At 48.5% G+C, this 224,464-nt stretch carries 176 protein-coding genes and 4 tRNA genes; 123 read left to right on the top strand and 57 right to left on the bottom strand.

Going from position 1 to position 224,464, the window contains the following annotated elements:
* On the bottom strand, window positions 1-248 hold a 248-nt coding region (locus tag MMG03_RS04370; RefSeq protein ID WP_249505554.1), incomplete at its 3' end, for a transposase family protein.
* Window positions 249-392: 144 nt separating this feature from the next.
* Between MMG03_RS04370 and MMG03_RS04365 the strand changes: the two genes are divergently transcribed.
* The 5 genes from MMG03_RS04365 (at window position 393) to MMG03_RS04345 (ending at window position 6,704) form a co-directional block, all read left to right on the top strand.
* Window positions 393-1,598 (top strand): MalY/PatB family protein, encoded by a 1,206-nt coding sequence (locus MMG03_RS04365; RefSeq protein ID WP_249505717.1) that lies wholly within the window; start codon window positions 393-395, stop codon window positions 1,596-1,598.
* Window positions 1,598-3,013: a lanthionine synthetase LanC family protein gene (locus MMG03_RS04360; RefSeq protein WP_112132616.1), complete on the top strand. Its 1,416-nt coding sequence runs from the start codon at window positions 1,598-1,600 to the stop codon at window positions 3,011-3,013. The genes MMG03_RS04365 and MMG03_RS04360 overlap by 1 nt, the downstream gene beginning before the upstream one ends.
* A gap of 402 nt (window positions 3,014-3,415) precedes the next feature.
* Complete coding sequence (locus MMG03_RS04355; RefSeq protein WP_073237067.1) at window positions 3,416-4,216, top strand: SDR family NAD(P)-dependent oxidoreductase; 801 nt, start codon at window positions 3,416-3,418, stop codon at window positions 4,214-4,216.
* Between the two features lie 64 nt (window positions 4,217-4,280).
* Window positions 4,281-5,279: a PLP-dependent cysteine synthase family protein gene (locus tag MMG03_RS04350; RefSeq protein WP_073237064.1), complete on the top strand. Its 999-nt coding sequence runs from the start codon at window positions 4,281-4,283 to the stop codon at window positions 5,277-5,279.
* Between the two features lie 18 nt (window positions 5,280-5,297).
* On the top strand, window positions 5,298-6,704 hold the full coding sequence (locus tag MMG03_RS04345) for a lanthionine synthetase LanC family protein (protein WP_249505716.1): 1,407 nt from the start codon (window positions 5,298-5,300) through the stop codon (window positions 6,702-6,704).
* Window positions 6,705-6,775: 71 nt separating this feature from the next.
* Here MMG03_RS04345 and MMG03_RS04340 read toward each other — a convergent pair whose 3' ends face one another.
* Both MMG03_RS04340 and MMG03_RS04335 read right to left on the bottom strand, forming a co-directional pair.
* Complete coding sequence (locus MMG03_RS04340) at window positions 6,776-7,528, bottom strand: tyrosine-protein phosphatase (protein ID WP_112132618.1); 753 nt, start codon at window positions 7,526-7,528, stop codon at window positions 6,776-6,778.
* A 35-nt stretch (window positions 7,529-7,563) separates the two neighbouring features.
* Window positions 7,564-9,012: a PLP-dependent aminotransferase family protein gene (locus MMG03_RS04335; RefSeq protein WP_249505715.1), complete on the bottom strand. Its 1,449-nt coding sequence runs from the start codon at window positions 9,010-9,012 to the stop codon at window positions 7,564-7,566.
* A 117-nt stretch (window positions 9,013-9,129) separates the two neighbouring features.
* Between MMG03_RS04335 and pdxS the strand changes: the two genes are divergently transcribed.
* The 6 genes from pdxS to MMG03_RS04305 all read left to right on the top strand — a co-directional run bounded on the left by pdxS (window position 9,130) and on the right by MMG03_RS04305 (window position 14,756).
* Window positions 9,130-10,020: a pyridoxal 5'-phosphate synthase lyase subunit PdxS gene (gene pdxS, locus MMG03_RS04330; protein ID WP_073237052.1), complete on the top strand. Its 891-nt coding sequence runs from the start codon at window positions 9,130-9,132 to the stop codon at window positions 10,018-10,020.
* A 44-nt stretch (window positions 10,021-10,064) separates the two neighbouring features.
* Window positions 10,065-10,673, top strand: a complete 609-nt coding sequence (pdxT, locus tag MMG03_RS04325; RefSeq protein ID WP_073160215.1) for a pyridoxal 5'-phosphate synthase glutaminase subunit PdxT — start codon at window positions 10,065-10,067, stop codon at window positions 10,671-10,673.
* Window positions 10,674-10,710: 37 nt separating this feature from the next.
* A complete protein-coding gene (locus tag MMG03_RS04320; RefSeq protein WP_249505714.1) occupies window positions 10,711-12,081 on the top strand; it encodes a sodium:solute symporter family transporter in 1,371 nt (456 codons plus the stop codon).
* A 93-nt stretch (window positions 12,082-12,174) separates the two neighbouring features.
* Window positions 12,175-13,119 (top strand): LysR family transcriptional regulator, encoded by a 945-nt coding sequence (locus MMG03_RS04315; RefSeq protein WP_101479937.1) that lies wholly within the window; start codon window positions 12,175-12,177, stop codon window positions 13,117-13,119.
* 25 nt (window positions 13,120-13,144) lie between these two features.
* Window positions 13,145-13,900, top strand: a complete 756-nt coding sequence (locus MMG03_RS04310; RefSeq protein WP_249505712.1) for a ThiF family adenylyltransferase — start codon at window positions 13,145-13,147, stop codon at window positions 13,898-13,900.
* Window positions 13,893-14,756, top strand: coding sequence for an ATP-binding protein (locus tag MMG03_RS04305; RefSeq protein WP_073237041.1), 864 nt, complete (start codon window positions 13,893-13,895; stop codon window positions 14,754-14,756). Before MMG03_RS04310 ends, MMG03_RS04305 begins: the two co-directional genes overlap by 8 nt.
* 16 nt (window positions 14,757-14,772) lie before the next feature.
* Here the strand turns inward: MMG03_RS04305 and bioD are convergent, their stop codons facing one another.
* Window positions 14,773-15,474 carry a dethiobiotin synthase gene (gene bioD, locus MMG03_RS04300; RefSeq protein ID WP_249505711.1) on the bottom strand — a complete coding sequence of 234 codons (702 nt, stop codon included), beginning with the start codon at window positions 15,472-15,474 and terminating at the stop codon, window positions 14,773-14,775.
* A gap of 36 nt (window positions 15,475-15,510) precedes the next feature.
* Window positions 15,511-16,812 carry an 8-amino-7-oxononanoate synthase gene (locus MMG03_RS04295; RefSeq protein WP_249505710.1) on the bottom strand — a complete coding sequence of 434 codons (1,302 nt, stop codon included), beginning with the start codon at window positions 16,810-16,812 and terminating at the stop codon, window positions 15,511-15,513.
* A gap of 107 nt (window positions 16,813-16,919) precedes the next feature.
* On the opposite strand from MMG03_RS04295, the gene MMG03_RS04290 reads away from it, so the two are divergent.
* The 3 genes from MMG03_RS04290 to MMG03_RS04280 are packed head-to-tail and all read left to right on the top strand — an operon-like array spanning window position 16,920 to window position 20,192.
* Window positions 16,920-17,510 (top strand): TetR/AcrR family transcriptional regulator, encoded by a 591-nt coding sequence (locus MMG03_RS04290; protein ID WP_073160127.1) that lies wholly within the window; start codon window positions 16,920-16,922, stop codon window positions 17,508-17,510.
* Window positions 17,511-17,557: 47 nt separating this feature from the next.
* Complete coding sequence (gene fabF, locus MMG03_RS04285) at window positions 17,558-18,811, top strand: beta-ketoacyl-ACP synthase II (RefSeq protein ID WP_249505709.1); 1,254 nt, start codon at window positions 17,558-17,560, stop codon at window positions 18,809-18,811.
* 40 nt (window positions 18,812-18,851) lie between these two features.
* Window positions 18,852-20,192 carry a Na+/H+ antiporter NhaC family protein gene (locus MMG03_RS04280; RefSeq protein ID WP_249505708.1) on the top strand — a complete coding sequence of 447 codons (1,341 nt, stop codon included), beginning with the start codon at window positions 18,852-18,854 and terminating at the stop codon, window positions 20,190-20,192.
* A gap of 205 nt (window positions 20,193-20,397) precedes the next feature.
* Here the strand turns inward: MMG03_RS04280 and MMG03_RS04275 are convergent, their stop codons facing one another.
* The 3 genes from MMG03_RS04275 to MMG03_RS04265 all read right to left on the bottom strand — a co-directional run bounded on the left by MMG03_RS04275 (window position 20,398) and on the right by MMG03_RS04265 (window position 22,998).
* Window positions 20,398-22,032 carry a right-handed parallel beta-helix repeat-containing protein gene (locus MMG03_RS04275; RefSeq protein ID WP_249505707.1) on the bottom strand — a complete coding sequence of 545 codons (1,635 nt, stop codon included), beginning with the start codon at window positions 22,030-22,032 and terminating at the stop codon, window positions 20,398-20,400.
* Between the two features lie 67 nt (window positions 22,033-22,099).
* Window positions 22,100-22,441: a fibrobacter succinogenes major paralogous domain-containing protein gene (locus MMG03_RS04270; protein WP_249505706.1), complete on the bottom strand. Its 342-nt coding sequence runs from the start codon at window positions 22,439-22,441 to the stop codon at window positions 22,100-22,102.
* Window positions 22,438-22,998, bottom strand: a complete 561-nt coding sequence (locus MMG03_RS04265) for an FISUMP domain-containing protein (RefSeq protein WP_249505705.1) — start codon at window positions 22,996-22,998, stop codon at window positions 22,438-22,440. The genes MMG03_RS04270 and MMG03_RS04265 overlap by 4 nt, the downstream gene beginning before the upstream one ends.
* A gap of 152 nt (window positions 22,999-23,150) precedes the next feature.
* Here MMG03_RS04265 and MMG03_RS04260 point away from each other — a divergent pair, with 152 nt between their 5' ends.
* The 3 genes from MMG03_RS04260 to MMG03_RS04250 all read left to right on the top strand — a co-directional run bounded on the left by MMG03_RS04260 (window position 23,151) and on the right by MMG03_RS04250 (window position 24,938).
* Entirely contained in the window at window positions 23,151-23,393 is a 243-nt protein-coding gene (locus MMG03_RS04260) for a hypothetical protein (protein WP_249505704.1), read from the top strand.
* Between the two features lie 78 nt (window positions 23,394-23,471).
* A complete protein-coding gene (locus MMG03_RS04255) occupies window positions 23,472-24,308 on the top strand; it encodes a ZIP family metal transporter (RefSeq protein ID WP_073160137.1) in 837 nt (278 codons plus the stop codon).
* A gap of 15 nt (window positions 24,309-24,323) precedes the next feature.
* Window positions 24,324-24,938, top strand: a complete 615-nt coding sequence (locus MMG03_RS04250) for a class I SAM-dependent methyltransferase (protein WP_249505703.1) — start codon at window positions 24,324-24,326, stop codon at window positions 24,936-24,938.
* A 64-nt stretch (window positions 24,939-25,002) separates the two neighbouring features.
* Here the strand turns inward: MMG03_RS04250 and MMG03_RS04245 are convergent, their stop codons facing one another.
* The 4 genes from MMG03_RS04245 to MMG03_RS04230 all read right to left on the bottom strand — a co-directional run bounded on the left by MMG03_RS04245 (window position 25,003) and on the right by MMG03_RS04230 (window position 30,939).
* Window positions 25,003-25,932 (bottom strand): alpha-E domain-containing protein, encoded by a 930-nt coding sequence (locus MMG03_RS04245; RefSeq protein WP_249505702.1) that lies wholly within the window; start codon window positions 25,930-25,932, stop codon window positions 25,003-25,005.
* 169 nt (window positions 25,933-26,101) lie between these two features.
* Window positions 26,102-27,592 (bottom strand): circularly permuted type 2 ATP-grasp protein, encoded by a 1,491-nt coding sequence (locus tag MMG03_RS04240; RefSeq protein WP_101479945.1) that lies wholly within the window; start codon window positions 27,590-27,592, stop codon window positions 26,102-26,104.
* Window positions 27,593-27,650: 58 nt separating this feature from the next.
* Complete coding sequence (locus MMG03_RS04235; RefSeq protein ID WP_249505701.1) at window positions 27,651-28,526, bottom strand: transglutaminase family protein; 876 nt, start codon at window positions 28,524-28,526, stop codon at window positions 27,651-27,653.
* Window position 28,527: 1 nt separating this feature from the next.
* Window positions 28,528-30,939, bottom strand: coding sequence for a circularly permuted type 2 ATP-grasp protein (locus MMG03_RS04230; protein ID WP_249505700.1), 2,412 nt, complete (start codon window positions 30,937-30,939; stop codon window positions 28,528-28,530).
* 458 nt (window positions 30,940-31,397) lie between these two features.
* On the opposite strand from MMG03_RS04230, the gene MMG03_RS04225 reads away from it, so the two are divergent.
* The 12 genes from MMG03_RS04225 to MMG03_RS04170 are packed head-to-tail and all read left to right on the top strand — an operon-like array spanning window position 31,398 to window position 48,242.
* Window positions 31,398-31,988, top strand: a complete 591-nt coding sequence (locus tag MMG03_RS04225; protein WP_249505699.1) for a hypothetical protein — start codon at window positions 31,398-31,400, stop codon at window positions 31,986-31,988.
* Window positions 31,985-33,553 carry a type I restriction-modification system subunit M gene (locus MMG03_RS04220; RefSeq protein ID WP_249505698.1) on the top strand — a complete coding sequence of 523 codons (1,569 nt, stop codon included), beginning with the start codon at window positions 31,985-31,987 and terminating at the stop codon, window positions 33,551-33,553. Before MMG03_RS04225 ends, MMG03_RS04220 begins: the two co-directional genes overlap by 4 nt.
* A gap of 36 nt (window positions 33,554-33,589) precedes the next feature.
* Window positions 33,590-35,623: a RecQ family ATP-dependent DNA helicase gene (locus tag MMG03_RS04215; RefSeq protein WP_249505697.1), complete on the top strand. Its 2,034-nt coding sequence runs from the start codon at window positions 33,590-33,592 to the stop codon at window positions 35,621-35,623.
* A complete protein-coding gene (locus MMG03_RS04210; RefSeq protein WP_249505696.1) occupies window positions 35,620-36,618 on the top strand; it encodes a DNA-processing protein DprA in 999 nt (332 codons plus the stop codon). Before MMG03_RS04215 ends, MMG03_RS04210 begins: the two co-directional genes overlap by 4 nt.
* 14 nt (window positions 36,619-36,632) lie before the next feature.
* Window positions 36,633-38,084 carry an ATP-binding protein gene (locus tag MMG03_RS04205; RefSeq protein ID WP_249505695.1) on the top strand — a complete coding sequence of 484 codons (1,452 nt, stop codon included), beginning with the start codon at window positions 36,633-36,635 and terminating at the stop codon, window positions 38,082-38,084.
* Window positions 38,074-40,236 carry a P-loop NTPase fold protein gene (locus MMG03_RS04200; protein ID WP_249505694.1) on the top strand — a complete coding sequence of 721 codons (2,163 nt, stop codon included), beginning with the start codon at window positions 38,074-38,076 and terminating at the stop codon, window positions 40,234-40,236. The genes MMG03_RS04205 and MMG03_RS04200 overlap by 11 nt, the downstream gene beginning before the upstream one ends.
* Window positions 40,223-41,398: a restriction endonuclease subunit S gene (locus tag MMG03_RS04195; RefSeq protein WP_249505693.1), complete on the top strand. Its 1,176-nt coding sequence runs from the start codon at window positions 40,223-40,225 to the stop codon at window positions 41,396-41,398. Before MMG03_RS04200 ends, MMG03_RS04195 begins: the two co-directional genes overlap by 14 nt.
* A 10-nt stretch (window positions 41,399-41,408) precedes the next feature.
* Window positions 41,409-42,407 carry a DUF2806 domain-containing protein gene (locus MMG03_RS04190; protein WP_249505692.1) on the top strand — a complete coding sequence of 333 codons (999 nt, stop codon included), beginning with the start codon at window positions 41,409-41,411 and terminating at the stop codon, window positions 42,405-42,407.
* A gap of 16 nt (window positions 42,408-42,423) precedes the next feature.
* Window positions 42,424-43,422 (top strand): hypothetical protein, encoded by a 999-nt coding sequence (locus tag MMG03_RS04185; RefSeq protein WP_249505691.1) that lies wholly within the window; start codon window positions 42,424-42,426, stop codon window positions 43,420-43,422.
* Window positions 43,423-43,424: 2 nt separating this feature from the next.
* Window positions 43,425-44,243 carry a helix-turn-helix domain-containing protein gene (locus tag MMG03_RS04180; protein ID WP_249505690.1) on the top strand — a complete coding sequence of 273 codons (819 nt, stop codon included), beginning with the start codon at window positions 43,425-43,427 and terminating at the stop codon, window positions 44,241-44,243.
* 59 nt (window positions 44,244-44,302) lie between these two features.
* Complete coding sequence (locus MMG03_RS04175; protein ID WP_249505689.1) at window positions 44,303-47,533, top strand: type I restriction endonuclease subunit R; 3,231 nt, start codon at window positions 44,303-44,305, stop codon at window positions 47,531-47,533.
* Complete coding sequence (locus MMG03_RS04170; protein WP_249505688.1) at window positions 47,526-48,242, top strand: M48 family metallopeptidase; 717 nt, start codon at window positions 47,526-47,528, stop codon at window positions 48,240-48,242. Before MMG03_RS04175 ends, MMG03_RS04170 begins: the two co-directional genes overlap by 8 nt.
* Here the strand turns inward: MMG03_RS04170 and MMG03_RS04165 are convergent.
* The 13 genes from MMG03_RS04165 to urtA form a co-directional block, all read right to left on the bottom strand.
* Window positions 48,239-48,916 carry an urease accessory protein UreD gene (locus tag MMG03_RS04165; protein ID WP_249505687.1) on the bottom strand — a complete coding sequence of 226 codons (678 nt, stop codon included), beginning with the start codon at window positions 48,914-48,916 and terminating at the stop codon, window positions 48,239-48,241. The genes MMG03_RS04170 and MMG03_RS04165 overlap by 4 nt on opposite strands.
* A gap of 65 nt (window positions 48,917-48,981) precedes the next feature.
* Window positions 48,982-49,293: a hypothetical protein gene (locus MMG03_RS04160; protein ID WP_109736222.1), complete on the bottom strand. Its 312-nt coding sequence runs from the start codon at window positions 49,291-49,293 to the stop codon at window positions 48,982-48,984.
* A 1-nt stretch (window position 49,294) separates the two neighbouring features.
* Entirely contained in the window at window positions 49,295-49,660 is a 366-nt protein-coding gene (locus MMG03_RS04155; RefSeq protein WP_088665851.1) for a hypothetical protein, read from the bottom strand.
* A 38-nt stretch (window positions 49,661-49,698) separates the two neighbouring features.
* Window positions 49,699-50,307 carry an urease accessory protein UreG gene (gene ureG, locus MMG03_RS04150; RefSeq protein WP_249505686.1) on the bottom strand — a complete coding sequence of 203 codons (609 nt, stop codon included), beginning with the start codon at window positions 50,305-50,307 and terminating at the stop codon, window positions 49,699-49,701.
* A gap of 10 nt (window positions 50,308-50,317) precedes the next feature.
* Window positions 50,318-51,010: an urease accessory protein UreF gene (locus MMG03_RS04145; RefSeq protein WP_249505685.1), complete on the bottom strand. Its 693-nt coding sequence runs from the start codon at window positions 51,008-51,010 to the stop codon at window positions 50,318-50,320.
* A gap of 8 nt (window positions 51,011-51,018) precedes the next feature.
* On the bottom strand, window positions 51,019-51,528 hold the full coding sequence (locus MMG03_RS04140; protein ID WP_249505684.1) for an urease accessory protein UreE: 510 nt from the start codon (window positions 51,526-51,528) through the stop codon (window positions 51,019-51,021).
* A 25-nt stretch (window positions 51,529-51,553) separates the two neighbouring features.
* Complete coding sequence (gene ureC / locus MMG03_RS04135) at window positions 51,554-53,266, bottom strand: urease subunit alpha (RefSeq protein ID WP_249505683.1); 1,713 nt, start codon at window positions 53,264-53,266, stop codon at window positions 51,554-51,556.
* Window position 53,267: 1 nt separating this feature from the next.
* A complete protein-coding gene (gene ureA / locus MMG03_RS04130; RefSeq protein WP_073160180.1) occupies window positions 53,268-53,948 on the bottom strand; it encodes an urease subunit gamma in 681 nt (226 codons plus the stop codon).
* Window positions 53,949-53,950: 2 nt separating this feature from the next.
* The gene (gene urtE, locus MMG03_RS04125) at window positions 53,951-54,664 is read right to left on the bottom strand and encodes an urea ABC transporter ATP-binding subunit UrtE (RefSeq protein WP_073160182.1); all 714 of its coding nucleotides are present in this window, start codon (window positions 54,662-54,664) and stop codon (window positions 53,951-53,953) included.
* 2 nt (window positions 54,665-54,666) lie between these two features.
* The gene (gene urtD / locus MMG03_RS04120; RefSeq protein ID WP_249505682.1) at window positions 54,667-55,497 is read right to left on the bottom strand and encodes an urea ABC transporter ATP-binding protein UrtD; all 831 of its coding nucleotides are present in this window, start codon (window positions 55,495-55,497) and stop codon (window positions 54,667-54,669) included.
* A gap of 9 nt (window positions 55,498-55,506) precedes the next feature.
* Entirely contained in the window at window positions 55,507-56,580 is a 1,074-nt protein-coding gene (gene urtC, locus MMG03_RS04115; protein ID WP_109736216.1) for an urea ABC transporter permease subunit UrtC, read from the bottom strand.
* Between the two features lie 31 nt (window positions 56,581-56,611).
* Window positions 56,612-57,514 carry an urea ABC transporter permease subunit UrtB gene (gene urtB / locus MMG03_RS04110; protein WP_073160186.1) on the bottom strand — a complete coding sequence of 301 codons (903 nt, stop codon included), beginning with the start codon at window positions 57,512-57,514 and terminating at the stop codon, window positions 56,612-56,614.
* Between the two features lie 137 nt (window positions 57,515-57,651).
* Window positions 57,652-58,818 carry an urea ABC transporter substrate-binding protein gene (gene urtA, locus MMG03_RS04105; protein ID WP_346348701.1) on the bottom strand — a complete coding sequence of 389 codons (1,167 nt, stop codon included), beginning with the start codon at window positions 58,816-58,818 and terminating at the stop codon, window positions 57,652-57,654.
* A gap of 502 nt (window positions 58,819-59,320) precedes the next feature.
* Between urtA and MMG03_RS04100 the strand changes: the two genes are divergently transcribed.
* Window positions 59,321-60,961 (top strand): acetolactate synthase large subunit, encoded by a 1,641-nt coding sequence (locus MMG03_RS04100; RefSeq protein WP_073160189.1) that lies wholly within the window; start codon window positions 59,321-59,323, stop codon window positions 60,959-60,961.
* 18 nt (window positions 60,962-60,979) lie between these two features.
* A complete protein-coding gene (locus MMG03_RS04095) occupies window positions 60,980-61,150 on the top strand; it encodes a hypothetical protein (RefSeq protein WP_158236723.1) in 171 nt (56 codons plus the stop codon).
* A 62-nt stretch (window positions 61,151-61,212) separates the two neighbouring features.
* On the opposite strand, the gene MMG03_RS04090 is transcribed toward MMG03_RS04095, so the two are convergent.
* The 4 genes from MMG03_RS04090 to MMG03_RS04075 form a co-directional block, all read right to left on the bottom strand.
* A complete protein-coding gene (locus tag MMG03_RS04090; RefSeq protein ID WP_088665848.1) occupies window positions 61,213-63,555 on the bottom strand; it encodes a DUF4859 domain-containing protein in 2,343 nt (780 codons plus the stop codon).
* An 89-nt stretch (window positions 63,556-63,644) separates the two neighbouring features.
* The gene (locus tag MMG03_RS04085) at window positions 63,645-64,853 is read right to left on the bottom strand and encodes a LamG domain-containing protein (protein ID WP_249505680.1); all 1,209 of its coding nucleotides are present in this window, start codon (window positions 64,851-64,853) and stop codon (window positions 63,645-63,647) included.
* Window positions 64,850-65,695: a TIGR02147 family protein gene (locus MMG03_RS04080; protein WP_073236989.1), complete on the bottom strand. Its 846-nt coding sequence runs from the start codon at window positions 65,693-65,695 to the stop codon at window positions 64,850-64,852. Before MMG03_RS04080 ends, MMG03_RS04085 begins: the two co-directional genes overlap by 4 nt.
* Window positions 65,696-65,854: 159 nt before the next feature.
* Window positions 65,855-66,010, bottom strand: a complete 156-nt coding sequence (locus MMG03_RS04075; RefSeq protein ID WP_170932343.1) for a hypothetical protein — start codon at window positions 66,008-66,010, stop codon at window positions 65,855-65,857.
* 197 nt (window positions 66,011-66,207) lie between these two features.
* Here MMG03_RS04075 and MMG03_RS04070 point away from each other — a divergent pair, with 197 nt between their 5' ends.
* Complete coding sequence (locus tag MMG03_RS04070) at window positions 66,208-66,990, top strand: Fic family protein (RefSeq protein ID WP_249505679.1); 783 nt, start codon at window positions 66,208-66,210, stop codon at window positions 66,988-66,990.
* Between the two features lie 167 nt (window positions 66,991-67,157).
* On the opposite strand, the gene MMG03_RS04065 is transcribed toward MMG03_RS04070, so the two are convergent.
* On the bottom strand, window positions 67,158-67,319 hold the full coding sequence (locus MMG03_RS04065; RefSeq protein ID WP_158535444.1) for a hypothetical protein: 162 nt from the start codon (window positions 67,317-67,319) through the stop codon (window positions 67,158-67,160).
* A 193-nt stretch (window positions 67,320-67,512) separates the two neighbouring features.
* On the opposite strand from MMG03_RS04065, the gene MMG03_RS04060 reads away from it, so the two are divergent.
* The 7 genes from MMG03_RS04060 (at window position 67,513) to MMG03_RS04030 (ending at window position 76,494) form a co-directional block, all read left to right on the top strand.
* Window positions 67,513-70,713 carry a type I restriction endonuclease subunit R gene (locus MMG03_RS04060; protein ID WP_249505678.1) on the top strand — a complete coding sequence of 1,067 codons (3,201 nt, stop codon included), beginning with the start codon at window positions 67,513-67,515 and terminating at the stop codon, window positions 70,711-70,713.
* On the top strand, window positions 70,714-72,390 hold the full coding sequence (locus MMG03_RS04055) for a class I SAM-dependent DNA methyltransferase (protein WP_249505677.1): 1,677 nt from the start codon (window positions 70,714-70,716) through the stop codon (window positions 72,388-72,390). It begins immediately after the preceding gene.
* Window positions 72,391-72,513: 123 nt separating this feature from the next.
* Window positions 72,514-73,053, top strand: a complete 540-nt coding sequence (locus tag MMG03_RS04050; protein WP_249505676.1) for an Abi family protein — start codon at window positions 72,514-72,516, stop codon at window positions 73,051-73,053.
* Window positions 73,054-73,262: 209 nt separating this feature from the next.
* Window positions 73,263-74,495 carry a restriction endonuclease subunit S gene (locus MMG03_RS04045; RefSeq protein WP_249505675.1) on the top strand — a complete coding sequence of 411 codons (1,233 nt, stop codon included), beginning with the start codon at window positions 73,263-73,265 and terminating at the stop codon, window positions 74,493-74,495.
* Between the two features lie 11 nt (window positions 74,496-74,506).
* Window positions 74,507-74,812, top strand: a complete 306-nt coding sequence (locus MMG03_RS04040; protein WP_249505674.1) for a hypothetical protein — start codon at window positions 74,507-74,509, stop codon at window positions 74,810-74,812.
* Window positions 74,781-75,887 (top strand): diadenylate cyclase, encoded by a 1,107-nt coding sequence (locus MMG03_RS16050; RefSeq protein ID WP_249505673.1) that lies wholly within the window; start codon window positions 74,781-74,783, stop codon window positions 75,885-75,887. The genes MMG03_RS04040 and MMG03_RS16050 overlap by 32 nt, the downstream gene beginning before the upstream one ends.
* Window positions 75,888-75,900: 13 nt before the next feature.
* Window positions 75,901-76,494, top strand: coding sequence for a hypothetical protein (locus tag MMG03_RS04030; RefSeq protein ID WP_249505672.1), 594 nt, complete (start codon window positions 75,901-75,903; stop codon window positions 76,492-76,494).
* Here the strand turns inward: MMG03_RS04030 and MMG03_RS04025 are convergent.
* Together MMG03_RS04025 and MMG03_RS04020 are read right to left on the bottom strand one after the other, a co-directional pair.
* Window positions 76,491-77,051 carry a hypothetical protein gene (locus MMG03_RS04025; RefSeq protein WP_249505671.1) on the bottom strand — a complete coding sequence of 187 codons (561 nt, stop codon included), beginning with the start codon at window positions 77,049-77,051 and terminating at the stop codon, window positions 76,491-76,493. The genes MMG03_RS04030 and MMG03_RS04025 overlap by 4 nt on opposite strands.
* A 14-nt stretch (window positions 77,052-77,065) precedes the next feature.
* The gene (locus tag MMG03_RS04020) at window positions 77,066-78,382 is read right to left on the bottom strand and encodes an ATP/GTP-binding protein (protein WP_249505670.1); all 1,317 of its coding nucleotides are present in this window, start codon (window positions 78,380-78,382) and stop codon (window positions 77,066-77,068) included.
* 313 nt (window positions 78,383-78,695) lie between these two features.
* On the opposite strand from MMG03_RS04020, the gene MMG03_RS04015 reads away from it, so the two are divergent.
* Genes MMG03_RS04015 through MMG03_RS04000 form a run of 4 tightly spaced genes read left to right on the top strand, consistent with a single transcriptional unit; the run spans window position 78,696 to window position 82,572 of the window.
* Window positions 78,696-79,817, top strand: coding sequence for a CBASS cGAMP synthase (locus MMG03_RS04015; protein ID WP_249505669.1), 1,122 nt, complete (start codon window positions 78,696-78,698; stop codon window positions 79,815-79,817).
* 1 nt (window position 79,818) lies between these two features.
* The gene (locus tag MMG03_RS04010) at window positions 79,819-81,384 is read left to right on the top strand and encodes a ThiF family adenylyltransferase (RefSeq protein WP_249505668.1); all 1,566 of its coding nucleotides are present in this window, start codon (window positions 79,819-79,821) and stop codon (window positions 81,382-81,384) included.
* Window positions 81,369-81,830 (top strand): Mov34/MPN/PAD-1 family protein, encoded by a 462-nt coding sequence (locus tag MMG03_RS04005; protein WP_249505667.1) that lies wholly within the window; start codon window positions 81,369-81,371, stop codon window positions 81,828-81,830. Before MMG03_RS04010 ends, MMG03_RS04005 begins: the two co-directional genes overlap by 16 nt.
* The gene (locus MMG03_RS04000) at window positions 81,823-82,572 is read left to right on the top strand and encodes a hypothetical protein (protein WP_249505666.1); all 750 of its coding nucleotides are present in this window, start codon (window positions 81,823-81,825) and stop codon (window positions 82,570-82,572) included. The genes MMG03_RS04005 and MMG03_RS04000 overlap by 8 nt, the downstream gene beginning before the upstream one ends.
* A gap of 227 nt (window positions 82,573-82,799) precedes the next feature.
* Here MMG03_RS04000 and MMG03_RS03995 read toward each other — a convergent pair whose 3' ends face one another.
* Window positions 82,800-83,975 carry an AAA family ATPase gene (locus MMG03_RS03995; RefSeq protein WP_249505665.1) on the bottom strand — a complete coding sequence of 392 codons (1,176 nt, stop codon included), beginning with the start codon at window positions 83,973-83,975 and terminating at the stop codon, window positions 82,800-82,802.
* 119 nt (window positions 83,976-84,094) lie between these two features.
* Complete coding sequence (locus tag MMG03_RS03990) at window positions 84,095-87,205, bottom strand: polysaccharide lyase family 1 protein (RefSeq protein ID WP_249505664.1); 3,111 nt, start codon at window positions 87,203-87,205, stop codon at window positions 84,095-84,097.
* Between the two features lie 220 nt (window positions 87,206-87,425).
* On the opposite strand from MMG03_RS03990, the gene MMG03_RS03985 reads away from it, so the two are divergent.
* Window positions 87,426-90,293, top strand: coding sequence for a hypothetical protein (locus tag MMG03_RS03985; RefSeq protein ID WP_249505663.1), 2,868 nt, complete (start codon window positions 87,426-87,428; stop codon window positions 90,291-90,293).
* A gap of 7 nt (window positions 90,294-90,300) precedes the next feature.
* Here MMG03_RS03985 and MMG03_RS03980 read toward each other — a convergent pair whose 3' ends face one another.
* From MMG03_RS03980 to bioA, 3 genes are all read right to left on the bottom strand, one after another.
* Entirely contained in the window at window positions 90,301-91,431 is a 1,131-nt protein-coding gene (locus tag MMG03_RS03980) for an MFS transporter (RefSeq protein WP_249505719.1), read from the bottom strand.
* Window positions 91,432-91,515: 84 nt separating this feature from the next.
* Window positions 91,516-92,295: a 6-carboxyhexanoate--CoA ligase gene (locus MMG03_RS03975; protein ID WP_073161136.1), complete on the bottom strand. Its 780-nt coding sequence runs from the start codon at window positions 92,293-92,295 to the stop codon at window positions 91,516-91,518.
* 6 nt (window positions 92,296-92,301) lie between these two features.
* Complete coding sequence (gene bioA / locus MMG03_RS03970) at window positions 92,302-93,672, bottom strand: adenosylmethionine--8-amino-7-oxononanoate transaminase (protein ID WP_249505662.1); 1,371 nt, start codon at window positions 93,670-93,672, stop codon at window positions 92,302-92,304.
* A gap of 76 nt (window positions 93,673-93,748) precedes the next feature.
* Between bioA and MMG03_RS03965 the strand changes: the two genes are divergently transcribed.
* Genes MMG03_RS03965 through MMG03_RS03950 form a run of 4 tightly spaced genes read left to right on the top strand, consistent with a single transcriptional unit; the run spans window position 93,749 to window position 97,011 of the window.
* Window positions 93,749-94,642 carry a hypothetical protein gene (locus MMG03_RS03965; protein WP_199505679.1) on the top strand — a complete coding sequence of 298 codons (894 nt, stop codon included), beginning with the start codon at window positions 93,749-93,751 and terminating at the stop codon, window positions 94,640-94,642.
* Complete coding sequence (locus tag MMG03_RS03960; protein ID WP_249505661.1) at window positions 94,639-95,079, top strand: S24/S26 family peptidase; 441 nt, start codon at window positions 94,639-94,641, stop codon at window positions 95,077-95,079. The genes MMG03_RS03965 and MMG03_RS03960 overlap by 4 nt, the downstream gene beginning before the upstream one ends.
* 19 nt (window positions 95,080-95,098) lie before the next feature.
* Entirely contained in the window at window positions 95,099-95,365 is a 267-nt protein-coding gene (locus tag MMG03_RS03955; RefSeq protein ID WP_073161133.1) for a PqqD family protein, read from the top strand.
* Complete coding sequence (locus MMG03_RS03950; RefSeq protein ID WP_249505660.1) at window positions 95,362-97,011, top strand: ABC transporter ATP-binding protein; 1,650 nt, start codon at window positions 95,362-95,364, stop codon at window positions 97,009-97,011. The genes MMG03_RS03955 and MMG03_RS03950 overlap by 4 nt, the downstream gene beginning before the upstream one ends.
* 15 nt (window positions 97,012-97,026) lie before the next feature.
* Here MMG03_RS03950 and MMG03_RS03945 read toward each other — a convergent pair whose 3' ends face one another.
* Window positions 97,027-98,076, bottom strand: a complete 1,050-nt coding sequence (locus tag MMG03_RS03945; protein WP_249505659.1) for an acyltransferase — start codon at window positions 98,074-98,076, stop codon at window positions 97,027-97,029.
* A gap of 17 nt (window positions 98,077-98,093) precedes the next feature.
* Complete coding sequence (gene metH / locus MMG03_RS03940; RefSeq protein WP_073234281.1) at window positions 98,094-101,738, bottom strand: methionine synthase; 3,645 nt, start codon at window positions 101,736-101,738, stop codon at window positions 98,094-98,096.
* A gap of 776 nt (window positions 101,739-102,514) precedes the next feature.
* Between metH and MMG03_RS03935 the strand changes: the two genes are divergently transcribed.
* From MMG03_RS03935 to MMG03_RS03885, 11 genes are all read left to right on the top strand, one after another.
* Complete coding sequence (locus MMG03_RS03935) at window positions 102,515-103,378, top strand: DUF4423 domain-containing protein (RefSeq protein ID WP_073161128.1); 864 nt, start codon at window positions 102,515-102,517, stop codon at window positions 103,376-103,378.
* Window positions 103,375-104,712, top strand: a complete 1,338-nt coding sequence (locus tag MMG03_RS03930) for a hypothetical protein (RefSeq protein ID WP_088665828.1) — start codon at window positions 103,375-103,377, stop codon at window positions 104,710-104,712. The genes MMG03_RS03935 and MMG03_RS03930 overlap by 4 nt, the downstream gene beginning before the upstream one ends.
* Window positions 104,713-104,901: 189 nt before the next feature.
* The gene (locus tag MMG03_RS03925; protein ID WP_249505658.1) at window positions 104,902-107,169 is read left to right on the top strand and encodes a carbohydrate-binding protein; all 2,268 of its coding nucleotides are present in this window, start codon (window positions 104,902-104,904) and stop codon (window positions 107,167-107,169) included.
* Window positions 107,170-107,379: 210 nt separating this feature from the next.
* The gene (locus MMG03_RS03920) at window positions 107,380-109,518 is read left to right on the top strand and encodes a carbohydrate-binding protein (protein ID WP_073234291.1); all 2,139 of its coding nucleotides are present in this window, start codon (window positions 107,380-107,382) and stop codon (window positions 109,516-109,518) included.
* 185 nt (window positions 109,519-109,703) lie between these two features.
* Window positions 109,704-111,302: a sialate O-acetylesterase gene (locus MMG03_RS03915; protein ID WP_249505657.1), complete on the top strand. Its 1,599-nt coding sequence runs from the start codon at window positions 109,704-109,706 to the stop codon at window positions 111,300-111,302.
* A 1,022-nt stretch (window positions 111,303-112,324) separates the two neighbouring features.
* The gene (locus MMG03_RS03910) at window positions 112,325-114,691 is read left to right on the top strand and encodes a family 43 glycosylhydrolase (protein ID WP_073161123.1); all 2,367 of its coding nucleotides are present in this window, start codon (window positions 112,325-112,327) and stop codon (window positions 114,689-114,691) included.
* 205 nt (window positions 114,692-114,896) lie between these two features.
* Window positions 114,897-116,417, top strand: a complete 1,521-nt coding sequence (locus MMG03_RS03905) for a carbohydrate binding domain-containing protein (RefSeq protein WP_249505656.1) — start codon at window positions 114,897-114,899, stop codon at window positions 116,415-116,417.
* Window positions 116,418-116,512: 95 nt separating this feature from the next.
* Complete coding sequence (locus MMG03_RS03900) at window positions 116,513-118,330, top strand: carbohydrate-binding protein (protein ID WP_249505655.1); 1,818 nt, start codon at window positions 116,513-116,515, stop codon at window positions 118,328-118,330.
* A gap of 167 nt (window positions 118,331-118,497) precedes the next feature.
* Window positions 118,498-120,195 carry a carbohydrate-binding protein gene (locus MMG03_RS03895; RefSeq protein WP_088658894.1) on the top strand — a complete coding sequence of 566 codons (1,698 nt, stop codon included), beginning with the start codon at window positions 118,498-118,500 and terminating at the stop codon, window positions 120,193-120,195.
* 40 nt (window positions 120,196-120,235) lie between these two features.
* A complete protein-coding gene (locus MMG03_RS03890) occupies window positions 120,236-121,807 on the top strand; it encodes a diguanylate cyclase domain-containing protein (RefSeq protein WP_249505654.1) in 1,572 nt (523 codons plus the stop codon).
* 69 nt (window positions 121,808-121,876) lie between these two features.
* The gene (locus MMG03_RS03885; protein WP_073161119.1) at window positions 121,877-122,740 is read left to right on the top strand and encodes a hypothetical protein; all 864 of its coding nucleotides are present in this window, start codon (window positions 121,877-121,879) and stop codon (window positions 122,738-122,740) included.
* A gap of 4 nt (window positions 122,741-122,744) precedes the next feature.
* Here MMG03_RS03885 and MMG03_RS16045 read toward each other — a convergent pair whose 3' ends face one another.
* The gene (locus MMG03_RS16045; protein WP_249505653.1) at window positions 122,745-128,273 is read right to left on the bottom strand and encodes a VWA domain-containing protein; all 5,529 of its coding nucleotides are present in this window, start codon (window positions 128,271-128,273) and stop codon (window positions 122,745-122,747) included.
* Between the two features lie 645 nt (window positions 128,274-128,918).
* Here MMG03_RS16045 and MMG03_RS03875 point away from each other — a divergent pair.
* The 4 genes from MMG03_RS03875 to MMG03_RS03860 all read left to right on the top strand — a co-directional run bounded on the left by MMG03_RS03875 (window position 128,919) and on the right by MMG03_RS03860 (window position 141,072).
* Window positions 128,919-131,534, top strand: coding sequence for a carbohydrate-binding protein (locus MMG03_RS03875; RefSeq protein WP_249505652.1), 2,616 nt, complete (start codon window positions 128,919-128,921; stop codon window positions 131,532-131,534).
* 125 nt (window positions 131,535-131,659) lie between these two features.
* A complete protein-coding gene (locus MMG03_RS03870; protein WP_073161115.1) occupies window positions 131,660-133,819 on the top strand; it encodes a carbohydrate-binding protein in 2,160 nt (719 codons plus the stop codon).
* A gap of 180 nt (window positions 133,820-133,999) precedes the next feature.
* On the top strand, window positions 134,000-137,899 hold the full coding sequence (locus MMG03_RS03865) for a glycoside hydrolase family 2 TIM barrel-domain containing protein (protein ID WP_112132013.1): 3,900 nt from the start codon (window positions 134,000-134,002) through the stop codon (window positions 137,897-137,899).
* Window positions 137,900-138,072: 173 nt separating this feature from the next.
* Complete coding sequence (locus tag MMG03_RS03860; RefSeq protein WP_249505651.1) at window positions 138,073-141,072, top strand: glycosyl hydrolase family 95 catalytic domain-containing protein; 3,000 nt, start codon at window positions 138,073-138,075, stop codon at window positions 141,070-141,072.
* Between the two features lie 98 nt (window positions 141,073-141,170).
* Here the strand turns inward: MMG03_RS03860 and MMG03_RS03855 are convergent, their stop codons facing one another.
* Window positions 141,171-142,676, bottom strand: a complete 1,506-nt coding sequence (locus MMG03_RS03855) for a PHB depolymerase family esterase (RefSeq protein WP_249505650.1) — start codon at window positions 142,674-142,676, stop codon at window positions 141,171-141,173.
* Window positions 142,677-142,949: 273 nt separating this feature from the next.
* Between MMG03_RS03855 and MMG03_RS03850 the strand changes: the two genes are divergently transcribed.
* From MMG03_RS03850 to MMG03_RS16040, 11 genes are all read left to right on the top strand, one after another.
* The gene (locus MMG03_RS03850; RefSeq protein WP_073285056.1) at window positions 142,950-144,794 is read left to right on the top strand and encodes a cellulase family glycosylhydrolase; all 1,845 of its coding nucleotides are present in this window, start codon (window positions 142,950-142,952) and stop codon (window positions 144,792-144,794) included.
* A 243-nt stretch (window positions 144,795-145,037) separates the two neighbouring features.
* A complete protein-coding gene (locus MMG03_RS03845; protein ID WP_249505649.1) occupies window positions 145,038-146,966 on the top strand; it encodes an endo-1,4-beta-xylanase in 1,929 nt (642 codons plus the stop codon).
* 336 nt (window positions 146,967-147,302) lie between these two features.
* Window positions 147,303-147,731: a 50S ribosomal protein L13 gene (gene rplM / locus MMG03_RS03840; protein WP_073161110.1), complete on the top strand. Its 429-nt coding sequence runs from the start codon at window positions 147,303-147,305 to the stop codon at window positions 147,729-147,731.
* A gap of 22 nt (window positions 147,732-147,753) precedes the next feature.
* A complete protein-coding gene (rpsI, locus tag MMG03_RS03835) occupies window positions 147,754-148,158 on the top strand; it encodes a 30S ribosomal protein S9 (protein WP_073161109.1) in 405 nt (134 codons plus the stop codon).
* A 300-nt stretch (window positions 148,159-148,458) separates the two neighbouring features.
* On the top strand, window positions 148,459-149,193 hold the full coding sequence (gene rpsB, locus MMG03_RS03830) for a 30S ribosomal protein S2 (RefSeq protein ID WP_073161108.1): 735 nt from the start codon (window positions 148,459-148,461) through the stop codon (window positions 149,191-149,193).
* 2 nt (window positions 149,194-149,195) lie between these two features.
* Window positions 149,196-150,092, top strand: a complete 897-nt coding sequence (gene tsf / locus MMG03_RS03825; RefSeq protein ID WP_101479871.1) for a translation elongation factor Ts — start codon at window positions 149,196-149,198, stop codon at window positions 150,090-150,092.
* Between the two features lie 131 nt (window positions 150,093-150,223).
* Window positions 150,224-150,931, top strand: coding sequence for a UMP kinase (pyrH, locus tag MMG03_RS03820; protein ID WP_073161106.1), 708 nt, complete (start codon window positions 150,224-150,226; stop codon window positions 150,929-150,931).
* Window positions 150,932-151,061: 130 nt separating this feature from the next.
* Window positions 151,062-151,595, top strand: coding sequence for a ribosome recycling factor (gene frr / locus MMG03_RS03815; protein WP_073161105.1), 534 nt, complete (start codon window positions 151,062-151,064; stop codon window positions 151,593-151,595).
* 21 nt (window positions 151,596-151,616) lie between these two features.
* Window positions 151,617-152,327 carry an isoprenyl transferase gene (locus MMG03_RS03810; RefSeq protein WP_073161104.1) on the top strand — a complete coding sequence of 237 codons (711 nt, stop codon included), beginning with the start codon at window positions 151,617-151,619 and terminating at the stop codon, window positions 152,325-152,327.
* Window positions 152,320-153,201 (top strand): phosphatidate cytidylyltransferase, encoded by an 882-nt coding sequence (locus tag MMG03_RS03805; RefSeq protein ID WP_073161103.1) that lies wholly within the window; start codon window positions 152,320-152,322, stop codon window positions 153,199-153,201. The genes MMG03_RS03810 and MMG03_RS03805 overlap by 8 nt, the downstream gene beginning before the upstream one ends.
* A gap of 56 nt (window positions 153,202-153,257) precedes the next feature.
* Window positions 153,258-154,391, top strand: a complete 1,134-nt coding sequence (locus MMG03_RS16040; RefSeq protein WP_139258445.1) for a GGDEF domain-containing protein — start codon at window positions 153,258-153,260, stop codon at window positions 154,389-154,391.
* Between the two features lie 89 nt (window positions 154,392-154,480).
* Here MMG03_RS16040 and MMG03_RS03795 read toward each other — a convergent pair whose 3' ends face one another.
* A complete protein-coding gene (locus tag MMG03_RS03795; protein WP_346348700.1) occupies window positions 154,481-155,020 on the bottom strand; it encodes a nitroreductase in 540 nt (179 codons plus the stop codon).
* A 169-nt stretch (window positions 155,021-155,189) separates the two neighbouring features.
* Here MMG03_RS03795 and MMG03_RS03790 point away from each other — a divergent pair, with 169 nt between their 5' ends.
* The 7 genes from MMG03_RS03790 to MMG03_RS03760 all read left to right on the top strand — a co-directional run bounded on the left by MMG03_RS03790 (window position 155,190) and on the right by MMG03_RS03760 (window position 166,349).
* Window positions 155,190-155,750, top strand: a complete 561-nt coding sequence (locus tag MMG03_RS03790) for a flavodoxin (RefSeq protein ID WP_249505647.1) — start codon at window positions 155,190-155,192, stop codon at window positions 155,748-155,750.
* An 87-nt stretch (window positions 155,751-155,837) separates the two neighbouring features.
* Window positions 155,838-156,707, top strand: a complete 870-nt coding sequence (locus MMG03_RS03785; protein ID WP_249505646.1) for a phosphatase PAP2 family protein — start codon at window positions 155,838-155,840, stop codon at window positions 156,705-156,707.
* A 74-nt stretch (window positions 156,708-156,781) separates the two neighbouring features.
* The gene (gene galE, locus MMG03_RS03780; protein ID WP_249505645.1) at window positions 156,782-157,792 is read left to right on the top strand and encodes a UDP-glucose 4-epimerase GalE; all 1,011 of its coding nucleotides are present in this window, start codon (window positions 156,782-156,784) and stop codon (window positions 157,790-157,792) included.
* Between the two features lie 203 nt (window positions 157,793-157,995).
* A complete protein-coding gene (locus tag MMG03_RS03775; RefSeq protein ID WP_073161099.1) occupies window positions 157,996-159,141 on the top strand; it encodes a 1-deoxy-D-xylulose-5-phosphate reductoisomerase in 1,146 nt (381 codons plus the stop codon).
* 165 nt (window positions 159,142-159,306) lie between these two features.
* Window positions 159,307-161,139, top strand: a complete 1,833-nt coding sequence (locus MMG03_RS03770) for a glycoside hydrolase family 9 protein (RefSeq protein ID WP_249505644.1) — start codon at window positions 159,307-159,309, stop codon at window positions 161,137-161,139.
* Window positions 161,140-161,275: 136 nt separating this feature from the next.
* Window positions 161,276-162,655, top strand: coding sequence for an RIP metalloprotease RseP (rseP, locus tag MMG03_RS03765; protein WP_073234330.1), 1,380 nt, complete (start codon window positions 161,276-161,278; stop codon window positions 162,653-162,655).
* A gap of 94 nt (window positions 162,656-162,749) precedes the next feature.
* On the top strand, window positions 162,750-166,349 hold the full coding sequence (locus MMG03_RS03760; protein ID WP_249505643.1) for an InlB B-repeat-containing protein: 3,600 nt from the start codon (window positions 162,750-162,752) through the stop codon (window positions 166,347-166,349).
* A gap of 74 nt (window positions 166,350-166,423) precedes the next feature.
* On the opposite strand, the gene MMG03_RS03755 is transcribed toward MMG03_RS03760, so the two are convergent.
* Window positions 166,424-166,597: a hypothetical protein gene (locus tag MMG03_RS03755; protein ID WP_249505642.1), complete on the bottom strand. Its 174-nt coding sequence runs from the start codon at window positions 166,595-166,597 to the stop codon at window positions 166,424-166,426.
* 480 nt (window positions 166,598-167,077) lie between these two features.
* Between MMG03_RS03755 and MMG03_RS03750 the strand changes: the two genes are divergently transcribed.
* From MMG03_RS03750 to MMG03_RS03725, 6 genes are all read left to right on the top strand, one after another.
* Entirely contained in the window at window positions 167,078-168,028 is a 951-nt protein-coding gene (locus tag MMG03_RS03750) for an Rpn family recombination-promoting nuclease/putative transposase (protein ID WP_249505641.1), read from the top strand.
* Between the two features lie 135 nt (window positions 168,029-168,163).
* Window positions 168,164-169,441, top strand: a complete 1,278-nt coding sequence (purD, locus tag MMG03_RS03745) for a phosphoribosylamine--glycine ligase (RefSeq protein WP_249505640.1) — start codon at window positions 168,164-168,166, stop codon at window positions 169,439-169,441.
* Window positions 169,435-169,905, top strand: coding sequence for a 5-(carboxyamino)imidazole ribonucleotide mutase (purE, locus tag MMG03_RS03740; RefSeq protein ID WP_073158501.1), 471 nt, complete (start codon window positions 169,435-169,437; stop codon window positions 169,903-169,905). Before purD ends, purE begins: the two co-directional genes overlap by 7 nt.
* 69 nt (window positions 169,906-169,974) lie before the next feature.
* Window positions 169,975-170,748, top strand: coding sequence for a DUF3108 domain-containing protein (locus MMG03_RS03735; protein ID WP_249505639.1), 774 nt, complete (start codon window positions 169,975-169,977; stop codon window positions 170,746-170,748).
* A 165-nt stretch (window positions 170,749-170,913) separates the two neighbouring features.
* On the top strand, window positions 170,914-171,903 hold the full coding sequence (locus tag MMG03_RS03730; protein WP_249505638.1) for a hypothetical protein: 990 nt from the start codon (window positions 170,914-170,916) through the stop codon (window positions 171,901-171,903).
* Window positions 171,904-172,018: 115 nt separating this feature from the next.
* Window positions 172,019-172,093: transfer RNA gene (locus tag MMG03_RS03725), tRNA-Arg, on the top strand.
* Between the two features lie 87 nt (window positions 172,094-172,180).
* Here MMG03_RS03725 and rimO read toward each other — a convergent pair.
* Window positions 172,181-173,497 (bottom strand): 30S ribosomal protein S12 methylthiotransferase RimO, encoded by a 1,317-nt coding sequence (gene rimO / locus MMG03_RS03720; protein ID WP_249505637.1) that lies wholly within the window; start codon window positions 173,495-173,497, stop codon window positions 172,181-172,183.
* A gap of 90 nt (window positions 173,498-173,587) precedes the next feature.
* Here rimO and MMG03_RS03715 point away from each other — a divergent pair, with 90 nt between their 5' ends.
* Complete coding sequence (locus MMG03_RS03715) at window positions 173,588-174,019, top strand: hypothetical protein (protein WP_101479867.1); 432 nt, start codon at window positions 173,588-173,590, stop codon at window positions 174,017-174,019.
* A 77-nt stretch (window positions 174,020-174,096) separates the two neighbouring features.
* Here MMG03_RS03715 and MMG03_RS03710 read toward each other — a convergent pair whose 3' ends face one another.
* Window positions 174,097-174,912 carry an SPOR domain-containing protein gene (locus MMG03_RS03710; RefSeq protein WP_249505636.1) on the bottom strand — a complete coding sequence of 272 codons (816 nt, stop codon included), beginning with the start codon at window positions 174,910-174,912 and terminating at the stop codon, window positions 174,097-174,099.
* Window positions 174,913-175,110: 198 nt separating this feature from the next.
* Here MMG03_RS03710 and rpsU point away from each other — a divergent pair, with 198 nt between their 5' ends.
* The 3 genes from rpsU (at window position 175,111) to MMG03_RS03695 (ending at window position 177,557) form a co-directional block, all read left to right on the top strand.
* The gene (gene rpsU / locus MMG03_RS03705; protein ID WP_014546541.1) at window positions 175,111-175,320 is read left to right on the top strand and encodes a 30S ribosomal protein S21; all 210 of its coding nucleotides are present in this window, start codon (window positions 175,111-175,113) and stop codon (window positions 175,318-175,320) included.
* A gap of 159 nt (window positions 175,321-175,479) precedes the next feature.
* Window positions 175,480-175,950 carry a GatB/YqeY domain-containing protein gene (locus MMG03_RS03700; protein ID WP_073285030.1) on the top strand — a complete coding sequence of 157 codons (471 nt, stop codon included), beginning with the start codon at window positions 175,480-175,482 and terminating at the stop codon, window positions 175,948-175,950.
* Between the two features lie 74 nt (window positions 175,951-176,024).
* Window positions 176,025-177,557 carry a sigma-54-dependent Fis family transcriptional regulator gene (locus MMG03_RS03695; RefSeq protein WP_073158517.1) on the top strand — a complete coding sequence of 511 codons (1,533 nt, stop codon included), beginning with the start codon at window positions 176,025-176,027 and terminating at the stop codon, window positions 177,555-177,557.
* 47 nt (window positions 177,558-177,604) lie between these two features.
* On the opposite strand, the gene MMG03_RS03690 is transcribed toward MMG03_RS03695, so the two are convergent.
* The gene (locus MMG03_RS03690) at window positions 177,605-178,234 is read right to left on the bottom strand and encodes an outer membrane beta-barrel protein (protein ID WP_176421922.1); all 630 of its coding nucleotides are present in this window, start codon (window positions 178,232-178,234) and stop codon (window positions 177,605-177,607) included.
* Window positions 178,235-178,495: 261 nt separating this feature from the next.
* Between MMG03_RS03690 and tyrS the strand changes: the two genes are divergently transcribed.
* The 20 genes from tyrS to MMG03_RS03590 all read left to right on the top strand — a co-directional run bounded on the left by tyrS (window position 178,496) and on the right by MMG03_RS03590 (window position 201,989).
* Complete coding sequence (tyrS, locus tag MMG03_RS03685) at window positions 178,496-179,713, top strand: tyrosine--tRNA ligase (RefSeq protein WP_073158523.1); 1,218 nt, start codon at window positions 178,496-178,498, stop codon at window positions 179,711-179,713.
* Window positions 179,714-179,734: 21 nt separating this feature from the next.
* Complete coding sequence (locus tag MMG03_RS03680) at window positions 179,735-180,691, top strand: 1-phosphofructokinase family hexose kinase (protein ID WP_249505635.1); 957 nt, start codon at window positions 179,735-179,737, stop codon at window positions 180,689-180,691.
* A gap of 2 nt (window positions 180,692-180,693) precedes the next feature.
* On the top strand, window positions 180,694-181,377 hold the full coding sequence (locus MMG03_RS03675) for a futalosine hydrolase (RefSeq protein ID WP_249505634.1): 684 nt from the start codon (window positions 180,694-180,696) through the stop codon (window positions 181,375-181,377).
* A 108-nt stretch (window positions 181,378-181,485) separates the two neighbouring features.
* On the top strand, window positions 181,486-182,280 hold the full coding sequence (locus tag MMG03_RS03670; protein ID WP_101479863.1) for a 1,4-dihydroxy-6-naphthoate synthase: 795 nt from the start codon (window positions 181,486-181,488) through the stop codon (window positions 182,278-182,280).
* 124 nt (window positions 182,281-182,404) lie between these two features.
* A complete protein-coding gene (locus MMG03_RS03665; RefSeq protein WP_073158531.1) occupies window positions 182,405-182,605 on the top strand; it encodes a hypothetical protein in 201 nt (66 codons plus the stop codon).
* Between the two features lie 187 nt (window positions 182,606-182,792).
* A complete protein-coding gene (locus MMG03_RS03660) occupies window positions 182,793-184,310 on the top strand; it encodes an OmpA family protein (RefSeq protein WP_249505633.1) in 1,518 nt (505 codons plus the stop codon).
* A gap of 11 nt (window positions 184,311-184,321) precedes the next feature.
* Window positions 184,322-186,562 (top strand): tetratricopeptide repeat protein, encoded by a 2,241-nt coding sequence (locus tag MMG03_RS03655; RefSeq protein ID WP_249269422.1) that lies wholly within the window; start codon window positions 184,322-184,324, stop codon window positions 186,560-186,562.
* Window positions 186,563-186,612: 50 nt separating this feature from the next.
* Window positions 186,613-190,434 (top strand): tetratricopeptide repeat protein, encoded by a 3,822-nt coding sequence (locus tag MMG03_RS03650; RefSeq protein WP_249269421.1) that lies wholly within the window; start codon window positions 186,613-186,615, stop codon window positions 190,432-190,434.
* Between the two features lie 185 nt (window positions 190,435-190,619).
* Window positions 190,620-191,240 (top strand): MotA/TolQ/ExbB proton channel family protein, encoded by a 621-nt coding sequence (locus tag MMG03_RS03645; RefSeq protein WP_073158584.1) that lies wholly within the window; start codon window positions 190,620-190,622, stop codon window positions 191,238-191,240.
* Between the two features lie 35 nt (window positions 191,241-191,275).
* Window positions 191,276-192,172: a biopolymer transporter ExbD gene (locus MMG03_RS03640; protein ID WP_073158587.1), complete on the top strand. Its 897-nt coding sequence runs from the start codon at window positions 191,276-191,278 to the stop codon at window positions 192,170-192,172.
* 2 nt (window positions 192,173-192,174) lie between these two features.
* Window positions 192,175-192,669: a biopolymer transporter ExbD gene (locus MMG03_RS03635; RefSeq protein ID WP_073158597.1), complete on the top strand. Its 495-nt coding sequence runs from the start codon at window positions 192,175-192,177 to the stop codon at window positions 192,667-192,669.
* 3 nt (window positions 192,670-192,672) lie between these two features.
* Window positions 192,673-193,617 (top strand): AgmX/PglI C-terminal domain-containing protein, encoded by a 945-nt coding sequence (locus MMG03_RS03630; RefSeq protein WP_073158600.1) that lies wholly within the window; start codon window positions 192,673-192,675, stop codon window positions 193,615-193,617.
* Window positions 193,618-193,807: 190 nt separating this feature from the next.
* Window positions 193,808-195,103 carry a hypothetical protein gene (locus tag MMG03_RS03625; RefSeq protein ID WP_073158603.1) on the top strand — a complete coding sequence of 432 codons (1,296 nt, stop codon included), beginning with the start codon at window positions 193,808-193,810 and terminating at the stop codon, window positions 195,101-195,103.
* A 160-nt stretch (window positions 195,104-195,263) separates the two neighbouring features.
* Window positions 195,264-195,638, top strand: a complete 375-nt coding sequence (locus MMG03_RS03620; RefSeq protein WP_073158605.1) for a hypothetical protein — start codon at window positions 195,264-195,266, stop codon at window positions 195,636-195,638.
* A 69-nt stretch (window positions 195,639-195,707) separates the two neighbouring features.
* Window positions 195,708-196,730, top strand: coding sequence for a rod shape-determining protein (locus MMG03_RS03615; RefSeq protein ID WP_073158607.1), 1,023 nt, complete (start codon window positions 195,708-195,710; stop codon window positions 196,728-196,730).
* Between the two features lie 17 nt (window positions 196,731-196,747).
* Window positions 196,748-197,581, top strand: coding sequence for a rod shape-determining protein MreC (gene mreC, locus MMG03_RS03610; RefSeq protein ID WP_073158609.1), 834 nt, complete (start codon window positions 196,748-196,750; stop codon window positions 197,579-197,581).
* On the top strand, window positions 197,568-198,056 hold the full coding sequence (mreD, locus tag MMG03_RS03605; RefSeq protein ID WP_073158611.1) for a rod shape-determining protein MreD: 489 nt from the start codon (window positions 197,568-197,570) through the stop codon (window positions 198,054-198,056). Before mreC ends, mreD begins: the two co-directional genes overlap by 14 nt.
* Window positions 198,049-199,917 (top strand): penicillin-binding protein 2, encoded by a 1,869-nt coding sequence (gene mrdA, locus MMG03_RS03600; protein WP_249505632.1) that lies wholly within the window; start codon window positions 198,049-198,051, stop codon window positions 199,915-199,917. Before mreD ends, mrdA begins: the two co-directional genes overlap by 8 nt.
* Entirely contained in the window at window positions 199,914-201,167 is a 1,254-nt protein-coding gene (rodA, locus tag MMG03_RS03595; protein WP_073158617.1) for a rod shape-determining protein RodA, read from the top strand. The genes mrdA and rodA overlap by 4 nt, the downstream gene beginning before the upstream one ends.
* Window positions 201,168-201,272: 105 nt before the next feature.
* Window positions 201,273-201,989 carry a phosphoribosyltransferase family protein gene (locus tag MMG03_RS03590; RefSeq protein ID WP_073158923.1) on the top strand — a complete coding sequence of 239 codons (717 nt, stop codon included), beginning with the start codon at window positions 201,273-201,275 and terminating at the stop codon, window positions 201,987-201,989.
* A 68-nt stretch (window positions 201,990-202,057) separates the two neighbouring features.
* Here MMG03_RS03590 and MMG03_RS03585 read toward each other — a convergent pair.
* Window positions 202,058-202,138, bottom strand: a tRNA-Ser gene (locus tag MMG03_RS03585).
* An 87-nt stretch (window positions 202,139-202,225) separates the two neighbouring features.
* Between MMG03_RS03585 and MMG03_RS03580 the strand changes: the two genes are divergently transcribed.
* On the top strand, window positions 202,226-203,383 hold the full coding sequence (locus MMG03_RS03580) for an HD domain-containing phosphohydrolase (protein ID WP_088666277.1): 1,158 nt from the start codon (window positions 202,226-202,228) through the stop codon (window positions 203,381-203,383).
* 132 nt (window positions 203,384-203,515) lie between these two features.
* Here the strand turns inward: MMG03_RS03580 and MMG03_RS03575 are convergent.
* Window positions 203,516-203,588 (bottom strand) — tRNA-Phe (locus MMG03_RS03575).
* Between the two features lie 234 nt (window positions 203,589-203,822).
* Between MMG03_RS03575 and MMG03_RS03570 the strand changes: the two genes are divergently transcribed.
* From MMG03_RS03570 to MMG03_RS03550, 5 genes are all read left to right on the top strand, one after another.
* On the top strand, window positions 203,823-206,252 hold the full coding sequence (locus tag MMG03_RS03570) for a CotH kinase family protein (RefSeq protein ID WP_249505631.1): 2,430 nt from the start codon (window positions 203,823-203,825) through the stop codon (window positions 206,250-206,252).
* A 90-nt stretch (window positions 206,253-206,342) separates the two neighbouring features.
* A complete protein-coding gene (locus MMG03_RS03565; protein WP_249505630.1) occupies window positions 206,343-207,068 on the top strand; it encodes a ubiquinone/menaquinone biosynthesis methyltransferase in 726 nt (241 codons plus the stop codon).
* A complete protein-coding gene (locus MMG03_RS03560) occupies window positions 207,065-207,622 on the top strand; it encodes a UbiX family flavin prenyltransferase (RefSeq protein WP_249505629.1) in 558 nt (185 codons plus the stop codon). Before MMG03_RS03565 ends, MMG03_RS03560 begins: the two co-directional genes overlap by 4 nt.
* Window positions 207,615-208,508 (top strand): UbiA-like polyprenyltransferase, encoded by an 894-nt coding sequence (locus tag MMG03_RS03555; RefSeq protein WP_112132205.1) that lies wholly within the window; start codon window positions 207,615-207,617, stop codon window positions 208,506-208,508. The genes MMG03_RS03560 and MMG03_RS03555 overlap by 8 nt, the downstream gene beginning before the upstream one ends.
* Window positions 208,495-208,728: a hypothetical protein gene (locus MMG03_RS03550; RefSeq protein WP_101479859.1), complete on the top strand. Its 234-nt coding sequence runs from the start codon at window positions 208,495-208,497 to the stop codon at window positions 208,726-208,728. Before MMG03_RS03555 ends, MMG03_RS03550 begins: the two co-directional genes overlap by 14 nt.
* Before the next feature lie 29 nt (window positions 208,729-208,757).
* Here the strand turns inward: MMG03_RS03550 and MMG03_RS03545 are convergent, their stop codons facing one another.
* The 4 genes from MMG03_RS03545 to MMG03_RS03530 all read right to left on the bottom strand — a co-directional run bounded on the left by MMG03_RS03545 (window position 208,758) and on the right by MMG03_RS03530 (window position 212,283).
* Window positions 208,758-209,636: a biotin--[acetyl-CoA-carboxylase] ligase gene (locus MMG03_RS03545; protein ID WP_263859260.1), complete on the bottom strand. Its 879-nt coding sequence runs from the start codon at window positions 209,634-209,636 to the stop codon at window positions 208,758-208,760.
* A gap of 2 nt (window positions 209,637-209,638) precedes the next feature.
* Window positions 209,639-210,112, bottom strand: coding sequence for a hypothetical protein (locus tag MMG03_RS03540; protein ID WP_249505627.1), 474 nt, complete (start codon window positions 210,110-210,112; stop codon window positions 209,639-209,641).
* 150 nt (window positions 210,113-210,262) lie between these two features.
* The gene (gene tsaD / locus MMG03_RS03535) at window positions 210,263-211,270 is read right to left on the bottom strand and encodes a tRNA (adenosine(37)-N6)-threonylcarbamoyltransferase complex transferase subunit TsaD (RefSeq protein ID WP_073158652.1); all 1,008 of its coding nucleotides are present in this window, start codon (window positions 211,268-211,270) and stop codon (window positions 210,263-210,265) included.
* Window positions 211,267-212,283, bottom strand: a complete 1,017-nt coding sequence (locus tag MMG03_RS03530; RefSeq protein WP_073158655.1) for a YbbR-like domain-containing protein — start codon at window positions 212,281-212,283, stop codon at window positions 211,267-211,269. The genes tsaD and MMG03_RS03530 overlap by 4 nt, the downstream gene beginning before the upstream one ends.
* 124 nt (window positions 212,284-212,407) lie before the next feature.
* Here MMG03_RS03530 and MMG03_RS03525 point away from each other — a divergent pair, with 124 nt between their 5' ends.
* Genes MMG03_RS03525 through MMG03_RS03505 form a run of 5 tightly spaced genes read left to right on the top strand, consistent with a single transcriptional unit; the run spans window position 212,408 to window position 218,076 of the window.
* A complete protein-coding gene (locus tag MMG03_RS03525) occupies window positions 212,408-213,217 on the top strand; it encodes an ABC transporter permease (protein WP_249269417.1) in 810 nt (269 codons plus the stop codon).
* Window positions 213,218-213,223: 6 nt separating this feature from the next.
* Window positions 213,224-214,597: a murein hydrolase activator EnvC gene (locus MMG03_RS03520; protein WP_249505626.1), complete on the top strand. Its 1,374-nt coding sequence runs from the start codon at window positions 213,224-213,226 to the stop codon at window positions 214,595-214,597.
* Window positions 214,598-214,609: 12 nt separating this feature from the next.
* The gene (locus tag MMG03_RS03515; protein ID WP_073158661.1) at window positions 214,610-215,767 is read left to right on the top strand and encodes an AAA family ATPase; all 1,158 of its coding nucleotides are present in this window, start codon (window positions 214,610-214,612) and stop codon (window positions 215,765-215,767) included.
* Entirely contained in the window at window positions 215,764-217,518 is a 1,755-nt protein-coding gene (gene recJ / locus MMG03_RS03510) for a single-stranded-DNA-specific exonuclease RecJ (protein WP_073158664.1), read from the top strand. The genes MMG03_RS03515 and recJ overlap by 4 nt, the downstream gene beginning before the upstream one ends.
* Before the next feature lie 9 nt (window positions 217,519-217,527).
* The gene (locus MMG03_RS03505) at window positions 217,528-218,076 is read left to right on the top strand and encodes a hypothetical protein (RefSeq protein ID WP_073158667.1); all 549 of its coding nucleotides are present in this window, start codon (window positions 217,528-217,530) and stop codon (window positions 218,074-218,076) included.
* A gap of 65 nt (window positions 218,077-218,141) precedes the next feature.
* Here MMG03_RS03505 and MMG03_RS03500 read toward each other — a convergent pair whose 3' ends face one another.
* The gene (locus MMG03_RS03500) at window positions 218,142-218,582 is read right to left on the bottom strand and encodes a hypothetical protein (protein ID WP_073158670.1); all 441 of its coding nucleotides are present in this window, start codon (window positions 218,580-218,582) and stop codon (window positions 218,142-218,144) included.
* A 36-nt stretch (window positions 218,583-218,618) separates the two neighbouring features.
* A tRNA-Leu gene (locus tag MMG03_RS03495) sits at window positions 218,619-218,701 on the bottom strand.
* A gap of 72 nt (window positions 218,702-218,773) precedes the next feature.
* Here MMG03_RS03495 and MMG03_RS03490 point away from each other — a divergent pair.
* A complete protein-coding gene (locus MMG03_RS03490; RefSeq protein WP_139259164.1) occupies window positions 218,774-219,181 on the top strand; it encodes a hypothetical protein in 408 nt (135 codons plus the stop codon).
* 122 nt (window positions 219,182-219,303) lie between these two features.
* Here the strand turns inward: MMG03_RS03490 and gpmI are convergent, their stop codons facing one another.
* The 3 genes from gpmI to uvrB all read right to left on the bottom strand — a co-directional run bounded on the left by gpmI (window position 219,304) and on the right by uvrB (window position 224,389).
* Complete coding sequence (gene gpmI / locus MMG03_RS03485; protein ID WP_073158676.1) at window positions 219,304-220,938, bottom strand: 2,3-bisphosphoglycerate-independent phosphoglycerate mutase; 1,635 nt, start codon at window positions 220,936-220,938, stop codon at window positions 219,304-219,306.
* Between the two features lie 129 nt (window positions 220,939-221,067).
* Entirely contained in the window at window positions 221,068-222,111 is a 1,044-nt protein-coding gene (locus tag MMG03_RS03480) for a hypothetical protein (RefSeq protein WP_249505625.1), read from the bottom strand.
* A gap of 157 nt (window positions 222,112-222,268) precedes the next feature.
* Entirely contained in the window at window positions 222,269-224,389 is a 2,121-nt protein-coding gene (gene uvrB / locus MMG03_RS03475; RefSeq protein ID WP_249505718.1) for an excinuclease ABC subunit UvrB, read from the bottom strand.
* Between the last annotated feature and the right edge of the window lie 75 nt (window positions 224,390-224,464).

Below are 224,464 nucleotides of genomic sequence, written 5' to 3'. Positions count from 1 at the left end.
CACTTCCTGCACTTCACCCTGTAGGTGTCCATCTTGATGAAGCCCATTTTCGTGCCGAGATCGAGCGTCCGCCATACCCTCTGTTCCCGGCCGTTGTCGTAGAGTTTCCCTTTTCGCCCGCAACAGCCGCACCTGCTGGCGTTGCCCTTGGTGAGTCTTACCGTGATGGTGACCGTGGTATCGGTTTGTTCCTGCTTGACGACTGAACAGCCGTTGACATTGAAGATGGATTTGTATAATTTTGACATGGGCTTTTTCTTCTGTTTTTTTTGGCGATTAAATTTTAGAAAATAGCCCATTTTTTGTTTAATTTAGGCGAAAGTCAACAAAAAAGGGTGGCGAAGCCACCCACACATGTTGATGAAGAGCCGGAAAAAAAGAGGATTTCAAAAATGACGAAAGAGAGAAATTTAAACTTTGATGAGATTGTGGATCGTCGCGGTACCAACTGCCTGAAGTATGATTTTGCAGTGGAACGCGGCGCATTGAAGCCGGGCGAAGATTCTAACGGTTTGTTGCCGCTGTGGATTGCGGATATGGATTTCAGAACGTCCTCCTTTGTTCAGGATGCTCTGATCCGCTCTGTGGAACATGGCATTTTTGGCTACACCGAACCCAAGGCCGAATACTTCAAGGCACTTCAGAATTTTTATCGTCGCCGCCACAATTTTGAATTTGATCCCAGCTGGGTAATCAAGACTCCAGGCGTCATGATTGTGCTGGCCTTGGCAATCAAGGCCTTTACGAAAGTGGGCGATGCCGTGCTGATTCAGCAGCCGGTCTATATGCATTTCCCGGATGTGATTCTGCAGAACGATCGCAAGCTTGTCAGCAACGATCTCGTTTACGGCGAAGATGGACGCTATCACATTGACTTCGAAGATTTTGAAAGAAAGATTGTGGAAAATAATGTGAAGTTGTTTTTGCTTTGCAGCCCCCACAATCCGGTTTGCCGCGTATGGACTCGTGAAGAACTTTTGCGCGTTGGTGAAATCTGCCTGAAGCATAATGTGTTCGTTGTCGCCGATGAAATCCATAACGATTTCGTTTTCGAAGGAACCCACACCGTGTTCGCTTCCCTGGGTGAAAAGTTCGCCGACAATTCCATTACGGTAACGTCTCCCACAAAGACATTCAATCTGGCTGGCCTCCAAATCGCCCACGCCTTTATCAAGAATCCCGAAGTCCGCAAGGCCATCCGCAAGGAAATTGATGCCATCGGTTACAGCCAAGTCACGATTCCTGGGCTGGTTGCCGCCCAGGCCGCATACGAACACGGCGAAGAATGGCTTGAAGCGTTGAAAAAGTACCTGAAGGGAAACATCGATTTTGTGGACAAGTTTGTCAAGGAAAATCTGCCCGGCGTAAAGCTTGTTCCTATGGAAGCAACTTACTTGGCATGGCTGGATTTCAAGGGCACTGGGCTTTCCACCACGCAGGTAGATGATTTGATTCGCAATAAGGCACGCCTGTGGCTCAACAGCGGAACCCTCTTTGGCAAAACCGGAGAATGCTTCCAGCGTGTGAACCTGGCTTGCCCCCGCCGCATTCTGGAAGAAGCCTTGAACCGCATTAAGAAGGCATTGGAGGCTCTTTAATGAAACTTAAAACCACAAGTCTGCTGAAGAAAAATACTCTTGATGATTATCTGAATGCGGCCATCGGTGCTGCCCGTTGGATTCAATCCTTGGAAGTGAAAGAAAAAGTGGGCAAGACCTGGAAAATTTTTCCAGATGGTCAGAATGGCTATAAGGACAACCCTTTCGTTGGCAAGACCAGTTTTTATGCGGGTTCCGCCGGCATCGGCTTTTTCTTTTTGCGCTTGTACCAGGTGACTAGCGATGAGCAATGGCTTGACGAAGCCAAGGCCGCAGCGGAATATATTCTTGCCAATCCCCGTGGACTTGAATTTTATCATAAAGTTCAGAAGCGTATAGCCACAACAAAGAAAAATTCTGCTCCGGAATGCAATGCTGCAGGCCCTGTAAACGGTTGGTCTTTTAGTTACAAGGTTGGTCCCATTAGCGAAGGTCAGTTTGTTTACGCACTTTATCGCGAAACCAATGAAAATCGCTATTACGAATTTGCAATCCGCACCGCCAACACATTTGTAGAGGCTGCCATTGAAGACGAAAATGGATTGCACTGGAGCGACTTCCGCGACATCGTAGGTGACGCTGGCGGCATCGTCTATTTGTTGCAGGTCTACAAGGATACCCGCAAGAAAATTTATCTGGAAGCCGCCAAGAAGGCTGGTGCCTACATTGAAAAGTTTGGTCGCCCTGCAAAAAACGGTGGAACCTATTACAACCTTTATGATCTTGAAAGTGTTGGAGAAGGCGAGAAGGGAGCCGTGCATGTAAACTTCTCTCACGGTTCGGCAGGTACGGCTTACTTGTGGGCAGCTCTTTACGAAGCTACCAAGGATAAGCGTTACTTGAAGCTAGCCGACGATGTGATTAAATATCTGGAAGGAATTGCCGTTGGCGATAAAACTTCTGTGCTGTTCCCGTACCAGGATCATCCAGAAAAGGGCCCGCTTGACAAATTCTATTTAGGTATGTGTGGCGGTCCTATCGGAGCGAGTTTGCCTTTCAAGAAATTGTATGAACTGACTCATGACGAAAAATATTTGCAGTGGGTGAAGCGCCTGTATGCAGGCCTTGTTAAGGCGGGTGTTCCAGAAATCAAGTCCTGGGGCTATTGGGGAAGCAAGTGCATTTGCTGCGGTGGCCCCGGCGCATTGGAATACTTTGCAACACTCTACAAGACCTATGGAGACGCTCAATACCTGAAGCTGGCCCATCGTTCTGCAGATGTCTTGTTAGGTGAATCCTTCGAAGAAAAAACGGGCCTGAGCTGGTACGGAGCCTGGGATCGCGTGAACCCCAGCCGTGTTGTAAGCTATACCGGTTTTTATATCGGTGCCGCGGGAGTAGCGGGTTCGTTGCTTAAACTCATTGCTGCAGAAAAGCATATACAAATCGCAGAATTTTTTGAGTACTATCTGTAGTCTTCAGAAATTGAGTTAGAAGAGATATCAATTTTTGTTATAGCAGGCCCTAGAAAAATAGTATGTACAGAAAGCCTTGCCAAAGCTAAAATGAATTCTATATTTATTCCTACAATATTGATAGGGAATTAGAGAATAGCTTCAAGTTCACCTAAGCATTCGAAGGAGTTCATTATGTGTAGTGACTGTCGAATGCCCCAGGGCATTCTGAAAATAAAATAGCTGCTTGACTCAAACTTCAAAAGTCCTTGATGATTTGGCCGTAGCAAGTAGTTATAAAAAAATAGGACGAAAGCCCCGACACAGTGTCGGGCAGAATCAAATAAAAATACTCGACGGTACAAAAAAGGTTTAACGAACCGGTTTCTGGGTATTGTCAAATCAAAAAAGGAAATTGAAAAAATGAGTGAAAAGAAAGTTGTTGTTATTACTGGTGCTGCACAGGGAATTGGTTTTGCTGCGGTTAAGAAGTTCCTTAAGGAAGGCTGGGCTGTTGCCGCCACCGATATCAAGAAACAGGAACTTGACGAACAGGTTGAAAAGTTGAAGGCTGCCGGCCATAACGATATTATCGGTTATGAACTGGACGTGTCCAACTTCAAGCAGGGTCAAGATGTGATCAACCAGGTTGCCAAGGATTTTGGCCGCATCGACGCCTTGTTCAACAACGCAGGCATTACCGGCCACCGCAAGGGCATCCTGAATTATGATCCGGAATTGGTGAAGCAGGTGGTGGACGTGAATCTGTGGGGAAGCACTTACCTGATTCAGCATGTGGCCAATGTGTTCATTGAAAAGGGAATCAAGGGATCCATTGTGAACGTGTCCAGCTTCGTTGCAAGTTTTGCAGAATGGTCTCCCTTCGCTTACGGAATTTCCAAGTCTGCTGTAGATGGCCTTACTCGCGCCGCTGCATTCCGCCTGGGCAAATTCGGCATTCGCGTAAACTCGGTGGCTCCGGGATGCACTAAGACTGAAATGGCCATCAAGTACGATTATTCGGATCCCAAGGTCCGTAAGATTCAGGAAGATCGCACGGTCTTGAATCGCTGGATTGAACCTGAAGAAATTGCCGCTGGCGCCTACTTTCTGGCAAGCGATGAATCCAGCGCTATTACGGGAATCAAGTTGCCCATTGATGCCGGCTACTCCATCACCAAGGATGATAATAAGGAAAGCCTTTATGGTGAAGCTCAGTGGTAAGGCCTAACTAAAAAATTAAAGCAAAAAAATTTAATGGCGTAAATCGCAAAAAAGGATTTCATACATGTCTAATATTCATAAGTCTATTGCAGAACTCGTTGGTAACACTCCCCTTGTCGAACTTTCCAATTACGAAGAACAGCATGGTCTCAAGGCTCACATCATTGGTAAGCTTGAATACCTGAATCCCACTGGCTCCGTGAAGGACCGCCTTGCTCTGGCTCTCATTCAGGATGGCGAACGTCGCGGTCTCATCAAGAAGGGCGATACCCTCATCGATGTGACTAGCGGTAACACGGGTATTGGTCTTGCCGGTATCGGTCATGCGCTTGGTTACGAATTCGTTCCTTACCTGGAGCCGGGTACCACTGTTGAACGTACCCAGATTTTCGAAGGCTATGGCCTTGATCTTCATACTCTTTACGACATCGATGAAGTGAAGGATTTTGAAAAGACTGGCCTTGTGTTGGATGATCTCATTAACGGCATCAAGCGCATCGCAAATGAAAAGGGCTTCTATTATACAGGTCAGACTGTAAACGAAGCAAACCAGGAATTCCATTACAATACCACCGGTCCTGAAATCTGGAAGGATACGGATGGTCAGGTGGATTACTTTGTGGCAATGGGCGGTACTGCTGGTACTATTGTCGGTACCGGCCGCTATCTCCGCGAAAAGAACCCTAACGTGAAAATCGTGGGTGTTCAGGCTGCAAAGAGTTCCCGCCCGGATAGCCCTGATTTTACAGGTCACATTGTGGATGGAACCTTGCCTTTGAGCGGTGTGGCTGATCCTTTGATCCCCACCCTGATCAAGACTAACGAAAACAATGGCTTTAAATTCGACGAGGTGATTGATGTCAAGGCTGAAGACGCTTATAAGACAGCTCAGGAAACTGCAAAGACTGACGGCCTCTTCCTTGGAACTTCTGCAGCGGCTGCACTTACAGCCGCAATCGAAATTGCAAAGCGCCCTGAAGCAGTAGGCAAGAACATCGTTGTGATTTACCCGGATAACGGTTACAAGTATCTGTCCACCGAACTCTATAAGAGAAAGAAGTAATTATGGGAGGGCTCGTTAATGAAATTGAATTTTGTTCAAAATCTTGCTTTAAATCCGGCGAAGTCTACCGATGATTATTTGGCATCTGTCCTTCAGATTGTAAAGTACCTTCGTTCCAATGAAGTTGTTACTCCCCAGGGTAAATATTGGAAGGTGAGCCCGGAACCGGGCAACGAATATGTGGGCGACCTGATTGTGACTCCCAAGAGCCTTTACGCAGGTTCCGCAGGCATTGGCCAGTTCTTCTTGCAACTTTTTGAAGTGACCAAGGATGAACAGTATTTGCAGGAAGCCAAGGATGCTGCAGAATATCTGCTGAATACTTATGAAGGTCCCGAATTCTTTTCCAACGTCTTGAATGGGGCGGATGGCGGTGTGTGGCCTGTGAAGGGCTGGGGAACCAGCGTCTATGCTTCTCCGGCGGGGCAGGCCATTTTTTTGGATCAGCTTTACGCACATGTGAAGGATGAACGCTATCGCAAGTTCCTGATTCAGTCTGCCGATGATGCGATTGCTGCAGGTCATGACGATGGAAAAATTCTTCACTGGTCCACGGAAGCCGACTTGATGGCTGATGGTTCCTACGCTTTCTTCTTCCTGTATGTTTATCGTAAGACAGGCGATGAAAAGTATTTGGAAGCCGCGAAGAAGGTAGTTGCCTTTACGGATACCCGCATTGTTCACGCCAAGGAAGGCGGCATCTATTACAAGAATGTGGACCTGACTTTGGTGGGCTGGAAATCCAGGGAATCCGCTTTCCCCAATTTCAGCCATGGCGCTGCAGGAACGGCTTTCTTGAATGTTCTTCTTTACGAAGAAACCAAGGATCCTGCTTATCTTGAAAAGGCGAACGAAGTTGTGAAATTCCTGGCTGCTATTGCAGAAGGTGACGAAAATGGAGCGTTAATCCCGTACCTCTACAATCCTGAATTAGGACGTTTCCATGACTTCTATTACCTTTCCACTTGCCATGGCCCTGTGGGAACCTCGATCCTGTTCCGCAAACTTTACGACGTGACCGGCGATAAGGAAAATCTCCAGTGGGTTGACCTTCTGACCAAGGGGATTCTGAAGGCTGGTGCTCCGCTGAAACATACTCCGGGGTACTGGAACAGTTACTGCCTCTGCTGCGGTGCCCCGGGCGTTTTGGCTCACTTCGTAAAGACTGCAGAAGTTCTTGGAAAGGATTCCTACATCGAACAGGCGAAGGTTACTGCCGATAAGCTGCTGGGCGATTCCTATAACGATGACAAGGGCCGTCGCTGGTATGCTGCCTGGACCCGCAAGATTCCGGGCTTCGTGGAAACCTACACGGGCCTTTACGATGGCGCAGCTGGCGTGGGATCTGCACTCCTGTACCTTTACGCCCACGAAAAGAATATCAAGATCAAGACGGAAACGTTGGAATATCTGTTCCTGAAATAATCTCTGAAAATTAAAAATCCGTACAACAAAGGGAACTCCCGGGTAATGAAATCCGCCTGGGAGTTCTTTTTTTATTGCAGGTAGTATTCCTTCAGTTTCTGGATTTTGTCTTCGGTAAGGCCCAGCTTTAGTTCCATGTACTTTTGCATGGAGCCGAAGTTGGCCTTGATGAAGTCTAGGGCTTTATGCAGGTAATCGGGATTGACGCCAAGGATTGCCTTGATGACGCCTTGATGTTGTTCCGAAAGATTCTGGGACTTGGCGAATTGCAGGGCTGCGTCAATCATGGATTGGTAAGATTCGTTGGACTTGTTGAAATCTTCCATGACGGTCTTTTCGTCTACGCCCAACGCAAACAGAATAAACGCGGCGGCGAGACCTACGCGGTCCTTGCCCTGGGAACAGTGCCAAAGAATGGTTCCACCCTGAGTTTTTAGGATGGCGTCGAAAATGCCGCTCTTGACGATTTCGATCATCTTTACGGCAACTTCCGGGCTGAAGGTGTTGGGGTTCATGACCTTCACCATGTCCAGGCCGACTTGTGCAGAGGAAGGCTTGTCTGTTTTTTGGGGAAGCTGACCGAGAACATTAAACCAAATGTTTTCTACGCCGGGAATTTCCACGTCCATGGCGCTGCTGCGTTCCGTTTCGGTACGCAAGTCGCAAACCAGTTTCAGATTCTGTCCTTGAAGTTGCTTTACGTCATTTTCGGACGCCTTGGACAAGTTAGCGGAACGGAAAAGAAGATTGCTCTTCACAGTCTTTCCGCTGATAGTTTTAATGCCACCAAGATCGCGTACGTTTGCAACACCTTCAAGTTTCATAAGAATTCCTCTAGATGAAATTCAATGTGTAAAAATTACGATTTTTCAATGGCAACTTCGTACAAAATATTCAATGCTTTTGCGATTTTGTTTTCGGGGAGGTCGGAGTAGTTGATGATGAACTGGTGCTCGCTGGGGGTGGCCTCTGTGTAGTAATCGGAGAGGGCGCCGATGCGAACGCCTTTTTCGTTTGCCTGCTTGCAGAATTCTTCGTCGGAAAGGGCGGTGTCGATTTTCAAGATGAAATGGAGGCCGGCGTCTTCTTCGGCGATGGTGGAGATGGCGGCCAGTTTGCTTTTGCGGATGGCTTGGAGCAATGTGTCGCGGCGGCCGCGGTAGGCGTTGCGCATGCGGTTGATGTGCTTTTCAAAGGAACCGTCGCTGATGTACTTTGCAAGCACCAGCTGTTCCAAGGTAGAAACGGTGCAGGTGTAGAAGGAAAATTCCTCCTTGTACTTTTGGGCAAGGCTCTTGGGCAGCACCATGTAGCTGATTCGCGCAGAAGATGTAAGAGTCTTGGAGAATGTGTTGATGTAGATGACCTTATCGGATACGTCAATGTTTTGCAGCGTGGAGATGGGGCGACCGGTCATGCGGAATTCGCTATCGTAGTCGTCTTCTACGATGTAGCGGTTGCTGGATTTGACGGCCCAGCTCAGCAGTTCGTAACGGCGGCTTACAGGCATCACAATACCTGTGGGATAATGATGACTGGGGGAGATGTGAATGACGTCGGTGCAGGTCTCTTCCAACTGGTTGATGATGACTCCGGAGTCGTCCAGCGGAATGAAATTGCAAGTGACATTCATCTTGCGGTAGATTTTTGAAATCTTGCTGTAGCCGGGATCTTCTACGCCGTACTTCTTGTTAAATCCCAGAATCTGGACGATGAGACCGTACAGATAGTCTGTTCCTGCGCCAACGATAATCTGCTCCGGATCCACGTTCATATTGCGGAAACCATTGAGCATGTCGGCGATAGCCTTACGCAATGGGTATACGCCTCCGTAGGGAGCGCGTTCCAGAAGTTCCATCTGATTTTCGCAAAGGACCTGTCGTGTGATTTTTGCCCAGGTACTGAAGGGGAACATTTCGGGATTTCCCAAATTGTTGGAGAAGTCCACGAAGTGTTTCTTGGATTGTTTTGCGCTGCGGGATTTTTGAACCAGGGAATCAAATTTCTGAGTGTTGCGAGCTTCGCGGGATTCCTTGAAGTCGTGCTTGATTTCAGTCTGGGCGATTTTCAGTTTGGATACGAAATAGCCTTTGCGAGGTTCCGTGTAGATGTAACCTTCAGCCAGCAATTGGTTGTAGGCGGTTTCTACGGTAATGAGGCTGATGCCCATTTGCTTTGCCAGAGAACGTTTAGACGGTAATTTCTCTTCGGCTTCCAACTTGCCGTTCAGAACATCATTCTTGATACTCTTATAAAGGAAGTGGTAGAGGGTATCGCTGCCCACGTTTTCGATGTTGTAGCTAAGCATTTTTATCTGGTCCTAAACTGGTCTTATTCTGGTCTTGTTAAAATAATAGAAAATTGAATATTTAAAGAGGTCAGTTTTTAGGGTATTTTTGTGCTGTTTTTAAAAGTGAGGTAAAAAATGTCTGAACAGAATTACATTGCAGAACGTTACGAATTGAACAAGAATCTTGCTCAGATGCTGAAGGGTGGTGTGATTATGGACGTAACCACTCCGGAACAGGCAAAGATTGCAGAAGCTGCAGGTGCTTGCGCCGTGATGGCCCTGGAACGTATTCCCGCAGACATTCGTGCTGCCGGTGGCGTGAGCCGTATGAGTGACCCGAAGATGATCAAGGGTATCCAGGAAGCTGTTTCTATTCCGGTGATGGCTAAGTGCCGTATCGGTCATTTTGCCGAAGCTCAGATTCTTGAGGCTATTGAAATTGACTACATCGACGAAAGCGAAGTTCTTTCTCCGGCCGATGATATTTACCACATCAACAAGCGCGATTTCAAGGTTCCCTTCGTTTGCGGAGCCAAGGACTTGGGTGAAGCTCTCCGCCGTATCGAAGAAGGTGCTTCCATGATCCGTACCAAGGGTGAACCGGGTACGGGTGACGTTGTCCAGGCTGTTCGCCACATGCGCTTGATGCAGCAGGAAATCGCTCGCCTCACTTCTATGCGTGAAGACGAACTGTACAACCGCGCCAAGGAACTTCAGGTATCTTACGCTCTGGTAAAGTACGTTCACGATAACGGTAAACTGCCTGTTGTGAACTTCGCCGCTGGTGGCGTGGCAACTCCCGCAGACGCTGCGCTCATGATGCAGCTGGGTGCCGAAGGCGTGTTCGTAGGTTCTGGTATTTTCAAGTCTGGCAATCCGGTGAAGCGCGCTCAGGCCATCGTGAAGGCAGTGGCCAACTATAAGGATGCAAAGCTCATTGCTGAACTTTCCGAAGACCTGGGCGAAGCCATGGTGGGCATCAACGAACAGGAAATCGCACTCCTCATGGCTGAAAGAGGTAAATAATGAGCGATACCAAAACTGTACAGAACCCGGCAGCGGCTCGTCCCCTGCGTATCGGTGTGCTGGCGGTACAAGGTGCGTTTATTGAACACGAACAGATTCTCACAAAGCTTGGCGTAGAGACCTTTGAGATCCGGCAGAAGTCAGACCTGGAAGCTCCCGCAGGATCAAACCGACCTTCGAATCGTCCTTTCGACGGTCTGATTCTCCCCGGTGGCGAAAGCACCGTGCAGGGCAAGCTGTTGCGGGATTTGGATATGTTCGAACCGCTGTTGAGATTGATTCAGGATGGGCTTCCTGTTTTTGGAACCTGCGCCGGTCTCATTCTCTTGGCGGAACGTTTGAGCAATGACGGCAATGTGTATTTCGGCACCTTGCCTGTGACTGTTCGGCGTAATGCCTACGGCCGTCAGCTGGGAAGTTTCTTCGCGGAGCGAGCCTTCCGTGGAATTACGGATGAAGCTACGGTTCCCATGACTTTCATTCGTGCGCCCTTGATCGAAAAAGTTGGGGATGGTGTGGAAATCCTTGCCGAGGTAAAAGGCGAAATCGTTGCTGCCCGCTACAAGAATCAGCTTGGAATTTCTTTCCATCCGGAGCTGAACGAGGACACTCGTATTCACCAGTACTTCGTGGATATGTGCCTTGGGGAATAACCTATATTTCGTCGTGGAATTGTAAGGGAATCTCGCTGTGAAGCTTCTTCTAATATATTTCTTCGTCCTTGGATTTATCTGCATTCGCGATTTATTCAAGGTGAAGAATTTTGATGATTATGTGGTGGCGGGTCGACGTCAGACCGCCCCTTTTGTGTTTACGAGCTTGATGGCCACGGTCCTCGGGGCTAGCGCTACAATCGGTATTGCTGCCCGTGCGGAATCCATCGGCTTTGCGGCGTTCTGGTGGCTTGGTGTAGGTGCCGTCGGCTTCTGGTTTCAGGCTGCTTTTTTAAGCAAGCCAATTCACGATCTTGATGTGCGTACCCTTCCGGAACTTGCGGAAAAAACAGTAGATAGGACTGGCCGAAAATTGGTAGGCCTGATTATTGCTGTTTCCTGGATTGGAATTATCGCGGCTCAGTTTGCTGCGGTAGCTGGATTTATTGGACTGGTGTTAGGTCATGATGCAGGTGCTTTGTCGGTGGTTGTAACGGCGGCCATCGTTATTGTGTACACCTTGCTGGGCGGGCAACTTTCTGTTGTGCGTACTGATGCCTTGCAGTTTGGGATTTTGACGCTGGGTTTTGCTGCTTCCGCGATTTATTTGCTTGGTGGATTTGCGGATGTTTCTGCTGCGACCGCTTTAAATGCGACCGCTTCTGGAATTTCAAATTTTGATTTTTCGTTATTGAATGAAAAGTTTGGTGCTGCTGATCTTGCCATGATGCTTTTTACTGTGGGCGGGGCCTACTTCTTGGGACCTGACGTAATTTCAAGAAACTTGGTGGCGAAAGATGCGGGGGCTGCCCGAAAGGCTGTGGTGGCGGGAAGTTTCGCCATTCTGATTTTTAGCGTGATTATTGTATTGCTGGGAATGTGGGCGGCACGGTATGCTCCTGATGTGGCGGGCTCAAAGACCAATGCCTTGTTCCGTTTGGCTTCTGGCGTTTTGCCTTTGCCCTTGGCTGCGCTTTTGTCGGTGGGGCTTCTTTCGGCGTTGTTGTCTTCTGCAGATACTTGCCTTATAAATTCTGCGGCTATTTTCGGAAGCGACATTTTGAATACCCGCCGCATCGCCGTGGTGAGAATTCTTGTGGTGGTCATTGGTTTGGTTGCCATGGTTTTGGCTTTAGGTGGAAAGGATATTATCGGCCTTTTGACCATGGCTTATTCTGTCTACACGCCGGGAATTGTGGCTCCCTTGGCGGTGGCTGTCATATCCCATAAGAAGTTTGAAATCCGTAAGCCTCTGTGGTACACTGGAGTTTGCCTTGGCGGTTTGTTTGGGCTGATCCCTGCCATACTTTCTTCGGCTGTGAATTTTGTGACGCCTGCATATTTGCCTCATATTGGAATTTTTGTGTCGCTTTTGTTCGCCTTGGCTGGTTTGAAACGTCGAAAATAAGTGTGTTTTTAAAATATTCCTATTGAAACTATAGGGAAATTAAATCTATTTAACTATATTTATTGTAGTTTGAATTTGTTATCTGGAGAAATCATGACCCTTCAACAACTTCGCTACGCCATTGGGATCGCAAAAGTTGGCTCCTTCAACAAGGCCGCTGAAGCCCTGTTTATTTCCCAGCCTTCTTTGACTGCGGCTATCCACGACCTGGAAGATGAAATTGGCATCATGATTTTTAATCGCTCCAGTCGCGGTGTGACCCTCACTCCCGAGGGTGAAGAATTCATTGCCCACGCCAACGAGCTTTACCACCATTACGAAACCATCCAGGAACGTTACAGCAAGGAAGAACAGAAGAAGAAAAAGTTTGCTGTTTCGACCCAGCATTATTCCTTTGCCGTGAAGTCTTTTGTGGAAATGGTGAAAAAGTTCAACATTGATGATTACGAATTTGCCCTTCGCGAAACCAAGACCAAGGATGTCATCGATGACGTTACCGGCTTGCGCAGCGAAATCGGTATTTTGTACCTTAGCGATTTTAATCGCAAGTACATCAACTATCTGTTGAAGGAACACGACCTGGAATTCCATAAGCTTATTGATTGCCATGCCTTTGCCTACATGTGGAAAAATCATCCGCTGGCAAATAAGAAGTCGGTGAACCTGGATGATCTTTCCCTATACCCCTGCCTTTCTTTTGAGCAGAGCGAAAGCGGTAACTATTATTTCGCTGAAGAAATTTTAAGTACAAATGAATATCATAAGACCATCAAGGCCAATGACCGTGCCACCATGCTGAACTTGATGGTGGGCCTGAATGGTTACACTCTCTGCTCCGGCATTATCAGCGAAGAAATCAACGGATCCGATTATGTAGCTGTTCCCTTTAAGGATGCCAAGGGCGAAGATGACCGTACCATGGAAATCGGCTACATTACCAAGAAGAACTTTATGCTCAGCACCATTTGCCGAATCTATATTCGCGAATTGGAAGAGTATCTGCAGGCATATACTTCTGGGAAGGCTGTTCAGGAATAACGGACGTATTTTTTAAATTTACGTCATGCCTCTGAATACCGATATTTTCAATCGCACTATTCGCCTTGTGGGCGATGAAACCATGAATGTCATTGCGCAAAAGCGTGTGATTATTTTTGGTGTTGGCGGCGTGGGAAGTTGGTGCGCCGAAAGCTTGGTGCGTTCAGGTATTCATTACTTGACCATGGTGGACTCCGATAACGTGAGCGTTACCAATGTGAATCGCCAACTTATGGCAACCACGAAGACGGTTGGCCAGGTAAAGGTTGAAGTTTTAAAACAGCGTCTGCTTGAAATTAATCCGGATGCTCAAATTGAGACTCGTGCGGAACTGTATAGCGAAGAAACGGCAGCCTCTTTTCATCTTGAAGATTATGATGTCATTATCGATGCCATCGACAGTCTCGAAAACAAGATGCACTTGATGCTTGCGGCTTCTAAAACAAAGGCCAAGGTCTACGCTTCCATGGGGGCTGCCCTCAAGATGGATCCTACAAAAATCCATGTGGCGGAATTCTGGGATGTAAAGGGGTGCCCGTTGGCCCGCGCCCTTCGCGATAAGTTCAAGAAAAAACAATTGCGCCCGTCTAAAAAAATCAAGTGCGTGTACAGCGAGGAACTGCTGAAAAATTTAGGTGGCATTCCCGAAAATGATGGCGCTCCTGCAGAGTTTCACAAGGTGGCCTATAACGGGACCATGGCCCACGCCGTGGCTATTTTCGGTTTTACCATTGCCGGCTTGGTGATGCAGGATATTTGCGGGAGGCAGCGGAATGGCTAAGCGTGAACTTACGTATGTGCAGAAAGTGGAACGGAGCATTTCGACCACTTATCGTGAACGTCTGTGGACGCCCTTCATTAATGCCATTAAAACCTACAAGCTGATTGAGGAAGGGGACCGCATTGCAGTCTGCATTTCTGGCGGCAAGGATTCCATGCTGCTGGCGAAACTGATGCAGATGCTGCAGCGTCATAGCGATTGCAATTTTGAAATTCAGTTTTTGGTGATGGATCCCGGATACAATGCCGAAAACCGCGCCCAGATTGTGAAGAATGCCGCTCTTCTGGAAATCCCCATCCAGATTTTTGATACCAATATTTTTGATGTGACCTACAAGACAGAAAAGTCGCCTTGCTATTTGTGCGCCAAGATGCGCCGTGGTCATTTGTATCGCATGGCTATGGATGCGGGCTGCAACAAGATTGCCTTGGGCCATCATTTTTCGGATGTTATCGAAACTACGGTTTTGGGCATGTTTTATGGCTCGCAATTGCAGGGTATGATGCCGAAACTTCGTAGTCAGAATTTTGAGGGCATGGAACTCATTCGCCCCATGTACTGTATTCACGAGCAGGATATTATTGCCTGGCGTAACTATAACGAACTTGAATTTATCCAGTGTGCCTGCCGCCTTACTTTAAACACGGTGGTGAACGACGATGGTTCCAGCAACAGCAAGCGCAAGGAAATCAAGGAGCTGCTGAAGAATCTGAAGAAGATCAACCCCAATATCGAAAAGAGTATCTTCAACAGCATCCATGCGGTTTGCATTGAAACATTCCCGGGTTATAAAGCCAACGGGGAGCAGCATTCCTTCCTGGAATGGTTTGATGAAAATAGAAATATATTAGACTAGTACAGCTGACTTTTTATTAAAAGGGGGCGGTGCCTAGGTCGGTATCGCCTTCTTTTATTTTTGCAAGAATGGGAAGTCCAGTCAGTTCCTGCATCATGAAGATGTTGTCGTCTTCCATTTGCATGTTGCCGCTGATACCGTAACGGTTTACGATGATGCCTCGGATTTGAAGACCGCAGGCTCTTGCGTATTCCACTGTCAGAACGCAGGAATTGATACTGCCTAGGGCTGCCGTGGTGACAATCAGCAGTGGAAGATTCAGTTCCTTCATGATGTCGGCCAGGAACAGCTTTTGAGGCTCGCTGGATTTGCCGCTAGTTGCGTCTGCGTTGGGGGTATCGTAACGGATGGGACAGATGATGCCGCCGCTTCCCTCGGCGAAAATGAAATCATGTCGGTGGGAGGCTTTGTCAAAGTCGGCACGGACTTGCGGGAGTTCTACGGGATTACCTTCCTTGCGGGTGGCGAGATGCGGGGAAACGGGTTCCTTGTAGACGTAGCTGACCAATTCTTCCTGAGTGTCGGGGAGGTTGGCGATTCGTTTTACGTAGTCGGCGTCGCCGGCGATCCATTTGCCGTCGCGTAGTTCAGCTCCGCTGAGGGCTGCCTTATAGTAGCCTGCATCAATTCCTGAGTCACGCCATTTTTTTACGAGAAGGGCGGTTACAAAAGTTTTGCCGACGTCGGTTCCTGTTGCTGTTACGAAATAACCATTCATAGTTAGTAAGAAGTAGACGGTAGAAAGTTGGTAGTTTTAGTGGGGGCGGGTTAGGACTGCAGCGATTGCCGTTGCTGCGTCTTGTAATTCTTCTTTCGTGTGAGTGGCCATGAGGCTGGCGCGCAAACGAGCCTGGCCCTTGGCTACGGTGGGGTAGCGGATGGCGGGGATCAAGATTCCCTTTTCCAGAAGTTCTGCGGAGGCGCGGAGGGCTGCGGCTTCGTCACCAATGATAATGGGGATGATGGCGGATTGCGGGGCGATTGCAGATTGGTTGCTGTCGGGAATCGCTCCGGCCTTCTGAAGAGCGTCCCAGAAAATTTTCACATTTTCTTGAAGTTGCAAAACGCGTTCCGGATGGTTTTCGATGAACTTCAGATTGTTTGCGGCGGCTTGTGCCATGGCTGGGGACATGGCAGTGGTGAAAATAAAACTGCGAGCCTTGTTGCGTAAAAAGTCTATGAGTTTCTGCTTGCCCACAACGAAACCGCCTTCGCATCCAATGGCTTTGCTCAAGGTGCCTACGGTAACATCGGCGTGCTCGCAGGGAATGCCCATGTCGTTAAAATGTTCTGCAAGGCCGCGGCCTGTTTTGCCGATAACACCTGTGGCATGGGCTTCGTCGATCATCAGGAGGCAATTGTTTTCTTTTGCGATTTTTTGCAATTTCGGAAGATCTGCTAAATCGCCATCCATGCTGAAAACAGCGTCGGTTACGATGAGGAGGCGGGTTGCTACTTTTTCGTAGGGCTGTGCTGCGCGGGCTTCGCTAATGACTTGTTGTAGGTCTGCCATGTCATTGTGCTTATAGACAATACATTTGGCTTTTGAAAGTCGGATGCCATCGATGATGCTGGCGTGATTCAGTTCGTCACTAAAGACGATACATTCGCTGATTATTTTTGACGGGATGCCGTTTTCGTCTTGACGTTCATAAACCTGTTTGCTGCATAGTGCCGAGATTACTCCGACATTTGCCATGTAGCCGGTGCCAAACGTAATGGCTGCTTCTTCGCCCTTAAAGTTGGCCAGGGCGCTTTCCAGTTCTTCGTGGGGAGTCTTGTTTCCTGTGGTAAGGCGTGCGCCGCCGCTACCTGTGCCCCATTTCAAAACGGCGTCGGCTGCGGCCTTCTTAAGAGAAGGCTCGTTGCATAAATCCAGATAGGAATTGGAGGCGAGAAGAAGAGTGCTCTTTACTGTATCGGACGCGTTTTGCGCGCCTGCAGCAATTTGAACGTGACTGGCTTCGGGACTTTCTAAAAGTCGCATGGTTCGGTAGGTGTGAGCCTCTTGCATACCCTGCAAAACATCATCTGTAAAATCGTTAAGAATTGACATGTTTTACCTTAAGCCAACGTTTTTGTTTAATGAATTTAGAAAACTCTCGGCGTGGTATTTTGAAGTTTTGTTGACAAAGAACGGACGAAGAGATTATAATTATACAGATGCAAAAAATGAAAGAAAATTCACGGGTTCTAAAGACGAAGAAAGTCCTGAAAGGAGCGGTTGTCGACTTGCTTAAGGAAGGTGATGCTTCCTTGATCAACGTCTGCTCTATTTGTGAGAGGGCAAAAGTTAACCGCACGACTTTTTATAATCACTATCAGGATAAAGATTCTCTGCTTGAAGAAATGGTGCTTGACACGGTTGACGCCTCCTGTGATTTTATGAAGGCCTTTTTAGAAAAGAACAATCCTGGCCTCGCCATGACGCGCATGCTTCAATACTATCGCGACAATGACGGATTTTTCTTAACCTTGATGAAGACGGATTATGGCGGAACTTTTGTAAAGCTGATGATTGAAACTATCTGGAAGCAGAACTGTCACTGGTATAAGGAAAAAGGGGCTGCCTTGAATGATTACGTTTATTATCGCATTGTGTTCAAGGTGTCGGGAATTATTTACATGATTATTCACTGGCTTGAAGAAGGTGCGAAAATATCTCTCCCCACGATGTCCAGTTATATAATTAGTTTCATTGCCGGAAAACCAACAAAGCAATACCCAAGTGTTGATTTAAAGAAAAAAAGTTAAAATCAACAAGGTGTTGAAAATGGTAAATCTGTAGTATCTTTCTTTAAATGGAAAAAAGAAGAGTTGTTATTACAGGTATGGGTGCCGTTTCACCTCTCGGTCACAATGTAGGCGGATTGTGGAATGCCATTAAGAATTGTAAATGTGGTATTGAAAGGATAACTCTTTTTGATCCGACTTCTAACCCGGTGCAGATTGCGGCCGAGGTGAAAAATTTTAATCCTGCTGACCATGGAATTTCTCCGAAGAAGGCTTCTCGCATGGGACGCTTTACTCAGTTCCTTCTGGCGGCTTCCCATGAGGCTGTGAGGGATGCGAATCTTTGCCGTGAAATTCTTGAAGATGAAAAGACGGGTGTCATTGCGGGAAGTGCGATTGGCGGCATGGATGTAATTGACCAGTCCTTCAATCTGTATGTGGAATCCGGAAAAAGAAAAATTTCTCCGTTTGATGTGGCGAGACTTATTCCCAATGAATGTGCCGCCAACGTTTCTATGGAGCTGGGGATTACAGGTTGCGCCTGGGTGGTTTCGTCTGCCTGTGCTTCGGGGACGGACGCGGTGGGAACCGCTCTCAAGGCCATCCGCTATGGCGATCTGGATGTCTGTCTTGCCGGTGGTGCAGAAAGCTGCGTTACGGATTATGCTATTAAGGGCTTTGCCAGTATGCGGGCCCTGACGACCCGTTTTAACGATTGTCCGCAAAAGGCTTCCCGCCCCTTTGATAAGGCTCGCTCTGGATTTGTAATGGGGGAAGGTGGTGCAGTTCTGGTTCTAGAAGAACTTGGACATGCCAAGGCCCGCGGGGCAAAAATTTATGCGGAGTTGGCCGGCTATGGTGCAAGCGCCGATGCCTATCATATTACTTCACCAAGGCCCAATGGTGATATGTGCGCCAGGGCTGTACGCCATGCCTTGCGTGATGCGGGTGTTCTCGCCGAGGATGTCGATTACTACAATGCTCACGGAACTTCTACCGTGATGAATGACTCGACGGAATCTCAAATGCTGCTGAATGTTTTTGGTAATCATGCTAAAATGAAAATGAAAATTTCCAGCACCAAGGGGATGACGGGCCATTGCATTGGTGCCGCTGGCGCTTTGGAAGCGGTGATTTCGACCATGGCCATTCATGATTCCTTCTATCCTGCGAATATCAATTGCGATAACCAGGATGAGGCCTGCGATATCAACCTGGTGGATGGTAAGGGTTTTGCTGGGAATATCGATTGTGCGGTTTCTGCTTCGCTTGGCTTTGGCGGACACAACGGCGCCTTGGTTCTAAAAAAATTCAAGGGCTAGCGATTTTCTAAATTGATAGTCCTTTTTGAGGGCTGTTGATTTGGTTGAATTAATTATTCTTGCTGTTTTCTGCGTAGCGTTGTTTGCGTCCCTTTTGACGGGCGCTCCTTTGCTGTACTCGCTGGCCTTTGGGCTGGTACTTTTTGCGGGCTACGGTGTGCGTTGTTGCGGCCTTCGCGAAACTTTGAAAATGTGCTGGAATGGCGTGAAGACGGCCCGCGGCATTCTGCTGTTGTTTGTTCTGCTGGGACTCTTGACTTCTATGTGGCGTGCTGCGGGAACGATCCCTACGGTGGTCAGTTTTGCGGTGGAATTGATTCGTCCTGAAATTTTTGTGCTGCTGACTTTCGTGTTGAATTCCGCCATGTCCCTCTTGACGGGGACGGCTCTCGGAACTGCGGCCACCATGGGCGTGATTTGTGCGACTATCGGACGTTCCATGGGGATGGATGGCGTTTCGGATTCGGCGTGGATCGGCGGCGCTGTTTTGGCAGGAGTCTATTTCGGTAATAGAATTTCTCCCATTTCATCCATGGCGCTTTTGACTGCGGGAATTACGAAGACGGATATTTACCAGAACATCCGTGATATGGTAAGGACCACTTGGTTGCCGTTCTTGATGAGCAGTGTGGTTTATTTTACGGCTGGGATGAATGTTGATGTTACAGCCGGTGTTGCGGGTGCTTCGGGTGTTGTAGGGGCTTCCGGGGTCCCGAATGTTGCTGAACTTTTTGCCAAGGATTTTTCGCTGTCATTGTGGAGCCTTATGCCGGCTGCGGTGATTGTCGTGCTTTCTGTAGCCCGTGTACGTACTAGTCTTGTGCTGCTGTGGAGTTCTGCTTCGGCTTTTGTTTTAGCGCTTGTAATTGAAAATCAGACTTTTATTGATTTGCTTAAATCAATCATTTTTGGTTATAAAACAACTGTTCCCGAAATTGCCAAGATGGTAAATGGGGGAGGTCTTCTCTCCATGGTAAATGTTTTCTTGATTGTTGTAATCGCAGGTTGTTGTGGCGGCATATTTAAAGGTACGTCGTTGCTTCAACCTGTCAAATCAAGAATCGAAAAAATGTCCCAAAATACCAATCCCTTTGTGGCTACTTTGGCTTGTGCGTCTCTGGTGTCCTGCGTAGTCTGCAATCAGACCCTCACCATCATTTTGACAAACCAGATGACAGAAAATCTAGGTGCCAAAAATCAGGCGCTGAACCTTTATGATACGGCTGTTACGGTGATTGCGTTGGTGCCTTGGTCTGTAGCCACGGTCATCGTGTTGAATGCGGTACAGGCTCCCAATAGCGCTGTTCTTTGCGCTTGCTTTTTATATCTGGTGCCGGTTTGTAGAGTGATGATTGGGCTGTGTGGGAAAAAGGCGGTGTAAACGGAGTTTTTTTCTAATTTCCACTGCCTTTTTGTTATTTTGTTTGTATTTTTAGCCCTTGATGGGAACGGGAAATGTGTTTTAGGAGGCTTTGGACCTTTGAAAAACCTTTTTTTATCCGCTTGATTTAGTGTAACGTAATGAAAAGGCGGTGGAAAAGGCTTGTTTTTGCCTGTTTCCACCGCCTTTTTGACGCTACTCGATTTTATTTCGCGATTAGGTATTGTGAATTTCTCTTTAGAGTTTCTGCGATGGATCTTCCGTGCAGTTGCTCTGCTTGAAATTTACCCTGGTAGCGGCCTTGCAGGTCGAAGACCGTGACGTTCCCCCATATACGCGGAGACTTGGCGATGCTCTTTGCAATGGGCTTTATGCTGCTAGTGGAACTGAGACCGTATTCATAAGCACCCAAATCTGGAGCTTTACCTGTAAATTCCAATCCCACATCTTCGCCCTTGTCAATAGCGCGGCTGCCTTTTTTCAACCTCAAGAAGCCCACGTAGGGAATGCTTCCGTCAGCATTTCTAGGTCCTAAAATTCCAGGAATCTTGGAAAGGTCTTCGCCTGTTACAGTCATGCTGGGGTCGTCAAGACTTTCGAAATCAGATTCGTCTAAATCCAGTTTTAAGTTCCAGGTATTATTTTCGCCTGCGGCACAATCTTCGTCATGTCCCTTGTCGCTGTCATCGATTTTTACCCAGCATACACCAACTTGGGAATTCAAATTTGGGAAAGCAATGTTGTTTTTTAGTACATGAGCGTTATCGCCCGTCAATACGGCAACATCGGCGAGACGGTGACCTTCTGCATCGAATGTGGTAGATGCCATGTTGAAAGCACGTTGTTCATTTTTGAATGACGTGTTGTTGATCCACTGAGTTCCTGCGCCTGTGTAGTTTGCGTAAAAACCGAAGGTTTCGTTTTTCCAGGCAACGCTATTTCGAATGATATGGTGTCCGCCGCCAAATGTGCTTTCGCCCATCTTGAATCCGGAACCGTTTCCGTTTTTCGGCATCTTTGTACCATAGTCACTGTAACCGCTTCCCATGGCGTAGCTGTTTTCTACAACAACAGGAAATTCCTGATTGATAAAGTCGTAGGCGTCGTCGCTGTTCCACCAGGAACGGCAACCGAAAAATTTTGTGGTGTCGCCGTCATACTGATAATGTACGCCAAAGCCGTCGGCATTTTCACCATCGCCCTGACGACCTGTCGGGTCGTAATTGTCATGGGCATCACAATTCAAGAATAGATGGCCACCGCCGTTGAGCCCTCTTCCGCCTTCGTTCACGAAGAATCCCGGACCCGCATTGTGATGGCTTTCCATCTGTTCCAAAATCACATGTTTGCATCGGGTAACGTAAACGCCCGAATTGGAATTATGCTTCATGGGAACGTTGCGAACTTCGATTCCCTTCAGGTGCAAGTAGCTGGCGTAAATCAAAATGCCTGCAGTGTATTCCAGATCCGTAGATGAAGTGGTTTTGTCAAGAGCTTGGCCAATGGGAAGGTTGGTGCCGTCGAAAATAGGACGTTCTCCAGGGTAAGCGAAATAGTGAATGCGCTTGTCGTCGCTTTCACCGCTGGTGGTTAACAAAACTCCTGCAGACATTCTGGCGCGTTCGCAATAGGATGTGTCTCGCATTTCGTAGACGCCGCCGCGAATCCATACGGTATCGCCGGGAGTTACCACGGAGTTAGCCTGTTTCAGTGTGGCGAAAGGCTTTTCCTTCGTTCCCTTGCTTTTGTCATTACCGTCAACGGCTACATAATAGGTTGCACCAAATGCCTGGACTGCGGTCAAGGCTGACGCTAGTACGAATGCGAATCTTTTGTCCATAAACACCTCCATTCTTTATTTGTATTATAAAAAAATAGGAGGGTGTTGTCGGAGGATTAAAGTCAAACTAGTTGGATTCGTCCTTGAGACAGCGGACGGATTCTCCAGACGTCTTTAAATGACCCCTATTCATGATTGGGACGTAGTAAGCAAACTCATCAACGTGGTAACCATAAAAGGCTTGGTAGTTGAAATGTGTTGTGCCAAAATCCATCGTAGTAATGAAGATTGCGTTGTGTGGGTCGTTTCTAAACAGACCGTTGTTTTTTGAACTATTGGAGTTTGATAATGTTTTGAAGCGAATTCCTGCAGACAGTACGTTAAATCCGGTCAGGTTTAAACTTGGTTGTGCTGCAGGCAGTTTTGTGTCCGGGTGAATTTTATTTTCCCAAAGAGAGTCTGATTTCATCTGGACGTCATAGGAAACTTGTGGATTCCGCCGCCGCACCAACTGGAGTCAACTCTAAAATTCAGATTCTGGGCCATCCAGGTTTGTTCTCCGATGGTGACCATCTTATAAACTTGCCTATCGCGGGGATCGGTGAAATAGTCGTAAAGTTTGCCGTTTTCGCAAAGCTGAACTTCCTTGTCGTAGACGATGCCTGCGCACACGTCCTTGATTTCTCCCTCGTCGCAGATCTGAGTGTTGGCGTCATAGGATCTGCCGTTGCAAATAGCAGGATAAAGAACCTGAGAAGAATCACCGCAGGTAAGGGTGACTGAACCGTCTCCGTTGTCTTTGGAAGTGCAGTCAATGATGGTGTCGTGGAGAGTGACTGAGTCCTTGACTGTGACCGTGTCGCTTGAAGAAATGGTGTCGCGGATGTTTACTGTATCGCGGACATAGACCGTGTCGATTCTGGTGAATTCTTTTTGTTCAGAATCGGCGGCAGAATTGACGCTGGTGGAATCGTCGCAGGACGCAAAAAGTAGAGCGGCGGTAACTGCAGCTATATAGAATTCCAAACACCTTATGTAGGCAAAGATAGAAAAAAGAAAAGCTGTTAAAGGGGTGTCCTGATGCTGGCTGTGACTTCTGGAATTTGCTTTAGTTGGTACTATGGAATTGTATTTTGCTAATTTAGATATTATGAAAAAAAATTGGGGATATTTCGTCTGTGTTGGATGTTTTGTTCGGCTGCAAAGATGATGATTTGGAATGTCGAGGTCGCGTCGTGGATGTGGCGCGGGAAGAAGAACGCTTTCGCAATGAAAAGACTGATGCGGAAAAGCGGGCTGAAAAGACCAAGGAAATTCAACAAAGACGCATGGACAATGACCGCGCCTCGAAAAGTGGTTATTTGGGTGTGGCCCTTGTTTCTCCTTTTCTTGTCAAAGAAAAGGAACTGATGGGGTGCTGAAATCTGGATGAACTACGCAAATTTTGTGGGCTTCAAATTTGAGGTCCGTTTTGGAACTTATATCTTGTAGGACTCTCTATGGACATTTCTCATTACCTGCCTGTGATTTATGGAATCGGGGTTCCCTTCTTGGGGACGGTTCTTGGTGCGGCCTGCGTGTTCTTTATGAAGGGAAATTTGCGCCCCAAGGTGCAGCGTGGCATGATGGCATTTGCTGCGGGCGTGATGGTGGCGGCTTCTGTGTGGAGCTTGTTGCTACCTTCCATTGAGTCGTCGGGTGATTACGGCAAACTTGCTTTTGTTCCGCCGGTGGCTGGATTTTGGGCGGGCATTCTTCTGCTTTTCTTGATTGACAAGATTACTCCCCATTTGCATTTGGGTAGCGATTCGCCGGAAGGCCCGCGGGTGAAAATGAAACGCACGACAATGCTTGCGTTGGCGGTGACGATCCATAACATTCCCGAAGGAATGGCTATTGGTGTGGTGTTTGCGGGTTGGCTTGCTGGTATCAGCGGGGCAGTTGGTGCTGGCGATGTGGCAAGTGCGGGTGCTGCGGGAGGAATTTCCTTGGCGTCGGCGGTGGCGGTTTCTGTGGGTATGGCCTTGCAGAACTTTCCGGAAGGCGCGATTATTTCGCTGCCTTTGCGTGCGGAGGGCGAGACTCGCCTGAAGTCATTTGGACTTGGCTTTATTTCTGCGGTGGCGGAAGCAGGTGCTGCGGTGATTACCATTCTTCTGGCTGGTTTTGTTTTGCCAGCGATGCCCTATTTGCTGAGCTTGGCTGCTGGCGCCATGATCTATGTGGTGGTGGAAGAACTTTTACCCGAGGCTAACGAAGGCGTTCACTTTGACGGTGTGACCTTGCTTTTTGCCTTAGGATTCTCCCTGATGATGGTTCTGGACACGGCGCTTTAAATTAAGTTTGAACCTATGTCCAAGTTTTCTGAATATATCGGTAGTCAGTTTGGGAATCCCCGCGGTGTCGTGGGGGCGATTTGTTGCGTCATCATGAATGTCATTAACAGGGCCATGTACAAGAATACGGTGGCTCTTGTGGATGTGAAATCCGACGACAAAATTCTGGACATCGGTTTCGGTAACGGTTGCTTGCTGCAGCGACTCTATGGAAAGTTCAAGTGCGACTTGTACGGCATTGATATTTCCGAAGACATGGTGAATGCCGCCATGGAGCGAAACAAGGTGGCTGCCGATGATGGAAAACTTCACTTGCAAATCGGTGATTGCTGCGACTTGCCTTTTGACGAAGGGATATTTGCGGCGGTTACATCTATCAATACCATCTATTTTTGGAATGATACGGCAAAGGGCCTTTCTGAAATTCGCCACGTGCTGAAACCGGGGGGCATTTTTTACAATGTGGTTTACACCAAGGAATGGCTGGACAAACTTTCCTACACAAAAAAAAGGTTCAAGAAATTTGAACCTGAAGATTTGATTTCGCTGGGGAGCAATGCTAACTTTGAAAAGGTGACCGTAAAGGAAATCGTCAAAGGCAAAAGTTTCGTGGTGATGTTCAAAAAATAAAAAACGGCAGGGACTTGCGTTACCAAATCCCTGCCGCGGGCCTTCGCCCATTTTGCTGTGTGGATCAGCAGAAAAAATCCTTCCAGATCTGAGTACCTAATTCGCTAAGTCTGATTTGAGTCCGTTCGATTTCTTCGTGAAGACCCTTCCGGATAATTTCCTCGATGGTGGTGAAGGCCACATCGGAGCGGAGCTTTCCTAAAAGGCGAATGGATTCTGCGTTGCTCTTTACGGGGAAGGCGATGTTCTTCAGACAGATTTCAGCCTGTTCCAGACAATAGCGCAGGGAACGTGGGAAGTCTTCTGTCAAAAGCAGGAATCCCGTTACGTTGTATGGCGTTACGTTGGAATTACGACGGTGGAACATTTCGTATGCACCGACACTTTTTAGAACGGCATTCCACTGCACCGTATCCATGGCCATGCCCACCATGCTCACATCCGGAAGGAGGATGTAGTATTTTACATCCAGAATTCGGGAAGTCTGGTCGGCTCGTTCCAACATGGTTCCCAGGCGGGCGAAATTCCAGGCGACATCGTGGCTCATGGTGCCCTGAATGATACCTACCGTCAGCTGGCTGAATTCCTTCACGCTGCTGTAAAAGGCATGGGGGGAAGCCAATGCCTGCTGGGACATTTCAGGATCGTTCAGTTTCAGGTAGAACTGATTGATGGCAATCCATAGTTCCGAAGAAATTCTTTCGCGGACGCAGCGGGCATTTTCGCGGGCGGCAGCCACGCAGGAAATAATGCTGCTGGGATTTTCCTTGTCGAAGGTAAGGAACGTCAGGGCGTTTTCAATGGAAACGTGGGCGTACTTCTTGAAAAAATCGTCAGCGTTTCCTGCGGTCTGGATTACAGGTTCCCAGGGGCGTTCTTCGCCGGGCAAGTCCAGCTGAAGCTGGAGATTGACATCGATACTTCGGGCCACATTTTCGGCACGTTCAATATAGCGGGCAAGCCAATAAATGGAATTTGCAACTCTACTAAGCATAAATTTTCCTAAAAGGTTTGAGGTTTGAGGTCGCTCAGCTTTGTTTCGCTTTTGGGTCGCACCATTCTGGTGCTTTGGGGTTAGAGAATCGCGGCTACGCCGCCTTTGTCTAGCTCTAGGGGCGTAAGCCCCGACCTCATAGCTGAAAGCCTTACGCAGTAAGGCGCGCTCACTGCTGTTGTTGTTGTTCCATCCATTGTCTGGCTTGTCCCAACTCTGGGGCCTTTTCGTTTTCGGCGATGACCCAGGTGTCCTTGCAGCCGCCACCTTGTGAGCTGTTCACCACGATGGAACCTTTGCGGAGTGCCACGCGGGTAAGGCCACCGGGGAGAATGTAGGTGTCCTTGCCTTGCACGATGTAGGGGCGCAAATCCACATGGCGACCTTCAAAACCGCCGTCCACAATGCAGGGGACGCGACTGAGTGAAATCATGGGCTGTGCGATATAGTTACGGGGATTGGCCTTGATCTTTTCCTTGAAAGCTTCGCACTCTTCCTTAGTGGACTTAGGGCCTACAAGCATGCCGTAACCACCAGATTCGCTGGCTGCCTTCACCACCATGTTTTCGATATGGTCGATGACGTGCTGCATATGCTTGGGGTTTTCGCAGACGAAAGTAGGTACGTTGGGGATAATGGCTTCTTCTCCCAGGTAGTACTTGATAATCTGCGGTACATAAGTATATATAGCCTTGTCATCGGCAACACCGCAACCCGGCGCATTGGCCAGTGCCACGTTACCCGCCTTGTAGGCTTCCATCAAACCGGGAACACCCAGGCAGGAATCGGGGCGGAAAACTTGCGGGTCCAGGAATTCATCATCAACACGACGGTAGATTACGTGAACCTGTTTCAGTCCGCGGGTGGTTCGTGCATACACCTTTTTGTCTTGCACTACCAAGTCATCGCCGGTCACCAAGTCCACACCCATTTGCTGTGCCAGGAAGGAATGTTCGTAGTAGGCGGAATTGTAGATGCCGGGGGTCAGCACCACAACCTTCGGGGTTTCAACGCCTTCGGCCAGGTATTCCAGGGCATGGCGGAGACGCGTGCAGTATTCGTCTACCGGGCGGATGGAACAGTGAGTGAAAACCTGGGGGAAGGTGCGCTTCAGAATCTGGCGGTTCTGCAGCACGTAGGACACGCCGCTGGGGCAGCGCATGTTATCTTCCAGAACATAGAAGGTGCCGTCGGTATCGCGAACCAGGTCGGTACCGGTAATGTGGGCCCAGATTCCCTTGGGCGGCACGAAGCCTTCCATCTGGGGGCGGTAAGCGGTGCATGTGTTGATGAGACTTTCGGGGACAACCTTGTCACGCAAAATCTTGCGGTCGTTGTAGATGTCTGTCAAAAAGCAGTTCAACGCTTCGGTACGCTGCTTAAGACCTGCTTCCAGATGTTTCCAGTCGGCGGCACTGACGATACGGGGGATGACATCGAAGGGGATGATCTTGTCCTTACCATCCTTGTTGCCATACACGGCGAAAGTGATGCCGTTGTCGTAGAAGGCTGATTCTGCAACTTTCTGACGACGCTGCAGTTCTCCTTTGGGGAGTTCGTTGATGCGGCTGATCAACGGTTCTGCCGCCGGACGGGGAGTTCCATCGGGAAGGCAGAGCTCATCGTAAAAGCCCTCGGTATTGTAGTTTCCAAATTTCATGTTCTGTTTTCCTTGTGTGTTTTTTTAGGTACGAGGCTTCTGGTTCCAGGTACGAGGTTTATTTCTCATCTACGTTTACGGCTACTTTCAATGTGTGATCGCCGCCGCCCGTAATGACGCCCTTTAGGGGGCTTACGTCACCGAAGTCTCTTCCCCAGGCGAGGATGATGTGTTCCTCGCCGCCCAGCACATTGTTGGTGGGATCCAGTTCCACCCAACCGTGGCCGGGAACGTAGGTGCTTGCCCAGGCATGTGTGGCGTCGGCGCCTACAAGTTTTGGCTGACCCTCGGGCGGGTGGGTTCGCAGGTAACCGCTTACATAGCGGCACGGCAAATGCAGTGACCTTAGGCAACCAATCATCAAGTGGGCGAAATCCTGACAGACGCCTTTGCGCCCGCGAAGAATTTCTTGGGGTTGTGCGCCGATTCTTGTGGCACCGGGAGTGTACTTGCAATCCGTATAGATGCGGGTCATCAGTTCCTTGGCGGCGTCAAAAATTGGGCGGCCCGGTTCAAAACTTTCCAGCGCGTAGTTCTTGACAGATTCGTCGAAGTTGGCGAAGGGCGAAGTGTAGGCGTACATGGCCGCGTCCAGAATTTCATCGTTGTTTGGACGTTCCAGAATTTTTGCCACTTCTTCCCAGGGCATAGTTTCTCCGGCTTTGGGCGGTTCCTCTTCACGGACTTCTACAACGCCTGTGGTGTTGAATCTGAAATGAGTGTGTTCTTCTTCAACGCTAAAGGCGAGAACGCGGTTCCCGAAAATGTCCAACCTTTCCTGGCGTGCCGTAGGATTGGGTTCCACTTCGATATTGTGGCTAATCCAATTCTGCCGGCTGACCATGCGGGGGAGCATATGGGCCAGGTGATTGCTGTAGAGAACGGGCAGATGGTAATCGTAAACTGTTTCGTGATCGATCTGATATACAGGCATCCTAAACCTCCGACACTTCTGTGGTTGTGGCGTGAATAACTCCTGCGCGAGGAGCGTGGTTCAAGTAGAGCCTGCTTATGATTTCTGCGATATGTTCTACATTCTTTATTTGTTCGTCAACTAGTCTTGTTAAGTTCTCCCTTTGATATCCGATAGTTCCTGCTAACGATTCGATGTTCGCCAGACGAAGATCCGTAAGGACTCGCATCAATTCAAGATCCAGAGGCGAGAAGGCGGCTTCTCCCTGGAGGTTTCCTGGCAGGTGTTCCGTTTCTTCACGCAGGCGTGCAATCTGATAGGCGACGCTTCGCGGATTTGATTCGTCAGACAACAGCAAATCCAATACCGGCACCACTTGCAAACGGCCGCCGTAGCGACGGTGGTAAGTCATGAGACCGTCACCAATTTCAAGTACGGCCTGCAACAGACGCAGGTTTGCAATTTCTTCGGCGGGGGCCGTAGACAGCAGACTTTTAATCAGCTGTAAGGTGCGAATGGCGCATTCTATCTGTCGACCGATTTCTAGGAATCGCCATTCGTGGCCGCGCGTCATGGAGTCCGCTGCGAGCCCGGCCACGGCAGCACTGTCTGATAAGACTGCCTTTAGGTAAGGCAACAGTGATGCTGCACCTGCCCCCGCCGGCATTTCTGCAACACCGAATCCGTTCAGGTAAAGCCATAGATCTTCAGAAATTCTGTCTCGCAACTGAACAGCCAGATCGCGAATTTCTGTCAGTACACATTGCATCCCGTTACGGTTATCCTTTCTCAGGATGAAGTAGCGCAATGCGTTTTCCGGATCCTGTGCCATTCTCGCCAGGGATTCATCGGAAAGGCCTGCTTTCAGGATCCAGGGAAGTTCCGGCATTTCTGTCCAGGATTCATCAGACAGTCGCACTGCAATTCCTCTTGCAATACGAGCCATCATGTTGGAAGCGGACAGGTCCCGGCCGAGGCGATACAAATTCTCAGCAGCGCGGCTGGGCAAATCACCGCCTGCTCGAGAAGGTGTAATGGCCTGGTCGGCCGGGGCCAGGAGAGAGAAGTGGGCAACAGGTCTTTCGGAAAGCACCCAGATGTCCTTTTCTCCAACATCGCGTTCAAGGATGTGGGCCTTTGAAATGCTTGCTGCGGCGCTGTTTCCCAAGTTCTTGTCGATGAACTGGAAGATCCCCAGTCCGCCGGGCATTACGGAAGTTTCCTTTGCTGTGTTTACGGCAAAGAACCTCATCAGCGAAACGGCCGGTTCAATGCTTGCGGAACTGCTGACATCGCCTGGACGGTGTGCTAGAACTGTTGCCAAGTCTACGGACTTTTCGGCGACCCATTGTTCCGGCGAATTTTCGATAGCCTGCAACAGCGCAAGCTGCGCCGTTGTGGTCATGGAAGCGTATGCCTTGGGCTCCGGCTCCTTGAAATTTCCAGCGTCCCTAAAGGCTTTCTTGAAAATCCACTTTTCGGGTTCTGCAAGAACACGATCTATATCGTTAGCGTTTCCAAGCCAGACGGTTTCCACATCCTTCAGGAGCAATTCTTCTCCGAGAAGTTCCTTGCAAATCTCCGGGAGGAAGGGCTTGAACATAGGCGTTTCTAAAACACCTGTTCCAAGGAAGTTTCCGATGGCCACGTTCCCTGCGCGTACGGTGCTGATCAGGCCCACTGCCCCTTCGCCACTATCAATGCGAAGTTCCAGCGGATCGCACATGCCATCTTCGACACGACGGAAAATGGTACCGATTTTTTTCAGCCCCATCAAGGTCTTCATGTAGACTTGCAAATTTCGTACGGCCAAGTCGTCGTTTTCGACCAGGGGGATTCCCAAGTAGCGGGCCAGCATGGCATCTTCGGCACGACGGGGATTGTCCGGCCCCGAGGCCAGAAGCACAACCTTTCCGCTGTCGCCTCGAGGATCTTGGGCGTTAATATCCTCGTGCATGGCGTCTAAACCATCCAGCAACTTCTTGAAGAAACCTGCCAGACGTTCCGTACGCATGCTGCGGAATAATTCCGGGAATGCGCGGCTGACGCCAATGCGGTTTTCCAGGGCGCGGCCTAAACCTTCGGGCACTTGCAAATGGTCTGCGATGGCGACGAAGGAGCCGTCTTCGAGGCGGGCCACATCTGTTGAGGATAGATTCACGAAGATGCCGCCGGCGGGTTTTACCTTCCAGGCCACTTGCATAAAGTCCGGATTGGCGAACAACAATGCGGCTGGCAACTTGCCCTTTTTCCACAAAGTCTGATCGCCGTAAATGTCATGGGCCAAGGCGTTAAAAAGCCTGGCTCTCTGAGCAACGCCTGCTTCCAGGATGCTCCATTCCTCAGACGAAATCACCAAGGGGATGGGGTCGGTACCCTTGTGGCTGCCGCTGGAACTGGACGAAAGATCGTTCTCGTCCAGAACGTTATGCAAGCGCCTACAACGGTGCTCGAACTCCTCCTTCGACAATGCCGAAAGGGATTTGATAAATGAGTTTTCTGATTCCACACAGTTCATGCACTAACAAGTGCAAAAGCCGTGCCAAAGTCTGTGATGTTACGATGAAATTGAAAAAACGCCTAGCCTAAACGCCCCAAGCTTGCTGAACAAATTGCTTTTAAGACATTTTCCAACAAATTTTTCGTTTTTGACGAACTGATAACTTTATCGTAAGATTTATGTAGATACAATTCTTGTTTGTTTTACAATTTTTGTTTGTAAAGGGGCGCGAGCCTTTGGTTTTTGTTATGGGAGTCCATCAACCCTTGAAACAGTGCGAAGTAGCCTTAAGAAGATACCGTTTTACCATAAAAACCTAAAACAATTAGGTTAGTATAAAGAATACTACAAAAAATCTTGCTTTTATAAATAAGTTTGATTATATTTGTAGCATGTCAAAAGATTTATCCAAAATTGTGCAGTTAGGGGACGCTGCCGACCTGTTGGTAGGCTATCCTTTTCGCAGCACTTGCATTCCAGGGGAACAGGGGGTGCTTACCTGTTTTTTAAAGGATGTGGATGCCGGCGGGGTCCTTAACGTGCTTGCCCTAAAGCGTGTGGAGGTCGTGTCTCCTAGCCCCTCTCATTTAGCAAGCGAAGGTGACATTGTTTTCCGATCCCGTGGAACAAGTTTCGTAGCTGCCGTCGTACCCGAAGTTCGCGAACACATTCTTGTTGCCGCACCCATGATCCTCGTTCGCGCGAAGGGCGGCGTTGTTTTGCCTGAATATCTTGTTTGGTGGATAAATGGAGCGCCAGGGGAGTCTTATTTCAAGGAACACGCCAAAGGCACGGGGATTCCCCTAATAAGCAAGGCGGTCCTTGAAAAGATGCCCTTAAAATTGCCAAGCATCGAAGATCAGCAAAAAATCATTGACTTGGTCAATTTGAGCAAAAAAGAGCAGTTTCTAATGTCAGAAATTGCCACCCGAAAGAACTTAATTTTAGAAAGAGAAATTTCAAACTATCTGGAGTCGCTATGACCGAAAATAACGTCAAGAAAATTCAACAAGACGACATTAACGCCGCAGCATGGGCCGCTTGCGACACCTTCCGCGGTGCGGTCGATCCGGCTCAGTACAAGGACTACATCTTGGTGATGCTGTTCCTAAAATACATGTCCGATGTTTGGCGCGATCATTATGAGGCTTACCGCAACCAGTACGGGGATGATGAATCTAGAATTCGTCGCAAATTGGAGCGCGAACGTTTTGTGTTGCCCTTGGTGCAGCTCACGAATGAAAAGGGTGACGTAATTGATGAGTTTACTGCTGATTATTACAGCCTTTATGAACGACGCACCGCAGATAATATTGGCGACCTTATCAACATCGTTTTGGATAAAATCGAAACTCAGAACCGCTTGAAGTTGGAAGGCGTTTTCCGTAACATTGACTTCAATTCTGAACCGAACCTGGGCAGAACTAAGGATCGCAACCGCCGTCTCAAAACCCTTCTTGAAGATTTCCATAAAGAAGAATTGAACATGTCGCCTAGCCGTGTTTCTGAAGACATTATCGGTAACACTTACATGTACCTTTTGGAACGTTTCGGTACGGAATCCGGCAAGAAGGCGGGAGAATTTTTCACTCCGTTCGTAGTGACGGAACTTGTGGCAAAACTTGCCGACCCCAAGGAAGGTGACAAAATTTGCGACCCCACTTGCGGTGCGGGCGGTTTGTTGCTTCAGGCATCTAAGCAAATTGGCGGAAACAATTTCGCGCTGTTCGGTCAGGAATCCAACGGAAGCACTTGGGCGCTTTGCCGCATGAATATGTTCCTGCATAGCACCGACAGCGCTCGCATCGAATGGGGCGACACGTTGAACAACCCCATGCTTGTAGAAAAAGACAAGCTGATGAAATTCAATGCTGTGGTTGCGAACCCTCCGTTCTCGCTAGACAAATGGGGGGCAGAAAATGCAGAAAGCGACCCTTACAACAGATTCTTCCGTGGCATTCCGCCCAAGAGCAAAGGCGACTGGGCCTTTATTACCCACATGGTTGAAACAAGCCTCGTTGGTGAAGGCCGCGTTGTAGTAGTCGTTCCTCACGGCGTTCTTTTCCGTGGAGCATCCGAAGGCAAAATTCGCGAAGCCATGATCGAAGAAAACTTGTTGGATGCGGTTATCGGCCTGCCCGAAAACCTGTTCCCGACCACAAGCATTCCCGTGGCGATCCTGGTGTTTGACCGCAGTCGCGAAAAGGGCGGCAAGAACGAAAAACGCAAGGATGTTCTGTTCATTGATGCCAGCCGTGAATTTGTGCAAGGCAAAAAGCAGAATTCCCTTTCCGAAGAGACCATCACGAAAATCGTGAACACCTACAAAAAGCGTAAGGCCATTGACAAGTATGCTCACTTGGCCTCTCTCAAGGAAATCAAGGATAACGAATACAACTTGAACATCCCGCGCTATGTGGACACCTTTGAAGAAGAAGCTCCCATCGACATTGACGAGGTCCAGAAGGATATCGACCGCCTTGAAAAGGAACTGGCAGAAGTCCGCAAACTGATGGCGCAAAAACTCAAGGAAATTAAGCGTAGCTAAAAGTTACGAAATGTCGTGGGAAAGACCGGAGGCAAAATGAACCGTCAAAAAGCCGAAATTAAATTAAAACAGATTTTTGGTTTTGATCATTTCTATAATGACCAATGGTCCGTTATAGAAAAGGTATTAAACAAGGAACGAGTTCTAGTCATTCAAAAAACAGGATTTGGAAAATCCTTGTGCTATCAGTTCCCGGCAACGCAATTTGATGGGTTGACAATCGTTTTTTCTCCACTAATAGCCTTGATGCGAGATCAGGTCGCGTCCCTAAATAAAAGAGGGATTGCAGCAAGGTGTATCAATTCTAATCAATCGCAAGAAGAAAACGACGCAATAATTGAGCTGGCAAAAAAAGGTGAACTAAAGATTCTTTATATCGCTCCGGAACGTCAGGGAAGTTCGTCTTGGCAAGAAGGCGTTCGTCAAATGAAAGTTTCCATGGTAGTTGTTGACGAAGCGCATTGCATTTCTCAGTGGGGACATGATTTTCGTCCAGATTTCAGGAGAATCGTAGACCTTGTAAAAATCTTACCTATCGATGTTCCGGTATTGGCAGTTACGGCTACTGCAACGCAACGAGTTCAAGACGATATTCAGGAACAGATTGGCAATGGAATGTCTGTAATTCGAGGAAATCTCCTTCGCGAGAATCTGCGATTGTTTGTTGTAAAGGTCAAATCTGAAAGTGAAAAGAAAATTCGTATTGCAGAATATTTAAAAAATTGCAATGGTTCAGGCTTGATTTATACAGGGACGCGAGTAAACACGGCAATATACGCAGACTGGCTTAATTATGTAGGCATTAATGCCGCCATGTATAACGGATCTCTTGAAGCAGAGGCTCGTGTTGAAATTGAAAAAGGGCTCCAGGAAAATCGTTGGAAGGCGATTGTATCAACAAATGCTCTTGGAATGGGTGTTGACAAACCCGACATTCGCTTTATCATTCATACGCAGATGCCGCAATCTCCAATACATTACTACCAGGAAATCGGTAGAGCTGGGAGAGACGGGCAGCCTGCAGATGTCATTTTGTTTTATAACGAAACTCTTGCCGACGATGGCGTCCCCTTTGACGAGATGCTTCCCAGGAGCTTTATAAACAACGCAAAACCTAAAATATCAGAATATGAAGCAGTAATCAACTTGTTAAAAAATGAAGCTCTTGGCGAAAAAGGGGTTATGGAAAGGTTGAACATGAAGCAAACCCCTGTTCGTACAATTCTTGCCGATCTCATAGAGCAGGGAATCGCCGTAAAGGATACTAAAAACAAGTATGAATACAAATTTGGCGCTCCTATGCTGGATTCTAAGTCCTTTGAATCGCTAAGAAAAGCGAAATTAAAAGACTTGGACGCAATGCGCGGCTACATAGAAACTACGGAGCCGCGAATGGACTATTTGCGCCGTTATCTTGGTGACAAAATAGATTCTCCATCAAGTAATTGTGATAATACAAATTTGAAAGATAGTCTGAGTTATTTTGCCCAGAGCAACCTGTGGGACGATCTCAAAAAGTTTAAAAACGACCGATATCAGGAATTAACTCCCAAAAAGACTTCATCTTTGGATGTTGGTTTTGCCTTGGATAACTACATTCAAGAGGAAGGCGAAATCGGTCAAATTTTGCATCGCTGTAAATACGAAAATGGCGGTGAATTTCCTGATGATCTGGTTAAGCGAATGTCTCGAATGATACAACGTAAATTTTCATCGGAAACATTTGATTTTATGCTCTATGTACCCCCAACAATTTCTGGGGATTTAGTCAAAAATTTTGCAGAAAAGCTTTCTATAAGGCAGAATATTCGTCTCTGCCATGATTTGAAGAAAAATAGGGAAACAGAACCTCAGAAGATTCCTCAAAATTCCATTTTGAAAAAGAAGAATGTTCTGGGTGCATTCGCATTTGAACACGCTGAAGTTTTAGCTGATAAAAACATTCTTCTGCTAGATGATATTTATGACAGTGGGGCGACCTTGAATGAAATTGCTAAAATGTTGAAAGAAAATGGCGCGAAGAAAGTGACTCCTATTGTGATAGCGAAAACTGTCGGAGGTGATTTATGAACAACATGAATGAATTAGCATATTGGATGACCCTTGCTCATGCGGCTGTAAAAACTTCTGTAAAGAACGACATTTTGATAAAATGCTTTAACGCCCAAAAAAGTGTCATTGATTTCTTTTCAATGAATGAACAGAATTGGAATGCTGTATTTGGATTGGACATTGCTGATATTGATGCTCTTTTAAGGGCCAAGGAGATGCTCCCAAACAACGCTTTTACTGCAGAAGATCTACTGAATCAAGGCTATTCCCTGATTCCTTCAACATCGCCTAAATTTCCGGAACTGTTGAAAAAAAATCTTCGAAAAGCGGGGTGCCCAGTTCTCCTGTACGCCAAGGGAAATATTGAATTACTGAACCAGCCATCTGTTGCTGTTGTTGGTGCTCGTTCTGCAGGAGAAATATCCCTTGACTTCACAAAAAAAATTTCTGCCAAGTTAGCTTCAGACGGCAAGGTCATTGTGAGCGGCTTTGCGAAGGGCGTTGATAGAGAGGCTCTTGATGCCGCAGTGACTGCAGGTGGTTCCAGCATCATTGTCTTGCCTCAGGGGATATCTACTTTTTCTACAGGATTTAAGCAGTATTATAGGCAAATTGTTGAAGGCAAGGTACTCGTTGTTAGCGCTTATGCACCCAAGGCTCCTTGGTCAACGCGTTTAGCCATGGATAGAAATAATTTGATTTATGGTATGGCAAGCGAAATCTATGTCGCAGAATCCAATGAGGGTGGCGGAACCTGGTCTGGTGTTGTAAACGGTCTTAGGCGTGGCTGCAAAATCTATGTCCGAAAGCCGAATGATGGTGAGAAAAATGCCAATCAGCTGCTGATTGAAAAGGGTTGCAGCGCAATAATTCTGAATAATGAAAACTTGATAGAATACCCAGCAGTCGCTCCCCAAGTGCTTACTGCTAGTGATTCAAAGGCTTCCTATAATGCGACAAAAAAAGATGACCTAGTTCTTGATTTGTTTGGAAGCCAAACTCAAGGAAATTAAGCGGTAGGGTCCCCATGAACTTTAAAGACCTAGAAAGACTGATTTCGCAAGATGAAACAAAATCCCTGGAATTGAAAAAATCTACTGGGGAGCTGAAGGAAGGAATGCGCTCGGCCTGTGCGTTCCTGAACTCTGATGGTGGAATTCTTGTATTCGGTATTTCTCCGTCTTTAAAAATTATCGGGCAAATCGTGAATGAGTCCACCCGCCGTGACGTGGCTCAAATAATGTCTGGAATTGAACCTGCCGTTAATCCTGTCGTGGAATACATTGATATTCCTGGAAAACCAGGATTTCAGGCTATAGTTTTAAAGTTTAATCCGTGGGTGTATGGCACAAGACCATACACGTTTCAAGGCAAGCCCTATTATAGGGTAGAAAGCGTGACTAAGGTAATGCCTCGCGATTTGTTTGACGAAAGAATCATGCAGAATCGCCCGAGGAAATATGCCTGGGAAATGCAGCCCGCCGAAAACATCCGTATCGAAGATCTTGACGAAGGCCGAATTAGAGGCGCTGTCCGTGTCGGTGTGGAAGGTGGACGCATTTCCGAAATGTCTCTCCACGCATCTCTCGAAGAAATCCTGGAGAAATGGGAACTTCTCGAAAATGGCGTTTTGAACAACGCTGCAGCCGTGCTGTTCTCTAAAAAGAAAACCCGAGATTTCGAACTGAGAATGGCGCGCTTTCGCGGAACAGACAAGCTCCACTTCATAGACAATCAACGGGTACACGGGAACTTTTACGAACTGATGGATGCTGGGATGGCTTTTTTCTTTAAGCATCTATCTCTTAGCGGCGAAATTACAGGCTGGTACAGAGAAGAACATTTGGATATTCCAGTAGCGGCATTGCGCGAAGCCTTGATCAACGCCATTTGCCATCGCGACTACGAAAAATACCAATGCTCCATCGGCATCGCCATTTACGACGATCGTATCGAAATAGAAAGCCCGGGACTACTCCCGAGGGAATTGACTCCAGAAAGCATAAAATTGCCGCACAGGTCCTACCCAAGAAACATCACCTTGGCGTCTGTATTGTACAGCACCATGGTTTTGGAAAACTGGGGCTCTGGAGTAAAGCGCATCATGGACGCCTGCAAGGCCGAAGGCGCCGAAGAACCTAGCTGGTTCGAAGAAACTGGATTTGTGGTAGTTTCGTTCCCGTTCAATAAGCTAAACGGCGTTGATGTCAAGAAATCGGACGAAAATTCTCAAAATGTCCTTCAAAATGTCCTTCAAAACGTCCCTCAAAATGTCCCTCAAAAAACAAGGGATCGTTTGATTGGAATAATACAGGAAATACAAACGAATAATACCGTGCCAAGAGGCGCTCTGGCAGCACGATTTGATGTGACTGTCAAGACGATCATGCGCGATTTAAAGTTAATCGGCATTAAATGGGAAGGCCCTTCAAAGACAGGACATTGGGTTGAAGCAAAGGATGTGGAAAATGGCAAATAGCAATGAACATATTGAAGAGTTTCTGAATTATTATCTGGAGAAGGAGACTTCTCCGGATTATGCCGTTTTGATTACAGGTTGCTGGGGATCTGGGAAGACATACTTTATCAAGCAGTATCTTGCCGGAAAACATCCTGACGGACAAAAGAAGGATGTTGCGCAAATCAGAGAATGGTTGACCGATTGCGAAAAATACACCGTTGTGTACGCAAGCCTTTTTGGAGCTAAATCCAGAGCGGAAATGGATCAAAGAGTTCTTGAAAAGTTACATCCGATACTAAACTCAAAGTGGTTGAAAACCGTTCCTGGTGCTGTTTCTCTTATCGGGAAAATTCTTGGAACGCTTTCTTCAAACCCCGCTGGAGCTGCGATTGGATCTGTTGCAGGGGATGCTGGAGCATTTGCTGCCAATAAAATTATAGAAACTCTTAAACAAAAATCAAAAAAATTTGAAAGGCTGGTTGTCGTTTTTGATGATGTTGAACGCGCAGACATGCCACTACCCGAATTATTGGGATATTTAAATGCTTATGTCGAACATCTGCATGTTCCCTGTATTTTGCTTGCAGATCAAGACCGTTGGGCAGAAGCTCAAAAAAGCGAGGATGACAAACTCTCGGTTAGAAATCTCGCAAAAACAAATGGCGAAAATATTGAAATCAAACTTTCCTTAAATCAAGGAACAACTTTACAGAATCTTTCTAGCACACAAGAGAAAGTTGTTGGCAAGGTTTTACAAATTAGAACATCAATTGACGACATTGTTAATGCATGGCTAGCTCCAGAAAAGGGTAGCCTTGATGTAAGTACGGATATAAAAAATCTCTGGTGGCAAAATAAAGAACATATCTACGAGTTATTCAATTGTTTAGATGCTGCAAAAATAAAATACTCCGGTAAAGACGAGTGGAGTGCGAACGAAAAGAAACAGCACAAGTTTGATAAAGCACAAATGCGTGAATACATGTCGAAAATTCCCCTTCGAAATTTTCGTGCATTAAAACATACAATAAAGGACTTTGACAATCTTTGTACTTATTACTGCCCAGAACTTGGCGAATTACTGAAAGGCGAAACAGCAAAGAACCGGGGCGCTACAGGGATTTTCATTAGACATTTTTTGAAAATGCGATATTGCCTAACAATAGGCATGTATGATGCTGCGAGTATGTGGAATCGCTCGGTGATTTTTTATGTTCGAGAGGAACTTGCTGAAGAAAATTCAATGACAAAATGGGATTGCTTTGAAGATGTCATGTATAAGACGGAATTCTTGGACGGATTCCCTATGCAGGATTGGCTGGTTTACAGCAGTTTTGACAAAGCGACCGTAATGAATAAAATAAAGAATTCTGCTCTATTTGGTGGTTATAATGAATTTATGATTCGTCAAATATATCATTGGTGGGCCCTAAGTGATGAAGATGCTACAGAGTGCTTCGAAATGCTGAATAAGGCGTTAGACGACGGAGGTCTTCAAGATCCAAACACTCTTGTGTACTTATTCGTATCTATGTGTATTCTTGCAAAAGACGAACTTGCAACTTTTAATACAACCTATGTAAAAGATCGTTTCAATAAGTATCTTGATAAATATTCTGCTAAAATCAAGGGCGAAGAAGTTGATGACCTAGATGCGATAAAGATGAGCTACGGATCTGTAGGGAAATATAAAGAAGAATTGATACCGTTTAGAAATCGATTGCTAGAAATTTTGGCAATGGGTGATGAGGAACAGAAGCTAAAGAAACAAAAAGAATTCTTTGAAAACCTTCAATCCGAAGATGGTGAAAAATACAATAAAGCCTACTCGTTGATAAATCATATTTCTACAAGAAGGAAATTTTCATGGATTCATGTTGATGGGATCGCTTTTATAGAAATTTTCCGTAAACTAAATCGTTACCGCAGAGACGAAATATTTACAGCACTAGAATACCGCTACTTAAACATTCCTGACGAATGCGATTTGGAAACGGAAAAGAATTACTTAACGTCCTTGAAAATTGAATGCCAAAGAATTATAAATGAAAAAAGAGACATTCCGTTGCCCAGCCTATTTTCACTCAATCATTTGATGAATACTATAGATGGTTGCTTACAAAAGATTGAAGCAAAAGTTCAGAAGGAGAATAAAGATGGTGTTGCCTAGAGAATGGACTTCTTGTACAATAAAGGATATTCAGTCTGTAGAGGTGCAGAACGGCTTTTCTCCACAATGTGTTGAATATGAAACGGCTCGAAAATCACTCAGTTTAGGAGCTTTGACCGGTTTTTCATTGGATTTAACGCAAGAAAAATTTATCTCTGAAAAGGCCGAGTTGCCGTTGAACTCCATGTTGCATAAAAATGATATCCTTGTAAGTCGTTCAAATACGAAGGATAAAGTTGGTCGTGCAGCCGTTGTTTTGGAAGATGTTGTTGAGTACTATTATCCTGATTTAATGATGCGTTTTCAAGTTGATTCGCAAAAAGCTGATTGCCGCTATGTCGCAATGTATTTGCAATCACCTATGGGAAGAAATTATTTTATGTCTCACGCAGCAGGAACCAGTACAAGTATGGTCAAGATTAACAAGAATGTTCTTGAATCTTTCCCTATGGTTTTGCCACCTCTTGCTGAACAGAAGAAAATTGCCGAGACTCTTTCTGTTTGGGATTCTGCCATTGAAAAAATGGAGAAGCTGATAGAAAACAAAGAAATGTTGAAAAAACATGTTTTTTTTGAATTGACTTCATCTCAGCAACAATCTTGGGAAAAGCATATTCTTTCTGAATTCTTAATTCCTGGCGATAAAAAAACAGTAAGCGACACATCTGCATACAAAAAAATAACCGTCAAGTTACATAAAAAGGGAATTGAGTTCAATCAGCAAACAAGAGAGATGGCTGATACAAGACCTTTTTATGTGAGAAGAAAAGGAGAACTGATAATTGGAAAACAAAACTATTTTAACGGAAGTATTGCTATAGTGGACGAATTGTATGACGGATCAATTTGTTCAAACGCCATAATGAGCTTTAAAATAAAAAATGTGAATAGTTTCTTTTTGTACGAATTACTTTCTGATGAATCTTATTTACATAAACATGAAATGCTCGCCAATGGAACGGGACAAAAGGAACTATCTGAAAAAGATTTTTTGAATTTTGAAATTTATGTTCCTTCTCCCAAAGAACAAAATAGAATTGCAGAAATTTTGAATATTTATGAAAAAGAACTATCTCTTCACAAACAGCAACTTGCCTTATACAAAAAGCAAAAACAAGGCTTAATGCAAAAACTTCTCACCGGCGAATGGCGTGTAAAATAAGGTGGAAAATATGAATTTTGATGTTTCTTCGAAATTGCTTGAAAAAATGTGGGATACAGTTGTTGACAAGGGAATTTCCGCCCTTCTTCGTCCATGGCAAATGAAGCGAGAAAATAAAGCTCGTTTGGATTGTATTAGACAAGATAAACTCGAGACTTTAAAAATAGAGAATGAAGCAAAACAATTGCAACTATCTCTAGATCGAGACCATGCGATTGATGCAGGAATAATTCCGCAGATTAAACAAATCACATCTGAAGTTGTTTCTCAAAAAGTCAATGAAATTTTGCAACAAGAGGTCTCTGTTGCAAAGGCTGTGGCATATGCTGGCGAATACGTTGAAGGAAAGAACCTTGATGACGAAAAACCTAACGAGACGCCCTCTCAGGATTGGTTGAATAAATGGAAGAAAAGAACCTCGGAATTTACTGACGAAGACGCTTTGAAACTTTGGGGAAGAGTTCTTGCTGGAGAATTCGCTTCTCCTGGGAAATTTTCTTACAAGTTCTTAGATTGGTTGAATGGTATTACCATGACTGATGCTCAACTTATAATGAAACTTGCGGAAAATGTAATCGGCGATATCTATTTCCGTGAAAAAAATGAAAATGGAACATTGTCTTATGACAATCTGTTGGAATTAGAAGAACTTGGTGTATTGCAAGGAGTTGATGCTCTTGGCTTAAGTGTTGAATACTCTTCAAGAGATCAGAATTCCTATGTTAATCATCTTTCCAACAAAACAAAAATTCTTTTAATAGAACACCCCGATTCTACTAAAAAGATGAAACTCAATAACGTTTCTAGCTTAACCCGTATTGGGAAAGAAGTGATGCAGTTGTGTGATGTTGAGACGAATCCTGATATGATTCAAAAATTAGGTGAACATATTATTAAGCAAGGTTTTGAAGTTTCATGCGCTGATATTTATTCCCGTGAAAATGGATTAATTCGCTATAGAAATATTCGTAAAATTGAACTTCCAAAACCTTCGGCGAATGGTGTGTAAAATAGGAGGTATATTTATGAAAAAAAATATATTTAATTTTTATCATAAGCTTCCGATTGGAAGGTATCCAATTGATGGAGGCTTTCTTGAAATTACAAGTGAACATGTAGAAAATCTTCAAAAAAAAGAAGGTGCTTTAGAGACGGCTATATTAGAATTTGAAGAAGAAAAGAAAGGCGTTTTCTTCTTTGAAAATTCATCGAAAACGTGTTTTGATGATGTGTGTTTGTATTTGTCTCTTCTAACAGATCGAAAGGTTTCTTGGAATCCGAAAGAAATATTGTTAAGCTTTCATGGTGATTGTGATCCTGTTGCTGATATCAACTTCTTACACGAATGCTTTCCAAAATCGTTTGATGTTTTTAAAACAAAATCGTTAGTAAACGCTTTTTGGTGTGCAGCTAATTATTGCTTTTATCCGGCGTTAGAAGTGAAAGCATATTATGCATCCTCATGTATTAACAAGTTGTATGATTATTATTGCTCAGAAAAAGAGGAACGTTTTCCGAAGGGCTTTATCAATCGCTTAATTGATTACATAAAAAGATCAGTGGATGATTTTCCTGTAAGTGGGGAAGAAAAGAAATACTTAGAAGATGTAAAAGAAAGATTGGATATAAAAAGGGATCTTTCTGCAGTTTATAAAACAGAGTTTTTTTGTTCAAATTGTATTATGAAACGATTGTTGTCTGATGAAGAAAAAAATCGATTGAAATTGTTGAATAAAGTAAGAAACTCTTTTGTGCACAATGCTGCTAATTTGGTGGATAAAATTCCTAAAAAGCCTAATCTGACTGAAGATAGAATATTGGATATTTCTGTAGCGTGTGTAGTTATAACAAAGTATATGTGTGATTATTTCCTTTTAGTAAATGTACTTGGCTTAGATGAAATTCTGCTGAGTTCTATGAAAAGAAGTATTGTTCAATTCGTTGAATCTGGTGAATTTAATGGTGTAAAAGTTTTTGAAGAATCGTTTGAAGATTTTTTCAAGAGAAAAGAAATAGATTGTTAGATATGCTTTACAAACCGTTTAAAAATGAGGTGGATTTTCTTAGTTTCATTCATTTTGATGAAACGTCGGAATGCATTCATTGGGATTATAAACAATCTTTCAATTCAAATAATTTGGAAGATATAGCCATTGACTTGGCAGCGTTTGCCAATACTTTCGGAGGAATTCTATTAATTGGTGTAGCTGAAACATCGAAAGATGGTCGCAAAGTGGCATCGGGATTTATTCCAAATATTGATATTGAATTTATAAGGAAAAAAATTCATACACAAGTTCGTGATTTGATTTCTCCGAATATCGAAGTTCAAGTTGTTCCGATTGTTGTGAATAGTAATCTTATTGCGGCTGTTAATGTAGAGCCTTCTGTAAATTTAGTGGGCGTATGTCTTAATAGAGATCGTTTGCAATATTGCTTTCCTTATCGTACTGAATTTGGTAATCGATTTATGACATACGAGGATGTGGAAAAAAGAATGATAGACAATAGAAGTCGATCAATGTTTCTCAAATTGAAAAAACATATTGTAGGCAACAATAGTGTTGTTATATACCCAAATCCCAGGGGAGGACGTCCTTCAAAGTGGTTCTTCGAATGGATTGAAAACTCAGATGATGTTTTCAAATTAGTGTATGATAATAAATATTCTGTTAACCTTCCGTTTTCTTCAGTACGTGAAGTTTGGCCAGGAGACAATCACACCTGTTTAAGATTGAATCATCAACTGTATTGTGGACAGGATTATATTGATTTTGAAGATTCGGAACGAGTTCAATCTATGAAACTAATGCAATCCATTCTAAATCAATCAAATCGAAAATAGACACTTATGAAATTCAAGTTATCTAATAGATTTTGAATAATTCAATCAGAATTGATTTTATGAACACTCCAGAACTTGATTACAAAGAGATTCCTACGTCGCAGATTCCTGCGATGCGTTTGCTTGCAAATTTGGGCTATAAAATTTTGACCCCTGCTGAAGTCAAATTGCAACGCAAGGGTAAGTTGACGAATGTTCTTCTTGAAGATATTCTAATGTCCCAGCTGCGTAAGTTGAATTCCTTTACCCATAAGGGAGTCAAGCATGATTTTAGCGAAGAGAACCTGCGCAATGCGATGCTTAAGCTGAAGAATCAGCAGTTCGATGGTCTTGTTCGTACGAACCTGAAAGTTTATGACATGTTGACTCTACCCCAGTCCGAAGAAGAATCGGTGGAAGGCGATAAGCGCAGTTACAATATTCGCTATGTTGACTGGCAGGAACCCGAAAACAATGTTTTCCATGCCGTTGCGGAATATTCCGTAGAGCGTTCCAAGTCAACGAAATGCGCAACCCCAGATATCGTTCTCTTTGTAAACGGAATTCCCTTTGCTGTCATAGAAAATAAATCCCCCGAAGAAGGTATTGGACAGGGAATTTCTCAAATGCTTCGAAATCAGAGCAAGGATTTTATTCCGGGGCTGTTCATTTATTGTCAGGCATTGCTTTCCGTTAGCATGAATGATGCAAAATACGCAACAGTGGGAACTCCTGAAAAATTCTGGAGCTATTGGCATGAACTGGAAATTAAGGACTCCGAAATAGAAAGTGTAGTAAACAAGTCTCTTTCGGAAGAGGATGAAGATAGGCTTTTCTCTGAACCAAAATTTGCACCATACCGCAAAACCTGTAAGCAGACAAAACGAAAAATCACTGAACAGGATAAATTGATTTACAGTCTTTGCAAGCCATCCCGCCTGTTGGAAATCGCTTATCGCTATACATTATTCGATGAAGGCAAAAAGAAGATTGCCCGTTATCAGCAGTTCTTTGTAGTCCGTTCTGCTCTTGAACGTATTCAAAATTTTGATAAGGAAGGTAAGCGCAAAGGCGGCCTTGTTTGGCATACACAAGGTTCGGGCAAGTCTCTTTCCATGGTTATGCTTGCCAAGGGTATTGCACTTACGGCGACTTACGATCCAAATACAAATATCAAGAACCCTCGCATTATACTTGTAACCGACAGAACCAATCTGGATAAACAGATTTGTGACACCTTTAAACATTGCGGACTTGATGTAGAAAAGGCTACCTCCGGCAAACATCTTTTAAGCTTGCTTGGTCCCGACCACTCCGCTGTTGTCACAACTATCATCAATAAGTTTGATAAGGCGCTAAACGCTCGGAACTATACGGAACCTTCTGATAATATTTTCCTTTTGGTAGATGAAGCTCATCGCACCCAATTCAAGAGCCTTAACGCTCGCATGAGACTGATGCTCCCTAACGCAAGCTACATCGGCTTTACGGGAACACCGTTGATGAAAAAGGAGAAGAATAACTTTAAAAAGTTTGGCGGTCTTATAGGACCGTCGTACACTATTCGCCAGGCAAACGAAGATGGCGCCGTGGTGCCGCTGCTTTATGAGGGTCGCCATGCAGAACTAAAGCAGGATAAGGAAGCGATTGATCTGTGGTTCGAAAGATATACTGCCGGTTTGACGGATAAGCAGAAGGCCGATCTTAAGAAAAAGTACGCCCGCGCAGATATGCTCAATAAGGCCGAACAAGTCATTTATATGCGGGCCTTTGATATCAGTGAGCATTTCCGAGCAAACTGGCAGGGAACACCGTTTAAAGCACAGCTTGTAGCGCCCAATAAAGATACCGCCATTCGTTATCATGAATTTTTAGAAGAAATCGGTTATGTTTCATCTGAGGTGATTATTTCGGGCCCAGATGAACGCGAAGGCTACAGCGAGGTCGATGAAGAACCTACTGATCGCGTGTTCAAGTTCTGGAAAAAGATGATGGAAAAATATGGATCCGAAGAGAACTATAACAACTCCATCATTGATCGTTTTGATTCCGGTAGTGATCCTGAAATTTTAATTGTATGCGACAAGCTTCTGACTGGCTTTGATGTGGAACGAAATACTGTTTTGTATTTATGCAGAACATTGAAAGAACACACGCTTTTGCAGGCTATCGCCCGCGTAAACCGTCTTTTTGAAGAAAATGGCAAAGAGAAGGAATTCGGTTACATCGTTGATTACGCCAATGTTCGTGACGACTTGGATTCTGCTCTAGCCTTGTACGATTCCCTGGAAGGATTTGACCCAGCAGATCTTGAAGGGGCTTTTACCGACATTTCTTCACAAATAGACAAATTGCCCCAGTTGCATTCTGCTGTTTGGGATATTTTCAAGGGTGTAAAGAACAAGCAAGACCCGGAACAGATGGAACGCCATTTGGCGGATGAAAAACGCCGCAATGATTTCTACAAGGCCTTGCGTGATTTTGGAAAGTGTTTGAGCATCGCAATATCCTCTCAAAAATTCCTTGAAAAGACTCCGAAAAAAGATGTAGATCGCTACCGTCTGGAATTCAAGGCGTTTACAAACCTGCGAGTGTCTGTGAAGCATCGTTATGCCGATGATGTTGACTATAGCGAATATGAACCGAAAATCAAGAAATTGTTGGACACGCATATTCAATCCAATTCCGTAACGCAAACGGTTGCTCCTACAAACATTCTTGACAAATCTTTCCGCCAAGGTTTTCATGACGGCGAGGCTGGTTATGACGCCAGAACTCCGGCCGCCCGCGCCGATGCAATTGCCCACGCTTTGAAAAAATCCATTTCAGAAAAGATGGAGGAAGATCCTGCATTCTACGAGAAATTCTCCAAGATGATTCAGGATGTTATTGATCAGTTCTTGGCACATAAAATTTCCGATGACGCTTATTTGAAGTCTGTAACGGAATTGCAGGAACAGGAACGGAATAAAAAACGCGATGATCTTCCCGAAGAATTGATAGGGAACGATGATGCTGCGGCGTATTATGGCGTAGCTCTGGTTGCTTTTAAGGAAAAAGGCAAATGTTCAATAGAAGATGCCAAAAGTTTCGCAGTGAAAGCCGCCAAATTTATCGACCAAGTTTTTATTGATCATAACAAGGTTCAGTTCTGGGAAGATACGGACGCTCAAAATCGTGTTCGGGATGAACTCGACAACCTGCTGTACGACGAAATTGGAGTTCGTGAAAATCTAGGTTGGTCTAGTGAAAATATTGATGATTTTGAAGACAAAATTATGAATGTGGCAAGGCGACGCTCTCATGAATAACGAATATCGCATAGCCTATGGTGATCGACAAATTTCCTATCGAATTGCGTTTTGTGAACGAAAGACCATGGAAATTTCTGTATTGCCAGACCGATCCGTTGAGGTGAAGGCTCCAGTTGGTTCGTCACAAGATCTTGTTGCCGCTAAGGTGAAAAAGCGAGCGGCATGGATCGTTGAAAAACAGGATTGGTTTGCGAAGTTTCCTCAAAAATCTTCGCCACGGCTGTATTTGAGTGGCGAAACCCATCTATATATGGGCCGACGATATCGTTTAAAAATCGAAGCTTTGGATGCGTGTGAGCAATGCAATAAACCTGTGAAAGTTTCAGGTGGATTCATCGTTGTTTCTGCAAGGCAGGATCATCCGCATACTGTAAAAAAATTACTAGACGAGTGGTTGCGCGAAAAAGCTGTACTCAACTTCGAAAAGATTCTTGATTTTTACAAGGCAAAATATGCAGTAAAAGCGCCTCTGCAAATGCAAGTGCGCTTTATGAAAACTAGGTGGGGGTCTCTTTCCAAAAATGGAATTCTGACACTCAATTCAAAACTTATCGCTGCACCGAAGGAATGCATTGAATATGTGATCGTTCATGAGTTATGTCATTTGGTTCACAATGATCACGGCAAGGCTTTTTACAGGCTTCTGGAACGCAGAATGCCCGATTGGGAAATGCGAAAGATGAAGTTGGAAGGAGTGAAATGTTAGGGCCCTCTCGAGTTGAAATTTTTGAATAGTTCCCAGATAGTTTCGCCACGCATGGCTAACGCGCGGATGGTTAAACCTTTTTCCGCAAAAGATGTTCCAATGACGCCGTCAAAGCTTTTGCCCATTTCTCGAACTTTTTCTTTGAGTTGGATAAGCATTTCTTTTTCGGGACTGTACGCAAAAAACATTCCGTTATGGGTGTAATTGCCCCAAAAGCCGATTTTCGTGTAATCGAATTTTTTAGGGTCAATCAGGGTGTGGTCGGCAAAGGCTAAATGTTCGCCCACGTAAAAGCGACTCTTGCTTTGAAATTTCTCCATGGCGAAAAATTCGCCCATGCCTGTACGGCCACAAGTGAAAATGTCGGTGTAATAAAATGTTGCGGAAGGATGAATCTGGACTCGAACATTGCTTTGATAATTGCTGCCGGCAAAAGGGATTGCCGGATAGGGCATGTAATTGACGCGGGCGTCGGCCCCGACGTTGATGTTGATATCCTTGGATGCAATTTTTCCGTCGGTATTGAAAACTTTCTCATAACTTTGAGAAAGAAATGTGGCGTCACTACTTTCGCCGAAATCAAGCTGCAATGAAAAATGGTCTCCGCCGAGAAGCCCGGCAGAGGCCGCCATCATCATGATGTCGGAATGTTTTCCGTTGTGGAACGGATGCATGACCTTGTAAGGGGACGTGTAGAATGCGTCCTCGATCTCGGTCATGCCATTCCGTAGGCAGGTCTTTATGCGGAGTGTGCTCTGCATAGGTCTCTTGCGGACCAGAGGAGACGTGCTAACCAAATAACGAGTGCAAGTGCCACTACAGAAACACCCAGGAAGGCGTCGTTCAGCATATCAGCTGCTGCAGGGGTAAAGTATTCTGCACCAAGTTCTGCGTATTCAGCGATAGCGTCTACCAGCCACATGAGGGAAGCGCCCCAGAACATGTAGCAGAGGGTGGAATACTTCATGGTGTCCTTGCCATGGGTCTTTATCTGGTTGAACCAGAGAAGGCTTGCAATGATAGCTGCGAAAACGGTAATGAGTAAAGTCATTTTAAGCCCCCTTGGAATGGTTGACTGTTGCGTGGCTGCTTGATGGTTTCCGAACCTTTAAGAATATCAAGGAGGCCGCCCACGCCAATGTGACCATGCAAGCCATCCCAACGCCCACAGTGGACATTTCATGAATCATGACTTGCGAGGATTCGGGATCCTGTGCTGCAGTCAAGAAAGGGTAGAAAGGTTGAATTTCTCCGTGCCAGAAGTGCTCAAAAGCAAGCAGAGCGGAACCGCCCCACAGCAATTTTGATAAACGGCGGGGAGCTTGCAACGGGGCTTTATCGGGGAATTTTTTTTCAACCACCAAAGTGACGGCTGTGGTGATTAACGCCTCTGCGGCAGGAACAACAAAACATGCCATAAGTGACTCCTTTAAAAAATGGTAAATGTTTCGACGGGCTAAATACCTTCAAAAAGTACGGCTTTCTTGATCCACGCAATGACTTCATCTATGCCGTCCATACTCATGAGGTTTGTGAATAAGTATTTGCGGCCTTCGCGCATCCGTTCGGAATCTCGGGCCATGACTTCAAGGCTTGCGCCTACGAGAGGTGCCAAGTCGGTCTTATTGATGACCAGCAGGTCGGATCGCATAACGCCGGGGCCACCCTTACGGGGAATCTTTTCGCCTTGGGCGACGTCGATAACATAAATGCTTGCGTCGGCCAGGTCGGGGCTGAAGGTGGCTGACAAGTTGTCTCCGCCGCTTTCAATAAAAATAATCTGGACATCTGGAAACTTGCGGGCCATTTCGTCTACTGCTTCCAGGTTCATGGAACAGTCTTCACGAATGGCGGTATGGGGGCATCCTCCAGTTTCTACACCGACGATTCTTTCGGGAGGCAGGGCTGAATTCTTGATCAAAAATTCGGCATCTTCCTTGGTGTAAATATCGTTGGTTACTACGCAGATGCTGTATTCCTTACTCATCTTGCGAGTAAGTCTTTCTATCAATGCTGTTTTTCCGGATCCAACAGGACCGCCTACGCCAATTTTAACATAACTCATATTTTGCTCGTTAGCTCATGTAAAGTCGTGAATAAAGTTCTTCGTGTTTCATTCCTGCAATATCTATGCCAGTTCCGCCTACGCCCAAGTCATCCATGTCCAGCGTGCAGGCTCGCTGAACGGCTTGGATGATTTTCTTTTGGGAATTGCTTAAAATCTTTTGGCCGACCATCTGACTTAGAGGAATCATCTTGACGCCGTTTGTGACAATGGCGTTTAGCAAGCTGTAGGTGTAAATGCTTGCGGCTTCTTCCTTGTTTAAACCGATGTCGTTTGCGAAGAGCCCAATTGCAATGGCGTGGTTTCCGATGCAAGAGCCATTTTTTAAAACTTCATCTCGATAAAAGTCCAGAGATGGAAAGCAGTTGTTTTTTGCACCTTCAAATTCGCCATAGATTTTTAAAAATCTGCTGCAGAGTTTTTTGGAACCTGTGCGAACTTCTTCTGGAGCCTTTAGGGCCATGGAAAGGCTGTCTAGATTTTTAATGAAACTCATGTCCTCGGCGTGGTCGAAGCTGAGAATCATGCCCCCTAAATCATTGTAGGGGAGTACATTCAAAAAGCTAGAAACGTATTCTTGAAGGGCTTCTCCGTTTGTGATGGTCTTGTTAGCAATTAAAGTCTCAAGACCATTGGAGAGTGTGAATGCTCCAATGGGAAAGAGGCTGTCGCAAACTTGAATCATCCGAAGGGTGGCTAGCATATTCAGTTCTAATGATGGTGCTCGTGATGATGGCCATGCTCATGATGGTCATGGTCGTGGCTATGGGAGTGACCGTTACTTGCACCGTGTGCCTTGCAGACGATGTAGTCAGAAAAAACATCTTCTACAATCTGAGGGAGAAATCCCAAACGGACTAGGTATTCGAAGGTGGGCTCGTCATAAGGAATGGTGACATCCTTTTCTGTAATTTGCAGGGAAAGATGCCTGTTACCCAATTCAAATCCAAGGCGTCCCATTTCTTCCATAGTCTTGACGGGAATGCGAACCAGTTTTGTCTTGTTGATCTTTACAGCGTAAATTTTATCGGGACTGACGGCGAGAACATCGCCATCAGAAAGGGATTCCTCAATCTGAATTCCTAATTCGGTTCCGTCATCGGCAACTTTAAAAATACGATGCTTGTCCAGTTCAAACCATTCGAATGGAATGTCTACCACGGTCTTGGAAGGAACTTCGTTTCCGTGATGGATGTTTCCGAGAATTTTATCGGCAATCATTTTTTGACTCCTTGCAGATTGCTTTTTAGAAAAGGAAGTACCTTCTTGCAAGAGAAAGTTCTGTGGCGGCTTCGCAGGTGATTCGTTCACCATCCACCTTTACAGTGTAGGTTTCAGGATCTACTTCCAGCTTTGCGATGCGGTCGTTGTGAACCATGTCCTTCTTGCCGATGTTTCGACAGTTGCTTACGGGGAGGACAATTCTTTCGAGGCCCAGTTCTTCCTTGATGCCATTTGCAAAAGCGTATTCCGAAACGAAGGTGATGCAGGTTTTTGCCAAAGCCTTGCCGTGAGCACCGAACATATCGGTATACACAACTGGCTCTGGGGTGGGAATGCTGGCATTGGCATCGCCCATTTTGGATGCGCAAATAAAACCATTCTTCAGGATCATTTCGGGCTTGGCTCCGAACATGTCGGGACGCCAAAGGACAAGGTCTGCGATTTTGCCAACCTCTACGGAACCAACGTACTTTGAAATGCCGTGGGTAATGGCCGGATTGATGGTATACTTGGCAATGTAACGCTTGATGCGGTTGTTGTCGTTGCGTTCGCAGTCGGTGTCGAGAGTACCGCGTTGTTTTTTCATTTTGTCTGCGGTTTGCCAAGTACGGGTGATCACTTCACCTACGCGGCCCATGGCCTGAGAATCAGAACTCATCATGGAGAAAATTCCCATGTCGTGAAGAATGTCTTCGGCGGCGATGGTTTCCGGACGAATTCTTGAATCCGCAAAAGCCACATCTTCTTTATTGTTCTTGTCCAGATGGTGGCAAACCATCAACATGTCCAGATGCTCGTCAATGGTATTTCTCGTGAAGGGCATTGTCGGATTTGTTGAAGATGGCAAGACGTTTTCGAAGGCGGCTGCGCGAATGATGTCGGGAGCGTGTCCACCGCCAGCACCTTCCGTATGGTAGGTGTGGATGGTGCGTCCCTTAAAGGCTGAGATGGTATCTTCTACGAAGCCGCCTTCGTTTAATGTATCCGTGTGGATGGAAACCTGGACGTCGAATTCATCCGCGACGCCTAGGCAAGTGTCAATAGCCTTGGGAGTGGAACCCCAGTCTTCGTGAAGCTTCAGGCCTGCAGCTCCTGCACGCACCTGTTCTCTCAAGGTTTCTGCACAGGATCCATTTCCCTTGCCGAGGAAGGCTAAGTTGACGGGTAAATCTTCTGCTGCTTCCAGCATCTTGTGAATGTTGAATGCGCCGGGCGTACAAGTGGTAGCGTTGGTTCCGTCAGCAGGGCCTGTGCCGCCACCAATCATGGTGGTGACGCCGCTATAAAGAGCTGTACGAACTTGTGTGGGAGAGATAAAGTGAATGTGGGTGTCGATACCGCCGGCAGTCAAGATCAGGCCTTCGCCAGCAATGGCTTCGGTGGAACTGCCGATGATCATGCCTGGGGTAACGCCATCCATCATGTGGGGGTTGCCGGCTTTTCCGATGCCAGCAATTTTTCCGTCCTTAATGCCTATGTCGGCCTTGAAAATACCAGTGGCGTCAATGACAAGCGCGCTTGTAATGACAGTGTCTAGGCATTCGTCATCCTTAAAGGGAACTGCCTGGCCCATGCCATCTCGCAATGATTTTCCGCCACCGAATTTGGCTTCGTCACCGTAAACGCAATAATCCTTTTCTACTTCTACAATAAGGGAGGTATCTGCAAGACGGATGCGGTCGCCTACGGTGGGACCGTACATTTGAGCGTAATCTTTTCTGGAAATCTTGTACATGTTAAGCTCCCGTAAAACCAGAGGTTGATGCTCTGCCAAATGCAGCCGTTTTTACGAATTCATCATCCATAGGGCCTTCTACTAGACCGTTCAATCCATGACCTTCGCGGCTACCACCGATTTCAACCAGGTTTACGGTCTTTGTTTCGCCGGGTTCAAAACGTACTGCGGTTCCCGCGGGTACATCAAGACGCATGCCATAGGCTGCCATGCGATTGAAATCCAGTTTTTTGTTGACTTCAAAGAAGTGAAAATGGGAACCTACTTGAACTGGGCGGTCTGCCGTATTGGTAACATCTAGAGTAAGTGTTCTCTTGCCCGCATTCAGTTCGATGAAACCTTCCTCCACGAGAACTTCGCCAGGAATCAATTTCCCGGTAGCAGGAATTGGATCGTGTACGGTAACTAGCTTTGTTCCGTCAGGGAATGTGGCTTCCAGCTGAACTTCATGAATCATTTCTGCGACGCCGTCCATCACCTGTTCGGCTGTCAGCATCTTTCGACCCTCGGACATCAATTCTGCAACGGTCTTGCCATCTCGAGCCAATTCCAATAACTTGCTGGAAATGTAGGCGATGGCTTCCGGATAATTCAGTTTCAGTCCGCGTTGCAGTCTTTCGCTTGCAACAATGCCTGCATAGTGCAGCATCAACTTTTCAGTTTCTCTAGGAGTTAAATGCATAATTAATCCGTCATCAATTTTTGGACTTCAGCCTTGTCACAAAGGGATGTTTCCCTGTGGAAAATGATGTTTCCCTTTTCCATGATGTTGATGTAGTGGCTGTTTTCCATAACGAAATCCAGATACTGTTCCACCAACAATACGGTAATGCCCTTCCATTCGTTAATCTTACGGATGGCGCGACCAATGTCGTTAATGATGGATGGCTGGATACCTTCGGTAGGTTCGTCAAGAATCAAAATCTTTGGGTCCTGTACCAGGGCGCGTGCGATGGCAAGTTGCTGCTGCTGACCGCCGGAAAGATCGCCACCGCGGCGTTTGGCAAATTTGGGCAGGATAGGAAACAGGTCGTAGAGATATTCGGGAATCTTGTTCTTACCCACCTTTTCTCCACGGCCAAGAATGGGCTGTATGCCCAATTCCAGATTTTCCTGGACAGTCATCTGCGGGAAAATGTCTCGACCTTGCGGGACGTAGCCAATGCCGCAGCGTACACGTTCGTAGGCGGGAAGTTTTGCGATTTCCTTTCCGTCAAAAACAAGAGATGTTTCGGGGCCCGTCTTTACTAGCCCCATAATACTCTTTAGTGTGGTACTTTTACCAACGCCGTTTCGACCGATGAGGCTTACTATTTTTCCCTTGGGGATATCCAGGCTCAAACCTTCAATGACGCGGCTTTCGCCATAATAGGAATCCATGTTTTTCAAATAAAGCATAATTATTCTCCACCACGACCCAGGTAAACTTTCTGCACGGTAGGATCGGCAAGAACTTCCGTTACGCTGCCTTCCATCAGAATTTTTCCTTCATGAAGGACTGTCACTTTGTCGGCAACCTGCTTCACGAAATCCATGTCGTGTTCAATAACGATGACGGTACAATCCTTCTTGATTTCTTTCAGGATTTCTCCGGTTTTAAATGTTTCTGGCTTGCCCATGCCGGCGGCAGGTTCATCCAGCATAATGACTTCCGGCTTTTGCACCAGCTGCATTGCGATTTCGAGCCATTGCTTTTCGCCGTGAGCCAAAGCTCCTGCGCGCCATTGACGTTTGTCGGCAAGGCCCACTTTCTGCAGAGTGGCATCGATGTTATCCAACTCTTCCTTCTTGGGCTTGCGCAGAATGGTATCCATAATTCTCTTCCCTTTTTTCAGGGAGAGAATCATGTTTTCTTCCACAGTCAGGTTTACAAATACCGAGGGAACCTGAAATTTTCTACCGATACCAAGCCAGACAATCTTGTATTCCTTCATCCCTGTCAAGGTTACAGGATCCTTGTACATAGGATGGTAAACCACATTGCCTTGGGTAGGCTTTGTCTTGGCGCAAATAATGTCAAGTAATGTTGTTTTCCCTGCACCATTGGGACCAATGAAGAAATGAATTGTATTTCTCTTGACTTTTGTGTTTACATCGGTTAGAGCATAAAACCCATCAAAGCAAACAGAAACATGGTTGATATCCAACACAGATTCTGAAAGCTGTGTGATTTTGATAGGTGCGGGGTTCTTGGCAAGAAGTTCTTCTTTTGATACGATTTCGGTTTGCATAAAAACTCCTTAGACCTTTTTGAACAGAGAAGGAACCTTGTCGCGAACTAAGCCCACGATGCCGCCCTTGAAGAACAGGATGGTAACGCAGAAAAGGACGCCGATGATGTACTGCCAAATTTCTACAGTGCTTCCGGAACTCAAATTGTATTCGCAGATGTTAATGAAGAAGGCTCCGATGACTGCGCCGATAATGGTTCCGCGTCCACCGATGGCCACCCAGATCACCATGCCGATGGAGTAGGTGATGGTCATTTGGGAAGGTGTGATGCAACCGTTGAAATTGACAAAGATTGCGCCTGCAATGCCTGCGAAAATAGCGGAGAGAACGTAGATGAAAGTCTTGTAGCGACTTACAGGATATCCAGAGAAGTAAGTCCTGTTTTCGCCATCGCGAATGGCAATCAGAACCTTACCGAACTTACGTTCTACAAGGAATTTGGAAAGTGCGTAAACAGCGATCAAGGCGATGAGGGACACATAGAATAGAAGGAACATGTTCCCTTGATTAGCGCTGCCCTTGATGCTTCCAAAGATAGACTTGATCTCTGTAATGCCTACGTTTCCGTTGGTATAGGGAGACATGGCGATGAACAGGGAGCATGCTGCCCAAGTAAGTGCCTGAGAAATAATGGAGAAGTACACTCCCTTTACACGGTTCTTGAAAATAAAGTACCCTACAATCCAGGCGACTACGGCGGGGGCGATAATCACCAGTAGCAGACTTCCCGGAGAAAGTGTAAAAGGAACCCAAATCAGCGGCATCTCGGTAAGGCCACCGATGTGCATGAAATCGGTCAAATGACCGCCTGTGGCCTGCATTTTCAGGTACATGGCCATGGCATATCCACCCAGGGCGAAATACAATCCGTGTCCGAGACTCAAGATTCCTGTATAGCCCCAGATCAAGTCGATACCGATGGCGACAATAGCAAAGCTAATGCACTTGCCCAGGAACAAAATGGTGGAACCGCCGCTAACGACGCCCATCATCAAAAGGACGGGCATCATGGCGAGAATAAAAACGATAATTCCAAAAGTGATGTTGGATCCGTGTCTTTCGAAAAGTCTTAATGCTTTCATATTTGTACCAATAATCCTTATTCGTTAAACCTTAATCCAAATTTCTGCTCTTGATAACGAACAGTCCCTGAGGTCTCTTTTGCAGGAATACGATGACAATCAGCAATACCACTGCCTTGGCGATGGTGGAGGAGGTGTAGTTTTCGGTAAAGATGGAGCTGATGCCGATGATGCCGGAGCCGATGACTGTTCCAATCAGGTTTCCGACGCCTCCAAGTACGACTGCCATGAAGGAGTTGACGATATAGCTTTGTCCGACAGTAGAGTCAATGGAGCCGAGAAGTGCTACGGAGCATCCTGCGATACCTGCAAATCCAGAGCCCATTGCGAAAGTCAAGTTGTCCACCTTGCGGGAGTTGATGCCCATGCACTGTGCCATGGGACGGTTCTGCATGACGGCTCGCATCTGGCGACCGAAATTGGACTTGTACATCACAAGCCAAACGGCGCCCATGCAAAGAGCTACCAGCAAGATGATGAAAATTCTGTTATAGGAGAATGTGCATTCTCCGAGAGTGATGCCGCCACTTAAAAAGGAAGGAGCCGTAACGTTTACACCCTGGGATCCAAAAATGGAGCGTGCACCTTGCTGTAAAATCAAGCTGATGCCCCATGTGGCTAAGAGACTGTCGATTTCACGACCGTACAGTCTTGAAATCACGAATTTTTCAAGAAGGCTTCCTAGCCCGAATGCGACGCCAAATGCGGCGATGATGGCTACGAAGTAATAGAGTCCGCCAATAGATTCTGGCAGGAACTTGGCGAAAAGCTGCTGGACCACAAAAGTCATGTAAGCGCCGATCATGACGAATTCACCATGGGCCATATTGATTACGCGCATGACGCCAAAGGTAATGGCTAGGCCAAGCGAAGTCAGCAAAATAATGGAGCTGAGGCTCAAGCCGTTAAAAAGGATGTTGATGGTCTGTTCCAAGGTGTCCTCGGTCCGGTTGCGTTTGATTTTGATTTGTAGGGAAAAGTGTTGAAATAAAAGGTGGCGGGCCCAGAGACCCGCTTCCCTTTATAGAATGCAAGCGAAAGGCCTGCGGTCTTTATGAGGATGGGTATATTTTAGTTCAGCGGCTGGAGGCCTGCCTTAACTGCCCAATCATAGGTGGTCAGGTAAGGATCCGGTGCAACAGGAGCTGCGGTGGCGTAAACTTCCTTGATGAGACCATCTTCGGAAACTTCACCCACGCGGACAGGCTTTGCAAGGTGCTGGCTCTTGCCGTCGATAGCCACAACGCCTTCCGGAGCCTTGTAAGAAATGGAACCGGACTTGATTGCTGCAAGAACTGCATCCACTTCAAAGCTCTTTGCTGCCTTCACAGCTTCTGCCCACAGATAAACTGCGTCATAAGCAGCTTCTGCCGGGTCGGAGGTTACGCGGTTTGCACCGAACTTTTCCTTGTAAGCAGCAACGAATGCAGTGTTTTCAGGAGTGGAGGTGGTCTGGTAGTAGTTCCAGGAAACCAGATGACCCTTCAAGATGGCGGGGCCGATGGTTGCCACTTCTTCTTCAGCAATGGAGAAGGACATGGTCATGTATTCCTTGCTGGAGTAGTTCTTTTCGGACATCTGCTTGAAGAAGGAAACGTTGCCGGTACCGTTCAAGGTGTTCACGATAACATCAGGCTTTGCGGCTTCGATCTTTGCGATGATTGCGGCGAAGTCCGTCTGATCCATGTCTGCGTATTCTTCGCCGACTACAGAAATGCCTGCAGCCTTAGCCTGTGCGTTGATGATCATGTTGGCGGTGCGGGGGAACACATAGTCGGAACCCAGCAGGAACAACTTCTTGTAGCCCTTGGAAATCAAGTATTCAATAGCCGGAACGATCTGCTGGTTAGGAGCGGCACCGGTGTAGACAATGTTCGGAGACATTTCCATACCTTCGTACTGTACCGGATACCAGAGCAGGGACTTGTATTCTTCAAAAATGGGCTTTACAGCCTTGCGAGAAGACGAGGTCCAGCAGCCGAAAACGGTGGCAACCTTTTCGATGTCGATCAACTTTTCTGCCTTGGTTGCAAAAGTAGAAGGTTCGGAAGCGCCATCTTCTTCAACAAAAACAATCTGCTTTCCGAGAACGCCGCCGGCCTTGTTGATTTGTTCGATGGCCAAAACTTCGGCATCGCGGACGGACTTTTCGCTGATGGCCATAGGGCCGGTCAGAGAGTGAAGCAAGCCCACCTTTACGGTTGCGGATTCTGCAGCCTTTTCCTCATTGCAGCCCATAAGGCCAAAAGCGCCAAGAACAACAGCGCCTGCTGCAATAGTGGATAAAAACTTACGAGCGATATTCATAGGATTCTCCTTGTTGGTTTCGCCCTATCAAGTGCAAAAGCCGTGCCAAAGTTTTAATTACAGGACTGGTTTGCCATTCTAACCCAGTGAATTAAAGGTTTTTAAAACATTGCGAAGGAAAGAATCTAGAGTGTAGTTTTAGATAATTTTCGTATAACAATTTCGTAGATACATTTTTTGAATATGTTACAGAAATTGTTTGTAAAAGTTGCTGGACAAATATGGTTTCTTCGTTTAAGAAGCCCTAGGATTTACATTTTTATTTCATTTCTTGTAAAAGACGGCCGATTCGAATAAATTTGACGTTTTTTATCCGCTATGGCACGCTTTTTGCGAATGTCCCAACAGAAAACTATGGAGGTGGTTTGGAATGCAATAGGAGTACATCTCCCGCGTTCCTAATCACTAACCACTAATCACTGACTACTATCCTATGAATACCGCAGAAGTTTTGATCAAGTCCTTGGAAAGTGAGGGCGTCAAGTACATTTTTGGAATTCCCGGTGAAGAAACCTTGGAATTGATGGAGGCCATCAAGAATTCTTCCATTCGTTTTATTACGGTTCGTCACGAACAGGGTGCGGCCTTTATGGCGGATGTTTATGGTCGCCTTACGGGGAAGGCTGGCGTTTGTCTTTCGACTCTGGGACCGGGGGCTACCAACTTGGTGACCGGTGTGGCCGATGCCAATTCCGATGGTGCTCCGCTCATTGCCATTACGGGTCAGGTGGGTACGGAACGTATGCATTTGACGAGTCACCAGTATTTGGATTTGGTGAACATGTTTACGCCTATTACCAAGCGCAGTAAACAGGTGGTTCGTCCGGATACGGTGAATGAAATTGTCCGCATTGCATTTAAGTACGCCGAGATGGAAAAGCCGGGTGCCTGCCACATTGACTTGCCTTGCAATATTGCTGCTATGGAAGTGGCGGGAGAAGTGGCTCAGACTCCGCTGAAACACCATCGTGAAAATATCGAGTACGCCAGCGACACTGCAATCAAGGCGGCCGCTGCTGCCATTGCAAGCGCCAAGCGTCCCGTAATTTTGGCGGGGCATTCTGCAGTGCGAAATAACGCATCTGATGCATTGACGGCTTTTGCTTCGGCTGCGAAGATTCCGGTGGTGAGCACCATGATGGCTAAGGGGGTTATCCCTTGCGACAATACATATTCCATGTGGTGTATCGGTATTCCTCAGAAGGATTACCAGAACTATATTCTGGAACAGTCTGACTTGGTGATTGCCATTGGCTACGATGTTGTGGAATATGCTCCCGCCAAATGGAACACTAAGGGCGATAAGCGAATTATCCATATTGATGAAACGCCCAACCACATCAATAAATTCTATCAGCCCGAAGTAGAAGTTATTGGAAATATTTCTGCTTCTCTGGAAGCGCTTCGCTGTCTTTGCCCCAGCACAAAGGATCCGGAATGGGCCTTGTACATTCGTGAGAAAATGGCTGCGGATCATGCCCGTTATGACTTGGATAAAAGCTTCCCGCCCAAACCTCAGAAAGTGCTGCATGACATTCGCCTGGTCATGGGTGAAGAGGATATTCTTCTTTCGGATGTGGGCGCTCATAAGATGTGGATTGCTCGACAGTACCATTGCTACCATCCCAACACTTGCATTATTTCCAACGGCTTTGCCACTATGGGAATTGCGGTGCCGGGAGCCATTGCTGCAAAGCTCCTGAATCCCGAAAAGAAGGTGCTTGCGGTTACAGGTGACGGCGGCTTCATGATGAACAGTCAGGAATTGGAAACGGCTTACCGCGAACATATTCCGTTTGTGACCCTTGTGTTTACTGATGGCAATTATGGTTTGATCAAGTGGAAGCAGGAAGAACGTTATGGCGACAGCTACGCCATCAGCTTTACCAATCCGGATTTCGTGAAGTATGCAGAATCCATGCACCTGAAGGGCTATCGCATTGAACGGACGGAGGATCTTATCCCCACCCTTCGTGAAGCCTTTGAACAGGACGTGCCCAGCATTATCGAATGCCCGGTGGATTATGCCGCCAACATGGAACTGACGGAACATCTAAAAAATTTAAAAGTGTAAGCTACAACGAGGAATATCATGGGTTACATCAATTCTCTCTTTACCGCACAAACGGAAACTTCCGGCGTGGCAGTTTCTGAATCCTCTAACCTGCTTTCTATTCACAGCATTTCGGGTCACCCTGCTGTGTACCGCCATCTGAAAAATGGCTGTAAGGCAGAAAGTAAGCGGCAGAAGCAGGCTGAATAAAACTTCATAACCACGCTCCAATGACAAAAAGACCCGCGGTTTTTTTCTCGCGGGCCTTTTCTTTACTGAATCATGTTGATGGATTGAATTTCGCGGTAGGAGCCTGTGGACACTTTCACGATGTAGGTTCCTTGCGGTAAACCCGATTTAACGAGGTCAACTTTTTCTCGGTATTGTCCGGCAGGTTTAACTCCAGAAATATTTTGATATAGAAGTTTGCCATAGGCAGAGTAAAGGCTAATCTTCACGTTGTCTTGTCTGTTGATGGTGTAATGAATCTCAAGAACTCCGTGATGATTCTTTAATGATGTGTACTTTGCGGGACCTTGATTCTTGAAGGCGATGGAGGTCGTTCCTTCTGAAGGCTCTCCGGGTTCGGAATCGTTTGCGATTTTTATGGTAAATCTATAGATGACGATCTTGTTTCCGGTTTTAAAACCTTGGGCAAACTTGTAGGTTTCCCCTGCAGAAACTCTATTGGGGTAATGCCCAATGGCGATTTTCCCGTCAGTTAAATTCCATTCGGCAAAGACGTATGCGTTTTCGCCCCATTCAGTGACAAGTCCGTTTTTGTCAAACCAGTGTCCTGGAGCCTTTGCGGTCGAAGTGGTGTTGAATGTGTTTCCATCGATGGCGAAGAATGTGGCGCTTGCAAGTTCATTTGCGGAAATTCCCAATGCGGTTGCCAGCTTCTGAGAATCAAATTCAACGCTTGTAGTTCCGTAATCTTCGCTAATCTGGACGGTTGCTGAAATTTCGAATTCAACAGTGTCTGCTGCGATGATGTTGGAGGAACTGCTAGAGGAACTGCCTGACACTGCTTCGCTTGAACTGCTAAAGGTGTTTTCACCGATTTCAGGCCACTCGTAGTCCAGTACGAAATTGTTGTAGTATTTCGTGTTGGCGTCACCTGCGCCACTCAAGCCTTCTTCAAGTTTGATCTTGTAATTGTAATGGTTGGTGCGGATGTTTTCATTGCCCGTGTATTGGTAATCCGTGTTGACAACAACTGCGAAAACCATTTGCGTGCCGTTGGTAGAAGAGGGGGTCTTATCCAAGCGGAGTGTCACTGCACCTTCGCCAGTAATGGGTTCGCTATAGACGGGGGTTCCATCGGTGGCGCGGTAGCAAAGCAGATAATTCATGTTGGTGTTGTTGGATTTGTCGCCAACATTGTAGAAGGATACGGTCACTTGCTTTGCGCCGGAGGAAACCTTCAGAGGAATGACGTTGGAGCCGGACCAACCCGGAGTTGTTGCCTCGTCGGGAACGAGATATTCTCCGCTTGCTGTCATGGTCTGGTAGGGAGTCATTTTCCAGGTGTTTCTGTACTGACCGTTATCCCAGTAATACTGCTCTTCGTAACTGGTTCCGCCAAAGTTGTTGTTCAGCAGGTTCTTGATTTCGTTGGACCATTTCTTCATATCCAGCAAGGCCATCCTTGCGCGGAATTCAGTAATGAGCCTGCGAGTGGCATCGGGACCAAGGCCTTTTTCCAATGCGTAGGTTTCAAGTAGGTAGGTGGTTTTGCCGTAAGCATTTCCGTAAATCCAGCGGACAGAACCTGTGCCAAGCCAAGTTCCCATAAAGGTTGGGAAAATGTTACTGTACTGGGAACCGCCCAGAAGGTAACGCTGATTCTTGCCGGTAACGCCCTGTGCGCCGGGACCTCCGAAGGTGCCGTCTACAAGCCAGCCGGAGTAGCATTCAATGGGCATGAAGGGCGCAATGACGGTTGCCGCATTCAAAAATCCCATACCGCTGTAAACGCCTTCGCGATGGGAGAACATGTCCTGCTGAATCCAGGTATTGCCTGCTTCCTGGAACCAGTGGGCCTGTTTTGCGCCAGGGTAGCCGTTGGTCATGGAGTGAATGCCTTCATGAATCATGGCGTCCATCTGGGAAACGCGATCGCGATAGGGGCAGCTTGTGTTGAAACTGTAAAGAGGGTAGAAGGAGGCGGCTACTGCCGTATAGCCCGCCACGTATGTTTGCCAGCCGCCGGTGGTGTCTTCCTTTGCGCCGCCAGCGCATGTGCCGGAACCGTAATAGTAAATAGCGCTGTATTTGCCTTCCTGTGCTTGAGCGTCGGGTGCCCATCCCAAGGTGTCATAAAGATAGGTGAAATCCGTATCGTATTTCTTCAGGATGCTATCGATGGTCACGTCGGTGATTCTGGAATCACGATCCTTGCCCCAGTAGATTGCCCACCATTTACCAGCTTTTTTCCCGGTAACACCAGAGCAATTGTTGTTGAACTCAGTAGGCGGTGCAATTTCGCCAAGGTTGGATTTTGTGTCGTAATCCAAATCCGAACGATATGTCGGCCATGTGTATGCGTCGCCATTTGCGGCGAAAGAGGCGGTGCTTGCCACAAGCATTGCACCCAGTACTATTTTTTTCATAATCCAAATCCCATACTTAGGGAACCGCAAAAGCGGCTCACTCCCATATTAAAGATATTATGCCTGCATTATTTATGCAATAATTTGGATTATTCCAGTGTGTTAAAGTGTGTTTGAAATGTGTTAAGAATCCATTCCTTGCTGCGAGCCACACTTTCTATACGCACTTCATCGATGAGACCATTCCAGGTTTCTGTACTGATTTCGTTACCACCAACACGGAATGGAACAGCCTGATTTAGGGTATTGGGAACGAATGTATTGGTTTTGCCAACTTGTTCCCCGTTAACGAACATGGAAACCTGATGATCCTTGGAAACCAGCGTCAGGAATGTCCATTTACCCACAGGTACAATGGAAGAATCCCCAAAGGAGATTTCTTCAGGGCTTACAGGGGCGCTTTTCATGACGGAGAATTTGCCTTCAGTATTTTCAAAGTGCCATTGGAATTTTGACGTGCTGTCGCTCCAGTAACTGCGCTGCGCTACAAGAATCTGGTGGTTGCCATTGGGTCCATCCCACTTTGTCCAGAGGGAAATGGTGAAGTCACCGTCGGTAGGGTCCAGGGAGTCAATTTCAATAAACTGTCCCGGCTCCAGCAGGATGGCCTTTCCAGAAATTCCATCCACATAATTGACGCTTGTTGCCAAGGTGGAATCGTTATCGAAAACGATTTCGGCCCCTTCCATAGGGAGGTACTTTTCTGTCAATGGAGGGAGGGCGATTGTGTCAGATGTTCCTGCGGTAGACACGGGGAATACTGCCACGGGGGCTTTATTCTCCACATATTGCAAGAGGATTTCTCCTGCAGGCGCGTTGTTGATGGAGAACGTTCCATCTTCGGAAATTTCAGCCTTGATGGAGGTTCCCTTGATTCGGACGAATCCATCATTTGCGCCGTCGATGCGACCTGTCAGCATTTTTCTTTCAGAAATCTGCAGATCGTTATTTTCAAGACCTGCGGCATTTATCAAGGCGCAAAGAGCGTTATATTCTGCATAGAGAATAACGGTGTCTGCGTCGGTATTTCGGTCAAAAATCAGCTCGTAATTTCCAGTACTGTCAGAAGTTGTTTCTACAGAGTCTTCAACGGAAATGGAATTGTCGATATAGGCCACCACTCTGGCAGAAGCAACTCCCTTGCCGTTTGCGTCCAGGATCTTTCCCGTATAGGCCATGGAATGGTCAATGTCAGTTATACCGCCGGCCACATCGTTCTTTTTATCGGAGCAGGCACAAACGAGAATGGAGGCGGATAGGGAAATCGCAATTCCGAATGTTGAGTAGAATTTTCTCATTTTTCCCCCGAAATCTTTGTGCTCATGGGGAATGTCATGAACATCATCTCGTAAACCCGTTCAACGTTCTCGTCATTGGCAATCTTGGCCATGATTTTCTTTCGGGCGTCCCTCATGACTTCAACCACATAGTTGAAGGAACTTTCGCTCATGGCAAGCGTTGTAAATGCGGCGTATTGCTCATCTCGGGGAATGCATTCCACCGCACGCAAGGCATGCTGGATATAATCCCGACGGATTTGCTTCAGCGCAATGGGCGATACATCGGATGCGTCTACCATCAGGGAGGTTTCCTCGTAATGGTCGCCAATTTTCTGGATGAGTCCAAGCTCGGTCAGGTTCTTTACGGCGTCGCGGGCTTCGCTGGCTGTTATAGGCGGCACCACCATTTTGGCTAATGCTTTGTAATCGCCCTCCCATTCGGAACTTACGGCAAGTTCGCGAATAATGGGGTTGTACCATTTGGAAAAATAGGACTGTTCCCGATTTGTCAGGTGCTTAAATTCTGCCTGTCGCCTGATTTGAACGATTTGATCCCAGGCGGCGTCCCTCTTGTTGATTTGTTCCGCCTGATTAAATTCCACAAGGGTCAGAAAGTAAGCTTCACGAAGGGCGGTGAGGCCAATGGCAGCTGCAATCTTTTCTGCAGATTTTTGGGTCAGCTTGAATCTGCCGCGAATGACATTCAAGCAATAGGAAGATGTCTTGAAACCCGCTTTTGCCGCAAAGAAACGATGAGAAAATGCCGCACTTAAAATCTTCTGTTCTTCGAAGTAATCCTGAAGAAATTTGCGGTAATCATCGTATTCAAGAAGATGCTCAACTACTTTACTTGCTGCCATAATCCAATCCCATAACAAATGGTAAAATACCTTATTTGCGTTGATTTTGAAAAAATTTTTGTTATGAGAGTGGAATTCTGTAGAGAAAACCTCATCGTCTGGAATTTTGCTCCAAAACTTTTCGATTTCTTCGCTGGAGCCTAAAGGTGCACCAATATCTTAATTCTCAATATAGACGTAAGATTGCGGCGCAAATTTTATGTTGTAGTCCTGCAATGTTTTCGCCTTCTTGAATCGCTTAACGCTTCCGACCTGAATTGCAAAGTCAAAAATCTTATTTGCGAATTCGGGCTTAATCAACAACAAAACGTCCATCAGTCTTTGTACCCTTTACCAAACCATCAAAGGCGAAAATAGTGATGGAACACATTTAAACCTTCAATTGAGTATTCAAAAACTTAATGAACTTGTTGAAGAAAATAAAAAAATTGGCGAAATTTGATAAAATTTATTGAATCTCGCAATTGTAAGACTTGTTTTAGTGCAATTGTTTGTTAATCTTTTTGCAAAAAATGGCCGTAGAGGGGCTGGTTCACGAAGGCGACCCCAACGCAGGCAGCTACCGCGACGTTTCCATTTCCATTGCGGGTTCGAGTCATGAGCCTCCCGATGCAGACGATGTTCCGGCGCTGATGCGCGAACTTGTAAAGTTCATCAACAGGGATTGCGAACAGCAATATGATCTGCTGAAGGTTTCCGTAGCCCATCATCAGTTTGTCTGGATTCATCCGTTCCGTAACGGCAACGGAAGAACGGCAAGGCTCTTGACCTACGCCATGATTGTGCGGCTTTTTGATGTTCGCCAGTCTAGGCTGTTTAACCCTACGGCGGTGTTCTGCTCCAATCGCAACAAGTACTACGAAATGTTGAAGGTGGCAGACTCCAAGAACAACGAGGCGCAGGTACAGTGGTGCCAGTTTGTGCTGCAGGGGCTGCTAGACGAATTGCAAAAAACCGAAAAACTGACAGATGTAAACTACGTTAGGCAAAATATTCTGGAGCCTGTTCTTCGGGATGCGTCGCGCAAGGGAATCATCGACAAGGATACGCTTTTAGCGCTGCAAGTTGCCCTCGAAAAACCAATCTTCCAGGCTTCAGACTTGGCTTGCGTGTGGGCGAATACTTTTGCGAGGTCCAGAAACATCCGCGCCATGCTGGATGCTGGCCTTATAGCCCCCGTATCTGAAGGTGCCCGAAAGTACTACCTGAAATTCGCAGGAAGCCCGCTGATGGTGAGCCTGATCTATACGCTGTATCAGCAAGGGTTCCTGCCAGAATCCATGATGAAGAATTAGGGCATTTTCGGGATGATGAACGGGACTGCCCGCGCTCATTCATCAAACAATGAGTTGTTTTAGGCTTTGGTGTGGTGCAAGCGCTTTTCCATTTCTCTAGAAAAAGTCAATTATTACTGCATGTACAATCCACTAGCTAGAATGTTTGATATCGCTTGATGTAAATATCATTTCTTCACCAGTACCTGTATTTCTAACAACTTTTCCCAATCGGCAATGGTCCGCTTTTCCCTAGGGATTTTCCAGAAATTATCCCAGATGTCCTTGTTCAAGGCTTCTATTTCTGCGGCTTGGGCGTCGGTGACAACGCCATTAGAGGTCTGATACATGTTCTACTCCTTTCTGCGTACAAGCGAATGTGGTTGGTCATACGGAAACGCAGATATTTTGATTTGATTCAGCCCGAATTAAAGGGCTGTTTTCAAAGGTAGATTATAAAAATGTCACTTTAGTGTCAAAATCAAAAATTATATTGTTTTTACAAAGATTGTTATTTTGCCGATATTATGCCAGGATTTTTATATGCCTAAGGAATTTACGGAAGCAACACGCGTTCAATTGACTGCGATTCAACATTTGACTCGTATTGGCTATTCGTATTTAGGCAAAATTTCTCAGGAACCGGGCGTGCTTCCCGCGGCCGATATCCGTAAATACGATTCCGAGACAAATATCCTCACGAATATATTTGCGGCTCAATTCCAGAAATTGAATCCTTCGGCAAAAGTCAATCCCCAAAATATTTTGGACGATATTCGCAAGGAATTGGATGACGATGATCTTGGTCAGCAGTTTTACCAGAGAATCACAAAGTGTTCTCCCTATAAGCTGATTGATTTCGACAATCCCGAAAATAACACCTACCATTGCACGGCAGAATTTACCTGCCGTAATGGGGAAGATAGTTTTCGCCCCGATATTACCCTGTTCATTAACGGCTTGCCTCTCGTTTTTATCGAGGTAAAGAAGCCGAATAATGCGGGCGGTATGGTTGCCGAAAGTAAGCGAATGAACGAAATTCGATTCCCGAACAAGAAGTTCCGTCGCTTTATCAATATCACCCAGCTCATGATTTTCTCCAATAACATGGAGTACGATGCCAAGGGTGGTGTAGTTCCTATTGAAGGCGTTTTCTATTGCACGGCGGCCAAGGAATCAGCGCCTTTCAACTGCTTTAGGGAAGAAAATCCTAAGCGCGAAGAAGTTGCACCCTTTGTAGCAAACTTTCCCTATGCACCTATTAGCCCTGAACTTGAAAAACAGGTGCTGATGGACTTTAATGTTCCTGTTTTAAAAGACAATCCAGAATACAAGTATAACCTTGGAATCAACACGCCTACCAATCGTGTGCTTACATCTGTGGTAAGCCCGGCTCGCTTGCTGTTCTTGCTGAAATATGGCATTGCCTACTTGCACAAGGAAAAGCAGAATAAGGATGGCCAGATTGAAAGCCGTCACGAAAAGCACATTATGCGTTATCAGCAGTTCTTTGCCGCCATGGTTATTCGCGAAAAATTGGCGACAGGCGTAACTTCTGGCGTTGTCTGGCATACTCAAGGCTCCGGAAAAACGGCTCTGTCGTTCCACTTGAGCAAGGTGCTTAAGGATTTTTACGCCAAGCAGAACAAGGTGGCGAAATTCTATTTCATTGTCGATCGCCTGGATTTGCTGGAACAGGCCACCGATGAACTTTCTGCCCGTGGTTTAAAGGTTTCTACGGCAAATTCCCGCGAGGAGCTTATGGCTCAGTTCCGAACGACCCAGGCTCTGCAGGGGAACTCTGGTGCCGATGAAATCACCGTGGTGAACATTCAGAAATTCAAGGAAGATACAGAAAAGGTTGATCTTCCGAATTATGCAACCAATTTACAGCGCGTATTCATCATGGATGAAGCCCATCGTGGCTACAAGCCCAATGGATGCTTCTTGGCGAACCTTTTCAATGCCGATAGTAACGCCATCAAGATTGCCTTGACGGGCACTCCGCTTATTGGTAGCGAAAAGGCCAGTTGCAAAGTCTTTGGCGACTATTTCCATACCTACTACTACGACCGCTCCATTCAGGATGGCTATACACTCAAAATCATTCGCGAAGATATTGAGACCAGCTATCGCAAAAAACTGGATGAAGCTTTTGAAAGCGTAAAGAAGTTAGTGGAAAAGGGCTCCGTTCAAAAGAACCAGATTATTGAACACCCGACATATGTCAAGTCGCTCCTGCGCTACATTATTGATGACCTTGTGAAGTTCCGTGCTATTCAAGGGGACAATGACCTTGGGGGCATGATTATTTGCGAATCTTCGGAACAGGCCCGCAATCTTTATAAGTTCTTCTATGAAATTCAAGATGAACTGAACCAGGATCGAATCCAGAAAATCAACCTGAAGGCAGGACTGATTCTTTTTGATAGCGATGATAAGGAAACCCGACGCAAGATTATTGACGATTTCAAGAAGAATTATACCATAGATATTCTGATTGTTTTCAATATGTTGCTGACGGGTTTTGATGCCCCGCGCCTAAAACGTCTCTATTTTGGCCGTAAAATCAAGGACCACAACTTGCTGCAGGCAATCACCCGCGTGAATCGCCCTTACAAGAGCATGAAACGCGGCTTCCTGATAGACTTTGCCGACATCAAGCAGAATTTTGATGAAACCAATGCGGCCTACCTGCAGGAACTGAATCGTTATAATAACGATCCCGAAGACAATTCCGACCCCGACGAAAACTTGCCGGATATGTACCGCCAGGTGATGGAAGATAAGGACGCCCTCATCAACCAGATGAAGGAAACCCGTCAGGCTCTATTCAGCTACAGCATGGATAATGCCGAGGCCTTCTCTACCGAAATTTCCAGTCAAGAAGACAAGAAGGTTCTTATTCAGTTGCGCAAGGCCATGGAACTGGCGAAGGATGCCATGAACCTGGTTCGAACCTTTGGCGATGACGAACTTAAGAAAGACTTTGAAAAGCTCAACATCGAAAAGTTGCCCTTGATGCTTTCTGAAGTGAACCGCCGTATCGCCATGATCAACCAGAAGGAAGCCTGGGCCAATAGCGATGCTACACAGGCTGCCGTGAACGAAGCCATGCTGAATATCGAATTCAATTTCAGCTGTATCTGTACCGAAGAACTGAAAATCGTTGACGGCGGTACGGAACTTCGCGAAAAGTACAAACGCGCCGTGCGTGGTTTTGTAGATAACTTTGACCACGAAGATCCGGAATACATTGAATTGGAACAGGCCTTTAAGGCAATTTTCGACAAGCACGGCTTTACGCCCGCAAACTTGGCAGTTTACAACGAACAGAACCAGGCCATGAACGATATTCTGGAACGCCTGGAAAAGTTGCGCAAGGCAAATGAAGCCTTGCTCAAGAAGTACAATGGCGACACCAAGTTCGCCTATGTCCATAAGCGCATCCGCGAAGAGAACAAGGCTCGCGAAGTTCACCACAAAGATCCGATTATCTCCAAGTTTGACGAAGATATTGTGCAGGCTCTTTTAACGATCAAGGGAACCATAGATTCCAAGGTCTATGACCGCAACGATATTCTAAAACAGGATACCTATTTCGGCAAGACTGTGATGCAGGAAATCGCCTTGGGTCTTAAGAAATTCCCGCAGCTGAAACCTCAAATGCCGGACTATCAGTTTATCCAGCAGCGAGTCGCCAAACAGTATATTGACCAGTATAATAATTACTACGGTAGCTAAATGAACATCAAAGAAAAAACCATTGCGTTGATTGATACCCTCAAGTCCATCTGCCAGTCTTTCGGCATGGGTAACGACGGTAACGAATACAAGATTATTACCCAGATTTTCTTGTATAAGTTTATGGCAGATAAGTTTGGCTACGAACTGAAGAAAATTGATGATCCCTGCCTGGAGGCTCTAAAGAAATCCGACAAGTGGGAAGAGGAATTCGCAAAGTTGACCGATGAACAGCGCGAAAACATCAGCCTGTTCTTGCCGCCCGAAGTTCCCGTATTCAAGCCGGACTACCTGATTGCCAACTTGTGGAATAAGCAGGCCAAAGGTGACTTTGACGCCATCTTTGACGAGACCATGGTTTCCATTGCAAGGGACAACCTGGATGTATTCTACACCAAGACTGCCCAGGAAACAAAGATTCCCATTTTCGAAAAGTTGACCATCTTTGTAACCGATGACGCAAGACGCGCAGACTTTGCCCGAGCCCTTGTCGATAAGTTGGCGAACTTCAGCTTTGAAGAAGCCTTTGCAGAACATTACGACTTTTTCTCTGATGTCTTTGAATACTTGCTCAAGGATTACAACACCGCAGGCGGCGGCAAGTACGCCGAATACTACACGCCCAAGGCCATCGCAAAGATCATGGCTCGCTTGCTGGTGGGCGACAACGCCGATTTGCACAATATTGAATGTTATGACCCCAGCGCTGGTACCGGCACCCTGCTCATGGCTTTGAGCCACCAGATAGGGGAGGAACGCTGCACTATCTTTGCCCAGGATATTTCCCAGCGTTCCAACAAGATGCTGAAACTGAACCTGCTCCTGAACGGCCTTGTCTCTAGCTTGGATCATGCGGTGCAGGGCGACACTCTTTTGGAACCTTACCACAAGAGCGACGATGGCAAGAGCCTGAAACAGTTCGACTATGTAGTTAGTAACCCACCTTTCAAGATGGACTTTAGCGATACCCGCGACAACATCGAAAGTAAGTGGGGTACCCGTTTCTGGGCCGGCGTGCCAAAAGTCCCTAACAAGAAAAAGGACTCCATGGCCATTTACACCTGCTTTATCCAGCATGTGGTAAATAGCATCAAGGAAAACGGAAAGGGCGCCATCGTTATCCCCACAGGTTTCATTACAGCAAAGTCTGGCATCGAGCACAAGATCCTTGAAAAGATTGTAGATGAACATATTGTTTCTGGCGTGGTAAGCATGCCTAGCAATGTGTTCGCCAACACCGGCACCAACGTCAGCGTGTTGTTCTTCGATAAACCGAAAAAGAATGAAGATGGTTCTGAGCAAAAGTCCGATAACGACAAGATTACCCTCGTTGACGCTAGCAAACTTGGCCAGGAATACAAGGATGCCAACGGCCTTAAGAAAGTCCGCCTGGAAGATGACGAAATCGAAAAGATTGTTAAGACCTTCCGCAACGCCGAAGCCGTAGAAGACTTTAGTGTGGTAGTCAGCTACAGCGAAGTCAAGGAAAAGGGCTACAGCCTAAGCGCAGGCCAGTATTTCGACATCAAGATTGACTATGTGGATATTTCCGAAGAGGAATTCAACGACCAGATGGCAGCCGACACCGCCGAACTCCAGAAAATGTTCGAAGAAAGCCACAAGCTAGAAGACGAAATCAACAAGCAGCTGGCCAGCCTGAAATTCGGGGGAAAGTAAAATGGAAACGAGGGAGGGCTTGACATTTGATTTGTGTAATTGTATATTATGTGCAAGAAAACCTTGCACGCCTCTTCACAATGCGCACCCAGCGAGGTTCTTTTTTTATTTAGGGGGAATTTGATGTCTCCCAGAATCTATAGTAAACCTCCCCAGACTTTGGATCAGCAGGCCCAATTACTGATTAGCCGAGGGCTTAAAGATGTTTCTAAGGATGAACTCGTAGAAGTCCGAAAACATTGGAGCCGTTCTCGTGGAATACTTTCCAAGACCTTCTCTAACCTGAAATCTAATCTCAATGCCAAAACAGAAGTTGCGAAGTATTTCGGTTTCAATAAGGCCTCAACGAAAGTTCTAGTAAGCTGGTTCCAGCATTTAAACCTGGTTAGGAACATTTGCGCCCATTACTCTAGGCTTTTTACAAGGAGCTTTATTGTGCGCCCCATGATTCCCACAAACAAGCCTGCCAAATGGGTGGATTCGATTCCAAGTCAGGATAGAATCTATTTCTCCATTTGCATTATTACAACATTGCTGGATGTGTGTGCCCCGAATTATGATTTTAGAGGAAAACTAAAGCAAGTGATGAAGATGGTCCGCCCGGAACAACTGCCGTCGCTTGGATTCCCTGAAAATTGGGGAGAACAAGATTTATTTGCGTAAAAGAAAATCGGAGCCCTGCTTAGAGTCAATTTTTATAGGGTCAAGAAAGTTGATAGTTTAAGTGATAGAATAAACGATAGTATAAATGATAGTTTAAAAGGCGATAAAATGGCGATAAATTTTGAAAACGGCGATAAAGCGACGAAATGGTGCGAGGCAGAGTCATTCTGAGCGGAACGAAGTGTAATGAAGAATCTAGGTTTATAAAAATGAGTTGGGAATACAAAACATTAGGTGAGGTTGGAACTGTTGCTAGAGGTAAATCCAAGCATCGTCCACGAAATGACGAGTCTCTGTATGGAGGTGCGTATCCCTTTGTTCAAACGGGAGATGTGAAACATTCTGGCCTCTATTTAACTGATTATTCACAAACCTATAACGAAAAGGGGTTGGCTCAAAGTAAGCTATGGCCTGAGGACACGCTCTGCATTACGATTGCTGCTAATATTGCTGATACAGCCATTTTGGGTATGCCTGCTTGCTTTCCTGATAGCATTTTGGGCTTTATTCCCGATGAAGAAAAGTCGGATGTTCGATTTGTGAAATATTGCTTTGATTTGCTTCAAATCAATATACAAAAGATGTCGCAAGGATCAACTCAAGACAATCTTTCGCTAGATAAGCTGGATAAAATTCAATTTAGTTTCCCTCAAATTGCAGAACAAAAGAAAATCGCAGCAGTCCTCTCTGCACTTGACGACAAAATCGCCCTGAACAAAAAGATGAACCAGAAACTCGAAGCCATGGCAAAACGCCTATACGACTACTGGTTCGTACAATTCGACTTCCCCGACGAAAACGGCCGCCCCTACAAAACCTCCGGCGGCCCCATGACCCACAACCCCACCCTCAACCGCGAAATACCAAAGGGATGGAATAACGGCGTATTGAGTGATGTTGCCAATATTACTATGGGGCAATCGCCAGATGGTGCTTCCTATAATGAAGATGGCGAAGGGATGATTTTTTATCAGGGAAGTACTGATTTTGGAATGCGTTTCCCGACGGTTCGCCAATACACAACCGCACCGACAAGATTTGCAAAGAAAGGCGATATTTTGATGAGTGTTCGCGCTCCCGTTGGTGCTGTCAATATTGCTAATACAGATTGCTGCATTGGCCGCGGCTTATCTGCTTTGAATTCCAAATTAGGATCGCTTTCACATCTTTATTTTCTAATTGATGTTTTCAAAAAGACCTTTGAAAATAAGAATACAGTTGGAACAACATTTGGTTCTATCACAAAAGATGAACTCTATGCATTACCAGTTGTAATTCCCGACAAGAATGTGATAGAGCAATTTGAAAAAATGGCAAAACCCATTTTTGATAGACAAATGAAACTCGGTGAGGAATCTAATCGTCTCACCGCTCTCCGCGACAAACTCCTCCCGCTCCTAATGAACGGCCAAGTAGAAGCGAAAAACGAGATGCACTTTTAAAGGAAATAAATATGAGCGAAAATCTAATGCTGAAGTTTATGCCGTTGTTTGGAAAACTTGATTATTATTTTTCTTGTGTATATAAGAATTTAATGCCAGAACTTTTCAAATATGGTCGATATGCTGTTGGTGGCGGGGGTGTTCTTTGCACAGCTGCATCATCGTATGAAAAGGATTTTGCGTTGAACGGTAATGGCGAAATTGAATATTTTGGTGCTTATGAAAGTTCGGAATTAGAAAAGAAGGAATTTCAATTAAATATAGAATCAAATCTCGTTGTTTGTTGTGTTCTTTTTTTTGATAGAAAAAAAATATAACTCTGTAAAAAAGATTTCAATGAATGTATGTGAAAATGAACTGAATGTTTCACTCGTTTTGAAGTCCCTTTTTTGTGAGTCAATTATTGAATTTAGCTATAAAAATATAGAGCATTTAATAAAAAATTTGACAAGCGAGAGTGGTAAAGATTTTGGGGAGAAAATATCTCCAAATGAAATTAGTCGGGCGATAGGGCGAGATTTTATTTCTTTTATTGCTATGACGTGCGTTCGAGATGCTAATATGCATGGAGGCGTTGCAAACGCGCTACATTTTTTTGAAAATATATCTCAGGTGTCTTTAGAAAAATACGAAAAGAAGGAATTGTTGGGGCGTGTGTTGCTTGCCCCACCCAATAGTAACAATATTGATATCGCTTATAAATTCAAAGAAAAAATATCGTTCAATACGCTTCGATTGTTACGGAAGGTGTTGGAACTTACGAATGATACCTTTTATTTGTTATTTGATGGATTCTTTTATGGAATTGGAACGTTAAATGAACGCGAAATAACGACCGATAATGAAGTATATGTTGTTCGTTTTGAAGGCCTCGGCTTTTGGAACTTGTATAGAATGTCGGATTCTGAAATACTTTTAAATATAAAGAACGGAATTCCTTCAATACCATGTCAAAAGATAGATCAGGAGTGGATTGAACAGAAATACAAAGATGTATTTGGGGAAGAATCAAAAGGAAAATTCAAAGATCTTTATGTTTCCGTTTATGCTTTGATAAATCAAAATAAAGGTGGCATATTATTGATTAGTAACGCGGCCAAAGAACAATCGGATCGATTAAAAACACAAGCAATTTTGGTCGACCCTTTTTCAATCAATGAAAACTCAATTACGAAATTGTCTTCAATTGATGGTGCTGTTATGGTGGATGAAAGTGGAATTTGTTATGCAATAGGTTTAATTTTTGATGGAATGGTTCCTGCAAGTGGTGGTGATTCAAGTAGGGGGTCTCGGTATAATAGTTCTGTTAGATTTACTGAATATTTAAAATCACAAGGAAAGAAGGTTATGACCATTGTCGTTTCTGATGATGGCATGGTGGATCTTCTTTAAAAGGAGCGTTAATATGCATGAATACGTAATAAAAAATGGATTAACTAAAAGGATTGTTTTTTTCTTGACTATTGCTGCTACGTCACTTTCTGCAATTATAAACACATTGTTTTTTGATACGATAAATAAAACATTTGGATGTTTTTTTGCCGTTTCGTCATGGATAATATTTGTGGGTCTATGGTTTTGTTTTTCAAAAATAATTTGGAAAAATAAACATATTATGAAATTCTTGAAATTAGATAATTTGTCTGGAAAATGGTTGTGTGAAGGTACGGGTTTTCGTTATGGAGAACCAAATTATAAAAAAAATTGGAACGGCGCAGTAACGATTTCTCAGACATATGATGAAATACTAATTAAATTAGAAACGGAAAAATCTGTTTCTTATAGTACACAAGCTCAACTTGAAAAGATTGATGACAAGGAGCTTGTTTTGTCATATTTTTATAGGAATGAACCGCGATCAGATTCTGATCAAGATATGCATAAGCATTATGGATCGTGTAGAATGTTTTTTGATATAGAACATGGAACCGCTAAAGCGGATTATTTCACTGATAGGGATCGTGGTTCTTTTGGATCGATGTTGTTGACGAAAGGCTAATTTCGAGACAAATTCATAAATCCATAGGATTTCCGGCTGTTGTTCGTATAATAATAACCTGTTGCTGTTTTATTCTCTAAATTGAATGTTAATTGACAAAAACCATCGTGTTCGTACATATCTGCATCTGCTTTTATAGGCGTGTTTTTATAAGGATACGACAAAGTACACGTCTCTTTATTGATGAATTCTATAGAGGCTCCGTAGCTCACTGATTGTGACGAATTGTTTTTTGTTTTCATGTAAATTGAAATTTCGGAAAAATTTTGTTCTATGGTAATTGTTGCGTTCCATGGGTTTGTCACTGATGGGTCGTTTTGCTTTTTTCCCTCGCCATCGCAATTCCAGGTGCCGTTTAGATCAGGGGTTTGTGAAATCCATTTGAGAAAGGATTTATTCCATAAAAATTTCGAAAATAGTAGCCACAACAGAACAAATATTCCACCAGCAACTACGGGAAATATTTGGTCAATAATGGGTGCAATTGTTATTGCAACAATCGCTATAAAAAAAATGATACGTTCCTTTAAAGGTCTTTTAATCGTGTATTCATGCATAAAGGTCTCCTGGTTTATTCTTGCATTGCCTTTGTTAAATCGAAGTCTTCGGTTATGTCTGGGATGGCTTTGTAATCACCATTTAAATAATCTTTTTCGAAAATGCGATCATTTCTAACTTTTTTCTCTTCGCCTTTTTCTTTATCATAAACCAATATTTCGCTGAGTTGCTCTAGGCTTGTTGTTTCATCATCTTTATTTTTTTTAGTAAGCCATATTTGATCTCGTCTTAACAAATTGATGTCAAGAAGGTTTGTGTCGTGTGCTGCAAAAATTAGTTGAGCGTTGTTTGGGTTTCCTTTTGTTGAATTAAATATTTTAACAATTCTTCGCGTAAGTAATGGATGAAGCTTTGCATCGAGTTCATCAACAACAAGGGTGTAGCCATGTAACAATGTGTTGATTAATGGGCCGGATAAATCAAATATTTTGAGCGTCCCGTCAGATTCCATATCGTCAAACTGAAAGAATTTTTCGATGGTCGTTCCATCGTTGCGATGAATCTTATGCTTTGACTCTAGGAAGAGTACTTTTTCATTGGCGTGTTGCTTTAATATACTTTCTTTTAATTTTATAGGCATATCTGGTGGAAAAAAGGATTCATCAAGATTTTGCTCAATGGGTTTTAAATCTGAAAATCCCAAATCCATTTGTTTTAGAAAGCTCATTGCGACTTTTGATTCTGTGTCTTTTTTTAGTAATTGGTCTATTGAAAATTCTCGGAAGTTTTCGTTGTCAAGGCCAGATATGTTGTTGAAGTGTTGAAACCATTCGATAATTTGTTTTGATATTCTTCCGTTCAACTGAGCAACGAGAGACAAAAATAGTCTGTTTTTAACAGTGAGTTCTATTTTCCCTTCACCTTCTTCAAATTTTTTTCCAATAGTTATACTACCTTCATCTCGAAGGAATAAAATGCGCTCTTTGACTTTTGCTGTTTCATATAGCCATTCTTTTATTATTTCCTTGGAGTTGTATGTAAAACCATATCTATAAGTTCGTTGGTTTGAAAAGAATTTGACGTCAAAAGTTGTAGACTTCGTTGAAGAGTTGTCGTCTAAAATAAATGGGTCTGTGGGAAGGTCTTCAGATGCGTTAAGCTTAATGGACGTTAAGATGATGCGGCGCATGGCTCCCATTGCGCGGATGACGTTGCTTTTGCCGCTAGAATTAGCTCCGTAAATTGCAGCGACCGTAGTGATTTTCACGCCGTTTGCTATTTCTCGGATGTTTCCGGAGTCTTCAAGTTCCTTATACGAGGTGGGTGTCATGGAGAATGTTAATGAATTTTTTATGGATCTGAAATTTTCAACAGTGAAGGAAAGTAACATAAAGCACCCTGTTTTTACGATTTTTTCGTAAAAATAGCAACAATGTTATTAAATGAAAGCTGTATATTGGCTATTTTTGTGAAAATATCTCATAATTAAGCACTTCTTGTTTCAGATTGAAACAGGTTCGTCACGAATTTCTTTCGATTCAAACGTTTTGCGCTAATTTTACATAAGTTTTTGTTTTTGGCATGGTATTTGCTTTCGTCTAAACAAAATTGGAGGGCTCTATTTTGAACACCCTTCTTGCAGTTCGGGCTCCCGTCAAACAAACCCGCATGCAACATAACCTTAGAGACGGGGGAGCAATAACATGGCAAGCAAAACTCTTAATGACTGCTTTAATGAATACCTAGTTAACATTGCTGTATCCCAGAATGTTAAGGATAAACTAGAGAATGTGCGTATCGCAGTGAAGACTGCTCTAACGCAAGGAATTAGTAAAAAAACGGAAGCGGAAGGTCATAGGCGAATACCTCATTTTATGACTCAAGGATCAGCTCGATATAAAACGCAGAATACTCCTTGTTTTCCTCCTCAACAACAGGTTGATTACGATTATGGGTGTTATTTACCTCTTTCCTACCACGAATATGACGGGCGTAAGGAACCTCAGGATGCGTCAGAGCACTTCTTTAAGATGGTTGGTGATATTCTGACACCTCTTGCGAAACAGAATAGTTGGGAATACGAGGAACACAAGAAATGTTGCCGTCTTATTATTGACAGTGATATTCATTTCGACATCCCCCTGTATTCCGTGCCAGATGACGAACTTAAATACATTCGCGATCAACGAGCTGCTAATGAAAGCATAGGTATGTTTTCTTCTCATAGCGACTCGTCTAATTCTGAAGCAAAAGATTTGGAGTGGGAAGATTTACCTACAGATTCCGTCATGCTTGCGACTAATGACGGTAACGGAAACTATACCTGGTCAGATAGAAATGATCCTCGCTTACTTAATGTGTATTTTGAGCAAAAGAACAAGGACGATAGAGCGATCTATCGTATTCTGAAAGGATGGCGAGATTTCCGGTGGGAAGATGGTAAAGGACCCTCTTCTATTTTCTTGATGAGTTTGGCTGAAAAAATCAAAGGAGGGCTGCCATTCTCCGATAATATTGAAATAGAGTTAATGAATATTCTAACAGGAATAGAAGGTCTGGACTTGTTGTTGGATGACAATGGGGATGTTTTCGTTGAAAACCCTGCAGATTCTGAGGACACGATTAAGTGTGCAAGGACGAAGTTTGATAAACTGAGAAATTATGCGAGGGGATTTCGTTGTGCACTTCAGATGAAGTCTTCTCAATCATTATCAGAAGTCGCGTCTGTTATTAGGAGTGCTCACCTTGGCGATCGCTTCCCTGAAGTGAAGGAAAGTTACACCCCGAATTTTAGACAGCCGCCTCGCACAACAAGGGCTGGCTAAAATGAATCAGATTTGGGAAGGGTTAGTTGACGCTCTCTCTATTTGTGGATTTTATGCAAATGGGGAGGGTTCTCCTCTTGATTTTGACGGATTTGTTGATACAAAAAGGTTCGGCAGAGTCAATCTGACGCTTATATTCAAGGATGAGAAATACCCTGATTTTCCTTCTGTAAAATTCAATGATGAAAAAATGAAGGGGCTTTATCGAAAAGTTCCACATGTTAATCAAGATGGTTGCGATCAAGGCGATTTATGCTACATACAGCGAGGAGAGTATGTTTTTGATGCCTATAATCCCAAACGCACAGTATTGCTGATTTGTGAAGCTATAAAAACAACATTAGATAGGTCTCGAGAGGAATACGCAAAAGAGTTTACTAGAGAGATGCTTGCGTATTGGATAGATGGAAAGGAAGAGGGACGTTTCACAATAAAACAGATTGGCCCCCAAAATGTTAGGGTTGAATTTTCAAAACAGGGAAATTCCAATCAACTTCAGGTTTTCGGAGAACTATATCATCTTTATCGGGATGTGGATTTTTCAGCTTTTGAGTATCCTTTTCCGACAAAAAAGGATTTACTCTCTTTTGGTAAAAAATGTCTTGGAAAGAGAGCTTATAGTCGATTTTTGAAAATCGTTCTTCGTGGATGTTATAACAAAGAACAATTCAGTTTGATTTTTGAATGGAAGGGAAACTTATTAGGCTTACTTGTAACCCCGTCAGAGGGGAATGACGATTGTATTACTTGTTTGCCTTTTTATCACGTAAAGTCTAATATGTTTTCGCGAAATACAATGACCAAAAAAGAAAATTTCTTGCAACACAAAAAAATTTTGCTTATTGGATGTGGAACTCTGGGTAGTAACTTGCTATTGATGCTAATTAAATCTGGAGTCGGGTTTAACCAACCATTGACTATTATTGATTCCGATAAATATGGTGAGGAAAATTTCTCTCGTCATTATCTTGGATTGTCTTCTGTTGGAAAAAATAAAGCATCTGAAATGAAGGATGCTATGCTCAGCCAATGTCGAGGATTAAATGAGTCTTCTCGCAATTTAAAAATTATAGCAAAAACGAGGAATTTTGAAGATGAGTTTAATGAAAATTGTGAGCTGCCTTATGATATTATTTTAGATACGACGGGAAACGAAACCTTCTCTAATTACTTGGGACGTCGTTTATGTAAAATGCAAAAGATGCCTTTGTATGTTTGTGGCTATATTTATGGTCGAAGTCGTGCCGTTTGCGCATCCGTTATAAAGGATTCACAAAAGGCTTGTTTGAAGTGCGTAGATGATTTCGCAAAAGAAAAAATACTTCCGAAGTTGTCCGATAATGAATATATCGTAGATTCGTGCAATTCAGTTTACATTCCCTTCCCGATAACGGCATCGATATCTGCAGCGAATTTAATGATGACTGCGCTTTACAAGTCGTTGCAAAAGGAAGAAGGTCAGGAATCTGTTTTTTGGTGGCAATGCTGTGAAGACAATGTGTGGGGCGGTATGCAATGCCGAGAAATTTCTAAAAATATGGGTTGTCCTTCATGCAAAGTATCTTAAGTCCGCGGTTACAGTATCTTAGTGAAAGGGGAGACTTACATCAAATATTCTTTTCGAAGAAAGCGCTTGATGATTTTGAAATAGCGCAAAAGAATACAATGATGTCTGACGAAAATGGAGGGATTATTTTAGGTATTATTGAGGAAAATTCTCTGTATGTAGAATCTATTACATCTGCTTGCGTTAAAGATGAAAGAGCGCGTTATGCGTTCTTGCGCCAGGATGAAAAACACTTGGAAGCATGGAGCTCTATAAACAGCGACTCAAAAGGACGAATCGGCTATTTAGGAGAATGGCATTCTCATCCAGAAAAGAATCCAAGTCCATCAAAAATCGATCGTAAAGAATGGACAAAAATAAGAGGTGAGTTAGGAGCGCCGCTTCTATTTATAATTATTGGGGCCGAAACGATGTATTTAGAAGGAATTTTTAAAGAACATGTTTGATGTGAAAATTATAATACCAGCATTGACTGGTTTTTTAGGAGTTTTGATTGGAGTCGGATCAAAATTTCTGTTGCATCATTTAGAACAGAAAAGGGTAGAAAGACAAATTATAAACGAAACTATCCATTATCTACTAGAATTGTATTTTCAAGTGAGTCGATTAAATAGCGAGAAAATGTTTGATGCCTATTTAGATTTCTATTTCAAGGAAATGAAAAAACTTATTCCTACAATGGATGAGAAATCTATTGAAAATGTTAAGGCTCTATACAAACCCCAACTAAAAAAAGTGATTGTGCCGATATCTCAAAAGCAATCTTTTGAAAAACTAGAAGAAATGAATGAAAGTTATTCATCTATGTTGGAAAAATTAGCGACTGTTTTGCCGATAGATGCTTTCTATTTAAGAGGAAAAAACAATCTAAAGAGCCTCTTGGATCTGCTATCGGAATATTTTGAAGGGATTAAATCTACAGACGTTAACAAAAATGATTCCGTAGAAAAAATTGTAGAACAAATGCAGCCGACTATAACAAAAAATGTTATAGCCGAATATACTAATGACTTAAAGAAGGAACTTTTTGTATTGCTTAAAAGAACGGATCGCTATAATTGTAAGATTGGTGAGAAAGCAATCTCTTCCATAGAAGTTACAGTGCTTACTGAAGAAGAAAAGCGGGAAGTAAGATCTTACATTATTAACATATTAAATTTAGTGTCTCCAGTGCAGAAAAAAGATTGACACTTACCTTTTCCCAGTTTTCCATATTCCTTAAAATTACTTGCGAGTTTGTTTCAATCGAGTAAGACGAATGCCGACGAACATGTCGAATTCGTTTTAAAGAAGATGAACTTCTTCAGTTCAATAGGAGCCAGGGAAAGTTCCTCGCTAAACTCAAAGAAAAGAAGATTATCGAAATCAAGAAAGATGGTAAGCAGGAATGGTTTAAGATTGTTTAGAGCAACTATTTACTCCCACACGATATCTTCTTCAGCCTTGCGGTACACTTCTGCAAGGTTGATTTTCTTTTTAGGTTTATGAAATAGCAAATTGGTAGCACCCAAAGAACGGCATTTCTGATGTTCCTTAGGTGCGGTTTTTATTTGCCCCTCGCCATTCAGGATTCGCGATACATGGCTTTTAGATATGCCGGAGAGTATTTCTATTTCGCGAACGGTAAAACCCTGCGTTTGCAATAGTTGCAAGTTGTCTGGAACTTTGCCGACGAATGATTTGTAAATGTTTTTGAGATAGTCACATTCGATGTTTGTGTCGCTGAATGTTATGTCGGCTTTGATGATTTTTCTTAAATCAGCGGGGCAGGGCAGTTTTTTGTTCAGGTTAATGATTTTTTGGAAGAGACGAGGGTTCCGTCTAACAATTTTGAAATCATCGAGGAAATTGTTCAGAATAGATTCTGCAATTTCTTGCAAATCATCCTGAGTGTATCTATTGAAATCAACAATGGAATCGAAACGGCGGGAAAGCGCCTTGTCAAAATGCTTAAAAAGGTTCGTCGTGGCGATAATGGTAATCTTTTCGTTGAGGTTGTCAAAACCCTTGAGGATTGCCGACGTGGCGCGACCCATTTCGCGGAGGTCATGGGAACTGGTTCTGTCAAGGGCAATGGCGTCAATTTCGTCGAACAAAACAAGGATTTTTTCGGGGTGCGCAAAGCGATTCAGTTCATCAAATAATGCTGCGATGTTTTTTTGCGTTTGCCCGAGTTTGCTGTCGATGATGGTGTCGAAATCTACGCAGAACAGGTCGCGTTCCAAAATACGGGCAATTTGCCGTACGGATTCGGTCTTGCCTGTTCCAGGTGCGCCTTGGAATAGGAACTTGTTGATTCCCATGTTTCGCTGGATAGCGTTGATGATTCCAAGGATGTCTTTTTCTATTGGCGTGGGGAGCGGCAGCGAATCGCGCGAGGATGTCATTTTGCGGAAAAATGTCATCTGATTTTCGTGCATTTGCGGCACAAAGGCGTTTGCGCTGGACATGAGAGCCATGATGTATTCCGAAAGCTGGAAATCGCCGTTTGCGTCAAAATCCCGGGCAATTTCGTATGCCTCCTCGCGGAATGCGGGGTCGTTTTTTTCGGCATAATATCGAATCAGATTGATGACATTCTTCTTTTTCATGGACTTGACCTACCTTGTTGACCAATATAAATAATCATGGGACAAAAGTCAAGTATTTTGGGACAGGATGTTTGCTGTTATTGCGTCTCGGGTTTTACAATGTACATCGCTACACTTGTCTATCTCACCTGTACTTGCATGCTTCTATTGACCCGGGAGCCATTGTTGGAAAGGCCGCGGATATTCACTAGGTAGGAGCCTCTGCTATAGTCATTCAGGTTTACAATGGCGGAGCCGTTTACGGAAACGATTGACTTGGAAGTCATTAGGTGTTTGCCGCTCAAATCCGTCACGCTGATTGCAACGTTGCGGGGCAATCCGTAAAGATGGACGATGTTGTTCTGGATGGCGACATGGAATGCTTTTTGGTTCAATGCGGCAACGGATGTGACATCGCCATCGTCATCGGGTTCTTCTCCTACCACGGTAATGATTCCACTCTTGACATAGGCTTCTCCTACGCCACCAATAGAAGTGACTAAAAATGCGTACTCACCAGGCTCGTCATTTACTGTGCCGCTAATCGAAACTTTCTTGTTTATGTTGTCTGTGTCAACAAGTAATCCTTCGGGAAGTCCAGTCACTTCAACGGTTTTCGCATTTTCCCAGGTGTAGCAAAAGTCGACAATGGCGGCACCTTTTTCTACAGTTTGCTTGGAACTTCCTGCGCCACACTTAGCAATGGTGGTTACACCGGGTTCCGGATCCTGTGCGGATACTGCAGCCAATTTCTGGGTAACGCCGATCTTGCGGGAATAGGTGTCGCCGGCATTGTCCTTCAGGGTAAAGGTAATGTAGCCAACGCCTGCAAAAGTGTCGGACAGTTTCACGGTCATCTTGGATCCGCTTACAGTTGCTGTGACACCGCTTGGAATATTGCTCAAGGTATAAGTGCCGCCATCGTAGCCTTTGGTGTACTGCGAAAGATCGATGGTCTGGGTTTCGCCTTTTTCGAAGGTGAAGTTTGCGTGGGCTAGCCATTCCAGGTAGCGTTCCAGTTCCGTCCAGCCATCGCCGAGACGATCCTTGTTGGCGTCGCTGAAGTCTCCCTTTGCCGAAGCTGCGTTCAGACCGTACATATTTTCCCACCAGTCCGGAAGGCCGTCAGCATCGGAGTCAAAATCATTTGCCATGCTTACGCTAGGATAATTTTCCAGGCCGCCCACGTCGCTTTCGCGGTCAGGAATGCCGGGCTTCTTGCCGACGGAACCGGTGTACTTGTAAGTGCCGGTCTTGACTTCGTTAATCATGCGGGAATCGTGATCGTCAATGACGGTGCGGTTCAGGCCCACATCGCTAAGCACGTCCTTATAGGCGGCCTTTGCGCTCTGGATGGTGGCGTAGGAATCAAAGTAAGGCTTGTTGACGAATACAGTCCAGTTCAGCACTTGCTTATCGTACTTCTGGTATTCGCGACCACAGTTGTCGTTGGTGCCATCGCATGTGAAGGAACCGTTAGCAGCCTGCAGCACATTGTTATGGTAGTAGTATTCCTGGGTTCCGCCGCCGGTTCCTTCCAGCTGGGCACGGAGCGTGTAGCCGTGCAATGTGGTGGCAGCGCCTTCCTTATAGTAATTGCCCACGAAGTTCACATTGTGGGCGCCGCCATCGGTTACGCGGTCCACCCAGTTGTAAACCACATTGTTGAAAATGTCCAGCTTGCCGGCGTAATTTCCTGCGGCATCCAGGCCGCCGCCCATGCTCCAGTTGCGGCCATCATTATGAGCCAGCAGGTTGTGATGGAAACTGCCGACGTCGCCCCCGATGGTTGCGGCATACCCGTGGGCCGTTCCTGCAGGATAATTGGGGTGGCCCGCAATATTCAGCGCTTCTGAAATGAGGGTTCGTTGTAGTGTGATGTTCTTTGCTCCACGGCTGCTGAACGCTTCGTCGGTAGTCCAGCTGATGGAGGAATGGTCAATAATGCTATGGTTTGCACCAGTAATTCCCATGCCGTCAAGACCGCGGTTCTGTTCTTCGGCGGTAGCGGCATATCCGCGACGCACTCGCATAAAGCGGACAACGCAATCGTTACCGGTAATACCGAAGGGGGCGCCTGTAATAGTAATGCCCTTGCCGGGTGCCGTCTGGCCTGCTACAGTCACATAATTGCTGCTCAGTACGAGACGTGATTTTAGATTGATGACGCCACCCACCTTGAAAACGATGGTGCGGGGGCCGATATCGTTGGTAACAGCTTCGCGAAAGGAGCCTACGCCGGAATCATTCAGGTTGGTAACATAGACGATTTTTCCGCCGCGGCCGCCCACTGCATTGCGCCCATAACCTTCAGCACCATCAAAAGCCACACGGCCAATACGGAAACGCCACACGTCGCCCTTGGTGATGGTGCCGTTGGCATCCACTTCGTCAACGCGCCAGAAATAGGAGTTTAGAGGATTCGTTCCAGTGACCTCGAATGTTGTTTCGGTTTGTTCGCCTTTGTATTCTGCGCTCTTTGAAGTTGCTGCAAGTACTGCGGCAGAATCGGTACCGAAATAAACCTGATGTTTCTTTGCGGAAACTGCTGCCGTCCAGGACAAGGTCAAGTCCCCGTTATTGTGGGCGGCATGATCGTTTAAATCAGCAGGAATCGGGCCGGAAGATTGTGCTGCGGAATTGGGAACATTCAAGGCGAATCCGTTAAGAGTCACGTTGCGAAATGTTGCGCTGGATGTGCTGGGAACGAACTTGATGGTGGCGCTGCCTGCAAAAGTTACCTCAAAGGAAACGTAGGCTGTTGCAGCGTTCTCTGTGGTGAGGGCTCGATTGGATGGCTTGACGGTTATCTTTTTTGTCCCGTTGACGTAGACATCAATATTGCTGTAGTTAAAGGCTTCGGGCGCGTCCACATTGTTCAAGTAGGCGAGAAGGCTGTGAGTTCCTGCAGAAAGTCCAGAGAAAGTAAGGCTGATTTCTCCGCCGGAATTTCCGCCATCTACGGTGACGCCATCTCCAACCAACTTTGCGTAATAGGGCGACTGGATAGAAGCCTTGTACCAGTTTGTTTTTAGAGCAGTTCCCGCACTGCCCTTGTTTATGGTAATCTTGACTCCACTTAAAGTCGTGTCTTTGGAGATTGCCCCGGTAACTACCCAGGGGATGTAATTGCCCTCAGTGACTTCGGAACTATTTCGACCACTCTGGTCAAAATCTACCTTGATAGTAGGTGTTGCTGCAATGGCGGAAGCGGTTCCTGCCACAATCACGAATTTACCCAATCCAAACATTTTGCACTCCCAAAAATCCATTTCATTTGGAATTTTCTTCAAAAATATTTTCGGTCACTGCAAAATCGTATCCCTAATAAAATCAAAGAGTTGTCTATAGACTACGCGTTGTCGCTGGACAACAGAAAAATTTTGTTGAGGTGTACATGTGCGGTAATACCGAGTATCTTTAGGTTTGGGAAATCCCGGAAAATGGTGTTTGGGTTCCCAAGGGATGTTTATGAAAAGGTTTATGGTGTGTGCAGGCCTTACGCTTGTAATGGGTTTTGGTGTTGCAAACGCAACTCGTCAAATGGAAAATCTGGATCGCGGCCTGGTGGCTGTGAAGACTAGCGGGGGCGTTTACCTCAGTTGGCGCGTTTTGGGTACCGACGGCAACACCACTGGTTTTAACCTCTATCGTGATGGCGCAAAAATCGCAAGCTTCGATGGAAAAGCCGCCAGCAATTATACGGATGCTCAAGGTACAAGCGCTAGTAAGTATTATGTACGCCCGGTTGTGAACGGCGTTGAAAAATCTGCAGACAAGACTGTCTCTGTGTGGGGTTCCCAGCAGCTGGTTGTTAATCTGGATCGCCCCGCGGGTGGTTCCGATTATACTTACAGCCCTAACGATATCGCCGTAGGTGATGTAGATGGCGATGGCGAATATGAACTGATTTTGAAGTGGGATCCTAGCAATTCCAAGGATAATTCCCAGAAGGGAAAGACCGGCAACGTGTTTGTGGATTGCTATAAGTTCAATGGCAAAAAACTTTGGCGCATTGACCTAGGCGTAAATATTCGCGCAGGTGCTCACTATACCCAGATTCTGGTGGGCGACTACGATAGCGATGGCAAGGCTGAAGTGGCCATGAAAACAGCCCCTGGCACAAAGGATGGTTCCGGCAAGTACATTAGCAAGGGCGCTGCCGCCAGCGAAACAAACCACACTAAGGATTACCGCAATTCCAACGGCTACATTCTGGGCGGTAATGAATATTTGACTTTGTTCAATGGCGAGACCGGTGTGGAATTGGCTACGGTCAATTACAATCCCGCTCGCGGAACAGTTTCCAGCTGGGGCGATTCCTACGGCAACCGCGTAGACCGTTTCCTGGCAACTAACGCCTATTTGGATGGACAGAAACCCAGCATGGTTTTCCAGCGTGGTTACTACACCCGTATGGCAATTGCCGCTTACGACTGGGACGGAAAAACTTTGAGCCAGCGTTGGTATTACAATGCCGCTACCAAGGGCAGCGAATGTTACGGCATGGGCAATCACAATCTTTCTGCAGGTGATGTGGACGGCGACGGCTTCGATGAAATCATCGAAGGTGCCTGTGCCATTGATCACAATGGTAAATTCATGTATCGCACAGGCAAGGGCCACGGCGATGCCATTCATTTGGGAGACCTGGATCCGGATCACGAAGGCCTTGAAGTATGGGAAGTTCACGAAGAAAAGCCCTACGGATACGACCTGCACGACGCCCGCACCGGAGCAATCCTGTGGAGTTCCAACAGCGATGCTGATAATGGCCGTGGCCTCGCCGCCGACGTAGACAGCACTAGCCGCGGTTATGAAATGTGGAGTACTGCCGATGGCAACGTATATTCCGCAAAAGGTAAAGTTCTGGGAAGTCGCTACTCCGTCAATTTCCGCATCTATTGGGATGGCGACCTTCAGGATGAACTTTTGGATGGAAACAAGATTAGTAAGTGGAATTATTCCAGCAAGAAGTTTGGTGACTTGGTGACTTTGGAAGGCAATAGCTGCAATTCCACTAAGGCGACTCCCAACTTCAGCGGAGACCTTTTCGGTGACTGGCGTGAAGAAGTCATCCTTCACGATGGCGCTTCCAAGCTCTACGTTTATACCACGACAATTCCTACCACACATCGCCTTTATACTCTTGCCCATGACCCGATCTATCGCTTGGGAATGAGCTGGCAGAATACCGCCTACAACCAGCCGCCTCATCTCGGTTTCTGGCTGGGTGCTGGTGCCGACAAGGCTCCTACTCCGGACATTATGCTGGTGGGTGGCGAAGCTGGTCCTAGAATTCCTGCCATCCAGAAACAGGGTGCAGGCTCTAGTTTCCAGACCATTATGCTGGGCGACGCCATTACGGAATACGCCTTCGGTTACAGCAACTGCGATGGTCTTACCATCACGGGGTTGCCTGATGGTGTGACTGCAAAGCTGGATGCCACAAACTCCCGTTATGTCATTGGCGGTACTCCTACAAAAGCAGGTGTTTACGAAATCAACATTGTTACCAAGGGTGGTTCCGATGAAGTGGAACCCGCCACACGCACAGCAAGCATTACGGTTCTTGCAGAAGCAAAGATTGAAAATTCCGCAGTGAGCGTTTTGTCCAGCATAGAGGCAGGTGTCCCCACTGATGGCGTTGGCGTTTGCGAAACAACTAACGGTGGCTTTGTTGGTGACTGCTACTTCAATTTCGACAACATTGTTACCAGCTATGGCATCTGGAATTTGTATTCTCCCTCTGCCCAGGAAGGTGTCACTCTGGTTCTCCGCTATGCCCACGGCAAGACGGATACCCGCAAGATGGAACTGTTCGTCAATGATGAAAGCTATGGTGTCGCCACATTCCCGCCTACCGCAGATTGGACAACCTGGGATTCCGTGGCAATCAAGATTTCACTGAATAAGGGCGTGAATGTTCTGAAGTTGCAATCTGTTTCAGAACAGGGCGGCCCCAATATTGACCAGCTTGAATTTGACATGAAGGGCATTGTGCTTGCAACTGACGAATCCATCGTGGATGAGGATCCCTCTGAAGATTCTTCCGAAAATCCCGGTGACGATTCTGCCGGTGAAAAATCCGACGATTCTTCTGATGATTCGGAAGACCCGCAGGTGATTGCAAACTCCCTGCACCTACAAAATGCAGGAATGGCTCAAGTTCAAGTATTTGATCTGCAAGGGCACCGCGTAGCGTCTTTCAATGCAGAATATGCTGGTGAAGTTCTAAATGCCAAACCTCATATGAGTGGACTTCCTAATGGAATCTATTTCCTGCAGGCAAAAGTGAATCATCAGGTTTTGCGAATGAAAATGATTCACAATAAATAGGCACGAATTATTTTCTGCAGTAACTAATCACCGTCGTCCCAAAAGACAGTGCGGTAAGCAATAGGCCTGCCAGCACTGTTCCGTTCCAGCCCCAGAGTGTCCAGAAGGTTCCTGCCAGGAATGTTCCGAGGGAACCGCCAATGAAATAGATGGTCATGAAGATGGTGTTCATGCGGCTGGTGGCTTCGGGGCAAAGTTTCATCACGGAACTTTGGTTGCCCAGCTGGATAAACTGCATGCCGATATCGATGAGGATAATGCCTACGACGATGGCGGCGTAACTGGAATTTCCGAAGTAGAAGGTTGCCCATGCGGCTGCCATCAAAAGGCTTCCGGCGTTGCAGAATTTTTCTACACCATAACGCTTGATGTACTTGCCGATGCGAGAGACTGTTAATGCACCGGCGATACCGCAAAGTCCCAGAAGTCCAACAGCTTTACTGTCCTGGAAGAACGGCGCTTGCTTCATTCGGAAAGCGAGACATGCCCATAGCGCAAGAAAAGACCCGAAAGCGAATCCGGAGCGGATGCTGAAAATTCTTGCCTGAGGGAATCGGAGGAAAAGTTCCCCGATGGATTTCAGCATGGTGAAAAATGTGCCGCGATAGGTGGTGGGTACGTTGGGCAATGCCTTGAATACGATGGCGGTAGATATTAGCATCATGGCGGCTGCAATCAGGAACATGCTGCGCCATCCGAACCATTCCCCAATAAGACCGCTGAACACGCGGGAGGCAAGAATTCCTGTGAGGAGTCCGCTCAACACCATTCCAGTTTTCAGTTCCTTTTCGTCGGGTTTCGAAAACAGCGAAACCATGGGAATAAAAATCTGCGGCGTCACGGAGCAGATGCCTGTAACAAAGGAGCCTGCCAGAAGCATTCCTGCGTTCTTGGAAAAGTAAATGGTAATGAGGGCGAAAATCAGCAGGGAAAAATTCACCAGTACAATGTGGCGGCGGTCAATCATATCGCCCAGCGGCACAATGAAAAGCAGGCCTAATGCGTAACCCACCTGTGTTAGCACCGGCATGAGATTTACATGGAATTCCGAAATCCCCATGTCCATGCGGATCATGTTCAGCAGGGGCTGGCAATAATAAATGTTGGCCACAGAAATGCCCGCCATAATGGCAAGCATCAAAGTCAAGGAGCGGGGTATTCCTGCGTGTGGCTTAAGGGTGTACATTGAGAAACGAGATCGTCGCGGATTTTTGGAAGCAAGTTACGGACACCGCACCAGCACTTTTTTCTTTTGTAAGAAGTCAATGCATTCTTCGGCGGAGGCCTTGCTGGAGTCGAAAAGGAAAATGCGGCCGCCATCGGGGCTGCCCATTTCCTTTAGCTTCATGATTCGTACATAGCCCAGTTCCTTGCTGGCTACATAACCGGTAACGTATTCCGGGTCGTCGCTGATGCAAAGTTCTGCAACCATGCCGGGGGCGTTTGCCACCTTTGTGGCGAGAACAATGGCTTCGTTAAAATGATTCTTATTGGTGGAAGCGGTTCCGCAGGGCTCCCGGTCGTCAACAGCGTTGGTCTGCAGTGCATCCATGTAGGTGGCGCGAACCCCACGTTCCTTGTTGGGTTCCAGACGTTCACCGGTGCGGATGTCGTACAGCATGGCTCCACGCATGGAGTAGGTAGCACGGAGAAGTTCCGGCAACTTTTCGCGGACGCCTGCAGCGGCTTCTCCCACAAGTTCAAAAGCCTTATCAAGACCTTCCTGCCAAGTATTCACATCGATGCGGGTAACGGGCAGCGCATCCAAAATCTGGATGTCTTCTTCGGCAACCTTTTCGATCTTGATGTTAATCTTGTCTGGATCACCTTTAGAATGAGTCATGGCGCGGCGTACCATAGCCTGGCAAACGTATTCTACAGCATCTCGAGAAACGATGCGTTCTGCACCGGAAATATGCTGCTCGCGAATATTGCGGCTGCCGTCTGCACCAGTTTCTTCCACATCCTGGGAAGCACGCATTTTCAAACTGTAGTAATCCATAAATCTTTACTCGTGGAATTCGTCGTCGCTGACGGGGCCAGGTTCGCACTGACCGATCATCGTGATGGCTTCGCATATGCGGTCCACTTCGGATTCGCTGGTAATGAGGGGCGGCATGGTGTAAACGTAATTGCAGAAGGGACGGAGCCACACCCCAGTTTCCTTGATGACGCGGAGGATGTCGTCGCTGGTGGGAATAGCCTTCAGTTCCAAACAACCGATGGCTCCGAGAACGCGAACGTCTGCGGCGTTTTCCAGGTTGCGAAGCGGTTCCAAGTTGGCGCGGAGTCGCTTTTCGATGGCGGCTACGCGGGATGCGTAATCACGATTTTCAAACAAGTCCAGGGAGGCAATTGCTGCGGCGCAGGCCAGCGGGTTTGCCATATAGGTGGGGCCGTGCATGAATGCGGAAATCTTGCTGTTGGTAATGACGTCTGCCACCATTTCGGAAGCGACACATGCGGCCATGGTCATGTGACCGCCCGTAAGAGCCTTGCCGATAGTCATGATGTCCGGCAAAACGGCGGCGCAGTCTTCACCAGAATTGGCGCAGTCCTTGCCCGCGTCGCCCGGGGAGCTCCAGGCGTGTTCCATGCCCCAGCGGGGGCCGGTACGGTAAAAGCCTGCGGCGATTTCATCAAAGATCAGCAGAATGCCTTTTTCGTCGCAAAGCTTGCGCAGTCTCTTCAGGTAGCCTGCGTTATAAAGCCACATGCCGTTTCCGCCCTGGAAAACAGGTTCGCAGATAATGGCTGCAATTTCACCTTCGTGTTCCGCAACCACCTGCTCCATAGAGGCGAAGTCGCGGTCGTCCCATGGTTCGTCGGCGCGGCAGTTAGGGCGTTCCGCAAAATAATGCTGAGGCATGATACCGCGGAAAAGAGTATGCATTCCATCGGGATCGCTTAAGGCCATGGCTCCTGCGGTGTCGCCGTGATAGCCTCCCTTCAACGCCACCAGCTTGCATTTTTCAGGATGGCCCTTGGCGAACTGGTACTGCACTGCCATCTTGGCGGCGCACTCCACAGAAATGCTTCCGGAGTCGGCGTAGAAAATCTTGTTCAGGCCCTTGGGCAAAAACTTCACCAGACGTTCGCCCAGTTCGATGGCTGGCTCGTGGGTGAAACCGCCAAACATCACATGGCACATCTTTTCGCTTTGCTTGCGAATGGCTTCAACAATTTCGGGGCTGTTGTGACCGTGGGCTACACACCACCAGCTAGAAACGGCGTCAATCAGTTTTAAGCCGTCAGCGGTTTCGATGGTGGTTCCCTGTGCGGAACGTGCCAAAAATCTGGCCGGCGTGTTGCGTAATGCTGCATAAGGATGCCACAAGTGACCCGCGTCAAATTCAAGAAGTTCACTGGCGTTTTTCATACCCTAAATTTAGAAAATAAAGCGGTGCGTTATGGGTGCCGCTTAAGAGGTTTGCTAACTTTATGAAGTGATGAAAATGAATTCCTTTTTTAAAGTGGCTGGCCATGTTTTCGAGGTGAAGTTGAACGACGATGCTTCGCCTTTGTTCTTCGCGTCGATGGATAACTATGCTCCCTTTAAATTGGAATCTGTAGACGGTTTGCCATTAGCATTCTCGCTGGAAATTTTTACGGAAAATGTACGGGTTGATTTTGTCGAAGAGACGCGTCAGGTCGATGAAGGGCAAGAAATCATCTGCGGAAAAAATGCTGAAAGTTTGCCGACATTTGAATTTCTGTTGGGTGGAAAATCTACTGGAGTACTCGTTTGTCATGACGAATTTCAGAGCGGTTCGCTTTATGTGAATGGAACTTTGCCCGCTCATTTTCAAAAGTTCGCCTTGAACAATTCCCTGATGGTGCTGTATGCGTTGGCCACGTCCTGCAAGAATACGGTGCTGTTCCATTCGGCAGTAATTGCTCGTGAAAATCGAGGCTACATGTTCCTTGGAAAAAGCGGAACAGGAAAGAGCACTCACGCGAGAATGTGGTTGCGTCGATTCAGTAACGCTGATCTTTTGAATGACGACAATCCTGTGGTCCGTCTTGAAGAGGATGGCGTTTGGGTCTACGGAACGCCTTGGAGTGGTAAGACTCCCTGTTATAAGAATAGCAGGGTTCCGCTGGCGGGAATAGTAAACCTGAGTCAGGCTCCGCAAAATAAAATTCGCCCCATAAAGGGAATTGAAGCCTATATGGCTCTGGTGGTGAGCATTTCTGGAATGCGTTGGGATAAGAAAGTGGCCGATGGCCTCCACGCTACAGAAAACCGCCTTGCCCAGGAAGTAAAAATGTTCCATCTGGAATGCCTTCCCGACGAGAATGCGGCCGAAGTTTGCTACGGCGCCTTTACCGAGGTTTCTGCGCAGTGAACATTACGGATGAAGTTATTATAGCGGAAGCGATCCGCCTTGTAGAAAGTGGCGTGAGCGTAACGTTCCCGGTGAATGGTCGTAGCATGTTGCCCTTTATTGTGGGCGGCCGCGAAAAACTGGTTCTTGTAAAACCCGAAAACCTGAAGGTGGGCCATGTGGTGCTTGCCTTTGTTGAGGGGAACCGTTATGTGGTTCATCGGATTGTGAAAATCAGTGGTGAGAATGTAACGCTGATGGGGGATGGCAATCTGACTTTTGGGGAACGTTGCAAGTTGTCAGATGTAAAGGCCCAGGCCATCCGTGTGGTGGATGAACAGGGGCGTCACCGTTCGCTGATTTCCAGGTGGAGTCTTTTTTGTGCGAAGCTTTGGGCTTTGTGTTTGCCTATCCGCAGATACCTTTTAAAAATTTATCTTATAACTCATAAAGTTTGACTGTACTTGAGGACGTAAAATGAAAATCAAGAATGGCTTTGTTCTTCGCGATGTGTGCGGCGAAAAGGTGATTATGGGCGAGGGCCTCGGTGCCCTGGATTTTGGTCGTCTGCTTTGCCTGAATGATACCGCTGCTTTCTTGTGGAATGAAGCGTCGCAAGGCGAATTTACTGTGGATAGTCTGGCTGAAAGACTCTGCCAGGAATATGAAGTTTCCGAAGCTCAGGCCAAGGCCGATGTGTCTGCCATTGTAGCCCAGTGGCAAGAGGTTAAAGTCGTCGAATGAAATATCTGACTTGGTTGTGGCGCAATTCAAGAGGCGAACGCATGAACATGTGCGCTCGCGTCATGGCTGGCGTTTTCCAAGTGGCTTCGGGCTTGCTTACGATTTGGTTGAGCAAGACCTTTATCGATGTGACGATTCATGAAGGCTCCAATCATGATGTTGCCGTGATGGTTATGTTCCTGGTGGGAACCGTTGTGGCTGGCGTTTTGTTGCGACAGCTGAATTATTATCTGGGTATCAAGTCTTGCACTCGTGGCGTTAACTGCTTGCGTGCGGTTGTCTTTTCAAGGATTTTTTCACGGAAACTTTACGGCAAGGAAACCCTTCATTCTGGTGATGTGGCGTCCCGCGTCATGAAGGATGTGGAAACCATTTGCGATGTCACTTTTGATAAGTTGCCGCAAATGGCGGTGACTTCGATCCAGCTTGTGGGTGCCTTTTTGCTGATGCGCTGGTTTGATCCGCGGTTGGCTTGGGCCTTGCTGTTGACGACTCCTTTTGCATTGGTGCTGGGAAAACTGATTGCCCGCTGTCTGCGAAAGATGACTGCAGAAATTCGCGAAAGTGAAAGCCGCGTTCAGATGCATGTGCAGGAGTGTGCCGAGAATGACGCTCTGATCCGTTCCATGGTGAGCGAGGGATTTGTGGGCGGACTGTTGAACAATATGCAGGACTGCTTAATGGGGCGCGTTGTTGTCCGTAGCCGTTTTACGGTGATTGTCCGTCTGCTGATTGGCTTGTCTTTTGGGCTTGGTTATTTGCTGGCCTTTGTGTGGGGCGGTATTGGACTGCGAAATGGAACAATCACTTTTGGCGTGATGACTTCGTTTTTGCAATTGGTAGGTCAAATTCAGCATCCCATTTTTAATTTGCTGAATTCGGCTCCTCAGTTGATTCATGCTACGGCAAGTATTGACCGTGTTGATGAAATTATTGAAAATCGTCTGACCCAGGAATCCGCTAACCTTGACCGAGTGCAACACTCAATGGAACCGTTCCCTTCTGCAGGTGTCCGCTTTGAAAACGTTTCCTTTGCCTATGACGATGACGGTAGAAAAGTTCTAGAAAATTTGAATCTTGATTTTAAGCCTGGCAGCAAAATGGCGCTGATGGGTGAAACCGGTATTGGAAAAACCACACTCTTTAGAATCATGCTTGGTCTTGTAAAACCTGACGTTGGCAGGACTATTGTTTATTCAGGGAGCCCGGATCCTCGGGAAGTTTCTGCCGATGAATCTACCCGAAAAAATTTTGCTTATGTTCCTCAGGGTAATTCGCTGATTAGCGGTTCTCTCCGCCTGAATATGCAGATGGCAAATCCTGCGGCAACTGACCAGGAAATTTCTGCGGCGCTGCACATTGCCTGCGCAGATTTTGTAAATGATCTGCCTGATGGTCTTGATACGGAATTGGGTGAACGGGGCTATGGTCTTAGCGAAGGTCAGGCGGAACGTATCGCCGTTGCCCGCGGTCTTTTGCAAGGCGGATCCATCATGTTGCTAGATGAAATTAGCGCCGCCCTGGATGTGGATACCGAAAAGGAAATGTTCCGCCGCATCTTCGAGGCGTTCCCGCAGAAGACCATGATCTTTATTACGCACCGTGAAGAAGTCTGCAAACTTTGCGATGGCGTGATAAGGCTGTAACCTATTCGCAAAAAATTATTGCAGTATCTTAGTTAGCTTCTTGGTGGCCGGACGTTCCACCAATATATGCATTGCTGCAGATACGAGAATGCAAACGATAAATGAAATGGCGAAGTTTAAAAATCCGTTGTTGATTCCGGTCAGTTCCTGGAACTTGAAAACGGGAATCCAACAGAAGGATTGGGCCAGAAAAAAGGCGTAGGAAATCTTGCAGGCAAACTGCAGAATTTTTGAATTTTCAAGTGCTTCTGACTTGACTCCGGAAAGGCTCCACAACATCGCTGCAAATGCAGGCAATGCAATAAAATCAAAGAGCATATAGTTTCCGGGAATTCCGATTTTTAATGCGGCGGTTACCGCCACGGCATAAAGTAAAAATTCTGCTGCAAAGAATTTCCACTGCTGCAAAAATTTAAACTTGTCTGCAATAGCGTCGTTGCGTAAAGAACAGAGCATGACGCCGATGGTAAATTCAAGGCCTCTGTAGAAGGGGTTTTCGTAAATAGAAGCGGTGTGGTAGAAATGAACGATGACGGGTGCCCAGCACAGGGCCACACCGCAGAATGCGATAATCAAAATTTTTGCACGGGAGCTGATTTGCTTGGCCACTTCCTGCATCAAGGGGAATAGCAAGTAACATATCAAAAGGCACGAAATGAACCAGGTCCCGTCATTATGAGAAACCGTGAAAATGGAAGAGAACGTGGATTGAAGCCCTAGGATTTCTACGGGAGCGAGAATCAGGTTTTCTTTTAGGGATTCCTGCCCTAGAGTTACAATGAAGAGCAAGGCGAAAAAGTAGTAGAGCGGTAAAATACCGATGGCCCTTTTGAAGTAGAATTTTTTTAGGGTTGTTACCTGCATTAAGTTCGTCTGACTATGGGTCAGGTACAGAACAAAACCAGAGAGCATAAAGAACCCTGTCATGAAAACAGCGCCCATTTGAATCACGCTGTCGGCGGGACCGAAATCGCACTTCAGGAAAAGCTGTGCGTGAAAAAGGAATACGATAAAAACTGCAAGGACTCTAAAGATGTCCAGGCCTACAATACGTTTTTTGGGCATGCCCTAAATATAATCTTTTACTTAACGTTGAAGTACTCGATTTCGGGATGGCTGATGTACAGGCCGCTGACAGATGCCTGCGGGTACATGGCGCCATTTTCGGTGAGGCTGATGCCTACGCTGTCGAAATCGATGAGCTTTGCCACGTTGAAGATTTCCTTGATGTTGGGCAGTACTGGGTAGCCAACGGCGGGGCGGATGCCCTTCCAGTTGTTGTTTGCGTCCAGCTGATTGCTCAGGTATTGGGCGCCTGCTTCGGCCAAGCGGTCTGCCACAGTCTGCATCAAGAGCACATCGTAATCGCTGCCGCCCTGTTCCGCCTTCAGTTTTTCAAGACGCTTTACGAAAGTGTCGCTGACGGTAACGGCAAAGGCGCCCACGATATCGCGGAAAATCTTGTCGCCCAGAACGCTACTGAACACGCTGGCGGTCTTGGCGTCGGCGGGGGCCACATAGTCGCAGAGGGCAAGGCAGGTGCCTTCGGGATTCTGCTGACGTGCGGTGGTGACTTCAACCAGGTCGGCTGCGGTGCCGGTGCGTCCGGTGTTGAACTGGACGGTGCTATCGGTACCGGCGGCAGGGTAGAATGCCTGAACGGCTCGCAGGGCGTATTCGGGCTTGCTGATTTCTGCCAGCAGTTTTTCGGCGTCGGCCTTCAGCTTGATTGCTTCTTCGCAATCCGGCTTTACCTTCCAGGTGTAGAAGAAGTATTCCCAGCTGATCAGCGGGATGACCTTTTCCAAGGCGATAGGCGGCAACTTGCTTTCGCCCATGAAGGGGGGCTGTACCGGCTGATATTTTTCCCAGTCGCACTTGTAGCGGCGTTCCACCGGAGTGGATTCTGCAGCGGCCATGGCTTCTTCGGCAGCAGAGATGATGCCAGCCTGCTTGTCGCGAATGCGCTGCTGTTCCTTGCGGTTTTCTTCGATGGTTTCTGCGCTGGTGGAGGGATCCAGAAGTTTCTGGGCCAGGCCCGGATTGCTTGCGGCATCGCGGACGTGGAATACGGGGCCATCGTAGCAGGGAGCGATTTTTACTGCGGTGTGGGTAGGCGAAGTGGTGGCTCCGCCAACGATAATGGGAATGCGGAGTCCCGCTTCCTGCATCTTGGTGGCCACGGTGCACATTTCTTCAAGAGACGGAGTAATCAGACCGGAAAGGCTGACGATATCCGCCTTATGTTCAATTGCCGCGTTGACAATCACATCTTCGGGAACCATCACGCCCAAGTCCACCATGTCAAAGCCGTTACAGGCCATGATCACGGAGACGATGTTCTTGCCGATGTCATGGACGTCGCCCTTGACGGTGGCGATGACGATCTTGCCTCGAGAGGCGGCGCCTTCTTCCTTGCCGGCCTCGATGTAGGGCTGCAGAATTTCAACGGCCTTCTTCATGGTACGGGCTGTCTTTACCACCTGGGGCAAGAACATCTTTCCTTCACCGAAGAGGCGGCCCACTTCGTTCATGCCGTCCATCAAAGGACCCGAAATAATGTTCACCGGGCTGTCGCCACGGTTAATCAGTTCCATCAGATCCGGCTGAAGAGTGGTTGAAGTTCCCTTCAGGAGGGCTTCCTGCAAACGCTGTTCCGGAGTGGTCTGCACTGCGGCGACATCGGCACCCGCGCTTTCAGAACTAGCGGCGTTCGCGGCTCCGGCGCTTACGGCAAAAATGGCCTTGGGGTCATATTTGGCGCCACTTTCCTTGGCGGCCATCTGGGCGGCAGTCATGCGGCTTGCAATTTCGATCAGCTCTTCGCTGGATTCCGGATAGGTATTCAGCAGAACTTCGGTAATGGCCATGCGCAATTCCAGCGGGATGGTCTTGTAGTCTACGGCGGCGGCCGGATTCATGATGGCCATGCCCATGCCGTTGGGAGTTGCCAAATGCAGGAACGTAGAATGCATGGCTTCGCGGAGGTAGTTGTTTCCGCGGAAGGCAAAACTCAAGTTAGAAAGACCGCCAGAAATGCGGACTCCAGGCAGGTTGTCGATAATCCAGCGGCAAGCTCGGATAAAGTCATGGGCGTAGGCGTTGTGTTCCGCCATGCCTGTTGCTACCGTCAAGACGTTGGGGTCGAAAATAATGTCAGAAGGATCGAAACCGCACTTCTCGGTAATGAGCTTATAGGCGCGGGAAGCAATCGCTACACGGCGATCGTAATTGGTGGCCTGTCCTTCTTCGTCAAAGAGCATCACGATAACGGCGGCACCCAAGCGCTTCACCGTCATGGCGTGTTCGATAAAAGCTTCTTCGCCCATCTTCAGGGAGATGGAGTTCACGATGCACTTGCCCTGGGCGCACTTCAAACCTTCTTCGATGACTTCAAAGCGGGAACTGTCCACCATGATGGGCACGCGGCTAATGGCCGGGTCGGAAGCCAGCAAGTTCAGGAAAGTTCGCATTTCCTGCTTGGCATCCAGAAGGCCATCGTCCATGTTCACGTCAACAACCTGGGCGCCGTCTTCTACCTGCTTGCGGGCGATGTCCAGAGCTTCTTCGTAATTCTTTTCGTTGATCAGTCGCAGGAACTTCTTGGAACCTGCCACATTGCAACGTTCACCCACGGGGACGAAATCTTCGGAATTGCAGTTGTCGGCGCCATTGCTGGGGCGTACCTGATTGACCAACAGCGGTTCCAAACCGGCCAGGCGCAGCAGCGGGGATGTTGCGAATTTCGGTGCGGGTTTGCGACGTTCGTAATCGGCAGGCAGGGCATCCAGCATCTTGCGCATGGCGGCAATATGTTCGGGAGTAGTTCCGCAGCAACCGCCGATCATGTTCACCAGATGTTCGTCCATGTAAGGCGTCATGAGACGCACCATGTCTTCGGGGGTATCGTCATAACCGCCGAACTGGTTGGGGAGTCCTGCGTTGGGGTGGCAGCTCAAATAACAGGGAGCCACCTTTCCCATGCGACGCAAATAGGGAATCATGCCGTCGGCACCCAGGCCGCAGTTCAAGCCGATGCTCAAAGGCTTTGCATGCATGACGCTAATGGCGAATGCTTCTACAGTCTGGCCAGAAAGGGTTCTGCCCGAAGCGTCGCTCACCGTCATGGAAAGCATCACTTCTACCGGGCGGGGCGTTTCACCCTTGGCGATGGCTGCGGCTTCCATGGCTTCCTTGGCCTTGCTGTAAGCGCTCAAGGCTGCCTTTGCGTTCAAAGTATCGAAAATCGTTTCGATGAGAATGGCGTCGACGCCCTCTTCCAAGAGAACTTGAATTTGTTCTAGATAGGCGTCTTCCAGTTCATCGAAAGTAATGGAGCGGCTGGCGGGATCGTTCACGTCGTCGCTCATAGAAAGCATCTTGCTGGTAGGGCCCACGTCGCCTGCGATATACACCTGACGGCCATATTTTGCCATGGCCTCGTCGGCGGCCTGCCTAGCGATTTTTACGGAAGCGCGGTTCATTTCGGCGATACGATGTTCCTGATGGTATTCGTGCTGGCTCACTCTCTGGCTAGAGAATGTATTGGTGGTCAGCACGTCCACGCCGGCGTCTACATAGCGGCGCTGGATATCAAGAATGACGTCGGGGCGTTCGATGCTCAACATATCGTTGTTGGCGCCCTTGATGCCGTAGGTCTGAATGACGGAACCCATGCCCCCGTCCAGGAGCATCATTCTACTTTCAAATGCTTCACGTAAAGTCATAATTGGAATTTTAGAAAAAAGGTGCCGCTAATCCACTACTCTATAGGCATTGCCAATTACGAAAACTGAAAATAAATGATTTGTTATTGATAAAAACTATAACGCGAAATAGAAAATCCCTTTTATATATAATGTACGTCGGGCAAAGAACTGCTAACTATTATTTGAAACGCGGTCTTTGTCGCAAGCAATCACGCGAAAAAGGCAGTGTAAACCACCGTTTTTCGCCGAATCCACCGCCTTTTTCGCAAAAGATCGTCGCAGGCCGCCCCTTTCGCCTCTGCGTAAGCCTCAATTTGGCTGTCCAACCCGCCATTTCCTCTGTTTAGACCGCCACTTTCATCGTTTAACCCGCCGCTTTCGCAAGCAAATTCGCGAAAAGGCAGTGTAAACCACCGTTTTTCGCAGAATCCACCGCCTTTTTCGCAAAAGATCATCGCAGGCCGCCCCTTTCACTGCCTTTGGAATAATTTCCACCGCCAGCGGGCTGTGTAAAATGGCATCCGATTGCTGATTTGTTGACCGCGCTCACAGTTTGCTCTTGAATGGAGATGTTCCGGCCCCCTTTGAGGCGTTTTTATCCATGAGGAATCCCATTCTTTTTTTTAAAATTTGCGGTTTTTCGCCTGAAAACGCCAATTTTGTATCGAAACTTATATTTTTGTGACAAAAATCACGATTGGCTTGGACAAAACGTCCACGGCAAATTCGCGAAATATCTATTTTTTAAAACGTCCAAAGTCTATCTTATTGGTGTAAAGATTTGGATAATTAATATGGTTACTTTTTCTGACATAGCGGACTACCGCGAATTCCTGAAAGCCTTCTATGATCGTAAAAAGGCAGAGATGCCTTTCTACAGCTATCGCATGATGGGTGACAAGCTGGGCCTCGATTCCAGCTACCTGTACAGGGTGCTTCAGAAGAAGCAGCACCTGCCTGCCCGTGCGCTGCCTGCCGCGAAGGAAATGCTTGAACTGTCTGGCCGCGAAGCCGAGTACTTCGACCTGCTGTTCTCTGCCTCCGTTACCAAGGACAAGGGTCAGCGCGAAGAACTGATGGCCAAGGCCCTGTCTCTCAGGGACGTGAACCGTCATAGCCTGCAGGCCGCCGAACTTAAACTGCTTGAAAACTGGTGGATTCCCGCCGTCCGTGCCTACCTGGAACTGAATGGTGGCGTGGTGAACATCAAGCAGATCGCCCATGACATCTGCCCGCCCATTTCCGAGGCCCAGGTGCAAGAGGCAATCGATACTCTGCTGGAAGTGGGTCTGGTAAAGAAGATGGCTTCCGGTAAACTTGCGCTTACAGACGCCCATTTGACCGCTGGCGGACCCGAAAAGAAGGCCGCAGTTCGCAAATTCCAGCGTCAGGTGCTGTCTTTAGCCAGCGATGCGCTTGATAACGTTCCTGTGGACGAAAGAAATATTTCTACACTTACATTGTCTGTCGACCAGTCCTGCTTTGAGGATCTGGGGGACATGCTCCGTGAATTCCGTCGCCTGGTTCAGAAGCGCGTGGATGGCGCCAAGAATCCGGATCGGGTAATGCAACTCTCGATGGCGTTCTACCCGGTTGCCCGAAAGGGCGGGGTTGGCACCGTAGATGAAGCGGAGGGCGTAAAAAGGGAGACAAAATGAAAAAGTGGGTGTGGCATTTAACTTTAGCTGCAGCAAGCGCATTCAGTGCGCTTTTTGTCGCATGTTCTAGCGACAGCGTGGGTGACACTGCCGGTTCTTCGTTTGAAACGGAGAACTCTGTTGCCATGACTGTACGCCAGGCTGACGGCTCTCCTGCAGCTCGCACTAAGGTGATGGTGCGACCGAGTCATTTCTTGGCTGGTTCCAGCTCTCGTTATGTCAATAGTCTTGAAGAGTCTGATTCTGCCGCCGGTATCTGGAATAAGGAGACCGACGACCAGGGCCGGTTGAGCCTGCCCAGGATGAAGGCCGGCGAGTATCTTGTCGAAGCTCGTGGTAGCTCCGATAAGGCTTTGGACCGTATTGTCGTTAAGGATAGCGTTTGCGATACCTTGTCCATGGTTCTCAAGAAGACTACTTCTATGAGCGGTCAGGTATTGATTCCCGAGGGAAACAAGTCTACCTACGTGGGTATCCGCGGTCTTGATTACGTTGTGCAGACGGATTCTCTGGGCAACTTCGAATTCAAGTCCCTGCCCGAAGGATCCTTTGACGCTGTGGGCTTTATCTATTACACCAGCGAATACGTGAATGTCAACGGCCAGCTTGAAGTTTACGACAACTTCCAGACCATCGGCTTTGTTCCCGTGACTGTGGTGTCTGAAAAGTCCAAGGATGGCGTGGTTATCGGAACCCGTCCTCAGGTTGAAACTCCCGATACGCTTCCTGCCGATACAACGGCGAAGGATTCCGTAGACGAAGATACCGTAGAGGTTTACCCCTATGTGCTGCTGGATGATTTCGACGATGGCACCTACCGCTGGTACACTTCTGTATCCAGGAATGCGACTATCGAGCTGGATGCTGTGGAAGAAGCCAAGTTCGGTCTGGTAGCTCATATGAGCTGTCACAAGGATTCCAACTTGGTGTGGACCATGATGGGTCACAACTTCGCCGAATTCCATGACTTCTCGGAACTTGATTCCGTTGTGTTCTGGGCTCGCGGCGAAAATCCGGATAACGATTCCATGTGGGTCAGCTTCTCCTTCGATGTTCACGTAGACAACAGCACCGCAGATAGCGTACTTGGTTACGAGACCAGCAAGGCTTGGGGCCATAAGAGAATTACCGACAGGTGGACTCGTATTGTGATTACCGTAGACGATCTGGATCCTACAAGCGAAAGCAAGATTGGCGGAAACGTCGGTTGGGACGCTGTCAAGGATCATGTGAACAGTCTTGGTATCTTTGCCGCCCGCCGTGGCGACGAAGGCGAATACGAACTCTGGGTCGATGACGTGGAAATCTATGGCGTAAAGGGTTTAACGCCCTAAGGTCCGTTAGGCTTTATATGAAAAAAGCTCGTCGCAAAAGCGACGGGCTTTTTTTCTTTAGTTTGCCGCTCACGTTGACAAAATGTCAATGAAATCCCTTTTTCGGTGTGAAAAATTTTCTTCTGCCGGAAATATCTTTAGAAATGAAAAGATAAGGCTGGGTGTATTTAAGGCCTTAGGGAGTTTAGCATGAAGCTTTTAAAGAAAGTGGTTGGCGCCACCTTTGCCGCAGGTCTTGCAACCTTCGGCCTGGCCTACAATCCGATTTCAACTTACCATTATCTGGCTGACCCGGGTGCCGCCGCCGATGATGAATATTTCTACATCATCACCGATTCCGATGACCCGGCTCCCTATAATTCCGATGGTTATAAGATTTATGCTCTTTACGGCTTCCGCAGTAAGGACATGCAGAACTGGACTGATTTCGGTATTATCTATGATGCCCGTCAAATCAACGGCATCGGTGATATTTGGGCTTCCGGTATTGCTTCCGATCCCAAGACTGGTAAACTTTATATTGTGTTCCCCGATGGCGGTGGCGGCGGTATTGGCTACATCAAGGCTGATAGCATCGCCGGTCCGTGGAGCAACGCTGTGGGCGGTGGCAAGGACAAGCTGGTTGCCGGTTGGGGAAAGGGCCATATTGACTGTGATGGCGTTTCCTGGTGCTTTGACCCGGGTATCTTCATCGATGACGATGGTACTACCTATGTGACATGGGGTGGTGGCGAAAGCACTAGTCGTCCGAACACAGATAACTTTGACGTCGTAAAGCTGAATGATGCCAAGGATGCTCCGGTGGGTACCGGCTCTCACGTGAAGGTGAACGGCCTGTCTACCCGCAAGATGCTGGAAGCTTCCTACATCCATAAGCATGAAGGTAAGTATTACTTCTCCTACAGTACTGGCTGGCAGCAGGGTGCTCCCACTATTGACTATGGTATTGGTGATAGCCCCACGGGCCCCTTTACCTGGAAGGGTACCATCCTTGGCGATCCCAGCATGAATGGCAAGAGCATTAACGGCAATAACAACCACCACGGTATCGCCGAATTCAAGGGCCATTCCTATGTGGTTTACCATGACCGCCGTATTGCCAAGGGCCACGATGGTCTGGAAATTATCCCTGCCGATGATGGCATGCCTAAGCCTAACGAAGGTTACCACCGTAGCGTTTCTGTAGACGAAATGTTCTATAACGCCGATGGTACCATTAAGCAGGTGGTTTGCACTAACGAAGGTCCGGAACAGATTGAAAACTTTGACCCGTACGATTGGTATCCGGCTCTGACTAGCTCCAAGCAGAGAGGCGTCCGTAGCCGTTCCCTGTGGGCTCCGGGTAAGGTATCTGGTAGCCTTCTGTTGCCTCTTTCTACCAAGGAATCCTGGATTCGCGTTTCTGGTGTAGACTTCGGTACTGCAGCAACTGGCTTTATCGTTGAAGCGGGTAGTGTTGCCGATGGGAACACCATTGAAATCCGCAAGGGTTCTGCAACTGGCACCTTGGCTGGTACTTGCGAACTGAAGAATACTGGTTCCAAGACAACCTATGCCGAAAACAAGTGCGAAGTTGAAGGCCTCTCCGGTATTGTGGATCAGCTGTTCCTGGTGTTCAAGGGTGCCAAGGATTCTACCATGGCTATCAAGGCCTGGGGCTTCGAAGGTAGCGGAACTACTGAACCCACGCCGCAGTCACCTTATGGCGGCACCGCCTGGGCTATCCCCGGTGTGATCCAGATGGAGGACTTTGACGTTCCCGGTGTTGGCCGCGGTAGCGATTTGAAGTCCTACTATGACAAGGATTCCGAAAACCACTCCTGCACCGATGCCGGCAAGGAAGCGGAATGCTCCGACTACCGTGACGGTACTGGCGTAGATATCTATAAGAAGGCTGGCGGTAAGCTGATTGTGGGTTACATCAACGAAGGCGAATGGCTGGAATATACGGTGAACGTTGCTGAAACTGGCACTTATACCATGTATGCCGCTGTTGCTTCTGATGGTGGTTCCAGCTTCAAGCTTTCTATCGATGACAAGGATATTACAGAAGATATCACTGTTCCCGCCAACAAGAAGAGCGAAGAATCTGCCCAGAACTTTGACGATTACAGCAAGGTTAGCGCCAATGTGAACCTGACCAAGGGCGAGCACATCCTGCGCTTTACCGCCACTGCAGACTGGTTCGACATCGACTTCATCAACTTCGTTGCTGGCGCCGATGCACCGGATGACGTGGAACTTGATCCTACTTCCATTAAGTCTATCCGTATGAACGTGACCTCTTCCAGAAGCTTCCAGGTGTTCGATGTAAACGGTCAGAAGATGGCTACCATCGAAGCCAAGGACCTGTCTTCTGCAACGGCCCAGTGGAAAAATTCTGCCAAGGGTGTCCAGGGCATCTTCATGATCCGTGGTACCAATGGTGAAAAGTCCATGATCCGTGTGGTTCGCTAAAACGCAGAAAATCGTTGAATTTAGGCGAAAATCGTCAAAAGATACCATAAACGCATCCAAAAAAGCCTCCAGAATTTGCCTGGGGGCTTTTTGTCTATGGACAATTTGTCCATGGGAAGTGGGTGTCCATAGTGGATATATGCTCCGAAATGGAATAGTTTAAGTTGCATAGGGCGAGTGGTGTCGCTCTTCATACATGGAGTATGGGATATGTGGAATAGAAATTGCTCTTGCGTAGGCAAGATTGCGTCTTTGTTTGGCATCCTGGGCTTTTTTGCCGGTAGCGCCTTGGCTTCGACTGTTACTGTCGATGCAAATACTGAATATCAGGTAATTCGTGGTTTTGGTGGCATGGTCCACAATGAATGGCAGGGCGGTAAAGGTCTCTCCGATGCCGATGCTAAGCTTGCCTTTGGTACCGGTGATGGCCAAATTGGCTTGAATACCCTCCGTATTCCGGTTTACGGAAATTCTAACAGTTTTAACAAGGATGTTGCCGCCGCCAAGTCCGCCAAGAAGTATGCCGGCAATGACTTCATTCTCTATGCAACCCCCTGGACTTCCAACTATGCAGGTGCCGGTCAGCACATCGCCTCCAGCAACTACCAGAAGTATGTTGACCATCTGAATAGCTTTGCAGAATACATGATCAACCAGGGTGTTCCCCTATACGCCCTTTCCATCAGCAACGAACCGGACTGGTGCGGCGAATGGGCCTGCTGGTCTGCTGACGAAATTTACAACTTTACCAGAGATTACGCCGCCAAGATGCGTAAGCATGGCACCAAGGTGATTTCTACGGAATCCTTTGCCTATGCCAAGGGCATGTACGACAAGGTTCTGAAGGATGATAATGTTCTGAAGAACTGGGACATTCTTGGCGCCCACTTCTACGCTAGTGAAGCCTATACCGCAGATTCCTGGTTCCAGTACTCTCTCGCTGACCAGAAAAATGTGGAACGCTGGATGACGGAACACTATACCGAAAGCCAGGGCAGCGGCAACTATTGGCGTAAGATTATGAATACCGGTGACCAGGCAAATCAGAACAAGAAGGACACCGTCCGCGCTATGGACGTGGCCTACGATATTCATCGTGCCTTGGCTATTGGTAACTTCAATCAGTACACCTGGTGGTACATCCGTCGTTGCTATGGCCTGATCATGGAAACGGATTTTAGCAATAAGCTTTCCATTCCTTCCAACGAAGTGGGCAAGGTTTCCAAGCGCGGCTACATCATGAGCCAGTTTGCCCGATTCATCCGTCCGGGTGCAGTTCGTGTGGGTGCAACCCTGAAGCCCGAAACTGACGTTCATGCTTCCGCTTACAAGAGCGCCAATGGCGATAGCGTCATCGTGGTTCTCCTTAATCGTGATGCCAGGAACGCAAAGACTGTTACAGTCAACATAAAGGGTGCAGATGTCAAGACCGTTCGCGCCTACATGACCAGCGAAAACAAGAATGCGGAATACCTGGATGAATATGATGTGGTTAACGGTTCCGTGACCATCAAGATGGAATCCGGTTCCTCCAACAAGGACTGCATTGTGACCCTGGTTGGTGCTGCCGCCTTTGCACCTCCTACTCCCCGTGAACCGTTCAAGGGTGAAGCCCTCGCCATCCCGGGCAAGATCCAGGCCGAAGACTTTGATATCCCGGGTACGGGTAACGCCAACAAGACTTTCTATGATACCGATTCCGAAAACCATTCTTGCTCGGATACCGATGTTTCTGAATGTTCTGATTACCGCAAAGACACCGGCGTCGATATCTACAAGAAGTCCTTTGGCAACGTGGTCGGCTACAACCGCAATGGTGAATGGCTTGAATACACCGTGAAGGTGGCCAAGTCCGGTGATTACACCATGTTCGCCTATGTGGCTTCCAACAACGGTACTGCAAGTTTCCAGCTCTTGATGGATGGCAAGGCTATTACCGATACCATCGTCGCTCCGGCAACTACTTCTAGCGAAGGCAATTTTGACTCCTTTGACAAGATCCAGAGAAATGTAACCCTTACCGAAGGTGAACATATCCTTCGCTTCCAGGTGACCTCCGACTGGCTGGATGTAGACTACTTCACCTTCGTCGAAGGCAAGGACGCAACTGACCCGGAACCGGTTGTGGATCCCGAAGATCCTGAAGATACGACTAGTATTGTCAAGGTCCGTTTTGACGTGGCTGGCGAACAGAACTACTCCGTGTTCGATATGAACGGTAATTTGATGGGTTCCTTCAAGTCTGAATCTGTGGATCTGCAGAACAAGACTGCTGACCTTGTAAAGGCAAAGGGTTCCTATCTGGTGAAGTCCGTCTCTGGTTCTGCTGTAGTGAACGTAACTAAGTAAGATTCATAAAAACTTCCATAAACCAAACCAAAACCAAAAAGGGGCGTCCTGGGAAACTGGGATGTCCCTTTTTTTTAAAATATGACGTTTTTTTGGACATATAATCCATATTTTACGTGTAGAAATTTTGCTTTTTATTCCATTAAAGAATAGTTTATAGTGTGATAAGTTGTACGAGGAGTGTTATGAATACAATTAAGTCTAAATTTATGAAGGCGGCGCTGGGTGTATTGGCTGTTGCCGGTTGTGCTTTTGCTGCACCCAATCCGAATTTCCATATTTATATTGCCTATGGCCAGTCCAATATGTCGGGTAACGGTGAAATCGTTCCGTCTGTGGATCAGGCTCAGGAACCCAAGAACTTTATTATGCTGGCTTCTCACACGGCAAATGCCAGCAGCCGTACTGGTTCCACAACCCAGTCTATCAAGACCGGAGAATGGTATCCGGCAATTCCCCCCATGTTCCACTCGTTTGAACAGCTTTCCCCCGCTGACTACTTTGGCCGCGCCATGGTGGACTCCCTGCCGGGTGTGACCGTGGGCATTATTCCTGTGGCTATCGGTGCTGTCAGTATCCGCGCATTTGACAAGGATCAGTATCAGGCTTATTTTGACGGCGATGGTAAGGACATTAAGTCTTGGGGCTGGCCCAAGGATTACGACAACAATCCTCCGGGACGTATTCTGGAACTTGCCAAGAAGGCCAAGGAAGTGGGTGTCATCAAGGGGTTCATCTTCCATCAGGGTGAATCTGACGGTACTGATGATAACTGGCGTAAGACTGTTTACAAGACCTACAAGGACATTATCGACGCTCTCGATCTGGACGAAAACGAAGTTCCTTTCGTGGCTGGTGAATTGCTCCAGGAAGGTAACAACTGCTGTTCCAGCAAGAACGGCGGCATTGCTCTGCTGAAGAACAACTTCAAGAAGTTTGGTTTGGCATCTTCCAAGGGCTTGAAGGGTAACGGCAAGGATGTTTACCATTTCGGACGCGAAGGTGTCATTGAACTGGGCAAGCGTTACTGCTCCGAAATGCTGAAGCTGATCGACAAGACTATTGACCCCAACGCACCCGCCGTGGATCTGGTTGACCCCAGCAAGTCTACAGTGGCTGATGAACCCCCTGAAGAATATGGCCCCTATGCAGATCCTATTGAAATTCCGGGTAAGCTTCAGGCCGAAAACTACAACAAGGGCGGCGCCGGAAAAGCTTACTATGACTTGAGCAAGGGCAACGAAGGTGGCAAGCTCCGTAAGGATGACGTGGATATTTACCAGCCGGATAAGGGTATGGCTATCGGTCATTGCCAGAAGGGCGAATGGCTCAAGTATACCGTGAACGTGGCTGCTGATGGTGAATACGAAATTTCTGCAAGAATCGCTGGCGAAAACAGCACTGGTAGCTTTGTCCTCTACATGGATGAAAAGCAGATCGGTACTGAAATGGTCAACGAGGGCTTGGGCTTTAGCGAAGAAAGCTACACGACTGTGAAGGGCGGCACCGCAACTCTCACCGCTGGTGAACATGAGCTGAAACTGGAAATCACCAACGACTGGATTGACATCGACTATGTGGAATTTGTCAAGGTGGGCAGTTCTGAAGAAGATCCCACGGCAATCCGTTTGGGTGTGAAGTCTAATCAGCAGGTGGATATGTCCAAGGCCCAGTACTTCGATATGCAGGGCAATCGCGTAAGCAAGTCTGCTACCAAGAAGCAGGGCGTTTACCTGGTCAGTGTCCCCGGCGAAAAGAACTTCATTATGCGAGTTGAAAAATAACACCAAGGAAGATTTATGGGCGCTCACGAAATTTCCATCGTAAAACAGATTGTTGTCTGCGGCATTGTAGCAGTAGCACTTGGTCTGATTTACGGATAAAACGAAATTTTGGTGGTTAGAGGGGAAAGGGTCCGTTCGCGGACCCTTTCTTTTTTTTGATGCATCACACCCTCTCCCCGCAAAGCAGTACCTATAGAAAACAGTCAGACGTTTATAACGTCCCCCCCCTCATTGAAAAAATGTTTTAGTGAGGAGTGAAAAAGACGTTCCTTTTGTGCAATAACGTTCTAATCTGCTTTCACGTGGCCGGGCGGGAAAGGGGTGCGGGGGAGAGGGCTGGCGGCCTTCGTAACTCCGAGTGCGGGCCCTCTCCCCGCAAAGCAGTACCTATAGAAAACAGTCAGACGTTTATAAGGTCCCCCCTCATTGAAAAAATGTTTTGGTGAGGAATGAAAAAGACGTTCCTTTTGTGCGATAACGTTCTAATCTGCTTNNNAAACTCCCCCCCCCCCATTGAAAAAATGTTTTGGTGAGGAATGAAAAAGACGTTCCTTTTGTGCGATAACGTTCTAATCTGCTTTCACGTGGCCGGGCGGGAAAGGGGTGCGGGGGAGAGGGCTGACGGCCTTCGTAACTCCGAGTGCGGGCCCTCTCCCCGCAAAGCAGAACCTATAGAAAACAGTCAGACGTTTATAACGTCCCCCCCCCTCATTGAAAAAATGTTTTAGTGAGGAGTGAAAAAGACGTTCCTTTTGTGCAATAACGTTCTAATCTGCTTTCACGTGGCCGGGCGGGAAAGGGGTGCGGGGGAGAGGGCTGACGGCCTTCGTAACTCCGAGTGCGGGCCCTCTCCCCGCAAAGCAGAACCTATAGAAAACAGTCAGACGTTTATAACGTCCCCCCCCTCATTGATAAAATGTCAATAAAAGCTTTTGTCTAGGCATGTTTTTTGTCCTTGGACAGAGGTAATTTATAGTCATGAAAACCGCAGGTTGTTGGTGTGGCCTGCTGAGGAGATTGATATGGGATTGTTAAAGAAGTTTTTTGCCGGAGCAGCTTTGCTCGGTTCTGCAGTTGGCGCCTTTGCCGTCACTGTTAATAATCCGGTGATCTGGTCCGATTCTCCGGACCCTTCCATTGTACGCGTCGAGGGCAACTACTACATGGTGACGACCACCATGCATTACGCTCCGGGCATTCCCATTTTCAAGAGCACCGATTTGGCTCAGTGGCGCACTATTGGTTATGTGTACGAAACCCTGACCAATAACGACAACATGAATTTGAACGGCGGTAAGGATGCCTATGGTAAGGGCTCCTGGGCTTCTAGCATCCGCTATCGAGAGAAGGACGGTTACTATTACGTCCTGACTCCGTCTTATACCACCAACAAGACTCACCTTTACAAGACCAAGGATATCGAAGGCGGCCCCTGGAGCGAAGTCCAGCTGCCCTTCTATCACGATCCCTCTCTGTTCTTCGATGATGACGGCACGGCCTGGGTTTTCTACGGTTCTGGCGATCAGATTAGCTATGTGCAGCTGAACGACGATGCGTCTGGCGTAAAGGCTGGCGGCAAGAGCGGCAAGGTTGGTGGCGTTAGTGTCAACAAGATTACCGGCAAGGGCGATCGCGATTACTATGTGCAGCAGGAAGGCTCTCACATGGAAAAGGTGAACGGTGAATACTACCTGTTTACTATTTCTTGGCCCGCAGGCGCTTGCCGTACTGAAATTGTTTATCGTTCCAAGAACCTTTTGGATGGCTTTACCGGCCGAATCTTCTTGCAGGATAATGGCGTAGCCCAGGGCGGTATTTTTGATACTCCCGATGGCAAGTGGTATGCGCTCCTGTTCCGCGATTCTGGTCCTATTGGCCGTATTTCTCACCTGGTTCCCACGGTGTGGAAGGATGGTTGGCCGCAACCTGAAGGCGGTTCCAAGAAGGCTCCCGCAACTTTGGATTTGCCTAGCGAAGTGGAACCGGGTTACGGCATGGTCACTTCCGATGACTTTGATGGCGACGAACTTCCGCTGGAATGGCAGTGGAACCACAATCCGGATAACTCCAAGTGGAAACTGGCTGATGGCAAGCTCCGCATTACCACTGGCCGTACCGATGCCCGCATTACCAGCGTCAAGAATATGCTGACTCAGCGTACCTTTGGCCCCAAGTGCGTTGGCCGTACCTTGGTGGATGGCACTAATATGAATGATGGCGATGTTGCCGGTCTTGCTGCTTGGCAGGACAACAAGGGCATGGTGGCCATTACGAAGGAAAGCGGCAGCTATAAGGTTGTCATGTACAGCGGCACCAAGGATGGTGAAAAGCGCGAGGCTTCTGAAAATCTTTCTGGCTCCAAGGTTTACCTCCGCGTCGATTTTGACATTCCTATCGATAAGGGCACAGCCTCCTTCTACTACAGCGAAGATGGCAGTTCTTGGAAGAAGATCGGTACTAATGTAAGCTTGAGCTTCGATTTGCACATGTTCGTGGGTAATCGTTTTGGCTTGTTCAACTGGGCAACAAAAACCGCTGGCGGATCTGTTGACTTTGACTGGTTCAAGATTGGTGTAGACGCAAATGATGAAATCTACCTGGATGGTGCCGGCGCAGAACCTATTCCCCAGACGGCACACAATGCAACCCAGACTCCGTGGGCACTTCCTGGCCAGATCGAAGCTGAAGACTTTGACGATCCGGGTAAGGGCAAGGGCGGTCCGTCTTACAGCGACAAGGATTCTGAAAATCGTGCCTGCACTGGTGACAAGGTTAGCGAATGCTCCGATTACCGTAAGGATACTGGCGTAGATCTGTACAAGAAATCTGGCGACCGCATTGTGGTTGGCTATATCCAGAAGGATGAATGGCTGGAATATACCATCAATGTTACAAAGGCTGGTGACTATACTTTGTTTGCCGCAGTCGCTTCCGATGGTGGCTCCAGCTTCAAGCTTTCTCTGGATGGTAAGGATCTTACTGAAGATATCGCTGTTCCTGCTGCAAAGAAAGACGGTGATAGCGAAGAACAGAACTTTGATGATTACAACAAGGTGAATGCCAATGTGGTCCTGCCTGCCGGTGAACATATCCTGCGCTTTACCGCCACCGCAGACTGGTTCGACATTGACTACTTTAACTTTGCCGAAGGTAAGGACGCAACGGATCCCGCTCCTATTGGCACCACCTCCATCAGGGACATTCGCATGGTGGTTGGCGGTCAGCAGAACTACCGCGTGTTTAACCTGAACGGAAACTTGCTGGGAATCGTGAACAGCAATGGCGCCGATATCGTGAACGTTACCCGCGATTTTGTAAAGCAGAGCGGCATGTATATCGTAAAGCCTGTCCGTGGTGGCCTGGTTCACAAGATTTCCGTGACCAAGTAAATTTTACAAACGATCTTTCATAACACATCCCATACACTAAAGCGGTACCTGATTTACGTCGGGTGCCGTTTTTTTTTGCTTGTTTTGTCATGGACTTTTTATCCATAGTTGTTATGGTTTGATGTTTTCTTTTTGCTTACAACCCATATAGTTTTAAGGTGGGTTCGCGGAGTGGTGTCCGCTAACCTTAAAAATGAGGATGTGGATGTCTGGCAAAAAGTTCTTTGTCGCAGCATTTGCTGCGTTGACTGTATTTATGGGAAGTTCCTTTGGAATTCCTTCTCAGAATATCAATGTGAATGGTGCGAACCGTAATATGCTGGTTTACGCACCCACTAATATCGAAAAAGATCGCCCCCTGATTATTCAGATGCATGGCATGAATCAGGATGCCCCCTACCAGCATGATGCGGCTAAGTGGGAAGAAATCGCGGATACCGCCCGATTTGTGGTGGTGTTCCCTAATGGCGAAAATAAGTCCTGGGATATTTCTGGCGACAAGGATGTGAACTTCCTGAAAGCAATCATCAATGAAATGTATACGAAATACGGAATTGACAAGAAACGCGTATATGTTTCAGGCTTCTCCATGGGCGGCATGATGAGCTATCACGCTGCTAACAAGATGAGCGACCAGATTGCTGCAATTGCTCCCGTGTCCGGCTACCCGGTTGGAAATCCCGCTCCCGCCAGCAAGCGCATGATGCCGATTCTACATACTCACGGCACGACGGATCCTACGGTGAACTACAACAGCGCTGTTTCCTATTTGAAGCGTTGGGTGGAATACGAAGGCTGTTCCTCCAACTCCGAAAAGATTTCCCAATATCCAGTTGGCAAAACCACTTCTGCAGCCTCCATGGAAAAATGGAGCGGCTGTAAGGAAAATAGCGATATCCGTCTGATTTCCATTAAGGATAAGGGCCATTGGTATTCCATGGATTTGGCCAGCGTCAATACCTCTGACGAAATCTGGAATTTTGTAAAGCGCTTCTCTCTCGACGGAGCGGTAGCGGAAACGCCTGCCGTACCTCCTTTTGTTGAACCCACCAACCGCGACAGCATTTATAATGGTGGTTTCGATTCTACTGCGAATGCATGGACCCTCCAGAATCATGGCGATGGTAAGTCCGTTGGTTCTGTGAAGGATGGCAAGTATGTTCTTGATATTTCCGCTGTCGGGCCGCAGCCTTATACCGTGCAGCTGATCCAGCACAATCTTCATCTTGAACAGGGTGAATGGTACAAGGTCAGTTTTGAGGCCGGTGCCGATGCAGATCGTGTTCTTGAAGTGAACGTGGAACAGCACGAAGATCCTTGGGATAGCTATTTGACCGCGGTCCAGAATTTTGACGTTAGTACTTCCATGCAGCCCCTTTCATTCTATTTCCAGATGACCGCTGCGACGGACACCAATGTCCGCCTAAGCTTTAATGCGGCGACATCTACGGGAACCCTTATGCTGGATAATGTTTCCATTGAAAAGGTTGATGAAAATGATGTGCCCATGGTTCCCTGCTGCGAAACCGCTGTGCATGCGTTGGATTTGGATCGTAATGTTTTACGAACTTATGAAGTCTACGGTTTATCTGGTGCCTACCTTGGAAAGATTGATGCCTTGAATTTCAATGAAATGAAATCGAATGTACTTTCGCTGGTAAAAAAATCTGGCGTGTATATGGTTCGTTCAGGAAGTTCTGTGAAATCGATTCAGGTTGGTCGATAATATCTAGACAAAATGTCCATGAAATATCCTGGTAGGTTGGTGTTTTCAGTGACAGAAGTGGATAGTTTAATACCGAATTAAACAGGAGTGAAAAGATGTTCGGTTTGAAGAAACAGATGGGTCTTGCTGCAGCCGCTATGGCTGTAGCTGCCGTTACTGCAAATGCCCACCCCGATAGCTTGGTGCTTACGCCGCCGCTGGGCTGGAACAGCTGGAACGTATTCCACGAAAACATCAACGAAACCCAGATCAAGGAAGTGGCCGACGCCATGGTTTCTTCTGGCCTTCGCGATGCTGGCTATATCTACCTGAATCTGGACGACAACTGGATGGACACCAAGCGCGACGCCAATGGCGACCTCCAGAACCATCCCAAGACTTTCCCCAGTGGCATGAAGGCTCTGGCCGATTACATTCATAAGAAGGGCTTGAAGTTCGGCGTGTATGGCGACCGCGGTAAACGTACCTGCCATCATTACAACAGCAACTGGGTAAGCGAAAACGGCTCCTACATGCACGAAGAACAGGATGCCAAGAAGTTTGCCGAATGGGGCGTTGACTACCTGAAGTACGATAACTGCGACCCGGCTCCCGGCTCCAACCAGGAAGAAGATTACACCCGTATGTCCAAGGCTCTCCGCAATTCCGGCCGCGACATCGTGTTCAGCATTTGCGCCTGGGAATATAAGGACTGGATGCCGAAAATCGCCCATCTGTGGCGTACCACTTTCGATATTGGCCCCGAATGGAGATCTACCTCCTGGTACCGCGGCGTTTACGAAATTATCGATGCCAATGACAAGTACTGGAAGATTGCAAAGCCGGGTAACTGGAATGACCCGGACATGCTCGAAGTGGATAACAGAAACCTGACTTATGAAGAACAGAAGTCCCAGATGACCATGTGGTCCATTATGGCGGCTCCCATCATGATCAGTTCCGATGTCCGCAAGATGAGCGACCAGGTGAAGGATCTTTACCTGAACAAGGATATGATTGCCATTAACCAGGATTCCCTGGGCGTGCAGGGACATCGAATTTCTAATGTAGATGGTAAGCAGGTTTGGACCAAGCCCTTGCGCAATGGTGACCTCGCTGTAGCCCTCCTGAATGACAATACCTCTACCCAGACTATCGAATGCGATTTCGCAGATATCGGTGTAACTGGTGAAGTGGAAGTTCGCGATGCCTGGCAGAAGAAGGATCTTGGTCCCAGATCTAGTGTTTCGGCAGAAGTTCCTGCTCACGGTTCTGTATTGCTCCGCTTGATTCTTGAACCCGTTCCCCGCGAACCGTTCAAGGGCAAGGCCTTTGCAATCCCCGGCAAGATCGAAATGGAAGATTTTGACGTTAGCGGTATCGGCCAGGGTAACGTTTCCTATAGCGATGGCGATTCCGAAAATCAGGGCAACAGCGATTACCGTAAGGGAACTCCCGTAGACATTTATGAAAAGACTGACGGCCGCATTGTAATTGGTTACAACCAGAAGGGTGATTGGCTCGAATATACAGTTGATGTTGCCGAAACAGGTGAATACACTTTGGGCGCCTATGTGGCTTCTGCCAACGAAACTTCCAGCTTCAAGTTCTCTGTAGACGGTACTGACATTACCGAAGAAATCTCCGTGCCCAAGGGTGAAGGCGATAATAATTACGATGACTACAACCTGGTTGAAAAGAAGGTGAACTTGACCAAGGGCGAACACATTCTCCGCTTTACTGTTACTAGTGACTGGATGGATATTGACTATGTTCAGTTCGAGGGTAGTGGTACAGCTCGCATTGGTAAGAAGGTGGCTCAGAGCCGTTCTGCCGGTCTTGTGAAGGGCGAACGTAACGCCTATTCTCTGACGGGCCGAAATCTGGGTCGCGAAACAAAGAAGCGTTCCAACGGCATGTATCTGCTTCGCTAAAAAAAACAAGTCAGATTGATTTTGGTTCCTTTGACAAAATGTCAAAGGAACTTTTTTTTTGTTTGCGTTTTTTACCGCTGTGAAAAATATCTTTAGACTTGTAAACAGGATTGTGGTGGTTCCGTTTACGGTTGGTGCGTCGTGGTTGACGCAATTGAGAGGATATTATGGGGAAATTGGTTTCCGTTGCAGCATTTGCTGCTGTTTTTGCCGTTAGCTCCTTTGCGGTAACGAATCAGTTCCGCGGTACGAACTGGGCTGATAAGCGTGACAATTTCGTCTCCGATGTGCTGAAACTTTCCGGCATGACCGGCACTGAGGACTACCAGGCCGCCTACGCGCTGTCCGACCGCGTCATGAGCCAGTTCGTAGAAAAACTGGGCATCAACAGCCTGCGCATTCCTATTAACGAACCTACCGCTTTAAAGGCCTGGAGCTCCTATAAGGGCATTATCGACGGTATTCTGGCTCACGGTCGTATGCTCGTTGGCTACTGGGGCCCTGCACAGCCCGCCGGCCCCAAGAACATGGATGACTGGTGGAAAATGTGGGATACCGTCATCAAGGAATACGGTGACAATCCCAATGCCTATTTCGAAATTTTCAACGAACCCCACATGTACACCAAGGACGAACTTCGTAATCTGTACGCAAAGTGGCTGGCTCGTTACCCGGATGTTCCTCGTGACCATGTTTTGCTGGATGGTACTGGTCTCGCATGGAATGTGCCCGAAATCGCCGACGATTCCCGTTTTGATGGATGCCTTTTCGCAGTGCACGAATACACCTTCTGGAACATGAGCATTACTACCGAACAGGGCTGGATGAACAGTTTCAAGGGCAAGGTGGGCAAGTACGCCGACCGCACCGTGGCAACCGAATGGGGTGGCGCTATGGGCCCTGGCGACAAGAACGGCGTTCATTACGAGATCATGGATTACAACGATCCCAATCCCACCAACTACTTCATGGCCTACATTCGCGGTATGTCCGAACAACTTCGTGAATGGCAGATGGGCAGTTTCTACTGGGTTGGCCTCCGCGATGGTGACTGGTACAGTATGGTAACCCGTTCCGGTGAAGGAGCCAATACCAAACTTGAAATCGTGAACCAGTCTGGCGTAGACCGTATGCAGTATTCCTGGACGGATACTGTTGAGACGACTCCTGCCGTTCAAGAGCCGTTTGACGGAATCATTGCGTTGCCCGGAAAAATTGAAGCTGAAAATTATGACAAGGGCGGAAACCGTGTTTCCTTCTACGACAAGGATGCTTCAAACCAGGGAAATGTCTATAGGGATGATGCTGTGGATATCGTTGGCTTTGGCTGCTCCGACTCCCTGAATACCAAGGATTGCGAAGGCTATTCCTTGGGCTATACCCAGGTGGGTGAATGGCTGGAATATTCTGTGAACGTTGGAGCCCATGATTCTCTTGTCGGTTCTGCCCGAGTGGCTAGCGGTCTCGAGGGGGCAGGCTTTATCCTGTACATCGACGACAAGACGGTGACCGATACGGTCAAGATTCCCAAGGGCGGAGATTGGGTAACCTATTCCGAAATCGAATTCCCCGTGTCTGAAATCGCCGAAGGGGAACATGTGCTGAAGCTACAGTTTACGGGTGCTTACGGCAATGTGGACTGGGTCAGTCTTGGAGATCCGAATGCGGTTGTCGGAACACGCCTGCAATTTAACGTGGCTACTCCGCAGAACTATTCAGTCTTTACCGTAAATGGAAATTATGTGGGGACTGTGTACGGTTTGTCTGCGGGTATTGCGGAACAGGTTCGCGGGCTTGTGAAAAATCCTGGAATTTATGTGGCGAAACCCGCTTATGGTCCCGCTGTAAAGTTTAATGTGAAGTAGCTGTCGGCTGTATACAGGCGTTTTGGTTATATTTTAACCCATGAAGACGTCTATTCATAGCAAAATCCTAAGATTAAACCTCTCCGTATTGCTGCTCTGCGCAGTATTCGTGGGAGGTTTTGGCATTTTGTGTGCTAGTCATTTTGTCAAGGACGACACCCAGGAACATCTGCAGTTGATCAGCCAGAGGGAATCAGCCCGCATTTCTGCCAGGTTGCAGAATATCGAGCAGTATGTGAAGACCGTATCTTATGTGGTGTTGGATGGGCTTGATGATTTGGATGAATTGAAGGATACCTTGCGCCAGCAAGCGTTTACGGATTACAACCTGAATTTTATGCGGGCGACCATCCATAACGTGAATGGTGCTGTGGCTGTGTATTTGCGTTATAATCCCAAGTTTACGCCTCCCACTTCTGGGGTTTTTCTGGCCAAGACAAGTAAGAACGGAAACATCCTGAAGCAGGTCCCGACCGATTTTTCAAAGTACGATCCCAGCGACATCGAACATGTGGGTTGGTATTACGTCCCCGTTATTTCGGGTAAACCCATCTGGATGGATCCTTACGAAAATAAGAATGTCGATATTTACATGATATCCTATGTGATGCCCTTGGTCAAGTTCGGAACGGAAGTTGGCGTTGTTGGTGTTGATATCGACTTTGGGTATCTGACTTCAGAAATCGCGAGCATTTCATTCCTTGAGTCAGGATATGCCTACCTGGAAAACAAGAATGGAACTGTAATTTATCATCCGTCTCTGTCGAGAGGTTCTAGGGTTCCTGATAATTTCCGCAGGGTCTGCGTGAAGAGAGTCCTTTCTAATGGGATGGTGCTTGTGCTAGAAGTTCCAGCCTCCGAGACCAATATGCAGCGCGATGCACTGGTTGCCGAAATTATGGGCTTTACTTTTATAATCCTTCTTGTTTTCGGTTTGATTTCTGTACGTATGGCCCGCTCTATTACAGAACCTCTGACGGCGCTGACTGAATCCGCCAATCAAATGGTTGCCGGAAATATTGATGTTTCGCTGGAATTCCATTCTGATGATGAAGTGGAGGATCTTGCCCATAATTTTGCTGCAATCCGAAAGTATGTGAAGGAGTATATGGGTTTTGTAAGGGGCGTGGCCTTTAAGGATGGCCTCACTGGGGTGCGCAATAAAACGGCCTTTGATACTTTTTTGGCAGACCTGCAGAATAAGGTGAACATGTTTGCCGTTACGGAATTGGGCTTTGTCTCGTTTGATGTGAACAACTTGAAAAAGGTAAATGAATGCAGCGGCCATGATCATGGTGATTTGCTCTTGCAGAACGCTTGCCAGATTATTTGCCAGGTGTTTGGCCATAGTCCCGTATTCCGTGTTGGCGGAGACGAATTTGTGGCTGTCCTCCAGTATGAAGACTACAGAAACCGCGAGGCTCTTCTGGCTGAAATGGACCGCAAGATGGCTGCTACCCGTTCCGAAGATTCTGCTCCCTGGGATCGCATCTCTATTGCCAAGGGACTTGCCGTCTATAACTGTTACACGAACGAACCTCTTGTTGATGCGGTGCAGCGTGCCCATGACGCCATGTACGAAAATAAGAGAGCGATGAAAAGTTTCGGTTAAAAGCTATATTTGGCATCGTTAAATTAGCCTCCCGGCATTTGACCGGGATTTTTTGAAATTGGTAAGTATATGCAGAACGAATTCGATAACGCCCTGGAAGGATTGCTGAACTTTAAGCCCGTTGACAGTCAGTCCGCTGACCGTTACAATGAACTTTTCAAGCAGTTGATTTCATCTTCTATGAAGATTTGTAGCGAGACGGATTATGCTGCCCTTGTCAAGCAGAAGGCCGACTCTGTAGAAAAGAAGTATGGTGTCAAGATGGAAACTTCTGACGATGAAGGTGACGTGTATAAGAAATTGCGTGAAGTCGTCCGCTTTGAGATGGCTCGCGAATCTATTCTGAATAACAGGGAGCATGAAGTCTGCTGTACTGAATCTAATTTCAGGAATGCCGTGGGTAAGTTCCGTGGCGAGTTAGAAAAGATTGTTCCCGAGTCTCAGATGGAAGTGCTGGAATCCATGTCCCAGTCGCTGTATTCCGACTTTACCAACTTCTTTGTCTGTGCCTCTATGGATTTGATTGCAGACGCAAAAATCTATCAGATGAAAGAATTCCGTCCCTTACAGCTGAATGCCATGGGCAAGGAAATCCGCACCTATGTAAACGTCATCAAGCAGCAGAATGCCAAGCCCCAGAAATCCCAGGTCGTTACGGACTGGTTCAGGAGTGTAATGGTGTTGCCCGCCTTCCTGTTTAGAAAGCTGTACGGTGTCAGCTTTGTAGAAATGTTTGAAGTGCCTCAGAAACTGGTAGACGATGTGGCCCACACTTTCAATATCTTCCAGAAGAATTTCGAGGCTTTTACCGCAGGCGATGAATACAGAATCCTTCATGAATTCCTGAGGGCTTTGAATCTGGAAAACTGCTTTACGGTTCGCATTAAGATCGGTGACCAGAACCGAAAAGCAGACAAGGCTAAGGTGAACTGATTTTTTATTTCTGTTTGCGCTTGATGCCTGTATTCAAGACTCGGAGTTCGGAATGCCCGTCTTCGAATCTGAACAGGATTCTCCAGGTGTAGACTCCGGTTCCGGCGAGTCGTCCTTCTGACGAACGCTGGTTCCAGCTGATGAATCCAACCTTGTAACGGTGCTCGCTGCTACTGCGGCTTTCCATTTCCATTTCGCCGTTTGAGCCGAATTCCTGGTTGAAGGTGGCAAGCACCTGGGCCATTCCATCGTAAATGGTGACAGAGACCTTATAGGGGGCGATTGTCCATACCTCTACGCTAGAAATAGAATCGGGTTGAGTTTCCCATTCGTCCTGACCGTCGGGAATCCATTCGACAGGTTGGCCTAAGCCGCTGACAGAGGGGTTGCTCCTGATCTTGTAAAGATAGGTGGCGATGTCGGTGCCGGTAGCCTCTACGCCTCCGCGGCCCATAGCGTTTCCTGCTTCATCCTGATAAGGGGCCTGATGGTCTGTGATGATGCAGTTGCCTACGTTTACGACGCGGTCTTTCAGAAGTAAGGTCCACACCAACCCCGATGAATCCTTTTTCGGAATGCTCAGCAGATTGATGGGGTGGGAAACTGTATCTTCGCATTTTTCTGAATATCGGAACAGTTTTTGCCAAGGTTCCCTATCTTCAGATTTTTTTGATTTCTTGGAAGAGGTCGTTTCTTTTACTTCGATAGGTTCTGACAGTTTGACGATTAATGTGTCGGGGTAGATTTCGTTGATTCCGCCCATATCGTTGTTTATGGCGAATTCGCCGGGGCGCTTCTGGGCGCTGACAACAACTGCGCCAATCTTGTCCCTGATTTTCAGTTTCTGCGTCTTGCCCCTTTTCTTGTGAAGGATTCTCAGGTAGGGTGAATTCTTTGCGCTGGTAAGGCCATATTTGAAGGGCTCCAAATTGGCTGTAATCCAAAGGGAATCGCTTGAAATTTCCACGTTGTTCTGGGTAACGCTTCGCCAATCTCCATCGGGGCTATTCCAGAACAAGGTGTCGATGCCGGCGATCTTTTTCAGAAGCTTTTCCTGGAAACGGATCTTTATAAAGTCTGCGGTACCATCCAGATTCAAATCATATATTTCGGCCTTGTCCGCTACACGGGTGGAATCTTCTTCGGGGATTTCCTCTTCCTCTTCAATAGGTTCTTCGCAGGCGTTGATGAATGAATTCCTGAAGGTTTTCCAGCGGGTGGTAACGCCAGCCTTGTCAGTGGCTCTCAGGTAGAATTCAACGCTATCACCTTGGAATAAACTTGACGGAATTTTTACAGACCAACGGTTTTCGCCGGCCAGGTGACTAAGGGCTTTGCCGTTGAAGACAACCATGTCGGAATTCTTGTAGAACAGTCTGGCTTCGTAAATGCCGTCGTTGTCCAGGATGTTAAAGGAGAAGGTTGCCTTTCCGTTAGAAGTGTCTGCGCAGTTGTAAACCATGGAAACGGAAGGTGCCTGGTTGTCAATGGGAATGGTGTAGGGTTGCGCGGCGGGGTTGCTGACATTAGGGCCGCGGCCCATTAGACCTGTCGTGTCAGCGGCTATGATGTAGAAGTCGATTCCCGGAGCCACGGCCATGGAGTCGCTAACCACAAAACGCCACAAGTTGCCAGAAACATTTTCTATGTCATAAGGGCTGAAGGATCCTTGGGGGATGCCTGCATGACGCAAGTAGATCCGGGCGTAGTCCACGTCGCTCTTGGTGGTAATGCGAGCCTCGATAACAATGGAGTCGCCTGCGGCTTGCTTTTTGCCGATGAGGGCCTTGGTGGAGTCCGTTAGACGGATAATGGGTGGCGTAAAATCTTCACTCCAGGTGGCGGTTTTCTGAGAAGCGTTTTCCAGGAATTTGACGTTCACTGAAACGGTATGGACGTCTCCGTCAAGAATCATATCGGGGCTTCGGTAACAGACAACGTAGCGGGTCTGTACGGAGGTTCTGACTTCGGAATAGATGGAAGCCAATTGTCCTGCGGTAGGTGCGTTAGTGTAGGTGCCTCCAGTAGCTTCTGCCAATTCTTTCAGGGGAACTTCGTAGTTGCCGCCGATGCCTACAGAATAGATGGTGGTATTTAGACTTTTGGCGTAATCGATTACTTCGTCGCTGGAAATGGTTTCGGATCCGTTATCGCCGTCAGAGAAAATGATGACTGCCGTTGGGTTGGTTTCGCCAAAGACCTGTTCTACGCCGTAATAGGCTCCGGTCTTGATGTTGGTCCCGCCGGATGCTGTAAGCCGGTCAACGGCATTCATCAGCAATTCCTTATCCGATGTCATGGTCTGGTGGACCTTGTAATTGCTTCCGCCAGAGAAGCCTACGATTGCCGTTCTATCGTATTGGCCCATATCCGAGATGAATTTACGGATGGATTCCTTGGCTTCGGTAATTCTTGTTCCCGACATAGATCCGCTTTCATCAACGACCAGGGCCACGGAAACGCCTCCCACCTGCTCCATAGTGGAAACCTGGGTGGGAACACTTTTGCCATCCTGGAAGATTTCGAAGTTTTCTGCGGACAAGTTCTGGATGGGGTTCCCTGTTTTACTGTCGCTTGCCGATACGGAAACGCAAACGCCCGGATGTTCGTTCAAGTTGATGTCCAGGATGCTTACGGCGGTAACCGTACTGGAGTCCAGCTCGAAATTCGGGCGGATGGTGCATTGTCTGGAAGTGGGCTTGATTCTCGTAGTGGCGGAATCCTTGCTTGCGAAAGTGGCTGTTCCGGTTACCAGTTCCCAGGACTTGAATTTGTAGCCGCCATAGGGAATCGCGGTCAAGGAGGTGTCAAAGCCGGGGTAAGTTATGATTTCGTTTTTAGGGAAGACTCTGCCGTTACTTGATTCTGAAACGATAACGGTGACGGGAGTCTGTTCGCTGATGGTGAAACCCGGGTTTTTGAATCCGTATGCGCTGCTCAGCTTAACTTCAAAATAGAGGGGGACTCCGGGTGTTCCTGAAACTTGGGCTTGGAAAGTGTTGCCAACTGCAACCCAGGATCGCGTAGAGTTGCTCAAGGTGGAGTCGGTTCCCCAGTGATTGATGGTGTATGACGTAGTCGAATCAAACGTGATACCCAGCATGTGCTTTAAGGTGTCTGAGGGAGTCCACTTGAACAAGACAGAAGTACGGAGACTTTCGCTGTAGAAGTCCTTATAGAAGTCGTAATGCTTCTTGACTGTAGACAAGGTCTTGAAGACGCCTTTCTTGAATACAGCCTTGATTGTGGAGGAATCCCTGATAATGACCACGGTTCCGTTACTTAGGGAATCTTTGATGGTTGCCTTTCCCTTGATGACTCTCCAGTGGTCAAACCGGTTGTGTTTGGAAGAAGAAATTCGGATGGGATAGGCCACGTTTGTGTAGGCCGACGAGTAACCGCTGGGGGAGGCTGTTCCCAAGGAATCTGTGATGATCGTCAGGGAGGCTGTATTCTGGGAATAGCTGATCCAGAAGGGATCGTCCTGATAGTTGCTGTAATAAGATTTCACTGAGTAGAAAATGGAATCTCCTGCGTTCATGTTCAGTGTGTCTATCAGGATGCTTGATACGTAGCTGAATAAGGTGTCTGCAGTACTGAATGCTGAAGATTTGTATCGGGTGATTTGTAGGGCTCTTTCGCTGTAATCTACGACAGGGCGTGATATGGCGATGGTGTACTTTCCTGCCTTTGGGGCTACGAACTTGAGACGGACTTCCTTGTTGTATGAAGCGTTGCTAAAGCTGTGATCGTTAAAGTCGTACGAAACGGGCGTTGCGATGATGGGATAGACCTGGCCCAGCCTATAGACGGCCTTTATGCGGCAATCGCTGTTGATGACCAGTTTTGTGCTAGCTTTCTTGGGGTCGAGAACGGAGCATTGCCCGCTTGTCACTTCCCACTTGGAGAATATGTAGTCGTTGCGGCTGTAAGCGGATAGGCTGAGAGAGTCTCCCTTGATGTGGGAGTAGTCGTAATTTTTCTGGTTGCCGGAGATGTAGATGTATCCTTGCGTGGAGTCGATGTCTGCATCCACCTTCAGCGCTTTCTGTACGCTTACGTTTATTGTCTCGGCCGGGTCTGAATATTGGTCCAGCAAGAAGTAGTAGGTTTTCCCCTTTTCGGCGGTAAAGGCATGGCCGTTGCCGTTATAATTGTAGGTGCTGCTCTTGCTGCGAGAAAACAGGCTGTCGTCCTGATAAGAAAGTATGTGTATGGTATTTTGGGTGTTGTACGAGATTGTATAATTGCTGGAATCTGTGGCGACGAACTTGAAACGTATGCCGTAATAACCGTCTTTAGTGGCGGATCCGTTTTTAGGGGTGCTGTAAGAGGTCGGCTTACTTGTCAGGGTGTACATCTCGCCCAGTTTCAACTTGTAACCAATAGTAGCCTGGGCCGTAGAAGGTATGAATAGGGTACTTTTGAGGGAGGAGTCTGCGAAAGTACCTTTGCCCGATATGACGTACCAGTTGACCAGTTGGGAGTCTGCCTTGACGCTTACCGATACAGAAAGGGTGTCGTTGATTCCGACGGTGTCGGGCCTGGTCTTGCCCTGGGTGGTGACAATGGCGGCGTCCATTGCCTGGATGAAGAGGGAATCCTTGTAATCGTAGTATGATTGCTTGTCTTTGAAATACCAGGAGTCTCCCTTCTTGCCCTTGACTGGGACGAAGGAATAGCGGTAGAGGCTTCTGTTCCCTTTTGAGGTCGTGAAGGTGGAATCGTTTTCGTATGAGTAGAAATAATGGGTCCTGCTCTTGGGGCTGCCCTTGATCACGTGGAGGTTCGTGTCTGGGAAGACGTAGCGGAACCATATGCCGTTTTCTGGCTTGACGTCATAAAAATCGCGGTCGGTGTCGTAGCCAGTACGCTTGGTGGTGATGTCGTAAATTTTGCCGGGTTCGCACTGGAGTTCCAGCTTTGTGTTCCCGTAGAAATAGGCGCTAAACTTATAGGTGATGTTATCGTATGCGCGAAGGGAATCGGAAGTGTATTTCCAACCGGCGGGGCGGTACCCCTCTTTCCCGTATCCGAAAAAAGTCTGCTTTGTGCCGACGACCACTTTGCCGGAGGAGCCGCTGGTGTAGCAATTTTTCGACGCTGAAGTGACGGTCAAATTTTTTGTGGTGGCCGTAAGGGTGCTGTAGCTGACTTTGAAGTTTTCCAGCGTATCGGCGTACCAGTAGTTGTTCACCTTGTAGAAGAGGCTGTCGCCAGCATTTACCGCCACAGAGTCCTTGAAGGTGGAATAGAAGTAGGTGGTTAAAAAGTTGGCGTTGTAGGACGAGTCTGTCTTTATGATCTTAAACTCTTTGTCGGGGGCGTCGGTCTGGAAATTGATGGTATAGGTGCCTGTGGTGGGTGCGACAAAGATAAGTCTGACCCCTTCGTTGGAATAGTTGGTGGAACCTAGGAAACCATTATTCTTGACGTTGTATTCTGTGGCGGTGGCGGAAATCTTGTAGGTGGAGCCTGCAGCAAAAGCACCTGCCGTAAAAACAGCAGATGCGGCTAGACTAATAATACACACTCCTAAGACACGCCCGAAAAAATTCTTGAGACTCAAGGTTGACCTCAGAGATTTTTGAGATTTTTATGCGGACAAGGCGAAATTTAGAAATAGGGCCCTTGGTCGCAAACTTTTTTTTGAAAACAAAAATGTGACGGAAATGCTACGGGGTAGGGGTGAACGTGGGGATGTCTAAGCAAACTATAACAAAGAAAAAATTTACACACTTTTGAGTGTACAAATGGATAGTAATTCTATTTGGAATAGGCGTTTTAAGTTCTTGTTTCGGAAATTTTACTCTTGGGCTGTTTATCAAAAAGTCTGCATTTATAAAAATTCTTAAACATTTTTAAAAAAAAACAAGCCCCAGCATATGCCGGGACTTGTAGGGGGTTAGGAGGATAACAACGAAACTTGTCATTCAAGTTTGGAGTTGTCCATAATATAGTAATATTTTATACGAAATTAAGTTATTTGGTAAAATTTAATCAAATTAATTAAAAAATATGTTTTTGGTCTAGTTTTTGACGCGTAAATCGTCTGACTTGGAGTGTTGACAACTTGTCCATGGGATGTTTTGTAGGGGCAATTCTTTTTGCCCTGCATAGAAATATCTTTTAGGATGTGGTTGGTATATCCGTGTGGTAACGGAAAAAGCGAGGAAGTATGGCTTTTAAGCATGTTTTTGGTGGCGCAGTTCTGGCTTGCGCATCTATCTTTGGCCTGGCTCAGGCTGCGACTCAGGCTACCTTTTATGTGGCTCCCGATGGCAGTGATGCCGCGAAGGGTACCAAGGACGCCCCTTTTAAGACGATTACGGCTGCCCAGAAGGCGGTTCGTGCTATCAACGGCTCCATGACCGGCGATATCGAGGTCATTCTCCGGGAAGGTACCTACCAGCTGACCAACACCGTGAACTTTACCGAGGCTGATGGCGGTCAGAACGGCTATTACGTCCGTTATAAGGCTGCCGATGGCGAAAAGCCCCTGATTACCGGTGGTATGCCCATTACCGGCTGGACTATCCATGACGAAAAGAATAACATCTGGAAGGCCGAAAACGTAGATGGCCGTTTCCGCCAGCTGTATGTGAACAACAAGAAGGCCGTTCGCGCTTGCTACCCCAACATGGTCAACGACATGGACCATGATTTTAGGCGCCTGACCAAGGTGGACTCCGCTGGCCGCGCTTTTGATGTTTCTACCGACGATGTAAAGATGATCAAGGATGCGGACAATGTGGAAATCCACTTGATGATTGCCTGGTCCGAAAATATCCTCCGTCTGGAAAAGATTCAGAATAACGGTGGTACTTCCAAGTTGATTCCCAAGGATCCGGAACGTACCCGCCTCTTCCACCGCGCCTACCCTATGCTGGGCACCGCTTTCATGAGCAATCCGCCCAAGCAGCAGGCTTTCTATCTCGAAAACTCCTACGATTTTATTGACGCCCCGGGTGAATGGTTCCTGGACGAAAAGGAACATGTGCTTTACTACAAGGCCCGCGAAGGCGAAAATATGGGCTCTGCAGTTGTTGTGGCTCCCCGTGTCAATACCCTGTTTAACGTTCTGGGTAAGGATACCAAGAACAAGGTGGGCTACATGGCATTCGAAGGCCTGTACTTCGGCCATTCCAATTACCTGCGCCCCAGCGATGAAGGCTTCCTGGATCTGCAGGCCGCAAACTTCAATATCGATGTCTTGGCTGACCCGGGTCGCGGAAACTGGGAAAATTTGAACAGCAATAAGTTCCTGCTGTGGCGTCCGGATGCCGCATTCCGCGTAGAAAATGCCCATCATTTCAAGGTCCAGGGAAACGTTTTCTCCCAGATTGCCGCAACGGCACTTGATTTTGTTAGCGGTACCAATGACGATATGATCCAGGGCAACGCCTTCTTCGATATTGGCGCTGCTGGTATCATGATCGGTAAGTTTGCCCAGGACTCCCTCACCGAAATTCACGAAGCCTACAATCCTACCGATAAGGAAGAAATCAGCACCCGCGATACCATCAAGAACAACTTGGTCAATAACGTGACTACGGAACATCAGGGTGCTGTTGGTATTGGCGCTGGTTACCCCCGCTTTGTAGAAATTGTCCATAACGAAATTTCCTATACGAACTACTCCGGCATTTCCGTTGGTTTCGGCTGGACCAAGAAAGAAACGGCCATGACCAATAACCATATTAACTGGAACGAGATTCACCATATTGCTCGTCTGCTTTGCGACGCAGGTCCGATTTACACTTTGTCTAACCAGGGTGTTGGTGGTGAAATCCAGTACAACTATATTCACGATAACACCACTTCCAAGTGGGCTGACTACTGGAATGTGCCCATCTACCTGGATGAAGGTACCAGCGGCTTTACCATCAAGGAAAACGTGTTCAAGAATGCCCAGGGTGGTGTAGGCCAGAACCAGGCAGGAACCAATACAATTAACCAGACTGGTGATTACTGGAACCAGAATACTGCAGACAATGCCGGTATCGAAAAGGATTTCAAGTACATCAAGGAAATCACGGAAATTCCGCTGCCCGATTTCTCCAATACGGTGCCCCAGGCTCCTTTCGGTGGCGTGGCCGCAGCTATCCCGGGCGTAATCCAGCTCGAAAACTACGATGAAGGCGGTCAGAGCGTTTCCTTCAGCGACAAGGATTTCATCAACGAAGGTAACGTATACCGCGAAGATGGCGTAGACGTTGTGGGCTATGGCTGCTCCGACACCTTGAATACCGAAGATTGCAAGGGCTATGCCATTGGTTACACCAATCCTGGCGAATGGCTGGAATACACCGTGAACGTGGCTGAGGATGGCGAATACCTGTTCCGTGCCAATGTGGCTAGCGGCCTGGATGTGGCAAGTTTCCGCCTGTTCATGGATGGCAAGGCCATTACCGATACCATTGCGATCCCCCAGGGCGAAGACTGGGTGACCTACGATACCATCGATGGTAAGACGGCGAAACTGACTAAGGGTGAACATGTGCTCCGTGTGGCCATTACCGGTACATACGGCAACCTGGACTGGATCAAGTTCGCTCTGACCGAAGAAGAACTGAACGCCATGGGTATCAAGTCGGTGAATTACGGAATCAGCTTGGATTTGAACAGCGTTGGTGCCTACAAGGTGTATACCGCTCAGGGCCGCCTCATGGGCTACGTGAATGCAAATTCCGCCCGCGAAGCTCAGAATGCCGCCCGTGCCATGATTCATGATGCCGGCATCTACATGGTGAAGGCTCCCAACGGATCCGCCTTCCGCATGAAAGTGAAGTAGTTTTTTAAGGAATGAAACATTGTTATCCCATTGACAACTTGTCAATGGGATTTCTTCTTTCTGTTGGTCGGTTAGCGGTTCCTAAAGATATTTTTATAAAAAAACATAAAAGGGTATGGTATTGTATGAAAAAGAGTTTCAAGAAGTGGATTGCTCCGGCCGCATTCGGCCTGTTTGGCTTGGGTCTCGTGCCCTCTGCCATGGCTGATAATCCGATTATCCAGACGTACTATTCCCCGGACCCGGCTCCGGTTGTGTTTGGCGATACCCTTTGCTCCTATTCCGGTAACGACGAAGGTGGTTCCTTCTTTACCATGCACGGCTGGCGTGTTTCCTGCACCACCGATATGGTGAACTGGACCGATATGGGTACGCTGATTCTGGAAGCTGGTGATTTTAACGGCAGCGCCAAGAAGAATGGCGACTGGGCTGCCCAGGTAATCCGTCGTAAGGATGCCAGCGGCAAGTACAAGTATTACTACTACGTTACAGTGGAATCAACCCGTGGTGGCCGCGCCATTAACGTGGCTGTTTCCGACACCAAGGAAGGTCCCTTTAAGGATGCCTTGAATGGTAAGCACTTGGCTGGCCCCAACTGGGACTACATTGATCCGACTGTATGGATTGATGACGATGGCCAGGCTTATCTGTACTGGGGTAACCCCAAGCTTTATTATTGCCCTCTTAAGGAAAACATGATCGAATGTGCCACCGACGTGAAACTTACCGACATGTCTAGCTTTAACGGCAAGTATACCGAAGGTCCGTGGATCCATAAGCGCGGCAACAAGTATTACATGATTTACGCTGCAAGCGGTGTTCCTGAATCTATTGACTATTCCTGGAGTGACAAGCCCACTAGCGGCTGGCAGTATAAGGGCACTATTATGCCTAGCGGCGAATCGGGTGCCGCATTTACAGTTCATTCCGGCATTGTGGATTTCCAGGGCCGTAGCTTCTTCTTCTATCATAATCAGCGCCGTGTTCCTGGTGCAGGTGGCTATTCCCGTACTTCTGCAGTGGAGGAATTCACCTGGGGTGCTGATGGTACCATTCCTACCATTCACATGACGGATGAAGGCGTCAAGACTCCTATCAAGAATCTGGACCCGTACGAAAAGGTACAGGCCGAAACCAAGGCTTGGATGGAAGGCATCAATCTAGATAAGAGCGGTGGTTATACCATTATCAAGAATGTTGAAACCGAAGGTAAGACTGTTTACCTTACCAATATGAATGCGGGTTCCTGGACTAAGGTCCGTTCTGTGGACATGAGCATGGGTGCCGATGATATTGTGGTCTGCACCAAGGGTGGCTCTGGTGTGATTGAACTTCACTCCGGTTCTGCAACTGGCCCGCTGATGTCTACCATCGAGGTTCCTGCAAGCACCGATTGGCAGGAAAACTCCTTTAAAGTGACCGGTGCCGAAGGCATTGGAGACTTGTATTTCGTATTTAAGTCGGGCAACTTCAAGTTTGACTACTGGTACTTTGAAACTTCTGCAACCGCTGTTCCTCAGGAACCGTATCTGGGGGCTGCATTCGCAATTCCCGGTAAGATCCAGGCCGAGAATTTCGACAAGCCGGGTGTGGGTCGCGGTAACAGTTCCTACATGGACAAGGATGCTGAAAACCATGCTTGCTCCGGAGACGATCTTTCTGAATGTTCCGACTACCGTGATGGCACTGGCGTTGATATTTACAAGAAGAAGGATGGCCGTATCGCTATCGGCTTTATCCAGGAAGGCGAATGGCTGGAATACACCGTGGATGTGGCCAAGGATGGTGATTACACCATGTATGCTGCGGTGGCATCTGCAGGTGGCTCTACCTTCAAGCTTTCTATTGATGGTGAAGATATTACCTCTGACGTAGAAGTTCCCGCCGCCAAGGAAGAAGGAAGTTACAGCGAATACGCCAAGGCAAAGGCCAATGTGAAGCTGACTGCGGGTAAGCATATTCTTCGCTTTACCGCTACCGGCGACTGGTTCGATGTGGACTACTTCAACTTTGAATCTGGCAAGGATGCTGAAGACAGCTCTCCCATAGGTAATGAATCTAATGATGAGGAAGTCTCTATTGGATCTCGTGTTCAGTTCGTCAAAATTCAGCCGGCTTCTTATGAAGTGTTTAGCATGAACGGCAAACTGATTGGCAATGTGGAATTGTCTGCAACCGAGGCTGTTTCCATTTCGCAGGAAATGAAGTCTGCAGGATTTGTTCGCGGTGTATACCTGCTCCGTGGCGTAGGCGTTAATGCCATGCAGAAAGTTCAGGTGAAGTAAAAATCTTTTGATACTCCGAAAGGGAGTTTTGGGGAAAGTCTCAGTCTTCGGACTGGGACTTTTTTTTTGTCCATAATGGACGCTTTTGGACAATCTGTCAATGAGATTTTCACAACAGATATTTCGCTACCTCTTTAAAAGGGGTATTTTTTTATTGGTTGGTAATAAAGCGAGGACCTTATGAAAAAAGGATTGGTTTTGTGTGCTGCATTGGCTTCTGCCGCAGCGGTTATGGCTCAGCCTAACAATGAATGGAATGGCAAGCCCACGGTGTTCGGAGTAAATACTCTTACACCCCATGTGACTTCCATGCCTTACAGCACTTTGGAAGAAGCTCTGAAAATGGACCGTCGTGCTTCTGAATGGTATCAGACCTTGTCTGGCACGTGGAAGTTCTTTCATGTGAATGCACCTGCTCAGCGTAACAACGAATTCTACGGCGATACCTACGATGTTTCCAAGTGGGACGATATCCCGGTTCCTGGTAACTGGCAGATGTATGGTTACGATCATCCCATTTACAGTAATGTAATTTATCCCTGGAGCAAGAACGACTGGATCAGCCCTCCCGAAGCTCCCACCAAGTTCAATCCCGTTGGACATTACCGTCGTGACTTTACCGTGCCCAAGGCTTGGGACGGCAAGCGTATCCGTCTCCATTTCGAAGGCGTGGAATCCGCCTACTATGTCTGGGTGAACGGTAAGTACGTGGGCTATAGCGAAAACTCCTTCACCGATCACGAATTTGATATTACAGACAAACTTCGTAGCGGTACCAACAATATTTCTGTGCAGGTGTTCCGCTGGTGTGATGGCTCCTGGATGGAAGACCAGGACTTTATCCGTCTGGCCGGTATTCATCGCGATGTCTATATCTATGCTACTCCCAAGACTCACATTCAGGATTTCCAGGTCAATGCGTCCCTGGCTAGCAATTACAGCGATGGTACCCTGGATGCAAGCGTCTGGGTAAGAAATACTAGCGGTTCTGCATCCGGTTCCTACACTTTGGAAATGGGCGTGTATAATGCCGCCGGTACCGCTGTGGCTACCGACAAGGCTACTGTTTCTGTTGCCGCCGGTAAAGAAGAAAAGGTTTCCTTCAGCAAGACCATTACTTCTGTCAAAAAGTGGGCTTCTGAAACTCCCAACCTGTATACCTTTGTGTTGACCCTTAAGGATGGTTCTGGCAAGACCGTGCAGGTGGAAAGTAACCGCATCGGTTTCCGCAAGGTGGAACTTAAGAAGGATGGCAACGGCATTACCCGTTTCTATGTGAATAATTCTCCGGTGATCTTGCGCGGTGTGGACCGTCACGAAATCGATCCGGATTATGGTCATACCATGAGCTATGAACTGATGGAAAGGGATGTCTTCCTGATGAAACAGTTCAATATCAATGCTCTCCGTATGTCTCATTATCCCAATGACCCCCGTATGTACGATCTTTGCGACAAGTACGGCATCTACGTCATTGACGAAACTAACCTGGAAACTCATGGTGCCAACGATAAGGTTCCCAAGAGCGATGACAACTGGCGTGCCGCTTCCGTGGAACGTATCAGCTCCATGATCCAGCGCGACAAGAACCATCCTTCTATCTTGATCTGGTCCCTGGGTAACGAAGCCGGCTGGGGTAACGTTTTCGGCACCATGCAGGAATATGCCCATCAGGCTGACGCTTCTCGCCCGGTTCATTACGAAGGCGACAACGACCACGCCGACGTGAATAGCTGTATGTATTGCAGTGACTGGACTGCAGCCACCTACAATAACAATAACAAGCCCTGGATGCTTTGCGAATACGAACATGCCATGGGTAACTCCGTAGGCGAACTGAAGGAATACGTGAAGGCCTTCTATGATAATCCCCGCGTATTCGGCGGATTCATCTGGGACTTTATCGACCAGGGCCTCCGTCGCAACGGAACCAAGTACTTTAACTTTGGCGGTCTCTGGGGTGATGAACCTAACGATGACAACTTCTGCGCCAACGGCCTGGTTTTCCCGGATCGTAGTCTGCAGCCTGAAATGTGGGAAGTCAAGCACCAGTACCGTAACGTAGTGGTTCACGCCAAGACTCTGGAAAAGGGACTTGTAGAAATCGAGAACCGCTTTGACTTCGTGAACCTGAAGGATTACGCCAACGCTGTCTGGACCTTGAAGGAAGACGGCAAGGAAATCGCTACCGGTAAACTTTCTGGCTCTGACTTGGATGTGGCTCCCTTGGCCAAGAAGGAAGTGACCATCAATTTCAAGAAGCCTGAATTGAAGGCCGGTTCCGAATATATGCTGGATATTGATTTCCAGTTGAAGAATAAGGAAGACTGGGCTGATGCGGGTTTCAGCATTGCTCATGAACAGTTTGCCGTTCAGCTGGGTCAGGGTGATATTCCCCAGGTGGATTACTCTAGCCTGCCCAAGCAGAAAGTTTCCGAAGGTTCTGGCAAGACAACCATTGATGGCAGCGATTTTTCCGTTACCATCAATATGGAAAATGCAACCATTGAAAATTACAAGTTGAATGGCCTGGAATTGATTCGGCAAGGTGGTGTGCCTAACTTCTGGCGTGCACCTACCGATAACGACAAGGGCTACAATATGGAAAAGGTTAGCGGTGTCTGGCGCAAGGCCGGTAGCTCCCGCAAGGTGAACAGCTCCAAGGTGACCAAGGTCGACGAAAATGAAACTCGCGTTGACTTTAACCTGGGAATTTCCGCCGGCTATTCTACCATGACCTTGAGCTACACCATTTACGGTAGCGGCGATATCCTGGTGGACTACACCCTTACTCCCGATGCCGCCCAGCCCGATATTCCTAACGTAGGTACCCTCTTCACCATTCCGGGTGGATTTGAAAAGGTCCAGTGGTATGGTCGCGGCCCCAGCGAAAACTATGTTGGCCGTCGTGAAGGTAGTTATGCCGGCATCTATTCTGCAAATGTAGACGATTTCTTTGTGCCTTACATGGAAGTGGGCGAAACCGGTCAGCGTAGCGATGTAAAATGGATGATGCTCACCAACGCTCAGGGCAAGGGCCTTATGGTTGTGGGTTCTCCCCGCATGGAATTCAATGCTTTGCATTACACTCCGGAACAGCTGACCGATGTAAAGCTGCCCTGGGATCTTAAGCGCGATAAGGAAATCACTCTCCGCGTTGACCTTCAGCAGATGGGCCTCGGTGGCACAAATAGCTGGGGCGCAAAGCCGCTCAGTTCCTACATGATTGGTGCCAAGAATACCTACAAGCATAAGTTCCGCATTTCTCCGGTTCGCGGTCTTATGGAAGATCCTACCGTGTTGGCAAATGTTGGTTTCCCCAACTTGGAAACCAGCAAGGTGATTAACGCCAAGTATCCGACTATCGAGTACGGAGAGGTTCAGCAGGAAGCATTCGTTGAACATGTCTTCCCCTGCACCATCCAGATGGAAAATTACGACAAGGGTGGTGAAGACCTGAGCTTCCATGATGTGGATATGGAAAACGAAGGCGGCCTCTATCGCGAAGATGGAGTGGATATTGTTGGTGTCGGTTGCGATGCGAAGGGCTCGAACTGCACTGGTTATGCCGTGGGCTATACTCAGCCTGGCGAATGGCTGGAATTTACCGTAGACGTGAAGACTGCAGATGATTATCTGTTCCGTGCTAACGTGGCTAGCGGCCTTGAAGGAAGTGGCTTCAAGCTGTACGTTGACGGTAAGGCTGTAACGGATACGGTCAAGGTCCCCAAGGGCAATGACTGGGATACTTACGGAACTATCGATGGAAAGATTGGCAAGGTATCCGCAGGTAAGCATGTGATCAAGGTTGAAATTACTGGCGCCTACGCAAACATTGACTGGATCCGCTTTGATACGACTGAAGAAGGCCTGCCCATTCGCAACCCGCTGAAGTTGGACGTGGCAGAATCCCAGGACTTCTACGTGTTCAGTGCCAAGGGCAGAATGTTGACGAAGGTGAATGCGGCTGACTTGAACCAGGTCCGTGAGGAATTGCAGGTTCGCGGCATGCAACCCGGAGCCTACATTATTCGCAGTGCGGATGGTAACGTAAAGCAGTTGATCAAGATTACGAAATAAAATTAGCGGAATCTGTATACGCCACACCCATAGCACTTCGAGAGAAATTTCGAAGTGCTTTTTGTTGTTAATGGGCTTTGACAATCTATCCATGAGACTTTGTAAATGACGTGGGTAAAATGCGTCATACAGGAATATTTTTACAGAGAAAAATTAAAGGGAAAGAGGTCCATATGTTTTCTAAAAATTTGTTGTTTGGTTTGGGTTTGAGTCTTGCAGCTCTTTCCTCACCGATGTTCGTGGCATCTGCAAATGCTGCGCCCGAAACCTCTCACGTTCTTTGGTACAACCGTGATGCCGGCGATGTGTTCACCGATGCGCTCCCCATTGGTAACGGCTACATGGGCGGCATGGTCTATGGCGGAGCCGGCAAGGATATCATCGGACTGAATGAAGGTACCGTATGGAATAGCGGTCCCGGCAGCAACAATAAGAGTGGCTCTGCAAGCAAACTGGGTCAGATCCGTAACGCCCTTTTCTCTGGCGACTACAAGACTGCTGAAGATGTAACTGGCAGTTTTGCCACCTATGACATTGCTGCATTCCAGCCTGTTGGTGACTTGGTGATCAATACTGGCCACACCGCTTCTGACTATCGTCGTGAACTGGATCTTGAAACCGCAACGGCAAAGACTACCTATACGGCAGGCGGCGTAAAGTACACCCGTGAATATTTTGCCAGCTATCCCGACAATGTGATTGTGGTCCGCCTGACCGCAAGCGAAAAGGGTAGGGTTGGTTTTAGTGCAGGTCTAACTACGCCTCACAAAAATAATAGTGTGAAGAATGTGGGCTCCAACACCCTCACCATGGATGCGACCGTCAACTCCATCAAGTTCCAGACCCGCTTTGTGGTGCAGACTGATGGCGGTACCGTTTCTGCAGGCAATGGAACCGTCAACGTTTCCGGTGCAAATTCCGCAACCATCATTTTGAATACGGGTACGAATTTCGTTTCTTTCGATAATGTGACCGCAGACCCCGCTGCCCGCGCCGAGGCCACCATCAAGGCTGCTAGCGCCAAGACCTACGATCAGCTGCGTTCCGCTCATCTTAAGGACTATCAGGAATTGTACAATCGTGTGCGTCTGAACTTGGGCGCTGCCGCTTCTAACGCAGGTGATATTACTACCAGCCGCGTCAAGGCTTTCAACACTACCGATGACCCTTCCTTTGTGGAACTTTACTACCAGTTTGGTCGTTACCTCATGATTTCCAGCTCCCGTAAGGGCGGCCAGCCCGCAAACCTTCAGGGCATCTGGAACAAGGATACTTCTCCTATGTGGGGTTCCAAGTACACCACCAACATCAACCTTGAAATGAACTACTGGATGGTTGAATCCGCCAACCTTCAGGAATGCGGTGTACCTCTGTTCGACAAAATCAAGGCTCTCGTCACTCAGGGCTCCAAGAGCGCCAAGGAAATCTGGGGAACGGACCGCGGCTGGGTTGTCCATCATAATACTGACCTCTGGAACCGTACCGGTCCCGTAGATGGTTCCTGGGGCGTATGGCCTTCTGGCGCAGGCTGGCTTAGCACCCACCTGTGGGAACATTACCTCTATACCGGTGATAAGCAGTTCCTGAAGGACGCCTACGAAACTATGAAGGGCGCCGCAGAATTCTACCTCACCACTATGGTTGAAGAACCGAAGAGTGGCCATAAGTATCTGGTAACCGCACCTAGCGATTCTCCCGAAAATACACACGGTGGTTACAATGTCTGCTTTGGCCCTACCATGGATATTCAGATCGCCCGTGATGCCTTCAACAATGCCATCGAAGCTTCCAAGATTTTGGGCGTTGACGCAGATCTTCGCGCCGATTTTGAAGCGGCCGTGAAGAAGCTTCCGCCTAATCAGATCGGTAAGTATGGCCAGCTTATGGAATGGTTTGAAGATTGGGATGATCCTAAGAGCGATCACCGCCATGTTTCTCACCTTTACGGCCTTTTCCCCAGTGCCCAGATTTCTGTAGACGGCACCAAGGAAGAAGCGGAAGCTGCAAAGACTACTTTGACCCAGCGCGGCGACAATGCCACCGGCTGGTCTCTGGCCTGGAAGATTAACTTGTGGGCTCGTTTGCAGGATGGCGATCATGCCTACAAGCTGGTCCGCAACCTCCTTACACCGGACCGTACCTACAATAACCTTTTTGACGCACATCCGCCTTTCCAGATTGATGGTAACTTCGGTGCCGTTTCCGGCATTAACGAAATGTTCATCCAGAGTCAGGGCGGCAAGATCCGCGTTCTGCCCGCACTTCCTTCCAAGTGGTCTAGCGGCAGCATCGCAGGTCTCAAGGCCCGCGGCGGAATCACTGTGGATTCCCTGGCCTGGAATAACGGCAAGTTGACTTATCTTGGCCTTAGCTCCACCAACAAGGATAATCTGACCATCGAATATAACGGCAATATCGCCAGCACCACCACCATGGCGGGCGGCAAGTACGAATTCGACGGTAACTTGAAACTGACCAACGAACCTTTCGAAGCCGTGGCCATTCCCGCGACCATCGAAGCGGAAGATTACGTGGCTATGGACGGTGTGGTTATTGAACCCGATGAATCCGGCGAACCCAATATCGGCTGGATCGAAGACGGCGACTGGTCCGAATACTTCGTCAAGGCCCCTGTTGCTGGACCCTACACTTTGAAGGTCCGCGTGGCTTCCGGTTCCGAAGACGAAAGCACCATTACGGTGACCGACGAGGCTGGCAAGAAGCTGGGTGTTATTACCGTTGATCCTGCAAAGACTAGCGGGTGGAATGATTGGTACGAAGAATCCACTTCTATCGAACTCCCTGCCGGCGAACAGACTTTGCGCTTTACCTACAACGGCGAAGGCTTCCTCATGAACGTGGATAAGTTCTCCCTGGAAGGCGATCCCACCGCTATCGGCACCGTTGCCTCCCAGCGCTTCAACTCCCTGGAAGTGTCCCGCGTGCCTATGTCCAACGCCTCTATTGCTCTCATGGTAAAGGCCCCTGCTGGCGAAAGCTACACCGTGCGCCTCCTGGATGTGGATGGCCGTCAGGTGGGAATCTCCCGCGGCCTTGGCGGTTCCTCCAACCTGGTGGAATTCGGTGCGGCCCATAATTTGCCCCAGGGCAATTACGTCGCCATCATCCGTAGCGGAACCCGTCAGAAGACTCTCCGACTTTCCGCCTACTAATCCGCGGAACCCGCGGCGGTCAAAAAAATCATCAAAAAAAATCCCCGCAGTTCAGTTCCGCGGGGATTTTTTTGCCTTTTAAATGGAACGTAATTTAATTACGGCATGGTGAACTGCTTCAGGAACGGCCAACCGATCTTGCCGTCGCCCTGTTCGTGACCACCGCCCTGCTTGGTGCAGAGAACCACCTTGGTGCCTGCATTGCAGCTGGAGTATTCCTGGCAGCCGTCGGAGTTGGTAGTGGGAACGCCTACGCATCCGTTCTTTTCTGCCCAGAACTTGAAGTTCTTTTCTGCGCCCAGGAAGTTCAGACCGTCATTGAATCCGCTATCGCCACCAGTATAACGACAGACGTTATCGTTGGTGCCGCGGAACATGATAATAGAAATGGGGCGATCCGGTTTGCAGATGGCGCTGTTGGTGGTGTTCAAGTCCATGCCGGCAGGAGCCACAGCGGCGTAAACGTCAGACATGAAGCAAGCCACATGGTTAGACATGCCGCCGCCCATAGAGAAGCCGGTTGCGTAAATGCGCTTGTTGTCGATGCAGACCTTTTCCTTGACAGCCTTGATCATTTCGCGGGAGAACTTTACGTCGTCGTCGTCAGAGCAGCAGGGGCCCACGTTCCAACCCGGACCCATCTTGCTTGCGTCGGCGGACTTGGTTCCATCGGGGTACAGAGAAATGACACCTTCCTTATCAGTCAAGGACTTGTAAGTGGTGCCGTTGAGCTGGCCCTGGCCAGAACCCATAACCGGGTGGTAGTCAACAACCAGGGGCACGGGGGCGGAACCCTTATAGCTATCGGGAACGTGCATGATGAATGTACGCTTCTTGCCGTCCACCATGACGTCCATATTGTGGTTACCAGCCTGGTAAGTCTTGCCGTCGCAACTGATCACTTCCGGTTCGCTGGAGCTGCTGACGTTGGAATTGGAACTGGTTATCGGTGTGATGATGCTGGTAGAAGACGTCGGGTTCGAACCAGCTACCTTCAGGACGATAGAAACGTTGGTTTCTACTTCGGCGGACATGGTGTAAGACGCTCTGTCGTAGCCTTCCTTTGCGAACTGGAAGCCTGCCAGGGGATCCCCTTCCTTCTTCAGTACCTTGCGTGCGCCATCCTTGGAAAGGGTATAGCTGCTGCTGCTGCCTGCGGCAGAAACCCTCAGGATCATCATCTTCTGGTGGGAAGTCTTTCTCAGGTCCAGCTGCATGCTGGAGTTCTGTGCGTCAAAATCCTGCTGGAACATGACCTTGCCCAGGGCATCCATCAAGGAAACCTTGAAAGCTTCGCCGGTCCTGTTGTTGATGTTCAAAATGGAACCCTGATACTGAACGTCGAACTTTGCGGCGTTCAAACCGAAGTCGGCGATACCGGTGCCTTCGTTGCTAAGGGCGAAGTTTCCCTGGGCGTCTGTTGTTCCGCTAACGTCTGCGTAATTGAACGAAGAAATGGAAACGCCTTCCAGGGGTGCGCCAGCTTCGTTGGAAACTGTGCCGGAAATGCTCCAGGCAAAGGCCATGCTTGCCAGAGAGCTAAAAAACAAACCCAGTGCGCCCTTTCGGGCTACACTGCCTAAATCCATCTTATGGATATGCATAGCTACTCCTTGATAAGGGAGATCTCCCCAAAAAAAGGAACTTTCTCTCCCAGTATACAATAATACGATGTGGAATAGTAAAAAGCAACAACATTATGGGGGAGTCGGGTGAATTCGTTGTATGTTTTAACAACAGGTTTTTGGTGTAAAAGTTCCCGAAATGTTTTTTTTTCGCTTAAATGTGGACTATTCGTCCACGCTGCCTATTTTTTTTGAATGTGTTTTTACGTCAGGACTAGGTAGTTTAATAGAAAAAAGAAAAGGATTTGGTTTATGAAAAAGTACATCACTATTGCAATTGCTGGCCTTGCGGCAGCTACCATTTCCCATGCAGCCCTTGCCGATGGCGGTGCCAAGTTTCTTGGCAATATCACCACTAAAGGCGAAATTCGCAGTGATATGGGTACCTACTGGAATCAGATTACGGCTGAAAACGGCTGTAAGTGGGGCTCTATCCATTCTCTTGACGCACAAGGGAAAAGTCAGTTTGCGTGGGATAACTACGACAAGTGTGAAGGAGCCTATAATTGGGCCAAGGAAAAACCGGGTGAACGTTTCTTCAAGTTCCATGCCCTGGTTTGGGGTTCCCAGTATCCCAGCTTCCTTTGCAAGGCCAAGAACTCCAGCATCACCGTAGAAAAGACCAAGCAGTACATCACTGAATGGTTCGATGCTGTTGCAGCCAAGTTCCCTGATCTGGAATATATCGATGTGGTGAACGAAGCTATTTGGTCTGGTAACAATTATCATTCCGGCTATAAGCTCCCTGCTACGGGCGCCGAAGGCGTCAGCACCGACGATGCTGCTTGCGGTGGCTCCTATATTATCGAAGCTCTTGGTGGTGATGATGTTGTCAATGGCAAGCATCAGTATAACTTCATTACAACGGCCTTCAAGATGGCCCGTGAACGTTGGCCCAAGGCTGTTCTGATTTACAATGACTACAACACCTTGCATTGGCAGAAGGATGAAGGTATTGAACTGGTGCAGACCATTCTTAAGAATGGTGCTCCTGTAGATGCCTATGGTCAGCAGGCTCACGATGCCGGCGACTTCCCCGATGCAGAAAGCTTCAAGAATGTCCTGACTGAAGTTTACAATGGTGTTAAGATTCCTCTGTTCATCACCGAATATGACATCGGTGAGGCTGATGATAACAAACAGAAAAACATTATTGCAAACCAGATTCCTTTCCTGTGGGAAACCGAATGGATTGCCGGCATTACCATCTGGGGTTACATCAATGGTTCTACCTGGCGTCAGAATACTGGTATCATGAATTCCGACGGATCGGATCGTGCATCCATGAAGTGGCTCAAGGAATACTTTGCCGCAAATCTGGACAAGGGCCAGAACACCACCGGAATGGGTGGCGGAGTGCCTGTGGACCCCGTGGCCCAGCAGCCGTTCCATGAAGTTGCCATGACCGTGCCTGGCAAGGTGGAAGTGGAAGACTTCGACATTTCCGGCAAGGGCAAGGATCCGGAGACTGGCGCAAGCAACGCTTCCTACTCAGACAAGTCTTCCGAAAACGCAGGCAAGTCCACCTACCGTAGCAATGACGCCCCCTCTGTAGACCTTTACGACGAAGGTACCGGCGTTGTTCTTGGCATGACCCAGGCCGGTGAATACCTGGAATACACCCTGGACTTTGCTGAAGGCGACTATGAAGTGGTTGTAAACGCTTCTTCCGGTAACGCCACCTCCGCTTTCCAGCTCTACATCGACGACAAGAAAGTCGGTGATGAAGTGAAGATGGAACAGACCGGCGAGGGCGACTGGAGTAACTACGTTGACGTCGCTGTGAAAATCGGCAAGGTTTCTGCAGGCAAGCATGTGTTCAAGCTGGAAATTACCGGCGACTACGTGAACATCGACTACTTCAATTTCAAGGCGGATGGCGTCGATGCCGTGCTTGCTAGACCGGCGATGAAAAAGGTCCGTGCCGATTACGATGTATTCGACATGCAGGGCGTTTTCGTTGGCCGCCTCAGCGCCTACTCCATCGGTGAGGCCGTGTCTATCGTAAAGAACAGCAAGACTATCAAGGCGAACGGCATTTTCCACGTTCGTGCAGTAAAGTCTAACGTTTCCCGAACGGTTCGTATTACCAGGTAGCTGGTCCTACCCTCTGTTCACAATCCTATTGAGGCGACCCCTTGTTGACAAGGGGCCGTTTTTTTTGTTGGCTTTTTACACACTTTAGCCCCCTTTTTACACGAAAAACGGCGTTTTTGAGCGAATTTCGCCATGGATAAAATGTCCATGGCATTTGATTTTCGTGGTGGAATGTTCCATCCTGGACGATATAGTTTTATGGGCATCGGGGGGATTAACCCCTGACAATATAGGATGTGGATTATGAATAAAATTTTCTCTCTCGTTGCCGCCGGTCTTACCGCTGCATCGATCTCCTATGCAGGCCCGGGTATTGCCGATGGCGCTGCAAAGTTCGTGGGTAACATTACCCAGTCTAACACCGCTCCCGGTCCCAACGATGAATTTACCAAGCTCTGGAACCAGGCCACAGCCGAAAACGGCTGTAAGTGGGGTTCTATCGAAGGCCAACGTGGTAAGTATAACTGGGCTGGCTGCGACGCCGCCTACGATTGGGCAAAGAATAACGGTGGCCACTTCAAGTTCCACGCTCTCCTCTGGGGGTCCCAGTATCCCAGTTGGCTCGAATCCCTGAGTGTTGACGATACCAAGAAAGCTATTACCGCATGGTTCGATGCTGTCAAGGCTCATTACCCCGATATCGAAATGATCGATGTTGCCAACGAAGCTATCCGTACCGGTAACGGCCAGTACCATTCCAACTATACCAAGACCAAGATTATTCAGGCTCTGGGTGGCGACAACAACGGCGATTACCAGTTCTTGACTACCGCTTTCAAGATGGCTCGCGAACGCTGGCCCAAGGCAATCCTGATCTATAACGACTATAACACCATCCAGTGGAATGTGGACCAGGGCATTGACCTGATCAATACCATCCGTAAGAATGGCGCACCTGTTGACGCATACGGCCTTCAGGCTCATGACTTGATGAGCACTGGTGGTGGCTACAACGGCACCGGTGGTGGTGGCAACTGCCTCAACTACAACACCTTTAAGTCCACTATGGAAAAAATCCATAGCAAGACAAACAACTTCCCGATTCTCATTTCTGAATACGACGTTCCTTCTACCGATGACAACATCCAGGAACAGTGCTATAAGGAACAGTTTGCATACTGGATGGAAGATCCCAATGTCGCAGGCATCACCATCTGGGGTTACATCTATGGTCGTACATGGCTCGACTGTAACGGTCAGGCAAGCGGTTGTTCCGGCTTGATCAAGAACGGCCAGGATCGTAAGGCCATGACCTGGATGAGAAACTACTTGAAGTCCAACAAGGGCGTGAACACCACTGGCCTTGCAACAGGTCTTGTGGCAGAACCGGAACCGCAGACTCCGTTTGGCGGCAAGGCTGCAACCATTCCTGGCAAGATCGAAGCTGAAAACTTTGATGAACCGGGTATTGGCGCAGGCAATGATTCCTACTACGATACCGACAGCGGCAACAACGCCTGCGCAGAAAACAATCCTGCACTGGCTTCCGACTGCAAGTCGAATTATCGTAAGGATGCTTCCGTTGATATCAAGACTTCTGGCTCTGGCTACGTAATCGGTTGGGGCGCAACTGACGAATGGCTGGAATACACCGTGGACGTTGTCGAAGTTGGTACATATTCCCTGTTCGTTGCAGCTTCTTCTGGTAACGGCGGCAGCTACAAGCTTTCTGTCAAGAATTCCGATGGTACTTTCTCTGACCTTACCGAAACCATCAAGGTCGCTGCAGGTGCCAATGAAGATGACTACAATAGCTTTGCAAAGAATGCTGTCAATGTGAATTTCAAGAAGGCTGGCAAGCAGATCGTTCGCTTCACCATCGTTGAAGGCTACGTAGACTTTGACTATATGACCTTCGTTGCTGGCGCCGACGCAACTGACCCGGAACCGATTTCTTCCTCTGCTGTAGAAGCTCCTGCCTCTAGTGATTCTAAGACTCCTGATGTTGGCGACAAGGAAAGCTTCGTGCAGAACCTCAAGATGGAATTTGAAACCCTCCAGAAGTTCGACGTATTCGATATGCAGGGTTCCTTCATGGGCCGTCTCAATGCCTACAGCTTTGACCAGGCAATCAATACCGTCAAGGAAAGCGATGTCAAGTTTGCAAAGGGTGTCTACTATATCCGCAACAAGGATACCAAGCAGATGACTTCCTTCACCATCGCTCAGTAAAGTTTGGGACTTCGGTCCTCAAGAATCCTAATCCAAAACACCAAACAAAGGGCCCCGTGGCGTATGTCATGGGGTTCCTTTTTTTAAGATCTCTGAGCTTGCAGAAGTGGATTCATCACTTTATACAAACAGATCGCTATAAAAATCATCAAATTTTATATATTAATTATAAGGATTGGTATAATTGATAGAGTGAAAATCCTTTAAACTACGGACTTTTTTCAAAAAATGCAACTTTTTTACCTTGAAACAGTCTCGATTTTCTTCTAAATTTTGCCTCGCATTGTCCGGGACGGAGCTGTTTCGGAACATTAACGAAAAACACAAAGGATTTACATGAAGACCATTACGGTAAACCCGAAGAACGTCGAACGCAAGTGGAAGCTTGTGGACGCCGCCGAAAAGCCGATGGGCCGCGTAGCAAGCGAAGTTGCTCGCCTCCTCATGGGTAAGCATAAGGCCATCTTCTCCCCGAACGTCGACACTGGCGACTTCGTGGTTGTGATCAACGCTGAAAAGGTTGCAGTTACTGGCAACAAGAACCTGAAGAAGGAATACTTCCACCACACCGGTCACATCGCTGGTGAACGTTGGATCAACTTTGCCGATCTCCAGGCTAAGCACCCGACTGCTCCGCTGGAAGCTGCCATTTGGGGCATGCTGCCGCACAGCGCTCTCGGTCACAAGATGATCAAGAAACTCAAAATCTATGCTGGCGCCGAACATCCGCACGCTGCACAGAATCCCGAAGTCGTAGACTTGTAATTTTAGAACGGAGGATACCTCTATCGCTACCGCAAAGAATAAGAAGATCTACCGCGGCACTGGCCGTCGCAAGAACGCTATCGCCGCTGTGATTTTGAAGCCGGGTACCGGCAAGCGCACCATCAATGGTCGTGATTTTAAGGATTACTTCCATTCTGAAGTGCAGAACATGATTGCAAATCTTCCGTTCGCCATCCTCGGCAACGCTGAAGAATGGGACGTCGAAGTTACCGCTCGTGGCGGTGGCATCGCTGGCCAGATGGGCGCTGTCCGTCTCGGCATCTCCCGCGCACTGGTTGCTAACGACGCAGAATGCAAGCCTGCCCTCAAGAAGGAAGGCCTCATGACTCGCGACTCTCGTGCTGTTGAACGTAAGAAGTTCGGCCGCAAGAAGGCTCGTAAGCACTTCCAGTTCTCCAAGCGCTAATCGTTACGATTTTGCTTGGAAATTGCAAAGGCAATTTCAGGAAGCTCCCGCTCGGCGGGGGCTTTCTTTTTTCTCATGGGAAAATGAAAATCGCCCCTATTTTCTACCCTTTTAGCCTTTCCTCTTTAACCTCTAACCTTTAATCTTTCCCCTCTTTTTGCTATCTTTACGCCCACTCGGGCAATTACGCCTGGGGAAATAAACAATCACTGGTCTCGTAAGAGCCGCTTCGGTGGTACCAAGGTACTTTGCGGCTTAATTACCGACCGGGTAGAAATAACCGAAAAAAGGAATACTACTATGGCAAATCTGCCTTCTGTTGAAGACCTGCTCGCTGCAGGTTCCCACTTTGGCCACCAGACTCAGCGTTGGAATCCGAAGATGAAGCCCTACATCTTGGCTGAAAAGAACGGCATCTACGTTCTCAACCTGTCCAAGACCCGCGACCTCCTCGAAGCCGCTGCTGCAGCTGCTAAGAAGATTTCTGAATCTGGCAAGACCGTGCTCTTCGTTGGTACCAAGCCGACTGCTCGTCAGTGCGTGCTGGATGCTGCTGGTTCCTGCAACCAGTTCTCCGTTACCAACCGCTGGCTCGGTGGTATGCTGACCAACTTCCAGACCGTTCGTAAGTCCATCAAGAAGATCGACAAGATCGACACCATGGAACAGGATGGTACTTTCCAGGTTCTTTCCAAGAAGGAAGTTCTGGACAAGACCCGCGAACGCGCTAAGCTCCTGGACGTCTTCGGTGGCATCCGCGAAATGGTGAACCTTCCTGGCCTCATGGTCGTGACCGACCTCGCTCACGAAAAGATCGCCGTTGCAGAAGCTCGCCGTCTTCACATTCCTATCATCGGCATTTGCGATACCAACGTTGATCCGACTCTCGTCGACTTCCCGATTCCGGCAAACGACGACGCAGTGAAGTCCATCAAGCTCATCGTTGACTACATCGCTGCTAACGTTGCAAAGCGTTCTGTCGATAAGAAGGACAAGGAAGAAGCTAAGAAGTTTGACAACGGTGAGGACAAGTAATCATGGCAACTATTACCGCCTCTCTCGTTAACGAACTCCGCCAGAAGACTGGCGTGGGCATGATGCAGTGCAAGAAGGCCCTCACCGAAACTGACGGCGATCTGGACAAGGCTGTTGAACTCCTCCGTAAGCAGGGTGCTGCTGTTGCTGCAAAGCGCGCAGACAAGGCTGCCAAGGAAGGCCGCATCTACCTCATCGAAACTGCTGACAAGGCTGCTGCTTTCGAACTGTCTTGCGAAACCGAACCGGTTTCTAACAACGACGACTTCGTTGCTCTCGCCAACATGGCAGTTAAGGCTGTTGAATCTCAGGCTATCGCTTCCGTCGAAGACCTGAAGAACGCAGTTGTCGATGGCAAGAAGGTGAACGACATCCTCCAGGACGTGCTCGTCAAGATCCAGGAAAACATCGACTTCCGTAAGTTTGCTGAACTCAAGAAGTCTGCAAACTCCGTCTTCGGTGTTTACAGCCACATGAAGGGCAAGATCGGCGTTATTACCGAACTCGCTTATGAAGGCTCTGCCGACGAAGCTGCTCTCAAGGCTGCTGCTAAGGACATCGCTATGCAGGCCGCTGCTTTCGCTCCGGTTGCATTGAACGACGCTGCAGTTCCTGCTGAAACTATCGAAAAGGAACGCGAAATCGCTCGCGCCCAGATCGAAGCTCAGGCTCAGGCAACTGGTAAGGCTACCAAGCCGGAATTCGTTGAACGTCAGCTTGAAGGCCGCGTTGCTAAGGTCCTCAAGGAAATCGTTCTCGAAGACCAGGAATTCTTCATGTCTGAAAAGAACCCCAAGAAGCTCAATGTCAAGGACTACCTCCAGGAAGTCGTTGCAAAGCAGCTTGGCCTCTCTTCCCTGAAGGTCGTAAACTTCATCCGCTTCGAACGCGGTAACTAATTCGCTTTTTGTCATCCCGAGCGTAGTCGAGGGATCTTGCGAAATAGAAAATGGCCGTCCCTTTGGGGGCGGCTATTTTTTATACCCTTCTTTTTACTACATTAGCCATGATTAAGTAATTGGAGCTTATTATGGCAAAGTTTAAGCGAGTTTTGTTGAAGCTTAGTGGCGAAGCCCTCGCAGGCGAAAAGGGCCATGGCATCGACAACGGTATTTTGACAGAAATGGCAAGCGAAATTGCTTCTGTCGTTAAGCAGGGTGTTCAGGTCGCTCTCGTGATCGGTGGCGGCAATATGATCCGCGGCGTGTCCGCATCAGCCGGTGGCATGAACCGTGCCCAGGGCGATGCCATGGGCATGCTGGGTACCGTGATGAATGGACTGGCTATGCAGGACGCCCTTGATAAGCAGGGCATCGACAGTGTGGTCATGAGCGCCATCCGTATGGAACCCATTTGCGAATTTTTTGATCGCCGTAAGGCTATCAAACTTTTGAATGCTGGTTCCGTGGTGATCTTCTCCGCAGGTACCGGCAATCCCTTCTTCACTACCGACAGCTGCGCCGCTCTTCGCGCCATTGAAAGCGAATGCGACGTGATCATGAAGGTGACCAAGGTGGACGGCATCTACTCCGCCGACCCCATGAAGGATCCTACTGCAACCCGCTTCGATGACATTACCTACCAGGAAGTTATCGCCCGCGGTCTTAAGGTGATGGACACTGCTGCAGTGGCCCTGTGCATGGAACACAATATGCCCATTTTCGTGTTCAAGATGGAAAAGGGCTGCTTGACTCAGGCCGCCGTTGAAGGTAATTTAGGTACACTGGTTCATTGTTAATGGAGTAAGAAGTGGTTAGTGTTTAGTGGTTAGTTTTGAGGAAAGATGAAACCTCCTGAACCACTGTTTACTAACCACTGTTTACTAACCACTAACTGCATTTCATATCTTTATTCTAAAAGGTTTTATTATGGCAGATTATCAAGTTAAGATGGACAAGGCTATTGAAGCTACTGAACGTGAATTCACCAAGATCCGCGCTGGACAGGCTTCTCCCGCTATCCTGAACGACATTCGTATCGACTATTATGGCACTCCCACTCCTATCTCCCAGGTGGCTAAGGTTTCCGTTCCGGAACCCCGTATGCTTCTGGTTGCTCCGTGGGAAAAGGCTCTGGTGGACCTGATCGAAAAGGCTATCTACGCAGCAAACATCGGTCTGACTCCCATGAAGGATGGCAACTCCATTCGCGTTAGCCTCCCGATCCTCACTACCGAACGTCGTCAGGAACTGGCTAAGGTCGCTCGCAAGCACGCTGAAGACGGTCGCGTTGCTATCCGCAACATCCGCCGCGATGCAAACGATGCCATCAAGAAGGACAAGGAAATGCCCGAAGACGAAGCCAAGAAGCAGCAGGACGAAATCCAGAAGGCTACTGACAAGGCTATCGCAAAGATTGACGCTCTCCTTGCTGCCAAGGAAGCAGACATCCTCAAGGTGTAATTGTCCTTTGTAAGGTAACGCGTGGCAAATCAGCTTAGACATGTAGCCATCATTATGGACGGTAATGGCCGCTGGGCCAAGAGCCGCGGCATGGAACGTTTCTTCGGCCATCGCAAGGGGACCGAGTCTACTATCGATGCCGTTGAAATGGGTGTGAACCTCAAACTGGAACACATGACTTTGTATGTCTTCAGTTCCGAAAACTGGGGTCGCCCCTCCAAGGAAGTGGATTATCTGATGAACCTTCTCATTGAGATGGTCGTTAAAGAAATCCCCGACCTGATGGAAAAGAACGTGAAGCTTACGGTCATTGGAAACATGGACCGTATTCCTGAGAAGCCTCGCGCGAGCTTGCAATCTGCAATTGATATTACTGCAAACAATACCGGCATGCAGTTGAACCTGGCTATCTCCTATGGTGGTCGTCAGGAAATCGTCGGTGCCGTAAAGTCCATTGCCGCCCAGGTTGCCGCAGGCTCCCTGTCCGTGGATGATATCGACGAAACCCTGTTTGCAAAAAATCTGTATCTGAAAGGCGCTCCCGACCCGGATCTGATTATCCGTACCGGTGGCGAATTCAGACTTTCCAATTATCTCCTCTGGCAGGCCGCCTATAGCGAATTCTACGTTACCGATACGCTCTGGCCCGACTTCACCAAGGATGAATTTATGCAAGCGGTTGAGTTCTTCAATACTCGCGAACGCCGCTTTGGGAAGGTTCTTCATGAGTAATTTGGCTCAACGTCTGATTACCGCGGTGATTGCAATCCCGCTGGTATTTTTCCTTTTGTGGTTTAACGATTTTTCCCGTGTCGGCCTGATGTGCTTCCTGGCCGGTGTTGGCGCCTGGGAATGGGCTGGCATGGCCACCAAGATGTACAAGGGACCTAACGTACGTTATCTCTCCTTTGCTTCTAGCCTTGCGTTGACTCTTGCCTGGGCTCTTTCCAAGGGTGGGTACTTTGGTCTTTCTGCCGTGCCCTATGTGGTGGGCATGACCGCCATGGTCATCTTTGCCGTCTACATCGGTGTGGCTTACGCCAAGGTTGAAATTGAAAACCTCTTCCCCTGGCTGGTAATGCAGCTGGCCGCACCTCTGTATGTGGGCCTCTGGGGTGGTATGAATGTCTTGATGATGGGCAATGGCCAGGGCTTTGAACATTGCTATGGATTTATCCTGGTCATGACCAGCGTGTGGCTCTGCGATACTGTCGCTTACTTCTTTGGAAAGTTTGCTGCAGGCAAGGGCCCCTTCGGTCGTCATCTCTTTGCTCCCAGCATCAGCCCCAAGAAAACCTGGGAAGGTTCCATTGCGGGTTCTGTTGCAACCATTGCATGGGTGGCCTACTGGGCAAACTGCAGTTCCGCCCTTGGCGCCTTCAATGTAAACATGGATTGGTGCAAGGCCATTATTCTTGGCGTCATGGTGACCGTGGCTGGTCAGGCAGGCGATCTTCTCATGAGTGCACTCAAGCGCTGGAGCGGTACCAAGGATTCCGGCAACTTGTTTGTGGGGCATGGCGGAGTCCTGGATCGCTGCGATTCCTTCTTCCTGGCAGCGCCGATGCTCTGGCTGTTGCTTGATTTCATGAAGAATCTTGCTTAAAAAATTGGAGGTGCAAACCTCCTTTTTTTATTATTGTTAGGTATAAAGGAGGATTTGTGGATACACCTATTGACATCAGGATGGCACTAGGTACCGACGTTGTCGGTATGATTCTTGTCGTCGTGATGATTGTGGGTAATGTCTGGAGATTGCGTCTAAAAACCAAGGAAAGCAAGCTGCTCATTGCGATGCTGCTATTCTGCTTTTTCAGTTGCCTTTCTGACCTTTTTGCTTATGCCGCCGATGGTTGTTCCTGCGTCTATGCTAAGCAGTTAGTGTATATCACGAACTCGTGGGTCTATGCCTCCAACTTCCTCTGTGCATACAGCTGGATGTCCTTCCTAAAGGAACATTTCCGTATGGAGTTGAATGGCTTCCTGAAATGTATCCTGCGGATTTCCATGGTCGTCTTGCCCCTGATGCTGTTGACGAATCTTTTTGTGCCGTTACTCTTTAGCGTTAACGAACATAACCGCTACGTTCGCTGTTTCGGCTACTGGATTTATATCTTTTTCAACTACAGCATCGTGGTTACATCCCTTACGCTCTACTATAAGAATTACAGGCAGGATGGCCTAATCCGATTTTTCCCCATTTGGTTTTACGCGATTCCGACTGTTGTGGCCATCGTGCTGCAGAGTATCTTCTACGGTGTGTCGTTGATGGCGCCTAGTTTTGCCGTCGCTATTGCGGGCGCGTTCTGTAGCCTGCAGAACGAACGCGTTTTCAGGGATTATCTGACCGGTCTTTTCAATCGCCCCTTCCTTGACTATGTGCTGTACCTGTACAATAACAAAAAGCGTCAGTCCAGCGGGATCATGGTCAGCCTTTGCGATTTTTCAAAAATCAATGACGAGTTAGGCCATAAGGTCGGTGACCGTGCCTTGTGCAATGCGGCCGATATCCTCCGTGAGTCTACGGGGCAGTGGGGTTCAATCCTGCGCTACTCAGGTGACGAGTTCATTATCATGGTCGATACGCATCACGATAACAGTATTGCCAACTGCGTAGAAAAAATCAGGATGAATGTGGAAAAGTTCAATCGCAATAGCGGTGAACCGTATAAGTTGACTGTCGCTATTGGCGTCAAGAAATATGCGGGAAGTTCCGAAAGCGTGGATTACTTCCAGGACTGTCTGTTGGCGGATATGAAAAAAGACAAGCGGCGTATAAAGGGGCTTGCCTTGTAGATATTGGGTTTCGCGGACAGGAAACGCAAACTATTAAAGAGTAATTAGGCCGTGTCAGGGAATCCTTGACGCGGCCATTTAAGTTTTCGCTACTTGATGTAATAGATGTAGTTTTCTTTGCGGGCCAAAGCCTGGGGAACAGGTGTCTGACGGTATCCTAGGGCCACGTGGCCGATGCCTTCGTAGTTGCCCTTGATGCCCAGCTTTTCTAGAATAGACTTTCCGAATTCGCTTTCGAATTCCTGTTTGGCGCGGTGGATCCAGACGCTGCCGAGGCCAAGGCTTGCGGCGGCATTCATCAGGTTTCCCATGACAAGACTGCCGTCGTTGATATAGGTTCCGGAGCCGTTGTTGGCATCCTTGTCTGCAATGACAATCAGGATTACAGGTGCGCCGTAGAAGGGGTCGAAACCTTCGTCCCAACCGCCGATCTTGCGGTTCTCTTCGGCGATCTGGTCGCGCATTTCCTTGTTGGTAACGGCAATGATGATGGAAGATTGCTGGTTCTTTCCGGAAGGGGCGAAGGTTCCTGCGCGAAGTACGGCTTCCAATTCCTCGTCGGTAATCATGTCGGGCTTGAACTTGCGGCAGCTGCGGCGAGTTTCCAGAGTTTTCAGGGTTTCGTTCATCATTGTCTTACCTATGGCGAAAAAGTTTTGCCGAGGGCCATTTGGCACCACGTTCATTATAAAAATAGCATTTTCAAATAACTGACTTTATAAAAAATGAAATTTATTTAAACAAGGTCTTGACCTAGAGTCAACTCTAGATGATATATTATAACAAAAAGAGGTTTCAATGAAAAAGATCATCCTCATCCTTTTAACAATCCTTATGGGGGCTGCCATGGCTGCTGAATCCAAGAAACTGGTCATCTATTATTCCCGTGCCGACGAAAACTATAGCGTGGGCTATATCAAGAAGGGCAATACCGAAATCGTTGCCGAAATCATTGCCGCAAAAACAGGTGCAACGCTTTTGAAGGTGGAACCCGTCAAGGAATATCCGAAAGAATACGACGACTGTATCGCTGTGGCCAAGAAGGAATTGGCAAACGACGCCCGTCCCGAAATTAAACCGGTTAGTGTCAATCCGGAAGAATACGACGAAATCTATGTCGGATATCCCGTGTGGTGGGGCGAAATGCCTATGCCCATGGTAACCTTCTTCGAAAAGTACAATCTGAAGGGTAAAACTATTCATCCTTTTGTCACTCACGAAGGTAGCGGCCTCAGCGGTGTAGCCCGCCTTAAGAAATTGACCGGCGCCAATGTTACTATGGGTCTCGCCATTTATGGTCACGTTGCCCAGAACGAAAAGTCCAAGGCCGAAAAAGACGTGGAAAAGTGGATAAGGTAAAAGGACGTTTTTCCTTGAAAAAAACAGCTGTGTCCGTTTTGTAATGGATATGGCTTTTTTTATTTTATTCTAAATTTACTGTTAAAAATGAATCGAATTCTTTCCATAATTTTGATTTTTCTTTTTACTGTTCTTGCTCACGGGCAGGAACCGGTTTCGGATACAACGGCGGTTCGTCAGTCAACGGACCATAAAAGTAATTCAGCCTCCGTTACTTTGTCGCCTTTCGATCACCTGGGTCAAAACATGCTGTGGAGTGCCTTTGGTTGGCCGCTGGCGTTTCACCTCGCTGGTGGTGGTGCAACCTACCTGCTTTCTACCAATGATGTGGATTTGAAGGTGGCTCGATTTGCGGCTCGTCAGAATGAGCTGGCCTTCGGTATCGCCTTTATGCCGGGAATGATGGCGGGAACGTTTTTCCCGTTTCTTGTTCCTGGCTATATGTACTTCTTTAGCGACAATAAAACCTTGAACAATACCGGTGCGGTGGCGGCCCAGGCTACGGCGGTGGCGTTTTTGTACAACAATATCCTGAAGGCAATTTCGGGGCGTGCCCACCCGGTGGCGGATAGCAATAGCGGAAGCCTTTCCCGGGATTTTAAGTGGGGCTTTTTTAAGCGAGGTGTTTTTTATGGCTGGCCTTCGGGGCACTCCATGACCAACGCAGCCCTTGCCATGAGTATTGCCAGCTATCATCGTGACAATCCCTTCGTGGTTGCGGGCTGTGGCCTCTTTGCGGGCTATGTGGCGACCAGCATGGTCCTTGGTGCCAAGGGGGAGGCGCACTGGTTTTCCGATGCGGTGGCCGGTGTTCTGATGGGGGCCTCTATCGGGTGGTACATCGGAAATGCGTTCTATCGTGAAAAAAACGGCGCACCCGAAAAAGGGATGCGGGTTACCGTTGCGCCCCTATTTTATGATGACCAGAAAGGGCTTGTGGCCTCCTTGTATTTCTAGTCTTTAGACATGGGCGGTTTACTCTCGGTGGTGTGAATTATCTACATTATTTGTGGAAAAACATAAGGTCTTAGATGAATATTCTTCTTACAGGTGGCGCAGGTTATATTGGCAGCCACACCATCATTGAACTTGATAAGGCTGGCCACTCCGTGGTTGTGGTCGATAATCTGGTGAACTCCAGCGAGGAATCCCTTCGCCGGGTGGCTCAGATTATTGGAAAGCCGGTTCCCTTTGTAAAGGCTGACGTCCGTGATGCAGCCTCTATGAACGAAGTTTTTGAAAAGTATTCCTTTGATGCCTGCATTCATTTTGCGGGTCTCAAGGCGGTGGGCGAATCTGTTGCCAAGCCTCTGGAGTATTACGAGAACAACATGAACGCCACCTTCGTTCTGTTGGACGTCATGCGCAAGCATAACTGCAAGAACTTTATTTTCTCTTCTTCTGCAACGGTGTATGGCGATCCGGCCATCATCCCCATTACTGAAGAATGCCCCAAGGGTCAGTGCACCAATCCCTATGGCAAGACCAAGTCCATGCTTGAAGAAGTACTGATGGATTTGCAGAAGGCCGACCCTGAGTGGAACGTAGTGCTCCTCCGTTATTTCAATCCCATTGGCGCTCACCAGAGCGGTCTCATTGGCGAGAACCCCAACGGAATCCCCAACAATTTGATGCCTTATATTACGCAGACCGCCGTGGGCTTACGTCAGGAACTGGGCGTGTTCGGCAACGATTACGATACCCCCGACGGAACTGGTGTCCGCGACTATATTCACGTTTGCGATTTGGCTGCGGGCCATGTGTGCGCCTTGCAGGCCATTGAACGTAAGTGTGGCCTTGCCATCTACAACCTGGGTACAGGTCATGGCTATTCTGTATTGGATGTGGTTCACGCATTCGAAAAAGCAAACGGATTGAAGGTCCCGTATAGTATCAAGCCTCGCCGTGCCGGCGACATCGCTACCTGTTACTGCAACCCTGCAAAGGCCAAGGCTGAACTGGGTTGGGAAGCGAAGTACGGTATCGAGGATATGTGCCGCGATTCTTGGAACTTCCAGAAGAATAATCCCAAGGGATACTAGGTAGTAGGAAGTTTAAAGAGCGATGAGGTCGCTTTGCTCTGAGGGCGGCCTTCGGCCTTAGAGGTATCTTTATTCGGGAATGGAATTATATTATTTTTTTGAGAAAGGTGAGTCTTGAAGCCTGCGAAATCTCGCACCTCAAAGTGAGCGTAGCGAACGACCTCAAGCCTCATACCTAGCTCTTGCATCCAAAGGTTTTAATTATGAAAAATGTCGTTCTTCTCGGTGCTACCGGTTCTATCGGAACTTCTACTGTAGATGTTTGCCTTCAGCATTCCGACCTGTTCAAGGTCTATGCGGTGGCTGCAAATTCCAGCGTTGAAAAAGTTGCTGAAATTGTTCGCAAGTTCAAGGTGGAACGTGTTTGCATGTTCAAGCCCGAAGCCGCCAAGGAACTGAGTGCCATGCTCAACATGCCGGTGCTCTCCGGTATGGAAGGCCTCTGCGAACTGGCCGCCGACCCCAAGGCCGACATCATCATCAACGCCCTTATGGGTGCCGTAGGCTGCTTGCCCACCATTACCGCTATCGAACACGGTAAGCATGTGGCTCTGGCCAACAAGGAAACCATGGTCATGGCCGGCCCCGTCATCTGGGACAAGCTGGCCGAAAATCCCAAGGCTTTCATCACTCCCATCGACTCTGAACACAGCGCTATTTTCCAGTGCCTGGCCGACCGCCCCAACAAGGAAGTGGAATGCCTGGAAATCACCGCTTCCGGAGGCCCTTTCCGTACCTGGGATATCGAACGTTTTGAAAACATCACTGTTGCCGATGCTTTGAATCATCCGGTGTGGAGCATGGGCCGCAAGATCACCATCGACTCCGCTTCCATGATGAACAAGGGTCTGGAAGTTCTGGAAGCCCACTTCCTGTTCCACATTCCTTACGAACAGATCAAGGTTGTGGTTCACCCCCAGTCCATGGTGCACTCTTTGGTGCAGTTCCGCGACGGTTCCCTGATGGCTCAGCTGGGCGCCCCCGACATGCGCATTCCTATTCAGGTGGCCCTCACTTGGCCGGAACGCCTGCCCTTGGAAACCAAGCGCTTGGATCTGCCCACTCTCGGACAGCTCACCTTCTTCGAGCCGGACTTCAACAAGTTCCGCTGCCTGGCCCTCGCCTTCGAAGCTGGCCGCCGCGGCGGTGTCGTTCCCGCCATGATGAACGCCGCCAACGAAGTTCTGGTGGATCGCTTCCTGGATGGCAAGCTGAAGTTCACCGATATTCCCCGTCATGTGGAAACTATCATCAACGGCGCTCCCAACCTTACCGGTCATCTGACTCTGGAACAGGTTCTGGAAGCCGACGCCGAAGCTCGCCGCCTGACTCTTGACTTGATTAAGTAAATTCTGGCAGATTGTTGAAAAAGGGTTCGCTTTGCGGGCCCTTTTTTGATGTGGAACACATTTTGGAAACAGCTGTTACACTTGTAAACAGAATTAATGATGTTTTTTTAGCTTTGTTCTAAAAAATCTCCTATATTGATTTTGAATAAGTGTAAGGAGATGTGTATGTTTTCAAAATTCGGTCTCAAACAGTTTGCGCCGTTGGCCATTTCTGCATTGACTCTGGCTTCTACAGCTTTTGGTGCCAATGCCTACATCAACCAGATTGGTTATCGTTCAAATGATGCCAAGGAATTCACCGTTCAGGATGTTAGCGGCCCTGTCGAAATCGTGGATGCTGCGGGCAGTGTCGTCATGACAGCCACCCCGTCTGCCTCCGCCCTGTGGGTTCCCAGCAGCCAGAATGTGTCTCTGGTGGATTTCTCCGATTTGAAGACTCCTGGTGTTTACTCTATCCGAGTGGGCGGCCAGGTTCTCCGCAATGATCTTAAGATTGTCGACAATACATTTGAAGATGTAACTAAGGCCGCCTTGAAGTGGTTCTACTATCAGCGTGCCTCCATGGCGTTGGAACAGACCTATGCTGGTCAGTGGGCTCGTGCCGCTGGCCATAACGCAGGCACTTACCAGCTTCACAATTCCGCAGGTTCGGGCTCCATTTCTTCCGGTAAGGGCTGGTACGATGCTGGCGACTATGGTCGTTATATCGTGAACTCCGGCATCACTACTTATACACTCCTTTCTCTGTTTGAACATTATCCGGATTACTTCAGGACCCTCAAGTGGAACATTCCTGCCGAAGGTACTCTGCCTGATCTGTTGGCAGAAATCAAGTACAATCTGGATTGGATGCTCACCATGCAGGATACCGATGGTGGCGTATTCCATAAGTTGACCTCCCTTGGTTTCCCTGGCGATGACATGCCCGCTGCAGACAAACTTACTCTTTATGTTATCGGTAAGGGTACTGCAGCCACCTTTGATTTTGCAGGCGTCATGGCAACCGCTTCCCGAGTCTACAAGGCCTACGATGCAACTTTTGCTGCCCAGTGTCTTGAAGCCGCCAAGAAGGCTTACGCATGGGGTGCCCAGAATCCCAATGTAGCCTATTCCAATCCCCAGGGCGTTTCTACTGGGGAATATGGTGACCAGTGGCTCGACGATGAAAAGCTGTTCGCAGGTACCGAACTGTTCATTGCCACAGGGGATGCTTCCTACAAGCAGAATGTTTCTAAAGCCAATGTTCCCAACTGGGGCGATGTCTCTGGTCTTGCCGCCTATGGTGCTGCCACATACGGTACCGATGATGGTAGCAAGAACATTTTGATCAAGACCGCCGATGAATTTGTGAAACGTTCCGAAACAGGCTTTGGTGTTGTTATGGCCAAAGATGATTTTGTCTGGGGATCCAACGCAGTGGCCGCTAATCAGGGTATCTGGCTGTTGCATGCCTATTACCTGACTGGTGAAGATAAGTACTACAAGGCTGCCCGCAAGGTCCTGGATTATCTGTTGGGCAAGAATCCTCTGGACATGTCCTTTATGACAGGTTTTGGAACCAAGTCCCCGAAGAAGCCTCATCATCGTCCCAGTACCGCCGACAAGGTGACTGACCCTGTGCCCGGTATGTTGGTGGGTGGTCCTCAGCCCGGCGGTGAAGACATCGGTTCTGAAAGTTGGGAATGTAAGGACTACCGCACTGGCGTTCCTGCAACTTCCTATATCGACCACAACTGCAGCTACGCTTCTAACGAAGTGGCCATTAACTGGAATGCTCCGCTGGCTTATTTGGCTGGTGCAATCGAAGCCCTTAATGCTGGCCATGCTCCTAGCTTTGCTGTGGGTGGTGTGGCCAAGGGCGAAGCTACATCAATTAAACCCTCTGTGACAAAGCACTCCTCTCCAGAAGGCGCTCTCCGTATGCGATTTGTGGATCAGCAGGTCTTCATTGAACGCAATGGAAAACGTTTTGATTTGAAGGGTATGCAGATAAAGTAGTTCTAACCTTTTGAAAACCGGCCCTTGGCCGGTAAATAAAAAACTGCGGATGGGCGAACCTTGCGGCTCGCCTTTCTGCTATAAAGCCCATAGTGTAACTCGTCGTTGCTCTCGCCTTTTGCTATATTGAAAAACGATGGAAAATGTCCTTGATAATGTTTTGATGTTTGTTTTGGGCCTGATTGGCCTGAGTTTTTTGGTGACTATCCATGAGCTGGGTCATTTCCTGGTGGCAAAGTGGAATAACGTCAAGGTGAACACCTTTAGTGTTGGCTTTGGCAAGAAACTTCTGAAGTACAAGGTTGGCGAAACCGAATACTGTATTTCCGCCATTCCCTTTGGTGGCTATGTGGCCATGGCCGGTGAAAATCCCGACAAGATCCAGGAAGGCGAAGCTCTGGATGAACGTGATTTTATGGCTAAGTCCGTTGGCGCCCGCGCAGCCATCGCCTTTGCCGGACCTTTCATCAACATTGTGTTTGCATTTGTCCTTTTGATGATTCTTTACATGGTGGGCGTTCAGGAACCCGCTAACAAGGAATTGATTATTGGCTTTGTAGGTAAGAATTCTCCCGCCGAAGTTTCAGGCATTATTCCCGGCGACACCATCACCGCCATTAACGGTAAGCCCACTCAGGGCTGGGATGATTTCCGCGAACAGATCGGCGTAAGCCTTGGCGCCAATGTGGAATTGGAAGTCCATCGCGAAGGTTCTGTGCAGACCATTGTTGTGGTGCCCGAAGAACTGGTAATTCCCGCACAGGACTCCACCGATTCCGAAACCAAGATGGGTATCGGCGATATTGGCATTTACCCTCAGAATCGCGTGATTGTCCGTTTGCCGCCGGTGGCAGGTTCCGCTGCAGAAAAGGCTGGAATTCTTCAGAACGATACCGTTCTTGAAATTAACGGCAAGCATATTGGCCGCTACGAAGATGTGGTCCGTCAGATTGATGGTTCCAAGGGCGAAGAAGTCCGCGTAACCGTTACACGCAATGGCGACACTCTTACTCTCCCCATGACTCCGGTCTATAATGAAGAATACAAGCGCTATATGGTGGGTGTGCAGATGGGCTATGTCCTCTTCCGCGAAACAAAGTTTGTTCGTCGCGGTCCCATCGAGGCTCTTGAAAAGACTTGCGCTACCAGCTGGAAAATGACCACCAGCATCTTCCGTTATTTTGGCCGCCTCTTCAAGGGTCAAGTCAAGATGGACGCTTTCTCCGGCCCCGTTTCCATCGTGGCGGTCATGGGTAACGTATGGATGAGCGGCTTCCAGGAATTCCTTATGCTCCTGGCACTCATCAGCATCAACCTTGGCGTGATGAACTTGCTTCCGCTGGCCATTACCGATGGTGGCCTGCTTATGTTCCTGGGCATCGAAAAACTCCGCGGAAAACCCCTTTCTACAAAGACTCAGACTATTATTCAGAACGTAGCTGCCGCATTCTTCATTTCATTCTTTGTGTTCATCACAATCCTTGACTTTGGAAAGCTGAGCCTGTTCTTGAAGTAACGCATGGCGTCATCCTGAGTCCCGTATCAGATTTAGCTGAGTCAATTCACTGCGATGGTGGAAGAAATCAGTTTAGCCATAGGATGGTTTACGTATGAAATTCGTATCTCTCGTTGGATTATGCCTCCTTTTAAGTGAATCAGTTCTTGCTGCATACTCAGGAACCCCGCAGGTTCCTATGAAAATTGACAATTGCTACCAAATTTCTTCTGCAGAAGAATTGTATGGTTTCGCAAAAATCATGAATGAGATGGATGCTGGGGGGCAATCGAAGGAGTCGGTTTGCGCGAAGCTTGTTGCGGATATTGTAGTCAACAACAATGTTTTAGAAGGTGACTCCCTGAATGGGGATGGAAGTGATTTTATTCCCTGGACTCCTATTGCCAATTTTACGGGAGTTTTTGACGGGCAAAATCATACGATATCAGGACTTTACTACAAAAATACGGAAACCTTTGCTTCTGCGGGATTTATCCTGACTGTTACGGGAACGTCCGAAAAAGATTACTCGATTGTGAGGAATGTCGGAATTGTTGATTCTTATTTCTATGGAGATCTGTATGTAGGAGGAATTGTTGCTCTTGCGAGAAATCTCACTTTGGAAAATGTTTTTCACAAGGGTACTGTGGTTGGCTCTACGGGGGTAGGTGGACTTGTTGGACTTTCCAGCATGAATGGAACGTTCCTTAATTCGTACAACGAGGGCGTTGTTAAAGGATATGAACGACCCAATAGTATTTATCCGGCTATGTACATTGGTGGTGTTGCCGGCTATATTCATACGGGTAAGAACCTGGTGAGAAATTGTTACAACATCGCACAAATTGATCAATCGGGAAGTTATGTTGGGGGAATTGTCGGAATTGTTGGTAAAGAAACTGATCTCACGATTGAAAATTCTTTTAATACAGTAAAACTGTATAACGCACTGTTGTCAGGTTTGGTTGGATATGTAGATGCTACCGCAAACTTGACAACGAATAATTCGTTCAATAAAGGGACGAATTCGGGTGAATTTGAGAGAACGGATGCGTCCTTCTCTAATGGCGAATTAGCAGTTATGCTTCACTATGGCTTTAAAGGTGAGGTTTGGGGTCAAAACGTTGGTACAGATCCGTATCCGATTCTGAGTGGGTTTGTAAAAGGGTATTCGGGAGAAGTAACTCTTTATGATGTCAAACTGCATACCTTTGATGGCGACACTGCTGAATATGTCCAACAGTATTTGGAAGGTGTTGGCACTACATTACAGGTCCCTTTACGGCAGAATTATCTTTTTGGAGGATGGTATTCCGATAGTGACTTTTCGGGGAATGCTGTAACGAAAATTTTGGCGAGTGATACTGGCTCAAAAGAGTTCTTTGCGAAGTGGTTAAAGACACTTGAAAAGAAAGACGGTTGTTATGAAATTTCGTCAGGTGAAGATCTTTATGTTTTTGCTGCAATTGTCAATGGAAATGATGGATTTACTCAGGAACGAACTGCTTGTGGCAGGCTGACTGCAAATATTGTTGTCAATAAAAATGTTCTTGATGAAAAAGGAAATTTGAATAGTGCAGGTTCATCAACTTTTAAAACCTGGACTCCGATAGGCCCGTTTAGCGGTACATTCGATGGCCAAGGACATTATATATCTGGACTTTATTACAATGATTCCAAGAAGGATCAGATTGGTCTTTTTGGTTATGTATCTGGCTCAAGCGAAAATCCTGGCATTATAGAAAATGTTGGCCTTGTAGATTCCTATATCAATTCGCACGATGATGCGGGGACTTTGATAGGCAAGGCGACAGGCTATGTTTATGTCAAAAATTCTTACAGTACAAGTACAATAAAAGGAGGGACGTTTACGGGAGGCCTTGTTGGCTACGAAAATGGACATGCCCTTACTATTAGCAATTCGTACTTCGCAGGAAACGTTGCTGGCTATCAATGTGTAGGAGGTATGCTAGGTGGTTCGTATGGAAACGAACAGGTCAAGTTCATAAATTCCTTCAATACGAAACAAGGCTTTGTTGGGTACGTTAAGAATAAAAAGGATAGTAGTGTTATTGTTGTTCACTCTTATGCTCCTAGTTCGTCTGGCTATGGAGAAACCTCGGTCAAGTTAGAACAGTTCAAGGATGGCTCTGTGGCTTCGGCCTTGCATAACTATTCAAGTACGGATGTCGATGGATCCGTATGGGGACAAAATGTAGGCGTAGATTTATATCCTGTTTTAAACGTTAATTTCGATGCTGAATTATTTAAAGTTTCAAAAGCAGCGTTTCACTATAATGACGATAGTATTACAGACGAAGTCATGAATTACGTTGAAGGTGTTCCAGAATATATCAAGAACCCATCCGTACAAAATAAGATATTCGTTGGATGGTATAATAATAAATCATTTGATGGTTCTGTAGTCCATCCTATAAATGCTGAAACTAAGGGTGATATGGAATTTTATGCAAAGTGGATTTCAATCAGGGCGCCGGAAACAGAGGATGAATGTTATGTCATAAAAACAGTCGATGACCTGTACAGTTTTGCTGCTATTGTTAATGGCGCAAATGGAATGAGTAAACAGGAAAGAGCCTGCGCCAAACAAGTAGCTGATATCACTGTTAATAAGGACTTTCTTAAACCAGATGGAACGTTGAAGTTTAGTGATGATGATTTGGTTGTATGGACTCCAATTCAAAACTTTAGAGGAACCTTTGACGGTCAGGGACATACAATAAACGGACTCTTTTATGCGTCAAGTTATGTTGTAGGGGTAGGACTGTTTGCAAATTTGAAAGGAGATGTCGAGGGTGATGGAGCTGTTGTCAAGAACGTTGGCATTGCACAATCATATCTAAAAAGCTCTGGTCAGGCTGGTGCGATTGCAGGAACTGTTGAAGGAAACGTTTTGCTGGAAGGTGTATTCAACAGCTCTATTATTTCAGCTGGGCTGGCCGGTGGCTTAGTCGGTCTTGTAAAACAGAATGGTCACTTGCTTGTGCGGAATGTCTTTAATATCGGTTCCGTAAGAAGTGGGGATGATGTAAGTGTTGGAGGCTTGGTTGGAAAAATTAATTCGGGGAGCTTCGTTCGTATTGTCAATTCTTTTAACGGGATGGTTTTAAGTAATGGTAATTCTAACCTAATAAATTGCAATAGCGATTCCTTGTGCAAAGTTGAACATTCTTATTATTTGTCTCTTGATAGTGTAGAATCAGTTGGCTCAGCTGCGACTCAGCTAGAGTTCGCTGATGGTTCAATTGCGAAAGCCTTGCGTGAATATGACAGTGATGAAATTGATGGATCGATGTGGGGACAAAACATTGGCGTAGATTCCTATCCGAATTTGACCGGTGAAATAAATATTTCTGGAGCTCCAGTTATTCCCTCATATCCAGGTGATGCTCCTGAATCCAGCTCAAGCGAAAATCCTGAATCGAGTCCGAGTGACGAAGTTGATCCCGATTCCAGTTCAGCTACAGATGGGCTTGATTTCCAATTGAAAAAGATTCCCGTTGTGTCTATATACACTTTTAAAAATGAAATCTTTGTGGACGAATTTGATGGTTTTGTTACTGTATTTGATGTGAATGGAAAATTGCTTTCGAAGTCTTATTCAAATGGAACTGCTCGGATAAAAGTGAATCGCCCTGGAACGTATATCGTTATGGCTGGGAAACGTATGTGGAAAGTCCTATTGAAAAGATAAGTGCTAGCATTTTTTTGTTGTAAAAAAGGCTTCTGTCAACTAGACAGAAGCCTTTCCCTTTAAACCCGTACAAATTATTTCTTGAGCGCTTCGATCTGCTCCCTGGAAAGACTTGTGTAGGCGATAATCTTTTCCATGGGCTCATTTTCGGCAAGCATCCTGCGGGCGGTTTCTTCGGCCTGGCGCTTTTCTCCGTCTTCAAAAATGGCGTCGCCGACAGTCTTGTAGTTTGGACGAACGAAATCCATTCTGAATGCCTCCTTGAAATTCTCTATAAGCCAATGACCCTAAATTAATCGCAAGCCGAGAGTCGCAGCCAAGATTGCTTGGATATGACCGAGGCGCAGATTAATGCGCAATTTAATTGCGCAAATATACATCCATCTGGTGCAATAAGTCAAGGGCCACGTTTTCGTGTCAACAGTTGTTTATAGAACAACCTTGACCTCGGTCATGCCCCATGGCAAGTAAACTTGCCATGGTCACGACACTCGTGTCAACAGTTGTTTCTAGAACAACCTAAGCCTCGGCCATGTCGATTCAAGTAAACTTGATCGCCAAGGCTCTCGTGCAAACAGTTGTTTGCAAAATGCGTCAGTGGAAACCTGGTCCCTTGTTTTTCTCGTAGCCTCTTTCTAAATTCCATCACGTAACATAGTTTGTTAGATCGCTTTACTGCCTAGGGCTTGCGCCCGGACGCAGCGGCGGTCTTTTTTTATGGAGTGAAAATGAATCGTAAGGAATTTATCGCCATGGCGAAGGATATCAAAAAGAATCCCGACCGTCTGGCCCATTATCGCAAGATCTTCAAGAATGTCTATCCGTTCAGTGATGGAATGATCAAGATTTTATTGGCGAACGAAGCCAAACCGCTGCGAACCGTAATGTTCCTCAACGCAATGCTTGGCTTGGAGGGTGACAAGGCCATTTCGAAGTTTTCCCTAGGCGTGCAAGAAAACCCTGGCGTACTGAACGAGAAGACTGCAATCTTTGACATCTATGGTACTACCCAGGCGGGGGAACCTGTACTCATTGAAGTTCAGCAAAACTATAACCAGTTGTTTGTTGATCGTCTCATCTACTACACATCCCGTGTAATCAGTAGAACCGTGAAGAAATCCAAGTCCTACGACCTGCCGCACATCTACATTCTGAGTATCCTAACCGAGGATCAGTTCGTCCTGGACCGAGACCATTACTACCACACTTTGGAATTGGTTCGCAATAAAAAGTTTTACTATGACAAATTGGATATCAATCTGGTAGAATTGGAAAAGTTCTTTGCCATCGAAGACCGCACTCCGCTGGAACTGCGTGAACAGAGCCGCCGAGCTGACATGCTTCGTCTCTTCCGCGAAATTTTGGAGGATAAGGAAATCACGGAGGAAAAAGCTGAAGGTCTCCTTGACAGGGAGTTTGCAAATGATGTATCTTTTTCCTCGTACACTAATGATGTTTTTCTTCTGGAGGCCGACGGCATGACTGATCTCGCATACGAAAAAGAAGGCTCGTACCTGCAGGGTAAAGCTGATGGCGAAGATATTGGCCGCAAGGAAGAACGCCAAAAGGCTTTGTTTGAGAAGTTGCAGGCTGCTCGCGAGATGCTTCGTGACAATATTCCTTTGGAAAAGGTCATTAAGTACCAGAATCTCACCGAGGAACAGGTAAAAGCATTGTAGCCTTTGCGAGTCCCCTTCCACATTTCCTGACAGCTTTTTTCTACTTTTGTTTCCGTAAATTATTCCACGGACTAGTGACGTTTTCGGGAACATCTCTCGTCTTTCGTCTCTCGTCTCACGCCTTAAGAGGTCATTATGAACATTCTCGTAGTCGGTAGCGGCGGTCGTGAACACGCCATCGCCCTCGCTGTTAAGAAGTCACCCATGTGCGACACTCTCATCTGCGCACCGGGCAACCCTGGCATGGCAAATCTCGGCAAGTGCATCCCCGTAGATGTGGCCGACCCCAAGGCTATTGCAGACCTGGCTGTGGCAAACAATATTGATCTCGCCATCATCGGACCGGAAATTCCTCTGGTCGCCGGTGTGGTTGACGAATTCCGCGCTCGCGGTCTCCGTGCATTCGGCCCCACCGCCGGTGCTGCTGCTCTGGAAGGCTCCAAGGCTTTCTCCAAGGACATCATGAAGAAGTACAATGTTCCCACCGCAGCATTCGAAACTTTCACTGACCTGGCTTCCGCAAAGAAGTTCCTGGCAGAACATCCCGCTCCCATCGTGGTGAAGGCTTCCGGCCTTGCTGCTGGTAAGGGCGCCATCGTCTGCATGACCGACAAGGAAGCTGACGACGCTGTTGAAGAAATGCTTGGCGAAAAGGCCGTGTTCGGCGAATCCGGCAAGACTGTCGTGATCGAAGAATTCATGGACGGCGAAGAAGCCTCCATCTTCGTGGTTTCCGACGGCAAGGATTACACCATCCTCTCTTCCGCTCAGGACCATAAGCGCGTCTTCGACGACGACAAGGGCCCGAACACTGGTGGAATGGGTGCTTACTCTCCGGCTCCGGTTGTTACCGACGCCCTGCTGGACGAAGTGAAGAAGACTATTATCGAACCCACCCTCAAGGGTATGGCAGCCGAAGGCAAGCCTTACACTGGTGTGCTCTATGTGGGTATCATGGTGACTTCCAAGGGCCCCAAGGTTGTGGAATACAACTGCCGTCTGGGTGACCCGGAATGCCAGATTGTTCTGCCGCTTTACGATGGCGACGTGCTGGCTCTCTTTGACGCTGCCGAAAAGGGCGAACTGGCCAAGCTTGGCGCTCCCAAGGCTCCCAAGGGTTCCGCTGCAATCGTGGTTCTCGCAAGTGCCGGCTATCCTGGTTCCTACGAAAAGGGCAAGGTGGTTACCGGCATCGAAGAAGCCGAAAAGAACGGCGCGCAGGTTCTCCACGCCGGTACCAAGATGGCCGACGGCAAGCTGGTCACCAACGGTGGTCGCGTGTTCGGCGTCGTAGGTCACGGTGCAACTCTTCGCGAAGCTCTGGACGTTGCATACGCCGCTTGCGAAAAGGTTGAATTCGAAGGTAAGTTCTATCGTAAGGACATTGGTAAGAAGGGTTTGGCAAGATGCTAGTAGAAAACGCTAAGGTTGGTATCGTCGCTGGTAGCAAGAGCGACCAGGAAGTTGTAGACAAGATCACCGCTGTGCTGGACAGCTTCGGCATCAAGTGGGAATTCAACATTTACTCTGCACACCGCACTCCCAACGCTACTGCAAAGTACGCCAAGGAAGCTGAAGGCCGTGGCCTCCAGGTCATCATCGGTGTTGCCGGTCTCGCCGCAGCTCTTCCGGGCGTGTTGGCCGCTCACACCATCCTTCCGGTGATCGGTCTGCCCTGCGCTGGCGGTCCCCTGAACGGTGTGGACGCTCTCCATTCCATCGTCCAGATGCCCGGTGGCATTCCTGTTGCAACTGTTGGTATCGGTAACGGCAAGAACGCCGGCTACCTGGCCGCCCACATCGTCGCTCTCACTGACCCTGCCGTCAAGGCAAAGCTTGTGGAATACCGCAAGGGTCTGGGCGACATCGAAGGCTAGTAGGTAGTAGGAAGTAGACGGTAGGAAGTGGTTAGGATCGTGGAAAAAATCAAGTGCAAATTTGGCTTTGTGTCTAAGTTGTTTTTTGCATTTGCGTTTCTAGGCCTGCTTTCTACTTCATCCTTTGCCGGTGAGCCGAACCTTCCCGAGGTCAAGGCTCCCTGGATGAAGGGTGAACGTCTGACTTTTAGTCTGGGCTGGGGTATCATTACTGCAGGCAAGGCCGTGCTGGAGGTCAAACCTTCCAAGGACGGCAAGACTGAATTCTACACCTTGGCTCATGACGAGGGGTCCCTCAAGAAAATCTATCCGGTGTCTGACACCATCTACACCCGCGTTCGTAACAAGGGTCTCATGACGGAAGTTTTCCGCAAGACCTTGAACGAGGGTAGCTACCATAACAAGTCCGTAATCCGGTTCGACCGCAAGGGCGAAAAGGCATGGCTTTCCGACACGGTCTTTACCGACGGAAAGGTTCGCAAGGTCAAGCGCTCCGCCGATACCGTCGTGGCCATCCAGGGTATCGAGCACAGCATCATGTCTGCCTTTTACCTGGTCCGAACTCTGCCGTTGACGGTAGGGGATACTTCTCGCTTTTCGGCAGTGAGCGGCAAGAAACGCTACGAACTGAAGGTCCTTGTCCATGGACGCGAATCCCTAAAGACCAAAATTGGCACGGTAAACACTATAAAAGTGGAACCCGTGCTGGATGGAGACGGCATTTTTGTGTCGAAGGGCCGCATTTTTATATGGCTGACCGATGATGAACGTCGTATTCCGGTCCTTATGGAGTGCGAAATTGCCCTCGGTTCCATAAAAGCCAAGTTGTTAAAAGTGGAATAGCGGGACCTTGGGTCGCACAAACCCGCTGTTTTTATAAAAATCGGCATTTTTAATCAACTTTTACATAAAGGCTTTTGCATTTGGCGGATTTAATAAGTTATATTCCAAAGGCGATTATATAATCAGAGGCTTTTGATGTTAAAAAAACTTTTGTTGACTACCTGTTTGACTCTCGGTTTGTCCGCTTTTGCGTCTGTATCTTGGGCTCAGGATGATGATGACGACGATTACGTCTCCGCTCCGTCTGTTGCTTCTGACGATGACGAAGACGATGATGGCTTTGTCTCTGCTCCGCCGAAGGCATCTAAGGGCAAGGCTGCCCGTGCTGCTGCCATGGACGACGATGACGAAGAAGGGGAAGATGAAGAATTTGCCAGCGGCGATCTGACTGTCGCTCAGCGCAAGGAACAGCTGGAACGCAAGAAGTTCGAAGAAGAACAGCGTCAGGATGAATACGCAAACTCCGAACGTCGTCGTGACTGGCTCCGTAACCGTCTCATTCTGCAGATGGGTATGGGTTCTCGCTATGCCTTCATGGGTGAAACCGGTATGGGTATGAGCTTCGGTATTGGTGCGGAATACGTCCTGCCGTTCCATCTGGCCGTATTCGGTTCTTTCGGTTTCCTGCCTAAGGGTACCGACACCGACTTCGAAGAATTTGAATTGGAAGGTGGCTCTGGTTGGAAGGCCGGTATTAACTACTACCTCTTCCCGAAGAATCCTCTCCATCTGGGTATTTCTGCTTCTTATGGTACTGTTTACTTCGACCATGACATCAAACCGGATAATAACGTTCGTGCCTTGATTTCTGTGGAAGGTTACCAGTTTGACGTTCTTATTGCCTATATGACCAATGAATGGTACTACCTGCAGTTCTCTATCGGTATGTACTATGCTCCCAAGCTGGCAAAGAAGCCTGCCCAGTGGGATGAATCCACCGACAACCCCAGCTGGGGCAAGCGTGAAGTGCTTGGCATGTGGCAGAATGGTCAGTGGGATTCCAAGGTGGTTAACCAGGACGGTATGAACAAGACTGGTATTGTCTTCGGTATCGCCATCGGTTATGCCCTGCCGGAACTCTTCCCGGATGACACCGAAAAGCGTCGTCGTGAACGTGAAAAGGCTCGTGCCCGTTCTAGCGCTGCTGGTCGATAACAGCTAACTTTTGGAACAAGTTTTAAAGAATGCCGCCCCAATCAAGATGGGCGGTTTTCTTTTTTACTATATTGCGAATTGCCTTGAAGAACGTTCAACGGTTCTAGAGGCTTTCGCTTTCGTAGCTCAGTTGGATTAGAGTGTCTCCCTCCGAAGGAGAAGGTCACGCGTTCGAGTCGCGTCGAGAGCATAAAACGCAAAAGACCCCCAGCGGGGGCCTTTTTTTATGTTCTTTTTATTGTTTGCGCTTGGGGTCGGCGGACCACCCCAAAATAATCTAGTCTAGCAACTTTACGATCAGTTCGTGGGGTTCCGCATCGACAACCAATGCCTGGCGGAACGTTCCAACTTCACCGTCGCCTTCCAGGACCTTCACGATGTCGTCGGTGTCCAGGGAGTTGCCTTCGGTGCGGCCGTAGAAGTGGTATTCGCTTTCTTCGGCTTCTTCGTCCAGGATGACGGTCACGGTCTTGCCGATCATTTCCTCGGCTCTCTGTGCGGCCAGTTCTTCCTGGAAGTCCGTAATGGCGTCCAGGCGGGCGCGGGCGTCGCTTTCGTCCACGGGGGCGAGCTTCTTCATGGTCATGACCGGAGTGCCTTCTTCGGGGCTGAACACGAATCCGCCCAAGTGCTCGAACTTGATTTCCTGGAGCAGGTCCATCAGGTCTTCGAAGTCTTCGTGGGTTTCGCCGGGGAAGCCTACCAGCACGGTGGTACGGAGGGTGACGTCGGGGAGCTTGGTGCGGATCTTGCGGAGGATGTCACGGAGTTCCTGACGGGTGTACTTGCGCAGCATGTTCTTCAGAACGGGGTCGCTGCTATGCTGGATAGGCATGTCGATGTACTTGACCAGGCGGGGTTCCTTGGCCATCAGGTCCAGCAGTTCATCGTCGATGAAGGCGGGGTACCAGTACAGCATACGGATCCAGGGAATGCTGGTTTCTGCAAGGAGGGCCTTCAGCAGGTTGGTCAGGTTCTCGCTTTCGTTCTTCTTTTCGCGACCGAAGAAGGTGGTGTCCTGGGCGATGAGGGTGATTTCCTTGATGCCCTGGGCTTCCAGTTCCTTGGCTTCCTTCACCAGGTCGGCGATGGAGGTGGATTTTTGCAGGCCGCGGATATTGGGAATGGCGCAGTAGGCGCAGCGGCGGTTGCAGCCTTCCGCAATCTTCAGGTAGGCGTGGTGGGGGAGTCCGCCCAGGTTCAGGCGGGGCAACTTTTCGGGGTTGCAGCCTGCGGGCTGGTCGATGCCCATCTTTGCCAGAAGTTCGCCGGGCTGATAGGTGCCTGCCCAGAAATCGACTTCGGGGATTTCCTTTTCCAGCTCTTCGCCGTAGCGCTTGCTGAGACATCCCGTCACGATCAGCTTTTGCTTCGCTTTCTTGCCCTTTACCTGGGCGAGGATGGCGTTGATGGATTCTTCCTTGGCGGCTTCGATAAATCCGCAGGTGTTTACCAGGATGTAATCGGCCTTGGAGGCTGTTTCCGTGGTTTCAAAACCGACGTTCAGCATTTCTCCAACGAGGCGTTCTGCGTCCACCTGGTTTTTGGAACAACCGAGATGAACGACGAAAATCTTAGGCTTTCTTGTAGGCATGGACCAAATATAGATTTTGGGGGTGGCGGATATTAAATAGGAATTGAAAAACGTATATTTGAAAACGCTCATATTTAATTTGGAGGACATATGAATTTAAAGGCTCAAGCTCTTGCCTTGTTGGCATGTTCCGCTTTTTTCCTGACCGCTTGCGGAGACAGTGGTTCTAGCGCAGGCAATGGAACATATTGCAGGGTGTCTTCGACATCCACAACCGTTAAGGTTGATGCGGCCTATATGGGTGAGTCCTATACATCTGTTGCCACGCAGGTAAGTGACGATGTGGTTACATACCACTCTGTTTATGGATACGCCACACAGGCTGAGGCGGACAAAGCATGCGCCAATTTTAAGGAAGAAGCATCCTACTGGTTGGATGGAAGCTACAAGGTGGCTTGCTCTGGCACGCAGGTGACCGTGGATGAACACAGCGAATACATGGGCTTAGCTTCGGAAGGATTGGTGGAAGCTGAAGCTGATTTCAACGAAATGTGCGGTATGTTGCAAAATATGGCTGACTAAGGCTGTTGCTTGTCTACATAAAAGAAAGGTCCCGTTCAGAAGAACGGGGCCTTTCTTGTAAAGCTGACTTTTTTGAATTATTCCCAGTCGTCGAAACCGTCTGCGGCCGGTGCTTCGGGAGCGGGAGCAGGCTCGGGTGCCGGAGCCGGAGTAGGAGCAGGAGCCGGTGCAGGGGCAGGTGCGGGAGCCGGAGCAGGCTCGGGAGCGGGAGCGGGCGCCGGAGCCGGTGCGGGAGCCGGTGCGGGCTTGGGTGCCGGAGCCGGAGTTTCTTCCTCTTCTTCTTCGTCTTCTTCCATGTCACTGGAGTAATCGCCTGCGGGATTGCCGACTTCGTCGTTCTTACGTTTGTCGACCCACCATGCAAAATTCAATGCCTTCAGGACTTGCTTACCGTATTCCTGGGCGTCGTTGCTGGTTTCAAAGAAACCGACGCGGATGCGGTAGTATGTGCCTTCCAGCTCGCCCGGATTTTCGACTTCGGCGATGTAGGCCTTGATATTCTGTTCTGCCAGTTTCTTTACGATACCGTCAGCGGCCTTCTTGGAAGACTGGATGCTGACCTGAATTACGAAATCGCCCTTGCTGCCGGGCTGGTTGCTGCCTTCGGGGGCGGCAACTGCTGCGGGAGCATCATCCTTGTTGTCGTTGGAAAGGGACTGGATGGGAACCAGGACCGGTTCGTCTGCGCTCTTAGCTTCTTCGACGGGGGCGGGCTTGGGAGCCGGGGCAGGAGCTGCTGCTTTGGGAGCGGGTGCTGCCTGGGCGGCGGGCTTGGCGGGTTCCATCTGGGGAACGAGGTCTTCCTCTTCGTTGCAGGCAACGAACATCGAACATGCCGCGGCAAGAGAAATTATCGTTGCGATTTTCGCAGAAAAAACGGAAAGGGATTTCATCAAAATCTCCGAATTTTATTGAATGTATCAAAAAAATAAGCTATATGATTTTCGGTTAAAATATACATAAGTCTTTGATATTCCGCAAGTTATAAAAAAATAAAAAGGGTCTTTTTTTTATTACCCTTGACGGAACTATTGGGAATAAATATATTTGGCTATCCAATTTTGAATTTTAAACTTAACCAAAGGATTATCGTGATCGGCGTTATTGTTAAGTCCAACGAACCTTTCGAACGCGCTCTCAAGCGTTTCACCAAGTCTTGCGAAAAGAACGGCATCATTTCCGATGTCAAGAAGCGTCAGCGCTTCGAAAAGCCTTCTGAAGAAAAGAAGCGCATCGAAACTGCTGCTCGTCGCAAGCGCCTGAAGGAAATCGCTGACCAGAACCGCAAGCGTCTCTACTAGTCTGGTCGCCCTGTCTAGGGTACAATCCAGATAGTGTCACGCCGGAGAATGTCTAGCTTACGCGTAGCCGGGCATTCCTAAAAAGCGAAACTTTCTACTTTGTGAGTCGCTAACCTGTGGTTGGTGGCTCATTAGGTGTTTATAGTCAAAGGGAAAAATATGGCAAGTGAATTGTTGACTCGCATTCTTGATGATATCAAGGCCTCTATGAAGGCTCATGATTCCGAAACTCTCAGTGTTCTTCGCACTCTTCATTCTGATATCAAGAATGAAGCCATGAAGGCCGGCGCTACTCCCGCCCAGATTACCGAAAGCATTACCGACGAAATGTGCGTCGATGCCCTGGCAAAGAGCGTGAAGCAGAAGCAGGAAGCCATTGAAATCCTCAAGAAGGGTGGCTTTGAAGACAAGATTCCCGCTGAAGAAGCTGTCATCGCCATCTACAAGAAGTATATGCCTGCCGAACTTTCCGAAGAAGAAGTGAAGGCTCTCATCGCCGAAATCAAGGCTGCAACTGGAGCTTCCTCTCCCAAGGATATGGGCAAGATCATGAAGGAACTTCAGCCCAAGGTGAAGGGCCGTTTCGATGGCAAGCGCGTTAGCGCCCTCGTCCAGGAAGCCCTGAAGTAAGTAGACAGTGGTTAGTAGGAAGTAGACAGTGATGTCATCCTGAGCGAAGCGAAGGATCCAGCGAAAACTACTAGATGGAAAAACTACAACAAAGTAAGATTCAAGAACTGGAGCTGCTCTACAAGATCAGCTCCATTTTGAACCAGAGTCTGGACTTCGAGAATGTGGCGCATCCCATTCTTGAAGTGTTGGAGTCTACCATGGGTGTGCAGCATGCCACCCTTACTTTGTATAATCGCCATACCGGCGAAATCTCCATTGAAATTGCAGAAGGCCTTTCCAGCCGCCAGGCCCGTAAGGGTCGCTATAAGGTGGGTGAAGGCGTCACTGGCCGCGTGGTGGAAACTGGTAAGCCGGTCATCATTCCCTCTGTGGGTAAGGATCCCAACTTCCTTGACCGTACTGGTCGTGGTAAGGATGAAAACCGTGCTTTCCTTTGCGTTCCCGTGATCATGGAACATGAGGTCATTGGTGCCTTGAGTGCCGACGTCCAGGATCCTGTGGAAGAACAGCTTCCCGAAAAACTTCGCCTTCTGGAAATTATCGCCCAGATGTTGGCCGCGGCTGTTAAATTGCGTCGTCAGGCCCGCGAAGAAAACGAAATCCTGAAGGCGGAAAACGAACGTTTGACTATGGAGCTTAAGGACCGTTTCCAGCCTGACAATATTATCGGCCGCTCCAGTGAAATGCAGCGTGTCTACGCCCAGATCGACCAGGTTTCCAAGAACCCTCTTCCCGTGTTGATCGTGGGGGAGGTGGGTACCGGCAAGGGCCTCGTTGCTGAAGCCATCCATTACCGCTCCGACCGCAATACGCACCCCTACATTCGCGTCCACTGCGCCTCTATGCCAGAATCTGTGCTGGACCGCGAACTCTTCGGAAGCGAGCGTGGCGCCTTGGTTGGCGTGCTTACGGAAACTCCGGGCCGCGTGGAGCAGGCCGATGGTGGAACTCTCTTTCTGGATGAAGTGGCGGAACTTTCTCCCAATCTACAGGTGAAACTCTTGCGCCTTCTGCAGGATGGTGAAATGGAGCGTGTGGGAGCCCGTTTTTCCAAGAAGGTGGATGTCCGCATTATTGCTGCTACCACCAAGAATCTCCAGCAGATGGTGGCCGACGGCACTTTCCGTTCAGACCTTTATTACCAGCTTCACATTTCTCCCATTTACGTTCCCGCCCTGCATAACCGCAAGACGGATATTGTTCTTCTGGCAGACCACTTTGTGGAACATTACTGCCGTATTGTAGGTAAGAACGTGCGCCGTCTGGCCCGCACCACCATCAACATGCTCATGAGCTACCCCTGGCCCGGCAACGTCCGCGAGCTGGAAAATGCCATCGAGCGCGCGGTCCTCGTGACCGACGAAGACGTCATCTACCCGCACCATTTCCCCACAACGCTGCAGACGGCAGAAACTTCCGGCACCCAGGTGTCCGGCAACCTGAAGCTGATGGTGGAAGCCTACGAACGCGACATCATCTGCGACGCCCTCAAAAGTTCCAAAGGCAAGATGGCCGCAGCCGCCCGCAGCCTCTCCACCACGCCCCGCATTCTTACGTACAAAATAAAACAGCTAGGCATCGACCTAGCTGCATTTACCCGATAAAAAGACCTCCTTTGGGGAGGTCCTTGTAATTTTTTATCGTAGAAACATTAGTTCCAAGTTGCGGTAAGCCTTGCGGATATACCGATGGAAGATTCAGTTGCGTCGCCAAGATTGGTTTCTCTGCCGTACAGAATAGCGGCCGTTGCGCCGATACCCCAGTTTTCGCTGATCCACCATTCCTTGCCGCCGGCCAGCTGGAGGGCGAAGCCACTGCGGGAGTAATCGTCTGGATTCCCCTGGACATTGGCCTGGAATGTGGGAATGTCATCACATACGCGGAACTGTCCGACGCCGATAGACGCAGATGCTAAGTAGTTGCCCGGGAAATAGTATGTAGCACCGATGCCGAGGATGGAAAGGTTTGTCTTAAAATCCTTGAATTCGTCATCCTCGTTAAAATCTTCAAGATCGTAAATCGTGGATGTGGGGGTGTTGCCAGCAAGGGTCAAGTGAAGGGCGAGGTTGTTTGTTAAGGAAAAACCGATTTTTATATCAATGTCTGTTGCTAGCCCCGATTGACTGGTTGTTTCGTCATCATAATCACCAAGGACAAAATCAATGCTCTGGAAACCCATACCCATGGCCAGGCTCAAAAAGAATCCGTCATGGGTGTGGGGTGCAGAAGCCGCAAAAGTGGACGCAGCTGCAAGAGCGAGTATAGACAAACTCTTTTTCAAGGTAATCCTCCTAAAATTGAACAACGTAAAAGATAAAAAAGAGTAATAGTAGATTGTTATTTTTTTTGTAAACTTTTGTTAATCTTTGGTAAGGCGCCTTCCGTGGACCTTTCTCCTGTCTACTACCTACTTCCTACTTCCTACTAATTTCTATCTTTCCTCGTAGAAAATGAAAATTCACTCTTTTTCCATGGGCTTTAGTTGATTGATGGCTAGCATTTCCTAACCACCAATCACTAACCACTAACCACTGAGAAAATTATGCAATTCCGTCCTGTTAAAGAACAGCTTGATATTTTGATGCGCGGCGTGATCGATATCGTCCCGCAGGATGAACTCGAAAAGAAACTCCAGAAGTCTTACGAGACTGGCGTTCCCCTCCGCATTAAGATGGGCGTGGACCCCACTGCACCGGACGTTCACTTCGGTCACACCGTCGTGATGCGCAAACTCCGTCAGTTCCAGGACCTGGGACATACCGTAGTTCTCATCGTCGGTGACTACACCGCTCAGATTGGTGACCCCAGCGGCCGTAACAAGGCTCGTCCCCGTCTCACTCACGAACAGGTTCTGGAAAACGCCAAGGAATACCAGGAACAGTTCTTCAAGGTAGTGCGCCGCGACCAGGTGGAAATCCACTACAACGGCGAATGGTTCTCTAAGCTTGACTTCAGCAAGGTGACCGAACTCATGGGCCAGTTCACTGTGGCCCAGATGCTGGAACGCGAAGACTTCCACAACCGCTATACTGCAAATACCCCCATTAGCCTTCACGAATTCATGTACCCCATGATGCAGGGCTACGATTCCGTCGCCATCAAGTCCGACGTGGAACTGGGCGGTACCGACCAGAAGTTCAACGTGCTCCGCGGTCGCGACCTTCAGATTTTCGAAGGCATGGAACCCCAGATCGGTCTCTTCATGCCCATCCTGCTTGGTACCGACGGCAAGGTCAAGATGTCCAAGTCCATCGGTAACTATGTTGGCCTCAACGAAGCCCCCGACGTCATGTACCACAAGATCTACAGCCTGGCCGACAGCATCGTTGAAAACTGGTTCGAACTCTTGACCGAAATCCCCATGGAAGAAATCAAGCAGATGATGGCTGACGTGGCTTCCGGCAAGATGAACCCCAACGAAGCTAAGCATCGCCTGGCTATTGACATCGTCACCCAGTACTACGGCGCCGAAGCCGCGGTCGCTGCCGCCGCCAAGGAAAAGGAAGTCCACAGCGGTAACGCCATTCCTAGCGACGCAGCAGAATGCTCTGTAGCAGCCGGTTCCTACGGCGCTCTCGACCTCCTCGTTGAAGTCAAGGCCTTTGCCTCCAAGGGTGAAGCCCGCCGCATGGTCCAGAACGGTGGCGTCAAGATTGGCGGTGAAAAACTTGCTGACCCCCAGGCCCAGATCGAAATCAAGGGCGGTGACCAGATGGTTATCCAGGTGGGTAAGCGTAAGTTCTACAAGGTGAACTTCTAAGGGTGTTTTAAGGGTTTGGGTATGGCTCAAGAAATTCTCATCCTCGGTTTGAATCCCGCCTGGCAGCGCTTGTTCTTCCTGGACAAGTTTACTCCTGGCGAGGTACATCGTATTTCCAAGGTAGAGGAATACGCCTCGGGCAAGGGCATCAACTGTGGCCGCGTCCTGCAGCTGCTGGGCGGTTCGGCTCTTCTGATGCATTTCCTTGGCGACCAGAACGGTTCGCACATCTTTGATGAACTTTCCGCTTGCGGTGTTCAGCAGGCCCCGGTGTGGATCAAGGAACCGACCCGAATCTGTACCACCATCGTCAGTGCTGGTGAATCTACGGAGCTGATTGAGCCCTCTCCCGTTCTGACCGAATCCGAGAACGATGATTTCCTGCAGAACCTGAACGACTACTGGGACTCCACCCAGCGTGTGGCCCTTTGTGGAACGTTCCCCAAGGGCTTTGATGTCAATAAGATCAATTCCCTGGATTTTACCGGCAAAAAAATTTTTGTGGATGCCGTAGAAGACATCGATGCCTGGCTTGCCAAGGGCGTGGAACTGCTGAAGATCAACATGCAGGAATACTGCAAGTTGTGCGAACGAATGGGAATTCCCCTGGTCATGTCCAGCCCCCAGTTCTGGAAGATGTCCGCCACGGCGGTTTTGGAACGTCTGCCGATCAAGAACCTTGTGGTTACGGATGAGGAATCTCCGGTACGAGCCTTCAGACTTTTAGAAGGAAAGTTCCAGGGAGTCCAGATCCAGCCGCCTACAGTTCAGGTCAAGAACAGCGTTGGTGCAGGTGATTCCTTCTTTGCCGGTTGGCTGTACGCAGATACCCAGGGCATGTCTTTCGAAGACAGTCTGGTTCTTGCCACCGCAGTCGCCGCAGCCCGTTGCGAAACGGATCGTCCCTGGAATCTTAAGCTGGAACGTGTGTCGGAACTGCAGGCGTCCCTGGCCGAAGCCGTAGAAAAACTGGAGTGATTATGGAAAAGCCCGCCTTTGAAAATGTACCCTTGTTTGCCTTTGCGACAGCTATGGAATTTTCGGCGGTCTTCCCCAAGGCGTCCGCAGAATATCCCGACGCTGTCAATAAGCTGATCCCTATCGATGAATTTCCCGGCGGTGCCTACGCCTGCGTACTTGACGTCGGTGCCTTGGATTTTTCTGTTGGTCTGACAAGCATCCTCCTTGAGTGTAGACAAACTAACATTGCCATTTCTGCAGTAGTCAACGTCGGTATTTGTGGCGCATATCCGAACCGTTGTCTGAACCTTCTTGACGTGGTCCGTGTCGACGAAGACTTGCAGGGCGATTACGGCTGCGAGGAACAGGACGGTTCCTTTAGTTCCTGGGCGAAAGCTCGTCACGCCGCTTCTCCCAAACAGGCTCCGGAATCCATCCGCAACATTGTTTCCAACCTGAAATCTGTCAGAGGCGCAACCGTAAATTGCTGCACCGGTACGGAATGTACCTCCATTTTGCGTTCCCAGAAACTGGATTGCGACGTAGAGTCCATGGAAGGCATCGCCTGTTTCGCGGTCTGCGAAAAATTCCAGATTCCCGCTTTCCAGATCCGCGCCGTTAGCAACTTTGCCACATCCCGTGACAAGAGCCAGTGGAAATCCAGGGAAGCCCTAGAAAAACTGCGCGCAACCATTTTAGCGTAAAGCGAAAAGGTTGAAGCGAAACGGCTAAAGGGGGTTCGCAGGATGGAAACGCTAGCTGTTTAATTAGTAATTCATATCTTGTATCTCGTCTCTCACCCCTCATCTCTTATGCGACTTTCTCTCGGAATTTCTTCCTGCCCCAATGACACCTACATTTACGAAGCCCTGGTAAAGGGCCTTGAAGGTTCCCCTTTTGACTGGGACGTCCATTTTGCCGATGTCCAGACCCTGAACGAAATGGTCCGCCGTGGCGAACTGGACGTGGCCAAGGTGAGCGCCCAGGTTTACCCCAAGGTGGAAAAGGATTATGTCTGCCTGGGCTGTGGCGGCGCTATCGGCTATGGATGCGGACCTCTGCTCCTTTCCGCAGTGGGGGAGTCCTTTGACGATTCCCTGCCGGTAACCTTGCCCGGTTGCGACACTACGGCCGCCTTGCTGTTCCGTTTCTGGCATTCCCGAACCCGGAAAGTCCCCGCAGACCTGCGATACGCCCTATTCGACCAAGTCTATCGTTCCTTGCGCTCCAAGGAGGCTCCTCAGGGCGTTGTCATCCACGAACATCGTTTTACCTGGAAAAGGGACGGTCTGTTCCTGCTGCAGGATCTTGGTGCCTTCTGGGAACAGGAAACTGGAACCCCGATCCCCCTGGGAATTGCGCTGGCGCGAAGGGAACTCGGACCCGAGACCGTTAAACTGGTTGAAAGTGAAATCCGGAAGAGTCTGCAAATGGCCCGCTCCCGTGATACGCTCATCACCGATTTTATCAGCGAAAAGGCTCAGATCGAGGACGATTCTGTCATGGAAGCCCACATCAGGATGTTTGTCAATGACTTCTCCGAAAACGTCGGGGAACGCGGCCGGGCCGCCCTGGATCATTTGTGGACGTTGGTACGTGGTTTATAAGTTGTTGAAGGGTTTCATTTTATTGTAATATTATGTTAATGTAAACTTAATTTTACAAAATGGCGAATTTTTAGAAAAAACTTTAATTATTTTCCCTACAGCATCTTTTTTTTGGAGTTTGCTTATGAGTTTAGTGAACGATCTTGAACAGGAAGTCGAGAACTTTAAGCGCGAGTACGAGAAGTTCCAGCGCGGCAATAAGTCCGCTGGTACAAGAGCTCGTAAAGTGTTGCAGGACATAAAGAAAACCTGCCAAGAGATTCGCGTCTCCATCCAGGGGGCGAAGAAGGACGGCGAAAAGGACGAACCGGAAGCCGACGATTGACCTGGGAAAACTTCAAATGCGACCACTATCACAATATTTTTACGATAATTTTGCCCATTTTTGCGAAAATCGTTTGACTAATGGCGTTTTTGAAGGTATATTCCCATTTGAATTTTATACTTGCCCCATTGGGGGTAGTATAGATGCATGAATTTTATGTGTTCTATGATTGGAGAAACGTAGCAGTATGACCCTAAAGAAACTGGTCTTGATCACGGCCGGGGCTATGCTCTTGACTGGAACCGCCATGGCAAAGAATATCAACGTGCCTGGCGACTACCAGAAGATTGCAGACGCACTCGGTAATGCAGATGCCGGGGATACCATCCTCGTCAAACGCGGTACTTACAACGAAAACATCACCTTGGTGATGGGCGTTGTGCTTAAGGGCGAGGACCCGCTCACTACCATCATCGATGGTGGCCGTCGCGGTCCGACCGTCATGGGTACTTCTGGCGCCGAAATGTCTCACTTCACTGTGAAGAACGGCCTCGAAGGTATTCTGTGCGAAAACGCAGCCCCCTACATTCATCACTGCTACGTGATGGATAACAAGGCAACCGGTATCGGTGCTTTCATTTCCCTCCCGCATCTTCGTAATAACGTGGTGTACGGCAACCGCTGGTCCGGCATTCTGGCCTGGGGTGCTAAGTCCCTCGACGCCTATATCGAACAGAACGTTGTGCTCCGTAACGGCTACTCCGGTCTCGCTCTCAAGGGCCCGACCAACGTGATTGCCCGCAACAACATCTTCATGGAAAACCACTACTACGGTGTGTTCGCCGACCCCGCTGCCGGCCAGACCAAGGTGGAATACAACAACATCTACAAGAACTACTATCCGTTCAACCAGTTCATCAAGGTGAACCGCACTAATGTTTCCTTGGATCCGAAGTTCATGAATCCTTCGCTCTCCAAGCCGAACTTCTACTGCCAGTCCACCTCTCCGATGCTGAAGCGCGGTAAGGGCAAGCTGGACATCGGTCTGACTGCTGCCGAACTGGTGAAGGAAGAAGAAGCTGTTGAAGAAACTCGTAATCCGGATACCGATGGCGATGGCCTCTGCGATCCGTGGGTTTCCGAAGAAGGCTTCTCCGACAAGTATGCTTCTGTCTGCACCGGCCTCGACAACTGCCCCGAAGAAGCTGAAGACTTCGACGGCTTCCAGGACGACGATGGCTGCCCGGATGCAGATAACGACCGCGACGGTCTCTGCGACCCGTGGGTAGAAGCTAAGGGTATGCTGGCCAACTTCGCTCACGTCTGTAAGGGCGTTGACCTCTGCCCCGAACAGGCTGAAACTCTCAACAACTACAAGGACGAAGATGGTTGCCCGGATGAAGTTCCCCAGCCGCCTAAGAAGGTGTTCGTCCTTGAAGGTGTTAACTTCGAATCTGGTAAGGCTACGATTACTCCGGATTCCTACATCTCTCTGATGAAGGTTGTCGACATTATGGAAACCTTCACCGAAGCAACGTTTGAAATCGTCGGTCATACAGATAACGTTGGTAACAAAGACAAGAACAAGCAGCTTTCCGCAGATCGCGCTGCCGCCGTTAAGAACTTCCTTGTAGAAAAGGGTATTAACGAAAGCCGTATGGTCACCGACGGTATGGGTGACACCAAGCCTGTCGCATCCAACAAGACACCGGAAGGTCGTGCTCAGAACCGTCGTATCGAGTTCATCCGCACGGATATTAAGTAAAGGAGTAAGTGATGCGTTCTAGTTTTATTAAAACCGCAGTCCTCGGACTCACAGTAGCCAGCACTTCTCTGTTTGCAGAAGCCACTTATTCTCCGCATAAGTATCAGCAGAATGACTGGTTTGCAGAATTCGGTGGCAATACCGCCATGTACGTCAACCCGGCAGGAATTGCAGAAACTGAACAGCTGGAATTCAGCGCAGCTTTCTTCAGCTCCATCAGTGGTGAAGCTTCTCAGGAATACGTCAGCTTGACCTTCCCCATGGATTACAAGCACACTTTGGGCCTGTCTTTCTTCGAAAACGGTGCTTCCATTGATGGCGGTAAGTCCTATGGTGAATACTCCTGGTTGCTCGGCTATGCTTACAACCTGATGCAGTGTGTTGCTCTGGGTATCGACGTTTCCGTTCTTTACATCAACCAGTTCGACGATGTCAAGCACTTGACCGTCGGTGCTGACGTGGGTGTTAGCTGGAATCCCCTTGCTTCTTCTAAGTATGGCTACCTCTTGGTAGGTGTGGCCCTGCAGAACCTGGCTCAGCCGGGCATCAGCATGGAAGAAGATGGTGGCAGCTTCGTCGCTCCGGGTTTCTTCGGTGGCGATCGCGATGATGCCTACAACATCCCCAGCAACCTGAACCTTTCCTTCTTCTACCGCGGTCTCAACCGCTCTCTCGAAGCAAAGGCTGAAATTTCCCTCATCGACGTGTTCCACTCCGATACCGAAGGTGGTGACGGTGTGAACCCGGAAATGAGCTTCACCTTGACTTATTACCTGTCCTCTCATCTCGGTGTCCGCCTCCGCTTTACTAAGGAAGGCTACCCGGTTGCAGGAGCCACCGTTAACGTTAAGGATGTTAGCATCTTCCGTTACCTGGCTTTGGATCTGGAAATGTCTCACGATGACCTCTATGCCAAGAAGAATCGTGGTTTCATCTGGGCCGTGAAGATTACTTCTCGCTTCGGTGACACCCGCGAAGAAAAGATTGGTGAAGAACGTTATCGCCGCTTGAAGATCGAACCTGAAAACGACTACCGTGCAGCAATGCGTCTCTACTTGAACCGTCAGTTCCTCGAAGCTGCTTATGCTTTCGGTAAGGTTCAGACCAAGTACCCCGCATTCCACCTTGTTGACCAGGCTGCTTTCTACAAGGCAAAGTCCTTTGAAAACCTCCGTATGCACAAGGCTGCAAAGTCTGTGTACGAAGACGCTATCAAGCGCTATCCGCAGAGTGACCAACGCGCCAAGTACCACTTCCAGTTGATGAACATCGACTATAAGGAAGGCAAGTACACTGACGCTATGGCTAAGTATCAGGCAATTGCTCAGAAGTTCGGTGAAAGCGACGTTAAGGCTGACGCTGACTACGTTGCAGGCCAGATCAAGTTCGAACAGGGTCTCTATCAGGAATCTGTCGACCTGCTCGCTGCAATTCTTCCGGGTAACGCCAACTACTTCTATGCTCGCTATACCATGGGTATCGCATACAGCCGTCTCGGCAAGTTCGACGAAGCTGAAAACTGCTTCCGCGACATTACCGAACAGCCGGTTTCCAACCAGTCTGAACGCGACCTGCAGGATGCTGCTCGTGTGAAGCTCGGCCACTTGTTCTTCTCTGGCGAAAAGGCTGACATCGGTGCTGCTGCTCAGATGTATGGTCAGGTCCAGCCCGGTTCTCCGGTGTACGACGAAGCTATGCTCGGCATTGCATGGTCCTTCCTCAAGGTTAACAAGCCGAATGAAGCTATGAAGCCCGCTCAGTGGATCGTCAGCAACCTCCCGGAATCCTTCCTGGTTTCTGAAGCCTACCTCGTGATTGGTTACTGCCACTTCATGAAGAAGGACTACAACGGTGCTGTCAAGGCTCTCGAACAGGCTGAAAAGCGCACTGAACAGCCGGTTGTTTCTGTGGCTGCCCGTGATAGCGCTCGCCAGGCATACGAAGCTATGCAGGATGATTTCGACTCTGTGCAGGTTAAGGCTCTTGACCTCGCTCGCCAGCTGCCCACTCCCCGTGTGGAAAGCAAGCGTGAAGCTCTCAAGCCCAGCTTTGATAAGGCTAATGCAGCTATCGAAGACTACGCTGCATTCAACCAGAGAGCAATCCAGAGTGACCGCTTCGAATCCAACCGTAAGCGTATTCTTGATGATGCTGGCTTTACTTTGGCAACCGTTAAGACCAAGATGGGTCAGGGTGCTGGTGTATCTCAGGAAGCTCAGCAGGAACTTGATGAACTGGAGGACCTGGAGTAATCCGGGTTCTTCCCTTTTCTATGATGATATCATAGGTGGATAAGAGAACGATGAAAAAACTTTTGCTTGTTTCAGCAATTATTTGCTCCCTTGCTGGAAATTCCATTGCAGCATCTGATCCTTGTAAGGAAAAGACCGCCGAAGCAAAAAAGATGATGGCCAAGTGTAAGTCCATTGGTAAGGGCAACTCTGGCTACGAACAGTGTGCAAGTTCCTACAAGGTTATTAAGAACCAGGCAGCTCAGGCTTGCCGTTCTGGTGGCCTTGATGAAGACGGTATGCGTCAGGCTATCGCTCAGTGGGAAAAACAGGTTAATAACTGTAAGGGTAAGCAGAATGCCCGTTGCGCTTCTGCTCTCCAGCAGTTGGGTCATTACCAGTTCCAGTTGGAAGAAAAGCTCTTCCTGGACAAAAATGCCCAGTATGAAGAAGATGTTGCATGGTGCGCAGACCGCGATAACAAGCCGGCTAAGTGCGCTAACATCGATCAGCTCCCCAAGGCCGACCACCAGAAGTCCTTGGGTTACTTCCTGGAATACATCGACAAGTATCCCAACGAAAGCAAGACCCCGACCGTGATTTACCAGGCTGCTGCAGTGCAGGAAGCTTCTGGCGAAGACGACAAGGCTTACAAGCTTCGTATGCGTCTTGTTGAAAAGTTCCCGGATAACGGTCTCGTTCCGAAGGCTTGGCTCCGTATTGCGGAATACCACTTCATGAACCGTAAGTTCCGTGACGCTATCAATGCTTATAAGAAGGTGACTGGCTTCGACAACCTGACCGGTAAGGAAGCCGCACTTGCCATGTACCACTTGGCAGAATCTTACTATAACACTGCAGAATACGAAACTGCAGCTATCAAGTACTTTGAATACATCATTGGCGCTGACAAGGGTAAATACCCTGCTGACTTGCGCGCAGAAGCTATGGACTTCATGGCAGCCTCCTTCTCTGACTTGGAAGGTGGTGGTGTCCAGGAAGCTGAAGCTTTCTTGAAGGACAAGAAGGTTCCGTTCAAGGATTCCGTCTACTACCGTATCGGTATGAAGAATAAGGACCATGACCGTAACGAAGAAGCTGTCCAGTCCTTCAAGCGCTTGATGAGCATCAACCCCGACTATATCGACGCTCCTCTGGCTGACATCGCTATGATCGAAATCTTGATCATCCAGCAGAAGTTTGAAGAAGCTCAGAAGCATCGTTACACTGTCGTGAAGCGTTATGACCGTAACTCTTCCTGGTACAAGAAGAACCAGAAGTATCCGGAATCTGTGAAGAACGCTGAAACTGCAATCCGTGGCGCTATGCTCGACATTCCGCAGTACCACCACGCTCGCGCTGCTAAGCTCACTAAGGAAGGTGACTTGGAAGCCGGTAAGAAGCAGTATGCAGAAGCTATCAAGGCTTACGAAGCATTCTTGGCTCGCTACAAGAAGGAACCGACCTGGGATGAATACAAGGTCCACATCAACTTGGCCCTCGTTTACCAGGAAATGGCTCAGTATGCTAACGCTGCTAAGATGTTCAACTGGATCGTTGACACTGATACTACCCGTTATGGCCGTCGTCCCATGGGTTCTGAAGCTCTCCTGAAGAAGGAAGAAGCAGCCTATAACGCCGTGCTCATGATGGATCAGTCTCGCGAAACTGCCAAGAAGAACAAGTATGGCGATGACGCTGTCAAGGCTTACAAGTCCGAAGAAACCAAGGCTTACTTCGCTCAGGTGGATAAGTACATGGCTAAGTTCGGTCAGTACAAGGAAGCCGCAGAACTCGCTTACAACGCATCTATCGTTCATTATGATGCAAAGCAGTTCAAGACTGCAGTTGTGGTGCTCCGCGATCTGAAGCAGAAGTTCCCCAACCATCAGTACATCTTGCTCATCAGCCGTATGTTGGCTCAGTCCCTCCTGGAATCCAGCCAGCTGGATGACGCTCTGAAGGAATTCGAATGGCTCTTTGTTCAGTACACCAAGGTCAAGGAAACCAGAAATGACTCCATGGCCAAGGAAATCGAAAAGGCTATCGCTTACGTTCTCTTCCAGATGGCTGAACAGAGTGTAAAGCAGGGGCAGTTCGAAAAGGGTGCTCAGGCTTACCTGGCTCTCGTGAAGCGCTACCCGCTCATCGACATTGCTGATAAGGCTGTGTTCGAAGCTGCAGTTGCATATGAATCCGCAAAGCAGTTCACCAAGGCTTCTGAAACCTTCATGATGCTGCCCAAGCAGTATGCTTCTTCTCCGCTCACCATTAAGGGCATTGTCCGTGCTGGTGACGCTTACAAGAAGGAAGCTGCAACTAAGAAGAACGACAAGAAGTACTACGATCAGATGTACCGTAATGCCGCTCAGACCTATTTGTTCATCACCAACAACTTCCCGCAGGATTCCATGGCATTCATGGCTATCGGTTCTGCTGCTCAGGTCTATGACTCCATCGCTGATAAGAAGTCCGCTGCTGTCACCTACGAAATCGCCTACAAGCGTTATCCGAAGGATGAACGTACTCCGGGTTACCTCTATAGCGCATGCTTGAGCTATGACGAAGCCAAGATGGTTGATGAAGCTATCCGTTGTAACAAGGACCTGGTCCGTGATTACCCGAAGAGCTCCTACGCTCTGGATGCTGCATTCTCTATCCCCATGGCTTATGCTAACGCAAAGAAGTGGGATCTGGCTGCTAAGGAATACCACACCTTCATCAAGCTGTACACCGAAGACAAGGAAAAGCTGATTGCTGCTTACATCGGTGCCGCTCGTGCTTACATGGAACTGAAGGAAGAAGACAAGGCAATTGCTGACTACGATGCAACTTTGAAGAACTACGATAAGTTCGGTCTTCAGATCAAGAACGCTGATCCGGGTGTTCCTGCTGAAGCTGCCTACTACCTCGGTGAACATGAATACAAGAAGATGGAACCCATCGTCCTGAAGGGTAAGGATAAGGAAAAGGCTAAGATCATCAAGCAGCTGGTGGACATCCTCCAGAAGGCTATGGGTCACTACTCCAAGTCTGCAACCTACGCATCTGAACGCTGGACCTTCCGTGCTACCAACCGTATGGGTATGCTCTTCGTCACCATGGCTGCTAAGATCCGTGAACAGGAACTGAACGGCAAGAAGGAAGACGAACGCTTTGCAGAACGTATCGGTATTGTTCAGCAGCTGCCCAGCTACTACGAACAGGCACGTCCCATCTTCCAGAAGAACATCGACCTCGCTCGCGACCAGGGCTTCTACAACCAGGACGTGATCGAAGCTGAAGAAGGCTATATCGAAATGTACTACCAGGGTTGCGCAGTCTTCGTTGAAGTTGCCGATGCCTTTGCTAACTCTCCGCTCCCGGACTCCGCCTCCATCGTGAAGGAATACGTGGAATACGAAGGTATGGCTAAGGAAGACGCTGTTGAAGCTGTGCATGAAGACCTCGAAGCATACCGTGAAGAACTGAATACCCGTTCTGAAGGTGCTAAGGATCTTGCTAAGCCCCAGTGCGCTACCGGTATTAAGGCCTCTGCCCACTATGGTATCGACAACCAGTGGACTGCCAAGCTGTTCGAATTGCTCAAGAGCCTCGACGAAAACGACGAAGCTCTCAACACCAAGATCGAAAAGTTTGACCCGTCTACTCTGTTCTCTGATCCTGCCTACTTCAAGACCAAGGCTCGTATCGAACAGATTTCCAAGTCCGAAGTCATGACTCCGGAAGAACAGATTGCTACTTACCGCGATATCATCAAGGAAGCTAAGGCTGAAAGAGAAAAGCTGATGGCTGAACTTGCTGAATTGAAGAAGAAGCTTTCTCCGGTTCCGACGACTACCGGTGCTGGTGCTGCTGCAGGTGCTGCTGACGCTGACGAAGCCGGCTACTAGCGGTAAAAACAAATTTACGGGGAACCTTGTTCATAGGGTTCCCCCTATTTTATTTGAGAAAAATGGCGTTTTTAGCTCAGTAAACTAAGTTTTACCCAATTATTGTCCCATATTTCTCAAAAAAAATTAAATATGAACAAAGATTTTTCAAAATAAACCAAAACACTCAATAAAGGAGTACTCTAATGTCTAAAATGCTTCAATCCTTCAGCCCTGAATCCGATGGTTGGCAGTTCATGTGGATCATCTTGGTCGTCTTCCTGATCGGCCTTGGTTTCTCCATCGAACGTTTTGTCTACGTCTTGCTCAAGAGCTCTAAGGGTCGTGCAAAGTTCCTCGCTGATTTCGGTAAGCTGATCTCTTCTCAGCAGTATGATCAGGCTCTGAGCCTCGCCAATGCTACCAAGCTCCCCATCGCTCGCGTTATGGCTGCAATCGTTTCTACCCGTAACGGTGGCCGCGAAACCATGACTGCTGCTTGCGATGCAGTGTTCCTGACCGAAGCTCCCCGTCTGACTCGCTACGTTTCCATCATCTCCGTTATGGCTTCCATCTCTACCTTGCTCGGACTTATGGGTACCATTTACGGTCTGATCTTCACCTTCGACGCTGTTGCTAACAAGCCGGCTTCTGAACGTGCTAAGGCTCTTTCTGACGGTATTGCTATCGCTATGGGTACCACTCTCCTGGGCCTTCTCTCTGCAGTGCCTCTTCTGGTCATCGTTGGCCTCCTGAACATGAACTCCGAACGCCTTATCCAGGAAATGGAAGAAAAGGGCCTCAAGATTATCAACTCCCTCGCTTAATCGCCTAGGATTAATAATTAACTGGAGTTTAAAATATGTCAAGACAACTTAAGAAACCAGCAAAGCCTGAAGAACCGGATCTGTTGCCGGCCATGGGCTTGTTCACGATTCTGATTCCTATGCTGTTGTCTATGGCTGCCTTCTCCAAGCTGGCTATCGTTGAAGTCAATCTGCCGGAACGTTCCATGATGCAGATGGACAACGATACACCTCCGGAACCGGACCAGCAGGCTTTGAACTTGTCTCTGGCTATTACCGACAAGTACCTCGTTATTGGTGCTCGCGGTGGTTTCCAGCCGAATGTCTACTTCAAGGAAATGTGGACGTTCCGTTGCAAGTCCGATGCTAAGCTGATTACCCATTCTCCGGATGATGTTAAGGCAGCTGTCGAAAGCGGTCATGGTCCTAAGTGTAAGGATGGATCCGAGATGAACGTAGAGAAGTATCTCTATGAAATCGAGAGCATCGAACTTTGGGCTATCAATAAGGAATCTGAAGAAGATCCCGGTAAGGTTATGTGGGCTGTTTACACCAACGGCGGTACTGCTGAAGAAGCCGTTGCTGACAGTGCATACGTAGATGGTAACAACAATTTCCTCATGGCTCCGGGTGAAGGCGCTCTTGGTCTGAATCCGCCGTCTACTCTGAGGAAGCCGGGCGCAGGTGCTGATCTTGCTACCCTCACTCCGAACTCTGCTCGTAAGCTGAAACCGGATGTGGCTGCAAAGAACATGATCTACCCGCTGTCTGCATATGATCTGATTGCTAAGGACCTTATCCAGATTCATACTCAGTTCATCGACCTTGATGACGTGGACAATATTATTATCGTTGCTAACGATGATACTCAGTTTGACAAGATCATTCAACTTATGGACCGTGCTAAAGAAGCCGGTTTCAGCAAGATCAATCTTGCTAAGTTGGGAGGTTAATCATGGCTAGAAAAAGTCGTAAATACGGTGAAGAAGTCCCGTTCTCAATTACGTCCATGATGGACATGATGACCATTATTCTGGTGTTCATGATTAAGAACATGGACGCAGAAGGTCAGCTCTTGACTCAGGCAGAAAACTTGATTCTTCCGGTTTCCACCTCTCGTGTGCAGCCGAAGGAAGTTTCTCTGACTGTCGTGGTTGACGCAAACTATGTGATCGTTGATAACGCTAAGATTATCCCGACCGACGACGTCTTGAAGCAGGAAGACCTCCTGGTTGCTCAGGTGGACTCTGTGCTGAAGGAACGCCGCGCTGTTGAACAGGAACATGCCCTCAAGCAGGGCCTGCCTGCCGACGAAGCCGGTCACATTGTTGTGCAGATTGACAAGAACATCCCTTACGATGCAATGTATAAGGTTATGGCTACTTGTGGCTTTGCCGGTTACACCAATATTGCATTCGCCGTGATGGAAAAGAACGGCGGGGAGGAATAACATATGGCAAAGACTAAAAAGGCAGCTCCTGCTATTGATCCGTTAGTAGCGTCCCTGATGCCGGAATCCGATAAGAAGATGGGTGCCATCGCAGGTATCTCTCTGGTTGTCGCTTTGGCAATATGCCTTTGGGCTTCCATGTACGAACAGGTTGTGGATGAAGTCGTGTTCGATGACTCCGCAGCTGCTGATCTTACTGCTTCTATGACCATCGAAGAAAAGAAGGAAGAGAAGAAGGAAGAGAAGAAGAAGGAAGAACCCAAGAAGCCTCGTAAGAAGGCTGGTGGCGGTGGTAAGCCCCGTGGTAAGGGTCAGCCCAACGCTCCCCAGACTCGTGGCGTGCTCAAGCTCCTCACTGCTCAGACCAAGAATGCAAGTGCTGGTGCCTACGACCTTATGAAGAACCAGAAGTTCTCTAAGGACATCGATAAGGTGCTGAAGGACGTTGCAGGTCTCCAGACTACTGGTAAGACTGTTCTCGGTGGCCGTCGCGGTAAGGCTGATGGTGGCTTTAACGAAGGTTACGCTGAAGGCGGTTCCGGTGGTATCGGTGACGGTCTTGCAGGCCTCCTTGGCGGTGGTGGCGGTGGTATCGCTACTAAGTCTAAGGGCTCTATCAAGACTCCGTCTGAACGTGATATCGATATGGGCGCTGGTGGTGGTTCCCGTTCTGCTGCAGACATCATGAAGGTTGTCCGTCAGCGTACTCCGGGTCTCCGTCACATCTATAACAAGTTCCTGAAGAAGAAACCGGGATTCCAGGGTAAGGTTACCTTGAAGTTCACGATCGCTCCGGGCGGCGAAGTTATCAGCATCTCCATTGCTTCTTCTACCACTGGTTTCGGCGAATTTGATGGTGAAATCAAGACCGCTGTTAGCCGTTGGAAGTTCAGCAAGGTTAAGTCCGGTAACACCACTGTGACGATTCCGTTCACCTTCTCTGAATAATTCTTTTTCTGAAGATATTTCAGTAGAGATTGAAAAAGGTCCAGACTGCAAGGTCTGGGCCTTTTTCCTTTATGCTATTGGGCGAAAAAGACTTAAAGGGGGCAAAAAAAACGCAATTGTTTAAATTTTTATTGCGTTTTACGTTTAATAAAACTAACTTTATTGCAGAAATTTCAAGAGGAGTTTTATAATGAACTTAAGAACTGCTGCTGTTGTTGGCGCCGCTGTTGGTGTCTTTGGCGTTGGTTCCGCCTTTGCAACTTATGCTCGTGTAGAATCCATGGGTAAGAATACCACTTACATTATGGATGATGTGAGCATTTTTGATAATGCTGCTAATGCAAATCTTTATTCCAACTATTTGATCGGTGGCTTCGGTGCCTATACCGACATGAACGTTACCGCAGGTGGCAATCATGATCCTCAGCACCCGACCTTCGGTGGCATCTTCGCGGTTTCTTTCGGCGATGACAACAATCCGGATCCGAAGTTCACGATCGGTGGCCTTTTTGGCCGTATCAACACTGACTTGGCTATGTACCTGCCTGCTTATGTGCAGGAAGGCGACAATGCTTTCTACAAGGTTCCTGAAACCGTGACCAACTTTGACGGTTTCCTTGGCGGCACCTTCTCTAGCGGTGATGCATGGGGCTTGCACATTTACATCGCTCACCAGGATGGTGGCGATCTGGATGAAAGCGGTACTTATCAGCCGGATACTGAAGCTCATGCTTCTGTCGTTCAGGCTGACGGTGGCTTGAATATCCAGACTTCCGGTGGTACTTCTTACGAAGCTTCTTTCGGTTTGGCTCGTGTTCAGTATGGCCCGGGTCACTATGACTTCTTCGAAAATGGTGACTTTACCTTCTTGGCTAAGGCTCGTGCATTCTTCACTCTCGAAGCAATTGACGGCGAACTGGTTCCTGCAGTCTCTATGAAACTTGCTCAGGCTCCGGGTATCGATGACAAGCGTGCTCAGGGCGGTCTCGGTATTAACGTCGCTATGGACCGCGGTTTCTTCTGGATGGGTGTTGACTTCATCTGGAATCAGCTGAAGGCTCATGACTACTATTACAGCAACGACAAGAAGGCTTGGGTCTATGACTCTCGCTACGAAGACGATCCTGAATGGGACAAGCGTTCTGATATCGGCGGCAAGATCAGCTTCGGTATTGAACGTAACATCTGGTGGGATTGGTTCGTGATCCGCGTTGGCGGTCAGAAGTCTATCCTGTACACCGAATGCGAAGTTGCTGAAAAGGGCAAGCACAAGGGTAACGGCGTTTGCAAGGACGATGGTTCCTTCTTCACCACCAATCCTCTTGCTGATGGCTCCAATGACGACCATGTTGGCTTCGGCTTCGGTATCAACATCGAAGAAAAGCTGAAGATCGACGTTACTGTCGCAGAAGACCTGCTGTTCCGCAACCCGTTCCAGGGTGAAGGTCGCATCTTCTCTCGTCTGGACGCTACCTACTCCTTCTGATGAGATGCAAAGGGAGGGCCTGCCCTCCCTCTGGACTCCCACCCGTCATTCGGGTGTGAAGAGCTTGCCATTTGGCGGCTCTTTTTTTGTTTGTTTGATGTTTCTTTTTTTGAGGGGCTTTTCTATTTTAGGGGTGTAACTTCTTACGTTTTTTAATTTTATGAAAAAGTTAGCGATTTCCTTTTTGACGTCCCTCCTATTCCTGGTGCTGGGTTGCTCTGAGCCTACAGACCGTATTGAAAATAAATTAACTCCGTACTTGCAGGAGGACCTGAAGTTCATGGTGGCCGAAACGATCCGGTCGTCGGGTGATAAGTCGGCCTTGATGGAAGAGCCGTACTATCGCGTCAAGGATTTTCGTTTGTTCGAAGGGGCCGAGTCCCGCATTTATGCGGCTTATGCCGAAGTGGATTTTTTCATCTACAAGGATATTGCCATGCATGAAAAGCGCAAATACAGGTATGATGTACATACCCGCAAGTGGGATCGCTATCTGAAAGTGCTGAAATTCGGTAGGGATACGATTCCCGATTGACACGCACTGTTTTTCTCTTAATTATATTTGCTGCGTTAAGTTTCATTTTTTTATAAGAAGGGCACAACTTTGTTCGGTCTTTTTTCTTGCGATATCGGTATTGACCTGGGTACAGCAAATACATTGGTCCATGTAGCTGGCCAGGGCATCGTCATTAATGAACCTACGGTTATTGCGGTGGACAGCAAGAATAACCGTGTTTCCGCCATCGGTTCCGAAGCAAAGAAGATGCTCGGTAGAACTCCGGGCGAAAGCCGCGCCGTACGCCCCATGCGCGATGGCGTGATTGCAGACTTTGAACTGGTGGAAAGCCTTCTCCAGACTTTCATCAAGCGTGTTCAGAAGTATCCGCTGTGGATGGTTAAGCCCCGCGTTGTGGTTGGTGTTCCTTCCGGCATTACCGAAGTGGAAAAGCGTGCCGTGATCGACGCTGCCAAGCAGGCTGGTGCCAAGGAAGTGCATCTGGTTCACGAACCTATGGCTGCCGCCGTGGGTATGGGTATTCCTGTTGAAGATCCCGTGGGTAACATGATCGTGGATATTGGCGGTGGTACTTCCGATATCGCTGTTATCGCCTTGAATGGTACTGTCTGTAACGCTTCTGTTCGCGTTGGCGGCGATGAAATGGACGAAGCCATTGTCCGTTACCTGCGCACCATGTACAACCTTTGCGTTGGCGAAAGCACTGCCGAACAGATCAAGATGCAGATCGGCTCTGCAAGCCCCCTGGAAGAAGAACTGACCATGGAAGTGAAGGGTCACGACTTTATCGCCGGTATGCCTCGCACCATGACCATCAACAGTGCTGAAATCCGCGAAGCCCTGAACGAACCTGTGACTGCTATCGTTGAAGCTGTCAAGCAGGCTCTGAGCATTACTCCGCCGGAACTTTCTGCTGATATCTACGACAAGGGCATTATCATGACTGGTGGCGGTTCTCAGCTTCGCGGCTTTGACGAACGCATCCGTCAGGAAACAGGCCTTTCTGTGAATGTGATCGACGAAGCTCTCATTTGCGTTTGCAAGGGTGCCGCCCGCATTCTGGAAGACCTGGACAAGTATCGTCCGGTCCTGATTGCCTCTTCTACCTAATAACAGAATCTTGATCGATGCTTAGGGCTTTTCGCTTTATTATCGACTTGTTCACTCAAAGGCATGGCGTTGTCGCCTTTGCCTTTTTTCTCGCTTTGGGGCTGCTGATGAGGCAGTCTCCCAATTCGGTGCGTCAGAGTGTCGTTTCGTCTGCTTTAGGTTCTGTATTCTATCCGGCTCAGCTGGCTGTGTCTTCTGTGAACGCCTATCGTTCCCTGGCAGACGAAAATGCCCAGCTGAAATCGGAAAATGCAAGGCTCCGTCAGGAGACCTACCATGCCCGCGAAGGCCTGCAGGAGTTGGCCCGACTGCATACGCTGGTTCGGTTTGACGACAAGTGGGATTTCCCGATCGTGACATCCCGCGTGGTGGGGCATAATCCGGGGCGTTTCCTTACGACTCTGGTGGTGAACCGTGGAAGCAAGCATGGCGTAAAGGAGAACATGCCTGTGTTCTCTATGAATGGACTTGTGGGTAAGATAACCAAGGCTTCGATTACGCATTCAAGAGTTCAGTTGCTTGTAGATCCAAACCTTAAGTTGTCTGTAATGGAGCGCCGCACCCGCGTCGTGGGCTTCCTGGAATCCATGGATGGCCATGTGCTTACGGCCATGGTGCCTGCCCATGCTGGCGTCAGTGTTGGCGATACTTTGGTCACATCGGGCCTTGGCGGTATCTTTCCTAAGGGGATTCCCGTGGGGACGGTTAAGCAGGTTAGAAAGTCTGACCTGGATGTAATGCGTCAGATGGATGTGGAACCGTTCCAGGAGTTCTCTACTCTGGAAGAAGTTTTTGTGATGGAAAAAGATCCGGACTGGGAAATAAAGGAGTTGCTCGATGAAGAACCTTAGGTGGTTTAGTCTCCTGATCCTTTTCGTGGTTACGTTCGCTTTCCAGATTACGGTGGCGGACTGGCTTTCCATTTTTGACGTGGGTCCGGATTTTGTCATCATCTTTATTGTGGCTGTGGCTATTAAGTGCGGTCCCGCTGCAGGTTGTTTCTGGGGATTCCTTGCCGGTTTCACTCAGGATGTGTACGCTCCCATTGAATGGCTTGGTGCTCATACCATTTCAATGACGGTTATCGGCTTTGTGGTTGGACAGCTGGAAGAACGATTCCTGTCTTTGAACATGCCTGCAAAGATTGGCGTGCTTGGACTTTCGTGCTTGATTTGTGACGGCATTTATTTTGCCATTACCGGACTCTCAAAGGAAATCGTTACAAATTTGTTCTTGACGTTCTCCTTGCCGGGTTGCGCTTATACCATGCTGATTGGTAGCATTTTGTTCTACCTGGATGTAGGCAAGAAGAAAAAGCATGCTTAATGGTGCTTCGGAAAATGAGGTTGTGCAGAACAGGAACCTCCATGTATTGATTTACATGGCTGGTGTGGTATTGCTGTTCTCGGTTTTGCTTTTCCGACTGTTTTCGTTGCAGTATACCCACTACGATGAAAATTTGCAGCGTTCCGATAACAACCGTATCCGTAAGGTGGAACTGGTTGCGGAACGCGGTTACATTTACGACCGCAACGGTGAAGTTCTTGTTAGAAATCGTCCGTCGTATCAGATTTCGTTGCAGGCGGTGCAGATGCCCCGCAAGAAGGATCAGCGCGATTCTGTCTTGAATCGTCTGCTGAGAATTCGAGACAAGTCAGGCGAACGTCTTTTCGACTCCCTTTCGCTGGATACGGCGTTTATGAGGTCCCGCTGGATTAAGACCCGCCCCATCCGTTTGCTGGAAGACGCCTCGCCGGAACAGGTTTCTGTGATTGAGGAGCATGCGTCGGAATTGCCTGGCGTGGTGACCTTGATTGAATCCCGCCGTGAATACCCCTATGGAACGCTGGCTTCCCATGTGCTGGGGTATACCAACGAAATTTCTGAAGATCAGCTGAAGTTGCCTGAATACGCCGATTATTCCCAGGGTGACCGTATTGGTCAGAAAGGGCTTGAACAGGGGTATGATAAGGAATTCCGTGGAAAGAACGGTGTAAAGCTTGTTGAGGTGAACGCTTCTGGTCGAGAGGTGGGCGTTGTGTCTAGTGGTGGTGAGCTGGCTCCCGTACCTGGACTGCACCTGGTTTCTACCATTGACTTGCGTTTGCAGAAGGTGGCCGAAGCCGCCATTCCCGATAGCGCCAAGGGGGCCCTGGTGGCCCTTGATCCCAGAACTGGCGAAATTCTTGCCATGGTCAGTTCTCCGCGACTGGACCCGAACATTTTCTCGTTGAAGCGTCGCGAACGTAACAAGGGCTGGGCTCATGTGGCTCTGGACTCTATGCGACCCTTGACTAATCGTGCCATTTCTGGTACGTATCCGCCGGCTTCTGTCTTTAAGCTGGTGACGGCTGGGGCGGGGCTTGAACATGGTGTTTTGACAGAGAACAAGTATTACCCGAAATCCTGTACGGGTGGGTATCAGTATGGCGTCCGCTATCAGAAGTGCTGGGGAACTCATGGTGCCCTGAATGTGGTTCATGCCATCCGTCTTTCCTGTGACGTATTCTTCTACCAGGCTGGTTTGGAAATCGACATGGAGCGTATTAACGAATTTGGCCGACGTTTTGGTTATGGTGAAAAGCTGCTGGGTATTGATATTCCCGGAGAACGTGCTGGCTGGCTTCCGGATTCGGCTTCCTTCAACGTTCGTAACAAGAGGGCTGGCTGGCGTTGGGCTCGCGGCTTGATTTTGAACTTGTCTATCGGTCAGGGCCAGATTGTGACTCCGCTTCAGCAGGCTGTTTTTGTGGGCTCCCTGGCTACGGGAAAGGGCGTCTATAGGCCTCACTTTATGAAGGAACTGCGGGACGACAAGGGTAACGTGGTGCGCCGTTATGAGCCTGAGGTTGTTCGCCCGGGCAACATGAAGCCTTACACTCATCGCATTTTGATGAACGCCATGGATTCTGTGGTGAACCATCCCGGTGGAACGGGTAAGCGAGGCGCTCTTCCTAATGTTCGCGTGGGTGCGAAGACTGGCTCTGGCGAATGGAAGAAGGGCGAGAAGACTCATGCCTGGTATGCGGCGGTTGCCCCTCTGGATGCCCCGGAAATTGCTGTGGCTGTCATTATGGAAGCTGCAGGCGGCGGTGGTTCCGTTTCTGGACCTATAGCCAAGAAGGTCTTGGAAGCTTACTTTGAAAACAAGAAGCTCGATGAAGGAATTGTGGAGGAGGAACCATGATTTCAAAGCGTTTTGTAGATCATTCCCTTAAGTTTGACTGGCTTTTCATCGTGCTGGTGCTGGCCCTGATGGGTTGCGGCATTACTTTGGTGTATTCTGCGACAGTGTTTGAAGAAGTCCCCCTGAAGGATGCTTTCTGGTTTAAGCAGATTGTTTATTTCTTCTGCGGAATTATTATGGCGGGAGCGTTGGTCTTTGTCCGTATTGACTGGCTGAAGCGTGCGGCGGTTCCGTTGTATGTTGTTTCGCTGATCCTCCTGGCGGTGGTTCTCTTTTTTGCTGGCGATGTGGTGAAGGGTGCGGGTCGCTGGATTGACCTTGGTGTCTTTAAGCTTCAGCCTTCCGAGTTTGCGAAGATTGCCTACCTTCTGACAATTTCCTATTGGCTTTCTAGACATCCCGTCAGCTTGCACAAGGTGAAGACTTTTGCGGTCCCCTTTGCCTTGTTCATTGTGCCTTTTGGCCTTGTGTTGAAGCAGCCGGACTTGAGTACCGCCCTCGTTTTTATTGCGGTGACTATGGTCGGTTTCTTTTTTGCCGGGCTTTCCTTTGCCGATGTTTTCTTGATTGTGAGTCCGCTGCTGTCGGTGTTGTTTTCCCATTCCCAGTCTATACAGTTTGAGGTTCTGTGGGGACTTCTGATTTGTGCGGTCGTGTTTACCTTGGTTCGTCGGAAATTGCCCAAGATTTTGACGGGGTTGTTCCTTTTTGCAAATATTCTGGCTGGGTATGCAAGTACCATGGCGTGGAATATGCTGGAGCCTCATCAGCAGAAGCGTGTGAATACCTTCCTGGATCCAATGAGTGATCCCCTGGGGGATGGTTATCAGGTGCTGCAGTCCTTGACCGCCATCGGTTCCGGAGGCGTATCCGGTAAGGGTTTTGGTAACGGAACTCAAACCAATTTGGCGTTCCTGCCCGAAGAACATACCGATTTTATTTTTAGTGTTCTTGGGGAACAATTTGGTTTCGTGGGTTGCGCCTTTGTCCTGGTTCTTTATGGTTTGTTCCTGTGGCGTGCCACGTCTATTTGTAAGCGTTCGGCGGATCCGTTCGTGACTTTGATGGTGATGGGAGCTTCTACGATTTTCCTGTTCCATATTCTTGTGAACATCGCCATGACCATAGGCCTTATGCCTGTGACCGGGCTTCCCCTGCCGTTCCTTTCTTATGGTGGGTCTTTTGCCTTGACTTGCATGGTGCTGGTGGGATTTTTGCTTTGCCTGCGTTACCAGGGAAGCCGCCGATAGTTTGACTGAAATTTTTTGTAAATAAAGTTTTTCGTCGTCTCGACTTGTTTCAAACGTGTTAATAAGAGAGGCCTCGTGTGGGTCTCTCTTTTTTTAGAGGTTGATATGAGTATTGCAAGTCAGGTGAGCGGTTTTATTTTCGGTTCGGAATGTCTGGGGTGCGGCAAGGCGTCGGGGGGTCTAGACCCCTGGCTTTGTCCGGAGTGTGTGGATGAACTGGCTAGGGAGATGAAATCCTATTCCAGCCCGAAGGAGGGGGTGTACTGTCTTTTCCCGATGCGGTCGTTGACCCGTAATTTGGTGCATGCCCTGAAGTACAAGAGCATTCATGGGATGGCGGCCTATCTTGTGCGGCGCTCGGCGGCGGTGCGGGACGGCGCTGTGGGACAGGAGTTTGCGCTCTTGCCCCATCCGCTGTATTTTGTGCCGGTGCCTCTTCACAGGGCTCGTATGCGGGAACGCGGGTATAACCAGGCGGAGCAGATTGCCGCGGCTCTTGCCTTGGTGACCGGAGGCCAGGTGTGCCGCTGGCTGAAGAGGCGGACCTTCGTGATGTCGCAGACGAAACTTTCTAGGGAGGCTCGCGAACGTAACGTGATGGGGGCTTTTGTGGCCCGTTTGCCAGAACGGCTGCCTGAGGGTGGAACCGTTATTATTGTGGATGATGTCTACACGACCGGGTCGACGACTTCGGCCTGTGTGGATGCGCTGGGAGTGGATTTCCCGCTGCCCCTTAAGGTGTGTACGCTGCTGTACGATGAACCGATCACGGCCGTGGCTGATTTCGTGGCGGATAATCGAATGGACTGGAATTACCGATAGGGGCGGTCAGCCGGCTTCGGGGTCAAAAAAAAGACCGTCGAGGTCTTCTCGAACGGTCTTCTTTGGAGCGGAGGAAGAGGGACTCGAACCCCCAAGCCTTACGGCGGCGGTTTTCAAGACCGCTGACTTACCAATTAGCCTATTCCTCCAGGGGTGGGCAAAGGATAGAAAAATTTGGGTGTTTCCGTCAACAATTCCTGTGATTATTTGAAAATCTTTAGCTATTTTTACATCGTATGACGGAGTTTGATTCAAAACAGGCGATAGAATCTCAGAGAATTCTGGAATTGCTGTTCTCTTACATGCCGAAGATCGCGGCTGAACGTAAGATGGACAATTTGCTTGTATTGATGGCCGATCTTGGCCGTTCCATTGTTTCGGCTGACCGTTGCTCCCTTTGGCTTGTGGATGATGAAAGAGACGAACTTTGGACGAAGGTGGCCCATGGTGTCAGCGAACTCCGGATTCCCAAGACTGCTGGCTTTGTAGGCTGTTCCGTAACTACCGGCGAAGCTCTGCTCATTAAGGACGCCTACCTGGACTCCAGGTTTGATAGTCGTACTGACCAGAAAACTCACTACCATACCAAGTCAGTGATGACTGTACCCCTGAAGGATTCTACGGGGCAGGTGATGGGAGTGTTCCAGGCGATTAACAAGCAGGGCGGGACTGTGGATGAATTTTCTGAACAGGACCTGGAACGTCTGAGGCTGACTGCTGTATATTCCGCGAAGACTGTGGAGTCTGCCATGCTGACTGCGGAACTGGAAGCGACCCAGCGTGAAATTATTCATACCTTGGGTGAGGCTTCTGAATACCGTAGCCAGGAAACGGGTGACCACATTTTGCGTGTGGCTGAGATTTCCCGTAAGTTGGCCGAGTATCTCGGACTGCCGCCGGATGAGGTTGAACGAATCCGTCTGACGGCTCCCCTCCATGACTTGGGTAAGATTGCCGTGCCTGACGCTGTGCTGAATAAGCCAGGCCGCCTTACGGATGAAGAATACGCCGTCATGAAGACTCATGTGGATCTCGGCTACAGGATGCTCTGTAATTCTAAGAGAAAGCTGCTGCGCTATGCGGCCGATGTGGCTCGCTCCCATCATGAACGTTGGGACGGACAGGGCTATCCTCTTGGTTTGAAGGGGGAGAGTATTCCTCTGGCTGCTCGTATTTGTGCCGTGGCGGATGTGCTGGATGCCTTGTCATGCTACCGCTGCTATAAGGCCCCGTGGCCTGAAGAAAAGGTGAAGACCGAATTTGCGAAGATGAAGGGTTCCCAGTTCCAGCCGGAAATTGTTGATGCTCTGCTTGAACATTGGGACGATATCTATTCTTGTTACCGTTCCCAGAATGCAACTATTGACGTCGACGCCATTGACTATCGCAGATAATCGGGCTGGGCGTTAACGGATTCTTTGAATAAATTGTTTATGAATGGGCGGACCTCTGGCAGGTCCGTCTAATTTTTTTTAGTATATGGGGAAAATGAAAAAGACCTCAGCTTTCGCTAAGGTCTTTTTTCGTGGCACCGGTCAGAGTTGAACTGACGACACGCGGATTTTCAGTCCGCTGCTCTACCAACTGAGCTACAGCGCCGTTTTGATGTGCCCAAATATAACTCAATCTGTGAGTCTTGTCAAGGGTAAATAAGATATTACCGACATTTTTTCCTTTTTTTTTAAGAAACTTCTAAATTTAATGCCAGGTGTTGAATGTAGGGGCCGAATTTTTGGGATTATTTCGGCTTTTGTTAAAGAATTAAAAGGTAGCGATGTGTTTCTGGGAAAATCGTTAAAAGGTTTTGCAGCATTTTGCTGTTTTGGTCTGGTATTGAATGGAGTTATCGCTTGCTCCGACGATAGTGCTTCTGCAGAAGATGATAAGAAAGGTAATACTACCGTAATCGTAACCCCTGATGGTGATACTACGACTGTTGTTATTGGCCCCAGCGGCGATACCAGCGTGGTGGGGATTGATTCTATCCGTGTAGTTACTCCCGAAGGCGATACGATCATTAAGCTAGACACGGCTTACTATCCGGCTGACACGACTCTTCGCTGGGTTGGCAATTCTGCCCTGGTGATTACGGAAATTGCTCCGGTGAACTTGGACTGGCTTGACGAAGAAGGTGGCGACCCGGGTTGGGTTGAAATCTATAACGCTGGCGGAACCGAAGCAAACCTGAAGGGTTATACCCTTGTAGAAAACAGGAAGAATGCCCGTAAGTGGTTCTTTGGTAACGTAGTGTTGAAGCCCAAGCAGTTTACCACCGTATTCTGCGACAAGAAAAACCTGAATGAAGTGGCTGGAACTGATACCCTCAACAGGCATTATCGTGTCCATACCAACTGGAAGTTGGAAAAGGATGGCGGTACCGTATACCTGATTGACCCTTACTATGGAATTCGTGACTCGGTAACTTATCCGGCATTGACGGGTAACGTAAGCTGGGGTATCGTGGACGGTGGCGCCTGGAAGATGTTTGATGTTCCCACTCCGGAACAGCCCAACAACCAGTCTACTGCCTACGATGGCTATGCACCTACATTTTCTTTTGATGGCGCTCAGGGCGGTTTCTATAACGAACCTGTGACATTGAATCCGCCCTCTGTTAGCGGTGGACTTTCTGTGCGCTGCACCCAGGATGGCTCTATTCCCACGAAGAGTTCCCAGGAATTTAATAGCCCCATCGTAATTGACAAGAATACAGTCTTGCGTTGTGCCGCCTTTAAGGATGGTTTGTTGACCAGACAGGTTGTTACCAATACTTACTTTATTGGTGAACAGGTGAAGATGCCTGTGGTGTCTGTGTCCGTAGCCCCGGAATTCTTTACGAAGTACTATAAGAAGACTAACGGTGGCGAACCCGATATGGATAATGACCAGATGTATGCACCCAACAAGGCTTATCCTGATGATTCTGGTGAACTTCCTGTTCATGTGGAATTCTACGCCGAAGGAAGCAAGTCTAGCAAGAAGGCCTGGGAAATTGATGGTGGTATTTCTCTGATGGGTGGCTGGAGCCGCATGGAACGAAAGAAGTCTGTGGCCATTGTCATGCGTGAAGAATATGAAGCTGGCTGGCTTGAATATCCTTTGTTTGAAACCCGTAAGGATAAGAATAGCAAGTTCAAGGGCTTTAACCTCCGTAACAACGGTAACCGCTTTGTGGCTGACTATTTTGCCGATGCTGCTGGCGGTGCCATCCTTGAAGGCAGTGGCGTTGATTACCAGCGCAGCCGCCAGGTGGTGGTGTTCTACAATGGTACATACTATGGCATCCACGATATGCGTGAACGCTACAACAAGAACTATGTAGAAACAAACTATGGCATCGATGCCGGCTCCGTGAACTTTATTAAGCACCTGAATAAGACTGTAACTGCGAGCAACGGCACCGAAGCTGATTACCTGGCCATGCTGGCCTTTATCGGTGGAAACGACATGACCGTTCCTGAAAATTATGAAGCGGCCAAGACTCTCATCGATATTGGAAACTTTGCCGATTATATGATTGCAGAAATGTACATTCATAATGGTGACTGGCCCGACAATAACGTTCGCGCCTGGAAGTCTCCGGAACAGCCCTGGAAGTTTATGGTCTATGACCTTGACCATGGTTTTGAATGGGATTGGTCTGTTTCTGGTTTCAGCCAGTCTACAAATATGTTCTCCTGGGTAAAGAAGGGTGGCAAGAATGGTTGCGCTTCGGCTGCAAATAATTGCTTCGCCTCTCTGTACAACAGCCTGATCAAGAATGCTGACTTTAAGCGTCTGTTCGTTAACCATGCCTCTGTGATGTTCGGTACCTACCTGAATGGAAGCAATGTGACGGAAAAGGCTAAGTTCCTGGCCAACATGCTTGATGCATCTGACGTTGAAAGGGATATGTCTGTTGAAGCCTATAAGGAAAGAAGAAACAGCTATGGTCACTCCTTCGACCCCTATGGCGAAAAGCTTGGCCCCTGGGCTTCTGAACGTGACGCTACTGTAAGGAGCGAATATACAAGTGAATTTGGTCTTTCTGGAGACATTTCCCTGACTATTTCTGCAAATGGTAGCGGTACTGTGTTGATGGAAGGCATGAAGCTTCCGGGCAACGGTTCCTATAAGGGCAAGTTCTTTGGTGGTATGAATATGGAATTGACAGCCGTCGCAACGGGAGGCGCTGTGTTCAGCGGCTGGAGCGACGGTTCTACCGACAATCCCCATATCATTACACCTACCGATGGCATGACCATTACGGCTAACTTCAAGTAATTGCCGGCGGGCGATCCCGTGGCTTACATTTGAAAGGAGTGCGGCTCACGTTTGTGAATCGCACTCTTTTTTAATTTCTAAATTTGAAGTATGAGAAATCCTGAAGACAAGAGCTACGTTCGCAAGATGTTTGACGAAATTTCGGGGCGTTATGATTTTTTGAATCATACCCTCAGCTGTTTTCAGGATATCCGTTGGCGCAGGGTCTGCTGTAAGGAACTAAAAAAGTTGCGTCCGGGCAGGCGGTTGCTGGACCTGTGCGGTGGTACCGGCGATTTTGCCGTGACCTACGAAAAGTTTAATGGCGTGCAGGACGTGGCGATTCTCGGGGACTTTTCTTACGGAATGCTCCGGGGGGCTGAAGGCAAGAATACGACCGCGGTTCCTGTCCAGCTGGATGCCATGAAGATGCCCTTTGGCGATGCTTCCTTCGATGTGGTGCTGAATGGCTTTGGTATGCGAAACTTGCCTAATGCCGATGCCGGCCTGAAGGAATCGGCCCGCGTGCTGAGCCACGGAGGCTACCTGCAGGTGCTTGAGTTTTTCGCTCCGCGGAATGCGTTCAACAAGTTCTTCTATAAAGTTTTGGCGCCTATGTTCATTCCTGTAATGGGGGCGCTGTTCAGCAAGCATGATGCCTATGAATATCTGGTGAATTCCGTGCTGCACTTTTTGCCGGTAGACGAATTTGTGAAGCTGGCCGAAAAGAACGGGTTTGAACTGGTCCATGTGAAGCCCTGCTTTTGGGGCGTTGCCTATCGCGTTCTTCTGAAGAAAGTTTCTGCGGATGGATCTGCGGCGGGGGCGGTCAAGTGAGCCGTTATATTCTGGGCGTGACGGGTGCCAGCGGCGCTATCTATGCGACCCGCACTGCAATGCATCTCAAGAAACTGGGGCATCATGTGACGGCCCTGGTGACTTCCCCGGGTTGCGAAGTGGTGGCCTACGAGGGGCAGGAATCTCTGTACGATTACTGCGATGAACTTCCTGGCGTGAATGATTTTTTTGCGGAATGTGCCAGCGGTAGCGCCGATTATGCAGGCATGGTAGTGGTGCCCTGTTCCATGGGAACTTTGGGGAGAATGGCGGCAGGTACATCTGACAATTTGTTGGTCCGTTCGGCGGATGTATGCCTGAAGGAACGCCGCCCTCTGATTGTGGTTCCGCGGGAGATGCCCTATAATTTAATCCACCTGGAAAATATGGAACGTCTGACTCGCGCGGGAGCGGTTGTGATTGCCGCGAGCCCCCAGTTCTACAGCAAGCCTACGACGATGGAGGAACTGGTGGATACGGTGGTGGCGAAAATTTTGAAACACCTGGGAGAAGAAACGAAAATTGTAGAACCATGGAAGAAAGTTGATGTTTAAGAAAATTCAAGAATTCGGTCACCTGGTTCGTTTGAGTCATTCGCTGTTCGCCATGCCTTTTGCGCTGGGATCCATGTGGGTGGCTGCAAATGGTTTCCGTGATATGAGTTGGCAGGAGACTGCCCGCATCGTGGTGCTTATTGTGCTTTGCATGGTGACGGCCCGTAACAGCGCCATGAGTTTTAACCGCATTGCCGATGCAGATATCGATGCCAAGAATCCTCGCACGGCCAAGCGCCACCTGCCCGATGGACGCTTGAGCAAGAAATCGGTGATTGCCTTTTTGGCGGTAAACGGCGTTCTGTTCGTTCTGTTTGCGGCGCTGTTGCAGCCTCTGGCCGGTTTGTTGGCCTTGCCTGTGTGGCTATTGCTGTTGTCCTATTCCTACTGGAAACGCTTTAGCTGGCTTTGCCATTGGTTCCTGGGATTTGCCATCGGCATGAGCCCCCTGGGTGCCTGGATTGCTATCCGAGGCGAATTCGCACTGTTCCCCATTTTCTTGCTGATGATTCTGATGCTCTGGATGGGTGGCTTCGACATTATCTACGCCACACAGGATGAAGAGATTGACCGCCAGATGGGATTGCATTCCGTGCCGGCAAGATTTGGCCGTAAGCGTTCCTTGCAGATTGCCTTCTGGAGTCATATGGCCATGCTTGCCCTTTGTGTGGCTTTCGGCTTTATTTGGCAGATGGGTGTAGCCTGGTGGGCTGTAACGGCCCTGATGGCTGCCGCGGTATTTTATATTCACTTGTTTAGAAAGTCTGACGATCTGGATGCGATGAACCGTGATTTCTTCTTGGCCAATGTCACCATCAGTGTGTTGGTCATGGTGGGTCTCTTCGTCTGGATTTTAATGGGAGGCGATGTCAATGTCCTTTATTAGTGGTAACGGTCCGAAGAAGTTTGATAACGAAGACAAGATCAAGATGTTTGAACGTCTGGGTTCCCTGGGAGCCGTCCTTGCACTGATTATCATCCTGATGATCGAGAGTGGAAAGTTCGAGGCTTACCAGAATTTGCTGGACATGGGGCTCACTGCCATGATCGTGGTGCTGGCAGTGGCGCTGGTCGGTAGCGTATTCTTTAAGACAAAGAGAAGGTAGGGCTCGCAGTCCCTGCCTGGGCTGGACGATCAGATTTCAAGGTCGGCGGAATAGACAGTTTCGATCTTTCCGTCATCGGTTTCGAATAGTAGACTTCCGTCGGGTTGCATGTCGAGAATGCGGCCCGATTTTTTGATGGAGCCTGCGCCGCTGTCGCGGTTTTCGTCGGTGCAGTTGTTGTTGACCACGATGGTGCCCCGGGCGCCGATGAACTGGTCCATCTTGCGCCAGGCTTCAATCCAGGGAGAAAGTCCGAAGGCGCGGAACTGGCCTATGGCACGCTCCAGGTTACCTACGAGGGCCTGCAGTAATTTTTCGCGGTTGATCTGGCGGCCGCCTGCGATTTCTTTTAGGGTGGTGACGGGGCGGTTTAGAAAGGCGTAGTTTGCGGGATCGCTGTTGACGTTGATGCCTACGCCCATGTTGACTGCGGGTCTGGGCGGTTGGCGCTTGCCGTCTACGGTTTCGCCGGGTACAAAGACGATTTCTGCCAGGATGCCGCAGAACTTGCTCTTGCCGCAGAGGATGTCGTTGGGCCACTTGACGGTGACGCGTCCCAGCTGCGGTGCGGTGCCGGATTCGTCCTGGATGTTGCGGAAAGTTTCTGCGAAGGTGAGAGCGGCGACCTGAGTGATTTGCGGTGCCTTGGAGAGGGCGATTCCCTCTAGCGGAATCAGGATGTTGAAATAGAGGTTCTCGTTGGCGGGGGAGGCCCATGTGCGTTCGTGGCGGCCTCGGCCTGCGGTTTGCTGGTTGGCGACAACGAGGGCGCCAGGCTGTATTTTGCCCGTGGCTGCCTGCTGTTTCATAAGAGAGTGTGTACTCTCGACTGTCTCCAAAAGGTATGCGTTCTGGCCGGCGAAGCCGGTCAGTTTCCAGCGGTCAAAATTTGGTTCCGTAGAAAACATTCTTACTGAGCCTTGGGCTCGTCTTTCTTGGAATCGATTTCTGCCTCGACCAGGTCATCCTTTTTCTGGTCTTCCAGCATCTTCAGGGCCTCTTCGGGGAAGATGGCGAAGTATTCACGCTTCTTGTCTTCGAAGAGCTGCAGCAGTCGTTCCTGTTCGAATTGTTCGCGGTCGATGTTCTGCATAAAGAATTCGTCGCGGGCGAAATCGCGGGTGGTCATCATCTTCTTGATGTCTTCGGAAAGGTCCACCTCATCCCACAGGATGTAGTAGGAGCCTACCATGCCATCGGCAAAGATGTCCACGTTCAGCGTCACGGCGTTGTTCTTGGTGGAGTCGACCAATTGCACCTGGGTTTCGCGCTTTTCGGGGCGGAACACATCTACGTCGTTTACAGGTTTAGAAAGATCCTGGGCCCAGAGGAGGCTTGCCAGGGTCACTGTAAACAGAGAAATTTTGAAAGCAGGGCAATTCATGTTCATAATATACTTACAAACGCAATCGAAAAGAGGGGTGTGCAAAAGTTTGTGCGAAAAAATACACGAAGACGTTGCCTGGATACGAAAAATCCTCCGGATTGGAACAGGAGGATCCGATTTTTTTGGTAAAACCGCAGGTATCTAGGGCTACTGGGCTAGAGGCATCCAGGGCTTGACTACGTCAATGGAGGTCAGCATATTCTGGCGGACTCGGCGGATGGCTGCAGCGGCGATCATGGCGCCGTTGTCGGTACTGAGGCTGCGGTCGGGAACTAGGAACTTGATTCCGTGTTTGCCGCAATAGTCTTGCAGTCGGGTGCGGAGCCAGGCGTTGGCACTGACACCACCGCCCATGACCAAAGTCTTCATCTTGGTCTTCTTGAGGGCGTTGATGGTCTTGGTCACCAGGCTATCCACGATGGCGTCTTCCAGGGAGGCGCAAATGTCGCCCAGGTTCTGCTGGATGTATTCCGGATCGTGAGTTTCGGTATAGCGCAGCACGGCGGTCTTCAGGCCGCTAAAGGAAAATTCGCAGTTGTCGTGGGAGCGGAGGGCTCGGGGGAATTCGACGAACTTGCGGTTGCCATTGGCACCCAACTTGCTGATGGTGGCGCCTGCAGGGTACTTGAGACCCAGAAGCTTTCCGCACTTGTCGAAGGCTTCGCCGGCAGCGTCGTCGCGGGTGCGTCCGATGCTTGTGTACTTGAATCCCGGTTCTTCCAACACCAGTTCCGTGTGGCCGCCGGATACCGTAAGTGTCAGGAAGGGCGGCTCGATTTCGGGGTGGCTCAACCAGGCGGCAGCCAGGTGGCCTTCCAGGTGGTTGATGCCGTAGGCGGGAATCTGCAAGTCGCGGGCAAGACCCTTGGCGAAGCTTGCGCCCACAAGGAGAGGTCCCATAAGGCCCGGGCCTGTGGTGTAGGCGATGGCGTCGATGTCTTCCATCTTGATGCCTGCTTCCTTGACGGCGGCTTCGGCGACGGGAACAATTTTCTGCAGGTGGGCGCGGGCTGCGATTTCGGGAACCACGCCGCCATAGAGGGCGTGTTCGTCGATCTGGCTGTACAGCGGGTTGGAAAGCACTTTCAGCGGGTCATCCTGCAAGATGGCGCAGGCTGTTTCGTCGCAGCTGGATTCAATTCCAAGCCAAATCATGGTGTGGCCTCCTGGACTGTTTCTTCGGGATTCTCGGTGACGGCCGGCTTGACTTCTACCTTGTTCAGGCGAACCTTTTCGGGCTTGATCTGGATAGCCTTGATGGACATTTCGCGGTTTACGCTGGGGGGCAGCGTAAGCTTGACGGTGGGGGCCAGGCTGTCGGCGTCTTCAATTGCAAATCGGTTGAATTCCAGTATCAGTTCGATGTCCTTTGACGAGATGGAATCCAGTACCTGTTCGCCGCCGGTAATTTCTACGGATACGGTGTCGGGGTTCAGGGAGTAGATCTTCTTGTCGAAGAAACCAATCAGGCTGACGGGAATATTCTGGAAAGTCTTGCTGTCCATCTTCTGGATGTTCACGGCGATGGTCACTGTGGAATCGCTTGGCTTTACGAAGGATGGAAGAGATGCGAAATTCAGGGGGACTTTGAACTTGCCGCTCTTACGGAGGGTATCGTAGTTGACAGAGTCTGTGGGAATGTCGATAATGCGGGTGAGGGCATTACGGGCGCCGGAAACCTTAAGCTCTTCGGGGAGGATGGCGGGATCGTCGGCCAGCAGGTAACCCTGGGCGGCGTTGAAATTTACGTTAGACTTGATGGGAACGTTACGGACGATGCGGGTGTCGATTTCCAGGTCGATAAAGATAAGCTGGTTGTCGGGTTCCACAAAGCGGATGTCGGGGAATCCGGGGGCCACGAAGTTGTGGGCGTCCAGGTGGATTCGGGTTCCGCCTAGTTCGGCGTTCTGCAGGTCTACCACCATGGCTACGGAATTCTGTTTGTCCTTGTTCATCTGGTGGCGCAGACGGATCAAATCCCAGGACTTGCCTTCTACGGTAATGTGCAAGGTGTGGGGCGGTTTAGAGGCGATGGCCATGTTCTCGTGAAGTTTCACGAAGTGCAGGGGAACTTCCATGGAAAGCTGGAAGTCCTTCTGTGAAATGACAAGAAACCAGAGGGCTATGCCAAAGACTAGTGCTGTTATCTTTATTACGATATTTCCCATTGTCGCCCCGTAAAGAACTCTTGAAAATTTAGTTATTATTCAACCCGTGCTTGGACAACTCGGCTACTTAATATCAGAATCTTTTAGAGGAATGAGGCAACACCGTACGGTGATCTTGCCTTCGTTGGTCACAATCTTTCTCTGTTCCCTATTGCTTTCGGCTTCCATCACCGTTTTGGGTGGTGTTGTGCGTCTGATGTCTACGGAGCGGAACCTGTATGCAATCGAGGCTTTCCTGCCCGAATCCCTTTCGATGGATTCCATAAAAGTTATACAGACCCGCCTGCAGCATACCAAGCATATCGATTCCGTTTCCTTTATCAGTGCCGATTCCGCCCTGGCGGATTTCCGCAACCATTTCTCGGGTGAGATGCTGGACCTTGTGGAAGGGAACCCCATTCCTCCGTTTTTCAGGGTGACCCTGGATGAGGCTAGCCAGAATCCTGCCGACCTGGTGACTTTGCGGAATGCCCTGGCCCAGGAAGAATTTTTCGAGGAAGTCCAGGCGCCTGTGGAATGGGTTGAAAAATTTGCGGCCTGGAAATTCAAACTGGTTTTCTGGCCCGTCTGTATTAGCGTGTTGCTGCTGGTGACGCTGTCGCTGATCATCTGTAATTCCGTTCGCCTTTCGCTGTTCTCTCGCCAGCTGCTGGTAGAGAACATGAAGTACGCCGGCGGAAGCTATTTCTTTATCGAGTTCCCCTTTGTGCTGCAGGGCGTGATTCAGGGCCTTGTGGGTAGCGGTCTTGCGGTGATCCTCTTGATGACACTGGTCAATTCCGTGACGCAGGCTTTCCCGATTGTCTGGACTTACCTGGATGGGCTGGGTCTTGTCTTGGCGCTGGTGGTCTTGCTGGTGACGGCCCTGTCGGGTTATTTCAGCTTTAGGACTGTTCGCCGGTTCCTGATGGTCAAGCGTAACGAACAGGAATAGGGCTTCATGCGTTTTTTGGTCTTGCTGTTGTGCTTTCTGGTGGGTGTAGGCTTTGCCGCTCCCAATGGAAAGGCTGCGCCTGCAAAACCTGCTGCGAAATCTGCGCCTGCAAAACCTGCTGCTTCAAAACCTTCGGCCGGTAAGCCGGCCGCCTCAAAGTCTGCGGCTCCTAAGGCGGTCACCAAAAAAACAGACGCCCAGATCAGCGAACAGAAAAACGCACTTAAGAAACTGGAGTCCGACCTGGCCAAGAAACGTCAGGAACTGGCTCTCCTTGAAACCGAAGAGAAGGGCGTGCTGAACACGATTTCTCTTCTGGACCAGAACTTGAACCAGACTCGAACTTACATCAGCGAACTTTCCAAGAGCGAGAACATGCTGGAAAGCGCCATTGTTCAGCTGGAGGCCGATATCGATTCCCTTGACCAGAAGATCGAGGAACGAAAGGAGGCCATGAAAAAGAGAATTAGAACTTTGTATGTAAATGGACGCGCTAACGAGGCGAAGGTCCTTTATAATCTTCTGACTCAGGAAGGCAACCCTGATCGACAGGTGTACTGGGTACATCGAATTTTGAATCAGGACCAGCAGGAAGTGGAAACCTTGCAGCAGCTGGTTTATGAACGTGATGAAAAGAAACAGCAGTCCACCGACCATCTGGCTGATTTGAAGAAAATGCGCGACAAGAAAGCTGCCGAAGAAAAGGGTCTCGTGAGCCAGATGTCTGGTCAGGAACGGATGTTGAAGTCCCTGAAGCAGGACCAGAATATGCAGCGCCGCGCCCTCAAGGAATTTGAGCAGAACCAGAAGACCATGCTGGCCTTGATCAAGAAGCTGGAAGAGCGTCGCAAGAAGGAAATCGAGGCGGCCAAGAAGGCCGAAGCCGAACGCAAGGCAAAGGAAAAGGCGGGCAAGTCTAAGGGCAAGAAGTCCGAGAAGAAGGATACGAAGACGGTGTCCAAGCCCAAGGTCGTGGTGGCCGAATCGGTAAAGGGACCTAAGTGCAGACCTTTGAAGGGTGACGTCATCAGTAATTATGGTCTCCAGGAACATCCGGTGCTTCATATCATGACTCGCAATTTGGGTGTAGAAATCCGTGGCAAGCGTGGCGAAATGGTGAAGGCTGCTTCTGCCGGTACCGTGGTCATGGTCTCCGAAATTGACGGTCGCGGCCCCTCCGTGATTATCGAACATCAGGGCGGAACCTATTCCGTGTATGGTCATATGAAGTCTATTCGCGTACAAGAAGGCAAGGAAGTCCGAAATTGCGAAGAAATTGGCGAGGTGGGCGACGTTGCTTCCTTAAATGGAATTAAATTGTACTTTCAAGTTAGCGAAGGGACTCAGACCGTGGATCCCCTTCAGTGGTTAAAGCAGTAAATAAAGCAGTAGATGATTGAATATATTCTAAATGGCCCCGCCTCCCAGGAACGTGCAAGGATCCGACTGATGTCGGCTCTCCGTGAGAATCGTTTCCCGCAGTCAATCCTGATTGACGGTCCTGCCGGTATCGGCAAGAAGGCTCTGGCCATGAAGCTTTCTCAGGCTCTGCAGTGCTCTAACCCTGACGAACGCCCTTGCGGCCACTGCTTTGGCTGCCGTATGGCGATGGACAGCGGCGATACCAATAGCTGGGTTATTCCCCTGGATACCAAGGAAGCCCACTCCAAGAGCGGTGCCGACGTTTCTGCCGGCAGTACCGCCAAGACTGTAGAAGATATTAAGAAGGGCTACATCGAGGAAATTCAGAAGAACCCTTACCGCGTAGACCTTTTTGGCCCTGCCTCCTTTATTTCGGTGGATCTGATCCGTTCCATGACCGGTGGATTCGCCATGAAGGGTGACCGAGTCCGTGTGGTGATCATTGCCGAGGCGGACCGCATGAACGAGGCGGCCAGCAACGCCTTCCTGAAGACTTTGGAAGACGTTCCCCCCGATACCTATTTCATCTTGACCACGTCTTCCCGCGAGAAGATGCTGCAGACCATCCGTTCCCGTTGCCTGGCCCTGCACCTGCTGCCCCTGACCGATGCCGAGGTCCGCAGCGAATGTGCCCGGGTTTCTGCCGGCGAGGTTTCCGAAGAGGAACAGGATGAGGATAGCTTTAGCGAAGGTGTTGAAATTCCCGACGATGTGGTGGGCCTGGCTGTAGGCTCACCGGGCAAGGCTCTCTACTATGCCAAGCGGAGCAAGACTTGGTGCAAACTTGCCGCCGAATTCGTCCGCAAGTCCCTGTTGCAGGACTACACCGACCTTTTTATGACTTTGAAGGATGCCGAACTGGATGAGGCCTACGAGGCCAACCGATTCCTCGAAGTTCTTTCCTTCCTGATTGCGGACCTGATCCGCCTGGTGGCTGGTGCGCCTTTGCGCTTGCCCGAGACCACGGCTAACGTGGGTATCGAGAACTTCCCGCGGGTAGATGCCACCGCCCTTGAACTTTCACTGGTTGCAGTCCAGGAGACCATGTCCCGCATCGAGTCCCGCCGCGTGACCGCCTCCATGTGTCTGCAGAATCTGGCCCTTAAACTTTTCGAGGGCTATAAATGACTTTTGGCGTAACAGAAGAACGCCTGGCGACGTCTATCTCGCACAGCCTCAGGATCCCCCATGTGGTGGCCCGATTCCTGGTGGCCCGCGGAATTACTTCTGCGGCCGATGCCCACCGCATGCTCTGCGGTAGCAAGGATGATGTGCTGGACCCCTTTGGAATCATGGGGATGGAAGACGCAGTCAACTGGCTTCTGGATGTGCGCGAAAAAGGTGGCAAGGTTTTCGTCTTTGGTGACTACGACCTGGACGGTATGACTGCCGTGACCTTGATGACTCGTGCCCTGGCTGAAATCGGCATGGAGTCTGACTGGCGCCTGCCTAACCGCTTCGGTGATGGCTACGGCCTTTCTATGTCGGCGGTAGACGAGATGTACGAAGCTGGCGCCCGCTATGTGGTGACTGTCGATACGGGTATTACCGCCAACGCCGAAATTGCTCACGCCAAGGAACTGGGAATGGCGGTCATGGTGATCGACCATCATCAGCCTTCTGGCGATGGCCTCCCGGTTTGCGATGTTCTTCTGGATCCCCATCAGGAAGGCGATACCTACCAGAACCCTGAACTTTGCGGCGTGGGTGTTTCCTATAAGTTTGTCTGTGCTCTGTACTCCAGGCTCGGACGTCCCGTTCCCGAAAAATTCCTGGACCTGGTGGCTCTTGGAACTCTGGCCGACCTGGTTCAGATGACTCCCGAGAATAGATGCTTTACCAAGGCTGGCCTCAAGAATCTTGAGAGCAGTAGCTGGCCCGGCCTTCAGGAAATGTATGGCAACTTGATGAAGCCCCACAGCGCCGTGGGCGGCATCGACGTGATGTACAAGTTTGCCCCCATCCTCAATGCCCCCGGTCGAATGGAACGTCCGGATCCGGCACTTAAGCTTTTGCTGAGCCCCAACAGAGCCAGCGCCAATGCCCTGCTGGCGGAACTTCGCGACTGGAACGCCCGCCGCAAGCAGAAGGAAGCGGAAATCACCGAGATGGCCATGGAACAGGTTCGCGCTGTCTATGGCGAACGTATTCCCACCGTGATTGTGGTGGCCGGTGAAAAGTGGCATGTGGGTGTGATCGGTATCGTGGCTGCCAAGCTGGCCCAGGAATTCCACAGACCCTCCGCCGTCATGTCGGTTTGTGATGGTATGGCCCACGCCAGTGCCCGCGCTGTTCCCGGCTTTAACTGGCACAAGGCCCTTTTCGAATCCAAGGATTTGTTTGACCGTTGGGGTGGCCACGCCAACGCCGCCGGCTTCTCTCTCCCTGCCGACAAGGTGGATGAACTCCGCGCCCGTCTGGAACGCTCTGCCGAAGTTCAGGGCTACACCGGCGAAGAGGAATTGCAGGAAGAAGCCTACCCCTACGATATTGAAGTTTCTCTCCACGAACTTGAAGTGGAAGCTGGACAGTACATGCCCACCAAGGGAATCCCCTTCGCCCAGAACCAGATGCTGCGTCCTATGATCACGGTGCTGGACTTCTTCGATATGATGGAACCCTTCGGCGGTAACTTCCCGTCTCCGACCTTCCGTGCCGCCGGCGTCCGCGTACACAGGATGCGTGAACTGAAGGGCGGACACCTGCAGATGGATATCTCCCAGGCGGGTAGCCGCGTGTTCCCGGCCATCGCCTTCGGCCTCCGCAAGAACAAGAACTTGCTGACTCGCGGTGAACTGGTCTCCGTGGTTTTCGAACCCACCTGGAACTACTTCAACGGCAAGAAGACCCTGCAACTTTGCATCAAGGCCATCGAGTAGCACTGGATCATGCGTAACCTTCCCCTGATTTTTTTGGCATTTGTCATTGCCGTAATGGTGGTTGCCCTCCTGCGCATCCAGCAGGCTCCTGCTCCCATCGTGACCATCATTCCCGCCGAGCCCGCTCCCGTTAGCCCCATGGCCGGTTACACGGGCCGCATGGTCATGCCTTCCATCAACGACATCTACGTTCTCGAGAATACGGCCAACCGCGACCTGAACCAGATCGCCCAGTATATCCAGGGCCGTGCCGCAGGCCTCCACTGGCTGGCTGCCGAACACTTCAAGGCCAAGAAGAAATCCCGCAAGAAACCCAGCCGTCTGCAGCCCCTGTCCTCCGAGGGCGACATCCTCATGGGCATCAAACTTTCCCTAGATTCTCTGGGTCAATTCGAATCCCAGATCCTCTTCAGCAACGTCAACGACGAAGCTTTGAACGCCCTGGTGCAGCAGCATATCAGCCAGTTCTGGCGCTACAGGAAGAGCGCTGGCGGTCGCTTTGAAATGTGGGCCCCCTTCGTCTGGAAACAGGACTGGAGCCCCTTCGTGGCTAAGTGAATCAAAAAGGCTGAGCATTCCGCCCAGCCTTTTCAAATACGTCAAACTTTAAATAAACGTTGGAATTACTTTGCCTTCAGAATAGAAAGCAACTGGTCGGCCTTCTTTTCGATCAGGATGAAGGCTTCGAACATGCGGGCTTCGCGCCACTTGATCAGGTACTTGGCACGCCAATCGTCAGCCACCATTTCGGTGTCTTCGTGACCGCCGTCCTTTTCCTTTTCGTTCTGATACCATTCTTCCTTCTTGATTTCGCGGATCATGTCGCCCAGTTCGGCGGCGGGCTGCAGGGAGCCCTTGCACAGCAGCAGGGCGCGCAGGTTGTCCAGAAGGATTTCGTCGGTAGGTTCGTCGGCGTCGTCACGGGCACAGTCCCAGATTTCGCCACGGTGGCGTTCCGTCCAGCCAATCAGGTGCTTCTCGGTGCGCTGAAGTTCGCCCTTGGCAAGCTTCTCTTCCACCGCTTCGCGCGGGTAGTAAATGCTGTTCGGATAAAAGTCGATCATGTTGACCTCGCTACCTTTTAAAAGTTAGCTCATTAATGCCCGGGGCGGGACTTGAACCCGCACGAGGTTGCCCCCAAGGGATTTTAAGTCCCCAGTGTCTACCATTCCACCACCTGGGCTGGTGTGAGCGTAGCGCAAATATATAAAAAAGCGGGGCAATGCAGGCTGTTTTTTTAGCTACATTGGGTTTTATGAAGAAGTTAATCCGTAATACCCTTGTTTTTCTGGCCCTGAGCCTGTTTGGATGCCTTTCCGCCTTCGCCTATGATGGCGACATGGACGAATACCACGAGTTCAAGGAAGACCTGGCCCTGGTCCGCGACAGCTATGTCCAATGCGTCAATATGGTGGCCGACGAGAATCCCGAAAAAATCGGCGGCAGCTGGCAGACCCTGGAATTCGAGGCTCCCCAAACCGCCTACGTAAAAATCGATGAAGTGGCCGGCGGCTTCAAGATCAAGGGCACCCATGGCGCCTACAAACTGGACGTAGAAGTCCGGGTGAAACTGAACCAGGAAGGCGACATCAAGTACGAAATCAAGCACGGCAAGGGCAGCAACGCCCCCGGCAAGGAAATCGCCAGCGAAGTATTCCGCTAGTTTTTATTTTGTTCGCAGAATAGAACTGCATACTATAAAAAGAACATAAAAAAGAAAAGGTCGAGCTGAATGCCCGACCTTTTTTAACACCGACCTTGGTCGGTGTAGATGACTCATAATTCTTACTTCACGATGAGCATCGAATCATCCCAAGCCTCATGCTTTTCGAAGCCCATGAGGTTAGCTGTGGTTGCTGCCAGGTTGGACAGACCCCAGTTGCCTTCCTTGAGAGAGAGCTTGCCGCCGGTAACGTTATCGTACAGGATGCAGGGAACCTTGTTCAAGGTGTGGCTGGTCTTAGCCTTGAAGGAACCATCCTTGTTCACCTTGGGCATGCCGGTCTTCTTGTCGATTTCGTACATTTCGTCGGCGTTACCGTGGTCAGCGGTAATGAGAGCAACACCGCCGGCTGCGTCGATCACCGGGAGGAGACGGGCGAGGCCGATATCCACAGCTTCGATAGCCATGGTAGCAGCACGGAAGGAACCAGTGTGGCCCACCATGTCGCCGTTGGGGTAGTTGCAGCGGAGCGTCTGGTACTTGCCGCTCTTGATAGCTTCGATCATAGCGTCGGTCACTTCTGCAGCCTTCATCCAGGGGCGCTGTTCGAACGGAACGACGTCGGATTCGATTTCCAGGTAGGTTTCACCGTCGAACTTGCTGGAACGGTTACCGTTCCAGAAGTAAGTCACGTGGCCGTACTTCTGGGTTTCAGAGCAAGCGAACTGCTTAACGCCAGTTTCTGCGAACCATTCGCCGGAGGTTTCCTTGATTGCCGGAGGAGGAACCAGGAAGCGGTTGGGGAGCTTCAGGTCGCCATCGTACTGGAGCATGCCGGCGTAGCAGACCTTGGGGAAGCGGACGCGGTCAAATTCATTGAAGGATTCTTCTTCGAAGGCGCGGGTGATTTCGATAGCGCGGTCGCCACGGAAGTTGAAGAACACCACGGAGTCGCCATCGTTGATGGTGCCCACGGGCTGGCCGTTGGCAGCGATTACGAACGGAGGAAGATCCTGGTCGATTGCCTTGGTTTCGCCACGGAGAGTTTCGATAGCCTGCTTTGCAGATTCGAACATGCGGCCTTCGCCCAGAACGTGGGTCTTCCAGCCGAGTTCAACCATCTTCCAGTTGGCATTGTAACGGTCCATGGTGATCTGCATACGGCCACCACCGGAAGCGATGCAAACGTCGAATTCAGAAGAACGGAGTTCAGAGAGGAACTGTTCGAAGGGTTCGACGTAGTCCAGAGCGGAAGTTTCAGGAACGTCACGACCATCCAGGAGGATGTGGATACGAACCTTCTTCACGGCTTCCTTCTTAGCCTGGGCCACCATGGCCTTCAGGTGAGAAATGTTGGAGTGAACGTTACCGTCGGAGAAGAGGCCGATGAAGTGGAGCACGGAGTTCTTTTCACGAACGTTGGCGGAAATTTCCTTCCAGGCGTCGCGGCCGAAGATATCGCCAGAAACGATTGCGTCCTGAACGAGAGCTGCACCCTGGTTGTAAACCTGGCCAGCACCGATAGCGTTATGACCGACTTCGGAGTTACCCATGTCTTCGTTGGTGGGCATACCCACGGCGCGTCCGTGAGCGTTCAGAAGAACGTTGGGGTACTTGGCGAACAAGGCGTCCAGAGTGGGCTTACGAGCAGCGGCAATAGCGTTGCCCTGTTCGTTGGGGTTGAAACCATAACCGTCCATCACGATAGTGACAACGGGACCCTTGATACCAGGGAAGTTGGAAAGCTTCTTAAGCATAGTTTACTCCAGTTATGCCCGGACCTTCCGGGCGCGTTAAATCACGGCTAAAAAATAGAAAAATGTGGGGTACAATAAAAGGCTCCCCGCCTAAACGGGAAGCCCTTAAAAGGAGAAATTCGCTAGGAATTACTGTGCAGGCTTGTAGAGCTTGATAGAGAAGGAGTAGTCGTTGTTGGTCAGCTTCTTGTAGGAGGTTTCGGTTGCGAAGCCCAGTGCGTAGAAGCCGCCGGCAGCGGTCTGGATGACATAGATCTGTTCTGCACTTTCGATCATGTTTGCAAAGCTTGCGTTTGCAATTGCACGATACGGGAAGTCGCTCTTGTAAGCCAAGGTGCGGTTGTTTGCAGTTTCGGGCCAGTAGCCTACGGAGTAGTCTGCATCCAGCTTGCCGAACATAGCGCCGTTGCCGCTAGACATGGTGATGTCGCCATTTGCTGCGGTGAAGATGACGTCGGCGGTTGCTGCAGAAGCAGCGTCCACTGCAGTGCAGGTTGCCAGGTCGAGACCCGGAGCCATGTTGGTAGAAAGTTCAACCTGGCAGTTGGTCATGGGAACTTCTTCGACTACGGCTTCAGAAGAAGAAGATTCCGGTTCGCTGGTTTTGCAGAAAGATTCAGGACGGTCGAAGGTGATGAACTGGTTGGAAACCTTGTCGTTGCCTTCGGTATCGACAGCGGAAACCTTGACGACCAAGGTGTAAGTGCCGCAGCCGACCGGGTCAAGAGCGGGATTTGCAAGAGAAATGGAAACGCCGGCGGAGTTGGCGGAGCCCAAGTCGATCATCTTGGTGGGGAATCTGACTTCCTGGTGGTCGGTCAGGTCGCCCAGAGATCTGTAGCTTTCGCCCGGAACCACGGTACCGTAGGCCACGTCATAGGAAATGGCGGTGAAGCTGATATCGGTGGCTTCGCCGGTCTGCTGTGCGCTCAGGTCGATGTCGAAGTTGCCGCTAAAAATTACTTCGGCGTTGATACCGATGCCTCTAGTTCTGGAACCCAGGTTGGTTGCGCTGATAGAAATATCCTGGGTGGCGTCGGCGCTGGCGGAGCTGCCCGGCTGTTCATCTGCAGGTGCGCCGCTACTGGAATCATCACCGCAAGCGATGAGGCCGAAAGCGCCCATGGTAATCACGGAACCCATCATAAGGGTCTTTGCGAAATTAAAAGTCATATAGATTCCTCTCTCTAAATGTTTTTTGCCCATTGAAAATACACAAAAATATTCCAAAACGGACTAGGGGACCTATTAAATAGGTGTAAAAAAACGTGAAAATATTGTGAATTCAGGCTAAAAAAGCATACTAAAAAGGGTTCCGCAGGGGGTAAAATCACTTTCCCAGGTCGCGGATCAGGTCGCGGAGACGGGCTGCCTCCTCGAAATCCAGCTTGGCCGCGGCGGCCTTCATCTGCTTTTCCAACTCCTCGATTGACAGGTCGCTTCGCTTTGAGGTGTGAGGTGGCTTTGCTTTCAGGTTCGAGGATTTTTTGGGTTTGCCCATGGGGGCACCCTTGAACAGGGGGACATCCCCATCTTCGTCGTTGTCGGCGAAACCGTAATCTGCGTCGAAATCCGGGTCCTCGGCTGCCTTGGGAGTCTTGTCGCCGCGCCACAGGTCCATCAGCGGATCGTTGATGACCAGGTCCCCTTCCAGCTTGCGGCTGACGGACTTTGGCGTAATACCGTGTTCCTTGTTGAATTCCTCTTGCAGGGTGCGGCGTCGGATGGTTTCGTCGACGGCCTTCTGCAAACTGTCGGTCATGTTGTCGGCGAACAGCAATACGGTTCCGTTTACGTTACGGCTGGCGCGGCCCATGGTCTGGATCAGGCTGCGGTAATTTCTCAGGAAGCCTTCCTTGTCGGCGTCCAATATAGCCACCATACTGACTTCCGGAAGGTCCAGACCTTCACGCAGAAGGTTGATTCCCACCAGCACGTCGAACTCACCGGTTCGCAGCCCCTTGATCAAATCGTGACGTTCCAGGGTCTTGATGTCGCTGTGTAAATATTTGGCCCTGATGCCCGCTTCCACAAAATAGTCCGTAAGGTCCTGGGCCATCTTCTTGGTCAGCGTTGTAACCAGTACGCGGTCTCCCTTCTTCACCACTTCGTCAATACGGTAAAGCAGAACGTCCATCTGTCCCTGGATGGGGAACATCTCGATCTTCGGATCCAATAGGCCGGTGGGGCGGTTAATCTGCTCGGCCACTACGCCACCAGTCTTTTCAAGTTCGTATTCCCCCGGGGTGGCGCTGACGAACAGCACCTGCTTGGGGTACATATATTCGAACTCCTTGAAATTCATGGGACGGTTATCCAATGCGCAGGGCAGACGGAAACCGTAGTTCACTAGCGTGGTCTTTCGGCTCTTGTCGCCTTCGGCCATGCCGCCTACCTGGGGGATGCTGACGTGGGATTCGTCCACCATCAAAAGCCAGTCATCGCCGAAGTAGTCGATGAGGGTAAAGGGGCGGGTGCCGGGGCCGCGGTTTTCGATAAGGGCGGAATAGTTCTCGATGCCGGAGCACATGCCGGTCTCGCGGATCATTTCCATGTCGTAGCGGGTTCTGCTACTCAGTCGGGCGGATTCCAGGACCTTGCCTTCCTTGTCCAGTTCCGCAAGGCGGTCCGTCAATTGCAACTGCATGCGCTGCAGGATTCCGGCTCGGCCTTCTTCCTTCGTGACGAAGTGCTTTGCCGGCGCGATGGTCATTTCTTCCAGCTCCTGGATGACCTCGCCGGTAATGATGTTGAAGCGCACCAGACGATCCACCTCGTCGCCGAACAGCTCGATGCGCATGCCGTCTTCGTCGTAGCTGGGGTGGATTTCGATGACGTCGCCATGGCAGCGGAAGGTACCGCGTTCCAGGCTGAAGTCGTTACGGGTGTACTGGATGCGGACCAGTTCGTGAAGCAGGTCGTCGCGATCCTTGATGTCGCCTTTTTTCACGCGGACCATCAGGTCGAAGTATTCCGCGGGGCTTCCCAAACCGTAAATGCAGCTGACGGAAGCGATGATGATGACATCGCGACGGGTCAGCAGGTTTGCCGTTGCACGCAGACGCAGCTTGTCGATTTCGTCGTTGATGCTGGCGTCTTTTTCGATAAAGGTATCGGTGTGGGGAATGTAGGCTTCGGGCTGGAAATAGTCGTAATAGCTGACAAAATATTCCACCGCATTCTTGGGGAAGAATGCCTTGAATTCCTGGTAGAGCTGGGCGGCCAAGGTCTTGTTGTGGGTCAAGATGAGGGTGGGCTTACCCACATTCTTGATGACGTTGGCCATGGTAAACGTCTTACCGGAACCGGTTACGCCAAGCAGTGTCTGGAATTGATCGCCCTGCTTGAAACCTTCGGTAATCTGCTCGATGGCCTTGGGCTGGTCGCCGGCGGCGGCGTACTGGGAAACCAGTTCGAAGTTGGCGCGGGTGGGCGCCTGGAACTGACGCAATCTGCCCGGAAGGCTCTGCTCGGGGGAGAGAACCTTTGCTATCGGTTTTGCATACGGATCCGGGGTAATTGTCTT

Origin of the sequence: Fibrobacter sp. HC4, from assembly GCF_023373925.1 — a bacterium.
Lineage (GTDB): Bacteria > Fibrobacterota > Fibrobacteria > Fibrobacterales > Fibrobacteraceae > Fibrobacter.
The sequence above is the reverse complement of the archived record's forward strand: the minus strand, read 5'-3'. Positions and strand labels throughout refer to the sequence as shown.

What these genes read in the sequence shown, in the direction of transcription:
- rimO (WP_249505637.1), bottom strand. Translation starts at nt 173,497, where the DNA reads ATGCCTACAAGAAAGCCTAAGATTTTCGTCGTTCATCTCGGTTGTTCC.
- MMG03_RS04310 (WP_249505712.1), top strand. Translation starts at nt 13,145, where the DNA reads ATGCCTCTGAATACCGATATTTTCAATCGCACTATTCGCCTTGTGGGC.
- MMG03_RS04350 (WP_073237064.1), top strand. Translation starts at nt 4,281, where the DNA reads ATGTCTAATATTCATAAGTCTATTGCAGAACTCGTTGGTAACACTCCC.
- mrdA (WP_249505632.1), top strand. Translation starts at nt 198,049, where the DNA reads ATGCTTAATGGTGCTTCGGAAAATGAGGTTGTGCAGAACAGGAACCTC.
- MMG03_RS04160 (WP_109736222.1), bottom strand. Translation starts at nt 49,293, where the DNA reads ATGACTTTACTCATTACCGTTTTCGCAGCTATCATTGCAAGCCTTCTC.
- MMG03_RS03760 (WP_249505643.1), top strand. Translation starts at nt 162,750, where the DNA reads ATGAAATTCGTATCTCTCGTTGGATTATGCCTCCTTTTAAGTGAATCA.
- MMG03_RS03795 (WP_346348700.1), bottom strand. Translation starts at nt 155,020, where the DNA reads ATGAACGAAACCCTGAAAACTCTGGAAACTCGCCGCAGCTGCCGCAAG.
- MMG03_RS03500 (WP_073158670.1), bottom strand. Translation starts at nt 218,582, where the DNA reads ATGATCGACTTTTATCCGAACAGCATTTACTACCCGCGCGAAGCGGTG.
- MMG03_RS03565 (WP_249505630.1), top strand. Translation starts at nt 206,343, where the DNA reads ATGAGAAATCCTGAAGACAAGAGCTACGTTCGCAAGATGTTTGACGAA.
- MMG03_RS04030 (WP_249505672.1), top strand. Translation starts at nt 75,901, where the DNA reads ATGCATGAATACGTAATAAAAAATGGATTAACTAAAAGGATTGTTTTT.
- tsaD (WP_073158652.1), bottom strand. Translation starts at nt 211,270, where the DNA reads ATGATTTGGCTTGGAATTGAATCCAGCTGCGACGAAACAGCCTGCGCC.
- MMG03_RS03950 (WP_249505660.1), top strand. Translation starts at nt 95,362, where the DNA reads ATGAAATATCTGACTTGGTTGTGGCGCAATTCAAGAGGCGAACGCATG.
- MMG03_RS03480 (WP_249505625.1), bottom strand. Translation starts at nt 222,111, where the DNA reads ATGACTTTTAATTTCGCAAAGACCCTTATGATGGGTTCCGTGATTACC.
- metH (WP_073234281.1), bottom strand. Translation starts at nt 101,738, where the DNA reads ATGACTTTACGTGAAGCATTTGAAAGTAGAATGATGCTCCTGGACGGG.
- MMG03_RS04070 (WP_249505679.1), top strand. Translation starts at nt 66,208, where the DNA reads ATGGCCGTAGAGGGGCTGGTTCACGAAGGCGACCCCAACGCAGGCAGC.
- recJ (WP_073158664.1), top strand. Translation starts at nt 215,764, where the DNA reads ATGACTTTTGGCGTAACAGAAGAACGCCTGGCGACGTCTATCTCGCAC.
- urtE (WP_073160182.1), bottom strand. Translation starts at nt 54,664, where the DNA reads ATGCTTTATTTGAAAAACATGGATTCCTATTATGGCGAAAGCCGCGTC.
- MMG03_RS04365 (WP_249505717.1), top strand. Translation starts at nt 393, where the DNA reads ATGACGAAAGAGAGAAATTTAAACTTTGATGAGATTGTGGATCGTCGC.
- MMG03_RS04210 (WP_249505696.1), top strand. Translation starts at nt 35,620, where the DNA reads ATGAACAACATGAATGAATTAGCATATTGGATGACCCTTGCTCATGCG.
- fabF (WP_249505709.1), top strand. Translation starts at nt 17,558, where the DNA reads ATGGAAAAAAGAAGAGTTGTTATTACAGGTATGGGTGCCGTTTCACCT.
- MMG03_RS03620 (WP_073158605.1), top strand. Translation starts at nt 195,264, where the DNA reads ATGAAAAAGTTAGCGATTTCCTTTTTGACGTCCCTCCTATTCCTGGTG.
- MMG03_RS03660 (WP_249505633.1), top strand. Translation starts at nt 182,793, where the DNA reads ATGACCCTAAAGAAACTGGTCTTGATCACGGCCGGGGCTATGCTCTTG.
- MMG03_RS04040 (WP_249505674.1), top strand. Translation starts at nt 74,507, where the DNA reads ATGAGCGAAAATCTAATGCTGAAGTTTATGCCGTTGTTTGGAAAACTT.
- MMG03_RS04215 (WP_249505697.1), top strand. Translation starts at nt 33,590, where the DNA reads ATGAACCGTCAAAAAGCCGAAATTAAATTAAAACAGATTTTTGGTTTT.
- MMG03_RS04015 (WP_249505669.1), top strand. Translation starts at nt 78,696, where the DNA reads ATGGCAAGCAAAACTCTTAATGACTGCTTTAATGAATACCTAGTTAAC.
- MMG03_RS04090 (WP_088665848.1), bottom strand. Translation starts at nt 63,555, where the DNA reads ATGAAAAAAATAGTACTGGGTGCAATGCTTGTGGCAAGCACCGCCTCT.
- urtD (WP_249505682.1), bottom strand. Translation starts at nt 55,497, where the DNA reads ATGCAAACCGAAATCGTATCAAAAGAAGAACTTCTTGCCAAGAACCCC.
- MMG03_RS04005 (WP_249505667.1), top strand. Translation starts at nt 81,369, where the DNA reads ATGCAAAGTATCTTAAGTCCGCGGTTACAGTATCTTAGTGAAAGGGGA.
- MMG03_RS04245 (WP_249505702.1), bottom strand. Translation starts at nt 25,932, where the DNA reads ATGCTTAGTAGAGTTGCAAATTCCATTTATTGGCTTGCCCGCTATATT.
- MMG03_RS04355 (WP_073237067.1), top strand. Translation starts at nt 3,416, where the DNA reads ATGAGTGAAAAGAAAGTTGTTGTTATTACTGGTGCTGCACAGGGAATT.
- mreC (WP_073158609.1), top strand. Translation starts at nt 196,748, where the DNA reads ATGCTTAGGGCTTTTCGCTTTATTATCGACTTGTTCACTCAAAGGCAT.
- gpmI (WP_073158676.1), bottom strand. Translation starts at nt 220,938, where the DNA reads ATGCTTAAGAAGCTTTCCAACTTCCCTGGTATCAAGGGTCCCGTTGTC.
- MMG03_RS03870 (WP_073161115.1), top strand. Translation starts at nt 131,660, where the DNA reads ATGAAAAAGAGTTTCAAGAAGTGGATTGCTCCGGCCGCATTCGGCCTG.
- MMG03_RS03995 (WP_249505665.1), bottom strand. Translation starts at nt 83,975, where the DNA reads ATGAAAAAGAAGAATGTCATCAATCTGATTCGATATTATGCCGAAAAA.
- MMG03_RS04220 (WP_249505698.1), top strand. Translation starts at nt 31,985, where the DNA reads ATGACCGAAAATAACGTCAAGAAAATTCAACAAGACGACATTAACGCC.
- MMG03_RS04175 (WP_249505689.1), top strand. Translation starts at nt 44,303, where the DNA reads ATGAACACTCCAGAACTTGATTACAAAGAGATTCCTACGTCGCAGATT.
- MMG03_RS04225 (WP_249505699.1), top strand. Translation starts at nt 31,398, where the DNA reads ATGTCAAAAGATTTATCCAAAATTGTGCAGTTAGGGGACGCTGCCGAC.
- pdxS (WP_073237052.1), top strand. Translation starts at nt 9,130, where the DNA reads ATGTCTGAACAGAATTACATTGCAGAACGTTACGAATTGAACAAGAAT.
- MMG03_RS03980 (WP_249505719.1), bottom strand. Translation starts at nt 91,431, where the DNA reads ATGCTTGCCATTATGGCGGGCATTTCTGTGGCCAACATTTATTATTGC.
- MMG03_RS03990 (WP_249505664.1), bottom strand. Translation starts at nt 87,205, where the DNA reads ATGTTTGGATTGGGTAAATTCGTGATTGTGGCAGGAACCGCTTCCGCC.
- MMG03_RS04165 (WP_249505687.1), bottom strand. Translation starts at nt 48,916, where the DNA reads ATGCATCCGTTCCACAACGGAAAACATTCCGACATCATGATGATGGCG.
- MMG03_RS03900 (WP_249505655.1), top strand. Translation starts at nt 116,513, where the DNA reads ATGTTCGGTTTGAAGAAACAGATGGGTCTTGCTGCAGCCGCTATGGCT.
- bioA (WP_249505662.1), bottom strand. Translation starts at nt 93,672, where the DNA reads ATGAAAAACGCCAGTGAACTTCTTGAATTTGACGCGGGTCACTTGTGG.
- MMG03_RS04240 (WP_101479945.1), bottom strand. Translation starts at nt 27,592, where the DNA reads ATGAAATTTGGAAACTACAATACCGAGGGCTTTTACGATGAGCTCTGC.
- MMG03_RS04275 (WP_249505707.1), bottom strand. Translation starts at nt 22,032, where the DNA reads ATGGACAAAAGATTCGCATTCGTACTAGCGTCAGCCTTGACCGCAGTC.
- MMG03_RS03885 (WP_073161119.1), top strand. Translation starts at nt 121,877, where the DNA reads ATGCAGAACGAATTCGATAACGCCCTGGAAGGATTGCTGAACTTTAAG.
- pyrH (WP_073161106.1), top strand. Translation starts at nt 150,224, where the DNA reads ATGGCAAAGTTTAAGCGAGTTTTGTTGAAGCTTAGTGGCGAAGCCCTC.
- purD (WP_249505640.1), top strand. Translation starts at nt 168,164, where the DNA reads ATGAACATTCTCGTAGTCGGTAGCGGCGGTCGTGAACACGCCATCGCC.
- MMG03_RS04290 (WP_073160127.1), top strand. Translation starts at nt 16,920, where the DNA reads ATGCAAAAAATGAAAGAAAATTCACGGGTTCTAAAGACGAAGAAAGTC.
- ureG (WP_249505686.1), bottom strand. Translation starts at nt 50,307, where the DNA reads ATGAGTTATGTTAAAATTGGCGTAGGCGGTCCTGTTGGATCCGGAAAA.
- MMG03_RS04255 (WP_073160137.1), top strand. Translation starts at nt 23,472, where the DNA reads ATGGACATTTCTCATTACCTGCCTGTGATTTATGGAATCGGGGTTCCC.
- MMG03_RS03580 (WP_088666277.1), top strand. Translation starts at nt 202,226, where the DNA reads ATGACGGAGTTTGATTCAAAACAGGCGATAGAATCTCAGAGAATTCTG.
- MMG03_RS04100 (WP_073160189.1), top strand. Translation starts at nt 59,321, where the DNA reads ATGAATACCGCAGAAGTTTTGATCAAGTCCTTGGAAAGTGAGGGCGTC.
- MMG03_RS04170 (WP_249505688.1), top strand. Translation starts at nt 47,526, where the DNA reads ATGAATAACGAATATCGCATAGCCTATGGTGATCGACAAATTTCCTAT.
- MMG03_RS04305 (WP_073237041.1), top strand. Translation starts at nt 13,893, where the DNA reads ATGGCTAAGCGTGAACTTACGTATGTGCAGAAAGTGGAACGGAGCATT.
- MMG03_RS03670 (WP_101479863.1), top strand. Translation starts at nt 181,486, where the DNA reads ATGCGACTTTCTCTCGGAATTTCTTCCTGCCCCAATGACACCTACATT.
- MMG03_RS03750 (WP_249505641.1), top strand. Translation starts at nt 167,078, where the DNA reads ATGAATCGTAAGGAATTTATCGCCATGGCGAAGGATATCAAAAAGAAT.
- MMG03_RS04075 (WP_170932343.1), bottom strand. Translation starts at nt 66,010, where the DNA reads ATGGACGTTTTGTTGTTGATTAAGCCCGAATTCGCAAATAAGATTTTT.
- MMG03_RS04065 (WP_158535444.1), bottom strand. Translation starts at nt 67,319, where the DNA reads ATGTATCAGACCTCTAATGGCGTTGTCACCGACGCCCAAGCCGCAGAA.
- MMG03_RS03895 (WP_088658894.1), top strand. Translation starts at nt 118,498, where the DNA reads ATGGGGAAATTGGTTTCCGTTGCAGCATTTGCTGCTGTTTTTGCCGTT.
- ureC (WP_249505683.1), bottom strand. Translation starts at nt 53,266, where the DNA reads ATGTACAAGATTTCCAGAAAAGATTACGCTCAAATGTACGGTCCCACC.
- MMG03_RS04095 (WP_158236723.1), top strand. Translation starts at nt 60,980, where the DNA reads ATGGGTTACATCAATTCTCTCTTTACCGCACAAACGGAAACTTCCGGC.
- MMG03_RS03540 (WP_249505627.1), bottom strand. Translation starts at nt 210,112, where the DNA reads ATGAATTGCCCTGCTTTCAAAATTTCTCTGTTTACAGTGACCCTGGCA.
- MMG03_RS04045 (WP_249505675.1), top strand. Translation starts at nt 73,263, where the DNA reads ATGAGTTGGGAATACAAAACATTAGGTGAGGTTGGAACTGTTGCTAGA.
- MMG03_RS03520 (WP_249505626.1), top strand. Translation starts at nt 213,224, where the DNA reads ATGCGTTTTTTGGTCTTGCTGTTGTGCTTTCTGGTGGGTGTAGGCTTT.
- MMG03_RS04050 (WP_249505676.1), top strand. Translation starts at nt 72,514, where the DNA reads ATGTCTCCCAGAATCTATAGTAAACCTCCCCAGACTTTGGATCAGCAG.
- MMG03_RS04270 (WP_249505706.1), bottom strand. Translation starts at nt 22,441, where the DNA reads ATGAAATCAGACTCTCTTTGGGAAAATAAAATTCACCCGGACACAAAA.
- MMG03_RS04060 (WP_249505678.1), top strand. Translation starts at nt 67,513, where the DNA reads ATGCCTAAGGAATTTACGGAAGCAACACGCGTTCAATTGACTGCGATT.
- MMG03_RS04340 (WP_112132618.1), bottom strand. Translation starts at nt 7,528, where the DNA reads ATGAAACTTGAAGGTGTTGCAAACGTACGCGATCTTGGTGGCATTAAA.
- MMG03_RS03935 (WP_073161128.1), top strand. Translation starts at nt 102,515, where the DNA reads ATGGTTACTTTTTCTGACATAGCGGACTACCGCGAATTCCTGAAAGCC.
- MMG03_RS03515 (WP_073158661.1), top strand. Translation starts at nt 214,610, where the DNA reads ATGATTGAATATATTCTAAATGGCCCCGCCTCCCAGGAACGTGCAAGG.
- MMG03_RS03710 (WP_249505636.1), bottom strand. Translation starts at nt 174,912, where the DNA reads ATGAAATCCCTTTCCGTTTTTTCTGCGAAAATCGCAACGATAATTTCT.
- MMG03_RS03910 (WP_073161123.1), top strand. Translation starts at nt 112,325, where the DNA reads ATGGGATTGTTAAAGAAGTTTTTTGCCGGAGCAGCTTTGCTCGGTTCT.
- urtC (WP_109736216.1), bottom strand. Translation starts at nt 56,580, where the DNA reads ATGAAAGCATTAAGACTTTTCGAAAGACACGGATCCAACATCACTTTT.
- MMG03_RS03915 (WP_249505657.1), top strand. Translation starts at nt 109,704, where the DNA reads ATGAATACAATTAAGTCTAAATTTATGAAGGCGGCGCTGGGTGTATTG.
- urtA (WP_346348701.1), bottom strand. Translation starts at nt 58,818, where the DNA reads ATGGGCTGCAATGAGGAAAAGGCTGCAGAATCCGCAACCGTAAAGGTG.
- ureA (WP_073160180.1), bottom strand. Translation starts at nt 53,948, where the DNA reads ATGCATTTAACTCCTAGAGAAACTGAAAAGTTGATGCTGCACTATGCA.
- MMG03_RS03845 (WP_249505649.1), top strand. Translation starts at nt 145,038, where the DNA reads ATGAATAAAATTTTCTCTCTCGTTGCCGCCGGTCTTACCGCTGCATCG.
- MMG03_RS03490 (WP_139259164.1), top strand. Translation starts at nt 218,774, where the DNA reads ATGAAGAAGTTAATCCGTAATACCCTTGTTTTTCTGGCCCTGAGCCTG.
- MMG03_RS03640 (WP_073158587.1), top strand. Translation starts at nt 191,276, where the DNA reads ATGTCAAGACAACTTAAGAAACCAGCAAAGCCTGAAGAACCGGATCTG.
- MMG03_RS03955 (WP_073161133.1), top strand. Translation starts at nt 95,099, where the DNA reads ATGAAAATCAAGAATGGCTTTGTTCTTCGCGATGTGTGCGGCGAAAAG.
- MMG03_RS03645 (WP_073158584.1), top strand. Translation starts at nt 190,620, where the DNA reads ATGTCTAAAATGCTTCAATCCTTCAGCCCTGAATCCGATGGTTGGCAG.
- MMG03_RS04315 (WP_101479937.1), top strand. Translation starts at nt 12,175, where the DNA reads ATGACCCTTCAACAACTTCGCTACGCCATTGGGATCGCAAAAGTTGGC.
- MMG03_RS04190 (WP_249505692.1), top strand. Translation starts at nt 41,409, where the DNA reads ATGAATTTTGATGTTTCTTCGAAATTGCTTGAAAAAATGTGGGATACA.
- MMG03_RS03675 (WP_249505634.1), top strand. Translation starts at nt 180,694, where the DNA reads ATGGAAAAGCCCGCCTTTGAAAATGTACCCTTGTTTGCCTTTGCGACA.
- MMG03_RS03855 (WP_249505650.1), bottom strand. Translation starts at nt 142,676, where the DNA reads ATGCATATCCATAAGATGGATTTAGGCAGTGTAGCCCGAAAGGGCGCA.
- MMG03_RS03650 (WP_249269421.1), top strand. Translation starts at nt 186,613, where the DNA reads ATGAAAAAACTTTTGCTTGTTTCAGCAATTATTTGCTCCCTTGCTGGA.
- MMG03_RS03925 (WP_249505658.1), top strand. Translation starts at nt 104,902, where the DNA reads ATGAAGCTTTTAAAGAAAGTGGTTGGCGCCACCTTTGCCGCAGGTCTT.
- MMG03_RS03695 (WP_073158517.1), top strand. Translation starts at nt 176,025, where the DNA reads ATGGAAAAACTACAACAAAGTAAGATTCAAGAACTGGAGCTGCTCTAC.
- MMG03_RS03700 (WP_073285030.1), top strand. Translation starts at nt 175,480, where the DNA reads ATGGCAAGTGAATTGTTGACTCGCATTCTTGATGATATCAAGGCCTCT.
- MMG03_RS03945 (WP_249505659.1), bottom strand. Translation starts at nt 98,076, where the DNA reads ATGCCCAAAAAACGTATTGTAGGCCTGGACATCTTTAGAGTCCTTGCA.
- MMG03_RS04020 (WP_249505670.1), bottom strand. Translation starts at nt 78,382, where the DNA reads ATGTTACTTTCCTTCACTGTTGAAAATTTCAGATCCATAAAAAATTCA.
- rseP (WP_073234330.1), top strand. Translation starts at nt 161,276, where the DNA reads ATGGAAAATGTCCTTGATAATGTTTTGATGTTTGTTTTGGGCCTGATT.
- MMG03_RS04025 (WP_249505671.1), bottom strand. Translation starts at nt 77,051, where the DNA reads ATGCATGAATACACGATTAAAAGACCTTTAAAGGAACGTATCATTTTT.
- MMG03_RS04335 (WP_249505715.1), bottom strand. Translation starts at nt 9,012, where the DNA reads ATGCTTAGCTACAACATCGAAAACGTGGGCAGCGATACCCTCTACCAC.
- MMG03_RS04000 (WP_249505666.1), top strand. Translation starts at nt 81,823, where the DNA reads ATGTTTGATGTGAAAATTATAATACCAGCATTGACTGGTTTTTTAGGA.
- MMG03_RS03905 (WP_249505656.1), top strand. Translation starts at nt 114,897, where the DNA reads ATGTCTGGCAAAAAGTTCTTTGTCGCAGCATTTGCTGCGTTGACTGTA.
- tsf (WP_101479871.1), top strand. Translation starts at nt 149,196, where the DNA reads ATGGCAACTATTACCGCCTCTCTCGTTAACGAACTCCGCCAGAAGACT.
- MMG03_RS04295 (WP_249505710.1), bottom strand. Translation starts at nt 16,812, where the DNA reads ATGTCAATTCTTAACGATTTTACAGATGATGTTTTGCAGGGTATGCAA.
- frr (WP_073161105.1), top strand. Translation starts at nt 151,062, where the DNA reads ATGGCAGATTATCAAGTTAAGATGGACAAGGCTATTGAAGCTACTGAA.
- MMG03_RS03890 (WP_249505654.1), top strand. Translation starts at nt 120,236, where the DNA reads ATGAAGACGTCTATTCATAGCAAAATCCTAAGATTAAACCTCTCCGTA.
- rpsB (WP_073161108.1), top strand. Translation starts at nt 148,459, where the DNA reads ATGGCAAATCTGCCTTCTGTTGAAGACCTGCTCGCTGCAGGTTCCCAC.
- purE (WP_073158501.1), top strand. Translation starts at nt 169,435, where the DNA reads ATGCTAGTAGAAAACGCTAAGGTTGGTATCGTCGCTGGTAGCAAGAGC.
- MMG03_RS03770 (WP_249505644.1), top strand. Translation starts at nt 159,307, where the DNA reads ATGTTTTCAAAATTCGGTCTCAAACAGTTTGCGCCGTTGGCCATTTCT.
- MMG03_RS03875 (WP_249505652.1), top strand. Translation starts at nt 128,919, where the DNA reads ATGGCTTTTAAGCATGTTTTTGGTGGCGCAGTTCTGGCTTGCGCATCT.
- MMG03_RS03805 (WP_073161103.1), top strand. Translation starts at nt 152,320, where the DNA reads ATGAGTAATTTGGCTCAACGTCTGATTACCGCGGTGATTGCAATCCCG.
- bioD (WP_249505711.1), bottom strand. Translation starts at nt 15,474, where the DNA reads ATGAATGGTTATTTCGTAACAGCAACAGGAACCGACGTCGGCAAAACT.
- MMG03_RS04010 (WP_249505668.1), top strand. Translation starts at nt 79,819, where the DNA reads ATGAATCAGATTTGGGAAGGGTTAGTTGACGCTCTCTCTATTTGTGGA.
- MMG03_RS03625 (WP_073158603.1), top strand. Translation starts at nt 193,808, where the DNA reads ATGAACTTAAGAACTGCTGCTGTTGTTGGCGCCGCTGTTGGTGTCTTT.
- MMG03_RS03665 (WP_073158531.1), top strand. Translation starts at nt 182,405, where the DNA reads ATGAGTTTAGTGAACGATCTTGAACAGGAAGTCGAGAACTTTAAGCGC.
- MMG03_RS03555 (WP_112132205.1), top strand. Translation starts at nt 207,615, where the DNA reads ATGTTTAAGAAAATTCAAGAATTCGGTCACCTGGTTCGTTTGAGTCAT.
- galE (WP_249505645.1), top strand. Translation starts at nt 156,782, where the DNA reads ATGAATATTCTTCTTACAGGTGGCGCAGGTTATATTGGCAGCCACACC.
- MMG03_RS04185 (WP_249505691.1), top strand. Translation starts at nt 42,424, where the DNA reads ATGAAAAAAAATATATTTAATTTTTATCATAAGCTTCCGATTGGAAGG.
- MMG03_RS03550 (WP_101479859.1), top strand. Translation starts at nt 208,495, where the DNA reads ATGTCCTTTATTAGTGGTAACGGTCCGAAGAAGTTTGATAACGAAGAC.
- MMG03_RS04080 (WP_073236989.1), bottom strand. Translation starts at nt 65,695, where the DNA reads ATGGCAGCAAGTAAAGTAGTTGAGCATCTTCTTGAATACGATGATTAC.
- MMG03_RS04250 (WP_249505703.1), top strand. Translation starts at nt 24,324, where the DNA reads ATGTCCAAGTTTTCTGAATATATCGGTAGTCAGTTTGGGAATCCCCGC.
- MMG03_RS03655 (WP_249269422.1), top strand. Translation starts at nt 184,322, where the DNA reads ATGCGTTCTAGTTTTATTAAAACCGCAGTCCTCGGACTCACAGTAGCC.
- MMG03_RS03850 (WP_073285056.1), top strand. Translation starts at nt 142,950, where the DNA reads ATGAAAAAGTACATCACTATTGCAATTGCTGGCCTTGCGGCAGCTACC.
- MMG03_RS03965 (WP_199505679.1), top strand. Translation starts at nt 93,749, where the DNA reads ATGAATTCCTTTTTTAAAGTGGCTGGCCATGTTTTCGAGGTGAAGTTG.
- rplM (WP_073161110.1), top strand. Translation starts at nt 147,303, where the DNA reads ATGAAGACCATTACGGTAAACCCGAAGAACGTCGAACGCAAGTGGAAG.
- rodA (WP_073158617.1), top strand. Translation starts at nt 199,914, where the DNA reads ATGATTTCAAAGCGTTTTGTAGATCATTCCCTTAAGTTTGACTGGCTT.
- MMG03_RS03865 (WP_112132013.1), top strand. Translation starts at nt 134,000, where the DNA reads ATGAAAAAAGGATTGGTTTTGTGTGCTGCATTGGCTTCTGCCGCAGCG.
- MMG03_RS04200 (WP_249505694.1), top strand. Translation starts at nt 38,074, where the DNA reads ATGGCAAATAGCAATGAACATATTGAAGAGTTTCTGAATTATTATCTG.
- MMG03_RS03790 (WP_249505647.1), top strand. Translation starts at nt 155,190, where the DNA reads ATGAAAAAGATCATCCTCATCCTTTTAACAATCCTTATGGGGGCTGCC.
- MMG03_RS03785 (WP_249505646.1), top strand. Translation starts at nt 155,838, where the DNA reads ATGAATCGAATTCTTTCCATAATTTTGATTTTTCTTTTTACTGTTCTT.
- tyrS (WP_073158523.1), top strand. Translation starts at nt 178,496, where the DNA reads ATGCAATTCCGTCCTGTTAAAGAACAGCTTGATATTTTGATGCGCGGC.
- MMG03_RS03775 (WP_073161099.1), top strand. Translation starts at nt 157,996, where the DNA reads ATGAAAAATGTCGTTCTTCTCGGTGCTACCGGTTCTATCGGAACTTCT.
- MMG03_RS03590 (WP_073158923.1), top strand. Translation starts at nt 201,273, where the DNA reads ATGAGTATTGCAAGTCAGGTGAGCGGTTTTATTTTCGGTTCGGAATGT.
- MMG03_RS03530 (WP_073158655.1), bottom strand. Translation starts at nt 212,283, where the DNA reads ATGGGAAATATCGTAATAAAGATAACAGCACTAGTCTTTGGCATAGCC.
- MMG03_RS03920 (WP_073234291.1), top strand. Translation starts at nt 107,380, where the DNA reads ATGTGGAATAGAAATTGCTCTTGCGTAGGCAAGATTGCGTCTTTGTTT.
- MMG03_RS03860 (WP_249505651.1), top strand. Translation starts at nt 138,073, where the DNA reads ATGTTTTCTAAAAATTTGTTGTTTGGTTTGGGTTTGAGTCTTGCAGCT.
- MMG03_RS03635 (WP_073158597.1), top strand. Translation starts at nt 192,175, where the DNA reads ATGGCTAGAAAAAGTCGTAAATACGGTGAAGAAGTCCCGTTCTCAATT.
- MMG03_RS04155 (WP_088665851.1), bottom strand. Translation starts at nt 49,660, where the DNA reads ATGGCATGTTTTGTTGTTCCTGCCGCAGAGGCGTTAATCACCACAGCC.
- MMG03_RS04235 (WP_249505701.1), bottom strand. Translation starts at nt 28,526, where the DNA reads ATGCCTGTATATCAGATCGATCACGAAACAGTTTACGATTACCATCTG.
- MMG03_RS03755 (WP_249505642.1), bottom strand. Translation starts at nt 166,597, where the DNA reads ATGGATTTCGTTCGTCCAAACTACAAGACTGTCGGCGACGCCATTTTT.
- MMG03_RS04195 (WP_249505693.1), top strand. Translation starts at nt 40,223, where the DNA reads ATGGTGTTGCCTAGAGAATGGACTTCTTGTACAATAAAGGATATTCAG.
- MMG03_RS04205 (WP_249505695.1), top strand. Translation starts at nt 36,633, where the DNA reads ATGAACTTTAAAGACCTAGAAAGACTGATTTCGCAAGATGAAACAAAA.
- MMG03_RS03545 (WP_263859260.1), bottom strand. Translation starts at nt 209,636, where the DNA reads ATGTTTTCTACGGAACCAAATTTTGACCGCTGGAAACTGACCGGCTTC.
- MMG03_RS03715 (WP_101479867.1), top strand. Translation starts at nt 173,588, where the DNA reads ATGAATTTAAAGGCTCAAGCTCTTGCCTTGTTGGCATGTTCCGCTTTT.
- MMG03_RS04145 (WP_249505685.1), bottom strand. Translation starts at nt 51,010, where the DNA reads ATGCTAGCCACCCTTCGGATGATTCAAGTTTGCGACAGCCTCTTTCCC.
- MMG03_RS03630 (WP_073158600.1), top strand. Translation starts at nt 192,673, where the DNA reads ATGGCAAAGACTAAAAAGGCAGCTCCTGCTATTGATCCGTTAGTAGCG.
- MMG03_RS03505 (WP_073158667.1), top strand. Translation starts at nt 217,528, where the DNA reads ATGCGTAACCTTCCCCTGATTTTTTTGGCATTTGTCATTGCCGTAATG.
- MMG03_RS03930 (WP_088665828.1), top strand. Translation starts at nt 103,375, where the DNA reads ATGAAAAAGTGGGTGTGGCATTTAACTTTAGCTGCAGCAAGCGCATTC.
- MMG03_RS04180 (WP_249505690.1), top strand. Translation starts at nt 43,425, where the DNA reads ATGCTTTACAAACCGTTTAAAAATGAGGTGGATTTTCTTAGTTTCATT.
- MMG03_RS04055 (WP_249505677.1), top strand. Translation starts at nt 70,714, where the DNA reads ATGAACATCAAAGAAAAAACCATTGCGTTGATTGATACCCTCAAGTCC.
- MMG03_RS04345 (WP_249505716.1), top strand. Translation starts at nt 5,298, where the DNA reads ATGAAATTGAATTTTGTTCAAAATCTTGCTTTAAATCCGGCGAAGTCT.
- MMG03_RS03975 (WP_073161136.1), bottom strand. Translation starts at nt 92,295, where the DNA reads ATGGATTACTACAGTTTGAAAATGCGTGCTTCCCAGGATGTGGAAGAA.
- MMG03_RS04360 (WP_112132616.1), top strand. Translation starts at nt 1,598, where the DNA reads ATGAAACTTAAAACCACAAGTCTGCTGAAGAAAAATACTCTTGATGAT.
- mreD (WP_073158611.1), top strand. Translation starts at nt 197,568, where the DNA reads ATGAAGAACCTTAGGTGGTTTAGTCTCCTGATCCTTTTCGTGGTTACG.
- MMG03_RS04085 (WP_249505680.1), bottom strand. Translation starts at nt 64,853, where the DNA reads ATGAGAAAATTCTACTCAACATTCGGAATTGCGATTTCCCTATCCGCC.
- MMG03_RS04140 (WP_249505684.1), bottom strand. Translation starts at nt 51,528, where the DNA reads ATGATTGCCGATAAAATTCTCGGAAACATCCATCACGGAAACGAAGTT.
- MMG03_RS03985 (WP_249505663.1), top strand. Translation starts at nt 87,426, where the DNA reads ATGAAAAGGTTTATGGTGTGTGCAGGCCTTACGCTTGTAATGGGTTTT.
- MMG03_RS03680 (WP_249505635.1), top strand. Translation starts at nt 179,735, where the DNA reads ATGGCTCAAGAAATTCTCATCCTCGGTTTGAATCCCGCCTGGCAGCGC.